Genomic DNA, 223,409 nt, shown 5'->3' on the forward strand with positions numbered 1-223,409 from the left:
GAGCAAAACCGCTGAGCAACATCAACAGCGCGATAAGAACTCGCATTTCTTTCATCCTTGGAGAGTGGAGACGACGATTGTCGCCGGGCGTCGATGACGCCATCAAATTGACATCAACCTTGAGAAAAGTTCCGCTCGAGAACCTGTGCTGCGGCTTTATGTTTCAGCCCATTCCCCGCAAAATAGCCGACCTTTCCAAGCGTCACTGCAGGACACCCGCATGAAACTCGACAAGACCACCGCCATCGCCCGCCGCAACGAGGCGCTGGGGACTCCCGTGCTGAACAGCGACAACACCCTGTTCGCCGTGCTCGACAGCAAGCGCAGCCTGTGGTGGTTCGATGTTCCGGTGGCCTGGCTGCGCAAGAACAGCGACTTCGTCAACCTGCTGCTGCACACCCCCGAGACCGACAAGCTGCAGCACCTGAAGGTGCCGGTGCGCGACCTGCGGACCCACCAGGAAAAGCTGGAAGTACGCAACGCCGGCAAGCGCCGCGCCACGATCAGCCTGGCGCTGTCGGCCGACCGTGACTCGCTGCTGCGCGACCTGCGCCCGGGTGGCGACAACCTGGACTTCTCCGGTTATCGCCAGCGCTGAGGCGTTCTTGCGAACCTGAAATCAGGCCAGTTCGATGCGGTTGTCGTGAATCACGATCTGACCGCTCTTGTACAAGGCGCCAATGGCCTTCTTGAAGTTGCCCTTGCTGACCCCGAACATGTCGCTGATCACCTGCGGGTCGCTCTTGTCGTTGAGCGGCAGCACGCCATTGGCGGCCTTCAGCTTGGCCAGGATCTGCTCGTGCAGGCTGCTGGCCGCACCCTCGCCGATCGGCTGCAGGCTCAGGGCGATCTTGCCGTCATCGCGGATTTCCTTGATGTAGCCCTTCTCCTGCTTGCCCGAACGCAGGAACTTGAACACTTCGTTCTTGTGGATCAGGCCCCAGTGCTGGTTGTTGATGATGGCCTTGAAGCCCATCGGGCTCTCTTCCACCACCAGCAGATCGACCTGCTGGCCGACCCGGTAGTTGGCCGGGGCCTTGTCCAGGTAGCGATCCAGCTTGGCGGTCGCGGTGATGCGGCGGGTGCGGCGGTCGAGGTAGACGTGCACTACGCAGTACTCGCCGGCGCGCATCTGGCGCTTTTCCTCGGAGTACGGCATCAGCAGGTCCTTGGGCAGGCCCCAGTCGAGGAAGATGCCGATGCTGTTGATCTCGACCACCTTGAGGCTGGCGAACTGGCCGACCTGGACCTTGACCTTCTCGGTGGTGGCGATCAGCTTGTCCTCGCTGTCGAGGTAGACGAAGACGTTCAGCCAGTCCTCGATCTCGCTCGGTGCATCCTTGGGGATGTAGCGCTTGGGCAGGAGGATCTCGCCCTCCGCGCCGCCATCCAGGTACAGACCGAAGTCCGTGTGCTTGACCACCTGCAAAGTGTTGTAACGCCCAACTGAAGCCATGTTCGAAATCCTCGCTGCGAGGCGCGCATTCTACACGCGATCGGTGACGATCACCCTGCGCTTCGGCAGTTTTGCCGCCGAATCCGGCGAATTGGCATCGGCTTGAACCCCATCGGCCGAACCTGCTCTATAAACACTGAGTACGCCACTGCAAGGACGCTGATCATGTCCGTTCGTCTATTCCGCTGCTTGCGCCCGGTCCTGCTGATGCTTGCCAGCCTCGTGCTGCTGTCCTGCACGCGCCTGGACCTGGCCTACCGCAACCTCGACGTACTGGTGCCCTGGTCGCTCAGCGACTACCTGGACATGAACCGCCAGCAGAAGAACTGGCTGAACCAGCGCGTCAAGGAAGAACTGTCCTGGCACTGCAAGACCCAGTTGCCCGGCTACCTCGGCTGGCTCGACAACATCCGCCAGATGGTTGCCAGCAACCAGGTCACCGACCAGCAACTGCAGGCGCGCACCGAGGAAGCCCGCGCGGCCGTCAGCCGGGTCGCCGAGCAGATCACCCCATCGGCGGCGCAATTGCTGCGGGGCATGGACGATGAGCAGGTGCGCGAGATGCGCGAAAACTTCGCCAAGGACATCGAGGAGCGCCAGGCCAAGTACGTGAAGACCCCGCTGGCGCAGCAGATCGCCGAGCGTGGCGAACGCATGGAGAAACGCCTGTCGCCCTGGTTCGGCGGCCTCAGCCCGCAACAAAAGGACCGGGTCGCCTCATGGTCGGCGCAACTGGGCGAACAGAACCGCGCCTGGATCGCCAACCGCGCTCATTGGCAGGCTCAGTTCAGCAACCTGATGGACCAGCGCCACAGCGACAACTTCGAACCGCGCCTGGGCGAGCTGCTCAAGGACCGCGACCGCTTCTGGACCCCGGAATACCGCATCGCCTTCGCCAATACTGAACAGCAGCTGCGCAGCCTGCTGGTAGACCTGATGACCCAGAGCAGCGAGCAGCAGCGCCAGCAGCTGGATCAGCGGCTGGGCAAGGTGCGCAGGGACTTCAGTGAGTTGAAGTGCCTGAAGAGCTAGAAAGCCGTCATCAGCCTGATTCAGGAGCCTTTGAGGACCTCTTGTCTTGTTGACAAATTGACAAATTGACCATTAAGTCATTTCTTTGTAGCCTTGAGTCATCCCTTCTGATGAGTCCTCTCGGAGGCTTCACATGGTCACTGCTACTGCCCAGGCGAGAGAGCCATCCAGAAAAACACTGGAGGCAGATCTGCTCCGCCGCTTCAAGCAACACCTTGCAAAATTGCCGGAAACGGTACTGGCAAAGGCGGCTGCGCTTTCCGACGACAAGGCTTTTGTCGAGGTCGCCAAGGTAAAGCGTGAAAAGACCCGTAGCGTGGCGACGCGCAATCAGGAAGCAATGGCACGCATGAAAGCCCGGGCATTTTCCCGAGTGGAAGAGCGCTGTGATCTGCTTGAGAGCAAAGAAGCCTATGAAATATTGGGCATATCCAAGCAGGCATTGAGCCAGAAGGCCCAGACCGGCCAACTTGCCGTCTACACCAACACCGGCAACCGTCGAAAATACTACCCGGCCTTTCAGTTCGAGAAAAACAACGTCAGACCTGTCATTGCCAAACTGATTGCAGAACTCAATATCGACCCGGCGGACGTCGAGGCCATGAATCTGTTTGTTCAGCATCTAGTTTCGAAGGTGGATTACTCCAACCCTGGCGAGCCAGACAATGTGCTGCCGCGCTTCGAGCTTTTGGGGGACGAGAACGCCCTTGAGATCATCAAGCGGGACTATCTGAATGCCTTTGAGCAAGGCCAATAAAAGCGGGCCTCCCTGACTCCTGCACAGATATCTATCCATTTTGCGTCGACGCGCAGATCTACGACCGACGCAGTTCCGGTAGCGGTAGGAGCGTGGCTTGCCCGCGAAGGGCCGCAAAGCGGCCCCAAAACCATCCTGCACAAGCTATGTACGGGCCGATGTTCTGCATTCAGCGCCTGTTTGACCTCAGTACCCCAAATGCTCGGCGTGGCAGGTTTGGGGACCGCTAACGCGGTCCTTCGCGGGCAAGCCACGCTCCTACCAGCCCTGCCTACCGGTGCAGGGAACCATTGTTCGGTCCAAGCATAGGCTTGCATCGAAGAACGCTTCGCAAAGTCATACGGGCGCTAAGCACCAACCTCATCCCGCTCCTTGCGCCGATACGGAAACACATCGATCACCTTCCCCGCGCGGATCTTGTCCTGCAGCCCCTTCCAGTAATCGGCGTCATACAGCTCGCCATGCAACTGGCTGAACAGCCGGCGCTGGCCGATATCGGCGAAGAGGAACGGCGGGAATTCTTCCGGGAACACATCGTGAGGCCCGATGGAATACCACGGCTCGCTGGACATTTCGTCCTCGGGGAAGCGCGGCGGCGGGATATGGCGGAAGTTGGCCTCGGTCAGGAAGGTGATCTCGTCATAGTCGTAGAACACCACCCGGCCATGACGGGTGACGCCGAAGTTCTTCAGCAGCATGTCGCCGGGGAAGATGTTCGCCGCCGCCAGTTGCTTGATCGCCAGGCCGTAGTCATCCAGCGCCTCGCGGACCTGGGCGTCGTTGGCGTTTTCCAGGTAGAGGTTGAGCGGGGTCATGCGCCGCTCGGTCCAGCAGTGGCGCACCAGCACGGTATCGCCCTCCAGGGCCACCGTGGACGGCGCGACCTCCAGCAGTTCCGCCAGGCATTCCGGCTCGAACTTGCTCACCGGGAAGCGGAAATCGGAGAACTCCTGGGTATCGGCCATGCGCCCGACCCGGTCGACACTCTTCACCAGCCGGTACTTCTCGATCACCGTGGCGCGGTCGACGTTCTTCGACGGCGAGAAGCGGTCCTTGATGATCTTGAACACGGTATTGAAGCCCGGCAGGGTGAACACGCTCATGACCATGCCGCGCACGCCCGGGGCCATGATGAAACGGTCGTCGGTGCTCGCCAGGTGGTTGATCAGCGCCCGGTAGAACTCGGACTTGCCGTGCTTGTAGAAGCCGATCGAGGTGTACAGCTCGGCAATGTGCTTGCCCGGCAGGATGCGCTTGAGAAAGCCGACGAACTCCGCCGGCACCGGCACATCCACCATGAAATAGGAACGGGTGAAGGAGAAGATGATCGATACATCGGCTTCGTCGGTGATCAGTGCGTCGATCTCGATGCCCTGGCCTTCACGGTGCAGCAGCGGGATCACCAGCGGCCATTGCTCGTCGCGGGTGAAGATGCGTCCGACCAGGTAGGCGCCCTTGTTGCGGTACAGCACCGGGGAAAACAGTTCGACCTGCAATTCCGGGTCCTTGCACACCCAGTCCGGCAGGTGCTCGCGCAGTTGCGCTTCCAGGCGCGCCAGGTCGCCAGGCAGGTCGGCGTAGGGCACGTCGAAGCGGTAGTCCTCGAAAATCTTCGCCAGCAGCGCGGATAGCTGCCCGTCGGGGCGGTAGATGCGGGTCTGCGCTGCCCGCTCATGAGCCCGCAACGACGGCCGGGTGGTGTGGATGAACATGCAGCCGTCGCTGATCAGGTCATGGCTGAACAGGCTGCAGAAGATCGAGTTGTACCAGGTCTCCGACAGCTCATCGTCCAGGCGCGGGTCGATCAGCTTGATATAGGCGCTTTTCACCAGTGGCCACAGCGATACGTCCAGCAGCACCTCGTCCTCGAAGGCCTTGCGCAGGCCCTCGGTGACCTCGGACACCTTCTCTTCATAGAGATTGATCCGCGCCGCCGCGGCGCTCTGGATCTGCTGCCAGAGGGCCTTTTCGAAGCGTTCGCGGGCGCCGTCGGTAATCTGCCGGAAGTGCTCGCGGTAGTTGTCGAAACCCTCGAGGATCATCCGGGCGATATCGGTGGCCGGCCATGGCTGGGGCATATCAGGACCTCTGGCAGAAGGACGAAAGCCTGAGAGTACCCGCAGCCAATTGCGCTGCACAGGGGTACACTCCCTTCCCCGTTCCTGCCCGGAGAATCCCGTGAGTCCCATCGCCCTGTCCCGTCTGCTGATCCTCGCCGCCGTCTGGGGCGCCAGCTTTCTGTTCATGCGCATCATCGCGCCGGTGCTGGGCACGGTACCGACCGCGTTCTTCCGGGTGACCATCGCCTGTGCCGGCCTGCTGGTGATCCTCGCCCTGATGCGGGTGCGCTGGGACTTCCAGGGCAAGTTCAAGGTGGCCCTGGTGCTGGGGATGATCAACTCGGGGATTCCCGCGACCCTGTACTCGGTGGCCGCCCAGGTGCTGCCGGCGGGCTATTCGGCGATCTTCAACGCCACCACGCCGCTGATGGGCGTGCTGATCGGCGCACTGTTCTTCCATGAGGCGATGACCCTGCCCAAGCTGGCGGGGATCTTCCTCGGCCTGCTCGGCGTGGGGATCCTCAGTGGGGCAGGCCCGGTGGCCTTTGACATGGAGCTGCTGCAAGGCGCCCTCGCCTGCCTCGGCGCGACCACCTGCTACGGTTTTTCCGGCTTTCTCGCCCGGCGCTGGCTGGACCAGCGCGGCGGCCTCGACAGCCGCCTGTCCGCGCTGGGCAGCATGATGGGCGCCAGCCTCCTGCTGACGCCGCTGTTCGCCTGGAGCGTCGCCACCCAGCCACCGGCCAGCTGGGGTGGCTGGTCGGTATGGCTGTCGCTGCTCGGCCTGGGCCTGCTGTGCACCGCCTTCGCCTACATCCTGTACTTCCGCCTGATCAGCGAGATCGGCCCGGTGAAATCCTCCACCGTGACCTTCCTCATCCCCGCCTTCGGCGTGCTCTGGGGTGCCTGGCTGCTGGACGAACCGCTGTCCACCGCACACCTCTACGGTGGACTGCTGATCGGCCTGGCCCTGTGGCTGGTGCTCAAGCCCGCGCGGGCTGGCGGAACACGAACAGCAACCCGATAACGATCAGGGCCATGCCCAACAGGCTCAGGGCCGCGAGGCGGTTGCCGAAGATCAGGTAGTCCATCACCGCGGTCACCGCCGGCACCAGGTAGAACAGGCTGGTGACATTGACCAGGTTGCCGCGGGCGATCAGGCGGTACAGCAGCAAGGTCGCCAGCACCGAGACCACCAGGCCCATCCACGCCACGGACAGCAGGAACTGCGGGTTCAGGTTCACCTCAAGGGGCTGGAACGGCGCGAACAGCGCACACAGCAGCAGCCCCGCCAGGTACTGCAGCGGCAGGGTACCGAGGGGCTCGCGGGTGATGCGCTTCTGCATGATCGAGCCGCCGGTCATGCTCGCCAGCGCCAGCAAGGCGAAGAGCATCCCGGACCAGGACATCCCGCCCAGGCCGATGCCCTGCCAGACCACCAGGATCAGCCCCGTCAGGCCCAGGCACAGGCCGAACAACCGACTCCAGGAGCGCCGGCGCTCCATCAGGACCACGGTCAGGATGGGTTGCACGCCCATGACCGTGGCCATGACTCCGGGGGTGACCCTCAGGTCCAGCGCCAGCAGATAGAAGATCTGGTAGGCACCGAGCAGGATCGCGCCGGTCAGCAGGGCCTGGCGGATGGCCGCAGGCTCACGGGGCCAGCGCAGCTTGAGCAATGGGCTCAGGAGCACGAGGGCGCCAAGGGCCAACAGGAAGCGGATCAGCAGGAAGGCGAAGGGTGTCGCCTGGGCCAATCCCAGTTTCGAAACGATCGCGCCGCTGCTCCAGAGCAGGACGAACAGGCTGGTGGTGGCCGCCGAGGCCACGGAAGTTTTGTGCAGGAAAGACATGGATTTGCCACCTGTATTCGGGCAAGAAAGCCGAACGGACGGGCTGCGGGGAGCAGCCGGCCGGATTCAGAAACGTTGGGGATGTGCAGCGGGCTTCAGCCCACTACCACCACGGCCACGACGGTTCCGACAGGTGGATACTGGCTGGTTGCCAACTGCTGGAACCCGCGCACGGCAACCACCGCGTCGGTCGCGGTAGTAAGTACTGGGGTTACAGGGGAAGCTGGCATGAGCGAGTCTTCGGGTGAGATGCAGAGGATCGGGACTATAGGCCTGGCATTTTGATAGTGCAAGCCTCGAGGGCCTCATCGCTGGCAAGCCAGCTCCCACAGGGTTTGTGGGAGCTGGCTTGCCAGCGATGAGGCCCTCGAAGTCGAATCAGAACAACCAGCGGTACAACAAGTAAGCCACCACCACGGCCAACACCGGCCGCAACACCCGGTAAGCCTTCGGATTGGCCCGCTTGAAGGTCTTCACCCGGGCACTGATGACATTGCTGAACTTCTTGCTCCAGGCATAGGCCTGGTTGATCCCGCCAACCCGCTCGTCATCGGTGTTCTGCGGCGCGGTGGCGCGGCCGAGGAAGGCACTGACCTTGCGGTTGACCTTGGTCATGAACGGGCTGCTCAGCGGACGCTCGACGTCGCAGAACAGGATCACCCGGGTCACGTCGGTCTCGTTCTTGACCCAATGCACGTAGGTCTCGTCGAACATCACGTCCTCACCGTCGCGCCAGGCGTAAGGCTGGCCATCGACGTAGATCCGGCAGTTGTCCGAGTTCGGCGTGGTCAGGCCCAGGTGATAGCGCAGCGAACCGGCGAACGGATCGCGGTGCGGGTTCAGGTGGCTGCCACCCGGCAGCAGGGCAAACATCGCGCCCTTGACGTTGGGAATGCTGTTGACCAGTTCGACGGTCTTCGGGCACAGCGCCTCGGCCGAGGGCAGGGCCTTGTCGTACCACTTCAGGTAGAAACGCTTCCAGCCCTTTTTGAAGAACGAACCGAAACCGGCGTCGTTGTCCTTCTCGGCGGCGCGGATGTAACCCTCGTCGAACAGGTGCATGGCCTCTTCGCGGATGGTTTCCCAGTTGTTCTTCAGCACGTCCAGCTCAGGGAAGCGCTCGCGGTCCAGGTACGGCTTGGACGGCACGCCGGAGAACAGGTACATCAGCGAGTTGTACGGGGCGAACAGCGCCGAATGGTTGACGAACTGGCGCAGCACCGGCAACCGGGCCTTGCCGCGCAGGTGCACGTACAGGACGCTGCCGAAGAACAGCAGCAGCACGCCTGCCTTGGCGACAAAGGAAAAAGTCATTCAATGCTCCTGGAAATCTCGTTCAGGCCCTAGGCCGGAAATCGTCCATGATAAACCGAACAGGCCCCGACAAGAACAACCGGGGCCTGATAGACAGTGTTGGGGATTTTGTAACAACCGTCGGGAGGGTGCATTGTCCCGGGTCAAGCTGTGAACTCACCGGCCTCATCGCTGGCAAGCCAGCTCCCACAGGGATCGCGTGCACCGCTGAACCTGTGGGAGCTGGCTTGCCAGCGATGAGGCCATCAGCCACAACACAAAGGCTTGTGCTTACTGCTGGTTCTCCTGCTCAGTGAACAGGTCACTGAACAGCATGCTCGACAGATACCGCTCACCCGAGTCCGGCAGGATCACCACGATCGTCTTGCCCTGCATCTCCGGCTTCTCCGCCAGGCGCACCGCAGCCGCCATGGCCGCACCGCAGGAAATCCCGCAGAGAATCCCCTCTTCCTGCATCAGGCGCAGGGCCATGGCCTTGGCCTCGTCGTCGCTGACCAGTTCCACCTGGTCGACGATGGACAGGTCGAGGTTCTTCGGCACGAAACCGGCACCGATACCCTGGATCTTGTGCGGGCCCGGCTTGATCTCTTCACCGGCCAGCGCCTGGGTGATCACCGGCGAGGTGATCGGCTCCACGGCCACGGACAGGATCGCCTTGCCCGCAGTGTTCTTGATGTAACGCGAAACACCGGTGATGGTGCCGCCGGTACCGACGCCAGCCACCAGCACATCCACCGCACCATCGGTGTCGTTCCAGATCTCCGGACCGGTGGTCTTCTCGTGGATCGCCGGGTTGGCCGGGTTGTCGAACTGCGCCGGCATGAAGTACTTCTCCGGATCGCTGGCGAGAATCTCCTTGGCCTTCTCGATCGCACCCTTCATGCCCTTGGCCGGCTCGGTCAGGACCAGTTCCGCGCCCAGCGCCTTGAGCACCTTGCGCCGCTCGATGCTCATCGACGACGGCATGGTCAGCACCAGCTTGTAGCCACGGGCGGCGGCGACGAAGGCCAGGCCGATACCGGTGTTGCCCGAGGTCGGCTCGACCAGGGTCATGCCCGGCTTGAGCTTGCCGCTGCTTTCGGCGTCCCAGACCATGTTCGCGCCAATCCGGCATTTGACCGAATACCCGGGGTTGCGCCCTTCGATCTTGGCCAGGATGGTTACCCCGCGCGGGGCGATGCGGTTGATCTGTACCAGCGGCGTATTGCCGATGGAATGGGCGTTGTCAGCGAAGATACGGCTCATGGCAGGGGGTCCTTTTGGCACCGAGCGAAAAGCTCAAGGGTAAGCCTGCCATGGGGGTGCGTCTACCCCGGTAGAACTCCGTGCAACTGACTGCGGTCAACCTTTCATCCGGGATCTGGAGCATCCGATGAAACGTCGCTATCGCTGGCCACTGGCAGGCCTGGCCGGCCTTCTCCTGCTGCTGCTCGCCCTGCACCTGTCACTGCCCTGGCTGGTGCGCGACTACCTCAACGGCAAGCTCGCCGACATGGGCGACTATCGCGGCCAGATCGCCGACGTTGACCTGGCCTGGTGGCGCGGCGCCTACAAGATCAACGGCCTGACCATCGTCAAGACCAGCGGCAAGGTGCCAGTGCCGCTGCTCGACGCGCCGGTGATCGACCTGTCGGTGAGCTGGCATTCGCTGTGGTACGACCATGCCGTGGTCGGCGAGGTGACTTTCCTGCGCCCCGAACTGAACTTCGTCGACGGCGGCAACCAGCAGGCCTCGCAGACCGGCCAGGGCACCAACTGGCGGCAACAGTTGGAGAAACTGCTGCCCATCACCCTCAACGAAGTGCTGATCCAGGACGGCACCCTGACCTTCCGCAACTTCAACTCCAAGCCGCCGGTGGACCTCAAGGCCAGGCAGCTCAACGCCAGCATCCACAACCTGACCAACGTGGTGGACAAGGAAGGCCGGCGCGACGCCAGCTTCGACGGCAAGGCCCTGCTCTTCGGCGATGCCCCGGTGGAAAGCAATGCCACCTTCGACCCGCTGAGCAACTTCGAGGACTTCCAGTTCCGCCTGCGCGCCACCGATATCCAGCTGCGCCGCCTCAACGACTTCGCCAGCGCCTATGGCAAGTTCGACTTCAAGGCCGGCCATGGCGACGTGGTGATCGAGGCCCAGGCCGAGAAAGGCCGGCTGACCGGCTATATCAAGCCGCTGCTGCGCGATGTCGAAGTGTTCGACTGGCAGCAGGACGTGGAGAACAAGGACAAGAACATCTTCCGCTCGGTCTGGGAGGCGCTGGTCGGCGCCACCGAGACAGTGCTGAAGAACCAGCCGAAAAACCAGTTCGCGACCAGGGTCGAGCTGTCCGGCAGCGTGCACCAGAGCGACGTCAGTACCTTCGAGGCCGTCCTGCAGATCCTGCGCAACGGCTTTATCCAGGCGTTCAACGCACGGTACGAGCGTTCGCCGCCCAAGTCTGACTGAGTCACCGAGTGACGGCCCATTCAGAGACTGAATGGGCCGTCTGCGTTCCCACTCCCGTAGGAGCGCGGGTATAGTCGCGTATGACATTTTTCTGCCGGATGGGTCATTGCCCGGCATCCGTATTCATGAGGATGGACAGATGAAGTTCGAAGGCACCAGCGCATACGTCGCCACAGACGACCTGAAACTGGCGGTCAACGCGGCGATCACCCTGGAGCGGCCACTGCTGGTCAAGGGCGAGCCAGGCACCGGCAAGACCATGCTCGCCGAGCAACTGGCGGCCTCCTTCGGCGCAAAACTGATCACCTGGCACATCAAGTCCACCACCAAGGCCCATCAGGGCCTCTACGAATACGATGCGGTCAGCCGCCTGCGCGACTCGCAGCTGGGCGTGGACAAGGTCCACGACGTGCGCAACTACCTGAAGAAGGGCAAGTTGTGGGAGGCCTTCGAGGCCGAGGAGCGGGTGATCCTGCTGATCGACGAAATCGACAAGGCCGATATCGAGTTCCCCAACGACCTGCTGCAGGAACTCGACAAGATGGAGTTCTACGTCTACGAGACCGACGAGACCATCAAGGCCAAACAGCGCCCGATCATCATCATTACCTCGAACAACGAGAAAGAGCTGCCGGACGCGTTCCTGCGCCGCTGCTTCTTCCACTACATCGCCTTCCCCGACCGCGACACCCTGCAGAAGATCGTCGACGTGCACTACCCGAACATCAAGAAGGACCTGGTCAGCGAAGCGCTGGACGTGTTCTTCGACGTGCGCAAGGTCCCGGGCCTGAAGAAGAAGCCGTCAACCTCCGAGCTGGTCGACTGGCTCAAGCTGCTGATGGCCGACAATATCGGCGAGGCGGTGCTGCGCGAGCGTGATCCGACCAAGGCCATCCCGCCGCTGGCCGGCGCGCTGGTGAAGAACGAACAGGACGTGCAACTGCTCGAGCGCCTGGCCTTCATGAGCCGCCGCGGCAACCGCTGAGGCCACGGGGGCGATCGCCATGCTGCTCAATCTGTTCAATGAAATGCGTGCGGCCAAGGTGCCGGTGTCGGTGCGCGAACTGCTCGACCTGATCAACGCCTTGCAAAAGCGCGTCACCTTCGCCGACATGGACGAATTCTACTACCTGTCGCGGGCGATCCTGGTCAAGGACGAACGGCATTTCGACAAGTTCGACCGGGCGTTCTCCGCCTACTTCAAGGGCCTGGAGAACCTCGACCAGCACCTGGAAGCGCTGATTCCCGAAGACTGGCTGCGCAAGGAATTCGAGCGCCAGCTGACCGACGAGGAGCGCGCGCAGATCCAGTCCCTGGGCGGGCTGGACAAGCTGATCGAAGAATTCAAGAAGCGCCTGGAAGAACAGAAGGGTCGCCATGCCGGCGGCAACAAATGGATCGGTACCGGCGGCACCAGCCCGTTCGGCTCGGGTGGCTTCAATCCTGAGGGCATTCGCGTCGGCGATGCCGGCAAGCGCCAAGGCAAGGCGGTCAAGGTCTGGGACCAGCGCGAATACAAGAACCTCGACGACCAGGTCGAACTGGGCACCCGCAATATCAAGCTGGCCCTGCGCCGGCTGCGCAAGTTCGCTCGCCAGGGCGCTGCGGACGAGCTGGATATCGACGGCACCATCGACCACACCGCCCGCGATGCCGGCCTGCTCAACATCCAGATGCGCCCGGAACGGCGCAACAGCGTGAAGCTGTTGCTGCTGTTCGATATCGGCGGCTCGATGGATGCCCACGTGAAGATCTGCGAGGAGCTGTTCTCGGCATGCAAGACCGAGTTCAAGCACCTGGAGTATTACTACTTCCACAACTTCGTGTACGAGTCGGTGTGGAAGAACAACCTGCGCCGCACCTCGGAGCGCACCTCGACGATGGACCTGCTGCACAAGTACGGCGCCGACTACAAGGTGGTGTTCGTCGGTGACGCGGCCATGGCGCCCTACGAGATCACCCAGCCGGGAGGCAGCGTCGAGCACTGGAACGAAGAGGCGGGGTATGTGTGGATGCAACGCTTCATGGAGAAATTCAAGAAGCTTATCTGGATCAACCCGTATCCGAAGGACACCTGGAACTACACGTCATCGACCAATATCGTCCGCGAGCTGATCGAGGACCGGATGTACCCGCTGACCTTGCGGGGGTTGGAGGAAGGTATGAGGTTCCTCTCCAAGTAGGAGGTGTTCTTGAGGGCCTCATCGCTGGCAAGCCAGCTCCCACAGGGATCGCTGAACCTGTGGGAGCTGGCTTGCCAGCGATGAGGCCCTATCAGCCAGCAAACCTCTTGAGCCATGCCTGCATTTCAGCCCAGGCCAATTCCTGCACCACCGCCCTGAACCTCACCCGCTCCCCGGGCAAGCACTGCGCCAGCCTCGCCAGCGCCAACGGCGTCAACGCCCCCAGCCGCGGATACCCGCCAATCGTCTGCCGGTCATTGAGCAGCACGATTGGCTGCCCATCCGGCGGCACCTGCACCGCCCCCAGCGGAATGCCCTCGGAGATCATCGGCCGGCCCTGATAACGCAACGCCGGCCCAAGCAACCGAATGCCCATTCGATCCCCACGACTGTCCAGCTCCCAGGGATTGTTGAACGCATCGAACAGACTCTGCCCGCTGAACTCGCCCAACTGAGCGCCCATCAACAGATCCAGGCACGGCTCGCCATCCAGTCGCGGACGCAGCACCTCAGGCACTTCCCCACGCCCCGCCGAAGCTCCGGCAAAGCGCAATTCATCACCCTTTACCAGCGCCCGCCCTGCCCCATCCGGCCCGCCCAGTTCCTCGCGAACCACGGTGGCAGCACTGCCCAGCACCCGGGGGGCCTCGAAACCACCCGGCGCCGCCAGATAGGCCCGTGCACCGAGTAATGGCTGGCTGAATTGCAGGCGCTGGCCCTTGCCCAGGACGAAGCTGCGCCACGGTTTCAACGGCTCGCCATCGACCCGCGCATCCAGATCTGCCCCCGCCAGCGCCAGGCAGCAATCCGCTTCAGCCACCACGGAAAACCCGCCCAGGGTGATTTCCACCACCGCGGCCTGCGCCGGGTTATCCAGCAGCCAGTTAGCCCAGCGCGCCGACACCCAGTCCAGCGCGCCGCCCTGGGTCACACCGAGATGGCGGACACCGAAGCGCCCCTGGTCCTGTAGCTGGCACAGCGGCGTACTGGCCTCGATCCGCAGACGGCTCATGGCTGCTCCTCCAGCGGCGAGTCGTCACCACCGAGCCTGATGAATTCATCCCGTTCGATAGCCACGAAACGCACTCGGTCGCCCGGTTGCAGCAGGCTGTAACCGTCGCGCTCGCGATCGAACAGCGGCGCCGGAGTGCGCCCGATCAGGTTCCAGCCGCCCGGCGACAGCACCGGATAGGCCGCCGTCTGCCGCTCGGCAATCCCCACGCTGCCCGCCGCCACGCGTTTGCGCGGTGTGGCCAGGCGGGGTGAGGCCAGGGATTCCTCGACCAAACCCATGAAGGCAAAACCCGGCGCGAAGCCGAGGGCGAAGACCTGGTATTCGCGCCCGGTATGACGCCGGACGATCTCGCTTTCCGTAACCCCGCAGCGCGCCGCCAGCACGCTGAGTTCCGGGCCGACGCTGGCGTCATACCACGCCGGAATCTCCATCAGGCGCCCCGCCCGGCCGCTGTCCGGCTGCAGATCGCGCAGCGCTTCGCCGATCAGGCTGCGGGCCTCGGCAGGCGAGCAGTCGAACTGGATCATCAGCGTGGTATAGGACGGCACCAGCTCCACCAGCCGCTCGCCGAACACCGCGCGTACCCGCTGGCTGGCAGCAAGCATCCACGGCATATGGGCTTCGTCGATGGCGTCGAACAGACGCAGCATCAGGCAGTCGATGGCGACCGCTTCGATCCTTGGCTTCATGGGGTTTTCAGGGCATCCAGGGCCTGACGGATCTGGCGCACGGCAGCCAGGGAGCTGGCGTTGTCGCCATGCACGCAGAGGGTCTGGGCCTGCAGGGTCACGGCGCTGCCGTCATTGGCGGTCAGCGCTTCGCCACGGGCCAGGCGCAGGGCCTGTTCGACGATCAACGCCGGGTCGTGATGCACCGCTCCCGGCAAGCGTCGGGAGACCAGATGGCCGGCAGGATCATAGGCACGGTCGGCAAACGCTTCGAACCACAGCGGCATACCGATTTCAGCGCCCAACGCCCGAGCCGCACTGTCGTCAGCGGTAGCCATCAACATCAGTGGCAATTGCGGATCGTAGGCAGCCACGGCCTCGAGCACAGCGCGCAGCTTGCCGTGGTCGGCCATCATGTCGTTGTACAGCGCACCATGGGGTTTGACGTAGGCGACGCGAGTGCCCTGGGTCCGGCAGATACCGTCCAGCGCACCGATCTGGTAATGCAGCAGGTCGCGGATTTCCTCGTGGCTGCAGGCCATGGCGCGGCGGCCGAAACCGGCCAGGTCCTGATAGGCAGGATGGGCGCCGATCTTCACCTGGTGCTTCACCGCCAGGGCCACGGTCTGGCGCATGATCCCGGGGTCGCCGGCATGGAACCCGCAGGCGATATTGGCGCAATCGACGAAAGGCATGACCTCGGCATCCAGACCCATGGTCCAGTTGCCGAAGCTTTCGCCCATATCGCAGTTCAGTAGCAGACGGCTCACGGCGGGCTCCCGTCAGATGTTGAAGTTAGCGCCAGCTCGGCTGCACGGCCTTGCGCCGGCCACCCATGATCACCCAGCCGATCAGCAGCAGGACGCTTTCCACCACCAGGGCGAAGAGCAGCGCACAGCTCAGCCCCCAGGTCGCGGCCTCGGGGGTGAGCAGAATCTGGTAGCTGTAGCCCTTGAACGTCTCTTCGCGGATCGCCGGGTCCGGCTGGGTCAGCACATGCAGAGTGCGACCGAACCAGCCGCCTTGTAGCGCCTGCCATTCGCTTTCGAGCATGCGGTTGCGGCTGACCAGGCTGTCGATGCTCTCGGCATCGCTCTGGAACACCGGGTCTTCACTGGCGCGGTAATGCCGCACCAGGGCCTGGAGGTCGCCATTGAAGAAGCGCTGGGCAGTCTGCTGGAAGCCCTTCAGGCCTTCGCGGGACTCCAGCAGATGGGCTTGCACCCGCTGGCTGTAGTCATTGATCAGGCCGGGCACCTGGACGCCCAGCAACAGACCACAGGTGAACAACATCAACCGCAGGTAGCTTCTGAGCATCGGCTCGTCCTTAGCTGGTCTGGCCCTTGGCGATGCATTCGCCTTTGCGCCACAGGCCCCACTGGCCAGGCTCGTAGCGGTTCCAGGTTTCGTTTTCGGTCAGCGCTTCGGTGGTGATGACCGTGACCACGTCGTTGGGCGTGGTTTCGGCATGGAAGTCGACGATCATGTCCACATCCTTGAGCCGCGCCGGGCCGAACGGTGCCCGCCGGGTGATCTGCACCAGCTTGGTCGAACAGAAGCAGAACAACCAGTCGCCGTCGCTGAGCAGGCAGTTGAACACACCCTTGCCGCGGTATTCGGCGCAGGCCTGTTCCAGCACCGGCAAGAGTTCTTCCACTTCCACAGGTTCCGGGAAGGCTTCGCGGATGCGGTTGAGCAAATCGCAGAAGGCCGCTTCGCTGTCGGTGTCGCCGATCGGCCGGTAGAAGCTGGTCAGGCCGTTGAAGTCGGCGAGCTGGCCGTTGTGCGCGAAGCACCAGTTGCGCCCCCACAGCTCGCGGACGAACGGGTGGGTGTTGGACAGGCAGACCTTGCCGACGTTGGCCTGGCGGATATGCCCGATCACCACTTCGCTCTTGATCGGGTAGCGCTGCACCAGGTTGGCGACTTCCGACTCGCAGCTCGCTGCCGGGTCCTGGAACACGCGCAGGCCACGGCCTTCGTAGAAACCGATGCCCCAGCCATCGCGGTGCGGGCCGGTCCGCCCGCCGCGCTGCATCAGGCCGGTGAAGCTGAAGACGATGTCGGTGGGGATATTGGCACTCATGCCGAGGAGTTCACACATGCTCGGTCGCTCCGGTTACAGACGCGGTTCGAGACGCTGGCGCGGGCCACCCTGCGGCGGCTCGGGCGGCTCGTTGCGATAGCGGTCACGGCTGTCCACAGGCTCGGCCAGGACTTCCTCGGCCTCGCGCTTCTTCGCCGCTTCGGCCCGCTCGCGACGCGCCCGGGCCCGGGACTCCAGGGGCAGGCGGATGGCGACGAAGATCAGGTACAGGGCGAAGGCGATCATGCCGTACATGGCCAGGTCCGCCGCAGCACGCCAGACGTTGTTGCCGACCTTGAAGGCCAGGTCCAGGGCGCTGATGGCGATGGCCGGGGCGAAGATGTCCTTGGCCGGGTCGACGATGGTCGGGGTGAACAGCAGCACGGCGACCAGCACCCGCAGCGGCTCCCGCAGCCAGCGCCACATCCAGCTGGTCATGCGCAAGCTCACCCACAGGCAACCCAGGGCGGCCAGGGCATACAGGCCCCAGGCGAGCAGATAGTCGTTTTCGGTCATGGCGTCCGTGGAAGGTAGGCAAACAGGCGCTTATGATAACGATTTTTCCGCGCGCAGGCGCCCCCCAGCCAAGGAACCGCATATGTCCTCTTCCGCCCCAGTCATTTCCGCCCCCCTCGCCCGCCGGGACGAAGGCGCGGATCCCTATGCCTGGCTGCAGGAACGCGACGCCCCCGAGGTGATGGCCTACCTCGAAGCCGAGAACGCTTTCCAGGAGGCGCAACTGGCCGAGCAGGCGCCATTGCGCGAAACGCTGTTCGAGGAAATCAAGAGCCGCATCCTCGAAACCGACCTGTCCCTGCCCTCGCCCTGGGGCCCGTATCTCTACTACACCCGCACCACCGCCGGCGACGAATACCCGCGGCATTACCGCTGCCCGCGTCCGGCCGACGACTCCAATACCGTCGACCAGGACCGCGAGGAACTGCTGCTCGACCCGAACGAACTGGCGGCAGGCGGCTTCCTCAGCCTCGGCGCCTTCAACATCAGCCCGGACCACCAGCGCCTGGCCTACAGCCTGGATACCAGCGGCGACGAGATCTACACCCTGTACGTCAAGGAACTGGCCAGCGGCGCGATCAGCGAGCTGCCGTTCGACGACTGCGACGGCAGCATGACCTGGGCCAACGACAGCCAGACCCTGTTCTTCACCGAACTGGACGATACCCACCGGCCATTCCGCCTGTTCCGCCACCGTCTCGGTACGGAGCAGGCCGAGCAGGTGTTCGAGGAAGCCGACGGGCGCTTCTTCCTGCACTGCTACCGTTCCAGCTCCGAGCGCCAACTGGTCCTGCTGCTCAACAGCAAGACCACCAGCGAAGCCTGGGCGCTTGATGCCGACACCCCGGAAGGCGCGTTCGCCTGCCTGGCGCCACGGGTCGAAGGCCATGAATACGACGCCGACCACGGCAAGCTCGACGGCGAATGGCGCTGGTTCGTGCGCAGCAACCAGGACGGCATCAACTTCGCCCTGTACCACGCCCCCGGCGACCGCGTGCCGACCCGCGACCTGTGGCAGGTGCTGGTGCCGCACAGCGACACGGTGATGATCGAAGGCCTGACCCTGAATGCCGCCGCCCTGACCCTGAGCCTGCGCGAAGGCGGCCTGCCGATCATCGAAGTGCGCCCGGCGGGCCTGCCGGCCTACCGCGTGCAACTGCCGGACGCCGCCTACAGCCTGTACGTGCAGGACAGCCTGGAATTCACCAGCGTACGCATCCGCCTGCGCTACGAGGCGCTGAACCGTCCGGCCCAGGTGCGCCAGCTGGACCTGGCCGATGGCGCCCAGGTGGTGCTCAAGCAGACCCCGGTGCTCGGCGAGTTCGATGCCGACGACTATGTCAGCCAGCGCCTCTGGGCCCGCGCCGGTGACGGCACCCTGGTGCCGATCAGCCTGGTCCAGCGCCGCGCCGATGTCGGCAAGCCGGTCCCGCTGTACCTCTACGGCTATGGCGCCTACGGCGAAAGCCTCGACCCGTGGTTCTCCCACGCACGCCTGAGCCTGCTCAATCGCGGCGTGGCCTTCGCCATCGCCCATGTACGCGGCGGCGGCGAGCTGGGCGAAGCCTGGTACCGCGCCGGCAAGCAGGAGCACAAGCACAACACCTTCAGCGACTTCATTGCCTGCGCCGAGCACCTGATCGCCTCCGGCATCACCCGCGCCGAGCAACTGGCGATCAGCGGCGGCAGCGCCGGCGGCCTGCTGATCGGCGCAGTGCTCAACCAGCGGCCCGAGCTGTTCAAGGTGGCGATTGCCGAAGTGCCGTTCGTCGATGTGCTCAACACCATGCTCGATCCGGAGCTGCCGCTGACAGTCACCGAGTACGACGAGTGGGGCAACCCGGAGGAGCCTGAGGTCTACGAGCGGATCAAGGCCTACGCGCCTTATGAAAACCTCAGCGCCCAGGCCTATCCGTCAATGCTGGTGATCGCCGGCTACAACGACAGCCGCGTGCAGTACTGGGAAGCGGCCAAGTGGGTGGCGAAGCTGCGGGTGACCAGGACCGACACTCATCCACTGCTGCTGAAGACCGAACTGGGCGCTGGCCATGGCGGCATGAGCGGGCGCTACCAGGGCCTGCGCGATGTGGCACTGGAATACGCCTTCGTCCTGAATGAGCTGGATGTGGTGTAAATCTCGTTTTTCGTTGTCTGAGCTTGCGCCGCGGCCCGAGTCGCGGTGCGATCTCCCTCGAACCGACAACAAAGACAAGATCCGATGCAAGAACCCAGCTTCCTCAACAATGAAATCCGCGACCTGCTGATGGACTGCGGCCTGTTCGACCAGCTCCAGCCCGGCGACTTCGCCGCCGCTGCCGGCTACTTCGCCCTGAGCAGCATGGCCGCTGGCGAAGTGATCTTCCGCGAAGGCGATGCCGGGACCTTCATGGGCATCATCGTTGCCGGCCAGGTGGCGGTGCGCAAGACCGATGCCGAGGGCCACGAAGTGGACATCGCCGTGCTGCGCAAGGGCCGTGCCTTCGGCGAGATGGCCGTGCTCGACGGCGAGCGCCGCTCGGCGTCCTGCGTCGCCGCCAGCGACTGCCAGTTGCTCAGCCTGGGCAAGGACGCGCTGGAGAAGATGCTCAACGACGCCCCGAAGATCGCCGCCAAGGTCATCCGGGCCCTGGCGGTGGCGCTGTCGAAACGCTTGCGCATGGCCGACGGGCAACTGCTGGCGCAGCAGGTTTAATTCTTCGGCTTGTCCTTGTCCGGCGGCGGGGTCAGCCCCGGCAGCGGCTGGTCCCTGGGCGGCGCAGGCAGCGGCATGGGCGGCAGCAGGGGTGCACCCGGCTTGCCGTCCGCCCGTTGCGGCGGCGGATTGATTTGCGGATAGGGTGTGGGCGTCGCGGTACCTGGCGCCCCGGGCACCGGCGCGATAACCCGTGGTTGCAGGTCATCGGCCTGGGCCGTGGCCAGGCTGGCAACGCAATACAGCAGGATGCTCGTCAGACGCATGTAAGGCTCCTGGTCGAGGTCATGTCCTACAGACTACTCCGCCATGTAGCGGATTGCCTGCCCAGGACGCAGGACTGGCGCTAAACTGACGGCGAAACCGTGCCAAGCCTGATTAGGTATAAAAAATGACTGACGCCTCCTCCGCCGCCGCCACTGCGCGGCTCGACCGCATCCTCGCCGACGCCAAGCGCGACGACGAACGTGGCTATCGCCAGAAAGCCCTGCGCATGTACCCGCACGTCTGCGGCCGCTGCGCCCGGGAGTTTTCCGGCAAGCGCCTGAGCGAACTGACCGTGCACCACCGCGACCACAACCACGACAACAACCCCCAGGACGGTTCCAACTGGGAGCTGCTGTGCCTGTACTGCCACGACAACGAGCACTCGCGCTACACCGACCAGCAGTACTTCAGCGAAGGCTCGCTGAGCACGCCGTCCATTGCCAAGGCCACCCACAACCCCTTCGCCGCCCTCGCCGGGATGCTGAAGAAGGATTGAGGTCGCCCGCCCGTGTCGCCGAGCCCGTATAATCGCGTCTTTTTTGCGAAGGGCCCGGCACGTGGCGAACAAAAGGTACAGCTGCATCGGCCTGTACAACCCCAAATCCCCTGAAAACGTCGGCTCGGTGATGCGCGCCGCCGGCTGCTATGGCGTCAACTCGGTGTTCTACACCGGCAAGCGCTACGAGCGCGCCCGCGACTTCGTCACCGACACCAAGCGGGTGCACTACGACATCCCGCTGATCGGCATCGACGATTTGCAGAAGATCATTCCCCTGGGCTGCACCCCTGTCGCCGTGGAACTGGTGGACGGCGCCCGCCCGCTGCCGGAGTACACCCACCCGGACCGTGCCATCTACATCTTCGGCCCCGAGGACGGCAGCCTCGACGACGACGTGCGCGCCTGGTGCGAAGAAACCATCTACATCCCGACCAATGGCTGCATGAACCTCGCGGCCACGGTCAACGTGGTGCTTTACGACCGCATGGCCAAGGGGCTGAACACCCGTTCCGGGCCGCGCTTCAAGTAAGCGATGGAACGCCGGCCGCGGGCTGGCGGTCTGTTGGCTATCACATCACTCAAGAGGAGAAGCGCTTATGCGCCAGAAGCCAGAGATTCCGGCAACGCCCTTTCAGAGCAATCCGGAACACAATGTCCAGGGCTGGGAACGCGCCGGTTCGGTGTTCACCGGGGTGGTGATGGTGGGCAAGGGCCTGCGTCGCGGCGGGTTGTTCGGGCTGGTCCAGATGGCCATCGGCGGCGCCGTGCTGGCCCGCGGGGTGACCGGGCATTGTTCGGCCAAGAGCCTGCTGGAGAAGGGGCGTCAGGATCTGGACGGGATCCGCGCACGGATCGAGCGTACCGGGAGTGAGCTGAAGTCGTTGAAGGATGCGGCGGAGGCGGCGACCAAGAGTGCCACGGTGACCGGGAATGATTCGTTGGTCAGTCCCAAGCCCTGAGAGTTGCTGTGTTCTTCAGGGCCTCATCGCTGGCAAGCCAGCTCCCACAGGTTTCAGCGGTGTACGCGATACCTGTGGGAGCTGGCTTGCCAGCGATAGGGCCCTGAAGATCGATCACTGAAGCAGCGGACTACGCAAAACTTCGGATTCCCGCCCGATCACACTGTCCGCCAACTGCACGAACTCCGCCGTACTGACACTGTTCATCCGCATCAACGCCCGCACCAGATCATCAAGCGACTGCTTGTTATGGGTATGAATGCGGATCTCCCGGTCCAGCGCCTGCAACAGCAATACCGCACGGGCGATGGTCGCGCTGCTGACCTGATCGCCGCGCAGGCTGGTCACCGCCTTGCCTTCCTTGTTCAAACGCGCCTGCAAGGCCTGGTAGCGATCATCACTGATGCCCCCGGCCCGGCGCAGCAGCTCGGTCGCGTAGTACTCCGCCAGCCCCTCGGTAATCCAGTCACTGCCCTCGCGATCGTTGACCTGGGCAAACACCCGCACCAGTTCGCGCAACAACGGACTGCTGCCGTTCTCGCTGACCAGCGGGCTGGCACTGTTGAGGTAGATCGAGTTGTTCGCCGCCCGCGCGCCACGCCACAGGTGCTCACGGGCGCCCACCAGCAGCAGCTTCGGCGGGTTGCGCGGGAACACCGCCTGGTACTGCGGCCAGACGAAGGTCAGCAGCGTGAGTACGTCCATGCGCCGTTGCCCCTGCCCTACCGGTCCGGCCACGCTGACCTCGGTCTCGCCTAGCCGGGCACGCCGGGCCCCGACTGTCCCGGCCAGCATCCAGCCCGTGGGCCGGTCGAACAGGCGCGAGACGTTATCGATACGGAAACGCTGCTTGCCGATCCGCGGCCAGGCGGTCTCGATACTGCCCCAGCCGCTGGGCAGGTCGACCATCAGACGGGCAACCAGTTCGGTGCCGTCCTGCTGGTCCAGGCGTGCCGGCGGCACCAGGTCATCACCACGGAACAGCGCCCAGTTCGCTGCAATACGGCTGTCGTAGCTGCCATTCTTCAGCTTGTGGTTGAGGCGCACCTTGTAGCTCAGGCTGGCCTTGCCCGGCGCCGGCTGCCAGACCCCACGCTGGCTGTCCGCCGCCTGCTGCCACGGGCCATCGGCCTTGAAGTCGCTGTACAGGCCTTCCTTGCCCAGATCGAAATCCAGGCTGCGCACCTGGGCACCATCGGCCAGGGTCACGCGCACTTCGGCCTGGCCGCTCTGCGGCAACAGGCGCACGTGGTAATCCAGATCGACTTTTTTCGCCCAGGCAGCATTGCTTGCCAACAGCAACACAGCCCATGCCAGAGGGTGACGCACCAGCATTGCCCGACTCCTTGCACGAACGCGGAACGCGCCAGATCAGCTGGCGCGGAATATCAGATAGTCTTCCCAATCATCTTCGGCGACGCTGTTCTCGCTGAGCATCCGCCCGGACTGCGAGATGCGCCGCTTGTGCACCTGCTCGCGGTCACCGCACACCAGATGGTGCCAGTCCGGCAGGTCCTTGCCTTCGCTGACCAGGCGGTAACCGCAGGTCGGCGGCAGCCATTTGAACTGGTCGGCCTTGCCCGGGGTGAGCTGGATGCAGTCCGGCACGTGCTCGAAACGGTTCGGGTAGTCGCTGCACTGGCAAGTCTTGAGGTCCAGCAATTTGCAGGCGATCCGCGTGTAGTAGACGCTGTTGTCGTCTTCGTCTTCGAGCTTTTGCAGGCAGCACAGACCGCAGCCATCGCACAGCGACTCCCATTCGACGGAATCGAGCTGATCGAGGGTCTTGCGGGTCCAGAACGGCGCGGAGCTTGCCAGCATGTTGCGGTGATCCTGTATCAAAATTCTTCGGCCCTGTCGGGCGGCGCCAGTCTAGGACGTGCGCTGCGGCTTTTCCAGACCGCTTGTCAGGGCCGGGGTGACAGTTGTAGTTTTGCAAATCATTTCAATTCTCGTCCCCTGTCCAGGAACCCGCCATGAGCGCCAATCCTCGTATCGCTGACTACGCCATCCATGAACAGTTCATCCAGCGCTGGTCGCCGCGTGCCTTTACCGGCGAGGCGATTTCCGAAGAAACCCTGCTGAGCTTCCTCGAAGCCGCACGCTGGGCGCCGTCGGCCTACAACTCGCAGCCTTGGCGTTTCCTCTACGCTCGCCGCGACACGCCGAGCTGGGAGCGTTACCTGGGCCTGCTCAACGAATTCAATCGCAGCTGGGCGCAGCATGCCTCGGCGCTGGTGATCGTGATCTCCAAGACCACCTTCACCGCCCCGGGCGCCAGTGAAGAAACCCCGGCCCTGTGGCACACCTTCGACACCGGCTCGGCCTGGGGCCACCTGGCGCTGCAGGCCAGCATCAGCGGCTGGCACACCCACGGCATGGCCGGTTTCGACCAGGAACTGACCCGCAAGGAGTTGAAGATTCCCGAAGGCTACGACCTGCACGCGGTAGTGGCGATCGGCAAGCTGGGTGACAAGGCGACCCTGGCTGAATACCTGCAGGCCCGTGAAGTGCCGAGCCCGCGCCGGCCGCTGAACGAGCTGGCGGCCGAGGGTGATTTCACCCTGTAAGCCTTCAGGGCCTCATCGCTGGCAAGCCAGCTCCCACAAGGACCGCGTGCACCGCAAACCCTGTGGGAGCTGGCTTGTCGGACCGCCGCACCGCAGCGATAGCGGTCTCAATAGCCCCGCGAAAAATCGACCTCTCCGCGCAATTCATCGCCCCGCTGATAAGCCCCCAGATTCCCCACGAACAACCGCACCATCGCCGTCGGCGAAGTCGGCGCCGAACTGTGCCCGGTCAACAGCAACCCCAGCGCCGTCCAGAAGGGATGATTCCTCGGCAACGGCTCCTGCCGGCACACATCGATCACCGCCCCGGCCAGATGCCCCTTGGTCAGCGCCGCCACCAGGTCGCCATCGACCACCGCTGCGCCACGCCCGGCGTTGATGAACAGCGCATCCGGATTGAAGCGCTCGAACAGCGCCAGGTCATAGATATCATGGGTCGCCGGGGTATCCGGCACCAGGTTGATCACGTAATCCACCTGCCCCACCAGCCGGCCAATCTCGTTCAGCCCGGCCACTTCGACAAAGGGCTCCAGCTCGCGGGGTGAACTGGCGACGCCGTACAGCGTGCAGCCGAACGGTACGAGGAAACGCGCAACCTCGCAGCCGATATCACCGGTGCCGACGATCAGCACCCGGCGCCCTTCAAGGCTGCGGCCAGGCCGGCCGTCCCACTTGCGCTCGACCTGGCTCATCAGGCGGGTCAGCACCTCGCGCTCGTGGCCGAGCATATAGGTCAGCACATACTCGGCCATCACCTGACCGAAGATACCCACGGCCCGGGTCAACCGGTATTCGCGGGGCAGCCCTTCGGCCAGCAGCGGAGTAATCCCGGCCCAGGTCGACTGCACCCAGTCCGGGCGGTGGCCCTGGCGCAGCAGGGTTGCCAGCAGGTCCGGCTGGCCCAGCCACACCGGGCATTGCGCAGCCAGCTCCGACAGTTCGGCGGAATCACCACTGGTCAGCACTTCGAGTTCGGGCAATGCCTCGCGCAGCAGGCGGGCATAGAGGGCGTGATCCTGTTCGGCGATCAGAACGCGCATATCGATTACAACCTTGCAGAACGGCGGGAGGGCCGGCCAGGACCGGCCCTGCGGAGACGGGATCAGACCGGATCGTTGCGGCGCAGCAATTCTTCCGGCAGGTGCTCGATGTATTCCTCTTCGGCCGGCGGCATCTGCAGGTGGAAGCCCTGGTTGTCGAGGTTTTCCAGGACCTTGCCGATGTCTTCGCTGGCCAGGGTGCGTTCCGGGGTCAGCACCACGTCGAAGGCGTGCTGCGGGGTGCCAAACAGCGGCAACAAGGCATCCGGCACCTTGTTCAAGCCATCGGCCTTGAGCAGGTAGAGGTACATGCCCTGCTTGCGCGGGCTGCGGTAGATCGAACAGATACGTTTCAAGAGGCTTCTCCAGCGTCGGCCAGGCAATCCAGCAGGGCCTGGCCCATTCGCTCGCGACGCCAGCCGCGCAGCGAGTCGGGCAATTGGTACGGTCCGTCGGGGTAGCCGCTCTTAAGCAGTGCCTCGAGGGTTTTCTTGCGCAGCATCAGCTCGGGGGCGATGTTCAGGCGCTCGCCTTCGGCCTGGCCGATGGCGCGCAGTTTTTTCAGCAGCGCCGCGGCCTCGATCGGCAGCGGCTCGGGCACCGCCGGCGGCCACTCGTCTGGCGGCAGGTTGCCGTGGCGCTTGATCAGGTCGAGGAGGAACTCGCCATCCTGGCGGATGGTGCGCGGATGCATGTCCTCGATGCGGGCCAGGGCCACCAGGTTGTCCGGCTGGGTCCGGGCAATCGGCCACATGGCATGTTCACGCAGCACGCGGTTGCGCGGCACGTCACGCTCGCGGGCCTCCAGCTCGCGCCAGGCGCACAGTTCGCGCAGCACGGCGAGCTGGGCGCGGGACAGCTTCCAGGCCAGCTTGGCCTCGCGATACAGCTCCCAGGGATCGATCTCCCGGCACAGCTGCACCACCAGTTCGGCACCGTCTTCCAGGACCCAGGCGTTCTTGTCGTCGCTCAGTTGCGGACGCAGGCGCTCGTACAGCTCGGCCAGGTGCACGGCGTCTTCCGCCGCGTAGCTGACCTGGGTCTCGGAGAGCGGGCGCTGCAGCCAGTCGGAACGGGTTTCGCCCTTGGGCAACTCGATGCCGAGGACTTCCTGGACCAGGCGCGAGTAGCCCATGGAGAAACCGAGATTGAGGTAACCGGCCGCCAGTTGCGTGTCGAACAGCGGCGCCGGCAGGCTGCCGGTGAGGCGCGCAAGGACTTCGAGGTCTTCGCTGCAGGCGTGCAGGACCTTGATCACCGCCGGGTCTTCGAGCAGGCCGGCCAGGGGCTGCCAGTCGTTGATCAGCAGCGGATCGACAAGGAAGGCGCGTTGACCATCGCCGACCTGGATCAAACCGGCTTTGGGGTAGAAGGTGTCGACCCGCATGAACTCGGTGTCGAGGGCCACGAAGGGCAGTTGACGCCAGTGCCGGCAATGTTCCGCCAGGGCGCTGTCGTCGGTAATCCAGTGAATATCGATGGCCACAAGGCTCTCCCACATACAATGGCGCGCAGTATATACGGCACAGGCCACCGCCGGGAAACCGCTCGACGGTAGCCTTTCCAGAGTAGGTGGCGCGAGCCCGTGCCGCGTTTTTTAAAGTGATGCCTGGGCGGGACGGCAACCGGCGAACAGGTCCAGTTGCGGGTTGTACAGCGAGGTCTTGACCTGCAGCAGGCCGAGCATGGAGTGGAACAGGTTGTCCTGGCTCAGCGGCCGCTCGCGACCCTGTTGCAGGCAGTCGGTATCGACGCCGAAGCTCTTGCGGTAGTTGTCCGAGAACCAGGCCAGCATCGGCACGTGCTTCTGCTGTTCCGGCGCCAGCATGTACGGGGTGCCGTGGAGGAACAGGTTGTACTCGCCCAGGGACTCGCCATGGTCGGAGAGGTAGATCATCGCGGTGTCGACCTGGTCCTGCTTGCTGCGCAACACATCGATCAGCGAGGCCAGTACGTGGTCGGTGTACAGCAGGGTATTGTCGTAGCCGTTGACGATGCTCTGCCGGTCGCACTGGTTCAGCGCGTTGCTGTGACACACCGGGGTGAAGCGTTCGAAGCTGGCCGGGTAGCGCTTGTAGTAGTCCGGCCCGTGGCTGCCCATCTGGTGCAGGACCAGCACGGTGTCTTCCTTCAGGTCATCGATGCGCGCGACGAGGTCCTTGAGGAGGATCTCGTCATGGCATTCGTTGTCGGCGCACAGCCCGGGCTCTTTCAGGTTGCTGACATCCTCGAAGTGCACCCGGTCGCAGGTGCCCTTGCAGCCTGACTGGTTGTCGCGCCAGTACACCGCCAGGCCGGCACGCTGGAGCATGTCCAGCAGACCCTCCTGGTTCTTCGCCCTGGCGGCGTCGTAGTCCTTGCGGGTCATGCCGGAGAACATGCAGGGCACCGACACTGCGGTTTCGGTCCCGCAGGAGGTGACATTGCTGAAGCTCACCAGGCCCTGTTCCTTGCTCAGTTCGGGGTTGGTATCGCGGTTGTAGCCGAGCAGGCCGAAGTTCTCCGCCCGGGCACTCTCACCCACCACCAGCACGGTCAGGGATTTACGCGGATGCGCCGACCAACTGGAAGCGAGCGTGGCGTCTTCGCCGATCTTGCGGAACGGCTGCGAGGCGACACCGACTTTCTCCTTGGCATAGTTCACCGAGGCGCCGATGTAGTTGCTCGGCACGATCATCAAGCGCAGCTCATGGTGGTTGCGGAACAGCGAGGACAGGCCCTGGTAATTGACCATCGCCACCACCGCCAGCAACGCCGCGCTGCCCAGCAACACCAAGACTTTCTGCAGCAGTTCCCGCGGCAGGCTGCGGAACTTCACTGGAATCCTGAACAAAACAAAGGTCGGAACTATCCCGAGCAGGAAGATATAAACGAACAACTTCGGCGAGAGCAGGTCGCGCACTTCGGTGACATTGGTCTCCAGGGTATTGCGCAACATGCCGATATCGATCAGCACGCCGTATTGGCTCATGAAGTAGGCAACACCGGCGCTGATAATGAATAGCGTTGCCAATACCGGCTTGAGCACTTTGCGAAACGCCAGCAAGGTCAGCACGATATTGAAGGCGCACAGCAGCAGCACACCGAAGGCAACGCGCAGCACCAGGGCCTTGGCATCGCCTTGAAGTACGGTGGTGAGGTGCCCCCACAGCACCGAGTTGAAGCCGATCAGCAGATAGGCGCTGGCAAGCAGCGTCACCCATTCGGGACGCAACGACTTTATTTTCAGCATGACGATTCGCTTTTAAAAAGATCCATCCACTGATGCCTTTGCGACATCAGGTTGTTCGCGGGGTGGACTTTAAGCAGGCGCTCATCAATTTTCCGTGAAAAAAATGGCAACAAACGATGGCGAAAATGAACCTTTGTTAATCCGTATCGTTTTATTCAGCCGCCGTTCAGCTTTCTCAGCTTCAAGCCGTAAGCTGCAAGCTACAAGTAAAGGCCAGAGCCGCGCTGGCTTGGCTGTTTCTTGCAGCTTGCAGCTTATGGCTTGGAGCTTGGTCACCCGGGGAAGCGTACTTTGGAATAGGAATCGCGATCGATATCCAGAATCTCCACGCACAACTGGGTATCGATCCCGGCCGGTATCGTCAGCACATCCTTCAGGGCTTCCAGCAGGCTGGCGGACAACTGACGCTTGATCTCCGGAGAACGCCCGCTGAGCAGCGCCAGCTTCACATGGACAAAAGCGCGCTCGACGGGCGCCACGCCGATACGGAAGGTTTCATGGGCGACAGCGCGGCTCTTGATATCCACCTCGTCGCTGAACTGGCCGCTGGCGACCAGGGCGCTGTTCAGGCGCAGCAGGGCCTTGTCGGTATCGAGGTCACGCAGGTTGGCGCTGTATTCCAGATGAAGCTGGGGCATTGGGGATTACCGGTCGCGGAAAAAAGAGCCGACAGACTAACCCCGCCTACCCAACCCGGCAAAGGCATCTACGCTGAAGGTTCATGCCCCGACCTGACTGAGGAGTTGAAGCTATGCCGGTCAAGCACAATCTGTACGCCGACCTGGGAGTGACCGCGGAAGCATTCGAGGCGCTGAAGAAAAGCAGCCCCCATCTGGGCGAGCTGGAAAACCGCTACCTGCAGAAGGACAAGGAAGTCGTCGAAGCCGAACAGAGCGCCAGCGCGGATGACATCGTCACCCGCCTGCGCAAGGAACGCCTGGACATCAAGGACAAGATCGCTGGCTTGCTGAAACCCGCCTGATCCCTCCAACGCGCTGACGCTTCGACGTCAGCGCACCTGATCCGCGTTGAACACGAAGCCATCAGCAGGCTTGATCCTACAACGTTCTGATCGAAGTGCTGATAGCCCGCGCACATTCCAGCGCAGCCGGCGCCAGGCGGCGCTCGGCCTCTTCACGAGTCCAGCGGCTGGTAGGCGCCACCACATGCACCGACGCCACCGGCCGCCCCTGGCTGTTGCGCACCACCGCCGCCACTGCCATATCGCCGAGGAACAGCTCCTCGCTGTTGATCGCATAGCCCTTGCGGCGGATCTCGGCGATTTCACCGAGTATCGCCTCCATCGAGGTCCGGGTGAACTGGGTATGGCTGGCGATATCGCTCTGCTCCAGCAAGGCCATGACCTCGTCATCCTCCAGCGCACTCAGGTAGGCACGCCCGGACGCCGTGCAGTACATGGGAATGCGACTGCCGATCGGCAGGTGGATGGGGATGAACTTGGGCCCGACGAAACGCGCAACATAGAGCATGTCACTGCGCACCGGCTCGGTCAGGTTGGTGGTCTCGCCGGTGGTCTGCGCCAGCTCGGCGAGGAACGGGTTGGCGACGTCCACCAGGGTATCGGCAGCCAGGTAGTTGTAGCCGATCTCCATCACGTGCGGGGTCAACTGGAAGCGCTTGGTCACCGGATGCTTGCTGACATAACCCAGGGCTTCGAGGGTGTGGATCATCCGTTGCGCGGAGCTTTTGTTGATGCCGGCCGCTGCCGCCACCTCGGCCAGGTTCATGGTGCGATTGCGTGCGTTGAAGGCCCGCAGCACCGCCAGGCCTTTCTCCAGGGACTGGTTGAACAGGCTGTTGTCGTTGTCGCTCATGTCGCGTCCTTGGTAAAAAACAGGCTTTGAATATCGATAGTCGATACTTATAAATCTCTTTACGATTTATGTAAATCACATTATGGTGAATTTACCGCCTCCTGCCGCTTCATGAGGCATCCATAACGCACAACTATAAAAAACCGCGTCAAATGGGAGTATTCGCCATGCATCCTCGCTTTCGTGTGTTGACCTGCGCCCTTGCCCTGATGGCCAGTTGCGCAACCTCGCTGGTCGCCAATGCCGATACCTACAAGGTCGGCGCCACCGCCACCGGCATTCCCTTCACCTTCCTCGACGTCAAGAGCAACAGCATCCAGGGCATGATGGTCGACTCGGCGCAGGCCGTGGCAAAGGCCGCCGGCTTCGAAGTGGAGATCGCCCAGACCACCTTCGCCGCCCTGATTCCCTCGCTGACCGCGCGCAAGATCGACCTGATCTCCGCCGCCATGCTGCGCACTCCGGAGCGCGAGAAGGTCGTGCAGTATTCCGACCCGGTGTTCGAGTACGGCGAGGGCCTGATCGTGCGCGACGACGATACCGGTGCCTACACCAGCATGGATGACTTCAAGGGCGAAGTGGTTGGCGCCCAGGTCGGCACCATCTTCATCGACGAGTTGAACAAGCGCGGCATCTTCAAGGAAGTGCGCGGCTACGACTCCCTCGCCGACCTGACCCGCGACCTGGCCCTGGGCCGGATCAAGGCCGGCTTCGGCGACCATCCGATCCTCGCCTACCAGATGTCCAAGGGCACGCTGAAGAAGGTCCGTCTCGTGGACAGCTACACCCCGCAGATCAAGGGCGAGGTGTGCATCATCCTGCGCCAGGGCGACAGCGACATGCTCAGCCGGGTCAACCAGGGCATCGCCAGCATCAAGGCCGACGGCACCCTGGCAGCGATCATCGACAAGTGGCACCTCGACTGACCGTCGATTCTCACGCGCCCCGTGCGGGCGCGCTTTCCTGATTCGCACTCACGGACATTTCCCATGTTTCTCCAGAACGCCCTGGACTTCCTGCCCATTCTCCTGAGTGGCGCGGTGGTCACCGTGCAGGTCACGATCGCCTCGTTCCTGCTCAGCTCGATCATCGGCCTGGCCTTCGCCCTGATGATGGTGTCGAAGGTCCGCGCCGTCGCCCTGTTCGGCATCACCGTGGTCAACATCATCCGCGGCCTGCCGATCATCGTGCAGCTGTTCTACATCTACTTCGTCCTGCCGGAGTTCGGCGTGCAGCTCAGCGCCCTGCAGGCCGGCATCATCGGCCTGGGCATCGCCTACTCGGCGTACCAGGCGGAGAACTTCCGCGCCGGTATCCAGGCCATCCAGCAGGGCCAGATCGAGGCCGCCGAGTCCATCGGCATGCGCGGACCGATGATCATGCGCCGGGTGATCCTGCCCCAGGCCTTCCGCATCGCCCTGCCGCCCTACGGCAACACCCTGGTGATGATGCTCAAGGACTCGTCGCTGGTATCGACCATCACCGTCGCGGAAATGACCCGCGCCGGCCAGCTGATCGCCTCCTCGACCTTCGAAAACATGACCGTCTACACCCTGGTGGCCCTGCTCTACCTGGCCCTGAGCCTGCCGCTGTCCTATGCCCTGCGCCGCCTCGAAGCGCGGATCGCCACGAGGAAGAACGCATGATCAGCATCAAGTCCCTGCATAAAAGCTACGGCAGCACCCGGGTTCTGGAAGGCATCGACCTGAACGTCGAAAGCGGCCAGGTGGTGTGCCTGATCGGCCCGTCCGGCTCGGGCAAATCCACCCTGTTGCGCTGCATCAACGGCCTGGAAACCTATGAGGGTGGCGACATCCTGGTGGGCAGCGAGCGGGTCGACCGGCATGCAAAGAGCATCCATGAGATCCGCACCCAGGTCGCCATGGTGTTCCAGCGCTTCAACCTGTTCCCCCACCGCACTGCCCTGCAGAACGTGATGGAAGGCCCGGTGTACGTGAAGAAGGAAGACCCGGCCGCGGCCCGCGAACACGCCCGCGCCCTGCTGGAGAAGGTCGGCCTGAGCCACCGCATGGACGCCTACCCGGACGAGTTGTCCGGCGGCCAGCAACAGCGTGTGGCCATCGCACGCGCCCTGGCCATGCGACCCAAGGCGATCCTGTTCGACGAACCGACTTCGGCCCTCGACCCGGAACTGGTCGGCGAGGTGCTGACAGTCATGCGCACCCTGGCCGCCGAGGGCATGACCATGGTGGTGGTGACCCATGAAATGGGCTTCGCCCGCGAGGTGGCCGACAAGGTCTGCTTCCTCTATGGCGGGCGGATCGTCGAGGAAGGCGCGGCGAAGGACGTACTCGGCGCACCGCAGCAGCCGCGCACCCAGGAATTCCTCCGGCGCCTGCTCAACACCGAAGGAGGCCAGGCATGAGCCTGCAACTGCCCCCTTCACTGTGGGCCGCCACGGCCATCGAGGCCCCGGCCACCCCGCCGCTGCGCGACAACCTGCGGGTCGATGTGGCGGTGGTCGGCGCCGGCTATACCGGGCTGGTCACCGCCCTGCACCTGGCCCGCGGTGGCGCCCGGGTCTGCGTGCTGGATGCCGGCGAGCCGGGCTGGGGCGCTTCGGGGCGCAATGGCGGCCAGGTGATCCCCGGGCTCAAGCACGACCCCGACGACCTGCGCCGGATGTTCGGCGGCGACCGCGCCGAGCGCCTGATCGATGTGGTCGGGCACGCCGCCGATAACGTCTTCGAACTGATCGAGCGCTACAACATCGACTGCGAGGCGACCCGCCACGGCTGGATCCAGCCGGCTGCCTCCCCCACCGCCATGCGCGCCATCGAACGCCGCGCACAGCAGTGGCGGCAACGCGGCGTGCCGGTGGAAATGCTCGACCAGGCCAGCGTCACCCGGCGCATCGGCAGCAGCGACTACCTCGGTGCCTGGGTCGACCCCCGGGCCGGCAGCGTGCAGCCGCTGAGCTACGCCCGCGGCCTGGCCCGAGCAGCGATTGCCGAGGGCGTGCAGATCCACGGGCATAACCGCGTCACCGACCTGTGTCAGGAAGACGGGCGCTGGCGGCTGACCACCGATCAGCAGCACAGCGTGCGTGCCGAGCATGTGGTGCTCGCCACCAATGGCTACACAGACAACCTCTGGCCGAACCTGCGCCAGACCCTGCTGCCCGCCAACAGCTTCATCGTCGCCACCCGCCCCCTGCCGGAAGACCTGCGGCGCAGCGTGCTGCCCGGTGGCGAGGTATGTTCCGATGCGCGACGGCTGCTTCTCTACTTCAAGCAGGACGCCAGCGGCCGCCTGTTGCTCGGTGGCCGCGGCCCGTTCGCCGAACCGCGTTCGGCAGAGGACTGGAATCACCTCAAGCGCTCGATGCTCGGGCTGTTCCCGCAACTGGCCGGGGTCGAGTTCGAGTACCAGTGGGCCGGACGCGTCGCTCTGACCCAGGACTTCATGCCACGCCTGCACGAGCCGGCGCCGAACCTGAGCATCCTGCTCGGCTACAACGGTCGCGGCATCGCCATGGCCAGCACCCTCGGACGGCACCTGGCGCAGCGCTTGCTGGGCAAGGAAAAGGAATTTCCGTTCCCGGTCACGCCGATCCGCCCCATTCCGTTCCATGGCCTGCAGCGCCTTTACCTGGGCGTCGGTATCGCCTGGTACCGGCTGCTCGATGCCGTTTTCTGATGCGAGGAGATCACCTGATGAAACCTGTCGTACTAGCCGCCGTTAGCGAAGAACAATTCAGCGAACCCGCTCCGGTGGGGGATTCCGGAGCCCTCAGCCGCAGTGCCGGGCAGCACAGTCTGCAAGGCGCGAACGCGGAAACCGGAATCTGGGAGTGCACACCCGGGAGTTTTCGCCGGGGCGTGAAGGAAGCGGAGTACAGCTACATCATCAGTGACGAAGGCAGCTTCACACCGGATGGAGGCGAGCCGCTGGAGTTCCGGGCAGGCGATACCCTGTGTTTTCCGCCGGATACCCAGGGGCTGTGGACCATTCGCGAGACGGTGCGCAAGAGCTACGTGATTTTCGGCTGATCGCGGACTTCGGGCGGTCGTAGAATGGCGGGATTATCCCGTCCATTCACGGATGAAGAGCAGACCAATGTTCAAGACCGCCCAGTTGGAATCGGTAAAGGCCTGGATCAGTGACCCGGCCCACGGCGTGCTTTCACTGCATGTGCGCATCCAGCGCGGGATTCGTCAATTGATCCTCGATGGCGCGCTGGCCGTAGGCAAGCCGCTGCCGGCCACGCGACCACTGGCAGTGTCCCTGGGTGTATCGCGGGACACGGTCGAGGCGGCTTACAGCCAGCTGCATGCCGAAGGGTTTATCGAGCGCCAGGTCGGCAGCGGCAGTTTCGTCTCGGAACGTGCCCGCCATCTGCCGCCGCGCAAGCGCCAGCCTGCGAAGGCGAATACCGGACCGGCTGAACTGAGTCGTCGCGGAGCCGCCGTGTTTCGCGACGGCGGTGTGCACAACTTCCAATACCCGCGCCCCTTCGCGCCCGGCGTTGCCGAAACGCGGAATTTTCCGCTGCCGGTCTGGGAAAGACTGGAACGCCAGGTCATCAAGGAGCATGGCACCCGTGCCCTGCTGCACAGCGCGCCACAGGGCATGGAGGTGCTGCGCAGTGCGATCGCCGATTACCTCAACCTCGAACGTGGTGCCCAGGCCAGCGCCGAGCGGGTGCTGATCCTGACCAGCTCGCAGCAGGCCCTGAGCCTGTGCTCGACGGTGCTGATGGATAGCGGCGAGCGGGTGCTGGTGGAGGATCCCATGTATCACGGCGCACGCAAGGCGATTGGCGCTGCGGGCCTGGAAGCTGTCCCGGTGCCCGTCGATGAACATGGCATGCAGGTCGAGGCCATGGCCGCCCTGGCACCGGATGCCCGGGCGGTGTTCCTGACCCCGTCCCATCAATTTCCCAGTGGCACCACCCTGTCCCTCGACCGGCGCCTGGCCGCCATCGAATGGGCGCGCCAGCAACGGGCCTGGATCATCGAGGACGACTACGACAGCGAGTTCCACTACGAAGGGCGCCCCACCGCCTGCGTGCAGGGGCTGGATGCCCATGAGCGGACGCTCTATATCGGCACCTTCACCAAATCCATGTTCCCCGGCCTACGCATCGGTTACATGGTCCTGCCGCCACAACTGGTCGGTCCGATGACGGCGGCGCGGACGTTGCAGGACGGACATAACCCTTCACTTTCGCAACTGACCCTGGCGCGCTTTATCGAGGGCGGGCATCTCGGTGCCCATGTCAGGACCATGCGTGCGCTGTACAAGGCTCGCAGGGATATCCTCGCCGAGCTGGTACACCGGCATCTGGCGGATTTCCTCGTGCCACAGGTTCCCGCTGGCGGCATGCAGATGCCCTGCTTCTTTACCCGGCCCATGGATGAACGGGCGCTGGTCGCTGCCGCAAGGGCAGTGGACGTGGACTTGCTGGGGATGGGCAGCCTGTATGCGCGACCGCGCAACGACGTGGGCTTCCTGATGGGCTTCGCGGCGCATACGCCGGCGGAACTGACGGCTGCAGTGAGCAAGCTGAAGAAGCTGCTGCGCAAAATGGTCTGACTGGCTATCGGTAATTGGCCGGCTATTTCAGCCCATTCCAGGACTATAAATCGCAACCGGGCACACGCCCGCTTCGACCAGTCCAGACAGGAGCCTTTCCATGGCAGCAGTAGAACAATCGATAGTGATACGTCCCTTGGCGCAAGGTGATATGGAGCAGTGGTGCGAATACTGGAGCAGCTACCAGACCTTCTACCAGGTGGACCTGGGCATGGAACTCACCGGCGTCACCTGGGAGCGCTTCTTCGACCCTGCGGAGCCGGTGCATTGCGCGGTGGCTGCGGACAACAAGCGCATCTACGGTTTCGTGAACTGGGTATTTCACCGTTCCACCTGGGGCAGGAACGACTTCTGCTACCTCGAGGACCTCTACGTCTGCCCGAGCGCACGCGGGCGGATGATCGGCAAGCAGTTGATCGAATACGTGCAGGGGCAAGCGCGGGAAAAGGCCTGCGACCGGCTCTACTGGCATACCCAGGAAAGCAATCGCACGGCGCAGCGGTTGTATGACTGGATCGCGGAAAAGCCGGGGGTGATCGAGTATCGGATGGGGTTGTAAGCGCTGCTTTCGCAATGATGGTGCCTGGTCGGGCCAATCGCTGGCAACGCCAGCTCCCACAGGGTTCGGTGGTGCTCGCGGTCCTTGTGGGAGCCGGCGTTGCCGGCGATGGGGCCATCAGCGACAGCAGGAATCTGTCGTCGATCCCCATTGGAGCCTCCCACAGGGCCCGCGCACGCGTTAGAAATCCCCGCGCAACGACACCATGTAACTCCGCGGCGTCCCGTACGTCGTCCCCCGGGTCCAGTACCCCGTCGAGTCGAAGTACTTGCGGTCCAGCAGGTTCTCGATGTCCACCCCCACCGTCCAGTGCTGGTCGACCTTGTACGCCGCCCGCGCATCGAACAGCGCCCGGCCGCTGTTGCTCACGCCGTTGTAGGCGTCGTAGTAGGCATTCTGCGCCGAGACACCACCACCGACACTGAAGCGGTTCCACTCACCCGGCAGGGTGTAGTTGGTGTTGGCCCGCAGCATGTGCTTCGGCGTTTGCGCAGAAATCGGCCCGCCATCCTGGGAGCTGGTGGTGTTGAAGGTGTACCCCGCTGCCACTTGCAGGCCCGGCAGCACCTCGCCACTGGCCTCGGCCTCGAAGCCCTTGCTGCGGTTGATGCCCTCGCTGTTGAGGTAGCAGCGGCCGGCGACATCCTGTGGGCAATTTCCGGTATTGGCGTAGTCCCGCGCCGCGACATCTTCCTGCTCGATGTAGAACACCGCGAAGGACACGTTCAGGCGCTTGTCGAGCAGTTCACCCTTGATCCCGGTTTCGTAGTTGGAGCCGATGGCCGGGTCGAGCATGCCACCCGCGGCGGTGCGATAACTGGCCTGAGGCATGAAGATATCGGCGTAGCTGGCGTACCAGGACCAGTCCTGGTCAAGGTCGTAGATCACCCCGACAAAGGGCGTGAACTCGTGCTTCTGCTCGTTGGTCGCCACCAGGTCGTCGCTCCAGGCCTCGGTCTTGTACCAGCTCAGGCGCGCACCGAGGACCAGGCTCAGGTCCTCGGTCATGTGCAGGCGGGCATTCAGGTAGGTGCCGTAGCGGGTGTCGAAGGTGTCGTCCTTGGCGGCCCAGGCCGGTCGCGCGGGCTCCGGGAACAGGTGGTGATCGGGTGCGTAGACGTTGAGCGGCAGGGGGCTGTCCAGGCGTGCCGTCGCATCCTTGTCGTTCATCTTGCGCTTCGACCAGTTGGCGCCCAGGGAGATCTGGTGGCTGAGGCCGAAGGCCTCGAAGTCGCCATCGAGATGACCATCGATGGCATTGGCGGTGACATCGAACTTGTGGAAGTTGGTCCCGGAAATCATCGGTCCGGTCGGGCTACCGTATTCCAGGGTGTCCTCGGCGCTCCATTCGATGGCGCTGCGATTGAACGCACTTTCGGAATGGGACAGGGCAAGCTTGCCGTTCCAGTTTTCATTGAAGCGATGGCTGAGGTCGGCAAAGACTTCATCGGTACGGGTTTGCAACTTGGCCCAGTCCTGACCGAGGAAGGTCGAGCGCTTGAGGTGCGGATTGCTGCCATCGGGGTTGTTTGGCAAGCCGAGGACACTGTAGCCATCGATGCGCGAAGTCTGCCGGCGCAGGCCTACACCGAGGGTGGTGGCGTCGCTCAGATCGCCTTCGACGATGCCGTACAGCAGCGGGCGCTTGCTCTCGGTCACGTCGATGAACGAGTGCTTGTCCTCGTAGGACGCGACCATGCGACCGCGCAGGGTGCCTTCGGCATTCAGCTTGCCGCTGGCATCGAGATCGAGACGGTAGTTGTCCCAGGAGCCGGCGCGGGTGGTGACGGAGAACCTCGGTTCGGTGGTCGGGCGCTTGCGCACCAGATTCACCGCCCCGCCAGGACCGCCCGCCCCCACCAGCAGGCCGGCGGCGCCACGCAGGACTTCGACGCGGTCGAACACCGCCATGTCCGGAATCATCCAGCCGGTGTAGGCGAAGGCCTGCCCGGCCACGCCATCGACCATGTAGCTGTCGTCGGTCAGGTCAAAACCGCGGGAGCTGAAATGGTTGTTGCCATAGCCGCGGTTGGCCCGGGTGATCCCGGGGGTCTGGGCCATCACCTGGTCGAGGGAGACCAGGTTCTTGTCGTCCATCAGCTTGCGGGTGACCACGGTGACCGACTGCGGGGTATTGCGCAGCGACTGCGGGGTCTTGCCGATGGTCACGGCTCCGGTGGTGTAGGAGCCGCTGCCCTCGGTGGTTTCGCCCAGGCCGACGCCGTTGATGCTGGTGGCACCCAGCTCCAGTGCCCCCTCGGTTTCGACCCGGGGTATGACGCTGAGCGTGCCGCTGCCGGTGACTATCACTTGCAGACGGTTGCCCGCCAGCGCTTGCTGCAAGGCCTGCAACGCACTCATCTCGCCACGGATCGCCGCAGCCTGCTTGCCCGCGACCAATGCGGGATCGAGGGAAATCACCTGCCCGCTCTGCCGGGCGATGGCATTCAGGGTTTGCGCCAGGCTGGCGGCGGGCAGATCGAAACGCAGCAGCTGTTGCTGCTGCGCACCTTCAGCCCGGGCGAAGGCCGCGGGCGCGGCGGCCAGGGCGATGGCAAGGGCGAGAGGCCAGGGTTTGAACACGTGGATGCTCCTGATGATATTGGTGTTGTCAGGAGAGAGGTGCAACGAGCGGAAAAAACCGGACACGAATGAGAAAGATTTTTTCTCGCAACCGCGTCACCTTGCCTCGATCAGGGTCAGCCACGGGCCGTAGTGCTTGATCCGGATCGGCAGGGTTTCCGCCAGCGCGGCCAGGGTACGTTCGCTATCATCCAGCGGGAACACGCCCTGCACACGCAGATCACGCACCTGCGGGCTGACCCGGATGAAGCCGGAGCGATAAGGACGCAGCGCGTCGATCAGGGTCGCCAGGGGTTCGTCGAGAATACTGAGCCGGCCATCGACCCAGTCGGCGCGGTACGCCTGCCCGGCTGGCAGCGGCTCGATGCGCTGTGGGTACAGCATCGCGGCCTGGCCTTGCGTCAGGTCCTTGATTTCGCCGGTCGGCAAGGAAGTCCGCACAGCGTGCTTCAGCACCACGACCCGGGTGCTGCCCTCCAGTTGTTCGACCAGGAAGCGCGTGCCCAGGGCACGGATGTCGCCCTGGTCGCTGCGCACGATAAAGGGCCGGTTCGGATCCGCCGCCACCTGGACCACCAGTGCACCGCGATACAGGCGCAAGCGTCGGCGCTCGGCGGAGAAATCGCAATCCACGGCACTATCGGCATTCAGCGTCAGGCGGCTGCCGTCGTTCAGGACCAGGCTGCGACGCTCGCCGGTACCGGTGCGCAGATCGGCCAGGAAGCTCCGGCCGCTCTCGCTGCGTCCGCCCAGCCACAGGCCAGCGCCGAGTACGCCGAGCCCGAGCATCCCGCGCAAGACGTCGCGGCGAGCGGTTTCCGGTTGCAGCAAGGTCTCGCGCAAGGCGCCGGGTGCGCGGCGCACGACGTCATAGTGCCGACCCAGCCCGCGCTGCAATTGCTCCCAGGCGGCGATGTTCGCCGGGCTTTGACCCAGCCACTGCTGGAAGCGGGCCTGCTCCCGGGCGCTGTCCTGTCCGGAGCGCAGGCGGACCATCCAACCGATCGCCTCTTCGGCGACCGGATCCAGTGCCTGGCGACTCATGGCTGTGCCCCGCTCAGATAGCACTCGCGCAGGGCCACGGTCATATAGCGGCCGACGGTACGCTGGCAGACATCGAGACGACGGCCGATCTCGGCGTAGCTCAAGCCGTCGAGCTGGCTCATCAGGAAGGCCTTTTTGACGATCAGGGGCAGGCCGGAAAGGGTCTGGTCGATGGCGTGCAAGGCTTCCAGCAACAGGTGGGTTTCTTCCGGCGACGGCGCCAGCGCTTCCGGCAGCAGCATCAATCGCTCCAGATAGGCTTGTTCCAGGCGGCGCCGGCGATGGCGGTCGAAGATCAGGCGGCGGGCGATAGTGGAAAGGTAGGCGCGGGGTTGCTCGATAGTCTCGGGGTCGACCCGGGAGCTGAGGATCTGGCAGAAGGTCTCCGCCGCAGTGTCTTCCGCGTCCGCACGATTGCGCAGGTGGCGCTGGACGTGCTGCAACAGCCAGCGATGGTGGTCGCTGAAAAGGAAACCCAGTTTGTTGGTGTTGGAGGCGGGCACGGAGAGGGAGACCTGAAGCGAATGAGAAAGAGTCGCAATCTTATAGAGGTGATGGCGATTCCCGCAATGCTCTCGTTTTTTCGAAACGGCCTTGTTCAGGAACTGGCTGGCAGTACGATGTAGCTGCATTCATGGAAGTTTTCGCAGTCTGACTGGAGATCGATGCCCGATTCGCCATAGGCGAGACTGAGCACGCTAGCGTCATCGTTGACGCTCTCCAGACCGACGCCTGAATGCACATGCTCATGCCAATAGCCGTCACTGCAGAGCAGAACCCGCGCATCCGGCGGCAGCTGCGTGGTCAGGCAGACTGGAGAGTTGAAGCGCCTAGCGTTCAGCGACCGAGTCAGCAGGTGCCGTGACTCCTGATCTACCGACATGTCTGCCAACCAGATAGCCTGGCTTTGCAAATTCTGAGGAAGATTCAGCCAGTCGATGGCGCCCGCAGGGCGCTGGATACCTATCAAGCAATCCCCAACATGCGCGGCATGGAGCAATTGCTGTTCCTGGTCGACGAGAACGCAGCAATAGCTCGCAATGGCGTGAAGGTAATGTCGGCGCAACTGCTGCTGCTCGGTACGCATGATGTCGACCAATACCTCGAGGTCGAGCTGTCGGGTCGTTCCGAGGGCGGCATTGATCACGGTACGAGGCCAATACCTGGCTAGACCCTGCCCATCGCCTTTCTCGGCTGCATCCACAAGCACGGCCAGGACCTGGTGGTTCTTGCGTCCGCAAGCGGCTGCATCGCTATTGCCGAGCCGTGCCCTACCTTGGCGACTGACCCAGCGAATCTGCATCAGTGGCCCAACCCCGCCAACGCTTCCAATCGCTCGAAAAGCAGATTTTCGCGATCGGCATCACCTTTGGCCTGGGCACTGACTGCATATTCGAAGTTCCCATCGCCGAGTAAAAGAGCAATTTCCCGGGAGATGTACTCGCGCACTTCAACAACGGCCGATGCTATCTCATCCTGCAGTTCTGCACGCCCGTCAATCAAGTTGAGGATATCCTCCAGATCGCGACTGGACAGAGCATCGCCCCTCCCACGCCCTTGCCAGGCCTCAAGCTTGGTGGCCACGAAGTACACCGGGCTGACCAGATTGATGGTGATTGCATCGTCCAGTTCATAGGAGCTGGAAGTGCTCATGGCGTCTCTGTACCAAAGGTTGGTGAATCCGAGAGAATCATCGTCCGGCATGAAGTCAACGCGAAGATCGCCAAGTTTCATTGCGCAGACGGGGAAGTCTTCGTCATCTTCTTGCGGGCTGACCCGAAATCCTCGAGTACCAAGAGTCTCCTGCAAACGTGCGAAGCCTATTGGCCCCATAACATGCACAATGAGATCAACATCGTCGGTGCTGCGAACTTGTTCACGGGTGAAGGCATCCGTCAGCAGCAAACCGGTGGTGCAACCGCCGACAAACGTCATTTGCCGACGCAGGTCGGGCCCCAGTGCGGTGGCAACCTCAAGCAACATGGCCTGGAGGGTACTGAAAATACTCATGGAAACTCCAGGCGCTCCCGCAACAGTTGCGCGGCAAGGTTGCGTTCGCGAGGCTGCCCCAGCCGTATGGCATCGATCAGTGCAAGCAGGGCGTACATTTCCGGATCTTTCCGGGCCGCATCGGCCGCAGTCCTGAACAGCGGCTCGACCTTCATGCCCATCGTATTGCCGCGGGCGTATGACCAGACCGGCACGAATTCACCAGCGCTGATCAAGCTCTTCTCCAGGACTGGCGCAGCGAAGCCCGTTGCAATGCCACGAGTCAATTCCCCTGCCCGGGCCGGAAACACGTACTTCAGGCCGTAAAGGATGAACTCAAGCAGAGCCTTGGTATTGGCACGAGGGATACCCAGCTTGCGATCCGCCTTGGCCAGGCCAATCTGCATGCAATGCGTCATGGAGACACTGATCTGCGTCTTGCTGATACCCGTCTGCTGCTCCAGCGCACGGGCAGTGTAAGCAAACGAATGCGCTCCACTCCCCTCGTCACTTGAGTGATCTTGATAGAGCGGCTCGGGATCATCACTCCCGTCTTCCCAGTCTGTCCAGTCGTGTGGCCAGGCAGCCACAGCCTTGCCGCGCGACTCATGTCGCTCGAGGCAAACCAGTTTGAGCAGCAAGCCTATGTCTTGACCTTTCATACGATGACCTACGCATCCGTCCCGAGTCCTGGGACACGGGACAAAATGAACATGAAGCCGACTGGACTGCAAGCGAAAATATAGGGGGCCTGCATACCCAGAAACGACAAAGCCCCTGAAACTTTGCAGTTCCAGGGGCTTTGACATGTATGGCGGAGAGATAGGGATTTGAACCCTAGGTACTGTTGCCAGTACAACGGATTTCGAATCCGTCCCGTTCGGCCACTCCGGCATCTCTCCAGTGGCGCGCATCATACCAGCACTTTCTCCAAAGGCGAAGCCTTTTTGAGAAAAAAATCGCGTGCTTTCAGATGCTTGCGCGAACGTGCCGGTTTACAGCGGCACGCCCAGGCGTTTGGCGACTTCTTCGTAGGCTTCGATGACATCACCGAGGCCCTGGCGGAAGCGGTCCTTGTCCATCTTCTTGCGGGTTTCCTTGTCCCACAGGCGGCAACCATCCGGGCTGAACTCGTCACCCAGGACGATTTCGCCGTGGAATACGCCGAACTCCAGCTTGAAGTCGACCAGCAGCAGGCCAGCGTCGTCGAACAGCTTGGTCAGCACTTCGTTGACCTTCAGCGACAGCGCTTTCATCTTGACCAGTTGCTCGGCGGTGCCCCAACCGAAGGCGACAACGTGGGATTCGTTGATGAAAGGATCGCCCTTTTCGTCGTTCTTCAGGAACAGTTCGAAGGTCGATGGCTCCAGCTTGATGCCTTCCTCGACGCCCAGGCGCTTGACCAGGCTGCCAGCCGCGTAGTTACGCACGACGCATTCGACCGGGATCATGTCGAGCTTCTTGACCAGGCATTCGTTGTCGCCCAGCAGCTTGTCGAACTGGGTCGGAACGCCGGCTTCTTCCAGCTTCTGCATGATGAAGGCGTTGAACTTGTTGTTCACCATGCCTTTACGGTCGAGCTGTTCGATACGCTTGCCGTCGAAGGCCGAGGTGTCGTTACGGAACAGCAGGATCAAACGGTCGGCGTCGTCGGTCTTGTAAACCGACTTGGCTTTGCCGCGGTAGAGTTCTTCACGTTTTTCCATGATGGGCTCCGCTTGCTAAATGAGGGGGCTAGACGATTTCGCGCCAGTCGAGCCCGCAATCCTGGTTGGCCACTTGCAGCCAGTCCGGGTCGCACCCGAGGGTATCGACGAAACATTGCCGGGCCAGCTGTGGCAGGTTGTTCTTGCTGCTGAGATGGGCCAGCACCAGGTGCTGCAACTGTTCCCATCCCAGCTCCGCCACCAGGTTCGCAGCCTGGTGGTTGTTCAAATGTCCGTAGTCGCCGCCTACCCGCTGCTTGAGAAACATCGGGTAGTGACCGCGTGCCAGCAGGTCGCGGCAGTGGTTGGCTTCGATCATCAGGGCGTCCAGCCCGCGGTAGTGCTCCAGCAGCACCGAGTCGTAGCAGCCCAGGTCGGTGAGTACGCCGAGGCGCCTGCGACCGTCGCTGAACACGTACTGCAAAGGCTCCAGTGCGTCATGGGTCACCCCCACCGCGCGGATGCTCAGGTCACCGACGTCGAACGTGTCGTTCGCCGCGAGCAGCCCTGTCGCCTCCAGCGGCTTGCGCAGACCGCGCAAGGTGCCTCGACTCAGGTACACCGGAACATTGTAGCGCCGTGCCAGCAACCCCACCCCATGCACGTGGTCGGCATGTTCGTGGGTCACCAGCACGGCGCTCAGGCTGTCTGGCGCTACGCCGAGCCGCGCCAGGCGCCGCTCGGTTTCACGCAGGGAAAAGCCGCAGTCGACCAGCACCCGCGTGTCGCCACTGCTGACCAACGTGCCATTTCCCTGGCTACCGCTTCCGAGAACCGCGAAGCGCACTTAACCCAGGTTGTCCTGGATGACGCTCAGCACGCGACGGGCCACGTCAGCCGGGGCCACGGTATTGATGTTCTTCTCGACGGTGACCTGGACGCTGTCACCCACCTTGCTCAGGCGAACCTGGTAGCGCTCGGCACGGGCTTCGATCTCTTCCTTGCTCGGCTCGCTGCCGAACATGCGGCTGAGGAATCCAGGCTCGCTCTTCGGCTCGGCTTTCTCGGCCAGGTTGATGTAGTACAGGCCCAGGCTGCGGTTGATGTCTTCGACCCGCCATTCGCCGTGCTCCAGGGCACGACCAACGCTGGACCAGGCACGATCGAGGTCGGCGCCGAGGTTCAGCACCGGGTTGCCGCTGCCGTCTTCGCTCAGGCTGACGCGGCTCGGGGCATCGAAGTCGCGGGCCGCGAGCAGGGACACCGAACCGCCCTTCTCGGCGCTGCGGGTCATGCTGGCGAGCATTTCGTCGACCAGCACGGCGTCGACGCCGGTGTTGCTGGAGCGGGCCGGGAAGTCCTGCTCGGCGGTGCTGCCGGCTGCACGCTCGACGGTCACCACGTAGACCTCACTGGTGTTGCGCTGCACGCCCGGCTCGATACGCACGCGAGCGCGGATCTCGCTGTCGCGGCTGCTGGCCGCGCCGCCCAGGCGATCGGCCATGGACGCGGACAGCTCGTCGAAACGCTGCCAGGTGGTGTTGAACTCACCGGTCTGCGGACGCTCTTCAGCGATGCGGAAACCGTTGTCCTCGAAGAACTGCCGGGCCACCGGCCAGGTTTCCGCCGGCGAACGCTGGGCCAGGACCCAACGGGCGGCGCCGCTCTTCTGCAGGCTGAAATCGCTGACATCGGCGGTAGCCGCCAGCGGCAGCGGACGGGGAACCTCGAACTCGCCCTTGACGGTGTCGTCCGCGACATTGCGCGGAATCGGCAGCAGCGGGTCGAGACGCTTCACATTGGTTGCATCGGGCGGCAACTGCATGGGGGCCTTTTGGGTCGCCTCCAGGTAGTCGCTGCCACGGTCACGGAAATACCCGTCTTCGCCCCACAACCAGGCGCAACCGCTGGTGCTGGAAATGACAAGTGCAAGGGCGGAAAGACCAGCCAATCGCTTCATGCGGGGTACGTCCTCAATTAAACCAGTACGCCGCACTGGCGCATGGCCTGGCGCAGCGTGTCATGACAGGAGGTGCTCAGCCAGGTCAGCGGCAGGCGAATGCCGTTGCCCATCAGACCCATTTCATTCAGGGCCCACTTCACCGGAATCGGGTTGGCCTCGATGAACAGGTTCTTGTGCAGCGGCATGAGTTTTTCATTGATGGCCCGTGCGGTTTCGGCATCGCCACGCAGGGCGGCCTCGCACAGGTCGGCCATTTCGCGCGGGGCGACGTTGGCCGTGACGGAGATGTTGCCCTTGCCGCCGAGCAGGATCAGCTCGACCGCGGTCGGATCGTCGCCGGACATGACGATGAAGTCGTCGCTGACGCCGTCGATGATCGCCTTGGCGCGGGCCAGGTCACCGGTGGCTTCCTTGATGCCGATGATGTTCGGCACGCTGGACAGGCGGATCACGGTCTCGGCGAGCATGTCGCAGGAGGTGCGGCCCGGCACGTTGTAGAGGATCTGCGGGATGTCCACGGCTTCGGCGATGTGCTTGAAGTGCTGGTACAGGCCTTCCTGGGTCGGCTTGTTGTAGTACGGCACGACCAGCAGGCAGGCGTCGGCGCCGGCGTTCTTGGCATTCTGGGTCAGGTGAACGGCTTCGCTGGTGGAGTTGGCGCCAGTGCCGGCGATGACCGGGATACGGCCCGCAACCTGCTTGACCACGAACTCGATGACCTGGATGTGCTCTTCGACATCGAGGGTTGCCGACTCGCCGGTGGTGCCGACGGCGACGATGGCATGGGTACCGTTCTGCAGGTGGAAGTCCACGAGTTTGCTGAGGCTGTCCCAGTCCAGACGCCCTTGTGCATCCATGGGTGTGACCAATGCCACCATACTGCCCGCAATCATGAAGCTGCTCCTGCCGGAAAAAGAGAGCGGTAATGGTACTGGCGACATCGGCCTTGCACAAGCGACGCGGGCGCCTGGAGCATTCCCCTTCGCGGCCATTTTCGCTACCCTTTGTCCTTTGATCGGTACACAGCGGCCCGTCGGGCTGCCAACCATGCGTTCCGGCAGTGTCCGCCCCTCGATCCAGAGTCCCTGGAACACGCGGATCCGCCTTTTTACCGCGTCAGGTACCGACCGCTCATCGCTTTAGGAATGCTATGTCCACCCCCACCGTCCGCGAACAATTCCTTGTCGTCAGCGCCCTCGGCCCGAGCCCGATGGAGCTGACCAACATCCTCTGCCGCGCCAGCAACGACAGCCGTTGCGCGGTGGTGACCTCCCGCCTGACCCGCCACGGCGAGTGCAGCGCGCTGATCCTGCAGATCAGCGGCAACTGGGATGCCCTCGCGCGCTTCGAAGGCGCCCTGCCGAGCCTGGCCAAGAAGCACGGTTTCATCGTCAACGTGGTGCGCAGCACCGAACTGGAAGTGCGCCCGCTGTCGCTGCCCTACGTTGCCTACGTCAGCGCCGCCTATCGCCCGGACATCATCAACGAGCTGTGCCAGTTCTTCATCGACCACCGCGTCGAGCTGGAGAACCTGACCTGCGACACCTACCAGGCGCCGCAGACCGGCGGCACCATGCTCAACGCCACCTTCACCGTCACGCTGCCCGCCGGCACCCAGATCAGCTGGTTGCGCGACCAGTTCCTGGACTTCGCCGACGCGCTCAACCTGGATGCCCTGATCGAACCGTGGCGTCCACAGAACCCGATGTAAGGAGCCGCCCCATGGCCGTCGAACTCGATAAACCCGTCGCCGACTTCCAGGTCCAGGCCACCAGCGGCCAACAGGTCAGCCTCGCTGACCTCAAGGGCCGCCAGGTCGTGCTGTATTTCTACCCGAAGGACAGCACCCCGGGTTGCACCACCGAAGGCCAGGACTTCCGTGACCAGTACGCCGCCTTCCAGGCCGCCAGCACCGAGGTGTTCGGCGTGTCCCGCGATGGCCTCAAGTCCCACGAGAACTTCAAGGCTAAGCAGGCCTTCCCCTTCGAGCTGATCAGCGACAAGGACGAAAGCCTCTGCCAACTGTTCGACGTGATCAAGCTGAAGAAGCTGTACGGCAAGGAATACCTGGGCGTCGACCGCAGCACCTTCCTGATCGACAAGAACGGCGTGCTGCGCAAGGAATGGCGCGGCGTGAAGGTGCCGGGCCATGTGGCCGCGGTACTGGCCGCAGCCGAAGAGCTGAACAAGGCCTGACCAGCTCCAAGCTTCAAGCGGCAAGAAAAAGTAGTCGGCAGCGCTGCGGATCGCTCTTTCTTGCCGCTTGAAGCTTACGGCTTGAAGCCCTAAAGCAGCGGCGCCACCGCCGGTTCCCGCCTTGGCCAGGCATCCAGCACGGCCTTGAACAGCGTCGCCAGCGGAATGGCGAAGAAGATCCCCCAGAAGCCCCACAGCCCGCCGAACAGCAGCACCGCGCAGATGATCGCCACCGGGTGCAGGCTGACCGCCTCCGAGAACAGCAGCGGCACCAGCACGTTGCCATCCAGCGCCTGGATGATCGCGTAGACCGCCATCAGATAGATGAACTGATCACCCCAGCCCCACTGGAACAGGGCAATCAGGGTCACCGGCACCGTCACCACCACCGCGCCCACATAGGGCACCACCACCGACAGCCCCACCAGCAGCGCCAGCAGTGCCGCGTAGTTCAGGCCGAGGGCGACGAAGGCGATGTAGGTGGCCACGCCGCAGATCAGGATCTCGATACCCTTGCCGCGAATGTAGTTGGCGATCTGCCGGTTCATTTCCTCGGCGACCCGGGTCATCAGCGCACGCTCCTGCGGGAGGTAGCTGACAACCCAGCGGGCGATGGTCTCGCGGTCCTTGAGGAAGAAGAACACCAGGATCGGCACCAGCACCAGGTAGATCATGATGTTGACCAGCAGCGGCAGGCTGGACAGCGAGAAGGTCAGCGCCCACTGGCCGAACTTGCCGATCTCGCCGCGCATGGCCTCGATCGCCTGCAGCACCTGGTCATCGGACACCAGATGCGGATAGCGCTCAGGCAGCAACAGCAACAGCGACTGCCATTTGCCGAGCATTCCCGGCAGTTCGTTGAACAGGGTGATCAACTGGTGCCAGAGCAACGGCACCAGCACCAGCAGGAATACCCCCAGCGCCCCCATGAACAGCGTGAAGACCAGGGCCACCGCGACCTTGCTCGGCACCTTGAAGCGCTCCAGGGCGTTGACCAGGCCCTGCATCAGGAACGCCAGGACCATCCCCGCCAGCACCGGCGCGAGCATGCCGCCGAGGGTCAGGACCGCGGTGAAACCGAGAAACAGCAGAACCGCCAGCACCACCGCTTCCTCGTCGGAGAAATAACGGTGCAGCCAGCTGCGAAGCACTTTGAACATCGGAGGGACTCAGGCCTTTTTCAGCCAGTAGGTGTAGGTGCCGCCTTCGGCGGTTTCGTGAAGCAGGGTATGACCGGCCAGCTTGGCGAAAGTGCGGAAGTCGCGCTGCGAGCCGCCATCAGTGGCGATGACCTTGAGCACCGCACCGGAAGCCAGGCGGTTGAGTTCCATCTTCGCCTTGAGCAACGGCAGCGGGCAGTTAAGGCCGCTGGCGTCCAGTTCGGCGTCGGGATTGGGGATGGTGGTCATTGCTGCACTCCAGAAAAGCGGGTGGCCGGGTCGGCACAGGTCAGGCGAGCCGGCAAGCCTCGCAGAATTGCGCCACTGGTCGCAACCGTGCGAGGCGGCTACAGTAAGGCTTTTTGTCGACCAGAGCTCCGTGCATGACATTTCTGCGCCCTACCCTGCTGACACTGGCCTGCCTGCTGGCGCTTCCAAGCCATGCCGACGACCTGCCGTCACTCGGCGACGCCAGCTCGGCCATTGTCTCGCCGCAACAGGAACACCAGCTCGGCCGTGCCTGGCTGAGCCTGCTGCGCGGCAATGTCAGCCAGCTGTCCGACCCCCAGCTCAAGGATTATGTCGAAACCAGCGTCTACAAGCTTGCCGAAACCAGCCAGCTGCAGGACCGTCGCCTGGAATTCATCCTGATCAACAGCCCGGAACTCAACGCCTTCGCCGCCCCCGGCGGGATCGTCGGGGTCAACGGCGGCCTGTTCCTCAATGCCCAGACCGAGGGTGAATACGCCTCGGTGCTCGCCCACGAACTCGCGCACTTGTCGCAACGCCACTTCGCCCGTGGCGTCGAAGCCCAGCAGCGCATGCAGTTGCCGATGATGGCGGCCTTGCTCGCTGGCATCGTGGTCGCCGCCTCTGGCGCGGGCGATGCCGGTATCGCCGCCATCGCGGGGACCCAGGCCGCCGCCATCCAGGAACAGCGCCGCTTCTCCCGGCAGAACGAGCAGGAAGCCGACCGTATCGGCATCCTCAACCTGGAAAAGGCCGGCTACGACCCGCGCAACATGCCGACCATGTTCGAACGCCTGATGCGCCAGTATCGCTTCGACGCCAAGCCGCCAGAGTTCCTCCTCACTCACCCGGTTACCGAAAACCGTATCGCCGACACCCGCAACCGGGCGGAACAGGCGCCGGCGGGCGGGATCGAGGACAGTGCGCGCTACCAGTTGATGCGTGCGCGTGTGCAGTTGTTCTATGAGGGCACGCCAGGTCTGGCGGCCAAACGTTTCCGGGCGCAACTGGACGAGAACCCGAAACTCGACGCGGCGCGCTATGGCCTGGCCCTGGCGCAGATCAAGGGCGGCCAGCTCAACGAAGCACGGGAGAACCTCAAGCCCCTGCTGGCCAAGGCGCCCAACGACATCACCTACAACCTGACCCAGATTGACCTGGAGATCACCAACAACCGCCTTGCCGATGCCCAGCAACGGGTGGATCGCATGCGCCAGCTGTATCCGGGCAACTATCCGTTGAAACAGGTGGCGGCGGACCTGCTGCTCAAGCAGGGCAAGCCGGCCGAGGCGGAGAAGGCGCTGGAAGCGCTGGTCAAGGAGCGCGGGGACGACCCGGATGTCTGGTATGACCTGGCCGAAGCTCGCGGATTGTCCGGCAATACCATCGGCCTGCACCAGGCCCGGGCCGAGTTCTTCGCGTTGACGGGGGATTTCGACCAGGCGATCCAGCAGCTGGACTACGCCAAGCGGCGGGCCGGCACCAACTTCCAGCTGGCCTCGCGGATCGATGCGCGGCAGCGGGACATGCTGGAGCAGCAGCGGATGGTCAAGGACATGATGCGCTGATCTTCAGGGCCTCATCGCTGGCAAGCCAGCTCCCACAGGTACTGCATGCACCGTACCTGTGGGAGCTGGCTTGCCAGCGATGGGAGCCCCTCGAATCTTAAGCGTTACCAGAGAGCTTCAACCGCGCCGCCGCAGTGAAATCCAGCATTCGCTGCAACGGCCGGATCGCCTGTGGAACCAGGGCCGGCTCGACGAAGATCTCGTTGGTGCCTTCACGCAGGCACTGCAGGGTGCGCTCCAGGGTGTTCATCGCCATCCACGGGCAATGGGCACAGCTGCGGCAGGTCGCACCGTTGCCCGCCGTCGGCGCTTCGATGAACTCCTTGTCCGGGCACAGCTGCTGCATCTTGTAGAAGATGCCGCGATCAGTGGCGACAACGAAACGCTTGTTCGGCATGCGCTGCGCCGCCGCAATCAACTGGCTGGTGGAACCCACCGCATCGGCCAGTTCGATCACCGCTTCCGGCGATTCCGGATGCACGAGGATCGCGGCATCCGGGTACAGCGCCTTGATATCGGCCAGTTGCCGCGACTTGAACTCTTCGTGAACGATGCAGGCACCGTCCCACATCAGCATGTCGGCGCCGGTCTGCTTCTGGATGTAACGCCCCAGGTGCTGGTCCGGGCCCCAGATGAAGGTCTCGCCGTTGTCCATCAGGCTTTCGACGATCTCCAGCGCGCAGCTCGAGGTCACCACCCAGTCGGCACGGGCCTTCACCGCCGCCGAGGTGTTGGCGTAGACCACCACGGTACGCTCCGGATGCTGGTCGCAGAAGGCCGAGAACTCGTCCACCGGGCAGCCCAGGTCGAGGGAGCAGGTCGCTTCCAGGGTCGGCATCAGGATGCGTTTTTCCGGGGTGAGGATCTTCGCCGTCTCGCCCATGAAGCGCACGCCGGCCACCAGCACGGTCTTGGCCGGGTGGTTCTTGCCGAAGCGGGCCATCTCCAGGGAGTCGGCCACGCAACCACCGGTTTCCTCGGCCAGGGCCTGGATCACCGGGTCGCAATAGTAATGGGCGACCAGCACCGCATCCTGCGCCTTGAGCTCGGCGGCGATGGCGGCACGGTAGTCGGCCTCCTGTTCAGGAGTGAGGGGCTTGGGCTGCTTGGCGTCCAGGTGGGCCTGGACCAGAAGGCGTTCGGAAATCTGCGTCATGTTCGCAAGACCTGCAGGCGCTGATGCGCGTAAGTCGAGAGTATCATCGGGCACGGACAAATCGGGTAACAGCTTGACTGTTGCACGGGCGGCAAAGTCCGCTGCGACCTCGGTTTTATGAGTGGCCGAAGGCTACAGACAATCGGATGAATTCTAAAGAGTTTTTTACCCCGCCAGGCGGGTGGGCGACGCTCGACACATCGCCCGCCAGCCCAGGTGGTTACTGTGCGGCGCCGGTGATTCCGGCAGTACGCTGCTGGACCAGGGCAGCGAACTGATCGGCGGTCATCTTCTGGCCGTTGAAGTCCACCTGGCCGTCGGCGTACTTCAACTGTACGAGGACGTCGTCGCCCTTGACCGTCGCCAGCTGGCTTTGCGCGGCGATCATCCCGACCATCTCGCCGGAAGCCGAGGCCTGGCGGACCTGCTCGGCGTCCAGCCCTTCGAGTTTGGCGCGCAGGGCCGCCAGGTCACCGACCATCGGCTTGGAGATCTTCAGGTTGGTCTGCAGCGCCTTCACCGACTGGGCGAAGGCCTGCTCCAGCGGGATACCTTCCAGCCCCTTGCCGGACAGGTCCAGATCGAGGTCGAAGCGGCTTTCGCCGTTGGCCGTCTTGAATGACAGCTCCTGCAAGGTCACCCGCGGACCGCCCTCCAGCAGCTTCAGCAACGGCGCCTGCAACTGCGGATCGTCCAGCATCATCGCGCCAGCATCCGGAGTCATGCCCAGGGCCATGCCTTGCAGTTGCGGCAGGTTCTGCTCATACCAGTTCACCAAACTGCCGACCGCTTCCGGGTTCAGCCGCTCCACGCTCCAGGCGAAGCGGGCGCTGCCGATGGGATTACCGGAAAAACTGATGTCCGCCAGGCTGGCCTGCTGCTTCAGCGACAGGCCCGCCTCCTCGATGCGATAGACATCGCGCTGCTCGAACTTGCCGAAGTGCAGCGACTGCTCGTTGCCGAACGACAGATTGCTTTCTGCGACATCCAGGTTCATCGAGCCGACGAAATAGCCGTAGTCACTCATGGTGAAGTCGGTGGACAGGGCAACACCCTTGAACGTCACATTCACCGGGGCTTCGCCAGCGGTCAGCAATGCTACCCGGCCCAGATCGCCCTGCAGGCGCAGGCCATCGCCTTTCAGCGACGACTCCAGGTTCAGGGTCAGGCCAGAGAACGACAGCGAGGTGCCATCCTCATCGCTGGACTCGAACGGCTCGACCCGCAGTTCATTGTGCAACGCACCGCCGTAGCCAACGCTCATGCTGCCTTGCAGCGGGGCCTTGTCGCCGGTCAGGCCGAACCACGAGGCGGTGTTATCGGTCTTGAGCAGCGCGTAGTTGCTTGCCGCCATGACCGGCGCCAGTTGCAGGCGCTTGACCCGCGACCAGGGGAACGGGCCGTGCTCCAGATGATCGCTGAACTCCAGCTGGATCGGCTCGACGTCGTTACCGGCGAGGGTCAGGCGGTAGCGCACTTCGCTGCTGAACACCCCGGATTCCAGGGACAGCAGCTCGACCTTGCCGCTGCCACTGCCGCTCAAGGCCGCCGCCAGTTGCCGGTTGGACTGCGCCAGCGAGGATTCGAGCACCTCGGGCAACTGCTTGCCGGTGTACCACGCGATCGAGGTGCAGGCCGCACCTACTACAACCAGCCCGCCAATAACTACCAGTGCTTTCTTCATGAAGTGTTCCAGTTGCGTTCCTTGAGTAGAGAAGGCCCGGACTTAAGTGGTCGGGCCTTCGGAGGGCGAGAGTAACATTAGTGAAAGATGATTCCCCCGAACTAGGTGAAACTAATGAACCGATTTACGCCCGAGTATCCTGAGGAGTTCATCCAGGGGTAGTGTTCTACCATTCAACTCCGCCTCATCAGGCGGCGTCACACGCAAGTTCATCTGGATCTCGTTGCTCGAGCGTCAGACGATAACGCGCATCGGCACCGAACGTCCGGGCATCGAGAGAAAGCAGCTCGATTCTGGCCTTGCCTTCAAATCCAAGCGCCACCTTCAACTGCTGGTTAACCTGAACGAGCACGGCGTCCAGCCGTTGCGGCAACATTTTCCCCGTGTACCAAGCGGCTAGAACGCCAAGCGAAACAAGCACGCCGAGCGCTATCAGTATTTTTTTCATTACGTGGGTCCAGCGGCAGGAAAGGTCACCCGGAAATCTCTCCAAAGCATTTCAAACGGGACGTTATCACCACGCCGGGGTTCGAATCGGTCAGGAAAGAGCGACTGAAGAGAAGGAAAGATCGTCGCCTGTCGTGGCCTTATTCCGAGAACCGCACTGCCTTCCAAACACTCGAACAAAAGACAATCCGGCAAACGCCAGTCGGCCCCTCACGAAACTGTCATCGGACACTGCCATGGTTCTGCGCATCGCTCCGCCCTGTGCGGCGGGAGGAACAGCATCGCGCTGAAAAGGGAGCCTCTTATGAAAGTTGCAGTGTTCGGTACCGGTTACGTGGGCCTGACCCTCGCTGCCTGCCTCGCCGAGGTTGGCCATGCGGTGTGCTGCGTGGACGTCGATGCCCATCGCGTGGCGAGCCTGTCCGAAGGCCATTGCCCGATCTTCGAGCCCGGCCTGCCGGAACTGCTGAAGAACGGCCTGACCAGCGCGCGCCTGAAGTTCACCCTCGACGCCGCCCGAGCCATCGATACCGCAACGGTGATTTTCATTGCCGTCGGCACCCCTTCGCTCCCCGACGGCAGCGCCGACCTGCGCCAGGTCTTTGCCGTGACCGACAGCATCGCCCGCCACGCCCGGGGCGAAAAGGTGGTGGTCAACAAGTCCACCTCGCCGGTGGGCACCGTGGATGCGATCAAGGCCCGCCTTGCCAGCCACGATGCCAGCACCGCGCAGCGCCTGGACGTGGTGAGCAACCCGGAATTCCTCAAGGAAGGCTCGGCGGTACTGGACTGCATGCGCCCCGACCGCATCCTGATCGGTGGCGCCAGCCCGACGACCCTGAACCTGCTGCGCGAGCTGTTCGCCCCCTTCAGCCGTAACCATGACAAGTTCATCAGCATGGACGCACGTAGCGCCGAGCTGGCCAAGTACGCGGCCAACTGCATGCTGGCGACCAAGATCTCGTTCATGAACGAAATGGCCAACCTGGCCGAACACACCGGTGCGGATATCGAGGCGGTGCGCCGCGGCATCGGCTCCGACCCGCGCATCGGCTACGACTTCATCTACGCCGGCTGCGGCTTTGGCGGTTCGTGCTTCCCCAAGGACCTCTCGGCCCTGCAACGCATCGCCGAGCAATACGATTACCAGCCGCGCCTGCTCCAGGCCGTGGATGCGGTAAACCAGCGGCAGAAGCATCGCCTGTTCGAGAAAATCCTCGATCACTACGACGGCGACCTGGCCGGCAAGACCTTCGCCCTCTGGGGCCTGGCATTCAAGCCCAACACCGATGATATGCGCGAGGCCTCGAGCCAGGTCCTGCTGCGTTCGCTGTGGCAGGCCGGGGCGAAAGTCCAGGCGTTCGATCCCCAGGCACGCGCCGAGGCACGCCGCCTGTTCGGCGAGCGCGACGATTTGCAACTGATGGACAGGAAGGAAGACACCCTGGCCGGCGCCCATGCCCTGGTGATCGTCACCGAATGGCAGGATTTCAGGGTGCTGGACAGCGGGATGGTCAGGCAGCGCCTGCTCGATGGCACGGTGTTCGATGGCCGCAACCTGTTCGAGCCGGCGCAGATGGCCGAGGCAGGACTGGCCTACTACAGCATCGGCCGGCCTGATGCCGGAACGCGCCCAGGCGCTCCGGCGGTGCAGGCATAAGGCAGCGCCTTACTCGTTGACGTCCATGAACTCACGGGCCCAGACGATGTAGTCGTTCGGCTGGGTGTAGGTGTGGGTCAGCTCGGTCGCGCTCAGGTCCGAGGCGGCGCTGGTGATCCGGCGCTGTTCGCGCAGGCAGTCGTAGGTGGCCTTGATCGCGGCGAAGTAGGCGCCATGGCCATCGACGGCGATACGCACACCGAGTTGCGCCAGGCGCGCATCGTCGTGCAGTTGCGGGTTACCGTAGGTGACCAGCATCAGCGGTACGGTGAGGTGGCGGGCGATCTCTTCAAGATGCTCGAAATCACGTACACCGACCATGCAGATGCCATCGGCGCCAGCATTCTGGTACGCCACGGCGCGAGCGATGACTTCCTCGGTCGGAATGGCGGCGGCGTTGGTCCGGGCGATGATCACCAGCTCCGGGTCGACACGGGCTTCAAGCGCCGCACGAACCTTGCCGACACCTTCGGCGATGCTGATCAGGTCAGTGGACTTGCGGCCGAACTGGGCCGGCAGCAGGGTGTCCTCGATGGTCAGGGCAGAAACCCCGGCGCGTTCCAGTTCGATCACCGTGCGCATCACGTTCAGGGCGTTACCGTAGCCATGGTCGGCATCGGCAATGAATGGCAACTGGGCGACACGTCCGATACGGGTCGCCTGCTCGGCGAACTCGCTCAGGGTGATCAGGGCAAAATCCGGTGCTGCAAGTACCTGTAGCGACGCCACCGAGCCCCCGAGGATACCCACCTCGAAACCGAGGTCGGCGGCAATACGCGCGGACATCGGGTCGAACACCGAGGCGGTGTGGTAACAGTTGGGGGACGCAAGGAGTTTACGAAACGCACGGCGCAGTTCTTGGTGGGACGCTTTAGGCATGATCAATCCACTTATCTCGACTTCATTCTGCCCGGCAACATACCACTGCTTGATGTCGCTCTGACAGCAGGAAAGGTCTTTGTCCGACAAATTGACGAAACGTTTCATCTCCCGGGATTGAGGGGCTGCGCTGGAACAGGGGATTCCCCGAGCGGGACGGAGAGAAGTAAGAAGCGGGAAAATCGGCGCTGCGCAACGAGGAAATTTTCCAGTCTTTCATCAAAAAATCGCGAAATGAGTATGAACTGTGCATGGGTTTCTCCATCAACACTGACTCAGGCCAATCCTGAGAAAGCCATCAGGGATTAGCGTATTGGATCCATTTGCACACTCAGTGATTCCCCTAGCCATTAAGCGTAGCTTTTGTGCGGCTATGGCATAATGAAATCATTCCGCACCTCCAGATAACGAGCCGTGACTTGTGTCAGTAACTACCCTAACCGTCTGTGACGACTCCACCGTTGCCCGCAAGCAGGTCCTGCGAGCCTTGCCCTCCGACTGGCCGGTTTCGGTCACGGAGGCCGCCAACGGACATCAATGCATGGACGCCGTGCGCAAGGGCCTGGGCCAGGTCGTGGTGCTCGACCTGAACATGCCGGAAATGGACGGCTACCAGGTACTGCATGCACTGCGCGACGAGGGCTTGCAGGCCAATGTCATCGTTATCTCGGGGGACGTGCAGCAGGAGGCCCTGCGCCGCGTGCAGGAACTGGGCGCCCTGGCCTTCCTGAAAAAGCCCTTCGAGCAAGAACAACTGCGCGAAACCCTGGACCGCCTGGGCCTGCTGCAACTGGCGGGCCGGGCGGCGCAGAGCCATCGTCCGCAGACCAGCGCCAGCGTCAGCTTCAACGAGGTGTTCCGCGAAACCGTCAACGTCGCCATGGGCCGCGCCGCCGCACTGATCGCCAAGGTGCTCGGGGTGTTCGTGCAACTGCCGGTGCCTAACGTGAACATCCTCGAAGTCGGTGAACTGCACATGGCCCTGGCGGACGCCGGGCGCTGCAAGCAACTGACCGCGGTCTGTCAGGGCTTTATCGGTGGCGGTATCGCCGGAGAGGCGCTGCTGATGTTCCACGACTCGGAAATCGCCGACATGGCGCGGCTGATGAAGCATGAGAGCAGCCACGCCTCCGACCTGGAGATGCTCCTGGACCTGTCCAGCATCCTGATCGGCGCCTGCCTGAGCGGCATCGCCGAGCAGGTCGACGTGGTGTTCTCGCAGTGTCACCCGCAGATCCTCGGCCAGCACGCCAATATCGAGGAACTGATCCGGGTCAACCAGCGGCGCTGGAAGAAGACCCTCGCGGTGGAGATCAGCTACGGCCTGGAAGGCCATGACATCAGCTTCGACCTGTTGCTGCTGTTCACCGAAGACTCCATCGAACGACTGACCCATAAACTCGCGTACCTGATGAACTGAGCCATGAACAAAGCCCTTGATCTGACCGAGTTCCACTGGCTGCTGGCGATCGTGCAGAGCATCGACGTCGGCGTGGTAGTGCTCGATCGCGACTACTGCGTGCAGGTCTGGAACACCTTCATGGAGAACCGTTCCGGGGTGCCGCCCAAGGACGCCATCAGCCAGTCGTTCTTCCGGTTGTTCCCCGAAGTCAACGAGGACTGGTTCCGGCGCAAGCTCGACAGCGTGGGCACCCTCGGCACGGCAGCGTTCACCGTGTGGGAACAACGCCCTTATCTGGTGCGGTTCAAGAACTACCAGCCGATCACCGGGCAGGAAGACTTCATGTACCAGAACACCACGCTGTTCCCGCTGCGCTCCACCGACAGCAGCATCAGCCATTTCTGCCTGGTGATCTACGACGTGACCGACGTCGCCACCAACCGGCACATGCTGCAGTCGGCCAACGCCCAGTTGCAGAAGCTTTCCAGCACCGACCGCCTGACCGGCCTGTACAACCGCGGCCACTGGGAAGACAGCCTCAAGGTCGCGTACGCCCGCCACCAGCGTCATGGCAACGCCACCAGCCTGGTGATGTTCGATATCGATCACTTCAAGCGCATCAACGACACCTACGGCCACCAGGCCGGCGATGAAGTGATCAGGCAGGTCGCCGCGCTGCTCCGCGAGTATGTGCGCGACACCGACGTGGCGGGGCGCTATGGCGGCGAGGAGTTCGGCGTGGTGCTGTCGGATACCGACAAGCATGGCGCGGTGGCCTTTGCCGAGCGCCTGCGCAAGGCGGTGGAGGAACTGGAAGTGAAGCATGAAGGCTTGACCATCCGCTTCACCATCAGCCTTGGGGTCGCCGATCTTGGCCAGCCGTCCGACAGCCACGCGGACCTCATCGCCTGGGCCGACCAGGCCCTGTATGCCTCGAAGAAAGGCGGACGCAACCAGGTTTCCGTGTACGGATGACAAGACGCCATCACCGCCTTGCATCTGCAAATCATTCTCGTTAAAGTCGGCGCCCTCGCCCTCCCGGGATAACGGCCGCCATGTCGAGCATGAGCACGGAAGAACTGGAACGGGCATTCAAGGCCCATTCCCGTGAGCTGCGAGTGTTCCTCTATCGACAGCTGCACAGCACCGAGACCGCTGCCGACCTCACTCAGGAAACCTGGTTGCGCATGCTCAGGCAGCGACCGCGCACGCCGGTGGAGAACCTGCGGGCGTTCATCTTCCGCATCGCCCGCAACCTGGCCATCGATCATGTGCGCAGCCGCGCCTCCCGCGAGCGTCACGACCAGGGCCTAGCGTATCTTTACGAAGTCACCGGCGAAACGCCCGAGCTGATCGACACCGTCGCCGCCAGCCAGGAACTGGAAACACTGGATGCCGCACTCAAGCGCATGGGGGAGCCGGAGCAAAGCATCTTCCTCAAGTGTCGCCTCCAGGGCATTGCACAAAAGGATGTAGCCCGGGAGCTGGGCATGTCCCTCAGTTCGGTGGAGAAGCACCTGGCCAGCGCGCTGGACTTTTTGCGTCGAAGCCTTCAGCGTTGAACACCATGCCTGACCTCAAAGCCGATCCTGCCGACCTTCACGCCACCGCCCAGTACTGGGTCGTACGCCTGACCTCGGGAGACGTGGCACCTGCCGATATTGCCGCCGCCCGCGCCTGGTGCGCCGAGGATCCCGCGCACCAGCGGGCATTCGTCGACGCACGCCGGCTATGGCAGCTCAGCGGGCACTTGCAGGCCCCTGCGATACAGCGCCGCTCACCGACGTGGGCCTGGGCGACAGCGGCAGTCCTGCTGATCGCCCTCGGGCTCGGACTGGTCCGACAGCAGGCCTGGGATGCGGATTACCACACCGGCCTCGGCGAACAGCAGCGCATCACCCTGGCGGACGGCTCCCATGTCCTGCTGGATTCCGACTCGGCGATAGACGTCAGCCTGTACGGTGACCGGCGGGAAATCACCTTGCGCAAGGGCGAGGCGCTGTTCGAAGTGGCACATGACCCGCAGCGCCCCTTCCAGGTCCGTACCGGGGACCTGGGCGCGACCGCCCTCGGCACCGTCTACGCGGTGCGCAAGCGCGGTGACGACGCACAGGTCACTGTGGCCCGCGGGCGTGTCGCGGTAAAGGACGCCGGCGCCAGCCTGGTCCTCGGTGCCGGGGAACAGGTCAGCCGCCTGAACGGCGCCCTTGGCGATAAACAGACCGTCGATACCGCCAAGGCCCTGGCCTGGCAACACGGCCGCCTGGTCTTCGAGATGGCACCGCTGCCGGATGTACTCGCCGAGTTGCAGCGCTACCGGCCTGGCTACCTGCTGATAGGCGACGACAGCCTGCGCACGCTCAAGGTCAGCGGCAGTTTCCGCCTCGACCGCCTGGAGGATGCCCTGGGCACGCTGGAGCAAGCGTTTCCCTTGAGGGTCCAGCGCTACACCGACTACCTGCTGGTACTACAGCCCCGCTGAGTGAAATTATTTTTACGGGTCTGCCGGGCTCACCCGTCTTCCCTCGCGAAAAAGATAATTACTTGCATTCGCCAGGGAGAATCAGATGTACCCACCGTCCACCGGTCACCGCCCGATCGTCCTCGCCCTTCGCCGCGCCACGCTGCTGATGGGGCTGCTGCCTGCTATCGCCTGGGCAGAACCGGTCTCCTTCGATATTCCGGCCCAGTCGCTGGCCAGCGCGCTCAATCAGCTCGCCGAGCAAAGTGGCTTGCAGGTCATCTACAACGGTGAACTGGTACAGGGCCTGAACAGCCCGGCCGTGCGTGGCAACCAGGAACCGGAGGCTGCCCTGCAACGCCTGTTGCAAGGCAGCGGGCTGATCTGGCACAGCACCGGCCAGGGCAGCGTCATGCTGGACAAGCCTGCCACAGGCGAGACCGTCCAACTGGGCGCCACCGCCATCAGTGCCGCCCTCTCCGGCGACGGCACCACCGAAGGCAGCACCCGCTACGCCCCCTCCGGTCCCAGCAGCACAGCCACGCGCCTAGGCATGAGCCTGCGTGAGACGCCGCAATCGGTGACCGTGGTTACCCGCCAGCGCATGGACGACCAGAACATGAAGGACCTGGACGACGTGCTGGAGAACACCACCGGCATCGTGGTGATGAAGAACGGCGGCGAGCGCTCCCTGTACCAGACGCGCGGGCAACTGGTGGAAAGCCTGCAGATCGATGGCGTGCCCACCAACATCAGCAATGCCTATTCGATGGACGCCATCTCCAAGCCGGCCACCGACATCTACGACCGCATCGAAGTGGTGCGCGGTGCTACCGGCCTGACCGAGGGTGCCGGCACGCCATCGGCGGCGATCAACATGGTGCGCAAGCGCCCGACGGCCGAACCTCAGGCGCTGGTCGAGACCTCGGTGGGCTCCTGGGACGACTACCGGACCATGCTCGACCTCTCTTCGGCACTGAACCCCGAAGGCACCCTGCGCGGTCGCACCGTGGTCAGCTATAACGATGCCAACAGCTACATGGACAACGTGAAGAAGGAAAACCAGCTGTTCTACGGCATCGTCGAGATGGACCTGACGCCGAACACCCTGGCCACCCTCGGCTTCTCGTGGCAGAAAGACCGTAACTCCGGCTATGACTGGTCGGCGTTGCCTACCCGTGCCGATGGCTCCTTCTATCCGCTGTCGCGCTCGACCAACCTCACCGGCCAGTGGAACAAACTGAACAAGCGCAACACCACGGTGTTCGCCGACATCCAGCACAGCTTCGACAACGACTGGAAGCTGGTGGTGGCCGCCAACCAGATCTGGGCGAAGTCGGAATTCCTCGGCAACTACACCTGGCGGGTCAGTGGCGACCGCTTCAGCCTCAATCCGCGTCACTTTTTCTACGACGATACCCAGACCAGCCTCGACGGCTATGCGACCGGCCCCTTCCAACTGTTCGGCCGACGCCATGAACTGGTGCTCGGCGCCAATATCCGCCAGGACGACTTCGACTACCACGGCGGCCGTGACGCGACCTACAACTACCAGTTCGACATGAACGACCTGTCCGGCTTCAATCCACCCAAGCCGACCGCGCTCAATTCGAACCAGTGGAAGTACAACATCACCCAGCAACAGTCGGGCCTCTACAGCGCCGCACGCTTCAGCCTGAGCGACAGCACGAAGTTCATCCTTGGCAGCCGCCTGAGCTGGTTCAAGACCGAAAACATGACCAACACCACTGGCACGCCGCGGCGCAGCGAATACGCGAAGAACCAGGAAGTCACACCCTATGCCGGGCTGGTGCAGGAACTGAGCGACAACCTGAGCGCCTATGCCAGCTACACCGAGATCTTCAAGCCGCAGAGCAACCGCGATATCAGCGGTTCGATCCTCGACCCCATGACCGGCAGCAACTACGAGCTCGGGCTCAAGGGCGAGTTCCTCGACAAGCGCCTGACCGCCAGCATGGCGCTGTTCCAGGCGGACCAGACCGGACGGGCAGAGTATGTGATTCCCTGTGATTGCTACGAAGCCTCCGACAAGGTGCGCAACCGGGGCATTGAACTGGAGATGAATGGCGCGCTGACGCCAGACTGGAACCTTTCGGCCGGGTATACCTACACCCAGTCGAAATACATTGGCGGCAGCCAAAAGGGCGAGGCATTTGCCTCGAATGCACCGCGCCATCTGCTCAAGGTCGCCACCGACTACCGCCTGCCCGGCGTCCTGAACAGGACGCGGGTGGGCGGCAGCGTCAACGTGCAGAGCGACATCAGCAATCGCGACGAAGGCTATACCATTCGCCAGGGGGGCTATGCCCTGGCCAACCTCCACGCAGTCTACGAACTGGATGAGCACCTGGAGTTGCAGTACAACCTGGACAACGTGTTCGATCGCAAGTACGTCCAGACCGTGGGCAACGACAACTACTGGAACTTCTACGGCGAGCCGCGCAACTTCAACGTGGCATTGCGGGCGAAGTTCTGACACGGGGGCGCTCAAAGCCGGGAGCGGTTTCACCGCTCCCACGCGTTAAAAACTCCATGAACGAAAAAGCCCGCCGACCTCGAAAGGTGGCGGGCTTCTTCGTACTGCGTATGGTGGGTCGTGTAGGATTCGAACCTACGACCAATTGGTTAAAAGCCAACTGCTCTACCAACTGAGCTAACGACCCGTTGGATGGCGCGTATAATACTGATTTCTAACAGGAAATCAACACCCCATCGCAAAATAATTCAAAAATATCTGGTCGGGTCCTGAACACCGGCCGCTGCGAAGCCTTCGGCGCGCAGGCGGCAGCTGTCGCATTTGCCACAGGCACGGCCTTCATCATCGGCCTGGTAGCAGGAAACCGTGAGGCTGTAGTCCACGCCACGGGCCAAGCCCGCCTGGACGATCTGCGCCTTGCTGAGGTTCTGCAGTGGCGCCTGGATACGGAAGCCCTGCCCTTCGACACCGGCCTTGGTCGCCAGGTTGGCCATGCGCTCGAAGGCTTCGACGAACTCGGGACGGCAGTCCGGGTAGCCGGAGTAGTCCACCGCATTCACTCCGATGAAGATATCACGCGCCTCCAGCACCTCGGCCCAGCCCAGGGCCAGGGACAGGAACACCGTGTTGCGGGCCGGCACGTAGGTCACCGGAATGCCGTCGCTGGGTGCTTCGGGCACGTCGATGCTGCTGTCGGTCAGGGCCGAGCCGCCGATACCGTTGAGATTCAGGCCGATCACCTTGTGCTCCACCACACCCAGGTCGCGGGCGACCCGGGCAGCGGCATCCAGCTCGGCGCGGTGGCGCTGGCCGTAGTCGAAGCTCATGGTGTAGCACTGGTAGCCCTCGGCCTTGGCCATGGCGACCACGGTGGCCGAATCCAGGCCGCCCGACAGCAGAATTACCGCACGTTTCTCAGTCATTGCAGAAGCTCCTCTCAGCGTCCCGGTTCGTCGTTCCAGAGCAGTTTGTGCAACTGCATCTGCAAGCGAACCGGCAGGTTGTCGGCGACGATCCAGTCGGCCAGATCGGTGACGTTCAGTTCATGGTGGCTGGGCGAGAACAGGACTTCGCCGGCACGCTTGTCGAGCCCGTACTGGATCAGCTTGGACACCGCCCAGTCGTAGTCCTCGCGAGAACAGAGGACGAACTTGACCTGGTCGTTGGCGGTCAGCAGTTCGATGTTCTCGTAGCGGTTGCGATGGACTTCGGCCGAACCCGGGGTCTTCAGGTCCACCACGCGGCTGACGCGCTGGTCGACCGCAGAGATGTCCATCGAGCCGCTGGTTTCCAGGGAAACCTCGTAGCCGGCGTCACAGAGCTGCTTGAGCAAAGGAATCGCATTGGGCTGGGCAAGCGGCTCGCCACCGGTCACGCACACGTAGCGCGGGCGATAGCTGGCGACCTGTTCGAGGATCGAGTCGAGAGTGCGGAGGGTGCCGCCACTGAAGGCGTAGGCGCTGTCGCAGTACTGGCAGCGCAGCGGGCAGCCGGTGAGACGCACGAATACCGTGGGCAGCCCAGCGGTGCGCGTTTCACCCTGCAAAGAGTAAAAGACTTCGGTGATGCGTAATGTGTCTTGCATAGTCGCCACGGGCTGGACAGCTGAACAGGCTGCCCGCCTCCGTCAGGCACCATCGCGAACTCGACATAGCGTTATTCGCGACAGCGTTTCAATAAAAGGGCGCAGATTCTAACGAAAAAACCCGCGACAGGCGCGGGTTTCTTTCAAGCGGTGCGATCAGAGCTTTTGCAGGTCGCGCTGGGCAAGCTGTGCAGCCGAGGTACCCGGGTACTGGGTGACCACTTGCTGGAGAATGCCCTTGACCCGGTCGGTGTGACCGAGACGACGCTCCACGTCGGCCAGCTTGTACAGCGAATCCGGCACCTTGTTGTGCTTCGGATACAGCTGGCTGACCTTGGCGAACGCCTGGCCGGCGCCTTGCAGGTCGCCTTTGGCCAGGTTCACTTCACCCAGCCAGTACTGGGCATTGCCGGCGTACTGACTGTTCGGGTACTTGCGCAGGAAGGCGTTGAACGCCTGGGCGGCCTTGTCGAAATCCTTGGCCTTGATCAGATCGAAGGCTGCGTCGTAATACAGCTTTTCCTTCGCCGGATCGCCCGGTTCGCTGCTCGCAGCCGGCGGGTTGGCCGGTGCTGCGGTGTTGCCGGCGGCAGGTGCAGAGGCACCACCGTCAGCGGAATTCTCGGGGGTTGCGGACGGAGCCGGGGCTGCGCCGCTGGAAATACGCCGATCCAGGTCCTGGTAACGCTCCAGGCCTTCCTGTTTCAGGCGGGATACTTCGTTCTGCAGGATCTCGATCGTGTTTTGCTGACGATCGATCTGCTCCTGCATCTGTTGCAACTGCATGAACAGCTGGCCCTGCGCAGAGGCAGGGGTCGAAACCCCTCCCCCGGCGTAGGCGCCGTTCGTACCGTAACCTGCAGGCGGATAACTGCTTGCGCCGTTATATCCACCAGCATTGTCATCGACAACAGGAACCTCAGCCGCTGCCATGAGAGGCAGGGTGAGAGCCAGGACGGTTACAGCACGACGGCACGCTCGCATATCGAATTACTTACGCAGTTCGACGCGACGGTTTTGAGCCCAGGACTGCTCGTCGTTGCCGGTGGCAACTGGACGCTCTTCGCCGTAGGAAACCAGTTCCAGCTGGGCTGGGGAAACGCCTTGCAGCACCAGGTAGCGCTGAACGGCTTTAGCACGACGCTCGCCCAGAGCCATGTTGTACTCGCGAGTACCACGCTCGTCGGTGTTGCCTTCCAGAACGACGCGAGCGCCGTTGCCTTTCAGGTCCTTGGCGTGAACGTCCAGAGCGCGCATGGCTTCTGGCTTCAGGTCCGAGCTGTCGTATTCGAAGTAGAAGGTGGTGATTGCGCGCAGAGCAGCTTCTTCGCTCAGGCTGCCGTCGACAGCACCGGTGTTGGCGCCGTAGCCAGCGTTTGGATCAACAGCGCCTTCGCCAGCGTTGTCACCGCCTTTCGAGGAGCAACCTACAGCTACGGCCATGGCCAGAGCCAGCGCAGCAAACTTACCAAACTTCAGCATTTCCATCGTGAAACTCCTAATGAACCCCAGTGTGTTAAGTAAAACGTGTATCGCCGCATCAGTTCAGGTAAGGGGACCAGGACGGTTCTCTGACTTCGCCTTGAGCGGTAGGAAGCGGGAGCCTCACGCGTCCGTTGAGAGAGACGAGCATCAAGACTCCCCGGCCCTGCTGGCGGGTGGCGTAGATTAGCATGGTGCCGTTGGGCGCAACAGTGGGAGACTCATCAAGGTTGGTGTCCGTGAGGATCTTTACACTACCGCGCTGCAGGTCTTGTGCTGCCACTTTGAAATTGGTGAAACCATCCTGGCGGTGAATCATTACCAGGGTCTTTTCATCCGCCGAGAGTTTCGGGTTGGCGTTGTAGTTGCCGACGAAGGTCACGCGCTCGGCGCCGCCGCTGCCGATGGTGGTCTTGTAGATCTGCGGCTTGCCGCCACGGTCGGAGGTGAAGTACAGGGTCGAACCGTCCTTGCCGAAGAACGGCTCGGTATCGATGGCCGGGTTGTTGGTCACGCGGGTCAGCTGACGCGAACCCATGTCCATCACATAGATCTCCGGGTTGCCATCGCGCGACAGCACGAACGCCAGGCGGTTGCCGTCAGGCGACCAGGCCGGAGCACCGTTCAGGCCTTCGAAGTTGGTGATCTGCTCGCGGCGGCCGGTATCGATGTGCTGCACGAAGATACGCGGGCGACGCTGCTCGAACGACACGTAGGCGATGCGCTTGCCATCCGGGGCGAAGCGCGGCGACAGGATCGGCTCGCGGGATTGCAGCAGGGTCACTGCACGGGCGCCGTCGTAGTCAGACCGTTGCAAGGTGTAACGCGTGCTGTTGGCAGAGAAGCGCTCGGCGGTCACGTAGAGCATGCGGGTGGAGAACGCACCCTTGATGCCGGTGAGCTTCTCGAACGACTGGTCGGCGATGTAGTGGGACATGTCGCGCAGTTGATCGACGCTACCCGAGACGCTGCCGGTCAGCACTTGCTGCTCGGTGGCGACGTTGAACAGCGCGTACTGCACCTGCAGGCGACCGCCCGACGGCACGATGCTGCCAACCATCACGTACTGGGCACCCAGGGCTTTCCAGTCGCGGAAGATGACTTCGCTGGCCTGGCTCGGCTGGCTGATCATGTTTTGCCGCGGAATCGGCGAGTAGTAACCCGAGTTGCGCAGGTCGTTGCCAATGATATCGGCCATGTCCTCGGGCAGGACGCTGCCGCCCTGCAGACCGAACGGCACCACGGCGATCGGGGTGGCCCGGTCGCTGCCGCTGGTCACCAGGATGTTCTTTTCTTCTGCGTTGGCCATCCCTGCTGCACAGCAGAGAACGACCAGCAGTCCTCTAAGAAGGTTAATCACAAGGCTAGGTCCTCAGGTGTGAATGTCATCTTGAATGAACGATACGGATTGAATTCGCTCGGTTTCAAACCCTGCATCTCGGTCAGGCGGCCGATGTTCTTGACTGCCGCCACGGCGGAGCTGTCGAACGGACCGTCACCACTGGAGCGTGCGACGCTGACGTTGGTGATGGTGCCATCGGGCAACATGTTGATCTGCAGGACCACTGTCATGTTCTTGCGCGCAGAAGGTGGACGTGCCCAGCCTTCGGCTGCCCGGGCGCGGATCAGGTCGTCGAAGTCGCCGGCGACCTGGTCGCCCTGCTCGTCCGCCAATGCCTGCTGGCGCTCGGTGGTGTCGGACAACAGCTCGGCCAGGGCCTGGGCTTTCTTGTCTTCCGCCGCCTTGCGGGCTGCCTCGGTGGCCTTTTTCTTGGCCGCGTCGGCTGCTGCCTTCTTCTTCGCTTCTTCAGCTGCCTTTTTCTTCGCCTCTTCGGCGGCGGCGGCTTTCTTCTTCGCGTCCTCGGCAGCCTTTTTCTTGGCGTCCTCGGCTGCTTGTTTCTTCGCCTCTTCGGCCGCCTGCTTCTTGGCCTCTTCCTCAGCCTTCTTCTTGGCTTCGTCTTCGGCCTTCTTCTTGGCGATGTCGGCGAGCTGCTTCTCTTCGGCCTTCTTGGCTTCGTCGGCTTTCTTCGCTGCCTCGGCTTTCTTGGCTTCGTCAGCGGCCTTGGCCTGTTCGGCCTTCTTCGCTTCAGCGGCCGCGCGGGCTTCCTCGGCCTTTTGAGCAGCTTCCTCTTTCTTTTGTTCCGCGGCCTTCACAGCCTCCTGCTTCTGCTGCTCGACCTTCTTCTGCTCCATCTGCTCTTCTTCAGTCTGGCGCGCAGCGGTTTTCTTCGCTTCCCCGGCAATCTTCTGATTGGTCTGGGTGGTCGCCTGACTCTTGGATTTCAGTTGGTACAGGGTAGCCTGGACAATAGGCTTGGCCGGCGGCAGTTCAGGGGTCATGGCGAAGCTGACGAACAGCATGCCGAACACCAGGACGTGCAGCGCGATGGCCCAGACACTGGGCCAGAAGTAGCTTTCCGAGGCGGATGGCTCTCGCTGTTGCATCAGGGCGCCTCGGTAATCAGGCCAACGTTACCGACACCGGCCTTCTGCAACCCGCCCATGGCGCCCATCACCGCACCGTAGTCGACGGACTTGTCGCCACGGATGAAGACCTGGGTCTGTTTGCCCTGGTCACGGCCGGCGGCGATGATCTTGGTCACCGCGTCGGTCATTTGCGGCAAGGTCATGGCCTTGTCCATCTGCTTGTCGGTGTCGACTTCGCTGCCAAGGTTCCAGTAGTAGGTCTTGTCAGCCTTGATCGAAATGGTCAGGACCTGGACGTTGTTGTCCTGCGGCAAGGCTTCGCTGGAAACCTTGGGCAGATCGACCTTAACGCCCTGGTTGAGCATCGGTGCGGTGACCATGAAGATGACCAGCAGTACCAACATCACGTCGATGTAGGGCACCACGTTCATCTCGGCGACCGGCTTGCGTTTCTGACGAACTCGGGCCATTGGTTTCTACCTGATCACTCTTCGCTGGTGTGCACTTTGCGGTGCAGGATGGCCTGGAACTCGTCGGCGAACGTGTAGTAACGACCGATCAGCACTTCACTGCGGGCAGCGAAACGGTTGTAGGCGATAACCGCCGGAATCGCGGCGAACAGGCCGATCGCGGTGGCGATCAGGGCTTCGGCGATACCCGGGGCAACGGTGGCCAGGGTGGCCTGCTGTGCCGAGGCCAGGCCACGGAAGGAGTTCATGATCCCCCAGACGGTACCGAACAGGCCGATGTACGGGCTGGTGGAACCGACGGTGGCGAGGAACGGCAGGCTCTGCTCGAGCTTCTCTTCCTCGCGGGAGATGGCCACGCGCATGGCGCGACCGACACCTTCCATTACCGCATCAGGATCGACGCCCGGCTGCTGGCGCAGGCGGGAGAATTCCTTGAAGCCGGCACGGAACACTTGCTCGACACCCGAATCCGGATCCGGGTTGCTGCCGGCCTGGCGATACAGCTTGGACAGGTCGATACCCGACCAGAAGCGCTCTTCGAAGCTGTCCAGAGCTCGGCGACCGGCGCGCAGCATGGTGCTGCGCTGGAAAATCATGATCCACGAAGTCACCGATGCAGCAACCAGTGCCAGCATGACCAGCTGCACCACGATGCTGGCATTGCTGACCAGGCTCCACATGGAGGTATGGTCGACGACGTTAGCTTCCACGCTTAATCTCCTGCGTTTGTATGAATGCCCGCACTGCCCGCCTCGCTGAAGGCCGCTCGCAGTTCGGGGGGAATAGCCCGGGGTTTGAAGGTATCGGCGCGCACACAGGCCACCAGGAACTGCCCTTCACAGAGCAGCGTTGCATCACTTTCGCGCCAGACCTGCTGCACGAAACGCAGGCTGGCACGATTCAATTCAAGCACTTGTGCGGTGACCCGCAATTCGTCGTCCAGCCGGGCCGGCGCGTGGTAGCGCGCTTCGCTGGAATGAACCACGAACAAGGTGTTCTGCTGCGCCAGTTGCGACTGGGCAAAGCCCAGGTCACGCAGCCTTTCGGTGCGGGCGCGCTCCATGAATTTCAGATAATTGACGTAATACACCACGCCGCCCGCATCGGTGTCCTCGTAATAGACGCGACAGCGATGTGCGAACGGCTCGACCCCATTTTGCGCGCGCATACTCTAGTGCTAACTCCTCAGCTTGCCAATCCGCCCAACCAACTGTTTTTGCGGATCATGTCGTATTGCTAGCGCCGTCAGTGCCAGTCGGCGATTAGGACCACAAAACCGCAAGATAAATCTGTCACTCATCATCTGAATCGGAAAAATCACTACCAGATGCTTCACCGAGCTGTTTCGGAATGTTCAGGCCGAAATGCAGGTAGGCATGCCGGGTCACCACACGACCACGCGGAGTACGCATGATATAGCCCTGCTGGATCAGGTACGGCTCCAGCACATCCTCGATGGTATGGCGCTCTTCGCTGATTGCAGCAGCAAGACTGTCCACGCCTACCGGGCCACCGTCGAACTTCTCGATCATGGTCAGCAAGAGACGTCGGTCCTGGTGGTCGAAGCCACGTTCATCGACATCCAGCAGGTTCAGCGCCATGTCCGCGACCGCCTTGGTGATCTCGCCCTTGCCACGCACCTCGGCGTAATCACGCACTCGACGCAGCAGGCGGTTGGCGATCCGCGGCGTGCCGCGGGCACGCCGGGCGATCTCGAAAGCGCCCTCGTCCTCGATCGGCAGGCCGAGAATCCCGCCGGAACGGCTGACGATCGTGGCCAGGTCGGCGTTGCTGTAGAACTCAAGACGCTGGACGATACCGAAGCGGTCACGCAGCGGGTTGGTCAGCATGCCGGCGCGGGTGGTGGCGCCGACCAGGGTAAAGGGCGGCAGGTCCAGCTTGATCGAGCGTGCGGCCGGGCCTTCGCCGATCATGATGTCGAGCTGGAAGTCCTCCATGGCCGGATACAGCACCTCCTCGACCACCGGCGACAGGCGATGGATCTCGTCGATGAACAGCACATCGTGAGGCTCGAGGTTGGTCAGCAGCGCCGCCAGGTCTCCCGGACGCTCCAGGATCGGCCCGGAGGTGCTCTTGATCGACACCCCCATTTCCTGGGCGATGATATTGGCCAGGGTGGTCTTGCCCAGCCCCGGCGGGCCGAAGATCAGGGTGTGGTCGAGGGATTCGCTGCGATTGCGCGCCGCCTGGATGAACAGGGCCATCTGCTCGCGCACCACCGGCTGGCCAATGTACTCGGCCAGGCGCAGCGGACGGATCGCCCGATCCTGGACTTCTTCCCGGTCGCGGCCGGTGGCGGTTATCAAACGGTCGGCTTCGATCACTTAAATCATCCCTTTCAGGCTGCGCCGGATCAGCTCTTCGCTGCTCAGGCCCTTGGCGTCCACGGCGGCCACCGCACGGCTGGCCTCCTGCGGCTTGTAGCCCAGGGAAATCAGGGCGCTGACCGCATCGGCTTCAGCGGTGGAGACGGTCGCCAGAGGCGCTGGACCATTCGGCACCAGTTGGAACATGCTCGGCACGGTTTCCCAGGCCTTGAAGCGGTCCTTCAGCTCGACCAGCAGGCGTTCGGCGGTCTTCTTGCCCACGCCCGGCACCTTGACCAGCGCCGAGGTGTCCTGGGCCTGGACGCAGCGCACCAGTTCATCGACATCCAGCCCCGACATCAGCGCCAGCGCCAGCTTGGGGCCGACACCATTGAGCCGGATCAGCTCGCGGAACAGCTCTCGCTCGCGCTTTTCAGAGAAGCCATACAGCAGGTGGGCATCCTCGCGCACGATCAGGTGGGTGTGCAAGGTCACGCTCTCCCCCACCTTCGGCAGGCGATAGAGCGTAGTCATCGGCACTTCCAGCTCGTAGCCGAGGCCATTGACATCGACAATCAGGTGCGGCGGCTGCTTTTCAGCCAGGGTGCCGCGCAAACGTCCAATCACGTTCAGGTCCTTTCTCGTGAGCGCCGCGATCAGCCAGCGGCGCTTCTATATAAAGCCGGGATGCTATCAGAGACGCAGGCGTCCGTTGCGACTGCGCGCGACACCCAGGCCATGCGGCACCAGGCTGGAGCGGGTGTGAGCGTGACACAGGGCGATGGCCAGGGCGTCGGAGGCATCGATCTGCGGTTTCTGGGTCAGCTTGAGCAGGTGCATGACCATCATCTGCACCGCTTCCTTGTTGGCCCCACCACTACCAGCCACGGCCTGCTTGACCTGGCTGGCCGTGTATTCGGCGATTTCCAGCCCGGCCTCGGCCGCCGCGACGATAGCCGCACCGCGGGCCTGGCCGAGCTTGAGCGCCGAGTCGGCGTTGCGCGCCATGAACACCCGTTCGATGCCCATCGTCACCGGGCCGTGCAGGCGGATGACTTCACTCACCCCGCGAAAAACGATCTGCAAACGCTCATGCAGCTCGCCGCTGCCGGTGCGGATACATCCCGACGCCACGTACTCGCAGCCGCGCCCGGTATGGCGCACCACACCGTAGCCGGTAATCCGCGAGCCGGGGTCGATACCTAGAATCAGAGTCATAAGCCTGCTTCATCTGCAAATACAAAAGCCGGCCCCACCTTGCAGGCGGGACCGGCCTCGGACAACCTAAAAAACACTTCAGCCGAGTTTTTCCATGACCTCGTCAGGAATTTCAGCATTGGAATAGACGTTTTGCACGTCGTCCAGGTCTTCCAGCATGTCGATCAGCTTCAGCACCTTCTGCGCGCCGTCCAGGTCCAGCTCGGCGCTGGTGGTCGGTTGCATGACGATTTCCGCATCGGCGGCCTTGAAACCCGCGGCTTCCAGGGCGCTGCGCACGGCATAGAAGCTGGCGAACGAGGTGAACACGTCGAAGGAACCGTCGCCATTGCTGACTACATCGTCGGCATCGGCTTCCATCGCCGCTTCCATCAGCGCGTCTTCGTCGACGCCTTCGGCGAAGCTGATCTGGCCCTTGCGCTCGAACAGGTAGGCCACGGAACCGTCGGTGCCGAGGTTGCCGCCACACTTGCTGAACGCATGACGCACGGCGGCAGCGGTACGGTTGCGGTTGTCGGTCATGGCTTCGACCATGATCGCCACGCCGCCCGGGCCGTAGCCCTCGTAGCTCAGCTCTTCGACGTTGTCCGCTTCGGCGGTGCCGGCGCCACGGGCGACGGCACGGTCGATGATATCGCGGCTCATGTTCGCCCCCAGCGCCTTGTCCAGGGCCAGGCGCAGACGCGGGTTGGACGACGGATCGCCCCCGCCCTGCTTGGCAGCGACGGTCAGCTCACGAATCCACTTGGTGAAGATCTTGCCTCTCTTGGCATCCTGGCGCTCTTTGCGGTGCTTGATGTTCGCCCACTTGGAATGACCCGCCATAACTGACTCCAAAAATCCTTGAAACAAAATCACGCGCCCTCCCGGCTCGATGCGGGAAGACACAATTAAATCGGGTGCCTTAAAGCAAAGGCGCATCCCGTGGGATGCGCCTTTCAGGACCGCTTACTCAGCCTTCTGCGTTTCGCGCAGACGGATGTGCAGCTCGCGCAGGGCCTTGGCGTCGACCAGGCCAGGGGCCTGGGTCATGACGCACGCGGCGCTCTGGGTTTTCGGGAAGGCGATCACTTCACGGATCGACTGGGCGCCGGTCATCAGCATGACCAGGCGGTCCAGACCGAAGGCCAGGCCGCCGTGTGGCGGAGCGCCGAACTTCAGGGCGTCGAGCAGGAAGCCGAACTTCTCTTCCTGTTCAGCCGCTTCGATACCCAGCAGACGGAATACCGCCTGTTGCATTTCCTTGCGGTGGATACGGATCGAACCGCCACCCAGCTCGGTGCCGTTCAGGACCATGTCGTAAGCGCGGGACAGTGCGGTGGCCGGGTTGGCCTCCAGCTCTTCCGGGGTGCACTTCGGCGCGGTGAACGGGTGGTGCAGCGCGGTGAAGCTGCCGTCTTCGTTTTCCTCGAACATCGGGAAGTCGACGACCCACATTGGCGCCCACTCGCAGGTGTACAGGTTGAAGTCGGCACCCAGCTTGATACGCAGCGCGCCCAGGGCCTCGCTGACGATCTTGGTCTTGTCGGCACCGAAGAAGACGATGTCGCCATCGACCGCGCCGACGCGATCGAGGATCACGTTCAGGTTGGCTTCCGGGATGTTCTTGACGATCGGCGACTGCAGGCCTTCGACGCCCTTGGCGCGCTCGTTGACCTTGATGTACGCCAGGCCCTTGGCACCGTAGATGCCGACGAACTTGGTGTACTCGTCGATCTTGCTGCGCGGCATGCTCGCGCCGCCTGGCAGGCGCAGGGCGGTGACGCGGCATTTCGGATCGTTGGCCGGGCCGGCGAAGACCTTGAAGTCGACGTCTTTCAGTTGGTCGGCAACGTCGACCAGTTCCAGCGGGATACGCAGGTCAGGCTTGTCGGAACCGTAGCGGCGCTGGGCTTCTTCGAAGGTCATGTGCGGGAATTCGCCGAATTCCAGGTCCAGGACTTCCTTGAACAGCTTGCGGATCATGCTCTCGGTCAGGCCCATGATCTCCGATTCATCAAGGAAGCTGGTCTCGATGTCGATCTGGGTGAATTCTGGCTGGCGGTCGGCACGCAGGTCTTCGTCACGGAAGCACTTGGCAATCTGGTAGTAGCGGTCGAAGCCGGCGACCATCAGCAGTTGCTTGAACAGCTGAGGCGATTGCGGCAGGGCGAAGAAGCTGCCGGCGTGGGTACGGCTCGGCACCAGGTAGTCGCGGGCGCCTTCCGGGGTAGCACGGGTCAGGATCGGGGTTTCGACGTCGAGGAAGCCGTTCTCGTCGAGGAAGCGACGGATGCTCGAAGTGATGCGCGAACGCAGACGCAGCTTGTCGGCCATTTCCGGGCGACGCAGGTCGATGAAGCGGTAGCGCAGGCGGGTTTCCTCGCCGACGTCGGAGTATTCGTTCAGCGGGAACGGCGGGGTTTCCGCTTCGTTCAGCACTTCCAGCTCGTAACCCAGGACTTCGATGGCACCGGAGGCCATGTTCGGGTTGACGGCGCCGGCAGGACGCGGACGCACCTTGCCGGTGATCTTCACCACGTATTCGCTGCGCACACGGTCGGCGGCAGCGAAGCTGTCTGCGCGATCCGGGTCGAACACGACCTGGGCCATGCCTTCGCGGTCACGGATGTCGAGGAAGATCACCCCGCCGTGGTCGCGACGACGATGGACCCAGCCGCAAAGGGTGATTTCCTGACCGTCCAGGCTCTCGTTCAGTTGGCCGCAATAGTGGCTGCGCATCATGATGGTGGTTTCGCTTCTCGTGATTCGTGAATTCGTTCAGGCCGCAGATTTCACTTGGCGGCCGCAAAGGGTCAATAGTGCAAGACCCGGGCAGTACAGTTCAACTCAGTCGCCGCTGCCAGCCAGATTCTTTTTCGTGCCGGTCTTGAAGTCGGTTTCGTACCAGCCCTTGCCGCTCAGGCGAAAGCCGGGGGCAGAGAGCACCTTCTTCAGTTCGGGCTGCTGGCAGGCGGGGCAGTCGGTCAGCGGCGCCGCGCTGATCTTCTGCAGCACTTCCATCTGGTGGCTGCAGGAACCGCATTGATAGTCGTACAGAGGCATGGGGCGTATCTCGGTGAGCCCTGCGCGGGCCGCGCCGCACAGTAAAAGGCGGGATTATATATGGTTAGCCGGGGCTGTGCAGCCTGCGCTCATTGCTGCCCGTCACTCTGCTCGTCGGCTTCATCGACCCCGTTCAGCAAGAACACCACGCAGATCACCCGTACCAGGCCGGAGAAGTTCTTCACCCCGCCGTGGCGCAGGTGCACCTCCCGATCGACATGGGACAGCACCGAATTGACCGTGCAGCCATTGGCCCGGGCGATCCGCTCCAGCACCGCCCAGTAGATGCTTTCCAGGCGCAGGCAGGTGGCGAAGCCGTTCAGGCGCACCGAACGGGACAGCGGCTGGGCGAGCTGCATGTTGAAATCCGATTCGAACGGGTCGATATCGATGTTCCGCGCGTCACCAGGCTTGCGCACGCTCTGATTCAGGGATCGGGACATTGCCATACCACGCACCAGGACAGGAAAGGGAGCGCAGGCAAGGGTGCCGCGCATGCCCCGTCATGAAGCGCCGATGGATCTTTTCGCACTAGCAGACGCCTGCACTCCTGACGTAGGAGCAATCGGCAAAGCGGGACCTATCGGATAACCTGTGAAAATGCTTCCAGGCCTTGGCAGACGTAGCCGCCAGGCACAAAAAAAGCCCGACTGCAGAACCGCAAGCCGGGCTTCGTGCTCACCCTGTACGCGTCAGGGAAGGATCACTTTTCCTCAAGCAGGACGCGCAGCATCCAGGCGGTTTTCTCGTGGACCTGCATGCGCTGGGTCAGCAGGTCGGCGGTCGGCTCGTCACTGACCTTGTCGGTCAGCGGGAACAGGCTGCGCGCGGTGCGCACCACGGCTTCCTGCCCTTCGACCAGGTACTTGATCATCTCGTCCGAGCTCGGCACGCCTTCGGTTTCCTTGATCGAAGCCAGACGCAGGTACTGGGCGTAGGTGCCCGGCGCCGGGAAGCCCAGGGCGCGGATACGCTCGGCGATCGAGTCGACGGCCAGCGCCAGTTCGTTGTACTGCTCTTCGAACATCAGGTGCAGGGTACGGAAGCTCGGACCGGTCACGTTCCAGTGGAAGTTGTGGGTCTTCAGGTAGAGCACATAGGTGTCGGCAAGCAGGCGGGACAGGCCGTCAGCGATGGACTTGCGATCTTCCTGGCTGATTCCGATATCGATTGCCATGTAAAAATTCCTTCCTCTGATTTTCGGGTCGACAAGCTCTGGTCTCACTGTATCAAGAGTTTTCCCCACGCGCAGCCTCGACCCCGCGACACAGCGCTGCAGGCCTTTTGCGCCGGGTGTCCCGCTGATTTGAGTAGCCCCGGGCTTTGCTGTTAAATAGACGCCGTGCCGCCATGGCTGATCGTCAGCGCCATGGTGCATAGGCTGGCACCCCCACGCTTTTGCGCTTTTTCATGTACCGCGCGCCGTGGCCCCAGCTGATCCTGTGATCCGCCTAATAAGATGCGAGCCAAACCACCATGTTCAAGATCGTCCACCTCCTGACGGGCGCAGCTGCCTTGCTGCTGTCCTTCATACCCAGCCTCAGGGCCGATACCACACCCTACCTGCAACAACCCGACGCCATCTACCTGGCACTCCTCGGCCTGGCCAACCTGATCCTCGCCCCCCTCGTTCCGCAGTGCTACAAAGGCGCACGCCAGTACCTGCAGATCGCCGCCAGCGTGCTGCTGGTGCTTGCAGTGATCCTGCAGGCCCTGACCCTGCTGGCACTCGACATGGGCGCCCTCGCCGCCCTGCTGGCCGCGCTGTTCGCGGCGGTGCTGCACCTCTGCGCCGGCTTCATGAGCCCGGCCAAGGCCCGCAGTACCAGCAGCGCCCACTACGACATGAGCAACCGCGATACCGGTACGGTGAAGTGGTTCAACACGTCCAAGGGCTTTGGCTTCATTTCCCGCGACTCCGGTGACGATATCTTCGTGCACTTCCGCGCCATCCGTGGCGAAGGCCACCGGGTGCTGGTCGAAGGCCAGCGCGTGGAGTTCTCGGTGATGAATCGTGACAAGGGTTTGCAGGCCGAAGACGTGATCGCCGCTCCCCGGCGCTGATCGCTGAACGGAAAAAGCCGCGAAGCTTGTGGGCTATCGCGGCTTTTTTATGTGCGAAATTTCAGTAATGCGGTGGCGGCGCTTCTTCTTCGCTGGCCTCGTATTGCCCCATCACCTCTTCGTAGCGCTTGAGCAAGGCCGCCATCTGCAACTGCAGGCGATCCACCACCCGCTGCTGCTCGACGATCACATCGTTCAGCGCCAGCAGGGTGTCATCCTGGAACGCCAGGCGACTCTCCAGCTCCATTACCCGCTCTTCAAGACTCATCGCTCAAGCCTCCGCGAAACGGAAGTCATCGCCCATTACCTGGGCAATACACCGACGCACTTCATTCAATTGATCGGCGGAGTATTCGCTTGCAGGTTTCTGCCCCCACACCGGCGCAGGCCATGCCGCATCATTGCGACGGCGCACGATCACATGCATATGTAGCTGGCTAACTACATTACCCAGTGCCGCGACATTCATCTTGTCGGCCGCAAAACAATCCTTGAGTGTTTTGCTCAGGAAATCGGTTTCTTTCCAAAGTTGCTGACGCTCACTGTCATCCAATTGAAATATTTCACTGATGCCGGCACGCCGCGGAACAAGAATGAACCATGGATAGTTAGCATCCTTACTAAGTAATAAACGGCAAAGAGGAAAGTCTCCCAATGCGAAAGTGTCTTGTTCAAGGCGCGGATCCAAAGCAAACACGGGGCAATCTCCTCATCATTCAGTGCAATCCGCCTGCGCGGCGCATGAACGCAGGATACTCCTGTTGCCCGGATCGGGCACGGAGAGAGCGGGAAGGCACCGAAAAGCGGCCTGAAACAGCGGCCAGGCGAAGCGTTTCACCCCGTGTTTCCGGGCATCGGTAACAAAATGCTACTTTCCGCACCAAAATGGCGCTCACCGACCCGCTGCGGAGCGTCGAGTATCCACAAATTACCCACTCAGAGCCTTGCAACGGTAACGTCCTGACTTTGGGGTCGGATTTTCCGTTATTCCGAAAAAATACCGACGAAAGAGCCGACCGTTCTTTCGGCCCCGGTTTTTCGGACTTTTTCCAGCGTTGCACTGGAAAATGTGAAAAATTCGTCAACACTAGGGTGCTTTGAGCACGCTTGTTGCATTGCTCCCTGGCATGGACGGCACGCCATCTGCATAGGCAGGTGAAGTGCGACAAATAACAACAGCTGGACGGGTAGACAGGGAGTCCGGGCAGCATGAACTGCGGTTCTGCCCTATCCCAAACAGCGCTGGAGTTGTGCAGTCCGAATGCGACATGGATATAACTATTTGCGACATGACCATAAAGTTACCGAAAGGTTCAATTCGCAAGTACCACTAATGACAATTGGCGTGATATACATTTCCGCCGATTCAAACAAGAAAGAGCAGCCCCAATAAAAAAACCAGGTGGGGCAGCAGTAATCTTCCTAAAAACCAAAGGAGCAAATCACGATGCGCGTGATGAAGTGGAGCATGATCGCCCTGGCCGTAGCCGCCGGGACCTCGCAACTGGCTGTAGCGTCCTCCCAGGAGGAGTCCAAGGGTTTCGTCGAAGACAGCACCCTGAACGTGAAAACCCGTGCAATGTACATGAACCGTGATTTCAAGCACGGTGCAGGCAACTCTACAAGCGGCACTGCTGGCTATCGCGAAGACAGCGGTGTTTCGCTGCTGGGCACCTTCGAATCCGGCTTCACCCAAGGCACCGTCGGCGTCGGCGTCGACGCAATCGCCATGGGATCCGCTCGCATTGACGGCGGCAGCGGCCGCCGCGGCAATGGCCTTTTCGCAAACGACAGCGATGGCAACCCGGAAAAATCCCAAGGCAAAGCCGGCGCAGCAGTCAAGTTCCGCATCTCCGATACCGTACTGAAGTACGGTGACCAGTTCGTCGCCAGCCCGGTCTTCTCTACTGACGACAGCCGCCTGATGCCCGAAATGACTCGCGGCACCTTGATCACCAGCAAGGAAATCAGCGGCCTGGAACTGAGCGCTGGTCGCTTCACCTCCATGAGCGCCCAGACCGGCATGGGTCATGACAGCATCGCTGGCAAAGGCGAACCCGGCCTGACCTCGGCCAACATCGCCGGCGCCACCTACGCCTTCACCGACAATTTCACTGGCACCCTGGCCACGTCGGACGTAGAGGACTACTTCAAGAAGCACTACCTGAACCTGAACCTGACCGCCCCTCTGGGCGAGAAGCAGTCGCTGAACTTCGACCTCAACGCCTACCGCACCAAGGATCAGGGCAAGGAATTCGCTGGCCCTCAGGACAACAAGATCTGGAGCCTTGCAGCAGCCTATGCCCTGGAAGGTCACAAGTTCACCCTGGCCTACCAGCGCTCCAGCGGCGACACCGGTTACTACTATGGTGTAGACGGCGGCGGCACCGTATTCCTGGCCAACTCCATTCAGATTTCCGACTTCAACGGCGCGGAAGAGAAATCCTGGCAGGCTCGCTACGACCTGAACATGGCTTCCTACGGTGTTCCTGGTCTGAGCTTCATGACTCGCTACGTCAAGGGTGACAACATCGACACCGGCGCTGGTGAAGGCAAAGAGCACGAGTGGAACCTGGAGAGCAAGTACGTTCTGCAGGAAGGCCCGGCCAAGGACCTGTCCCTGCGCGTTCGCTACGCCGTTTACCGTGCGACCGATAACTATTCGGTCGACAACAACGATCTGCGCCTGATCGTCGAGTACCCACTGAGCATCCTGTAACCCCTCCGGACTACAGACACTCAGCACGAAAAAGCCCGGCCTCGCCGGGCTTTTTCATTTGCGTCATCGACTTACGACAGATTAGGTTTCCTGCGTTCTATACGTCACCGATTCCCCCCCGTACAATGCGGGGTCATTTCAGTTAAGCAACCGACAACGGCCTATCATGCGCACCAGTCAATATTTGCTCGCCACACAAAAAGAAACCCCTTCCGACGCGGTCGTCATCAGCCACCAGCTCATGCTGCGTGCCGGCATGATCCGCAAGCTCGCCTCCGGCCTGTACACCTGGCTGCCGATGGGCCTGCGCGTGATGCGCAAGGTCGAAGCCGTGGTTCGCGAGGAAATGAACGCCGCCGGTGCCCTGGAAGTGCTGATGCCGGCGATCCAGCCCGCGGAACTGTGGCAGGAATCCGGTCGCTGGGAGCAGTACGGCCCCGAGCTGCTGCGCCTGAAAGACCGCCACAACCGTGAATTCTGCGTTGGCCCGACCCACGAAGAAGTGATCACCGACCTGGCCCGCAACGAGCTGAGCAGCTACAAGCAGCTGCCGCTGAACATGTACCAGATCCAGACCAAGTTCCGTGACGAGATCCGTCCGCGCTTCGGCCTGATGCGCGGCCGCGAATTCATCATGAAGGACGCCTATTCCTTCCATGCCGACCAGGCTTCCCTGCAGGAAACCTACGACCGCATGCACCAGGCGTACTGCAACGTGTTCACCCGCCTGGGCCTGAACTTCCGTCCGGTGCAGGCCGATACCGGCTCCATCGGCGGCAGCTACTCCCACGAATTCCACGTGCTGGCCGAGTCCGGTGAAGACGATGTGATCTTCAGCGACAGCTCCGACTACGCCGCCAACATCGAGAAAGCCGAGGCGATCCCACGGGAAACCGTGCGCCCTGCGCCGACCGAAGCCCTGCGCCTGGTCGACACCCCGAACACCAAGACCATCGCGGCCCTGGTGGAAGGCTTCGATCTGCCGATCGAGCGCACCATCAAGACCCTGATCGTTCACGGCGCCGAGAAAGGCAAACTGGTGGCCCTGATTGTCCGTGGCGACCACGAGCTGAACGAAATCAAGGCAACCAAGCTGCCCCAGGTCGCCGAACCGCTGGTCATGGCCAACGAAGAAGAACTGCGCGCGGCCATCGGTGCCGGCGCCGGCTCCCTCGGCCCGCTGAACCTGCCGCTGCCTTGCGTGATCGACCGTTCGGTGGCCCTGATGAGCGACTTCGCCATCGGCGCCAACATCGATGACAAGCACTACTTCGGCGTGAACTGGGAGCGCGACCTGCCGGTGCCGGAAGTCGCCGACCTGCGCAACGTGGTCGAAGGTGACCCGAGCCCGGACGGCCAGGGCACCCTGCAGATCAAGCGCGGCATCGAAGTCGGGCACATCTTCCAGCTCGGCACCAAGTACAGCGAAGCGCTGAAGTGCCAGGTCCTGGGCGAGAACGGCAAGCCGGTCACCCTGGCCATGGGTTGCTACGGTATTGGTGTGTCCCGCGTGGTCGCTGCCGCCATCGAGCAGAACTACGACGACAAGGGCATCATCTGGAGCGACGCCCTGGCGCCGTTCCAGATCGCCCTGGTACCGCTGCGTTATGAAACCGAAGAAGTCCGTGCGGCCACCGACAAGCTGTACGCCGAACTGACCGCCGCCGGTTTCGAAGTACTGCTGGACGACCGCGACAAGAAGACCAGCCCGGGCATCAAGTTTGCCGACATGGAGCTGATCGGCATCCCGCATCGCGTCGTGGTCAGCGACCGCGGCCTGGCCGAAGGCAAGCTGGAGTACAAGCACCGCACCGAAAGCGAGGCCCAATCGCTGCCGGTGGCAGACATCGTCGCCTTCCTGCAAGCCCGTATCCGTCGCTGATAGCCAATGCCAGAGTAGCCATGTTCAAGCGAAGTACCTTTACCTTCGGGGGCGCCGCCTTGTGCGGCGCCCTGCTCCTCAGCGGTTGCGCCAACCAGATGTCCCAGCGCAGCGAGCACGAGGAACGCATCGAGCGCAAGCTGCTCGAGCACAGCCTGCAGATCGATGTCGGGGAACCAGAGGTACTCGAACTGCCGCAACGCCGTGTGCGCATCCATGAACAGAAGAACTTCGAAGTCACCGAGTTCGAAGTGACCCGGCGCTATGATCGCTACACGCCTTATCAACCCTGGCGGGAAATCTACGAGATTCCGCTGGGCGCGGTGGCGGTGGTGGCCGGGGTCGGCGCCAATGTGGTGAACATCTTCGCCCTGGGCACCCTGCCCGACAGCGTGACCCACGACTGGCTCAGCTACGGCTTCGCCGGGCTCAACCCGTTCATGAACGTGCAGTCCAACGGCCGCGCCCAGCAGAACCTGGCCGGTATCGACGAAGTGCAGAAGGACAAGCGCCAGGAATACAGCAGTGTTCCCTGGAGCGAGCGCCCGGTGCTGGTCAAGGCCGGCAAGATGGACCATGAGCTGACCACCGATCGTAACGGCGTGCTGCGCCTGAACCTGCTGGATAGCCCGTTCAGCGAACAGAATCTGACTCACATCGGCACCCTGCACCTGTCCGTGGCCGATGAAGACAGCGCAGTACGTGCCGATGCCAGCCTGCTGGTCAGCGGCACCCTGCGCAGCAAGCTGGTGGAAGCCCACGACCTGATTTTCGACGACCTCGAGGACGACGATGTCAATCAGTGGGTACACCGGGTCAAGCGCCTGTCCGACCTGGGCCTGGAGGAAGAAGCCAGCGAGCTGGAGCAGAGCCTGATCGAGCTGACCCGCAACGATCCTGAGTTGCAACAGGAGTTCCTGCAATCGTTGAGGAAGAATGCCCACCGGCTGGTGGCGGATCCTGCCGCACAGTAAACGCAACCACTTTGCGGCCCTTCGCGAGCAAGCTCGCTCCCACAGTATCCGCGCATGCCCTGTGGGAGCGAGCTTGCTCGCGAAGGGCTGCGAAGCGGCCCCAATAGGTTTAAGCGGGAAACAGCTCCATCTGCTCATGGGCACCCCGCAGATCCAGCAAACGCACACCGATCCCCAGCAAGCGAACCGGCCGCCCGCCCCGGGCGAACGCCTGGCTGAGCAACTGCTGGTAGCTCTGCAGATCCCGCCCTGCCCCCGCCTGCTCCAGGGTGGTCTGGCTGAAGTCATGGAACTTGACCTTCACGAACGGCTTGCCGGGACGATAGCTGCTGTCGATTCGCTCCATCCGGCCATTAAGCGATTCGAGCAGTTCAGGCAGTTTTTCCAGGCAACTGGCCAGATCCGGCAGGTCCTGGTCGTAGGTATTTTCCACGCTGACAGACTGGCGCCGACTATCGTTCTGCACCGGGCGCTCATCGATCCCACGGGCCAGGTTGAACAAACGCTCGCCAAACCCACCAAATTCCCGCACCAGCGTCAGGCGCTCCCACTGCCGAAGATCGAGACAGGTCACGATACCCAGGCGATGCAGCTTGTCCGCCGTCACCTTGCCCACCCCATGCAGCTTGCTCACGGGTAGCTCGGCGACGAAGTCCTCGACTTCCACCGGGGTAATCACGAAGCAGCCGTTGGGCTTGCGCCAGTCGCTGGCGATCTTGGCCAGGAACTTGTTCGGCGCAACACCGGCGGAGACGGTGATATGCAGGCGCTGGGATATCTTGCGGCGAATGTCCTGGGCAATCAGGGTGCCGCTGCCGGAACAGCGCTGGCTGTCGGTTACGTCCAGATAGGCCTCGTCCAGCGACAATGGCTCGATCAGGTCGGTGTATTCACGGAACACATTGTGGATTTCCCGGGAGGCTTCCTTATAGGCATCCATCCGCGGCTTGACGATCAACAGGTCCGGACACAGGCCCAAGGCATGCCGCGACGACATCGCCGAACGCACCCCGAAAGCACGGGCTTCGTAGTTGCAGGTGGCGATCACCCCACGCCGCTCCGCCGAACCGCCCACCGCCAGCGGTCGCCCTGCCAGACGCGGGTCGTCACGCATCTCGATGGCCGCGTAGAAGCAATCGCAGTCGATATGAATGATCTTGCGTTGGCGCATGGATGACCGTTAATGCAGAAAAATCGTACGCGCAGTATCTCACTCGCCCTGCCCGGCCGCATCAAACCTCTGCATAACCCCCGATTAGCGCGGCTGCGCTCTGACACCCAGCGCCAGTGAAACGCTCAGGAATGCTAACCATCTGAAGAAAAAAGGATTTTTTTCAGCTTTTGCTTGACAGGGAAATGCATCCCTGTAGAATTCGATCCCACAGGCGCGGGATGGAGCAGCCTGGTAGCTCGTCGGGCTCATAACCCGAAGGTCGTCGGTTCAAATCCGGCTCCCGCAACCAGATTCAAGAAAAAGGCCAATCGAAAGATTGGCCTTTTTCGTTTGCCCCTAAATCAGTGGCGTGAAGGTTTTTCAAGAAAATCAACAATTAAGCATTGACAGCCAGAAGCGAGGCTGTAGAATGCGCACCCATCAGACGCGGGATGGAGCAGCCTGGTAGCTCGTCGGGCTCATAACCCGAAGGTCGTCGGTTCAAATCCGGCTCCCGCAACCAGATACAGAAAAAGGCCAATCGAAAGATTGGCCTTTTTCGTATGCGTCGGAAAAACCTCGCCTGCCTCTGATCCCCCGGGCAGCAATGTGAATATTCTTTAACTAACATGACCGGCACGGATCCGCCTGAACGCTAGTAATATTTAGACATTATTATTCCATAGGGATTGGTAAATTGACCGGATACTCCCATCCTGTCGCGCACAGTCCCCGAGGTGATTGATGCGCCCAACCGCTGAAACCGACATTCCCGTTACCGCCGCCCATCCCATCGCCCCCAGCCGTCTGCGCTGGCTCGATCTGCTGAGCAAGTATCGTCAACCCATCGGCCTGGCCGTGACCCTGGTGTTGTTCGGGATAGCCCTGATCGCCTGTCGTCACCTGCTCAGCGAGCTGGATATCTACGCCCTGCACGACCAGTTGCTGAGCGTGCCCCTGCCTGCGCTGGGCGGTGGCTTGCTGGCGACCGTCGTCGGTTTCGTGATCCTGCTCGGCTACGAGTGGTCGGCGAGCCGCTACGCCGATGTCAGGCTGCCAGCGGGCAGCCTGGTCATGGGCGGTTTCTGTGCCTTTGCCATCGGCAATGCCATCGGCCTGTCGCTGCTTTCCGGCGGTTCCGTGCGTTATCGCCTGTATGCCCGCCAGGGCATCGGTGCCGCCGAAGTGGCGCGCATGACCTTGTTCGCCAGCCTGTCGCTGGGTTGCGCCCTGCCGCCCCTGGCAGCATTGGCGACCCTGAGCAACCTGCCGGCGGCGGCCGAAGCACTGCGCCTGCCGGCCAGCGTGCTCGGCAGCATTGCCATCGCGGTCCTGCTGCTCAGCGCCGCCCTCGCCTACGGCCTCTATCGTCGTCGCCTGCCGGAACAGCCGTTCGCCCATGCCCTGCTGACCCGGGTCGGACGCCGCACCCTGCGCCTGCCGGGCGCCAGGCTGACCCTGCTGCAACTGGTCATCACCGCGCTGGACGTGGCCGCCGCTGCAACCGTGCTTTACCTGCTGCTGCCCGAAGCCCCGCCCTTCGGCGCCTTCCTGCTGGTCTACCTGCTGGCCCTGGCGGCTGGCGTACTCAGTCACGTCCCAGGCGGCGTCGGCGTCTTCGAAGCGATCCTGCTCGCCGCCTTTGCCAACCAGTTGGGCGCCGCACCGCTGGCTGCCGCCCTGCTGCTGTACCGCCTGATCTATGTGGTGCTGCCGATGCTGGTGGCCTGCGTGATCCTGCTGGCCAGCGAAGCGCGGCGCTTCCTCTTTGCCCAGCAGGCAATCAAGGTCGCTTCGGGCCTCGCCGCACCGGTGCTGGCAGTGCTGGTGTTTCTCTCCGGCGTGGTCCTGCTGTTTTCCGGCGCCACCCCGGAGATCGATACCCGCCTCAAGCACCTCGGCTTCCTGATCCCGCACCGCCTGATCGACGCGTCGCATTTCGGCGCCAGCCTGATCGGTGTGCTCTGCCTGTTACTGGCCCAGGGCCTGCGCCGCCGTCTGTCCGCGGCCTGGATGCTGACCACCATATTGCTGCTGGTCGGCGCCCTGCTCTCCCTGCTCAAGGGCTTCGACTGGGAAGAAGCCAGCATCATGATCTTCACGGCGAGCCTGCTGGCCCTGTTCCGCCGCTCGTTCTATCGCCCGAGCCGCCTGCTGGAACTGCCGTTCTCGCCGGTCTACCTGGTGGCCAGCGCCTGCGTGGTCGGGGCATCGATCTGGTTGCTGCTGTTCGCCTACCAGGACGTGCCCTACAGCCATCAACTCTGGTGGCAGTTCACCCTGGATGCCGACGCACCGCGCGGCTTGCGCTCGGCCCTGGGCAGCGCCGTGCTGTTGGTGGTACTGGCCCTGACCTGGCTGCTGCGCACCGCCCGCCCCACCATCCACCTGCCGACCGCCGAGGAGCTGCAGCGCGCCAACCGTATCCTGCTGGCTTCGGACCAGCCTGACGGCGGCCTGGCCCTGACCGGGGACAAGGCGCTGCTGTTTCATCCCAACGATGACGCGTTCCTGATGTACGCGCGCCGCGGCCGCAGCCTGGTGGCGCTGTACGACCCAATCGGCCCGACCCAGCGCCGCGCCGAGATGATCTGGCAGTTCCGCGACCTCTGCGATATCCACCACGCCCGCCCGGTGTTCTACCAGGTGCGCGCGGAGAACCTGCCCTTCTACATGGACATCGGCCTGACCGCGATCAAGCTGGGCGAAGAAGCACGGGTCAACCTGCTGCGCTTCGACCTGGAAGCCAAGGGCAAGGAGATGAAGGACCTGCGCTACACCTGGAACCGTGGTGGCCGCGATGGCCTGAGCCTGGAGATCCACGAACCCGGCCAGGCGCCGCTGGAAGAGCTGAAGGCCATTTCCGACGCCTGGCTCACCGGCAAGAATGTACGGGAAAAGGGCTTCTCCCTTGGCCGCTTCAGCGAAGAATACCTGCAACACTTCCGCATCGCCCTGATCCGCTTCCAGGGCCAACCGGTGGCGTTTGCCAACCTGCTGGAAACCCACAGTCGCGAGCTGGCCAGTCTCGACTTGATGCGCGCCCATCCGGAGGCGCCGAAGCTGACCATGGAATTCATGATGATCGGCCTGATCCAACATTATAAACAGCATGGATATGCCCGCTTCAGCCTTGGCATGGTGCCCCTCTCGGGCCTGCAGCCGCGGCGCGGCGCGCCACTGACCCAGCGTTTGGGCTCGATGGTGTTCCAGCGCGGCGAGCAGCTCTACAACTTCCAGGGCCTGCGCCGCTTCAAAGACAAATTCCAGCCTGACTGGGAACCCCGTTACATGGCCGTCCCTGCCGGACTCGATCCGCTGGTCGCACTGGCCGATACCGCCGCCCTGATCGCGGGCGGTCTTACAGGATTGGTGAAACGCTGATGATTCGACGTTACTGGTATTACCTGCTCGGCGCGCTGCTCGCGGCGCTGCTGGCAGCAGCGGCAGGCTTCTGGCTGTGGACCCGTCCCGCTCCGCAGGCCCATCTGGAGCACATCACCCTCGGCGACGGCAGCAATGCGGTACGCGTCATCCCCGGCACCGAGGCCAAGGCCCGGGTAGTGATCGCCTCGCCGCAGGATCAACTGCTGAGCGACAAGCAACTGCTGGACCTGAGCCAGAGCGGTGAAGCGCAATTGGTCCAGGTCAGCCTGCCGCTGGGCGACTGCAACCTGCAGCAAAAGGCCGTGCAACTCGCCACCGACCAGCTCAAGGGCGCCCCGACCCTGGTCGCCGGTATCGGCCCTGGCGCCAACCTGGCCTGGGACTGGTTGGCCGCGCAGAAAGACGACAAGGCCCAGGCGATTTCCGTGGACTTCAACCTGGAGCGTCCGGGCTGCACCCTTCCGGTCGCCAAGTCGGCGCCACACGGCCACTGGAACGTGGCCTGGAACGACAACCCGGACGACGCCAGCGCCGCCTTCGTGCGCGACCAGGCCAATGCCGAGACCAGCATCTCCGACTACGACGTGCACCTGCCGCAAGTGCTCAAGGCCCAATTGACCACGGCCCTGCTGGGCGAAGATGGCAATGCCATGAGCATCCCGGTGGTCGAGGTTCCCGCCGGCCAGACCACCGACACCGTGACCCTGTTCCTCTCGGGTGACGGTGGCTGGCGCGACCTCGACCGTGATGTCGCCGGCGAAATGGCCAAGCTGGGTTACCCGGTGGTGGGCATCGACACCCTGCGTTACTACTGGCAGCACAAGACCCCGGAGCAGAGCGCCGTCGACCTGTCCGAACTGATGCAGCACTACCGGCAGAAATGGGGCACCAAGCGCTTCGTCCTGACCGGCTATTCCTTCGGCGCCGACGTTCTGCCGGCGATCTACAACCGTCTGCCCGCCGAAGACCAGAAGCGCATCGACGCCGTGATCCTGCTGGCCTTTGCCCGCAGCGGCAGTTTCGAGATCGAAGTGGAAGGCTGGCTGGGCCAGGAAGGCAAGGAGGCCCCGACCGGTCCGGAAATGGCCAAGATGCCGGCGGCCAAGGTGCTCTGCGTGTATGGCGTGGAAGAAACCGACGAAAGCGGCTGCACCGAGAACACGGCGGTGGGCGAGAAGCTCAAGCTGCCGGGCGGTCACCACTTCGACGAGAACTACCCGGCGCTGGCGCGCAAGCTGATCGGGGAGATCGAAAGCCGTCAGGGAAAGACCAGCGTGGCTGAGCAAAATTGATGTAGGCCTTAGGCCCCCATCGCTGGCAAGCCAGCTCCCACAGGTATCGCGTGCACCGCTGGACCTGTGGGAGCTGGCTTGCCAGCGATAGGGCCCTCAAAAGCACCTCAGATCTCGACCTGAGTCCCCAACTCGATCACCCGGTTCAACGGCAGATTGAAGAACCGCAAGTTCCCGTTGGCATTCTTCAGCAGGAAGGCGAACAGATTCCCCCGCCACCGCGCCATGCCTTCCAGCCGCGACGCGATCACCGTCTCCCGACTGAGGAAATAGGTCGTGCGCATCGGACTGAAGTCCAGCTCGTCCAGGTGACACAGGCGCAACGCCGCCGGTACGTCGGGCTCGTCCATAAAGCCGAAGTGCAGCAGCACCCGGAAGAACCCGTCGCCATACGCCTCGACTTCGAAACGCTCCTGCTCCGGCACCCGCGGCCGGTCTTCGCTGACCACGGTCAACAGCACCACCTGGCTGTGCAGCACCTGGTTATGCAGCAGGTTGTGCAACAGCGCGTGCGGCACGGCATCTGCCCGCGCCGTGAGGAACACTGCGGTCCCTTCAACCCGATGCGGTGGCTGCACGCGAATACTGCCGATGAACACCGGCAGCGGCAGCGCACCTTCGTCGATCCGCTCCACCAGGATCTGCTTGCCGCGCTTCCAGGTACTCATCAACAACAGCAACACCGCGCCGGCCAATACCGGGAAGGCACCGCCCTGGACCACCTTGGGCAGGTTGGCGGCGAAGAACAGACCGTCCACCAGCAGGAAACCGATGAGAATCGGCACGGCCAGCAGCGGCGGCCATTTCCACAACAGCAGCATCACCGTCGAGACCAGCAACGTAGTCATCAGCATGGTACCGGTCACCGCCACGCCATAGGCCGCAGCCAGGGCGCCTGAGGACTCGAAGCCGATCACCAGAAGGACCACCGCCACCATCAGCGACCAGTTCACCGCACCGATGTAGATCTGCCCCTGCTCGTCACTGGAGGTGTGCTGGATCTGCATGCGCGGGATATAGCCGAGCTGGATGGCCTGGCGGGTCAGGGAGAAGGCTCCGGATATCACCGCCTGGGAGGCGATCACCGTGGCCAGGGTGGCCAGCGCGATCAGCGGCAGCAGGGCCCAGGATGGCGCCAGCAGATAGAACGGATTGCGCGCGGCGTCCGGGTTCTGCAGGAGCAAGGCGCCCTGGCCAAAGTAGTTCAGCACCAGGGCCGGCAACACCAGGGCGAACCAGGCGCGGGCAATGGGCTTGCGGCCGAAATGGCCCATGTCGGCGTACAGCGCTTCGGCGCCGGTCAGTGCCAGCACCACGGCGCCGAGGACGGCCACGCCAATGCCCGGATGGACGATGAAGAAGCGCACCGCCCACACCGGGTTGAACGCCTTGAGCACCTCGGGGCTCTGCGAGATGCCGTGCAGGCCGAGCAGCCCCAGCACCACGAACCAGGTGACCATCACCGGCCCGAAGAGGATGCCGATCTTCGCCGTGCCGTGTTTCTGCACCAGGAACAGTGCCACCAGCACGATCAGGGCGATGGGCACCACCCAGTGATCGATGCCGTCGAAGGCCAGCTCCATCCCCTCCACCGCGGACAGTACCGAGACCGCCGGGGTGATCATGCTGTCGCCATAGAACAGTGCGGCGCCGATCAGGCCGCAGGCCACCATCAATGCCTTCAACTTCGGCCGCGCCCCCGCCGCACGGGTCGCCAGGGCCGTCAGGGCCATGACCCCGCCCTCGCCCTGGTTGTCGGCGCGCAGGATGAAGGTCACGTACTTGAACGACACCACCCAGATCAGCGACCAGGCGATCAGGGAAAGAATGCCCAACACACCATCATGGTTGACCGGCACCCCATAACCGCCGGTAAAGACTTCCTTGAGGGTATACAAGGGGCTGGTCCCGATATCGCCATAGACCACCCCGACAGCTGCCACCAGCAGGCCCAACGACTTGGTCGCCCCATGCCCTGCAGCGGCTTCACTGCTTGCCTGACCCATCAACCACTCCCGCAAAAAAGAACCGGAAACCGGTGAATCTCGTGCCAGACGCGATGAATTTTCCCGTCGGCCGAACCGCGTTGCGCTTGTCATAAATTGACACAGGCGTAACGCGGCGAAGCATAGCGCAGCGTTCGTCGTTTTTCTGCTGGCTGGGTGACTCTGCCGTCAAGGAACGCTCTCACCCAGGCACTAAATAAACGCTCACATTTCCGTCCGCCGTATGCCACTGGACAGTGGCTACACTCCTCTCCCACCTCACAAGGAGGTGCCTGTTCAACAACACATCGATCCCACCAAGACTCCTGGAAATCTCACAAGGTGAAGTGAAATGACAGCTCGTACCCAGTTTCATGAAGACAGCGTTCTCGGCATGCTGCGGGATGACGAGGATTTTGCCCTTGAGTATCTCGCTGCCGCGCTCGAGGAAATCGACGAGCCTGGCGGAGAAGAGATCTTCCTCCTCGCGATTCGTCGGATCGCTGAAGCGAGAGGTGAGCCGGGAAAAGCAGCTATTCTCATCGCCCAATAGCCTTGGAGGTAACCAGCGCAGCATTCGTCGTTTTTCTGCTGGTCAAGCACGCGAACGCTCGCTAGAATTGCGCACTTTTTGATCAGAGGCGCCTGGAAGCGCCCAGCAGGGCTGCCTTTCGTTATCCACGCGGCAGCCCCTCTACACCGAGGTTAGCCATGTCCACCACCGCTACTCCCACCACGCCGAAGGTAGGGTTCGTCTCACTCGGGTGCCCGAAGGCCCTCGTCGATTCCGAGCGCATCCTCACCCAGCTGCGGATGGAAGGCTACGAAGTCGTGCCTACCTATCAGGACGCTGATGTGGTGGTGGTCAACACCTGCGGCTTCATCGACTCGGCCAAGGCCGAATCCCTGGAAGTGATCGGCGAAGCCATCAAGGAAAACGGCAAGGTCATCGTCACCGGCTGCATGGGCGTCGAGGAAGGCAATATCCGCGACGTGCACCCGAGCGTGCTGGCCGTGACCGGTCCGCAGCAGTACGAGCAGGTGGTCAGCGCCGTCCACGAAGTGGTGCCGCCACGCCAGGACCACAACCCGCTGATCGACCTGATGCCGCCACAGGGCGTCAAGCTGACCCCGCGCCACTACGCCTACCTGAAGATTTCCGAGGGCTGCAACCACAGCTGCAGCTTCTGCATCATCCCGTCGATGCGCGGCAAGCTGGTCAGCCGCCCGGTCGGCGAAGTGCTGAGCGAGGCCGAGCGCCTGGTCAAGGCCGGGGTCAAGGAGATCCTGGTGATTTCCCAGGACACCAGCGCCTACGGCGTCGACGTCAAGTACAAGACCGATTTCTGGAACGGCCGCCCGGTCAAGACCCGCATGCTGGAGCTGTGTGAAGCCCTCAGCAGCCTGGGTGCCTGGGTTCGCCTGCACTATGTCTACCCGTACCCGAACGTGGACGACGTGATCCCGCTGATGGCCGCCGGCAAGATCCTGCCGTACCTGGACATCCCGTTCCAGCACGCCAGCCCGAAAGTGCTGAAGTCGATGAAGCGCCCGGCCTTCGAAGACCGCACCCTGGCGCGGATCAAGAAATGGCGCGAACAGTGCCCGGACCTGATCATCCGCTCGACCTTCATCGTCGGCTTCCCCGGCGAAACCGAGGAAGACTTCCAGTACCTGCTGGACTGGCTGACCGAAGCCCAGCTCGACCGCGTCGGCTGCTTCCAGTACTCGCCTGTGGAAGGCGCGCCGGCCAATGACCTGGGCCTGGACGAAGTCCCGGACGAGATCAAGCAGGACCGCTGGGACCGCTTCATGGCCCACCAGCAGGCCATCAGCAGCGCCCGCCTGCAACTGCGCATCGGTCGCGAGATCGAAGTGCTGATCGACGAAGTCGAGGAGCAGGGCTCGGTAGGCCGTAGTTTCTTCGATGCCCCGGAAATCGACGGCAACGTGTTCATCGACGGCGATCACGGCTTCAAGCCGGGCGACAAGGTGCGCTGCCGGGTGGTGGACGCCGACGAGTACGACCTCTGGGCCGAGCCGATCTAAGCCCTCAGCGGATCAGACAAAGCCCCTTTCCGGGGCTTTGTTTTTTTCAGCCGGCCGCCACATCCCCGCAGCCGGTTACAATGCTTTCCATTCCTTCGCAACACGGCCCTCCTCAATGTCTGAAACCACCCGCCTTTCCAAACGCCTTATCGCCCAACTGGGCTGCTCCCGTCGCGAGGCCGAACTCTATATCGGTGGCGGCTGGGTCACCGTGGATGGCGAGGTCATCGACGAGCCGCAGTTCCAGGTCGATCAGCAGGTCGTAGCCCTGCTGCCGGGCGCCAAGGCCGATGCGCCAGAGCCGGTAACCCTGCTGCTGCATCAGGAGGCCGGGCAGAACGCCGAAAGCGGCCGCCAGGGCATGACACCCGAGACCCTCTCCGCCGCCCATGCCGAAGGCCGCCGTGCCCTGCGCGGGCATTTCGCCCGCCTCAAGTGCCTGGCCGAGCTGCAAGCCGGTGCCAGCGGCCTGCAGGTGTACACCCAGGACTGGCGCACCGAGCGCAAGATCACCTCGGACCTGCGCAAGCTGGAACAGGAATACGTGGTGGAAGTCAGCGGCGAGATCATCAAGCACGGCCTGGAGCGCCTGAACCGCGGCTTCGAGTGGAAGGGCCAGGAGCTGCCAGCGGTCAAGGCCAGCTGGCAAAACGAAACGCGCCTGCGCATGGTCCTCAAGAACCCGGCACCCGGCCTGATCGAACTGCTGTGCCGTAGCGTCGGCCTGCAGGTGGTCGGCATGCGCCGCATCCGCCTGGGCGGCGTGGCCATGGGCAAGCTGCCGGCCGGGCAATGGCGCTACCTGGAAACCAAGGAAAAATTCTGAGCCGCGCCACACTGGCGACGCTCCCGAACAGGACTCTGTAGATGATTCACAACGACGTACTGCGCAGCCTGCGCTACATGCTGGACATTTCCGACACCAAGATGGCCCAGATCGCCCGCAGCAACGGCTTCAAGCTGAATGACACGGACATGGCCAACTACCTGAAGAAGGACGACGACAAGGACTTCGTGCATTGCCCGGACGACGTCATGGCGCATTTTCTCGATGGTCTGGTGATCTTCCGCCGTGGTCGGGATGAAAGCCGCCCGCTGCCACCGATCGAACTGCCGGTCAGCAACAACACCATCCTCAAGAAGCTGCGGGTGGCCTTCGAGCTGAAGGACGACGATATCCTCGCCCTGCTCAAGGCGGTGAACTTCCCGGTGTCCAAGACCGAGCTGAGCGCGCTGTTCCGCAAGGTCGGGCACGACAACTTCCGCCCGTGCGGTGACCAGCTGCTGCGCAATTTCCTCAAGGGCCTGAGCCAGCGGATCCGTGGCTGAATCGCTGATGGACTACAAGGTCTCGCCAGTCGGCTTCGTGCGCTCCTGTTTCAAGGAGAAGTTCGCCATTCCGCGTCAGCCGCAACTGGCCCCGGCGGCCCGTGGCGTGCTGGAACTGGTACCACCGTTCGATACCGGCGAGGCCGTGGCCGGCCTGGAACAGTGCAGCCATGTGTGGCTGCTGTTCCTGTTTCACCAGGCGCTGGAAGAAAAGCCCCGGCTGAAGGTGCGCCCGCCGCGTCTGGGCGGCAATACCTCCATGGGCGTTTTCGCAACCCGGGCGACCCATCGGCCCAACGGTATCGGTCAGTCGGTGGTGAGGCTGGAGAAGGTCGAGCCGGGTCGGCTGTGGTTGTCAGGCATCGATCTGCTGGACGGTACGCCTGTTCTCGATATCAAGCCATATGTGCCCTACGCTGACAGTATCGTCGGGGCGAGCAACAGCATGGCCAGTGCGCCACCTGCGGCCATCGCCGTGGAATGGAGCGATGAGGCGCTGGTGCAGGCCCATGAGCATGCCCAGCGGCTGGTTGAGCCCCTGGTGGAACTGATCGAGCAGTGCCTGGCCCAGGATCCGCGGCCGGCCTACCAGGTGCCGCCGCCGGAGCGAGTGTATGGGGTCAAGTTCTGGGATGTGCAGGTCAGATGGCACTATCCGGAGATGGAAAGGATCAGGGTGCTGGAAGTGGTGGCTGATCCTGAGCGCTGCTGAACCCTCTGGGAGCTATAAGCCACAAGCTTCAAGCCGCAAGAGAAAGCAGTCCGCGCCGCCGCAGCTTTTACTTATCACTTGCGGCTTACAGCTTGCAGCTCCCCAAAAAAAAGCGCAGGCCAATGCCTGCGCTTTTTTCATATCAGCTTACTTCTCGACGAAAGCACGCTCGATCAGGTAATCACCCGGCTCGCGCATGCGCGGCGAGATCTTCAGGCCGAAGCTGTCCAGCACTTCGCTGGTTTCGTCCAGCATGCTCGGGCTACCGCAGATCATCGCGCGGTCGTCCTGCGGATTGATCGGCGGCAGGCCGATGTCGCTGAACAGCTTGCCGCTGCGCATCAGGTCGGTCAGGCGGCCCTGGTTCTCGAACGGCTCGCGGGTAACGGTCGGGTAGTAGATCAGCTTGTCACGCAGCGCTTCACCGAAGAATTCGTTCTGCGGCAGGTGCTCGGTGATGAACTCGCGGTAGGCGACTTCGTTCACGTAGCGAACACCGTGGACCAGGATGACCTTCTCGAAACGCTCGTAGGTTTCCGGGTCCTGGATGACGCTCATGAATGGCGCCAGGCCGGTGCCGGTGCTGAGCAGGTACAGGTGCTTGCCCGGGTTCAGGTCGTCGAGGACCAGGGTGCCGGTAGGCTTCTTGCTGATGATTACCTCATCGCCTTCCTTCAGGTGCTGCAGCTGGGAGGTCAGCGGACCGTCCGGCACCTTGATGCTGAAGAACTCCAGGTGCTCTTCCCAGTTCGGGCTGGCGATGGAGTAAGCACGCATGAGCGGGCGGCCGTTGGGCTGTTGCAGGCCGATCATCACGAACTGACCGTTCTCGAAGCGCAGGCCCGGGTCGCGGGTGCACTTGAAGCTGAACAGGGTGTCGTTCCAGTGGTGCACACTGAGGACACGTTCGTGGTTCATGTTGCTCATGTAAGGGGGCTCCTGAGAAAAACGCAGCGCTAAAACCGAGAGCGCGATTGCGCGATAGTTTAATGCGGAGGACAATATCTGTTAAATGAATTATCAAGATATGTCTTATCGGTTATATAGATATGCGATTTACTCTTCGTCAGCTTCAGGTCTTCGTCGCCGTCGCCCAGCATCAGAGCGTGTCGCGTGCCGCCAGTGTGCTTGCGCTGTCGCAGTCGGCGGCCAGTACGTCCATCACCGAGCTTGAGCGGCAATCCAGCTGCCAGTTGTTCGATCGCGCGGGCAAGCGCCTGAGCCTCAATGCGCTCGGCCATCAATTGCTGCCCCAGGCCGTGGCCCTGCTCGACCAGGCCAAGGAGATCGAGGACCTGCTCAACGGCAAGTCCGGTTTCGGCTCCCTGGCAGTAGGCGCCACGCTGACCATCGGCAACTACCTGGCGACCCTGCTGATCGGCAGCTTCATGCAGGTCCATCCGGAAAGCCAGGTCAAGCTGCATGTGCAGAACACTGCGCATATCGTGCAACAGGTCGCTCACTACGAAATTGATCTGGGTCTAATCGAGGGTGACTGCAACCATCCGGATCTGGAGGTGCAGCCGTGGGTCGCGGATGAGCTGATCGTCTTCTGCGCGCCCCAGCACCCGCTGGCCAAGCTCGGCACCGCCACTCTCGAGGAACTGACCCGCGAGGCCTGGATCCTCCGCGAGGAAGGCTCCGGCACGCGCCTGACCTTCGACCAGGCCATGCGTCATCACCGCTCGGCGCTGAACATCCGCCTGGAGCTGGAACATACCGAAGCGATCAAGCGCGCCGTGGAGTCCGGCCTGGGCATCGGCTGCATTTCCCGCCTGGCCCTGCGCGACGCCTTCCGCCGCGGCAGCCTGGTGCCGGTGGAGACACCGGAACTGGACCTGGCGCGGCAGTTCTACTTCATCTGGCACAAGCAGAAATACCAGACCTCGGCGATGCGCGAATTCCTCGAACTGTGCAGGAGTTTCACCGCCGGCGTGCAGCGCAGCGATGAAATCGTCCTGCCCAGCATCGCTTAAAGCAGGATCACGCCCCAGACCAGGCCAACCATGGTCAGCGCCACGAACTGCGCAGCGCTGCCCATGTCCTTGGCGTTCTTCGACAGCGGATGGCGATCAAGGGAAATACGGTCGATCGCCGCCTCGACGGCCGAGTTGAGCAGCTCGACGATCAGGCCCAGCAGGCACACCGCAATCAGGATGGCCCGTTCGGCGCGGCTGACATCCAGCCAGAACGCCAGCGGCACCAGGATCACATTGAGCAGCACCAGCTGGCGGAACGCCGCCTCACCGGAGAACGCTGCGCGCAGACCGTCGAGGGAATAACCCGCAGCATTGAAAACACGCTTGAAACCGGTCTGACCTTTGAAGGGCGACATAGGGAGAACCACTTCCGACTGTGGAGAGCGGTGCAGACTAGTGCACCGCGAGTCAAAAAACCGTGAAGGTCGATGATCAACTGGAGGACACGGATTCCAGCTGTTGCAACAGCAGCGCAGCCTGGGTCCGGGTACGCACGCCCAGCTTGCGGAAGATCGCGGTAACGTGGGCCTTGATGGTCGCCTCGGAGACGTTCAGCTCATAGGCGATCTGCTTGTTCAGCAAACCTTCGCAGACCATGGTCAGAACCCGGAACTGCTGCGGCGTCAGGCTGGCCAGGCCTTCGCTGGCGGCCTTGGCCTCGGCGGAGACATCCACCTTCTCGAACGCCTGCGGCGGCCACCAGACCTCGCCATCGAGCACCTTGCGCACCGCGTCCTGGATTTCCTCCAGCGGGCTGGACTTGGGGATGAAGCCACTGGCGCCGAACTCCCGGGACTTGACCACCACTGCGGCTTCTTCCTGGGCCGACACCATCACCACCGGGATCTGCGGATACTGCCCACGCAGCAGCACCAGGCCGGAGAAGCCGTAGGCTCCCGGCATGTTCAGGTCGAGCAGGACCAGGTCCCAGTCGGATTTCTCGGCGAGGCGGGTCTCCAGTTCGGCGATGCTGGCGGCTTCCACCAGGCGCACATCAGGCCCCAGCCCCAGGGTCACGGCCTGGCGCAGGGCGCTGCGGAAAAGCGGGTGGTCATCGGCAATCAGGATTTCGTAGGTGGCCATCGATCTAATGATCCTGTTCTGTGCTGGATCCGGAAGTTTCATCATTATGAAGCAAAGTGCAACACTTGCCCCTTGGACTATAGGAAGGGCTTGAGTCGCTGATGGACGGCGTCGTCGCTATCCAGCGGCAACTGGAACTTGGCGCCGAGGTAGTGGGCGCTGAAGACGTCGAGGTAGGCATCCAGCGCTTGCGCGGCGTTCTGGTCACCGGCCAGCTCCAGGCACATGGCCGCCACTTCCGCCGTACAGAAATGGTCATCGCGCTTGGAGCGGCGCAGGCGATAGCGGGAAATCTGCTCCGGCGCCAGGCTCAATACCGGGAAACGGTCCAGATACGGGCTCTTGCGGAACATCTTGCGCGCTTCGGTCCAGGTCGCGTCCAGCAGGATGAACAGCGGCCGCTTGCCCGACGCCGGGCGCACCTCGGTCACTACCCGCGACGCTTCGACGAACTCACCGGGGAAGACGATATAAGGCTGCCACTGCGGCTGGTCGAGCAGCGCCAGCAACTGTTCGTCCACCACTGTGCGCTGCCAGCCAAAGGCACTGGTGTCTTCGATAAGGTCGGCGATCAGCCAGCCGGTATTGGTCGGTTTTAGCGGCTCGGTATCGTGCATCAACAGGCACATGCCCGATTCGGCAGCTACCCGCGGGCGCCAGGTGCACAGGCAATAGTCGAAGATCACCCGGCAGTCCGGGCAACGCGGTGCACGGGAACCACGGGCGACGAAGGGTTTGATGCTGCGGGCCAGGCGTTCGGCGCGCAGGCGCGAGACGGCGTGGCTCATGAAGACATTTGGCGAGAAAGGCTGACGGAAGGCACTGCGGACGCTCAGACGGGCGGAATCGGCGGGAGTTTACGGCACAACGCTTTACCGTGCAGGGAAATCTCCTGCTCCACTATAATCGCTGGCTTATCGATGGTTGCGAATGACTGCGCTCGTGACGGAACACGGCGTACGGATGCGGGTCAAAGCGCCAGTTACCGAATCTGGAGAAGTGAATGCTGCGTTTCATCGCCCCTACCCTGAGCCTGCTGCTGGTTCTGCCGCTGGCTGCCAATGCCGCGTCCAAGCAGGAATACGAACTGACCCAGATGCTGGAGAAGGTCGCCAAGGACAGCAGCGCCGGTACTCCGCGCGCCATCAACGAGGACATCCTCGACCAGGGCTATACCGTCCAGGGGCCACAACTGATCAACCACCTGAGCGTGCGCGCCAGCCACGCCCAGCAGATGCGCGCCAACCCTGACAAGGTGCGTGACCAACTGGGTGCCAGCGTTTGCACCAACACCGGCTACCGCCAGTTGCTGGCCCGGGGCGCGGTGCTGACCTACCAGTTCACCGAGTACAAGACCAATCGCCCGGTGGCGGTGGAGAACTTCAACGCCCAGAGCTGCGGCATCAACGGCAAGAAAAAGTAACTACATCAGGCGACTGCTTTCGCGCCGCTGCTCTTCATCGGCGCGCAACTCAGCGACCAGCGCCTGCAGATAACGCGATCGCCGCTCGCCGCCTGCAAGCCGACGCAGGCATTCCTCCTCGACGCTCAGGTTGTTGGCCTGAGCCGCATTTTGCAAAAGCCGGAACAGCTGGCTATCGACCTCAAGACTGACCCGGTGCATATGCAGCCTCCCTGAGCCGCGCATCGCTACGTTTCAGTAAAACAGAGCAAAAGCGCACTTGGATCCGATCTGACGAGCGGCGCGCCACACAGCTCGAAAGCGAATAAAACGACGATCTGTCATGACGTTATGCGCACATGCTCAACGAAGCGCAAACGCACGGCAGGGTCTAGATTGATTACAAACACCTTTCAGATTCCGGACAGACAAAGGAGGCTGTCCGCGCCCCGTCCGTGCCGCGACAACATCCCTAGAACGAAAACACCAAGGGATCAGCTTTTGCTGCAGAAAGGAGACGTTTGCATGCCTTATCTATCCAACGAGCTGCTAGCCAGCCACTTCAAGAACCTGGGGATCGACCTCGACCACATTGACCAGCAACTGCACCTGGTCGCCGCCGACAGCCCCAACCTGCCGCTGTACCGGGACATGATGCTCACCGTGCTGCGCATGGCCCACGACGACAGCAACCGCTGGAACGCCAAGATCACCCTGCAGGCCCTGCGCGAACTCGACCACGCCTTCCGGGTGATGGAACAGTACAAGGGACGGCGCAAGGTCACGGTATTCGGTTCGGCGCGCACGCCGGTCGAACACCCCATGTACGCCCTGGCCCGGGAGCTGGGCGCCACCCTCGCCCGCTCGAACCTGATGGTCATCACCGGTGCCGGCGGCGGCATCATGGCCGCGGCCCACGAAGGTGCCGGGGTGGATAACAGCCTGGGCTTCAACATCACCCTGCCCTTCGAGCAGCACGCCAATGCCACGGTGGATGGCACGGACAAGCTGTTGCCCTTCCACTTCTTCTTCATCCGCAAGCTGTTCTTCGTCAAGGAAGCCGATGGCCTGGTGCTCTGCCCGGGCGGCTTCGGCACCCTGGACGAGGCGCTGGAAGTCCTGACCCTGATCCAGACCGGCAAAAGCCCGCTGGTGCCGGTGGTGCTGCTGGATGCCCCCGGTGGCAGCTTCTGGCAGGACGCCCTGGCGTTTATCAAGCGGCAACTGGAGGAGAACCGCTACATCCTGCCCAGCGACATGAAGCTGGTGCGCCTGGTGCACAGCGCCGAGGAAGCCGTGGCCGAGATCAACCAGTTCTACGCCAACTATCACTCCAGCCGCTGGCTGAAAAACCAGTTCGTCATGCGGATGCAGCATCCGTTGAGCGAAGCAGCGCTGCAGGACATGCAGGAGGCGTTCGCCGATCTGCGCCTGAGCGGCGATTTCAGCCAGCACGCCTACTCGGGCCCGGAACAGGATGAGGCCCGCTTCAGCCATCTGCATCGTCTGGTGTTTGCTTTCAATGGCCGCGATCAGGGCCGCTTGCGGGAACTGGTGGATTTCATCAACCTGCCGGAAAACCGCGAAACACCGCAGTCTCCCGCACCAACGGCACAACGCGCCCGGCAACCGGTCAAGGTCACCTGAGCGCGTTCAATCGTCCAGGCTTCGGCCGCTCAGCAGGCGGCCGACCCTCTCCATGGAAAAACCGCGATAGACCAGGAAGCGGGTCTGCTTGGCCCGCTCACGCGGGTCCCCCGGTAGTTGCCCGGCAAACTTGCGTCGCCAGACATCCGCCAGCTGCGCCTGCCAATCGATATCGGCTTCACGCAGCGCTTGTTCCACATCACCACGGGGCAGACCACGTTGGGTCAGTTCCTCGCGAATACGCGACGGGCCATAGCCCGAGCGTGCGCGGGAGCTGATGTAGCTTTCCAGATAACGGGCTTCGCTCAGCAGCCCCTCGTCCGCCAGGCGGTCGAGTTCGTGCTCGATCATTTCAGGAGAGGCGCCGCGCTGACGCAACTTGCGCGTCAGCTCGGCTCGACCATGCTCGCGGCGTGCGAGCAGGTCCATGGCTGTCCGCCTTACGGCGACGGGGGTGTCGAGTACAACGGACATGCGCGGGCTCAGAAGTCGGCGTCAGCGTCAGCCAGATCTTCCGCAGATTCGTTTTCTGCGGCGGCTTTGCCAGCAGCATCAACGGCACCCGGGTTCAGCAGTTTTTCGCGGATCTGCTTCTCGAGGGTTTCGGCGATTTCCGGGTTCTCGGCGAGGAACTTGGCCGAGTTGGCCTTGCCCTGACCGATTTTGCTGCCCTGGTAGCTGTACCAGGCGCCGGATTTCTCCAGCAGGCCGTGCAGCACGCCCAGGTCGATGATCTCGCCGTTGCGGTAGATACCCTTGCCGTAGAGGATCTGGAACTCGGCCTGACGGAACGGAGGCGCGACCTTGTTCTTGACGATCTTGACGCGGGTTTCGCTGCCGACCACTTCGTCGCCTTCCTTCACCGCGCCGGTGCGGCGGATGTCCAGACGAACCGAAGCGTAGAACTTCAGGGCGTTACCACCGGTGGTGGTTTCCGGGCTGCCGAACATCACGCCGATCTTCATGCGGATCTGGTTGATGAAGATGACCAGGCAGTTGGCGTTCTTGATGTTGCCGGTGATCTTGCGCAGGGCCTGGGACATCAGGCGGGCCTGCAGGCCGACGTGCATGTCGCCCATCTCGCCTTCGATCTCGGCTTTTGGCACCAGGGCTGCCACGGAGTCGACGATGATCACGTCGACGGCGTTGGAGCGCACCAGCATGTCGGTGATTTCCAGGGCCTGCTCACCGGTGTCCGGCTGCGAGACCAGCAGGTCGTCGACGTTGACGCCCAGCTTGCCGGCGTACTCGGGATCGAGCGCGTGCTCGGCGTCGACGAAGGCGCAGGTGGCGCCGGCTTTCTGGGCCTGGGCGATGACCGACAGGGTCATGGTGGTTTTACCGGACGACTCAGGGCCGTAGATCTCGACGATACGGCCTTTTGGCAGGCCGCCGATGCCGAGGGCGATGTCCAGGCCCAGGGAGCCGGTGGAGATGGCCGGGATTGCCTGGCGCTCGTGGTCGCCCATGCGCATGACCGCGCCTTTACCGAATTGACGTTCGATCTGACCCAGGGCCGCAGCCAAGGCACGCTTCTTGTTGTCGTCCATTGAAGTCCTCACGTAATCGATAGGGCCTGACGGCCAGAAACAACTGTATAAGTAGCCAGTATTATTCCACAGGCTTTTATTTCCGCCTACCCCCGATTCGTGAATTACTCCGCACCAAGGTGTAACAAGCCCTCTAGCGCGGCGATTACCGTTTGTCGGCGCACCGCTTCGCGGTCGCCGTCGAAGTGCCGGCGCTCGCTGGAAACATGCTCGCCGTCGGCCCAGGCCAGCCACACGGTGCCCACCGGCTTGGCCGGCGAACCGCCGTCGGGCCCGGCTACACCGCTGACCGCCACGGCGAAGCGTGCACCGCTGGCCGCCCGGGCGCCACGGACCATGGCCTCGACCACTTCCTGGCTGACCGCACCGACCTGGCCGAACAACGCCTCCGGCACCTGCAACTGCCGGGTCTTCTGCGCGTTGGAATAGGTCACGTAGCCGGCCTCGAACCAGGCCGAGCTGCCGGGGATGCGGGTGATGGCTTCGGCAATGCCGCCACCGGTGCAGGACTCGGCGGTGGTCACTTGGGCATTGAAACGGCGCAGATGTTCCCCCAGGCGGGTGGAAAGAACGGTGATCGGGTCCATGGCGAGCTCCTTGGCAAAAACCGCCCTACCCTACACCACTCAGAACACCAGTGCGCGCACGTAGGCCTGACAGGCGCGCAAGGCGATCAGTCCCTCGTCGCCGTCGCCGACGATGGCGACAATTCGTCGAGCATGCGCCGGGTCAAGTCGGGCTCGCGGGGGGTCATGAACCACGCTGCCGGCGCCGGCGGTGGCAGGCACAGCGGTGGAGTCGGTGTCGCTGGCGAGGAGGACTGACAACCGCAGATCGGCAGTAGCCAGGCGGTCGCGCAGGCGAGCCTGAGTCTGTTGGGCATCGATAAGCTCCCGGGAATGGGTCTGGTCGGCGGACTGGAGGCGTTGTTCGAGGACCAGGCGATGGCTCTGCTGATCCTGCAGCTGCGCGGCAAAGGTCTCGGCCTGTTGCTGGCGCTCGCGGGCGTATTCGCGCTCGCGCAAGGCCATGGCCCGTTCATGACGCCAGGCCTGGACCTGCCAGGTCAACGCGCAGGCCGCCAGCACCAGCAGAGCCAGGGCGATCAGGCGGGCGCGGCTCAACACAGCACCTCCCGGGCGCGGGCCCAGAGCTTGAGACGGTCCTCCAGCCCGTTGAGGCCGCCATTGATATGCCGGGTGATGCGGTTGAACTCGCCCAGGTCGGCCAGTTGGTTAAGCCCGCGCGAATGCCAGAACCAGGCCGCCGATTCAGTTGCCCACTGGGGTTCTTCGAGCATCTGCGGACGCGCCAGCAGGCGTTCGTCCTGGAACAGCGCCATGCTGCAGGCGCGGTAGTTGTTGCGGCCGGTGATCTGGATCAGGCCACGACCGCAGTACAGTTGGCCATCGCCATCGGCCTCGGGGGTGTTGCCCAGGCGCTGGGCCAGGGTGCCGGTGTCATAACGTGACAGGTACTGGGCCGAGCCCAACTCTTTCACGTAGCGCAATTGACCGGACTCGTGACCGATCTGGGCGAGAAAGGTGGCCATGCGGCGGGGCGTGTCGATGGACCAGTGGGCCATGGCGGCATTCAGCGGTGCAACGAAAACGCCCGCTGAAGCGCGGGCGTTGGGGTAGATGCGGAACAGTTCGGCTTCGGTCAGATTCATTTCCGGCCCTCGCTTTGCTCGGCCTTGAGCGGTTTGGCTTGCTTGGTTTTCTGCGTCTTCGCCGTGGACTTGCCCTGGTTGGTACCGTTGCACTGGACGGTGGTGTCCCAGCCGCTGGCAGTGAAGGTCTGGGTCACGGTATCGATCAGGTAGTCGCCGTCGAGCCCTTCCTTGATGCCTTGGACATTGAGCATGCGCTCGGCGAACAAGTCGGTGCGTCCGGCCATTTCCAGGTACACCGTGGCAGTGCTGCGCTTGAAAGCCTCCATACGAGCCTTCGCGGCCTGTTCGGCGGCTGATTGATTGGGGTAGACATGACGCATCGTGAACACCGCGCTCACATCCGGCGGGCCGTTCTGGTTTTCCGTCTGGACCTCCTTCTGCTGGCCGGTCGCGGGATCCTGATGACGGGCCTTGACCGCCTTGACCGTGCCACGGTCCTGCAGGTGAAACTTCCAGCGCCGGACATCCCGCAGGCCTATGCTGACCACTCCCAGAGCCTGGCCACTGGCACTCTTGCCGCCCTGGCGTGGCAGCACCAGCAGCGCACCGTCAGCAATCTTCGCGGTGCAGCCGTATTGAATGGCGATGCGGGTCAGGAAGTTGAAGTCAGACTCGTCACGCTGGTCGACACGCGGGATGACCGTCGTCACCGGGCACTGCGGCTGCCAACCATTGCGCGCGGCGATGTCGCGGACGATCTGCTGCAGCGGCACGTTCTCCCAGCTGTCACTGCGGATGGTCTTGCCGGTGCCGCGCATGTCGGCGGCCTTGCCGCGAATCTCCATGGTCGAGGCCGGGCCGGAGAGATCGATCTGATCCACCGTGTAGAGGCCCAGCCTGGTCAGCTCCTGACCCGCGTAGCCGAGGAACACTTCGAGCAGGGCACCACGTGCCGGCAAGGCCAGTGCGCCGTCACGGTCATCGAGCTTCAATTCGAAGTCGTCCGACTCCATGCCGGTCTTGTCGGTCGTGCGCAACAGCAGTACACGATCGTTGACCAACGCGGTGATGTCCTTGCCATCGGCGATGATGCGAAACACAGGTTGCATGTTCAGGCTCCAGAAAAGAAAGGCCCCGCACTGGGCGGGGCCTGAAAATGCAAGCAGTCGGTCAATCCCACAGGAGCACCGTGGCATCGGCGGTCGCGGATAACTCCGGTAGCCTGATCAGCACCCCGGCTCGAAACGGCTGGGCCTCGTCGGCCAGGCCCTGGTTGGCATCCAGCACGACTTCGACACTGCCCTTAAGATGGCCGTAGTAGTGCTGGCACAGGGTATCGAGCGAATCGCCTTCAGACGTTCGACATATCGTCGCCATAACTCACGAGCTCCAAGGTGAAGGTTTGTCTTCCGGGTATACCGCCTGCCATCAGCGCCTCCTGGGTTTCGGTGATGCTGGTCAGACACCAGTTGCCCAGCACCTCGCCGTAGCCCGTGGTCAAGGTCAGTGGCTTGAGTTGCTCGGCGATGCTGCGCAAGCGCTGCAACTGGCCGATGCCGGCCCTGAAGGTAGGAAAGACCACGCCATCGAGGGTGATCTTGTCGTCGCCCAGGCCGACCGCCTGTTGCGCCTTGCTGCGCGACAGACGCTCCTGTGCGGCCCAGGTATAGGCGTTGGTCCGCTTCAGTTGGTTAAAGGCCACCGTGTCAAGGTTGAAGTAAAACGCCTCCTGAGCGATCTGCAGTGGCTGCAGGATCATCAGGTGCGGGTAGGGTTTGACTGCTTCCTCGGCGGGCGTGGTCGGTGGGGCGAACGCTCCGGTCGGCAAGATCGAGCCCAGCGAAGGGCTGATCTTGCCGGCGATACGGTTGATAGCCGCCGCCGCCTTGCCCGCCTGCTCGGAAAAGGTTTCCATGCGGCTCTCGACTTCACCGATCACCGACACGGCCTGGTTGTACTTGGCGGCAACCATACCCACCGTCGACTGCGCCACCTCGATGGCGCGCATGGTGCGCTGCAGCTTCTTGCCGATGACTTCGCCCACAAAGGGCAGATTTTCCAGCTCGGTGGCCGCACCGGTGATATCGCTGACGGCGCCATTCAAGGGCCCCAGCATTTCATCGGCGCTGCGCCGCCCGGCTTCGCCCGCCGCTACCAGCGAGCGCAGGCTGGATTGCATTGATTCCATGTAGGACATGGATATTCCTCAGACGTAGCCATGGGTTTCGTCCATTCGGTCAAACAACTGACCACTGGTGTTCGCCTGGGCCGCGAGGCCCGTGAACATGCGCTGGATTTCCGGCTGCAGAACGCGAACCAGCTCCAGAGGGTCAGTGAGAATCCCTTGGACATTGATATCGATGTTGGGCGTAACTGCGAAATGCTGCGGCGCCGCACTCGCGATCGCCAACGCCGATGCCGAGCCCTTTTCGGGAAGTACAGTTTCCGCCGGGGTCTCACCGAGCAAGGAACGAACCACCTCGCCTCCGGGAGCATTTGCCACAGGGTGGGCCAGTAGCGAGGGCTCGCTGCGCAGAGCCCCAAGACCTTCCCGCGTCAGGCTGATTGCATCGCCAGGTCCCCCTATCTCAAGGACAGAGGCGCCTGCCTCGGGCATGGAGGCATTACCCCCTACCCCCAGCAAATGTTTCAGCAGCCAGAGTTCAAGCCCCAGTCCCGAGGGCTGACCGGGAGTTTTCGCACCGGCTCCGGACGGCGAACCCGACGCCTGTGGCGTGCCTTCAGTGACATCCTCGCTGTCGTCGCCCCAAAGGTCGCCGATCACGCCACCGATCAACTTGCCAAGCCCCCCGCCGACAAGGTGACCAAGAGCACCGAAAGTGATAGAGCCAGCCAAAGCGCCCGCCGGCCCCAACGCTAAGCCGGCTGCCGCTCCCCCTAACGTTCCGCCCACGCCACCGATCGCCATGCCGATGGCTTCGCCGTAGCCTTGGGCCTTCTCTTTGAAGGTCGTGGCGTTTTCCATCGTGTCGACAGCCTTGAATCCAGCTGGCAATAGAGCCCCGGCCACCCCCAGTGGCTTGAAATAGCGGGACTCCACAAGACGTCGCAGAAATCCGCCGGCTGCCGGGGGACGAGGTGGCCCCTCGACGTCGGGCACGGCGCCCATCAGCCTGCCGGCCGTGAGCTTGATTCGTGACCAGATCCCGCCTTTGCCGGCGGGTTCGGCGCCTGCCGGATTGGCCAGGGCCTTGGTGGCATCTACCACGAGCTTTGCCTTGCCGATGGCCCCCAGTCCCTTCACTAGACCAAACCCACCCAATGCAACTCCGCCCAGGACCGTCACTGCCCCACTGAACGTGTCCACGACGTCGCTGAGGGCGTCCGTGGCCAGCGTCATCCATTCTGTCCATCCCGACACGACAGGTGACAATGCATCACCCGTGACTATCGACAAGCGCTCTTCGGAAGACTCACGCGTTTCCAACTGTGATGCCAAGGTCTCCCTGCGCTTCGCCAGATCAATGCTGATATGGTCCGCAGGGCGCACACCCGGGGACGGCACAAGCTTCTCTCCGTACGCTTCCGAGCCAGGCTCTACGGTCGAACCATTACGCCTGTACTCCAGGAAACTTGCCTTCGCTCTGTTCAGCACCTCGTAGAAACTGCCGCCTTTGCTGGACTCGGTCTGGATGATTGCAGACAAGCGAATCACGTCGTCCTTACCGCCGCTGCCAACTTGAGGCAAAAGCTGGCTCAGCGCCTTGGCCGAAGACTCCAGGCCGAGTGATCCTTGCCCCGCTTGGCCAATTACCGTATTCAGCACAGCGGACAGGTCCGCCTGATCGACCTTACCCGTGTTCAAGGCCCAGAACAGGTCGGAAGCCACCGCGCTCCCCATTTGCTGTCCGGCGACAACCCGCGCGGCCTGAAGGCCTTGGTCCTTTATCGTGGGCAAGTCCATCCCTGATTCGAACATGCGTGTAAGCAGTCCGACGGCGTCGAGCAGGCTCATCCCTGTTTCTTCGTAGATGTCATTCGCCAGCACCTCAATGGCCTTGGTGTCGGCAGGCCGCAAGTTGGCGTCCTTTTGACCATTGGCAACAAGCTTTTCGACCTTCGCTTCGTATTGCGCGAAATTGGCGATGGTCCTGTCCACGACCTTGCTCGCTGACTTCGAAGCGCTGGAAATGATGCCACCTGGCGTCTGATCGGCGAGTCCTCCATTGGCGCTGTCGCTGTGGAGCGTCTCCATCGTTTTGCCCAATCCGACCGTAGCCTTGATCAGGTCGTCAAGCTTGGGCGGCACTTCGCTCAGGTACTTGCTGATATCGCCTATTGCCAATAGCCATATCGATCCCGGAACCGCGACGGTGTCATTGGCTCCGTTGTGCTCGGCGAGTGGTGACGCGGCCTGATTGATCTGCCGCAGAGCCTCGCCAATTCGCTGGGCAAAGCCCTCGAATTGCCTGACCTGCTGTTCAGTCTGACTGAACGCCTGTCCTACGGATGGATCGACAGCGCTGCCAATCCTTGTTTCGACTTTCAGTTCGCCCGCCATATATTCCTCCCTGCGCGCAAACCCGGCTCACTCGGTGAGCCACCAGACCATGTCGGCGTACGACATGGTCATGATCTCGGCGGCAGAGAAGTTCAGCTCTTTCGCGAGCCGCTTCGCTGCCGCCTTCTGCCTTGAGGGATCAAAGCTCGTCGTCTTGCACCAAGCGAAAATAGCCGGACTGCAGACGGCTGTAGTCCTTCAGGGCGAGACCCTCCAGATCCTTTACGCCGACTTCGGCGAGCGAAGCGAACAGGTTCAGCTCCCGGGTTTCGTCGTCGGCGCTCCCCGATTGCGCGGCACGCAGGTCACGTACGGTCGGCGCACGCAGCGACAGGCTGTCGACCTGCACGCCGTTGGCCTCGGTGGCACGGCTGAGCTTGACCATCACGCGGTCCGCGCTGACGGTCAGCCAGGCGGGTACTTTCGTTGCTTGCTTCATACGAGCTTTGTCCTTGTGTCAGAGGCCGAGGGCGGTACGTTGGGCGATGAGCTGGTCAACGCCGTTGATCACCCGCTTCATGCCCAGCGGGTCGATCTCGTACATCAGCCGACCGTCGATCTCGAGCTTGTAGTAGGTCAGGGAAACGGTGTGCTTGACCGCGCTTTCACTGGCGGTCTTCCACTCACCCATCTCCACCGCGGTCAAGGTGCCGCGCAGAGTGACCACTACCGGGGTGACCGCACCTTTCAGGCCCTTGAAGGCACCGCGGAAGGTACCGTTGAAGGCCGAGTTGTCAGCCAGGCCGAAGAACTTCAGCGACTCCGGGCGGACGCCGGCAGTGGCGAACTCGGCGGTCATTTTCTCCAGGCCCTGGTCGATATCGACCGGTGTGTCCATACCGCCGAAGCGCTGCTCGGCGAGTTTGACCGACAGCTTCGGCAGGGTCAGGCTGCTGACGTTGCCCTGGAAACTGACGCCATCGACGAACAGGTTCAGGTTGGCCAGGGTTTGCGGAATCATTGCCATGTGTATTTCTCCTTAAGCGGCTTGGTCGAGGACTTCGGTCAACCACTGGTTGGTGACCTCGACACGGAAGTTGGGGTTTTCGGCAGGCGGTACGTCGGTGAAGCGGATGTTCCAGTAGACCTTGCCCTGCTCCAGCTGGCTGGCGGTGTTCAGGTCCGGGTCGGCGTAGACCTCGAAATTGATGATTGCGCCCTGGGCCTTCAGGTCGCGCATGAAGTTCTCCAGGCCCTCGGTCACGTCCTTGACGTAGGTCGCGGTGATCGAGCGGTCCACCGCCCATTTGTGGCCGTAGAGGATCGCGTCCATAACGATGTCCAGGGTCCGCACGCGGGTGACGAAGGCCCATTTCGGATCGCTGGACAGGGTGCGGTTGCCCCACAGGCGGAAGCCGTCGTCGCGGATGATGGTGGTGATGTTGGCGTTGTTCAGCAGGTTGGCCCGGCAGGTCTCGTCGCCGTCGAGGAACTCCACGGCACGGGTGGTGCCGGTGATGCCGACGAATTCCTTGTTCGATGGCGAGGCCCAGAAGCCGTACTCGTTGTCGGTCCAGGCGAACAGACCGGCGACCCAGGCCGAGGCCGGTGCATCGACGGTGGCGTCGGCGCCGGTGTCCCAGTACTTCACGCCCGGATCGACCATGAACGCGCGCTTGGCGCCGAAGTTTTCCGCATAGGCCAGGGCGGCCTCATCGGTGGTGCCCGGGCCGTCGATGATGGCCAGGCCGCGCAGCTTGTCGGCCAGGGCCACCAGGGCGGTGCCGACGGCCTGGGTGGCGCTGTGTTTCGGGGTCACCAGCAGGCGTGGCTGGGCATTGAAACGGCTCTTGCCGTCGAGCAGCGCCTGCAGGCCGGTACGCTTGCCGTCAGCCTCGACGCCGCCGATGATCGCCGAGGTCTGCTCGGCGGCGTCGGTCAGCTTGGCCACACCACAGGCGACGATGACCGCCTTGGACCGGGCGAAGACGGCCTGGCAGGCCTTGGTGATGGCCGCATCGGCGCCGAACGCGGCGATGGCTTCACGCTCGCTGGTGATCAGCACCAGGTCGTTGGCCTTGGCCGTGGCGGTCGGGCCTTCGGTGAAGGTGTCGACCAGGCCGATGATGGAAGAAGACGGCAGCGCGATGCTGCGCGCACCGGTGTCGACGTTGGTAACGGTGACGCCGTGGAAGAATCCACTCATGTGTTTATCTCCAGAAATGAGAAGGCCCCGTCAATGCGGGGCCAGGGATACAACAAAAAAGAAAATGCCCGTCAGAGCGGGGCATCAGAGGGGTTGCTTTAGCATCCAGGGAAGCGAAACCGGCCTCTCCTCGATCTCAGGAAAACTTGCAGACTGAGGCCAGTCGCGTAGCGCTTGTAGATACACCAGGAGTTCGGTGAAACGCTCCGCAGTGAGGGTAGTGGTCAGCCCCAGTTCCAATTCGTCACGATGACGATCACGCAGCCATTGAGCATCAGCGATGGCACTGTCACGCCACACCCGCTCCTTCGCCTCGATTTCTTCTTGGGACAAAACAACAGGCTCGCGCTCCATGACAAGCAGCTTGCCGCCTTCGTATACGATTCGCTTGCCAGCGTTTCGCTCAGTAGAAAGTTGCTGAAATTCTTCCAGCGTAACTTCTATTGCATCATCCGGTATTTGCTCATGGATTTTCGGATCATAAAAGCACTCTGTAGAAACGCTAAACAGCATCATTCTTCCCATACTAGTCACCGACCTAACGCCAGAATCCAACCCTTGCCACCGCCGCCGAATGTTCCACCGGCCGACCACAGATACTTGGTAACATCCACCACTTGAACAATGGTTCCATAACTCCCTCCAAACCCGTTGACAGTCTGATAAGAAAGCTGCAACCAGGCACCAAACACAGAGTTAAATGGCACAGGAAAGTGCCGGTAGTCCGTATAGGATCCCGACTCTTCACTATAGGACCACTGTATCATGAATCCGCCCAACCACTGCGGCAGCTTGATATAACCGACGTCAGGAGTAAAGCTCGAACTAAAGCCACCAACCAAGTAAGCGGGGGGCACAGCAATATGACCCGAAGCACCGCTAACAACTTCAGCATACGTGGCGAATCGGCACATCCCAACTACTGCTTCTGTAGCTGCCTTCGCCTTGGACGCAACATAGTACGCCAGCCCCGCAACACTGACCCACTTTGCCGGTGTGGTGCCAGCATCAAGGTCGGGGACCGTCGCCTCCATGCTTCTGTCTACAACTTCCGACACGTTGTAATTCTGACCGCCCGTGGAACCTGCGGGCCAGGTTCGAACGTACACGTGCCCCCCCGTTACGCTAAGGGTGGCCGCCGGCACTGTCGCGTTATGCTTCTGCCAATTCTGGCCATCCCAGTAAATATTTTGACAGGCGCTCGATTCTAGTGGAGAACTGACAAAAGCATAGTTGGTCCCATGTAAGTCATAACTACCACCCGGCAACGGATTCAGGTTGGGAATGGCATCACTGATACCGTAACCTGCGAGTGTAGTAGCCTTATTCGACTTGGCATTCAGCGCACTATAAACTTCATTTTTCGCAAATGCGTCTGTTATTCCGTAGCCTGCAAGAGTATTGGCGCTATTTGCCTTCAAGGACAGGCTGGAATCGACTGCGGCCTTGGAATAAACGTCCAGAACGTTCGATTTCAAAGACAGAGCGGAATCGACTAAAGCCTTGGAATAAACGTCCAGAGCGTTAGATTTCAGAGTCAGCAAGTAATCAACGGACGCCTTTGTGTAAACGTCTTGAACACCGATGCCGGCAATAGTTGTCGGGTTCGATCCCTGCTGCACAACTCCACGCTCATCAACAATTACCTTCGTGTAAGCACCAGCCACCTTGTTCTTCGGCAGAACGCTCACGATCGCGGCGTCTACATATTCCCGCGTCGCCAGCACCACCGCCGGGTCAATCTTCAGTTGCACATTCGCAGTACTGGTCACCACCAGGTTCAACCGCACCACTTGGGTCTTGCCGGTCCCCTGCGCCAGCAGCGGCTTGTAGCTCGGCGCACAGTTGGCCACTGCGACCAGGTCACCGGCAGCGTCATAGAGGCCGATCTCGCGGATCCACCAGCCACCGACATCCGGCGGAATCACCTGCTCGGCGATAATGATGCTGGCATCCTTCGGGTCCACCGAAAGCTGGTTGAGTGGCGCCCGGCGGCGCTCGTTGATCAGTTTGGTCTGGGTGCGCGAAGGCACCGGATCGGTGTTGTTGGCATCGCCCACGCCCATCTGGGCGAAGGTCCAGGGCACGCCCAAGGCATTCGCGTTGGCCTGCTTGGCCTCCCCCACCGCAGTGAGGATCGCGAAGAACTGGCTGTTCTGGTCAGTCATGAGTAAACGTCCAGGGTTTCGATTTGATGGTCACGGCCGATGAAGCCGTGGTTGCCGCGAACCTCGATATCGCGCAAGGCAGGCGGATAAATGTCGATGGCATCGCCTTCGCTGAGTCCGATGGCGGTGCGCAGGTAGCCCTTGCTGTCGAGGGTGATGGCGAGGCCGATCAGATGGCGACTGACGGGCCGCGCATCGTCGATCAGGGCGGTCAGTTCGTCGTAGGTCTCTTCGCTGATGCCGGACTCGGAAACACCGATCTTCAGCGCGAAAGTACCCGGCACGCCCTGCGGTACGGTGTTGAACCATTCGGCAACTTCGATCAGGTAACCAAAGGGCTCGACCACGCGGCGCAAGGCGCCGAGGGTGCCCTTGCGAGCATGTACCCCGAAGGAGCCGCGAATCACCGCGCGCTTGACCGACTCCGACCAGTTCTCGTCCCAGCGGTCCACCGACCAGCTCAGTGCCAGTTGGTGCAGCAGGTGCGCGGGGCAGGTGTCGGGGTTGTACAGGGTGCGCAGGGGGATCTCGGTCACCTCTGCCGAAGCGTCTTCGAGCGCTCGCTCCAGCAAGGTGCTGTTAAGTGGTAGAAGGCTAGTCATTTCAGCCTCCCGCAATCACGTTGAACCCCGTACACCAGGCAGCCTGGCCCTTGCTCGGGCGAATGTCCTGCCAGCCGATCAGCTCGACCCGGGCGACACCGCTGATATGCAGTTGGGCATCGATGCCCGAGCGCGCAACCTCAACACCAAGGCGTCGCCGCGGATTGATCCAGGCCTGCAACCGGCGCCGGCACTCGACCAGGGTCGCCTCGGTTTCCGGCCCGTTACTGGCCATGTGCAGTACCGCGTCGATCGTATAAGGCAGGATCTCGGCGCTGCGCACCGTCAGGCGATCCGCCACCGGACGTACTTCGTCGTCATTGAGGTAGGCCGCGACCTGCGCCAGCAACTCCGGACTGGCAACACCGTCGTTATCGAAGCTCAGCACCGTCACATCCACCACCGCCGGCGACGGGCTTTCCGCCGTGGCATCGGCGACCTGGCCGGAGGCGTTACGGGCATGCAGGATGTAGCTGTTGCGCGGGCCTGCCGTGGTCAGTCCTTCATAGACCAGTTCGATACGCTCGCGCAGGGCGTCGTCTTCTTCCAGTACCTGCTCGGTCGGTGGCACGGTGCTCGGGTCAGCGGCACGCACTACCAGGCGTTGCAGTTGCACGTTGGCGGCCAACTGGTCCAGATCACTGCCTTTGGCATACGCCAGCAGCAGCGCCTTGGCCGCATCGTTGACCCGTGCCCGGTTGAGCAGAGTGCGATAGGCGCCGACTTCCAGCAGCTTGGTCACCGGGTCGCTTTCCAGTTGCGCGGTCCAGCTGTCGCCCATGTGCGACCTGAAGGCCTCCAGGTCAGCCTGGAAGATATCCTCGAAATCCAGGTCCTCCAGCACCTGCGGCGCGGGTAGCGCCGAAAGGTTCACGATACTCATGCCGTCACCTCCAGGATCTGGCTGTCACCCAGGTATTGCCCGGTGAGCTGCAGGCTGATCTGCCCGTCCACCACCGCCGTGACCCGGACCCGTTCCAGTTTCAGACGCGGTTCCCAGCGCACCAGGGAGCGTGCGACTTCGGCCTGCACCGCACTTTTCCAGCCTTCATTGACGGGAAGGTCGACGAAGCGGCGCAGCTTGCTGCCGTAGTCAGGACGCATGCGCCGGCTACCCAGCGGGGTGGTGAGGATGTCCTCGATGGACTGGCGCAGGTGGGCGAGACCGGAAAGTGGCTGACCGGAGCGGCGATCCATTCCGATCATGGCGCTACTCCTTCGCTTGATTGGGGTTGTGCACTGCGGCGCGGACACCGGGTGCGAAGTGCTTTTTCGTGGGCGCCATGGCGTTCCTCCCTGGCATGAAAAAACCCGCAACGGGCGGGCTTCAGTGTTTGTGGTTCGGCGTATTGCCTGCGGTATCGATGATCGTGCCGCCGCCATGAATGTTTCCCGTCACCTCCAATGCACCATTGATCTGCACCGGACCATTCAAGGTCAGGCTGCCAGCGGTCAGCGTGATGGAGTCGGGGGTGGCCGTCAGCGTGCTGCCGCCGACCTTGAGGGTGATGCTGCCGCGGGGCAGATCGATGCTGTAGGTACTGGCCTGCCAGTCGTAGACCAGCGAGCCGCCATCGTCGAAACGCCAGACTTCGACGTGCTCGCGGTTGTCCGGTGCACTGCCGGCGTTGCCATAAAGACCAGGGATAAAGGTGCCCTGGGCCGGCTCGCCGCTAGGACTGACCAGCATGCCCTGCTCGTCCAGGCTCGGTGCCCGCCAGTGCCGGGCCTTGCCGGCGGCCTGGCTGTGCCAGCGCACCCAGGCGCTGGTCCAGCCGGCGCCGTCGGACACCCGGACCCGGGCGGCAGCCAGGTCGACCGCCACTACCCGGCAGGGAATCAGCAGGCCGGCGATCATGCGGTCGTGCATCGAACTGACGTAGCTCATGCAAAATCCTCCGGGGCCTTGTAGTCGCTTTCATGCCCCGGCCCGGCATCCGGGTCGAAGGCCAATACCAGGGTTCCCGGTGGCTGGTTCGGCCAGGGCCATTGCGCCTCGCCCAGATGCAGTGCCTGTTGCCACTGCACCGTCCAGGTCGATGAGGAGGTGGTCGTCGGCACGGCCTGGATGCCAATGGCTTCCTCGACGAAATCGATGCCCCAGTACTGCTTGCGCAGCAGCACCATCAGTTGTGCTGCCAGGGTCACCGTTTCCAGTGGCGCTTGTGCCCGACTGCCATCGGTACTGATGCGCGCTTCGAACGTGGCCACGACCCGGGAATGACCATCACCGGGATCGATGCCCGGTTTCAGATCGACGATGCCGTGAAACAACGCGGGCAGCGGTGTTTCCTGTTGCACGACGGCATAGCTGCCGACGGTGGCCAGTTGCGGCATCGCCGCTTCGATGCTTGCGCTGATGGCCTGATGCAGTGCATTGAGGTCGCTCATGATCTCTCCTTGCTGTCAGTGCCCAGCCCGAGGCGCTTGATCGCCCAGCGCTCATAAAGCCCCATGGTGATGTCCGCACCGCCGACGGCGGTCAGGCAGCCCAGGGCACTGGCCGCCCACATCGAGAGGCCGCTGGCATACAGCAGCATCACGGTGGACACGCCGCAGACCATGCAGGCCCCCGAGCGCAGCGCCAATCGCCTGAGCAGGGCGCCGCCTCGGGCGCCTGCCTTGTCCGCTCGCCACATCTCGCCGGAGACCCCGCCCAGCAGCGCCAGGACAATCACCAGCCAGATCGGCATTTCCAGCAACGTCTGTTGCTCGCTTGTCACGGTCCTGCCTCCTTTCTACTTCCCGCACAGCGTCGGGCCGAACGGGGAATGGGACCGAGTGGTTACTCGGCATTCCAAAAAGCCCGGGAGCACGTCCTGGGCTTTTCAGTAATGCGTCGTTGAAATGCCCGCCACTGCTGGTGCGCTGGACATCTCCGCTTCAAGTTGTTGACTCCGACCGCGGCCACCTGCCCGCCGGATAACTGCTTCTGGTGCTTTACGCTGCACACCCGGGTCAGTTGCCAACCCTCTGAACAGTCGAGGCCTGTTCATCGCTGCCTTTCTCGCCGCCGGCGTCTGACCGGCTTGAGACGAACTTTATGCATGGATGCATATACAGTCAATGCATTTTTGGAAATACTTGCATTAGCGGATTTGCATTAATGCATCAAGGCCTTGCAGGCATTGGCGTGCAGCACTTTTCAGCAGACGAAAAAAAACCCGCCGAGGCGGGTTTTCGATTAAGACGGGAGGTGGTCAGCGGGCGAACATGCCCCACCAGAACACATGGCCGAGGATCGCGATCTGCTCTTCCTGCATCTGCTGGAAGCTGTAGTCCTCGTCGGGGTGCTCGTCGCGGTTGAAGCTGCGCAGACGGATGCCGGTGGGCAGTCGGTAGAGTTGCTTCACGCGCAGTTGGCCATTGTGGTTGATGGCGTAGAGGTCACCATCGATGATGTCGCCGATCGAGCACTTGCCCGTGTTGACCCCCACCGTGGCGCCGTCGCGCAGTACCGGGAACATGCTGTTGCCGCGTACCGTCACGCATTTGGCCTGGTCGAACTGCACACCATTGTGACGCAGGCTGCGCTTGCCGAAGCGCAGGCGGGCGCGCTCGCTTTCCTCGATGACGAATCTTCCTGATCCTGCTGCCAACTCGACCTCACGAAGAAAAGGAACGGACACCTCGTCGTCCTCGACGGGGGTTTCATCGTCCCACAGGCTGATATCACGCAACTCGTCATGATCGGGCTCGCGCTCGGCCATGCGGCTGTCACCCAGGTCGGCACGGCCACGCAACTGGTCGGTACTCACGCCGAAGTACTCGGCGATCTTCGACACGTGTTTGTCCGAAGGATCGACGATCTTCTCGCTGAGAATCCGCGACAGGGTGGATTGAGGCACGCCGGTGCGACGGTGCAGCTCCGTGGCGGAGATTCCGTGGCGTTCCAGCAGTGATTTGAGAACGAGGGCTACATTGCGCTTTTGCATGGGATGCATAATGCAAGTTTGCATACATAAATGCAATTGGTGCGTGTCCCATCCAAGCCAACGCCCGGCTATCGGAGAGGTTCACCGCCGTCGGATCCGGCCGAAGTGTGTCCTGTATAAAAATCGGTTTATTGATTATGATGCAGCAATTTTTCGACTCGGACAGGGAGCTGCATACGGTGAATGGTAACCAGGGACGCGCCTGCGTCACAGTGATCGGAACAGGTGTCATGGGCAAAGGGATAGTTCAGGTCCTGGCACAATCCGACCATGTGGACTGCATTCGCTGGATGGGTAGGGAAGCTCTCAACGTTGAGAATGCCGCGTCGTCCCTAGACAACCTATGGAGCCTGCAGGTCCGGAAAGGGCGTCTGGATTCAGCACTGGCAAGCAATTACGCGGAGAAAATCCGGGTTATTCAGCACTACGAACAGATTGCCGACTCTCATCTTGTGATCGAGGCAATTGCTGAAAACATGGCAGCCAAAAGGGCTATCTTTTCGGGCCTGGCCCAAGTGGCGACGGAGAACATGATTCTCGCATCGAACACCTCATCGTTGTCCATCACGGAACTCGCCTCGCTCTGCCCTTATCCAGAAAACTTGGTAGGCCTGCATTTCTTCAACCCTGCACCCGTCATGAGGCTGACCGAGATCATTGCTGGGCTTGCAACCTCTCGCAAAACCATTGATTGGGCATTCGACTTCGCCAAGTCACTCGGCAAAGAACCTGTCTTGGTAAATGAAGCGCCCGGCTTCATCGTAAATCGAATGCTGATACCAATGATCAATGAGGCTATTGGCATACTTGCAGAAGGTGTCGCCACGGCGGAAGAAATCGACAAGGCAATGAAGTTCGGTGCCAACCATCCCATCGGTCCTTTGGCATTGGCAGACCTGATCGGCAACGATGTCAATCTCTCCATCATGGAAACCCTCCATAATGAAACGGGAGACCCCAAGTATCGCGCTCATCCGCTGCTGAGAAAGATGGTTAGAGCGAATAGGCTTGGCCGCAAGACTGGCCACGGTTTCTACAAATACTGATCTCAACCTTCCCTGTAACCAATAAACCAATGAAGGCAGGCATGATTCATTCAACAGCCTTAATCGACGAAAACGCAAAGATCGGCAAGGGCGTCAGCATCGGCCCCTACACCATCGTCCATGGCAATGTGGTAATCGGCGACGGCACCCAGATCGGCTCACATTGCGAAATCGGTGTGCCATCTGCACTCGCCGACGGCAAGCCTCTTGTCATCGGCGAGGACGCGGTGATTCGTTCGCACAGCGTGTTTTATGAAGGATCGACGTTTGGCAAGCAGCTGTCCACCGGCCACCGAGTTACAGTCCGAGAAAAAACTGTCGCGGGCGAAGGGTTTCAAATTGGAACACTGTCGGATATCCAGGGGCATTGCGAAATTGGCGAGCACGTCAAGTTTCATAGCAATGTGCATATCGGCCAACACTCCACAATCGGCAACTATGTCTGGATTTTCCCTTACGTGGTACTGACGAATGACCCTCATCCACCAAGCAATGTAATGCTTGGTGCGACCATTGAGGACTATGCTGTCGTGGCAACCATGTCGGTTGTCCTGCCGGGCGTGACGGTGAAATCTGGCGCGCTGGTAGGCGCTCACAGCTCAGTTGGCAAAGATGTTGCCGCCAACACTGTGGTGGTCGGGAACCCGGCGAAGTTCATCTGTGATACCAGCAAAATCAAGCTCAAAGATAGTTCAGGCCAGAGTGCCTATCCTTGGAGAAGGCATTTCCATCGTAACTACCCGGAAGCGATGGTCGCCTCCTGGATTGCCGAGTTCGCCGAAACCGCGACCCCTGATTCGGAACCTCGCTGAGACCGTCTCATCCGCCAACCAATCTCGCAACGGCCTGGAGACACCGAGGCCGTTGCATTCTGCGACAGTTGCCGTTACGCCCATCACCCTCTGCTTAGCCCACACAGGCTGCTTGAAGCGGTCTGGCGCCATCTCTGCACCGTTAAAAAATTCCCTGTAGTATTACGCGATTAGTACCACTGATAGACACCGTTCCTAGGCCTTGAATGTCTGACCTCTCCGCACACACCCCAATGATGCAACAGTACTGGAAGCTGAAAAACCAGCACCCAGACCAGCTGATGTTCTACCGCATGGGCGACTTCTACGAGATCTTCTACGAAGATGCGAAAAAGGCCGCGAAACTGCTGGATATCACCCTGACCGCCCGTGGTCAGTCGGCGGGCCAGTCTATTCCCATGTGCGGTATCCCCTTCCATTCGCTCGAAGGCTATCTGGCCAAGCTGGTGAAGCTGGGGGAATCGGTGGTGATCTGCGAGCAGATCGGCGACCCGGCCACCAGCAAGGGGCCGGTGGAACGCCAGGTGGTGCGGATCATTACCCCGGGTACGGTGAGTGACGAGGCGCTGCTGGACGAGCGCCGCGACAACCTGATCGCCGCCGTGCTGGGTGACGAGCGCCTGTTCGGCCTGGCCGTGCTGGATATCACCAGCGGCAACTTCACCGTGCAGGAACTCAAGGGCTGGGATAACCTGCTGGCCGAGCTGGAACGCACCAACCCGGTCGAGCTGCTGATTCCGGACGATTGGCCGCAGGGCCTGCCCGCCGAGAAGCGTCGTGGCTCCCGTCGTCGCGCGCCGTGGGACTTTGATCGCGATTCCGCGCGCAAGAGCCTGTGCCAGCAGTTCGCGACCCAGGACCTGAAAGGCTTCGGCTGCGACAAGCTGACCCTGGCCATCGGCGCCGCCGGCTGCCTGCTGGGCTACGCCAAGGAAACCCAGCGCACCGCCCTGCCCCACCTGCGCAGCCTCAAGCATGAGCGCCTCGACGACACGGTCATCCTCGACGGTGCCAGCCGCCGTAACCTGGAGCTGGACGTCAACCTCGCCGGCGGCCGCGACAACACCCTGCAGTCGGTGATCGACCGCTGCCAGACCGCCATGGGCAGCCGCCTGCTGACCCGCTGGCTGAACCGCCCGCTGCGCGACCTGAAAGTACTCCAGGCACGCCAGGGCTCGATTCGCTGCCTGCTCGATAACTACCGGTTCGAGCGGCTGCAACCGCAACTCAAGGACATCGGCGATATCGAGCGGATCCTTGCCCGTATCGGCCTGCGCAATGCACGCCCGCGTGATCTGGCCCGACTGCGCGACGCCCTCGGCGCCCTGCCCGAGCTGCAGAACGCCATGGCCGAGCTGGAGGCGCCGCACCTCGCCCGCCTGGCCGCCATCGCCGGCACCTATCCGGAGCTGGCTGGCCTGCTGGAAAAGGCCATCATCGACAACCCGCCTGCGGTCATCCGCGACGGCGGCGTGCTGAAGACCGGCTACGACGCCGAGCTGGACGAACTGCTGTCGATCAGCGAGAACGCCGGCCAGTTCCTGATCGACCTGGAAACCCGGGAAAAGGCCCGCACCGGACTGGCCAACCTCAAGGTCGGCTACAACCGCGTGCACGGCTACTTCATCGAACTGCCGAGCAAGCAGGCGGAACAGGCCCCGGCCGACTACATCCGCCGCCAGACGCTCAAGGGCGCCGAACGCTTCATCACTCCCGAGCTGAAAGTCTTCGAGGACAAGGCGCTGTCGGCCAAGAGCCGCGCCCTGGCCCGGGAGAAGATGCTCTACGATGCGCTGCTGGAAACCCTGATCAGCCACCTCGCGCCGCTGCAGGACACTGCCGCCGCATTGTCCGAGCTGGACGTGCTGAGCAACATGGCCGAGCGCGCCCTGACCCTGGACCTGAACTGCCCGACCTTCGTCGACGAGCCGTGCATGCACATCGAGCAGGGCCGCCACCCGGTGGTCGAGCAGGTCCTGACCACGCCGTTCGTGGCCAACGACCTGGATCTGCATGACAGCACCCGAATGCTGATCATCACCGGTCCGAACATGGGCGGTAAGTCCACCTACATGCGCCAGACCGCACTGATCGTGCTGCTGGCCCATATCGGCAGCTACGTGCCAGCGGCCAGTTGCCAACTGTCGCTGGTGGATCGCATCTTCACCCGTATCGGTTCCAGCGATGACCTGGCCGGTGGCCGCTCCACCTTCATGGTGGAAATGAGCGAAACCGCCAACATCCTGCACAACGCCACCGACCGCAGCCTGGTGCTGATGGACGAAGTGGGCCGTGGGACCAGCACCTTCGACGGTCTGTCCCTCGCCTGGGCCGCCGCCGAGCGTCTGGCCCAGCTGCGCGCCTACACCCTGTTCGCCACGCACTACTTCGAACTGACCGTGCTGCCGGAGAGCGAACCGCTGGTGGCCAACGTGCACCTGAATGCCACCGAGCACAACGAGCGCATCGTCTTCCTCCACCACGTCCTGCCGGGGCCGGCCAGCCAGAGCTATGGCCTGGCCGTGGCACAACTGGCGGGCGTACCGACGCCGGTGATCCAGCGTGCCCGGGAGCATCTGGGCCGTCTGGAGACGTCCAGCCTGCCGCACGAGGCGCCCAAAACTGCGACGCGTGGTCGCAGTGAGCCAGCAGTACCTCATCAGAGCGACCTGTTCGCCAGCCTGCCGCATCCGGCCATCGACAAGATCGGCAAGCTCGATCTGGACAACATGACCCCGCGCCAAGCTATCGAAATGCTCTATGAACTGAAGACTCTGTTATAACGCGGCGCTTCACAAGCTGTTAGAATCCCGCGCGGTTTGGCGGAGCGTCGAGTTATTAGCCTGGCTCGCCGCGAACCTACCGAACCGAGCGGCCCTGACTGGAAGGGCACCGCTGCCGTCGCCTGAGGAGAGAATTAGAAATGACCTTCGTCGTCACCGACAACTGCATCAAGTGCAAGTACACCGACTGCGTAGAAGTCTGTCCGGTGGACTGCTTCTACGAAGGCCCGAACTTCCTGGTCATTCACCCGGATGAGTGCATCGACTGTGCGCTGTGCGAGCCTGAATGCCCTGCCCAAGCCATCTTCTCGGAAGATGAAGTCCCTGATGACATGCAGGAATTCATCGAGCTGAACGCCGAGCTGGCAGAGATCTGGCCGAACATCACCGAAAAGAAAGACGCGCTGGCCGATGCCGAAGAGTTCGACGGCGTCAAAGGCAAGATCAAGGATCTGGAGCGCTGAGTCCCGGACTCGCTCCCGACCAACGAAAAAGGCCCTCGCGGGCCTTTTTTCATTTTCTGCGGGCAAAAAAAAGGGGCGGTTTGACCCGCCCACATTTTTTCCGTAGTCCCTGTATTCCCTGTCATCATCCTGATGAATCGCATCCTGCGATGTCCTTGGTCGTCATCCTGACAACCTGTGTCAGTCCGTAGACACAGGACAAATATTAACCCGTACAACGCTGGTCGCAACTGGCAATGGCTCTCAAAAAAAGACATAGGGGTCATTGAAGCAAAAAATAAATTCTTTTAATTTCAATAAGTTATTGAATTTACCACACGCAAATCGACCTAAATTTACCTCCTTTTGCTGCAATCACTTACACGTCGCGTAAGCGATTACTTACATCAAAAGGCTCGGTCCTGACGGAACCGTCTTATGTCCTAGGACTGCCAACGCGATCAGGCAAGGGCTACGCTCCTACGCTCCCCAGGTGAAAGCAGGTTCATAGGGGACCCTGCCGACACAAATGAAAACGCCCCGAACCAGTCGGGGCGTTTTCGATGCAAGGCCGATCGTTATTCTTATTGGAACAGCGACTCACTCGAGAGGCCGTTCTTCTCCAGGATCTCGCGCAGGCGCTTGAGCCCCTCGACCTGGATCTGACGCACCCGCTCACGGGTCAGGCCAATTTCCAGCCCGACGTCTTCCAGCGTGCTGCTTTCATGACCCCGCAGGCCAAAGCGGCGAATCACCACCTCACGCTGCTTGTCGGTCAGCTCGCTCAGCCACTGGTCAATGCTCTGCGACAGGTCATCATCCTGCAGCAACTCGCAGGGATCGGTCGGCCGGTCGTCAGTCAGGGTATCGAGCAGGGTCTTGTCCGAGTCTGGCCCGAGGGAGACGTCTACCGACGATACCCGCTCGTTCAGCCCAAGCATGCGCTTGACCTCGGCGACCGGCTTCTCCAGCAGGTTGGCGATTTCTTCAGGGGAAGGTTCGTGATCGAGCTTCTGGGTCAGTTCGCGGGCAGCGCGCAAATAGACGTTGAGCTCCTTGACCACATGAATCGGCAGGCGAATCGTGCGGGTCTGGTTCATGATCGCCCGTTCGATGGTCTGCCGGATCCACCAGGTCGCATAGGTGGAGAAACGGAAACCACGTTCCGGGTCGAACTTCTCGACCGCACGGATCAAGCCCAGGTTGCCTTCCTCGATCAGGTCGAGCAGGGAAAGCCCCCGATTCACATAGCGGCGGGCGATTTTCACCACCAGGCGCAGGTTGCTCTCGATCATCCGCTTGCGGCCGGCAGGGTCGCCACGTTGCGACAGGCGCGCAAAATGGACTTCCTCTTCAGGCGTCAGCAGCGGGGAGAAACCGATTTCATTGAGATACAGCTGAGTCGCATCAAGTGCCCGGGTGTAATCGATGTACTTGTGCTGTTTTAGCGAAGAGCCCTGTTTGGCCCTGGTCCGAACCGAAGGTACAGCAGGTTCGTCTGACACCACATCCGTTTCCAAAACGATGCCGGTCTCCATGAGAAGAACCTCATCGTCGATGTCAAACTCCGGCGCTTCTTTGCTGAGAGCCATTGTTATAGTCCTTTGCTGAGTTCGAACTCAGACTCGAGCGCACCTTGTCCATGGCGTCGCCAGAGCCTGTCCCCATTACGCTAAGGAACAGGCCGGAACCAACAATCAACGGTTTGGCAGGAACTGCAATGGGTCTACCGGTTTACCCAGACGGCGTATTTCAAAGTGAAGCTTCACGCGATCGGTGCCCGTGGACCCCATTTCGGCAATTGTCTGCCCAACCTTGACTTGCTGTCCCTCCCGAACCAAAAGCCTGCGGTTATGACCGTAGGCACTCACGTAGGTTTCGTTGTGCTTGATGATTACGAGCTCACCGTAGCCCCTTAAACCACTACCGGCGTACACCACCGAACCATCAGCGGCAGCAAAAACAGGCTGTCCCAAATCCCCGGCGATATCAATGCCTTTATTCAAACTACCGTTTGAAGCGAATTTTCCAATCAGCACGCCGTTCGCCGGCCAGGCCCAGCCGCCGCTGGAGCGCTCTGCTGCGGGAACCTGGGTGGGCGCCGTGGACGGTGTGACCACCGGTGCGGAGCTTGCAGTGCCAGTATTTTTCGCCGGTGGCGGTGTTCCCGCCGGACGCCGGGTCACCGTGGTCTTGCTCGACGGGGAAGTCGAGGTCACAACGCGGGAAGACCCGGAAGAAGGCTCATCGAAGCGGATCGCCTGGCCCGGGCGAATGGTATAGGGCGGATCGATATTGTTGCGTGCAGCCAGGGACTTGTAATCCCAGCCATAGCGGAAGGCGATGGAAAACAGCGTATCCCCGGGGCGCACCACATATTGACCGGAAGTGACCGCAGGGCGCTTGGGTGCGGCATTGTTGCGATCGACCACCCGCGCACCGCTGGAAGAGGAAGAAGTGCTGGAGCAACCCGTCACCAACATGCCAAAGGCAAGTGCAACCACCAGAAGCCTGATGCTTGATAGACCCATACGCTGCCGAATGACTGTTTGACTCACCCGCCGCTCCCTTAAATGGTGACCGAGTTTGAAAACGCAATAATGTTGCAATTATAACCATGCGCCAGACACTTGCGCGCGCAGTACAAACGCAAAACGTGAACAGTTGCCGCCCAATACAGGGGCACCCGGCTGATAGACCCGATGCCACGCGGAGAATTCGCCCACTTCAAAAATAAACAGGCGTCAGGACAAGGTGCCGTTGAGCAGGGGTACAAAACGCACCGTGCCCAGCACACGCCGGGAGAAACCATGCTCCTCGCGGACGATCAATAGCAGTTGCTGGACCTCGCCGACATTGCCCACGGGAATCACCATGCGCCCGCCCGGCGCCAGTTGGTCGAGCAACGCCTGGGGCACTTCCTGGGCCACGGCGGTGACGATGATGCCGTTGTAAGGGGCCAGTGCCGGCCAGCCTTCGCTGCCGTCGCCCCAGCGGAACACCACGTTGCGCAGGTTCAGTTCGGTCAGGCGTTCCTTGGCCCGATCCTGCAGGACCTTGATCCGCTCGACGGAGAACACCCGCTCCACCAGTTGCGCCAGCACGGCGGTCTGGTAGCCGGAACCGGTACCGATCTCCATGACCTTGTCCAGCGGCCCCGCTTCCAGCAGCACCTCGCTCATGTGCGCAACCATGAACGGCTGCGAGATGGTCTGGTTGTGCCCGATCGGCAGCGCGGTATCTTCGTAGGCGCGGTGCGCCAGCGCTTCATCGACGAACAAATGCCGCGGCGTGCGACGCAGTACATCCAGTACTCGCGGGTTCGACACCCCCTCCTCGCACAGGCGCTGGATCAGCCGCTCGCGGGTGCGTTGGGACGTCATGCCGATACCGCGGCGCATCATATCGTCCTGATCGCGCATCAGAGCACACCCTCCAGCCAGCCCTGCAGGCGTTCGAAGGCATCGTTGAAGGTGCGGTCCAGCTGCAGCGGCGTGATCGACACATAGCCCTGCATGACCGCATGGAAATCGGTGCCCGGCCCGCCATCCTCGACATCGCCGGCCACCGCGATCCAGTAGCCTTCCTTGCCCCGCGGATTGACATCCTTGATCGGCGCGGCGGCGCGGGCGCGATGGCCCAGGCAGGTCAGCTGGATACCGCGAATATGATCCAGCGGCAGGTTGGGAATATTGACGTTGAGCACGGTGCGCGGTGGCAGTTCCAGCCGCGTATGCGCCTCGACCAGCTTGCGCGCCACATAGGCCGCCGTCGGCAAGTTGTCGGGCAGGCGCGACAGGAGCGAGAAAGCGAAGGAGGTGTTGCCGAGGAAACGCCCTTCCAGCGCCGCGGCCACGGTTCCCGAATAGAGCACGTCGTCGCCGAGGTTTGCGCCGAGGTTGATTCCCGACACCACCATGTCCGGGGTCCGCTCCAGCAGGCCGTTGAGACCGAGGTGAACACAGTCGGTCGGCGTGCCGTTGATGCTGATGTAGCCGTTGGGCAAGGTGTACGGATGCAGGGGACGGTCGAGGGTCAGCGAACTGCTGGCACCGCTCTTGTCCTGGTCCGGGGCGATCACCACGCAGTCGGCATAATCCGCCAGCGCACCATGGAGCGCAGCGATACCGGGCGCGAGAACGCCATCGTCATTGGAAATCAGAATACGCATGGGCTGTCCGTCTGCCCTGCCGGGACCAGATCAAGGAGTTCGCGCACCACCACGGTGGCGAAGCATCCGGCCGGAAGGACGAATTCCAGTTGCAGGATATCAGGCTCGGGATAATGCCACGTCAGCCGGCCAATGGGCAGTCGCAGAATGCGTCGTTCCTGCTTGAGTGCGGCATTCCCAAGCCACTGGCAAAGTGCCGCGTTCTCGTCGCCGATCCGCTGCTCGAGCACGCCGGCCGCGCCCTGCGTGGCGGGAAGCCCTTCGCCCCACAACGGACCGGTGGGATGCAGGTCGAGAATGCCCAGGCGAGGATCACAGCATTCCGACTCGCCTGCCGGAAAGAAGCTACGGCTGTCGGTGAAGGCCAGCAGGTCACCGACCCGGGCCTGCTGCCAGCTGCCGTCACCGACACGCTCGGCCAGAACACGGTTGAACAGGTAGCTGCGCGCGCTGGACAGCACCCGCGAACGCAGGTTGCGCTGCTCCGGCAGGGCCTTGCGTTCGGCCCAGTGCCGGGCCTCCTCGACATTGCCGCCCTGATGACCGAAGCGCTGGGAACCGAAGTAGTTCGGCACGCCTTGGGCGCGCAGTTGTTCGAGGCGCGCGTCGAGGGCGGCGCGATCGGCCTGGAGCTGGGTCAGGCGCAGGGTGAAGCCGTTGGCCGAGTGGGCACCGCGCTGCAGCTTGCGCGAATGCCGGGTGCGCTCGAGGATGCGCAGGCTTTCATTTTCGGCGGCCGTGAAATCCGGATCGGCCTTGCCCGGCAGGTGCAGGCTGAACCACTGGCGGGTCAGGGCCTGACGGTCCTTGAGCCCGGCATAGCTGATGCTCTTCAGCGGCACGCCGGCGGCGCGGGCCAGGCGGCGGGCCGCTTCCTCGGTGTTTAGGTCGCGTTTCTCGACCCACAGCCACAGGTGCTCGCCCTGCCCCGACAGCGGGATATCCAGGACTTCATCGACCTGGAAGTCTTCCGCCACCGCCTTCAATACCGCACGGCCCAGTGCCGGCCCGCTCGCGCGCGGACCGAGAAGTTCGAGTTCGGTCATGCTGGCAGCAACAAGGCGACGGCGTGAACCGCGATACCTTCCTCACGCCCGGTGAAGCCGAGCTTTTCAGTGGTGGTGGCCTTGACGTTGACCTGGTCCAGCTCGACCTGCAGGTCGGCGGCGATCAGCTCGCGCATGCGTTCGATATGCGGCGCCATCTTCGGCGCCTGGGCAACGATGGTGGCGTCGACATTGCCGACCTTCCAGCCCTTGGCCTGGACGATGCCGACCACATGACGCAGCAGCACGCGGCTGTCGGCACCCTTGAATTGCGGGTCGGTATCGGGGAAGTGGCGACCGATGTCACCCAGCGCGGCAGCGCCGAGCAAGGCATCGCTCAGGGCGTGCAGCAGCACGTCGCCGTCGGAATGGGCCAGCAGCCCGTATTTGTGCGCGATCTGCACGCCTCCCAAGGTGATGAAATCGCCTTCCGCGAAGCGGTGCACATCGTAGCCGTGGCCAATACGCATAAAAAAACGCCCTGATTGAGTCAGGGCGTGATTCTACCCGCTTTGCCGGGCCTTGGGCTTGAATTGTCGCCTCAAGCGCGGCCGGCACCCAGCGCTGCGGCATGATGCCGCAAGTGGTCATCGATGAAGCTGGCGATGAAGTAGTAGCTGTGGTCGTAACCCGGCTGCAGACGCAGTTGCAGCGGATAGCCCGCCGCTTGCGCAGCCTGCTGCAACACCTGCGGCTTGAGCTGGTTTTCCAGGAAATCGTCGCGATCGCCCTGGTCCACCAGCAACGGCAACTGCTCGCTGGCCTGGGCGATCAACACACTGGCATCCCACTCGCGCCAGCGCGAACGGTCTTCGCCCAAGTAACGGCCGAGGGCCTTCTGGCCCCACGGGCAATCCATCGGGTTGCTGATCGGCGCAAAGGCCGATACCGACGAGTAACGCCCGGGGTTGCGCAGGGCACAGACCAGCGCACCGTGACCGCCCATGGAGTGGCCACTGATGGAGCGCTTGTCCGAAGCCGGGAAATGCGCCTCGATCAGCGTCGGCAGCTCATCCACCACATAGTCGTACATGCGGTAGTTGGCGGCCCACGGCTGCTGGGTCGCATTGACGTAGAAGCCCGCACCCAGGCCGAAGTCCCAGGCGCCGTCCGGATCGCCCGGCACCTGGGCGCCGCGCGGACTGGTGTCCGGCGCGACGATGATCAGCCCCAGCTCGGCGGCGAGCTTGTGCGCGCCGGCCTTCTGCATGAAGTTCTCGTCGGTGCAGGTCAGCCCGCTCAGCCAGTACAGCACCGGCAGCTTGCCGCCCTGCTCCGCCTGCGGCGGCAAGTACACGGCGAAGACCATGTCGCACCCCAGCACCTCGGAACGGTGGCGGTAACGCTTGTGCCAGCCACCGAAGCTTTTCTGGCAGGAAATGTTTTCCAGGCTCATGCGCGACCTCAGAAGTGGATGACGCTGCGGATGCTCTTGCCTTCATGCATCAGGTCGAAGGCCTTGTTGATGTCTTCCAGCCCCATGGTGTGGGTGATGAAGGTATCCAGCGGGATCTCGCCCTTCTCGGACATCTCGACATAGCTCGGCAGCTCGCTGCGACCACGCACGCCACCGAAGGCGGAACCGCGCCAGACGCGACCGGTGACCAGCTGGAACGGGCGGGTGGCGATTTCCTGGCCGGCACCGGCAACACCGATGATCACCGACTCACCCCAACCCTTGTGGCAGCACTCCAGCGCCGCACGCATCAGATTGACGTTGCCCACGCACTCGAAGGAGAAGTCCACGCCGCCGTCGGTGAGGTCGACGATGACTTCCTGGATCGGACGGTCGTAGTCCTTCGGATTGACGCAGTCGGTAGCACCGAGCTGGCGGGCGATTTCGAATTTGCCCGGGTTGATGTCCACGGCGATGATGCGCGAGGCCTTGGCCTTGACCGCACCGATGATCGCCGACAGGCCGATGCCGCCCAGGCCGAAGATGGCCACGGTGTCACCCGGCTTGACCTTGGCGGTGTTCAGCACCGCGCCGATACCGGTGGTCACGCCGCAACCGAGCAGGCAGACCTTCTCCAGCGGCGCTTCCTTCTGGATCTTGGCCACGGAGATTTCCGGCAGCACGGTGTACTCGGAGAAGGTCGAGGTGCCCATGTAGTGGAAGATCTGCTGGCCCTTGTAGGAGAAACGGGTGGTGCCGTCCGGCATCAGGCCCTTGCCCTGGGTGGCGCGGATGGCCTGGCACAGGTTGGTCTTGCCCGACAGGCAGAATTTGCACTTGCCGCATTCCGGGGTGTACAGCGGGATCACGTGGTCGCCCACGGCCAGCGAAGTCACGCCCTCGCCCACGGCTTCGACGATCGCGCCGCCTTCATGGCCGAGGATCGACGGGAAGATGCCTTCCGGATCAGCCCCGGACAGGGTGTAGGCGTCGGTATGGCAGACACCGGAAGCGACCACGCGCAGCAGCACCTCGCCGGCCTTGGGCATGGCCACGTCGACTTCGACGATTTCCAGCGGTTTCTTGGCCTCGAAGGCTACGGCGGCACGGGACTTGATCATCAATCTTCTCCAATGAAAGGACATTTCAGGCACGCAGTGTAATTCAAGGTCTTTTGATGAATAATCAGGCCAAAGACAAAACATTATTGCTGTACAGGGATAATCAATGAGTAATCGCTGGGAAGGGATCGACGAATTCGTCGCGGTGGCCGAGTCAGGGCAATTCACCGCCGCCGCTGATCGTTTGGGCGTGTCGTCCTCCCATATCAGCCGCCAGGTAGCGCGCCTCGAAGAACGCCTGCAGACCCGTCTGCTCTATCGCAGCACCCGCCGGGTCACCCTCAGCGAAGCCGGCCAGACCTTTCTCCAGCATTGCCAGCGCCTGCAGGACGGCCGCGAGGAAGCCCTGCGCGCCATGGGCGACCTCACCAGCGAGCCCAAGGGCCTGTTGCGCATGACCTGCGCGGTGGCCTACGGCGAGCGCTTCATCGCACCACTGGTGGCCAGTTTCATGAGTCAGTACCCGCAATTGCGGGTGGATATCGAGTTGACCAACAACACCCTGGACCTGCTCCACGAAGGCATGGACCTGGCCATCCGTCTTGGCCGCTTGCAGGAGTCGCGACTGGTAGCTGCACGACTGGCGCCACGACGCATGTACCTGTGCGCCTCGCCGGACTACCTGAACCGTTATGGCCGCCCCCACAGCCTGTCGGAACTGGCGCGGCACAATTGCCTGATCGGCAGTTCGGATATCTGGGCGATGCAGCAGGATGGAAGGGAAATCGCCCAGCGGGTGCAGGGCAACTGGCGCTGCAACAGCGGCCAGGCGGTGCTGGACGCGGCGCTGCAAGGGATGGGCTTGTGCCAGTTGCCGGACTACTACGTGCTGGAGCATCTGGGCAGCGGCGCACTGGTTTCGCTGCTGGAAACGCACCAGCCACCCAACACCGCGGTGTGGGCGCTGTATCCGCAGCAGCGGCATCTGTCGCCGAAGGTGCGCAAGCTGGTGGATCATTTGCGCGAGGGGTTGGCGAAACGCCCGGAATACCAGGCGATCTGAGGTATCAGCGCTGGGACCAGCGCTGGCGCAACCACTCCAGGTCTTCCGGGCGGGTGACCTTGATATTGTCGTTGCGCCCCTCGATCAGCCGCGGCGCCTGGCCGGACCATTCGATGGCAGAGGCTTCATCGGTGATCGCCACGTCCGCCACCAGGCTGTCGGCCAGCGCCCGGTGCAAGGCGCCAAGACGGAACATCTGCGGGGTGTAGGCCTGCCAGATGGTGCTGCGGTCGACGGTGGCCTCGACCCGGCCATGAGCATCGGCGCGCTTGAGGGTGTCCCGGGCCGGAACAGCCAGCAGGCCGCCCACCGGGTCATCCGCCAGCTCCAGGAGCAGGTGGTCCAGGTCATCCCGGGACAGGTTGGGCCGTGCGGCATCGTGGACCAGCACCCAATCGCCATCCGCCGCCCCCTGGGCATGCAGCAGCAACAAGGCATTGAGCACCGAATCGGCCCGCTCGCGGCCACCGGTGGCACGCTGGATACGCGGGTCGCGGGCACAGGCCAGGTCGGGCCAGAAAGGATCGTCAGCGGCAACGCTGACCACCACCCCTTTCAGCGAGGGATGGTCGAGAAAACAGTTGAGGCTGTGTTCGAGAATCGTGCGTCCGCCCAGTTGCAGGTACTGCTTGGGCCGGTCGGCGGCCATGCGCGCACCCACGCCGGCGGCGGGGATCACTGCCCAGAAGGCAGGCAGCGGTGTGTTCATTGGGCCAGTTGGTAGAGGGTTTCGCCCTCCTTCACCATTCCCAGTTCATGGCGGGCCCGCTCTTCCACGGTTTCCATACCTTTTTTCAACTCCAGCACCTCGGCATCGAGCACGCGGTTGCGCTCCAGCAGACGCTCGTTCTCGGCGTGCTGGTCAGCGATCTGCTGCTTGAGTTCGGCCACCTGGGCCAGGCTGCCATTGCCCACCCACAGCCGGTACTGCAAGCCACCGAGCAGTGCGAGAAGGACGAGGAACAACCAATAGGGACTACGCATCAGGACATCCAGTGGCGAAAGACCGCGTGTGCGAAAGGCTGATGGCACGAAGCCTGACCGAAGCCAGGCTTTGTGAGTAAAGCATTCGCAGCGCACATGACGCGCGCTTGGACAGCGTCCGGCGCGTCAAGGTGCTGTCTTTTTACCATCTATCGCTTAGCCGCGAAACTCGTCGCGACCACGGTACACCGCCTTGGCGCCCAATTGCTCTTCGATGCGCAGCAGTTGGTTGTACTTGGAAACGCGGTCGGAGCGGCACAGCGAACCGGTCTTGATCTGGCCGGCAGCGGTACCCACGGCCAGGTCGGCGATGGTGGAGTCTTCGGTTTCGCCCGAACGGTGCGAGATCACCGCGGTGTAGCCGGCGGCCTTGGCCATCTGGATGGCTTCCAGGGTCTCGGTCAGCGAACCGATCTGGTTGAACTTGATCAGGATGGAGTTGGCGATCTTCTTGTCGATGCCTTCCTTCAGGATCTTGGTGTTGGTCACGAACAGGTCGTCACCGACCAGTTGGACCTTCTCGCCGATCTTGTCGGTCAGGACTTTCCAGCCAGCCCAGTCGGACTCGTCCAGACCGTCTTCGATGGAGATGATCGGGAAGCGCTCGGTCAGGCCTTTCAGGTAGTCGGCAAAACCTTCGGCGTCGAACGACTTGCCTTCGCCGGACAGGTTGTACTTGCCGTCTTCGAAGAATTCGCTGGCGGCGCAGTCCAGGGCGAGGGTCACGTCGGTGCCCAGCTTGTAGCCGGCGTTGGCCACGGCTTCAGCGATGGCGCCCAGGGCGTCTTCGTTGGAAGCCAGGTTTGGCGCGAAGCCACCTTCGTCACCGACAGCAGTGTTCAGGCCACGGGCCTTCAGCACGGCTTTGAGGTGATGGAAGATCTCGGTGCCCATGCGCAGTGCGTCGGAGAAGGTCTTGGCGCCAACCGGCTGGACCATGAACTCCTGGATGTCGACGTTGTTGTCGGCGTGCTCGCCGCCGTTGATGATGTTCATCATCGGAACCGGCATGGAGTACTGGCCAGGGGTGCCGTTCAGGTTGGCGATGTGCGCGTACAGCGGCAGGTCCTGGTCCTGGGCGGCAGCCTTGGCAGCGGCCAGGGACACGGCGAGGATGGCGTTGGCGCCCAGCTTGGCCTTGTTCTCGGTACCGTCCAGCTCGATCATGGCGCGGTCCAGGGCTTTCTGGTCGACCGGGTCCTTGCCCAGCAGCAGGTCGCGGATCGGGCCGTTGATGTTGGCAACGGCTTTCAGCACGCCCTTGCCCAGGTAACGGCTCTTGTCGCCATCACGCAGCTCCAGTGCCTCGCGGGAGCCGGTGGAAGCACCCGACGGCGCGCAGGCGCTGCCGATGATGCCGTTGTCGAGCAGCACGTCCGCTTCCACGGTTGGGTTGCCGCGGGAGTCGAGAACTTCACGACCTTTGATGTCGACGATTTTTGCCATTGTTGTAAGCACTCCAGAATTGACGAAAACAACGCAGCTTGAAGAATCCGCTCTTTCGCAGGCACGGGGCACGGGCAGGCCTGACGCGGAGAAACCCCTGACCGGAAGGTCAGGGGTGGAACGGGCGGTACTTTACCGGAGAAACGCGGCTTATGCGGTTTCTACCGTCGGAAAACTCTTCACCAGGTCATCCAGTTGCTTGAGCTGGGTCAGGAAAGGTTCCAGTTTGTCCAGGCGCAGGGCGCACGGACCGTCGCACTTGGCGTTGTCCGGGTCCGGGTGGGCCTCGAGGAACAGGCCGGCCAGGCCCTGGCTGAGACCGGCGCGGGCCAGCTCGGTGACCTGGGCGCGACGGCCGCCGGCGGAATCGGAGCGACCGCCCGGCATCTGCAGGGCGTGGGTCACGTCGAAGAACACCGGGTACTCGAACTGCTTCATGATGCCGAAGCCGAGCATGTCCACCACCAGGTTGTTGTACCCGAAGCTGGAACCGCGCTCGCAGAGGATCAACTGGTCGTTACCCGCTTCTTCGCACTTGGTCAGGATGTGTTTCATTTCCTGGGGCGCGAGGAACTGGGCCTTCTTGATGTTGATCACCGCGCCGGTCTTCGCCATCGCTACGACCAGGTCGGTCTGGCGCGACAGGAAGGCCGGCAGCTGGATGATGTCGCAGACCTTGGCCACGGCTTCGGCCTGGCAGGGCTCGTGCACGTCGGTGATGACCGGCACGCCGAAGGTCTTCTTCACTTCCTCGAAGATCCGCAGGCCTTCTTCAAGGCCGGGACCGCGGTAGGAGTTGACCGACGAGCGGTTGGCCTTGTCGAAGCTGGCCTTGAACACGTAGGGGATACCGAGCTTCTCGGTAACCCGCACGTACTCCTCGCAGACCTTCAGGGCCAGGTCACGGGATTCCAGGACGTTCATGCCGCCGAACAGGACGAACGGCTTGTCGTTGGCGATCTCGATGTTACCGACGCGAATGATCTTCTGGGTCATGGATCAGGCCTTGTTCTTCTGCGCCAGGGCCGCCTTGACGAAGCCGCTGAACAGCGGGTGACCGTCACGCGGAGTCGAGGTGAACTCAGGGTGGAACTGGCAGGCGACGAACCATGGGTGGTCCTTGGACTCGACCACTTCCACCAGCGCGCCGTCGCCGGAGCGACCGGATACTTTCAGACCGGCGTCGACCAGTTGCGGGAGCAGCTTGTTGTTCACTTCGTAGCGGTGACGGTGACGCTCGACGATCACGTCCTTGGCGTAGCAGTCGTGGACCTTGGAGCCGCTTTCCAGCTGGCACTCCTGGGCGCCCAGGCGCATGGTGCCGCCCAGGTCCGACGCTTCGGTACGGGTTTCAACGGCGCCGGTGGCGTCTTCCCACTCGGTGATCAGGCCGACGACCGGGTGACCGCTGTTGCGATCGAACTCGGTGGAGTTGGCGTCCTTCCAGCCCATGACGTTACGGGCGAACTCGATGACCGCCACCTGCATGCCGAGGCAGATGCCCAGGTACGGCACCTTGTTCTCGCGAGCGTACTGGACCGCGGTGATCTTGCCTTCCACGCCGCGCAGACCGAAGCCGCCCGGGACCAGGATGGCATCGACGCCTTCCAGCAGGCCGGTGCCCTGGTTCTCGATGTCTTCGGAGTCGATGTAGCGCAGATTGACCTTGGTGCGGTTCTGGATACCGGCGTGGCTCATCGCTTCGATCAGCGACTTGTACGCGTCCAGCAGTTCCATGTACTTGCCGACCATGGCGATGGTCACTTCGTGCTCTGGGTTGAGCTTGGCATCGACGACCTTTTCCCACTCGGACAGGTCGGCGCCATTGCATTGCAGGCCGAAGCGCTCGACGACGAAGTCGTCCAGGCCCTGGGCGTGCAGCACGGCAGGAATCTTGTAGATGGTGTCGACGTCTTCCAGCGAGATGACCGCACGTTCTTCAACGTTGGTGAACAGCGCGATCTTGCGACGGGACGACACGTCGACCGGGTGGTCGGAACGGCAGATCAGCACGTCAGGCTGCAGGCCGATGGAGCGCAGCTCCTTGACCGAGTGCTGGGTCGGCTTGGTCTTGGTCTCGCCTGCGGTGGCGATGTACGGGACCAGGGTCAGGTGCATCAGCATCGCGCGCTTGGAGCCGACTTCGACCCGCAGCTGGCGGATGGCTTCGAGGAACGGCTGCGACTCGATGTCGCCGACAGTGCCGCCGATCTCGACCAGGGCCACGTCGGCATCGCCGGCGCCCTTGATGATGCGACGCTTGATCTCGTCGGTGATGTGCGGGATGACCTGGATGGTGGCGCCCAGGTAATCACCACGACGCTCCTTGCGCAGCACGTGCTCGTAGATGCGGCCGGTGGTGAAGTTGTTGTTCTGGGTCATGGTCGTGCGGATGAACCGCTCGTAGTGGCCCAGGTCAAGGTCGGTCTCGGCGCCGTCGTGGGTGACGAACACTTCGCCGTGCTGGAACGGGCTCATGGTGCCCGGGTCGACGTTGATGTACGGGTCCAGCTTGAGCATGGTGACCTTGAGCCCCCGCGCCTCCAGGATGGCCGCCAATGAAGCCGAGGCAATGCCTTTCCCCAATGAAGAAACAACACCGCCCGTGACGAATATGTAGCGCGTCATGAAAAACCCTAGAAGTCTGCGTTAAAGCGGTCAGTGCCGCCGGGGAAAGCGAAGGAAGGCCGAAGCCCCCGATCACCTGCGTCAATCACAGTGCATCCGAAAATACTGCCGCGTCTGTACAGACCGGGGGTTGAAATCCCGGTACGGAGCTCGCTACACATTTTGAGAATCGCCCAGCAAAAAACTGCTTGGTAATCGGCAACTCCTGCGGCTCGAATCGGGCTCACAGAAGCTGTATCAAGAAGGGAGCGTAGTCTACCCGAAGATGCCCATCACCTCAAACCTTGCTCACTCGTCGGTACATGCCACACAAGTTGCAAATCGCCATCAACGAGGTCCGGGAAGTTGGCGACGGCGATCAGACGGTCACCTGCGAACAGCAGTGGCAAGCGACCGCGAACGAAGGCGGGAACCCCGCGTTCATTGAGCAAACGCTTGAGATCGCGATGGCCGCGAGCGGCGATGTTCATGTGTTCGCCGCCCTGGCGGTAGGCGATCCGCAGGGTCTCCCTGGGCTTTTTACCCCTGATTAAAAGGAAGCCGTTGCCAGGCAGTTCCAGCGCCGAGGGTGGATCTTTCCAGCATTGCGCCCCATCGGGAGCGCCGAGCCACTCGCCACTCAACCAGTAGATGCGCTCACCGGCCCGATGCAGCTCGCCATCGGCGAGTTTCCAGATCGGTGAAGCGTCGGGGCGGGCATCGCGTAGAGCGTCCCAGCCGGCCCAGTGATCGGCATCGGGCAGGCGGGTGAAACAGGCGAGCCAGAACCTAAGGACATTGCGCTGACGCGCTGGAGAAAGCCGGAGCAACCCTGGCAAATGCAAGGATGGAAGACCGAGCCAGGGAAAATCATCCTGCGTCTGGGCTTGCTCCAGATCGTCCGAGGCCAGTTCATCCAGCAACTCACCCGCCTCGGCGAGATGACCGGCAGTACGGGCCAGCGTGCGACTGACTTGTGGCCAGCGCGAGGCCAGGGCCGGAAGCACTTCTTGTCGCAGGTAATTGCGCGTGAAGCGGGTATCGCCGTTCGACGGGTCTTCGATCCAGTCCAGGCCACGATCACGGGCATAGCGAAGAAGCTCGTCACGAGAGCTGTCGAGCAAGGGCCGAAGCAGCCAGGCGTCACCCAGCGGCCGCAGTTCGCGCATGGCCATCAACCCGCGCAATCCGGCGCCACGCAGCAAGCGCAGCAGCAACGTTTCGGCCTGGTCCTCGCGGTGCTGGCCGGTCAGCAGTACCTCACCGTACCGCAGGACTTCGCTGAAGGCGGTGTAGCGGGCATTGCGCGCGGCCTGTTCGAGGCTGGCGCCCTCTTCCACCGTGACATGGCGAACCAGCAGTTCGACGCCCAGTGAGTTGCACAGGCGCTGACAGTGTTCTGGCCACGCATCCGCGACCGGTTGCAGGCCGTGATGGACGTGGATGGCGCGCAATGCCGGGCGATCCTTCATGGTTGCCAGCAGGTGCAGGAGTACCGTGGAATCCAGTCCGCCCGACAGCGCCACGCACCAGCCCGGCGCATTCTGCCAGTTGGCGAGCTTGTCCTCGAGGCGGGATGCGAGGTCGGTCATGTTCAGGATCCAATAAAGCAATTGGGGCCGCTTCGCGCCCCTTCGCGAGCAAGCTCGCTCCCACAAGAGGTGCATATTGCACATTCCTCTGTGGGAGCGAGCTTGCTCGCGAAGGGCTGCAAAGCAGCCCCAATAAGCTGACAGGATGGCTTCAGATCAGAGACCGTAGCTCATCAGACGGTCATAACGGCGCTTGAGCAGCGCGTCGTTGTCGAACTTCTTCAGCATGTCCAGTTGCTGGATCAGCTCGCCACGAACCGAGGCAGCCATCACGGCAGGATCACGGTGCGCGCCGCCCAGCGGCTCGGAGATGGCCTTGTCGACGATGCCCAGGCCTTTCAGGCGCTCGGCGGTGATACCCATGGCTTCGGCAGCATCGGCAGCCTTCTCGGCAGTCTTCCACAGGATCGAAGCGCAACCTTCCGGCGAGATCACCGAGTAGGTCGAGTATTGCAGCATGTTCAACTGGTCGCAGACACCGATGGCCAGTGCACCACCGGAACCACCCTCACCGATGACGGTAGCGATGATCGGGGTCTTCAGACGCGCCATCACACGCAGGTTCCAGGCGATGGCTTCGCTCTGGTTGCGCTCTTCGGCGTCGATGCCCGGGTAGGCGCCCGGGGTGTCGATGAAGGTCAGGATCGGCATCTTGAAGCGTTCGGCCATTTCCATCAGGCGGCAGGCCTTGCGGTAGCCTTCCGGACGCGGCATGCCGAAGTTGCGACGCACCTTCTCGCGCACTTCACGGCCTTTCTGATGACCGATGACCATCACAGGACGGTCTTCCAGGCGGGCGATACCGCCAACGATCGCGGCGTCGTCGGCGAAGTGACGGTCGCCGTGCAGTTCATCGAACTCGGTGAAGATGTGCTCGATGTAGTCCAGGGTGTACGGCCGGCGCGGGTGGCGCGCCAGGCGGGCGATCTGCCAGCTGGTCAGATTGCCGAAGATGCTCTTGGTCAGCTCGCTGCTTTTATCCTGCAGACGGCCGATTTCATCGCCGATGTTCAGCGAGTTGTCATTGCCGACCAGGCGCAGCTCTTCGATCTTGGCTTGCAGGTCAGCAATCGGCTGTTCGAAATCCAGAAAATTCGGGTTCATAGGCATCCGTCTTGGGTCGACGGCCAGGCGGCCGGCCGGTTGATCCGTTTGGCGCCCTACCTTAAGGGATCAGGCGCGTTCAGGTCGAGATTAAAAATTCATCGATAGTGCAAAAAGACGTTCTCACGGCCGAACTGGTCACGCAGGGCCTGAATCAAGCCGTCGGCCGGGTCGATCCGCCAGTCTTCGCCGAACTGCAGCTGGGCCTTGGCGTCGCTGCCGGTGTATTCCATGCTCACCGGACAGGCACCGCGATGGCGTTTGAGCAGCTCGCCCAGCCAGGCCAGACGGTCGCCCTTGAGCGCGTCGGCGTGGATCTTCAGGCGCAGGCTATCGGCCAGGTTGGTCCGCGCATCCTCCATGCTCATCACCCGCTTGACCCGCAGGCGCAGGCCGCCGGAGAAGTCGTCGTTGCTGACTTCGCCCTCGATCACCACCATCGCGTCGTTCTGCAGCAGCGACTGCGAAGCCATGAAGGCGTCGGCGAACAGCGAGGCCTCAATCCGCCCGGAACGGTCGTCGAGAGTGACGAAGCCCATCTTGTCGCCCTTCTTGTTCTTCATTACCCGCAGGGCAATGATCATTCCGGCGACGGTCTGGGTATCGCGCGCCGGCTTAAGGTCGATGATGCGTTGCCGGGCGAAGCGGCGGATCTCGCCTTCGTATTCGTCGATCGGGTGGCCGGTGAGGTACAGGCCCAGGGTTTCCTTCTCGCCGCGCAGCCGCTCCTTCAAGGTCAGCTCGCGGGCCTTGCGGTGGCTGGCGTAGACGTCGGCATCCGGCTCGTCGAAGAGGCCGCCGAACAGGTCGGAGTGGCCGCTGTCGTGGGTGCGGGCGGTCTGCTCGGCGGACTTGATCGCCTCTTCCATGGCCGACAGCAGCACCGCGCGGTTCTGGTCGACGCTGGCCTGGTAGGCCTTGATCTCGTCATGGAAGAACGGCCCGAGACGGTCCAGCGCGCCACTGCGCACCAGGGCATCGAGGGTACGCTTGTTGATGCGCTTGAGGTCGACGCGGTGACAGAAGTCGAACAGGTCCTGGAACGGTCCGCCTTCGGCCCGCGCCTCCATGATCGCTTCCACCGGGCCTTCCCCGACGCCCTTGATCGCACCGAGGCCATAGACGATGCGACCGTCGTTGTTCACGGTGAACTTGAAGTCGGAGAAGTTCACGTCCGGCGCGTCGAGGCGCAGCTTCATGCTGCGCACTTCCTCGATCAGGATCACCACCTTGTCGGTGTTGTGCATATCCGCCGAGAGCACCGCAGCCATGAAGGGAGCCGGATGGTGGGTCTTCAGCCAGGCGGTCTGGTAGGAGACCAGGCCATAGGCGGCGGAGTGGGATTTGTTGAAACCATAACCGGCGAATTTTTCCACCAGGTCGAAGATGTTGCCCGCGAGGTCGCCATCGATGCCGTTGTTGGCGCAACCTTCGATGAAACCGCCGCGCTGCTTGGCCATTTCCTCGGGCTTTTTCTTACCCATGGCCCGGCGCAGCATGTCCGCGCCACCCAGGGTGTAGCCGGCCATGACCTGGGCGATCTGCATCACCTGTTCCTGGTACAGGATGATCCCGTAGGTCGGCGCCAGGACTGGTTGCAGGCCTTCGTACTGGTAATCCGGGTGCGGATAGGCCAGCTCGGCGCGGCCGTGCTTGCGGTTGATGAAGTCGTCCACCATGCCCGATTGCAGCGGACCGGGTCGGAACAGCGCGACCAGTGCGATGAGGTCTTCCAGGCAGTCGGGCTTGAGCTTCTTGATCAGCTCCTTCATGCCGCGGGATTCAAGCTGGAACACCGCCGTGGTTTCGGCCTTTTGCAGCAGCTCGTAGGTCTTGCGGTCATCCAGCGGGATGAAGTCGATATTGAGATCCGGCAGGTTCTGCTTGGCCTGCTCGCGGTTGATGATCTCCATCGCCCATTTGATGATGGTCAGGGTGCGCAGGCCGAGGAAGTCGAACTTCACCAGGCCCGCCGCCTCGACGTCATCCTTGTCGAACTGGGTGATCAGGCCGCCGCCCTCTTCGTCACAGGCGATCGGCGAGAAGTCGGTGAGCTTGGTCGGTGCGATCACCACACCACCGGCGTGCTTGCCGGTACCCCGGGTGACACCCTCGAGCTTGAGGGCCATGTCCCAGATTTCCTTGGCGTCCTCGTCGGTCTTGAGGAAATCGCGGAGAATTTCTTCCTGCTCGTAGGCCTTTTCCAGGGTCATGCCCACTTCGAACGGAATCATCTTCGACAGACGATCCGCCAGGCCGTAGGACTTGCCCTGCACCCGCGCTACGTCGCGCACCACCGCCTTGGCCGCCATGGTGCCGAAAGTGATGATCTGGCTCACCGCATTGCGCCCGTAGGCCTCGGCCACGTATTCGATCACCCGGTCGCGGCCGTCCATGCAGAAGTCGACGTCGAAGTCGGGCATGGAAATACGTTCGGGGTTGAGGAAACGTTCGAACAGCAGGTCATAGGCCAGCGGGTCGAGGTCGGTGATCTTCAGTACGTAGGCCACCAGCGAGCCGGCACCCGACCCCCGGCCCGGACCGACCGGCACGTCGTTGTTCTTGGCCCACTTGATGAAGTCCATAACGATGAGGAAGTAACCGGGGAAACCCATCTGGATGATGATGTCCAGCTCGAACTTGAGCCGGTCCAGGTAGGTCTGGCGCTTCTCTTCGTAGTTGGGCGTGGTTTCCTTGGGCCAGAGCACCTTGAGGCGCTCCTCCAGGCCTTCGTGGGACACGTGGCGCAGATAGTCGTCGATGCCCATGCCGTTGGGCGTGGGGAAGTCAGGGAGGAAGTACTTGCCCAGTTGCACCGTGATATTGCAGCGCTTGGCGATCTCGACGGTGTTTTCCAGGGCCTCGGGCAAGTCGCTGAACAGCTCGGCCATTTCTTCCGGGCTTTTCAGGTATTGCTGGTCGCTGTAGTTGCGCGAACGGCGCGGGTCATCCAGTGCGCGGCCTTCGCCGATGCACACGCGGGTTTCGTGGGCGTCGTAGTCCGACTGCTTGATGAAGCGCACATCGTTGGTCGCCACCAGCGGCGCACCCAGGCGATCGGCCAGGGCCACGGCGGCGTGCAGGTATTCTTCGTCGCCGGCGCGGTTGGTGCGCTGGACCTCGACGTAGAAGCGATCAGGGAACATCTCCATCCAGTCCCGCAGCAGCGCTTCGGCCTGGGTCTCATGACCGTTCATCAGGGCCATGCCGATATCGCCTTCCTTCGCGGCGGACAGGGCGATCAGGCCCTGCGCCGCTTCGGCAATCCATTCGCGCTGGATGATCACCAGGCCGTTGCGCTGGCCGTCGGTCCAGCCACGGGAAATCAGCTCGGTCAGGTTGCGGTAGCCCTGGGCATCCATCGCCAGGAAGCAGATGCGTGCCAGCGGGTCTTCCGCGTCGTCACCAGCCAGCCACAGGTCGGCGCCGCAGATCGGCTTGATCCCGGCGCCCATGGCGGTCTTGTAGAACTTGACCAGCGAGCACATGTTGCTCTGGTCGGTCACGGCTACCGCCGGCATGTTCATCCCGACCAGGGCCTTGGCGAGCGGCTTGATCCGCACCAGTCCGTCGACCAGTGAGAATTCGGTATGCAGGCGAAGATGAACGAAGGAAGCCGACATGATGATCCTATAGCAGCGCAAAACGACAAGGCCCGGATTGTACCGGGCCTCGATCAAAACATCAGCCGGTGCAAAACGAACCGGACTGAAGGTGAATGCCTGGGGTCAGACCAGGCTGGGCTGACCACCGGCCAGCACCTGGGCCTCATAGGCCGCACGCACGGGGGCGAAGGAGCGCCGGTGGATCGGCGTCGGACCCAAGCGAGCCAGCGCCTCCAGGTGGACGGGGGTCGGATAGCCCTTGTGCCCGCCGATGCCGTAGCCCGGGTAGATCAATTCGAAAGCGGACATTTCACGGTCGCGGGTGACCTTGGCCAGGATCGACGCGGCAGCGATGGCCGGCACCTGACTATCGCCCTTGATCACGGGTGAGGCTGGCACCTGCAGTTTTGGGCAGCGGTTGCCGTCGATCAGCGCCAGTTTCGGGGTGATATGCAGGCCTTCGACCGCGCGCTGCATGGCCAGCATGGTGGCGTGCAGGATGTTCAGCTCGTCGATCTCGTCGACTTCGGCGCGGGCGATGCAGAAGCTCAGGGCCTTTTCGCAGATCTCGTCGAAAAGTTTCTCGCGACGTGCCTCGGTGAGTTTCTTCGAGTCGTTGAGGCCGAGGATCGGCCGCGCCGGATCGAGGATCACCGCAGCCGTCACGACCGCGCCGCACAGCGGGCCACGGCCGACCTCGTCGACACCGGCGACAAGGTCCTCGACCAGGCTGAAGTCCAGTCCCATTTGCATTTATCGATCTTCCAGCAGGGCCAGCACCGCCTCGGCTGCCTGGTTCGAGGCATCGCGGCGCAAGGTGCGGTGAATCTGGTCAAAGCCTTCGGTCTGTTGCGTACCGTCGCGCACCAGCGGTGCCAGGGTCTGCGCCAGGGCCTCCTGGGTGGCGGCCTCCTGCAGCAGCTCGGGCACCAGCAGGCGCTGGGCCAGCAGGTTGGGCAACGAGACGTAAGGGCTTTTCACCAGACGTTTGAGAATCCAGTAGCTCAAGGGCGCCAAGCGGTAAGCGACCACCATCGGACGCTTGAACAGCAGGGCTTCGAGGGTTGCGGTACCGGAGGCGATCAGCACCGCATCGCAGGCCGCCAGGGCCTGGTGGGACTGGCCATCGAGCAGGGTTAGCGGCAGGTCGCGTCCGGCGAGCATCTGCTCCAGCTGCGCACGGCGCGTGGCGTTGGCACAGGGCGAAACGAAACGCACCCCCGGCACCAGTTCGCGCAGGCGCTGCGCAGTATCGAGGAACAGGGCGCCCAGGCGGCCAACTTCGCCACCCCGGCTGCCCGGCATCAGTGCCACCAGCGGTCCGTCCGGTAGGCCCAGCGCCTGGCGCGCAGCCTGGCGATCCGCCTCAAGCGGGATGGTGTCAGCCAGTGGGTGCCCGACAAAACGCACCGGCACGCCCTGCTCTTCGTAGAACTTCGCCTCGAAGGGGAACAGGGTCAGCATCAGGTCGCAGCCTTCGCGGATCTTCAGCACGCGCTTCTGTCGCCAGGCCCAGACCGACGGGCTGACGTAGTGCACGGTCTTGATCCCGGCCTGACGCAGCTTCAGTTCGATATTGAGGGTGAAGTCGGGCGCGTCGATGCCGATGAAGACATCGGGCTTTTCCTCGATCAGGGTCTGGATCAGCAGCTTGCGGCGCTTGAGCAACTCCGGCAGACGGCCCAGCACTTCGACCAGGCCCATCACCGCCAGGCGTTCCATCGGGAAATAGGACGTTAGGCCCTCGGCTTCCATCAGGGGGCCGCCAACACCGATAAAACGAATCTCCGGATGACGGGCTTTGAGTGCCCGCATCAAACCCGAGCCGAGAATGTCGCCGCTGGCCTCACCGGCCACCAGCGCTACGCAGAGAGCCGGCATATCAGCGGGTGATGCCGCGGGCGGAGTTCTGGATCGACTGGCGGAACAGTTCGACTTCAGGGAACTGCTGCGACGAAGCCTCCAGCTCGACGATGGCCTGGTCGACGGTCAGGCCCTGGCGGTAGACCACCTTGTAGGCACGACGCAACGCATGGATGGCGTCTTCGCTGAAACCGCGACGGCGCATGCCCTCGAAGTTCATGCTGCGCGCCTCGGCCGGGTTGCCGAACACCGTGACGAAGGCCGGCACGTCCTTGCCGATCGCCGTCCCCATGCCCGAGAAACTGTGGGCACCGATATGGCAGAACTGGTGGACCAGGGTGAAACCGGAAAGGATCGCCCAGTCATCCACGTGCACATGACCGGCCAACGCGGTGTTGTTGACCAGGATGCAGTGGTTGCCGATCACGCTGTCGTGGCCGATGTGGGCATAGGCCATGATCAGGTTGTGATCGCCGAGGGTGGTTTCCGAACGGTCCTGCACGGTGCCACGGTGAATGGTCACCCCTTCGCGGATGACGTTGTTGTCACCGATCACCAAGCGCGTAGGCTCGCCTTTGTACTTGAGGTCCGGCGTGTCTTCGCCAACCGAGGAAAACTGATAGATGCGGTTATTGCGGCCGATACGGGTCGGCCCCTTGAGCACTACGTGCGGACCGACGACGGTCCCCTCCCCGATCTCGACATCCGGGCCGATGATCGACCAAGGACCGACCTCGACACCGTCGGCCAGCCTGGCCGAGGGGTCGATGATTGCCCGAGGGTCAATCAAACTCATAGTTTGCGTTCCGCGCAGATGATCTCGGCGGAGCAGACAGGCTTGCCGTCGACCGAGGCCTGGCAGTCGAACTTCCAGATCTGGCGCTTGCAGCTGATGAATTTCGCTTCGAGGATCAGTTGATCACCCGGCAGTACCGGCTGGCGGAAGCGCAGCTTGTCGGAACCGACGAAGTAGTAGAGGGTGCCGTCCGTCGGCTTGGCATCGAGCATCTTGAAGCCGAGGATGCCGGCAGCCTGAGCCATGGCCTCGATGATCAGCACACCCGGCATGATCGGGTGCGCCGGGAAGTGACCATTGAAGAACGGCTCGTTGATGCTGACATTCTTGTAGGCACGAATGCGCTGACCCTCGACGTCCAGTTCCACTACCCGGTCCACGAGCAGGAACGGATAACGGTGGGGCAGGTATTCGCGAATCTCGTTGATGTCCATCATTTCTGGGGGAAGCCTGTAGTGAAGATAGGGAACACGTGCAGGGCGCCGTGCACCTTTGGCCATTCGGGACCGCCCATGGGCAGCCCCGCAGCCTTGATCAGGAAAAAAGTATCAGCCATCAGATGATGGCTGGCCGCCGGAGGTCACGGCGTCAACGCGCTTTTCTACCTGTTGAAGTCGTTTGGCCATGTCGTCCAGCTGGCGAATCCGCGCGGCGCTCTTGCGCCAGTCGCCGAGCGTTTGCATCGCCGTACCGGAAGAATAGCCGCCTGGCTCGGTGATGGAGCGGGTGACCATGGTCATGCCGGAAACGAAGACGTTGTCGCAGACATCGATGTGACCGACCATGCCGACGCCGCCGGCGATGGTGCAATGCTTGCCGATCTTCGTGCTGCCGGAAATACCGACACAGGCCGCCATGGCCGTGTGGTCGCCGACCTGCACGTTGTGGGCGATCTGGATCTGGTTGTCGAGCTTGACCCCGTCACCGATGCGGGTGTCGGCCAGTGCACCGCGGTCGATCGCGGTATTCACGCCGATTTCCACATCATCACCGATGGTCACGCCACCGATCTGCGCAATCTTCTGCCAGACACCTTTCTCGTTGGCGAAGCCGAAGCCTTCACCGCCGAGCACCGCACCGGACTGGATGACCACGCGCTTGCCGATGCGCACGTCGTGGTACAGGGTCACGCGCGGGGCAAGCCAGCCGCCATCGCCGATCACGCTGCGGGCACCGATGAAGCAATGGGCACCGAGGGTGACATTGGCGCCGATCACCGCACCGCTCTCGATGACCACGAACGGACCAACACTGGCGCTGGCATCGACCTGCGCGTCCGCCGCCACCACGGCGCTGGGATGAATTCCCGCCACAGCCTTGGGTTTGGGGTCGAACAGGTGGGAGATGCGCGCGTAGGCCAGGTACGGATCGGGCACGATCAGGGCGTTGCCGGAGAAACCTTCGGCATCGGCGGCACGCAGCAACACCGCAGCCGCCTGGGTATCACCCAGGTATTTGCGGTATTGGGGATTGGCCAGGAAGCTCAATTGGCCGGGGCCGGCTTCCTGCAGGGTCGCAAGACCAGTGATGTCGAGTTCCGCGGGACCTTTCAGGGTCGCGCCGAGGAACTCGGCCAACTGGCCGAGTTTCATGGTCGCCGTCATATCAACGGGACTGGTTCATGCGCTCGATGACCTGGCGGGTGATGTCATACTGAGGCTTGACATCGATGACCGCGCCACGCTCGAGAACCAGGTCGAAACCGCCTTTCTTGATGACTTCCTCGACAGCGCCATCCAGTTTCGGCTTGAGCTGCTTGAGCATGTCACGGTCGGCAACCGCCTTGGCTTCGTTCAGTTCCTTGGACTGGAACTGGAAATCACGGGCCTTTTGCTTGAACTCAAGCTCCAGACGCTCGCGCTCGCCCTGAGCCATCTTGTCGCCGCCCTTGACCAGACGGTCCTGGATACCCTTGGCGCTGCTTTCCAGGTTCTTCAGCTTGGTCAGTTGCGGACCGAACTTCTTCTCTGCATCCACCGCGTAGGCCTTGGCCGCATCGGATTCCAGCAGGGCCATCTGATAGTTCAGAACGGCAACCTTCATTTCGGCAAAAGCCGGGGTCGCGACCAGGGCCGCAGCCAGTACAGCCAGTTGAGTCAACTTACGCACGATGCACTCCTACAGAATCCGTTGTCGTTTACGTGGACCAGACCCTTAGAAGGTCTGACCCAGAGAGAATTGGAACACCTGGGTATCGGCATCGTCCGGTTTCTTCACCGGCATCGCCAGGCTGAAGCTCAACGGACCTAGTGCGGTAATCCAGGTCACACCCAGGCCGACGGAGCTGGCCAGGCCGGAAAGGCCGAACTTCTCGCAATCTGGCTTGGAGCCGCAATTGGTGTCGTAGACGTTACCCATATCCCAGAATACCGAGGTACGCAGGGAACGCTGGTCCTTGACGAACGGCAGCGGGAACAGCAGTTCGACACCACCCTGCACGAGGACGTTACCACCGAACGGCAACGGATCCTGGTCCGGGTCGGTCGCGGTACCACGGGCGGCGTTGGCCTGGCTCGGGGTACTGCGTGGACCGAGGCTGCTGTCCTTGAAGCCACGCACCGAGTTGAAACCACCCGCGTAGTAGTTCTCGTAGAACGGCAGGCCCGAGGTGGAACCATAACCGTCGCCATAACCCAGCTCGGTATGCAGGCGCAGGGTGTAGTCGTTGCTGAGCGGCTTGAACAGCTGACCACGGTAGTCGAGCTTGAAGAACGACAGGTCGCTACCTGGAGTGGTGGCTTCCAGGGTCAGGCTCTGCGAGTGACCACGGGTTGCCAGCACGCCCTTGTTCAGGGTCGACTCGGACCAGCCGGCGGACGCCTTGAAGTTCAGGAAGCTGTCATCGCCTTCCTTCTCCAGGAAGTCGAAGATCTCGTCAACGGTATAGGTACCGGTCTTGATCTTGTCCTGCTGCACGCTCAGGCCGAAGGTCAGGCGCGACGTCTCGCTGATCGGGTAGCCGACGTTGACACCGGCACCCAGGCTGTCCACCGCATAGCTCGCCACGTCGACGTCGAGGTCGTCGTAGTTGGTGGTGCGGTAGAACGCGTTGTAGCCCAGGCTAACGCCATCGGCGGTCCAGTAGGGGTCCACGAAGCCGAAGTTGTATCGGCTCTGGTATTCGGAACGGGTCAGGCCGATGGAGACCTTGTTACCGGTACCGAGGAAGTTGTTCTGGCTGATCGAACCGCCGAGGATCAGACCGGCGCTCTGGGCGAAACCGACGCTGGCGGTGATCGAACCGGAGGCTTGCTCTTCCACGGTGTAGTTGACGTCGACCTGGTCGTCGGTGCCGGGAACGGCCGGGGTCTCGACGTTGGCTTCCTTGAAGAAGCCCAGGCGCTCCAGACGGGTCTTGGACTGGTCGATCAGGTAGGTCGAAGCCCAGCCGCCTTCCATCTGGCGCATTTCGCGACGCAGCACTTCGTCCTCGGACTTGGTGTTGCCACGGAAGTTGATGCGGTTGACGTAGGCACGCTTGCCCGGATCGACGACGAAGGTGATGTCGACGGTATGGTCTTCGTCGTGCGGCTGAGGCACGCCGTTGACGTTGGCGAAGGTGTAGCCTTCGTTACCCAGGCGACGGGTGATCAGCTCGGAGGTGGTGGTCATCACCTTGCGCGAGAATACCTGTCCAGGCTGGGCCAGCAGCAGCGCCTTGACCTGGTCTTCCGGAACCTTGAGGTCGCCGGACAGCTTCACGTCACGAACGGTGTACTTCTCGCCTTCGTTGATGTTGACGGTGATGTAGACGTGCTTCTTGTCCGGGGTAATGGATACCTGGGTGGAAGCGATGTCCATGTTGATGTAGCCGCGGTCCAGGTAGTAGGAGCGCAGGCGCTCGAGGTCACCGGAGAGCTTTTCGCGGGCGTACTTGTCGTCGTTCTTGAAGAACGACAGCCAGTTGGTGGTCTTGAGTTCGAACAGGCCCTGCAGGTCATCGTCGGAGAACACGGTGTTGCCCACGACGTTGATGTGCTGGATGGCCGCGACCGTGCCTTCGTTGATCTTGATCTTCAGGCCGACGCGGTTGCGCGGCTGCGGCACGACCTCGGCGTCGACCTCGGCCGAGTAGCGGCCCTGGGCGACGTATTGGCGTTGCAGTTCGTTACGCACGCCTTCGAGGGTGGCACGCTGGAAGATCTCGCCTTCGGCCAGGCCGGACTGTTTCAGGCCCTTCATCAGGTCTTCGGTGCTGATCGCCTTGTTGCCCTCGATCTCGATGCTGGAGACCGACGGACGCTCGACGACGTTGATGATCAGGACGTTGCCATCACGGCTCAGATTGATGTCCTGGAAAAACCCGGTCTTGAACAGGGAACGGGTCGACTCCACCAGGCGACCATCATCCGCCTGGTCACCGACGTTCAAGGGCAGGGCACCGAAAACGCTGCCGGCGGAAACCCGCTGCAGACCGTTGACGCGAATATCGGAGATGGTGAAGGACTCGGCGTGAACTTCAGCGATCATCAGTGCGGCGAGAGCCGCAGTTAGCAGCAGACGTTTCATGAAGTCCTTTTTTATTCCAACTGGCAATAGACGACCCACCGCAAGGACGCGGCAGGCTCGCAATTGAGCGAAGCGTTACAGTCGACCCAAATCGTTGATCAGGGCGAGCAACATCACCCCGACTACCAAACTGATACCGATCTGGACCCCCCAACCTTGCACCCGGTCCGACAGCGGACGCCCACGCACCCACTCGACCAGGTAAAACAGCAAATGCCCCCCATCCAGTACCGGAATGGGCAGCAAGTTAAGAACTCCGAGGCTAATGCTCAGATAGGCAAGGAAATTCAGGAAATCTCCGAGGCCCGACTGGGCTGAAGCGCCCGCCACTTTAGCAATGGTTATCGGTCCGCTCAAGTTTTTTACCGAGAGCTCACCGAAGAGCATTTTCTTCAGTGATTCGAGGGTCAGGACACTCATGGTCCAGGTCCGGGAAAGCCCCTCGCCCACCGCTTCCAGCGGGCCATAGCTGACTTCGCGGAGCATTTGCGCCGGCCACTCGGCCTGGGCCACGCCGGCCCCGAGGTAGCCGGTAGCGGCCTTGCCTTCGCCACGACTGGCCAGGGTCACCGGCAGTTCCAGGCGCGCGCCATGGCGCTCAACGCCCAGCACCACGCGGCTGCCAGCACGACTGCGCACATTGTCGACCACCTGCTGCCAGTCGCTCAGCGCCTGGCCGTCGAGGGTCAGCAGGCGATCGCCGGTCTTCAGGCCGGCCGCCTGGGCCGGGCCTTGCGGATCGAGCTCGGAAAGCACCGGGGCCAGGGCTGGACGCCACGGGCGAATACCCAGCGAACTGATCGGGTCCGGCTCATCGGCGCCCTTGAGCCACTGGTCGAGGGTTACGGTATAGGTGTTATCGGTGGTCGCGCCCTCGCTGCGCACATCCACCCGCAGCGGACCGCTTTCACCCAGGCGCCGGACCAGTTGCAAATTGACCGCAGCCCAGCCAGTGGTCGGCTTGCCATCGATGGCTACGATTTCCTGACCCGTGCTCAGCCCCGCCACCGCAGCCAGGCTACCCGGCTCGACATTGCCGATGACCGGACGCACCTGCTGGCTGCCCAGCATGGCCAGGATCCAGAAAAACAGGATGGCAAGCAGGAAGTTGGCGATCGGTCCGGCAGCGGTGATGGCAATGCGCTGGCCGACGGTCTTGCGATTGAAGGATTGCTCGAGCAGAGCGGATGGTACGTCGCTCTCGCGCTCGTCGAGCATCTTGACGTAGCCGCCCAGGGGAATGGCGGCGATCACGAACTCCGTGCCCTGGCGATCATGCCAGCGCACCAGCGGCGTGCCGAAGCCCACGGAGAAACGCAGGACCTTCACACCACAGCGACGAGCCACCCAGAAGTGCCCGAACTCGTGAAAGGTAACCAGTACACCCAGTGCGACCAGGGTGCCGATGATCATGTAGAGCGCGCTCATGTCTTTCTCCGAATAACGTTCAACCGGGCGGGCTCGACACACTCAACGCCCGTGACGCGTCAACCACTCGCCCGCCAGCTCGCGTGCGCGCTGGTCGGCAGCGAATACCGCATCGAGCGAGCCGACGGCAACCACCGGCTCACGCTCAAGCACCTGCCCGATCATACTCGCGATCTCCGGGAAGCGGATGCGCCCCCGAAGAAAGGCTTCCACCGCGACCTCGTTGGCGGCATTGAGCACCGCCGGGGCGCTGTTGCCGGCTTCGGCCGCTTCCCGGGCCAGGCGCAGGCAGGGGAAGCGCTGTTCGTCCGGCGCCTCGAATTCGAGACGGGCGATGGCGAACAGGTCCAGTGCCGGCACCCCGGAGTCGATCCGCTCGGGCCAGGCCAGGGCGTTGGCGATCGGGGTGCGCATGTCCGGGTTGCCCAACTGGGCCAGGACAGAGCCGTCGACATAATCGACGAGGGAGTGAATCACACTTTGCGGATGCACCACCACCTCGACCCGGGACGGCGGCGCATCGAACAGCCAGCAGGCTTCGATCAACTCGAGCCCCTTGTTCATCATGCTCGCCGAGTCCACCGAGATCTTCCGGCCCATGGACCAGTTGGGGTGGGCGCACGCCTGCTCGGGGGTGACCCGCTCCAGCTCGGCCGGCGAAGTCTGACGGAACGGGCCGCCGGACGCCGTCAGCAGGATCCGACGCACCCCGACCTGATCCAGGCCGCGGGCATAGTCGCCCGGCAGGCACTGGAAGATGGCGTTGTGTTCGCTGTCGATGGGCAGCAGCACCGCGTTATTGCGCCGTACCGCGTTCATGAACAAGGCACCGGACATCACCAGCGCCTCCTTGTTGGCCAGCAGGACCTTCTTGCCCGCCTCCACCGCCGCCAGGGTCGGACGCAGGCCCGCGGCACCGACGATGGCCGCCATGACCGCATCGACCTGCGGGTCGGCCGCCACGGCACACAGGCCACGCTCACCCACCAGCACCTCGGTGCGCGAACCGGCCGCGTCGAGACCGGCACGCAGGGTAGCGGCCGACGCCTCGTCCGGCACCACGGCAAACACCGGCGCATGCTTCAGGCACAGCGCCAGCAGTTCATCCAGACGGGAATAGCCGCTCAGGGCGAAGGTCTCGTAGCGATCCGGATGGCGGGCGATGACATCCAGCGTGCTCAGACCGATGGAGCCGGTGGCCCCGAGCACGGTAATACGTTGCACGCGACTCACATCAGGCCCCAATGCAGGACGGCGAACAGGGGAATGGCGGCGGTCAGGCTGTCGATGCGATCGAGAATGCCACCGTGCCCCGGCAACAGGTTGCTGCTGTCCTTGATCCCTGAACGACGCTTGAACATGCTCTCGGTCAGGTCGCCAACCACCGAGCCCATGACGATCAGGGCCGCACCGAGCAGCGCAAGGATCAGTTGCCCCACGCCCCAGTCACGGGACAGACCCACGCACAGGGTGATGACCAGGCTCAACGCCAGGCCACCGTAGACACCTTCCCAGCTCTTGCCTGGGCTGACTTCGGGGGCCAGCTTGCGCTTGCCGAAGGCCCGACCGGAGAAATAGGCGCCGATATCGGCAGACCAGACCAGCACCATGACCGCGAGAATGAGCCAGTTACCCATCTCCGCCCGCTTGAGCACCATCAGCCCCTGCCAGGCCGGCAGCAGGATCAGCGCGCCGATCAGCAGGCGGCAGGCGACGCTGGCCCACAGCTCGCTGCTGCGCGGGTAGGTCATCACCAGCCAGGTCGCCACGCCCCACCACAACACCGAAGCCCCGAGGATCCAGGGTTCCAGGTCAGGCATCAGGTACAGCAGCATCAACAGGCCAGCGATCACCGCAGCGTAGGCCACCCGCACCACCTGAGAGACCAGACCGGCAAGCCGGGCCCACTCCCAGGCGCCGAGGGAAACCACCAGGCCGATGAACAGGGCGAAGTCCGAGCCATCGAGCAGGAAGAACCCGCCCAGGGCGATCGGCAACAGGATCAGTGCGGTAATGATGCGTTGCTTGAGCATTAGGCACGGGCTCCAGCTTCGACCTGCTCGCTGGTTTTACCGAAACGGCGCTGGCGCGAAGCGAAATCGGCCAGCGCAGTGCGCATGGCCTCGTGTTTGAAGTCCGGCCAGAAGAGGTCGGAGAAGTACAACTCGGCGTAAGCCAGTTGCCACAGCAGGAAGTTGCTGATGCGATGCTCGCCACCGGTGCGGATGCACAGGTCCGGCAGCGGCAGGTCGCCCGTAGCCAGGCAGGTCTGCAACAGCTCGGGAGTGATGTCTTCCGGACGCAGATGACCGGCCTGGACCTCGCGCGCCAGGCGCTGGGCAGCCTGGGCGATATCCCACTGGCCACCGTAGTTGGCGGCGATCTGCAGGATGAAGCGATTGTTGCCGGCGGTCAGCGCTTCGGCTTCACGCATGGCGGCCTGCAGCTCGGGATGGAACCGCGAACGGTCGCCAATGATGCGCAGGCTGATGTTGTTCTCGTTGAGGCGCTTGGCTTCCCGGCGCAAGGCCGAGAAGAACAGCTCCATCAACGCCCCGACCTCATCGGCCGGGCGTTGCCAGTTTTCGCTGGAGAAGGCGAACAGGGTCAGCACTTCGACCTTGGCCTCGGCGCAGACCTCGATAACGGCCCGCACCGCGTCCACACCTGCCTTGTGCCCGGCGACGCCGGGCAACAGGCGCTTCTTCGCCCAGCGATTATTTCCGTCCATGATGATCGCGACGTGGCGCGGCACCGAGGACGGCACACCCTGCTTGCTCTTTTCCATTAAAAAAGCCCCGACCTTAAACGGCCATCAGGTCCTTTTCTTTTGCTTCCAGAGCTTTGTCGACTTCGCCAACGTACTTGTCGGTGAGCTTCTGCAGCTCGTCGGACGCACGACGCTCTTCGTCTTCGCTGATTTCCTTGTCCTTGGCCAGCTTCTTCAGGTCGGCCAGGGCATCGCGACGCACGTTGCGCACGGCAACCTTGGCGTCTTCGGCAACACCGCGCGCCTGCTTGGTGTAGCCCTTGCGGGTTTCCTCGGTCAGGGCCGGCATCGGTACACGGATGGTGGTACCGGCGCTGCTCGGGTTCAGGCCCAGGTCGGAGGTCAGGATGGCCTTCTCGATCGCAGCGCTCAGGTTCTTGTCGTGAGCGACGATCTTCAGGGTACGGGCGTCTTCGACGGAGACCGCAGCCACCTGGTTCAGCGGCATCTCGCTACCCCAGGCCGGGACCTTGACGCTGTCCAGGATGCTCGGGTGGGCGCGACCGGTACGGATCGCCGCCAGGTTGCGACCCAGGGCCTCGATGGACTTGCCCATGCGGTCCTGTGCGTCTTTCTTGATATCGTTGATCATTCTTCGCCTTCCTCGATCAGAGTTCCTTCAGCGCCGCCCACTACGATGTTCAGCAAGGCGCCAGGCTTGTTCATGTTGAAAACCCGCAACGGCATCTTGTGGTCACGGCACAGGCAGATTGCGGTCAGGTCCATCACACCCAGCTTGCGGTCGAGCACTTCATCGTACGTCAGACGATCGAATTTCTCGGCATGCGGATCCTTGAACGGATCGGCAGTGTACACGCCGTCGACCTTGGTTGCCTTCAGCACGACGTCAGCATCGATTTCGATGGCGCGCAGGCACGCGGCCGAGTCGGTGGTAAAGAACGGGTTGCCGGTACCGGCGGAGAAGATCACCACGTCGCCGGAGTTCAGATGGCGGATACCCTTGCGGCGGTCATAGTGGTCGGTGACGCCGACCATGGAAATGGCCGACATGACGATGGCGGGGATGTTCGAGCGCTCCAGGGCGTCGCGCATGGCCAGGGCGTTCATCACGGTCGCCAGCATGCCCATGTGGTCACCGGTCACGCGGTCCATGCCGGCCGCACTCAGGGCCGCACCACGGAACAGGTTGCCGCCACCGATGACCAGGCCAACCTGGACGCCGATACCGACCAGTTGGCCGACTTCGAGGGCCATGCGATCCAGCACCTTCGGGTCGATCCCGAAGTCTTCCGAGCCCATCAGGGCCTCGCCGCTAAGTTTGAGCAAAATGCGTTTATAGCGAGGTTGACGACCAGTAACCTGCTGAGCCATTGCGAATCTCTCCTGCGGCGTTTGTATAAATTCCGGGCGGGCTGTTTTCAGCCTGCGCCAACTGTAGCTTGGCACCCACGGGGCGCCAGCGCGCTGGCGAATCTCGGCTTGTGGCACGAAAAGCGCCTGCGCTTTGACAAAGAGGCTGCGCGCGTGAGCGGGCAGCCTCTTTGGGGCGACAGATGTGAATCCGTCTTATTGCTTCTGGGCAGCAGCCACTTGAGCGGCAACTTCGTCAGCGAAGTTGTCGACTGGCTTCTCGATGCCTTCACCTACCGCGAAGCGGGTGAACGAAACGATTTCAGCGCCGCCTTTCTTGGCCAGAGCACCCACGGTGATTTCCGGATCCTTGACGAAGGCTTGCTCGACCAGGCTGGCTTCAGCCAGGAACTTGGTGATACGGCCGCTGATCATCTTCTCGACGATTTCAGCAGGCTTGCCTTTCATCTTGTCTTCGTTGAGGCTCAGGAACACGCCTTTCTCGCGCTCGATCGCTTCAGCGGAAACTTCCGATGGCAGCAGGAACTCAGGGTTGCTGGCAGCCACGTGCATGGCGATGTCCTTGGCCAGCTCGACGCTGCCGCCCTTCAGGGAGACCACGACGCCAATCTTGTTGCCGTGCAGGTACGAACCCAGAACGTCGCCTTCAACACGCGCCAGACGGCGGATGTTGACGTTTTCGCCAGTCTTGGCAACCAGAGCGAGGCGAGCCTCTTCCTGGGCTTCGATCAGCGGAGCGACGTCGGTCAGCTTGTCGTTGAAGGCTTTTTCGACGCTGGCAGCAACGAATGCCTTGAAGTCGTCTTGCAGGGCCAGGAAGTCGGTCTGCGAGTTGACTTCGATCAGAACGGCGGTCTTGCCGTCGTCCTTGATGGCGATGGCGCCTTCGGCGGCAATGTTGCCAGCCTTCTTGGCAGCCTTGATGGCGCCCGAAGCGCGCATATCGTCGATGGCTTTTTCGATGTCGCCGCCGGCTTTGGTGAGGGCTTTCTTGCAGTCCATCATGCCTTCGCCAGTGCGCTCACGCAGTTCCTTGACCAACGCTGCAGTAATTTCTGCCATTTCAAAATCCTCTTGGATAGGTTTTCAACCATTCCACCCGCGATTAACGGGGGCTCAATTCTGGAAATCAACAGCCTGTCTCATAGGCGGCGCGTCGATGATGCGGACACTTGGCGACAGGAGGATTTCAAGGTGGCAAAAAGGGGGCCTAGCCCCCTTTTTGCGTGCCAAGTCGACGCGAGCGTCGCTTACTCGGCAGCTGGCACTTCTTCAGCGTAAACTTCGGTGCCGCCGGCAACGTTGTTGCGACCACGGATGACGGCGTCAGCCATCGAACCCATGTACAGCTGGATAGCGCGGATGGCGTCGTCGTTACCTGGGATAACGTAGTCAACGCCTTCCGGGCTGCTGTTGGTATCGACAACGCCGATGACCGGGATGCCCAGCTTGTTGGCTTCGGTGATAGCGATGCGCTCGTGCTCGACGTCGATCACGAACAGTGCGTCCGGCAGGCCGCCCATGTCCTTGATACCACCCAGGCTGCGATCCAGTTTTTCCAGATCACGGGAGCGCATCAGGGCTTCTTTCTTGGTCAGCTTGGCGAAGGTACCGTCTTCAGCCTGGGTTTCCAGCTCGCGCAGACGCTTGATCGAAGCGCGGATGGTCTTGTAGTTGGTCAGCATGCCACCCAACCAGCGGTGGTCGACGTACGGCGAACCGCAACGTGCTGCTTCTTCAGCTACGATCTTGCCAGCGGAACGCTTGGTGCCGACGAACAGGATCTTGTTCTTGCCCTGGGCCAGACGCTCTACGAAGGTCAGAGCCTCGTTGAACATTGGCAGGGTTTTTTCCAGGTTGATGATGTGAATCTTGTTGCGCGCGCCGAAAATGAACTTGCCCATTTTCGGGTTCCAGTAACGGGTCTGGTGGCCGAAGTGCACACCGGCCTTCAGCATATCGCGCATGTTGACTTGGGACATGATAGTTCCTTGATAAGTCGGGTTGGGCCTCCACGCATCCCAATGACCAACCCGCAGATCCAGTGGATCGGGGCACCCAGGTCACCGTGTCGATACGTGTGTGGGTTTGAGCTTTGGGGGCCATCCCCACAAAGCGGCGCACTTTATACCACACTCGGATGACCAACGAAACCTGATTTGCCAATCATGTTCAGGCCGTGGCATCACGCCGGGGATCACGCCAGAATGCCATCATCTATATAGGCAACCATGCGCCGCGCGAGCCCCAGAACCCCCGCAGGCTCTGTTAGAATCGCCCCTTTCCTGTTCGCCCGCGCCGCGAAGGCGCCGTAGAGAGCCTGCAATGACCGTCACCATCAAAACCGCCGAAGACATCGAAAAGATGCGCATCGCCGGCCGCCTTGCCGCCGAAGTCCTGGAAATGATCGAAGAGCACGTCAAGCCCGGCGTGACCACCGAGGAACTGGACCGCATCTGCCACGACTACATCGTCAACGTCCAGCAGGCGATCCCCGCGCCCCTCAACTACAAGGGCTTCCCCAAGTCGATCTGCACCTCGATCAACCACGTGGTGTGCCACGGCATTCCCAACGAGAAGCCGCTCAAGGCCGGTGACACCCTGAACATCGACGTCACCGTGATCAAGGACGGCTACCACGGCGACACCAGCCGCATGTTCCACGTCGGCAGCGTGCCGGTCTGGGCCGAGCGCCTGTCCCAGATCACCCAGGAATGCCTGTACAAGGCCATCGAGATCATCAAGCCGGGTACTCGCCTGGGCGATATCGGCGAAGTGATCCAGAAACACGCGGAAAAGAACGGTTTCTCGGTCGTTCGCGAGTTCTGCGGCCACGGCATCGGCAAGGTGTTCCACGAAGAACCGCAGATCCTCCACTACGGCCGCGCCGGCACCGGCATGGAGCTGCAGGAAGGCATGACCTTCACCATCGAGCCGATGATCAACCAGGGCAAGGCCGACACCAAGGTCCTGGGCGACGGCTGGACCGCCATCACCAAGGACCGCAAGCTCTCGGCCCAGTGGGAACACACCCTGGTGGTCACCGCCACCGGCTATGAAATCTTCACCCTGCGCAAAGACGACACCATTCCCCGTACTTCAGCCTGACCAGACAGGACGATTCGATGCCCCAGGTGGATCCCGAGCTGTTCGATCGCGGCCAGTTCCAGGCGGAACTGGCCCTCAAGTCAAGCCCCATCGCGGCGTTCAAGAAGGCCATCCGCCGTGCCGGCGAGGTGCTTGACCAGCGTTTCCGCGAAGGCCGCGACATCCGTCGCCTGATCGAGGACCGCGCCTGGTTCGTCGATAACATCCTGCAACAGGCCTGGAACCACTTCGACTGGAGCGACGAAGCCGATATCGCCCTGGTCGCGGTGGGCGGCTACGGGCGTGGCGAACTGCACCCCCACTCGGACATCGACCTGCTGATCCTGCTGGAGCATGCCGACCACGAGATCTTCCGCGACTCGATCGAGCGTTTTCTCACGCTGCTGTGGGATATCGGCCTGGAAGTGGGCCAGAGCGTACGCTCGGTGGACGAGTGCGCCGAACAGGCCCGCGCCGACCTGACGGTGATCACCAACCTGATGGAAAGCCGCACCATCGCCGGCCCCGAGCGCCTGCGCCAGCGCATGCTCGAGGTCACCAGCACCGGGCACATGTGGCCGAGCAAGGAGTTCTTCCTGGCCAAGCGCGCCGAGCAGAAGGCTCGCCACCACAAGTACAACGACACCGAGTACAACCTCGAACCCAACGTCAAGGGCTCTCCCGGCGGGCTGCGCGATATCCAGACGGTGCTCTGGGTCGCCCGGCGCCAGTTCGGCACCCTCAACCTGCACGCCCTGGCTGGCGAAGGCTTCCTGCTGGAAGACGAGAACAAGCTGCTGGCCGCGTCCCAGGAATTCCTCTGGAAAGTCCGCTACGCCCTGCACATGCTTGCCGGGCGTGCCGAAGATCGCCTGCTGTTCGATCATCAGCGCAGCATTGCCACCCTGCTCGGCTTCGTCGATGACAACCCCAAGCGCGCCATCGAACAGTTCATGCAGCAGTACTACCGGGTGGTGATGAGCATCGCCGAGCTCAGCGACCTGATCATCCAGCACTTCGAGGAAGTCATCCTCGCCGACGACAGCAGCACCAGCACCCAGCCGCTGAATGCGCGCTTCCAGCTGCACGACGGCTATATCGAGGCGGTGCGCCCGAACGTGTTCAAGCGCACCCCGTTCGCCATGCTGGAAATCTTCGTGCTGATGGCCCAGCACCCCGAGATCAAGGGCGTGCGCGCGGACACCATCCGCCTGCTGCGGGAAAACCGCCACCTGATCGACGACAAGTTCCGCAACGATATCCGTAACACCAGCCTGTTCATCGAGCTGTTCAAGTGCGAGATCGGCATCCACCGCAACCTGCGGCGGATGAATCGCTACGGCATCCTCGGTCGCTACCTGCCGGAGTTCGGCCTGATCGTCGGGCAGATGCAGCACGACCTGTTCCACATCTATACGGTGGACGCGCACACCCTCAACCTGATCAAGCACCTGCGCAAGCTGCAGTACACCCCGGTCTCGGAGAAATTCCCGCTGGCCAGCAAGCTCATGGGCCGCCTGCCCAAGCCGGAGCTGATCTACATGGCCGGCCTCTACCACGACATCGGCAAGGGTCGCCAGGGCGATCACTCCGAGCTGGGCGCGGTGGATGCGCAAGCCTTCTGCGAACGTCACCAGTTGCCAGCGTGGGACAGCCGCCTGATCGTCTGGCTGGTGCAGAACCACCTGGTGATGTCGACCACCGCCCAGCGCAAGGACCTCTCCGACCCGCAGGTGATCCACGACTTCGCCCAGCACGTGGGCAACCAGGTCAACCTCGACTATCTCTACGTGCTGACCGTGGCCGATATCAACGCCACCAACCCCAGCCTGTGGAACTCCTGGCGCGCCAGCCTGCTGCGCCAGCTCTACACCGAGACCAAGCGCGCCCTGCGCCGCGGCCTGGAAAACCCGCTGGACCGCGAGGAGCAGATCCGCCAGACGCAAAGCGCGGCACTGGACATCCTGGTCCGCGAAGGCAACGACCAGGACGACGTCGAGCAACTCTGGTCGCAACTGGGCGATGACTATTTCCTGCGCCACACCTCCGCCGACGTGGCCTGGCACTCCGATGCAATCCTCCAGCAACCTGCCGACAGCGGCCCGCTGGTGCTGATCAAGGAGACCACCCAGCGTGAATTCGAGGGCGGCACGCAGATCTTCATCTATGCCCCGGACCAGCACGATTTCTTCGCCGTGACCGTGGCCGCCATGGACCAGCTCAACCTGAACATCCATGACGCGCGGATCATCACCTCGAGCAGCCAGTTCACCCTCGACACCTATATCGTCCTGGACAACGACGGCGGCTCGATCGGCAACAACCCGCAGCGGGTCAAGCAGATCCGCGACGGCCTCAGCGACGCCCTGCGCAACCCGGACGACTACCCGAGCATCATCCATCGCCGGGTGCCTCGCCAGCTGAAGCACTTCGCCTTCCCGCCGCAGGTGACCATCCTCAACGATGCCCAGCGCCCGGTGACCATCCTCGAACTGATCGCCCCCGACCGCCCCGGCCTGCTGGCGCGGATCGGCAAGATCTTCCTGGACTTCGACCTGTCGCTGCAGAACGCCAAGATCGCCACCCTCGGCGAGCGGGTGGAAGACGTGTTCTTCATCACCGACGCCGACAACCAGCCGCTTTCCGACCCACAACTGTGCAGCCGCCTGCAGGACGCCATCGTCGAGCAGTTGCGGGTCGAGCAGGCCAGCGGGACCGAATCCTTTCGCCTGACCATTTGATGCCTTGACGAGACCTTTGCGCCGATGAACAACGCTTTGAACCAGCTTCAGCCCTACCCGTTCGAGAAACTCCGCGCCCTGCTGGGCGGCGTTACCCCCGCGGCGGACAAGCGCGCCATCGCCCTGTCGATCGGCGAACCGAAGCACACCTCGCCGGCTTTCGTGGCCAAGGCCCTGGCCGACAACCTCGACCAGATGGCCGTGTACCCGACCACCCTCGGCCTGCCGGCCTTGCGCGAATCCATCGCCCACTGGTGCGAGCGCCGTTTCGGCGTGCCGGCCGGCTGGCTGGACGCGGCGCGCCACGTGTTGCCGGTCAACGGCACCCGCGAAGCGCTGTTCTCCTTCACCCAGGCGGTGGTCCAGCGCAGCGATGACGGCCTGATCATCAGCCCGAACCCGTTCTATCAGATCTACGAAGGCGCAGCCCTGCTCGCCGGCGCCAAGCCGCACTACCTGCCCTGCCTGGACCAGAACGGCTTCAACCCGGACTTCGACGCGGTGCCGGCGGACGTCTGGCAGCGCTGCCAGATCCTCTTCCTGTGCTCCCCGGGCAACCCGACTGGTGCCCTGGTGCCGCTGGAAACCCTGAAGAAACTGATCGCCCTGGCCGACCAGTACGACTTCGTCATCGCCGCCGACGAATGCTACAGCGAGCTGTACTTCGACGAGCAAAGCCCGCCGCCGGGCCTGCTGAGCGCCTGCGCCGAGCTGGGGCGCAGCGACTTCAAGCGCTGCGTGGTGTTCCACAGCCTGTCCAAGCGCTCCAACCTGCCGGGCCTGCGCTCCGGTTTTGTCGCCGGCGACGCGGAGATCCTCAAGGGCTTCCTGCTGTACCGCACCTACCACGGCTGTGCCATGCCGGTGCAGACCCAACTGGCGAGCATCGCCGCGTGGAACGACGAAGCCCACGTGCGTGACAACCGTGACCTGTACCGCGAGAAGTTCGACGCGGTGCTGGAGATCCTCGCCCCGGTGCTGGACGTGCAGAAGCCGGACGGTGGCTTCTACCTGTGGGCCAAGGTCCCGGGCAATGATGACGCGGCGTTCTGCCGAGGGCTGTTCGAGCAGCAGCATGTGACCGTGGTGCCGGGTTCGTATCTGTCCCGTGAGGTGGATGGCGTCAATCCGGGTGCCGGCCGGGTGCGCATGGCGCTGGTTGCGCCGCTGGCCGAGTGTGTCGAAGCGGCGAAACGGATTCGCGCGTTCATCGAAGGCTGATGAGAGGTGCGGCGCTGAACGACCTCAGCGCCGCACATTTTCTGCGGCAAACCGCAGAAAGTAGCCGAAGAACACGAGCAGACCTCCCGCTACTGCCAGGGCGACATAATCGCCAGTCGCCAGTGCAACACCTGACAGCACCAGACACACCAGCGCCAGTAGCGCTGCGACGCCCCTGCTGACCCTCCCTGTACCCCGCATACCCCGGCATGCCTGATAGAGAAATGGCGCCAGCAACAGCCATAACGCCAGGTCGAGCAGCACTATCACCAGCCAGGCCGGCCCCAGACTGTCGCCCCAGGCCGGATACAGGCTGCGTACCTGATCCCGGATGGTCATGTCGATGGCCAGCAACGGAAAAAGGACGAGGGTGCCGAAGCCATGGATCAGAAGCCGCCTGCACCCTGACTGCCCGCCCCTGGGTATCTGCATCATGAACACCGACAACAGCAGGAAGCTCATGCCATAGCCTTCCAGCTTCAACTTGGGCGTCAGCTCTTCCTTCACTGCCTGGTTGAACCGCTCGGTCTTGAGCCGGTAATCGACATTGTCCTCATGCCTGTTGATCGCCTCGATACGCGCGGCATCGCGGAACACCGGCATATCGGAGCTGATGCCGAGCAACAGGATGGCGGGCAGCAGGCAGGCCAGTGCCAGCCAATGGCGGAAATCGAAAGACATCGATGAAAGCCTCGAACCAGGAGAGATGGGCAGAGGCTATGTCCTTGGGTTTCTGCGAAATAGAGGATTGCGGAACTCTCCAGAGAATCTCCATGAACTCGTCATGGAACTTCACTTGCCCAGGCGTTTGACGTCGTTGCTGATGGCCTCATCGCTGGCAAGCCAGCTCCCACAGGTTTAACGGTGCACGCGATCTCTGTGGGAGCTGGCTTGCCAGCGATGAGGCCATCAGCAGCAACGAAGATTCACTTCACCTGCCCGAGATTCGCCTCACTCATATCCAGCTCCCCCAGCACCTTGCGCACCACGTCGTCGCCGACCTCGTGATGCCGGTGCATGCGATACAGCTCCAGGCGCTGCGCCCGCAGTGCCCGCAAGCGCAGGCGCCGCTCCAGCTGATCCATCTGCTCGGCCAGCGCCCGGGCTTCAGCGCTGTCGTTGTAAGCGTCCAACTGCTGGCGATACTCGGCCATCAGGCGCGCCTTCAACTCGGCTGCCAACGCAGCCTGGGAAGCATCCTGGGCCGCCCCCGGCTCGGCGGTTTCCTCGGCTTCAAGGGCATGAATCGCCGCCTCGGCAGTCCGCCGCCAGGTTTCATCGGCCTCCTGCTGCAAGGCATCGTCCGGGCTCTTCTCCACCCCGCGCAGCAACAGTGGCAAGGCGATACAGGCCGACACCAGCGACAACAGGATCACCCCGGCCGCAATGAAGATCAGCAGATCCCGCTCCGGAAAGCCGGTGCCAGCACTGATCAGCAACGGCACCGACATCACGCCCGCCAGGGTCACCGCCCCGCGCACGCCACCAATGGTCAGCAACCAGCAGGAACGCGCGTCCGGCAGCAATACCAGCTCCGACTTGCCACGCCAGCGCCGGACCACGCCGATCAGGCGCCAGATGCTCTGCACCCAGACGAAGCGCAGCAGCACCAGTACCGCGAAGATCGCCAGTACATCCAGGCAGCGCCAGGCCAGGGTCGGCCACAGCGAGGCTTCGTGACTGGTCACGGCCTTGATGATGTCCGGCAACTGCAACCCCAGCAGCAGGAAGATCAGCCCGTTGAAGGCGAACTCCAGCAGCGACCAGACGCTGCGGTTGAGTAGACGCGTGCTGGTCTGCCGTGGCAGCAGGTCGAGCCAGCTTTGCATCATGCCCGCCGCCACCGCCGAGAGGATCCCGGAAGCGCCAAGGCGTTCGGCCAGCACATAGGCGGCGAACGGCAACAGCAGCATGAACACCACATGTGTCGCCGGATCATCCCAACTGCGGGCGATCATCCAGGCCCGCAGGCGACCTACAAGCCAGCTCAGGGCCACACCGATGGCCAGGCCGCCAATCGCCACGAGCACGAAGGTCAGGCTGGCCTCGGTGAGGGAGAACACTCCGGTGATGGCCGCCGCCAGGGCGAACTTGAAGGTCACCAGGCCCGAGGCGTCATTCATCAGGGCCTCGCCCTGGAGCATGTGCATCAGCGGGGTCGGCAGGCGATCCTGGGTGATCGCGGAGACCGCTACGGCGTCGGTGGGCGACAGCACGGCCGCCAGGGCGAAGGCCACCGGCAGCGGGATGCTCGGGATGATCCAGTGAATGAAGTAGCCGGCACCCACCACGGTAAACAGCACCAACCCCACGGCCAGGGTCAGGATCGGGCCGCGCAGGCGCCACAGTTCGCGCTTGGGCATGCGCCAGCCATCGGAGAACAGCAATGGCGGCAGGAACAGGAAAAGGAACAGCTCCGGGTCGAGGGCCACATGCAGCCCCAAGGTCGGCCAGGCCAGCAGCGCCCCGGCGCCGATCTGCACCAGCGGCAGGGGCAACGGGATCATCCGCCCCACCAGCTTGGAGACACTGACCAGCATCAGCAGGATGAGGACGGTATAGGCTGACTGCATGTGGCGTGTTTCCCTGTTCGATTCAAAAGCTTGCCTGGCGTCACTGGACAGCTGGCCGGCATTGGACACATATAGTAACGAGCTGTGCCACCAAGAGACCGCTGCACCTAAGTCGCAGGTTAGCGGACAATATGTAACATCATGCTACGCAACAATATTCTTCAATAAGCGCTGCTATAACTCCGCCACCGTGAACGCAAGGAAGGCCTGATGAGCAACGACGCCGTAAAGAACGATAGCCCCGATCGCGCCCTGCTCGTGATCGATATCCAGAACGACTTTACCCCCGGCGGCGCCCTGGCCGTGCCCCAGGGTGATGCGATCGTGCCGCTGGTCAACCGGATCGCCGAGGGTTTCCGCAACGTGGTCATGTCCCAGGACTGGCACCCGGCCGGGCATATTTCCTTCGCCTCCAGCCACCCGGGCGAAAAGCCCTTCGACGTCATCGAATTGCCCTACGGCCCCCAGGTCATGTGGCCGGACCACTGCATCCAGGGCAGCCACGGTGCCGAATTCCATCCGCAGGTGGACATTCCCCATACCCAGTTGATCGTGCGCAAGGGCGGCAATCCGCTGGTGGACAGCTACTCCGCCTTCTTCGAAGCCGACCGCAAGACCACCACCGGGCTGGCCGGCGCCCTGCGCGAAAAGGGCATCACCAGCGTCTACGTGGTGGGCCTGGCCCTGGACTTCTGCGTGACCTGGACCGCCCTGGATGCCCGGCGCGAGGGCTTCACCACCTACGTGGTGCTGGACGCCTGCCGGGCCATCGACAGCAACGGCTCGCTGGAACTGGCCATGGCCGAACTGGAGCAGGCCGGGGTGATCTTCATCGAGTCCCGGCAATTGCTCGGCAACGCCTGAAAACTCGCCGGTCAGAAGCCGGCGCCACAGCCGTGGCGCCGTGCCGATTGATCCCGCATAATCCCGCCCACCCCACATTTCGAGGAGTTGCGGGGTCGCCCCGGGCAAGACCGGCGACCCTTGAAGTTCAATGGCTTACATTCTCTACGGCATCAAAGCTTGTGACACGATGAAAAAAGCGCGTACCTGGCTCGAAGATAAAGCCATCGGCTACGACTTCCACGATTACAAAACCCAGGGCATCGACCGCGACAGCCTGAACCGCTGGTGCGCCGAGCACGGTTGGGAAAAGATCCTCAACCGCGCCGGCACCACGTTCCGCAAGCTCGATGACGCGCAGAAGGCCGACCTTGACCAGGCCAAGGCCGTCGAGCTGATGCTCGCCCAACCGTCGATGATCAAGCGCCCGGTCCTCGACCTCGGCGACAAGACCCTGGTGGGTTTCAAACCGGACCTGTACGCGGCCGCCCTGCAGTGAGCCGCCCGCTTTCCATCAATTTCAGTACGAGGTAACCGCATGTCCAATTCCCTGTTCAGCCTGGCCTTCGGGGTCGGCACCCAGAACCGCCAGGGCGCCTGGCTGGAAGTCTTCTACGCCCAGCCCCTGCTCAACCCGTCCGCCGAACTGGTCGCCGCGGTCAGCTCGCTGCTGGGCTATGAAGCCGGCAACCAGGCCATCGCCTTCAGCCCGGCCCAGGCTGGCCAACTGGCCGAAGCGGTCAAGTCGATCGACCCGGTGCAGGCTGCCCTGCTGACCCGCCTGGCCGAAAGCAGCAAGCCGCTGGTCGCCACCCTGCTGGCCGAAGACGCGGCCCTGAGCTCGACGCCGGAAGCCTACCTGAAGCTGCACCTGCTCTCGCACCGCCTGGTCAAGCCCCACGGCCTGAGCCTGGCCGGGATCTTCCCGCTGCTGCCGAACGTGGCCTGGACCAGCCAGGGCGCCATCGACCTGGCCGAACTGGCCGAAGCGCAACTGGAGGCCCGCCTGAAAGGCGAGCTGCTGGAAGTCTTCTCCGTCGACAAGTTCCCGAAGATGACCGACTACGTCGTGCCGAGCGGCGTGCGTATCGCCGACAGCGCCCGCGTGCGCCTGGGTGCCTACATCGGCGAAGGCACCACGATCATGCACGAAGGCTTCGTCAACTTTAACGCCGGCACCGAAGGCCCGGGCATGATCGAAGGCCGCGTGTCCGCGGGCGTCTTCGTCGGCAAGGGTTCGGACCTGGGCGGCGGCTGCTCGACCATGGGCACCCTGTCCGGCGGCGGCAACATCGTCATCAAGGTCGGCGAAGGCTGCCTGATCGGCGCCAACGCCGGTATCGGCATCCCGCTGGGCGACCGCAACACCGTCGAAGCCGGCCTGTACATCACCGCCGGCACCAAGGTGCAACTGCTCGACGAGCAGAACCAGCTGGTGAAAGTGGTCAAGGCCCGCGACCTGGCCGGCCAGACCGACCTGCTGTTCCGCCGCAACTCGGTGAGCGGCGCGGTGGAGTGCAAGACCCACAAGTCGGCGATCGAGCTGAACGAAGCGCTGCACGCCCACAACTAAGTGGTACGATCGGGTCTGGCCATTCGCCAGACCCGATATCCAGGCCCAAAGATCATGTTCCAGCCCTCTTCCTGGCGCGCGGACTTTCCCGCCATCGCCACCCTGCAACGCCAGCACCAGACCTATCTGGACAGCGCGGCCACCACGCAGAAACCCCAAGCCCTGCTCGATGCCCTGAACCATTACTACGTTCATGGCGCCGCCAACGTGCATCGTGCCCAGCATCTGCCCGGCGCCCTGGCGACCCAGGCCTTCGAGGCCAGCCGCGACAAGCTCGCCGCCTGGCTGAATGCCGGGGCGGACAGCCAGATCGTCTTCAGCCACGGCGCCACCTCGGCCCTGAACCTGCTCGCCTACGGGCTGGAGCACCGCTTCGAAGCGGGCGAAGAGATCGCCGTCAGCGCCCTCGAGCACCATGCCAACCTGCTGCCCTGGCAACAACTGGCCAAGCGCCGAGGCCTCAAGTTGGTGATCCTGCCGCTGGCGGACAACGGCCAGATCGACCTCGAGGCCGCCTTGCAGTTGATCGGCCCCAGGACCCGCGTCCTGGCGGTCAGCCAGCTGTCCAACGTGCTGGGCACCTGGCAGCCACTGCAACCGCTGCTCAACCACGCCCGCGCCCAAGGGGCGATTACCGTGGTCGACGGCGCCCAGGGCATCGTCCATGGTCGCCATGACGTGAGCCAGCTGGGCTGCGACTTCTATGTGTTTTCCAGCCACAAGCTCTACGGCCCCGACGGCCTCGGCGTGCTCTACGGGCGCAACGAGGCGCTGGCGAAACTGCGCCACTGGCAGTTCGGCGGCGAAATGGTGCAACTGGCCGGTTACCAGGACTCCAGCTTCCGCCACGCACCGCTCGGCTTCGAAGCCGGCACTCCACCGATCGCCAGCGTGATCGGCCTCGGCGCGACCCTCGACTATCTCGCCAGCCTCGACAGCAATGCCGTGGCCGAGCACGAAGCCGCCCTGCACCGTCATCTGCTGCGCGGCCTCAACGACCGCGAAGGCGTGCGCATTCTCGGCGCCCCGCAAGCGGCCCTGGCCAGCTTCGTGGTCGAGGGCGTGCACAACGCCGACCTGTCCCACCTGCTCACCGAACAGGGCATCGCCGTGCGCGCCGGTCATCACTGCGCCATGCCGCTGGTCAACAGCCTCGGCCTGGACGGCGCGATCCGCGTGTCGCTGGCGCTGTACAACGATTCGGACGACCTGCAGCACTTCTTCAGCGCCCTGGATCAGGCCCTGGAGCTGCTGCGATGAGCCTGCCGATTGAAGCTCGGGAAGCCCTCGATACCTTCACTGCCGCCTCCGGCTGGGAACAGCGCGCCCGCCTGCTGATGCAGTGGGGCGAACGCCTGGTGCCGCTGACGGATGAGGAAAAGTCGGACGGCAACCGCGTCCACGGTTGCGAAAGCCAGGTCTGGCTGGTGGCCCGCCAGGACGACGGGCGCTGGCGCTTCGCCGCGGCCAGCGACGCCCGCCTGATCCGCGGCCTGCTGGCCTTGCTGCTGGTACGGGTTGACGGCCTGTCCAGCGCCGAACTGCAGCAACTGGACCTGCCCGGCTGGTTCCGTCAACTGGGTCTCGACCGCCAGCTCTCCCCTTCCCGCAGCAACGGCCTGAACGCGGTGCTGCAACGCATGGCTCAGCTCGCTTCGGGAGCCTGAGCCGCCTTGCGCTCGGACGGCCGGCGGGCGCCGGCTACCAGCTTGTCCACTGCCTTGCTCGCGGCGACCATGCCGAAGGTCGCCGTCACCATCATCACCGCGCCAAAACCACCGGCGCAGTCCAGGCGGGTGCCTTCGCCAACGAAGCTCTTGTCCAGGCACACGCTGCCATCCGGCTGCGGGTAGCGCAGTTGCTCGGTGGAAAACACCACCGGCACGCCATAGCTGCGGCTCTGGTTGCGCGAAAAGTTGTAGTCGCGGCGCAGGGTCGAACGGACTCGCGAGGCCAGCGGGTCGTTGTAGGTGCGGTTGAGGTCGGCGACCTGGATCTGCGTCGGATCGATCTGCCCGCCGGCGCCGCCGGTGCTGATGATGGCGATCTTGCGGCGCTTGCACCAGGCGATCAGCGCGGCCTTGGACATCACGCTGTCGATGCAGTCGATCACGCAATCGATCTCCTCGGTGATGTACTCGGCCATGGTCTCGCGGGTGACGAAATCGCTCAGCGCATGCACCCGGCAGGCCGGGTTGATGGCGCGCAGGCGCTCGGCGGTCACGTCCACCTTGGGCTTGCCGACATTGCCTTCCAGGGCATGAGCCTGGCGGTTGGTGTTGCTGACGCAAACGTCATCCAGGTCGAACAGGGAAATCTCGCCCACGCCACTGCGCGCCAGGGCTTCCGCCGTCCACGAGCCGACGCCGCCGATGCCGACTACCGCCACATGGGCATCGCGCAGACGTTGCAGGCCATCGAGGCCGTACAGCCGGGCAATGCCGGCAAACCGTGGATCTTCATTGCTCATGACGCACACCCCGCAAAAAACCGGCGCGCATTATAGGCCCCCGCGAGAGCAATGACAGCGCCTTCGGACAGCCCGTGCATTGGCAAGAGTGATAGCAATGCTGCTTTAATGTCCGACGAATGTCCTTCGCTGCAAAAAGTCTTGGACGACACCAACGGGTTTCAGAACTTAGCCTTCTGAAGAAAATCCAATGGCTGCCCGGTCGAAATTCCCACAAGAACTGACCCGACGCCGTCCCTGGATCCGCGCTTGCCGCGCCGGCCCGTTCCACTCTCCGGAACCCGAACTACTTATGTCATCGCGTAAATTTGGTCTCAACCTGGTGATCGTCATGGCGATCGCCGCGCTATTCACCGGGTTCTGGGCGCTGATCAACCGCCCGGTGTCCGCCCCGAACTGGCCGGAGCAGATCTCCGGTTTCTCCTATTCCCCTTTCCGCCTCGGCGAAAGCCCGCAAAAGGGCCAGTACCCGACCGAAGCGGAACTGCGTGAAGACCTCGAACAGCTGAGCAAGCTGACTGACAGCATCCGCATCTATACCGTCGAAGGCACCCAGGCCGAGATTCCGCGCCTGGCCGAGGAGTTCGGCCTGCGGGTGACCCTGGGCGTGTGGATCAGCCCCGACCAGGAGCGCAACGAGCGGGAAATCCAGAAAGCCGTCGAACTGGCCAATACCACCCGTAGTGTGGTCCGGGTGATGGTCGGCAACGAGGCCCTGTTCCGCGAGGAGATCACCCCGGAAGAGCTGATCAAGTACCTGGACCGGGTCCGCGCTGCGGTGAAGGTGCCGGTGACCACCTCCGAGCAATGGCACATCTGGAAGGAGCACCCGGAACTGGCCAAGCACGTCGACCTGATTGCCGCGCACATCCTGCCGTACTGGGAATTCATTCCGATGAAGGATGCCGGGCAGTTCGTGCTGGACCGTGCCCGCGACATGAAGCACCTGTTCCCGCGCAAACCGCTGCTGCTGTCCGAAGTAGGCTGGCCAAGCAACGGGCGCATGCGCGGCGGTGCCGATGCCACCCAGGCCGACCAGGCCATCTACCTGCGCACCCTGGTCAACAAGCTCAACCGCCAGGGCTACAACTACTTTGTCATCGAAGCCTACGACCAGCCGTGGAAGGCCAGCGACGAAGGCTCGGTGGGCGCCTACTGGGGCGTGTTCAACGCTGCCCGCCAGCAGAAATTCAACTTCGAAGGCCCGGTGGTGGCGATCCCGCAATGGCGGGTGCTGGCGGTGGGCTCGGTGGTCCTCGCCCTGCTCTCCCTGACCCTGCTGCTGATCGACGGCTCGGCCCTGCGCCAGCGTGGCCGCACCTTCCTGACCTTCATCGCGTTCCTCTGTGGCTCGGTACTGGTGTGGATCGGCTACGACTACAGCCAGCAATACAGCACCTGGTTCAGCCTGACCGTGGGCTTCCTCCTCGCGCTCGGGGCGCTCGGGGTGTTCATCGTCCTGCTGACCGAGGCCCACGAACTGGCCGAGGCGGTCTGGACCCACAAGCGCCGGCGGGAATTCCTGCCGGTGCAAGCGGATGATGCCTACCGGCCGAAAGTCTCGGTGCATGTGCCGTGCTACAACGAGCCACCAGAGATGGTCAAGCAGACCCTCAATGCCCTGGCTGCACTCGACTACCCGGACTACGAAGTCCTGATCATCGACAACAACACCAAGGACCCGGCCGTCTGGGAGCCGATCAAGGCCCACTGCGAGTTGCTCGGCGAGCGCTTCAAGTTCTTCCACGTCTCGCCGCTGGCCGGCTTCAAGGGCGGTGCGCTGAACTACCTGATCCCGCATACCGCGCCGGATGCCGAAGTGATCGCGGTGATCGACTCGGACTACTGCGTCGACCGCAACTGGCTCAAGCACATGGTCCCGCACTTCGCCGATCCGAAGATCGCCGTGGTGCAGTCGCCGCAGGACTACCGCGACCAGAACGAAAGCACCTTCAAGAAGCTCTGCTACTCGGAATACAAGGGCTTCTTCCATATCGGCATGGTCACCCGCAACGACCGTGACGCGATCATCCAGCACGGCACCATGACCATGACCCGGCGTTCGGTCCTGGAAGAACTGGGCTGGGCCGACTGGTGCATCTGCGAGGATGCCGAGCTGGGCCTGCGCGTGTTCGAAAAAGGCCTGTCCGCCGCCTATGCCCACAACAGCTACGGCAAGGGCTTGATGCCGGACACCTTCATCGACTTCAAGAAACAGCGTTTCCGCTGGGCCTACGGCGCCATCCAGATCATCAAGCGCCACACCGCCAGCCTGCTGCGCGGCAAGGACACCGAGCTGACCCGTGGCCAGCGTTATCACTTCCTGGCCGGCTGGCTGCCGTGGATCGCCGACGGCATGAACATCTTCTTCACCATCGGCGCACTGCTCTGGTCGGCGGCGATGATCATCGTGCCGCAGCGCGTCGACCCGCCGCTGCTGATCTTCGCGATCCCGCCGCTGGCGCTGTTCGTGTTCAAGGTGGGCAAGATCGTGTTCCTGTATCGCCGTGCGGTGGGGGTCAACCTGAAGGACGCCTTCGCTGCGGCGCTGGCCGGGCTGGCGTTGTCCCACACCATTGCCAAGGCGGTGCTGTACGGGTTCTTCACCAGCAGCATTCCGTTCTTCCGCACGCCGAAGAATGCCGACAGCCATGGGCTGCTGGTGGCCTTGTCGGAAGCCCGGGAAGAGCTGTTCATCATGCTGCTGTTGTGGGGCGCGGCGGCGGGGATCTATCTGGTCCAGGGTTTGCCGAGCAATGACATGCGCTTCTGGGTGGCAATGCTGCTGGTGCAGTCGCTGCCATATGTGGCGGCGCTGGTGATGGCGTTGCTGTCGTCGCTGCCGAAGCCGGCCGAGGCCGTGGAGCAGGCTCCCGCCGCCTGACTCAAGCACTGCACCGCACCTGTGGGAGCTGGCTTGCCAGCGATAGGGCCAGATCTGACAACATCATCGTCAGTGCCGGCCTCATCGCTGGCAAGCCAGCTCCCACAGGGGCCGTGCAATCCCTGCCATTACCTTCCCTTCCCGGACAAACAGCAGCGATCCGGCGTCCTGCCACCGCGCTTTTGCTATAAGATAACGCCCCAAAATCGTACCCCCTGCCTTGCTCCCGGAGTCCCTCATGACGGCCCCCGCCGAACTCTCGCCCACCCTCGAACTGGCCTGCGACCTGATCCGCCGCCCTTCGGTGACCCCGCTCGACTTCGATTGCCAGAAACAGATGATGCAGCGCCTGGGCGACGCGGGTTTCATGCTCGAGCCGATGCGCATCGAGGACGTCGATAACTTCTGGGCCACCCACGGCACCCAGGACGGTCCGGTGCTGTGCTTCGCCGGCCATACCGACGTGGTCCCCACCGGCCCGGTGCAGGCCTGGCAGAACGATCCGTTCGAGGCGCTGATCGACGCCGACGGCATGCTCTGCGGGCGCGGCGCCGCCGACATGAAGGGCAGCCTGGCATCGATGATCGTCGCCACCGAGCGCTTCGTCGCCGACTACCCGAACCACCGCGGCAAGATCGCCTACCTGATCACCAGCGATGAAGAAGGCCCGGCCCACCACGGCACCAAGGCCGTGGTCGAGCGCCTGCGCGCGCGGGGCGAGCGCCTGGACTGGTGCATCGTCGGCGAACCGTCGAGCACCACCCTGGTCGGCGACGTGGTCAAGAACGGCCGTCGCGGCTCCCTCGGCGCCAAGCTCACCGTACGCGGCAAGCAAGGCCACGTGGCCTACCCGCACCTGGCCCGCAACCCGATCCACCTGGCCGCCCCGGCCCTGGCGGAACTTGCCGCCGAGCACTGGGATGAAGGCAACGCGTTCTTCCCGCCGACCAGCTTCCAGATCTCCAACCTGAACTCCGGCACCGGCGCCACCAACGTGGTCCCGGGCGAGCTGACCGCGCTGTTCAACTTCCGCTTCTCCACCGAATCCACCGTCGAAGGCCTGCAGCAGCGCGTCTCGGCGATCCTCGACAAGCACCAACTGGACTGGGACGTGGAATGGGCGCTGTCCGGCCTGCCGTTCCTCACCGAACCGGGCGACCTGCTGGACGCGGTATCGGCCAGCATCAAGGCGGTCACCGGTCGCGAGACCAAGGCCTCCACCAGCGGCGGCACCTCCGACGGTCGCTTTATCGCCACCCTGGGCACCCAAGTGGTCGAACTGGGCCCGGTCAACGCCACCATCCACCAGGTCGACGAGCGCGTCCTCGCCAGCGACCTCGATGTGCTGACCGAGATCTACTACCAGACCCTGACCCGGTTGCTCGCCTGATGCTCGCCTGCCCCATCTGCCGCGAGCCCCTGCGCGACCTCGACAACGGTGTCGGCTGCCCCGCCGGCCACCGTTTCGACCGGGCCCGCCAGGGCTACCTGAACCTGCTGCCGGTGCAGCACAAGAACAGCCGCGACCCCGGCGACAACCAGGCCATGGTCGAAGCCCGTCGCGACTTTCTCAACGCGGGTCATTACGCACCGGTGGCGAAACGCCTGGCCGAACTGGCCGCCGAGCGCACGCCCGCGCGCTGGGTAGATATCGGCTGCGGCGAGGGTTACTACACGGCGCAACTGGCCGAAGCCCTGCCAAAGGCCGATGGCTATGCCCTGGACATCTCCCGCGAGGCGGTCAAGCGCGCCTGCAAGCGCAGCCCGCAACTGACCTGGCTGGTGGCGAGCATGGCCCGGGTGCCGCTGGCCGATGCCAGTTGCCAGTTCATTGCCAGCGTCTTCAGCCCGCTGGACTGGCAGGAGGCACGCCGCCTGCTGAGCCCCGGCGGCGGCCTGATGCGGGTCGGCCCGACCAGCGGCCACCTGATGGAGTTGCGCGAGAAGCTCTACGACGAAGTGCGCGACTACGCCGACGACAAGCACCTGGCCCTGGTCCCGGCGGACATGGCCCACGCCCACAGCGAAATCCTCGAATTCCGCCTGAGCCTGGCCAACCCCGCCGACCGCGCCAACCTGCTGGCGATGACGCCCCACGGCTGGCGCGCCAGCGCCGAACGGCGGGCGGCGGTGATCGACCAGGCGGCGCCGTTCGACGTGACGGTATCGATGCGTTACGACTATTTTGTCCTGCAGGACTGAGCCTTTCCGGAGAATCCCATGCGCCAACCCGATATCGAGATTTACCTGAAGGACGCCGACGTCGACCACAAGCAGATCACCGCCTGGCTCAACGACGCCGTCGGTCCGTGCAGCGAGTGGAAGCAGAAAGGCCAGACCTTCAAATGCACCGCCGGTGACATTCCTGTTACCTGGCTGCCCAAGGCCGTAGGAAAATGGAACAGTCTCTACCTGGAAAGTGACAGCACGCCGTGGGAAGACGACATCGCCTGCGCTCGGGCTGCCCATGCCGCACTGAACGTCGAAGTGCGCTGCGCACCGGGTAGCTGGGTCGAGGAAGAAGGCGAGGAAGACGCTGATCGCTGGATCCGCATCAGTGCCGATGGTGAAGAAGAGATTACCTGGCGCACCCACTGAAGCTGCAAGCTTCAAGCGGCAAGCTGCAAGTCTGGCGCGGTCAACTTGCAGCTTGTAGCTTGCGACTTAAAGCTTAAAGACCGATCACATCCTCGGCCTGCAAGCCTTTCTGGCCTTGGGTCAGGCTGTATTCGACCTGCTGCCCTTCCAGCAGAGTGCGATGCCCTTCACCGCGAATCGCACGGTAGTGAACGAAAACGTCCGCCCCGCCTTCCCGTTGAATGAAGCCATAGCCCTTGGCGTCATTGAACCACTTCACACTTCCAGTCTCACGAGACGACATCAGTAACACTCCGGATTTTTATTTTGGACTCGCCTTGTCAGCGGGGGAATGGGAACCCCTGCGTACGCCGCTTGCCGAATATTCCTGCAAACGGCGGACCGAGTATAAGACAGACATAAATTATTTTTCATGACCAGACCGGTTTTTGCTCAACTTACGCGGATACGGCACACTTGCCCGCCTGTCTGCACGACCGTTCCATTTTCCAGAGCACACTCCACATGACCCATTCCCCCTTGCGCCGCCTGATCTTTGGCGCCCTGCGCCGACTGTTGTACCTGTGGGTTCGCTCCGAGACCATCAACCAGTCCTCCTTCACCCTCAACCTGGACCGCAGCCGTCCGGTGTTCTACGCCATCCAGTCGCCGTCGCTGACCGACCTCGCGGTACTGGACAAGGAATGCACCAAAGCCGGGCTTCCACGCCCGGTATTGCCCGTGGCCGTGGGCGAGCTGATGGAGCCCGCCGCGTTCTTCTACCTGACCCCGGAGCCCGACTGGCTCGGCCGCCAGTACAAGCGCGGCGCACCGCCGACCCTGGGGCGGCTGGTCAGCGCGGTCAGCCAGCAGCCCGAGCAGGATGCGCAGATCATTCCGGTCAGCGTGTTCTGGGGCCAGTCGCCGGCCAGCGAGTCAAGCCCGTGGAAACTGCTGTTCGCCGACAGTTGGGCGGTCACCGGACGCCTGCGCCGGCTGCTGACCATCCTGATCCTCGGGCGCAAGACCCGGGTGCAGTTCTCCGCGCCGATCCACCTGCGCGAGCTGGTCGATCACAACAAGGGCCACGAACGCACCGTGCGCATGGCCCAGCGCCTGCTGCGGGTGCACTTCCGCAACCTGAAGACCGCGGTGATCGGTCCGGACATCTCCCACCGGCGCAACCTGGTCAAGGGCCTGGTCCATGACCCGCTGGTGCGCCAGGCCATCGCCGACGAGGCCGAGCGCGAGAAGATCCCGCTGGCCAAGGCCGAAGCCACGGCGCTCAAATACGGCAACGAGATCGCCTCGGACTACACCTACACCGCGATCCGCTTCCTCGAAGTGGTGCTGAGCTGGTTCTGGAACAAGATCTACGACGGCATCAAGGTCAACCATATCGAGCAGGTCCAGGGCATCGCCCCCGGCCACGAGGTGATCTACGTTCCCTGCCACCGCAGCCATATCGACTACCTGCTGCTCTCCTACCTGCTGTTCCGCAATGGCCTGACCCCACCGCACATCGCCGCCGGGATCAACCTCAACATGCCGGTGATCGGCGGCCTGCTGCGCCGTGGCGGGGCCTTCTTCATGCGCCGCACCTTCAAGGGCAACCCGCTCTACACCGCGGTGTTCAACGAGTACCTGCACACCCTGTTCACCAAGGGCTTCCCGGTGGAGTACTTCGTCGAGGGCGGCCGCTCGCGCACCGGGCGCATGTTGCAACCCAAGACCGGCATGCTGGCCATCACCCTGCGCAGCTTCCTGCGTTCGTCGCGCACACCGATCGTCTTCGTCCCGGTGTACATCGGCTACGAGCGGGTGCTGGAAGGCCGCACCTACCTGGGCGAACTGCGAGGGGCGAGCAAGAAGAAGGAATCGATCTTCGACATCTTCAAGGTCCTCGGCGCGCTCAAGCAGCGTTTCGGCCAGGTCTCGGTGAACTTCGGCGAGCCGATCCGCCTCAACCAGTTCCTCGACCAGCAGCAACCGGGCTGGCGCGAACAGCCACTGGCGCCGCAGTTCCGCCCGGCCTGGCTGAACGAAACGACCTCGCGCCTGGGTGAGAAAGTCGCCCGCCACCTCAACGAAGCGGCGGCGATCAACCCGGTCAACCTGGTGGCCCTGGCCCTGCTCTCCACCAGCCGCCTGGCCCTGGACGAGCGTGCCCTGACCCGGGTCCTCGACCTGTACTTGGCCTTGCTGCGCCAGGTGCCCTACTCGCCGCATACCACCTTGCCGGAAGGCGACGGTGCGGCCCTGATCGACCACGTGCGCGGCATGGACCTGCTGGCCGAGCAACGTGACGCCTTGGGACGCATCCTATACTTGGACGAGCAGAACGCCGTCCTGATGACCTACTACCGCAACAACGTCCTGCACATCTTCGCCCTGCCGGCGCTGCTGGCGAGCTTCTTCCAGAGCAGCTCGCGGATGAGCCGCGAGCTGATCCTGCAATACGTGCACGCGCTGTATCCGTACCTGCAATCGGAGCTGTTCATCCGCTGGGAGCAGGACGAGCTCGATGGCGTGGTCGACCAGTGGCTGCAAGCCTTCGTCGAACAGGGCCTGCTGCGCAAGGAAAACGACGTCTACCTGCGCCCGGCCCCGAGTTCGCGGCAGTTCGTCCTGCTGACCCTGCTGGCCCGGGCCATCACCCAGACCCTGCAGCGCTTCTACATGGCCACCGCGCTGCTGCTCAACAGCGGCCAGCACAGCCTGAGCGCCGAGGAGCTGGAGGACCTGTGCGTGGTCATGGCCCAGCGCCTGTCGATCCTGCACGGCCTGAATGCCCCGGAGTTCTTCGACAAGAGCCTGTTCCGCCACTTTATCCAGACCCTGGTCGAGCAAGGCGTGCTGCGCCCGGACGCAGCCGGCAAGCTGGGCTTCCACGACAAGCTCGGGGAATTGGCCGAGGGCGCGGCCAAGCGTGTACTGTCGGCAGAGGTGCGCCTGTCGATCCGCCAGGTCGCCCTGCACCGTGACGAAGCGGTAAGCGGCGAATAATCCCACAGCAGTGCGGGAAGTCGGCTACCGAAAAATCCGCTAAAGTCCTCGATATCGGCCACAAGCCGGTATCAAGGACCGGAGACCCCATGAAAAAACTCTTTATGCTGTGCTGCGCCTCACTGATCGCGGCCTGCTCCAGCCACACCCCTGCCGACAAGGCCGCGCTGGATGGCGAAGTGTTCTACCTGCAACGCATTGCCCTGCCGCCGACGGCGACCCTGAATGTCGCCCTGCAGGACATTTCCCTGGCCGACGCCCCCGCCGTGACCCTCGCCAGCCAGAATGGCCCGGTCAAGGGCCAGGTGCCGCTGCCGTTCCACCTGTCCTACGACAAGGCCCAGCTCAAGCCCGGCCACCGCTACGCGGTGAGCGCGCGCATCGAACTGGATGGCAAGCTGCTGTTCATTAATACCGAGCAGCACAGCGTCATGCTCGACGGCAGCGATGCACAGCCGCTGCGGATCAAGGTCGATGCGGTCCGCTGATCCCTCGTTTTCCCTGCTTTTTCCATAAGGATGTCGTCATGATTCGCCGTACCCTCACCCTGACCGGCCTGTGTGCCGGCCTGCTGCTGTCTGCCAGCGCGTTTGCCCTGTCCCTCAGCGACCTGTCGCAGAAAGATGCTTCCGGCGGCCTGAAGGATGCCCTGAGCCAGGGCGCGCAGATTGCCGTCAAGCAGCTCGGCACCCCGGGCGGCTTCAGCAACAACCCGGATGTGCGCATCGAATTGCCGGGCAAGCTCGGCAAGGCGGCGAAGAAGATGAAGCAGTTCGGCATGGGCGCCCAGGTCGACGAACTGGAGACCAGCATGAACAAGGCGGCTGAAGCCGCCGTGCCGCAGGCCCAGGCGATTTTGCTGGAAGCCGTGAAAAAGATGACCGTGGATGACGCCAAGGGCATTCTCAGCGGCGGCAAGGATTCCGCGACCCAGTACCTGAGCAAGACCAGCCGCGAGCAGATCCGTGAGAAATTCCTGCCGATCGTGAAAAACGCGACCGACAAGGTTGGCGTGGCGCAGAAGTACAACCAGTTCGCCAGCCAGGCCGCGACCTTTGGCCTGGTCGATGCCAACAGCTCGAATCTCGAGGGTTACGTGACCGAGCAGGCGCTCAACGGCCTGTTCGAGATGATCGGCAAGCAGGAAGCCAGCATCCGCGAAAACCCGGCGGCAGCGGCGACCAGCCTGGCCAAGAAGGTCTTCGGGGCCCTGTAACCTGCCCTCGAATAAAGGCTGAACACAAAACCCTGTGGGAGCTGGCTTGCCAGCGATGAGGCCGGCACTCACAAAAATGTTGCCAGATAGGGCCCTATCGCTGGCAAGCCAGCTCCCACAAGGTCCGCGTCGTTTTCACTCCTCTCTCTTGACCCTGAACCACGCCGCATACAACGCCGGCAGGAACAGCAAGGTCAACGCCGTCGCCACGATCAGCCCGCCCATGATCGCCACCGCCATCGGCCCGAAGAACACACTGCGCGACAACGGGATCATCGCCAGCACCGCCGCCAGCGCGGTCAGCACGATCGGCCGGAAACGCCGCACCGTCGCCTCGATGATCGCCTGCCAACGCCCCAGCCCTGCCGCGATGTCCTGCTCGATCTGGTCCACCAGGATCACCGAGTTGCGCATGATCATCCCCGACAGGGCAATGGTCCCGAGCATGGCCACGAAGCCGAACGGCTGGCGGAACACCATCAGGAACAGCACCACGCCGATCAGCCCCAGCGGCGCGGTGAGGAACACCATCGCCATGCGCGAGAAGCTGCGCAGTTGCAGCATCAGCAGGGTCAGCACCACCACGATGAACAGCGGCACCCCGGCATTCACCGAGTTCTGCCCGCGGGTCGAGTCTTCCACGGTGCCGCCGACGTCCAGCAGATAACCGTCCGGCAGTTCCGCACGCACCGGATCGAGGGTCGGCAGGATCTGCTTGACCAGGGTCGCCGGCTGGTCCTTGCCGTAGATATCAGCACGCACGGTCACGGTCGGCAGGCGGTTGCGGTGCCAGATGATGCCTTCCTCGAAGCCATACTCCAGGGTCGCCACCTGCGACAGGGCCACGCTGCGGCCGTTGTCGGTGGGCACCGACAGGCTCGACAGATGAGCCAGTTCGGTACGCTCCTCCTGGGTGCCGCGCAGCAGGATCTCGATCAGTTCGTTGTCCTCGCGGTACTGGCTGACGCTGCTACCGGTCAGCGAACTCTGCAGGAAGCGCGACAGGGCGGCAGTGCTGACGCCAAGGGCCCGGGCACGGTCCTGGTCGATGTTCAGGTAGACCACCTTGCTCGGTTCTTCCCAGTCCAGATGGACGTTGGCCACATGCGGATTCTCGCGCACCTTGGCCGCCACCTTGCGCGCCAGGGCGCGAACTTCCTCGATGTGCTCGCCGGTCACGCGGAACTGCACCGGGTAACCCACGGGCGGACCGTTTTCCAGGCGGGTCACGCGGGAGCGCAGGTCGGGGAACTGCTCGTTGAGGGTCTCGATCAGCCAGGTTCGCAGCACTTCGCGGTCTTCAATGGTCTTCGCCAGCACCACGAACTGCGCGAAGCTGGCGGCCGGCAACTGCTGGTCCAGCGGCAGGTAGAAACGCGGCGAACCGGTGCCGACATAGGCCACGTAGTTGTCGATGCCTTCACGCTGCTTGAGCATTTCCTCCAGGCGCTTGACCTGCTCGGCGGTGTTGCTCAGGGACGCGCCTTCGGCCAGCTTGAGGTCGACCATCAGTTCCAGGCGCCCGGACGCCGGGAAGAACTGCTGCTCGACGAAGCGGAAGCTCATCACGCTGCCGACGAACAACGCGACCGTCAGCACGATCACCGTCTTGCGCCGGGTCACGCACCAGCTCACCCCCCGGCGCACGCGCTGGTAGAACGGCGTGCCGTAGGGGTCGGTCTCGCCATTGGTGGTACCGTGCTTTTTCGCATGCAGCTTGGCCAGGTCCGGCAGCAGGCGCTCGCCGAGATACGGCACGAACACCACCGCCGCTACCCACGAGGCCAGCAGGGCAATGGTCACCACCTGGAAGATCGAGCGGGTGTATTCGCCGGTGCCGGACTGGGCAGTGGCGATGGGCAGGAAGCCCGCTGCGGTGATCAGGGTGCCGGTAAGCATCGGGAAGGCCGTGCTGGTCCAGGCGTAGCTGGCCGCCTTGAGCCGGTCGAAGCCCTGCTCCATCTTGATCGCCATCATCTCCACGGCAATGATCGCGTCGTCCACCAGCAGGCCGAGCGCCAGCACCAGGGCGCCGAGGGAGATCTTGTGCAGGCCGATGCCGAGGTAGTACATGGTGGCGAAGGTCATCGCCAGCACCAGCGGAATCGCCAGGGCGACCACCAGGCCGGTGCGCATGCCGAGGGAGAAGAAACTCACCAGCAACACGATGGCCAGGGCTTCGACCAGTACCCGGACGAACTCGCCGACGCCGGTCTTCACCGCTGCCGGCTGGTCGGACACCTTGCGCAGTTCCATGCCCGCCGGCAGGTTGCTGGAGATCCGCGCGAACTCGGCCTCCAGGGCCTTGCCCAGCACCAGAATATCGCCGCCGGCCTTCATCGAGACCGCGAGACCAATGGCGTCCTCGCCCATGAAGCGCATGCGCGGCGCGGGCGGGTCGTTGAAGCCGCGATGGACCTGGGCCACATCGCCGATGCGGAAGGTGCGTTCACCGACGCGGATCGGAAACTGCTCGATCTGCTCGACGCTGTCGAAACGCCCGCTGACCCGCAGTTGCAGGCGCTCGGCCGGGGTCTCGAAGAAGCCGGCGGTGCTTACCGCGTTCTGCTCTTCCAGCGCCTGCTGCACGGCCGCCAGCGGCAGGCCCAGGGTGGACAGCTTGGTGTTGGACAGCTCGATCCAGATCTTCTCGTCCTGCAGCCCGAGCAGTTCGACCTTGCCCACGTCCTTGACCCGTTGCAACTGGATCTGCACGCGGTCGGCGTAGTCCTTGAGCACGGCGTAGTCGAAGCCCTTGCCGGTCAGCGCATAGATATTGCCGAACGTGGTGCCGAATTCATCGTTGAAGAACGGCCCCTGGATCCCCGGCGGCAGGGTGTGGCGGATATCCGCGACCTTCTTGCGGATCTGGTACCACAGCTCGGGGATATCCGCCGAATGCATGGAATCCCGGGCCATGAAGGTGACCTGGGATTCACCGGGACGCGAGAACGAGACGATCTTTTCGTACTCGCCGGTCTCCATCAGCTTCTTTTCGATGCGTTCGGTGACCTGGCGCGAGACTTCCTCGGCGCTGGCGCCGGGCCACAGGGTCCGGATGACCATGGCCTTGAAGGTAAAGGGCGGATCTTCGCTCTGGCCGAGCTTGGTGTAGGACAGTGCCCCGACCAGTGCCAGCAGGATCATCAGGAACAGCACGATCTGCCGGTTGCGCAGGGCCCAGGCGGAAAGGTTGAAACCCATGGGGACTTACTCCTTGGCCGCCAGGTCTACCGTGCGATTGGACCGGTCCACCGGCCGTATCTGTTGTCCCTCGTGCAGCACATGGCCACCGGCGGCGACCACCCAGTCGCTGGCGCTGAGGCCTTCGAGCACCGGCACGCTGTCCTGGCCGTAGGCTCCGACCCGCACCGGCACGCGCTGCAGGGTGCTGTTGGCATCGACGCGCCAGACGTAGGCCTGGCCGTTCTCCGCGCTGACGGCCGAGAGCGGCACGGCCAGGGGAATCTGTTCGGCATGCTGGATGAAGACCCGGGCGCTCTGGCCCAGCTCGGCGGGCAGCTTGCCGGTGTTGAAGGCGATGCGTGCGGCGAAGGTGCGCGAACGCGGGTCGGCGGCCGGCGACAGCTCGCGGATGCGGCCATCGAAACGCTGGCCGGGCTGCGACCACAGCTCCACGGTGACCGGCAGGCCCACGCTGAAGCGGCCGAAGTTCTGCTCGGGCAGGCTGATCAGCACCTCGCGCTCGCCGTCGGCGGCCAGAGTGAACACGGTCTGGCCGGCGGCGACCACCTGGCCGACTTCCACCTGGCGCTTGGACACCACGCCGTCCTGGGAGGCGCGCAGTACCGAATAGCCGGCCTGGTTGCCGGCCACGTCGAACTCGGCGCGCACCTGCTTGAGCCGGGCAAGTCCGGCGCGATAGAGGTTTTCCGCGTTGTCGTACTGGGAATGGCTGACCATCTGCCGGTCAAGGAGCTTCTTGTAGCGATCGCGCTCGGCCTGCACCAGGCTCAGGTTGGCCTCGGCGGCGGCGACCTGGGCGCGGGTGGCTTCCAGTTGCAGGCGCACGTCCTGCGGGTCCAGTTCGGCCAGCGGCTGGTCGGCCTTGACCCGCTGCCCCTCCTCCACCAGCCGCTTGCTCACCTTGCCGCCGATGCGAAACGCCAGCTCCGGCTCGAAGCGCGCGCGCACCTCGCCGGGGTAGCTGTCCACCGCAGCCGAAGCCGGCTGCGGCTGCACCACCATGGCGGGACGAATAACGGTTGGCGCCGCGGCTTCCTGCCCGCAAGCGGACAACAGCGCGACCAGAACGGTGGGCAGAGCGAGGGGCAAGGCATGACGCAACATGGGTAATGACCTTTCGCGAAGGGGGTGCTTCGAATATTTATACTGGTGGGTATATTAAATGAGTGGGTTGCGGTGGGGAAGGTAGATTTTTCGTCCTGAACAGATCAAAAAATGCGCATTGTTTTACGTATTACATTGCATATAATCCACCTCATACGTCGCGCATTCAGTGCGGCCACCCTCTGTAAACATATTGAGGCAAATGCCATGAGTGCACTTCTTGACCGGGCTGAGCAGGCGGTGTCTGCTACCGCGATGGTTCGAAGCTTCAGCGCGAAATTGAAGGAAGTTACCAGCGGGAAGCACTCTCATCTGGTCATCTTCAAGGACAACGAGCCCGCCGCCGTATTGATCGGAGTGAAGTCCTATCAAGCGCTGCAGGATGAACTCGAAGACCTTCGCGCCGAACGGCTCGCCATCGATCGCCTGTCCACCTTGGACGAAGAGAAAACGGTGAGCCTTGAAGACATGGCCGCTCGGTTCAAGTAGGCAGTGGCGCAGGTAATGGCAATTGTGCGTGCGGGCACTTTATGTGCGCCGGGATGCCTATGACCCGGTCTGTCAACCCACGCACAATTGCCTCCTTGGCTAATGAAGTTGTCGCAGTCAGAAGCGTAGCTTGTCGGTTTGCCGAACCGTCGCAAAACCTGCGCCCTCGGACTTCCTGACACGTTGAAGTGGTTGGTTTCAGGGCCGCTCCGCGCCCCTTCGCGAGCAAGCTCGCTCCCACACGAATTCTGTTGCATATAGCTACGAAACTTCACCGATTTCCGACTTTCTTGTAGGCAATTTCCCAAGCATACTCGCCGGCCCTATCAGTCGTTGCGTTCCCCAGAGATCACACCTAGTCTCCGTCGGTCGTTGAAAAATCAACGACAGGGCTTTGACAGGCTCTTGGGGTCATTACGCTCGGTTGCTATGGCGGCTGTGCGTGTGGGCACCTTCGGGTGCGCCAGGCTTTCTATGGCCCCTGGTCTGTCAACCCGCGCACAGTTGCCACCCTCCGTTTGACAGCGGACAAGGCAAATCCCGATCAACGGCCATAGAGATACACCATGAAAAAACTCGTCCCCGATCCACCTCCCGTCCTGTGCGTCCGCGCCGGGATCTCCCACGAAAAATCCATCCATCTGGCGCAGCAGCACCTCGACAGCGCCATGAACATCGCCCATGAAATCGCCGAGCATGCCAGCACTGAACAACAGGAGCGGGTCAACGACGCCATCCTGCAGATGCAGATCACCCGTGCCTTGCTGAAGGTTTCGGCGGCAACACTGGACGTGGTGGTGTAACCGCCAATCGCGACGGTTCGACAGCCTTCGGGCCGTCGCGATTACGGCAATTCGACAACCTGACCTGACCCCGCCTCGCCCGCGTTGTACTATCTCCCGCTTCAAACCCTGCAAAAGTGACCCATGTCCCAAGATCCCACCGTATCCAACGGCCCAGGACGGCCCAAGGATCTGGCCAAGCGCCAGGCCATCCTCGAAGCCGCCAAGGAACTGTTTCTCACCAATGGTTATGCCAGCACCAGCATGGATGCGGTCGCGACAGCGGCAGGTGTGTCGAAACTGACGGTCTACAGCCACTTCAACGACAAGGAAAACCTGTTTACCGAGGCGATCATCGCCACCTGCCAGGCGCAGTTGCCGGGGCTGATCTTCGAGTTGCCCGAAGGCGTGCCGCTGGAACAGGTGCTGATGAAGATCGGCCGGGGGTTCCAGGTGCTGATCAACAGCGATCATTCGGTGAAGCTGCATCGCCTGATCATTACCCAGGGTCCGCAGGACCCGAAGCTCGGGCAGATGTTCTTCGAAGCAGGGCCGGCGCGGGTGCTGCGGGAAACCGAGGTATTGCTGAAGCTGGCTGATGAGCGCGGCATGCTGCGGATTGCGAATCCGTCTACCGCGGCGGAGCATTTTTTCTGCCTGCTCAAGGGCGGGGCGAACTTCAGGTTGCTGCTGGGGTGTGCCGGGCCGTTGGAGGCTGAGGAAGCCGAGACCCATGTGCGGGAGGTGGTGGAGCTGTTTCTGCGGGCTTATCGCGTCTAGTCCGGACACCACAACCCCCTGTGGGAGCTGGCTTGCCAGCGATTGGGCCCGATCTGACAACATCTTTGTCAGTGCCGGCCTCATCGCTGGCAAGCCAGCTCCCACAGTTTTTTTGGTGTCTGTCAGATCGAATCAAGTCAGGGCTTGAGCGCTTTCTTCGGGTAGATGTCATACCGGCTGGATTTCCCCTCCAGGCTATGACTCGGCTTCGCCCCCTCGATGATCGGCGCCTTGCGCGGGCGCTTGACTACCACCCGGTGGGTCGCCAGCGCCAAAGCCGCTTCGAGCAACGCCGGCGCATCCAGGTCATCCCCGACCAGCGGCCGGAACACGCGCATTTCCTTCTTCACCAACGCGCTCTTGTCGCGATGCGGGAACATCGGGTCGAGATAGATCACCTGCGGCGGCTCGCCCTCCCAGTTACGCATGCGCTCGATGGAGTTGCCCTGCAGCAATTCCATGCGCGCCACGATCGCGCCCACCTCGTCGTCCTTGGCCGCCCGCGCCAGACCATCCTCCAGCAACGCCGCCACCAGCGGCTGGCGCTCGATCAGTTGCATCCGGCAACCCAGGGTCGCCAGCACGAACGCGTCCTTGCCCAACCCGGCCGTGGCATCCAGCACATGAGGCCGCACGCCCTGGGCAATGCCCACCGCCTTGGCGATCATCTGCCCGGCACCGCCGCCATACAGCCGCCGATGGGCCGCACCGCCTTCAAGAAAGTCCACCCGCACCGGCCCCGGCGCCTGTGGCCCGAGCTGCTGGATCTGCAAGCCATCCCCCCCAACCTGCACGGCAAACGCAGCCTCGGCATCGACCAGCGGCAAGCCCAGGCGCGCTGCCCATTGCTCGGCCTGCGCCTGATACCCGGCGTCCAGTGCCTCGACCCGGATCCCGCCTTCGACCTGCTGCTCCACGCTCACCTTCCTGCTCAAAAAAAGTTAAAGATCGGCACCAGCGGCCGATACACACAGTATCGCGCCATTTTGCCAGAGCTCTTCGACAACCATGTCAGAGATTCTTCAACTTCCCTCAGGCTACCTGTCACCCGTCGGTGACTACAGCCGCCACAACACCCAGGCCCTGGGCGGCGTCAGCCACCTGTGGGGGGACTTCTTCGCCCGCGCCCTGGCCGCGCAGCAGGAAGAAGGCGTGGTGCGCGAGCCGCTGCCGGTTGAAGAAACGGATGTCGAGACCGGCGAGCCGATCACCGGCAGCCAGACCCTGGCACAGATCCAGAGCCAGCGCCTGTGCAACGTCACCGATACCGAGATCGCCCCGCCTGAGCCGCTGTTCCTGCCGATCGCCGAGTTCGAGCTGGACCTGCTGGACAAACCCGCCCCACCCTTCAGCGCCGCCGAACTGATCGAGCAACAGCGCCAACTGGATATCAGCAACAACTGGGTGCGCCCGGTGGTCATGAGCCAGGGCCATCCGCACCCCGAGCCCGGCCCGGCGCCGTCGCCTTACCCGCTGCACCTGCCGATCGCCGAACTGGAGCGCAAGCTGCTCGACCCGGCAGCCGAGCCGTTCGACGACGCCACCCTGGCCAAGCAGCAGCACGACCTGGACTTCGATATCCAGTGGGCCCGCCCGGTCGTCCTGAACAACGTGCGCATCGCCGCCTAACGACAGACCCGCCAGCGCCCCATATCCAGGTGAAAGTGATTGTGATGGGCGGCGTTGTAGTCCGGCCCCAGCACCGTATTGAAACTCTCGCAGGCAGCATCCCGCGTTTCGCGCAAGAACCGCGCCTTCGGGCCATCCCCGCTCCAGTCCTTTTGCAGTTCGATACGCTGGCCGTCCTTCAGGCGAAAGCCAGCGATATCCAGGGCATTGGCCGTGGCGTGCTGGCTGAGACGACCCTCGGCGCGGTTGTAGACATTGCGACAGGCATAACTGCCGAGATGATCGACCTGCGCCACCGGCTGCCCGAACACCCGCTGCGCCGCCGGTTGCAGGCCATGGCGCTCGAACAGGGCAAAAGCCACCGCAACCGGGCAGGTGGCGAGAAAGCTGCTGCTCAGCCTCACTTCTGCGCCCTGGACGCGGACCACATTGGTCAGCGGGCAGTTGCCGCTGGTGGTATCCGCCTGCCGGCTGTAACGCAGGCCAGACGTCGCCAGGACCTCGGCACACAACTGCGGGTCGTCACGCAGACGACCGAGTTTCCACGACGTGAGGAAATTGGGTGGCTGACGCACATCCAGCGGCGCCCAGGGATTCCACTGATCCGGCAGACGCCAGCCCTGTCGCCAGCCGAACAGCGCCACGCCGGCCAGCACCGCTATCAGCACCAGTCCACCGTAGCGCATCGTCACCTCAGCGGCGGAACAGGTCGTTGAGCTGGGCGAAGGTCATGGCCTTGTCGCCATGGTCGAAGCGCCCTTCCCCGCGCATCCGTGTCGCCGCCTCGAAGAAGGCGCCATAGGCGACCCGGGCCAGGGACGAGCCGACACTGATGCGCTTCACGCCCAGCGCCTTGAGGTCTTCGAAACTCAAATCCACACCTGCCAGCCCCATCAGCACATTGACCGGCTTCGGCGCCACCGCCTTCACCACCCGCTGAATGTCTTCGGCAGTCCGCAAGCCGGGCGCGTAGAGCACATCGGCTCCCGCCTCGGCGAAGGCTTGCAGGCGGGCGATGGTGTCGTCCAGGTCATTGCGCCCGTGCAGCAGGTTTTCCGCACGGGCACAGAGCATGAAAGGGAAATCCAGGCTGCGGGCAGCCGCGACGGCAGCCTCGACCCGCTCCACCGCGCGGTGGAAGTTGTAGATCGGCTCGTCCTCGCGCCCGGTCGCATCCTCGATGGAGCCGCCCACCAGACCGATCTTCGCCGCCTGCAGGATGGTTTCGGCGCAACCGCTGGGCTCCTCGCTGTAGCCGTTCTCCAGGTCCGCCGCCACCGGCAGGGCGGTGGCATCGACGATGGACTGGGCATTGGCCAGGGTCTCGTCGCGACTCACCGCACCTTCCGCATCCGGCCGGCCGAGGGCAAAGGCCAGCCCGGCGCTGCTGGTGGCCAGGGCCTCGAAGCCAAGGCTGGCCAGCAGCTTGGCCGAGCCGGCATCCCAGGGATTGGGAATGACGAAGGTTCCGGGGCGTTCGTGCAGCGCCTTGAAGGCTTCGGCACGCAGGGTTTGCACATCCATGGTGGAACTCCCAGGCAGACGAGGGGAAATCAAAGCAGTCCGAGTTGTTCGACCTGCGGCCCCCGGTCGGGTTCATGCAAAGGCGCCAGCCCGGGCAGGCGTTCCATCAAGCCATGATGGAAACGCTGGGCCAAAGCCGCCGCCAGGCGGTTGTCAGCGGTATGCAGGAAAACATAAGGGCTGCGTCCTTCCTCGATCCAGGCCGCGACCTTGTCCAGCCACTGCACCAGGAACGGCTCGTTGGCCTCCAGCTCAGGGTGGCCGATAAAGCGCACCTGCGGTTGCTGGCTGAACGCCGTAGGCCGTGGTGGCACCCGTGGCTTCTTCGACTGGGCATGCAGCACGCTCGGATCGCGGGACGTGCAACTGAACAGCGCCCGCGGATCGAGGCAGATGCGCTCGATGCCGCGCTCGTTCAGCAGGCGGTTGAGCTGACGCTCCTCCTCGCCCTTGGCGAAGAAGGCGTCATTGCGCACCTCGACCGCCACCGGCACGCCAAGCTCGTCGATAAAGTGCATCAGCTCGCCCAGCCGCGCCGGGCCGAACATCGCCGGCAGTTGCAGCCAGTACGGCGAAACCCGCTTACCCAGCGGCTTGAGCAACTGCACGAAGGTCCGCGCCGCTTCGAGCTGGGCGTACAGATCGCCGCTATGGCTGATATCGCCGGGAAACTTGGCGGTAAAGCGGAAATGCGCGGGCATGACCTGGGCCCAGCGCTCGATGGTGGCTGGCGCCGGACGGGCATAGAAGGTGGTATTGCCCTCGACGGCATTGAACACCTGGCAGTACAGGCCGAGGAAATCGGTGCTTTTCGCGTCGGAGGGATACAGGTAGTCGCGCCAGGCGTTTTCGCTCCAGGAGGGACAACCGAGGAAATAAGGTAGGGATGCTGAGCTCATTGGCTCAAATGTACAGATCCAGCCCCAGCACTTCCATCTCCCAATCCACGAAACCTGCGGTGGTCAGGTAGCTGGCCAGGGCGCCAGCGGTGCGCCGGTCACGGGCGCGGGGGAAGATCATGTCCTGCGGACGGGCCGGCAGGTTGGGCGTGGCGCGCTGGGCATTGCTGCTGGCAGGCTGCGCCTCGACCTCGCCAACGATATCGTCTTCCGATTCTTCAACGCGCACCGGCCCTTTGCGCTGGGGGCGCTTGAGCGGGTAACTCGATGAGGAAAAGCCGTCGATACGCATGGCAACAAAGACTCAGGGGTGATGATGGCAATTTAGCGGCACCTGAGATCCCTTGCAAATGCCCTACTGATAACTGGACCACATATACACATTTTGGTTTACGGCGAATGGCGATAACCGACCGAAGGTCATCATGCCTTCTTCGGCGTCGCCACCTTGTCGCGCAGGTAGACCGGCTGGGCCTGCTCGGCCGGCACGCTTTCGCCGCGGTCCCAGGCGAATTTCGCCAGGGTCAGCAGGTCCAGCGCGTGAGGCAGCATGTTCTCGTCCTGACCTTCGACCTTTACCGCCAGGCGCTCGCTATAACCCCAGCCTGTACCGGCACCGAACCATGAGCCAGCCGCGCCGTCGGGAAGCGCAACCTGCTCGGGCGGCAGTACCGCCTCGGCGCCCTGCAATTGCATCTCCCCTGCTACTTCTTGATAGCAGCCCCAATAGACTTCGTCCATGCGCGCATCGATGGCCGATGCCACCTGGGTAGCACCGTGCTCACGCAGCGCGCGCTGGGCCAGCACCGCCAGGTTGGAGATCGGCAACACCGGGCGCTCCAGGGCAAAGGCCAGGCCCTGGACCACGCCGATGGCGATGCGCACACCGGTGAACGCGCCCGGACCGCGACCGAAGGCAATCGCCTCCACCGCCGACAGCGCCACGCCGGCCTCGGCCAGCAGGGTCTGGATCATCGGCAGCAGCTTTTGCGCGTGCAGGCGTGGAATCACCTCGTAGTGGCTCGTGATCTTGCCATCGTGCAGCAAGGCGACGGAGCAGGCTTCAGTGGCGGTATCCAGGGCCAGCAAGGTGGTCATCGGGGTGTTCCAGGCAAGAAAAAAAGAGCGGCAGTATAAACGACAACGGCCCGCAAGAGCGGGCCGTTGGCGACACAACGAAAGGGATCAGCTCAGGGCTGCCAGCACCTTGGCGGTGATGGATTCGACCGAACCGACGCCTGGAATGTGGCTGACCTTCGGCTTGCCGTTAGCCGCTTCCAGCTTCTGGTAGAAGTCCACCAGCGGCTTGGTCTGCTCGTGGTAGACCTTCAGGCGGCCGCGCACGGTTTCCTCGTTGTCGTCAGGGCGCTGGATCAGGTCCTCGCCGGTGACATCATCCTTGCCTTCAACCTTCGGCGGGTTGTAGACGATGTGGTAAACGCGGCCGGAGTCCAGGTGAACACGGCGACCGGCGATACGCTGGACGATTTCCTCGTCTTCGACAGCGATCTCGAGCACGGCATCCAGGGCAACGCCAGCGGCGACCATGGCTTCAGCTTGAGGGATGGTGCGCGGGAAACCGTCGAAAAGGAAGCCGTTCGCGCAGTCAGGCTGGGCGATACGGTCCTTGACCAGGTTGATGATCAGGTCGTCGGAGACCAGCTTGCCAGCGTCCATCACGGCCTTGGCTTCCAGGCCCAGCGGAGTGCCGGCCTTCACCGCGGCACGCAACATGTCGCCGGTGGAGATCTGCGGAATACCGAATTTCTCGGTGATGAACTTTGCCTGAGTACCTTTACCGGCCCCGGGAGCTCCCAGCAGAATTACGCGCATCTTGTGCTCCTCATTTTTTATAAGCAAATCAATGGATTCGCGAGATTGGCGAATCGCAGGAAATCGGGCGATGACCATAAATCGGTCAAAAGGCTGCCCAAGATACACAGCGCATGGGGACCATACAAGCGGTCGAAAGTCGGAAAAACCTGCGACAGGACGCCACGGTGTATACAGGTTGCGCCCATCGCAACCCGCTCTTTATAGGGTCATTTCTTACAAGCTGCGGGATGCATTCCGACATCCCGCAGACACTCATCCGAACGTCAGCCGGTGTTGCGCAACCCCGCCGCGATACCCGCCACGGTCACCAGCAGGGCTTGCTCCAACGGGCTGTCCAGAGCGGCTTCGCGCTCCCGGGAGCGGGCCAGCAGCTCGGCCTGGAGCAGGTGCAGCGGGTCCAGGTAGGTGTTGCGCAGGCGGATGAACTCCAGGGTCGCCGGGCTGTGCGCCAGTAGCACCGGTTGCCCGGTCAGGCCGAGCACCACCTGGCACGCCTGCGACAATAGGTCGCGCAATTGTTCACCCAAAGGTCGCAGTTCTGGTTGCACCAGACGTTCGTCGTAGGACGCGGCGATTTCCGCATCGGCCTTGGCCAGGACCATCTCCAGCATATCGATGCGGGTGCGGAAGAACGGCCACTCCTCGCGCATCTGCGCCAGCAGCGGACCTTGCCCGCGGGCCAGGGCGTTGTTCAGGGCGGCTTCCCAGCCGAGCCAGGCCGGCAGCATCAGGCGGGTCTGGGTCCAGCCGAAGATCCACGGGATGGCGCGCAGGCTTTCGATGCCGCCGGCACGGCGCTTGGCCGGGCGGCTGCCCAGGGGCAGGCGGCCCAGTTCCTGCTCTGGCGTGGACTGGCGGAAGTACTCGACGAAATCCGGGTTTTCCCGCACCACGCCGCGATAGGTCTGCACGCCGTCGGCGGCCAGTTGGTCCATCACCTCGCGCCAGGCCGGTTGCGGCGGTGGCGGCGGCAGCAAGGTGGCTTCCAGCACGGCGGCCAGATACAGGTTGAGGTTCTGCTCGGCGATATCCGGCAGGCCGAACTTGAAGCGGATCATCTCGCCCTGTTCGGTGGCGCGGAAACGCCCGGCCACCGAGCCCGGCGGCTGCGACAGGATCGCCGCGTGGGCCGGCGCGCCGCCACGACCGACGGTGCCACCGCGACCGTGGAACAGCAGCAGCTCGACTTCCTGCTCGCGGCAGATCTGCACCAGGGTTTCCTGGGCCCGATACTGCGCCCAGGCGGCGGCGGTGGTGCCAGCGTCCTTGGCCGAGTCGGAATAGCCGATCATCACTTCCTGCGGGCCGTGCAAGCCACTGCGATAACCCGGCAGCGACAGCAGGCGCTGCATCACCGGCCCGGCGTTATCCAGGTCGGCCAGGGTCTCGAACAGCGGCACCACGCGCATCGGCCGTTGCAGGCCGGCTTCCTTGAGCAGCAGTTGCACCGCCAGCACATCGGAGGCGGCGCCGGCCATGGAGATGACATAGGAACCCAGGGATGCCGCCGGGGCCGCGGCGATCTCGCGACAGGTGGCAAGCACTTCGGCGGTGTCGTCCTGGGGCTTGTAGTGCGGCGGCAGCAGCGGGCGGCGGCTGGCCAGTTCGCGCTGGAGGAAGTCGATGCGCGCTTCTTCGTTCCATTCGGCGTAGCTGCCAAGACCGAGGTATTCGGTGATTTCACTGAGGGCAGCGGCATGCCGACCCGAGTCCTGGCGCACGTCCAGGCGCACCAGGAACAGGCCGAAGGTCACGGCGCGGCGCAGGGAGTCGAGTAGCGGCCCGTCGGCGATCACGCCCATGCCGCATTCATGCAAGGACTCGAAGCACAGGTGTAGCGGTTCGAAGAGTTCGCGGTTGTCCTGCAGCACCAGCGGACCCGGGGCTTGCGCCGTGGTCAGCGCCGACTGGGCCCAGGCCCGGGTTTCCCGCAGGCGCTCGCGCAGTGGCTTGAGTACGGCGCGGTAAGGTTCGGCGCAGTCGCCGACCTTGGCGCGCAGGGCCGGACTGGCCTCCTGCATCGACAGTTCGGCGGCGAGGGAGTGCACATCACGCAGGAACAGGTCGGCCGCCATCCAGCGTGCCAGCAACAGCACTTCGCGGGTGACGGCGGCGGTGACATTGGGGTTGCCGTCACGGTCACCGCCCATCCACGAGGCGAAACGTATCGGCGCCGCCTCCAGCGGCAGATGCAGGCCCGTGGCCGCGTGCAGGGCCTTGTCGGCCTTGCGCATATGGCTGGGGATGGCGTGCCAGAGGGAATGCTCGATCACCGCGAAGCCCCACTTGGCCTCGTCCACCGGAGTTGGCCGGGTGCGACGGATTTCCTCGGTGTGCCAGGCCTCGGCGATCAGCCGTTGCAGGCGCTCACGGACCTGCTCGCGCTCGGCGGGGGTCAGGTCGCGGTGGTCCTGGGCAGCCAGTTGCGCGGCGATCGCGTCGTATTTCTGGATCAGGGTGCGCCGCGCCACCTCGGTGGGGTGGGCGGTCAGCACCAGTTCGATATTCAGCTTGCCGAGCTGGCGGGCCAGGGCGTCGTCGCTGTGGCCGGCAGCCTTGAGGCGGGCCAGCAGTTCGGGGAGCACCTGGGCCTCGAAGGGCTCGGGCTGATCGGCGTCGCGACGGCGGATCAGCTGGTACTGCTCGGCGATATTGGCCAGGTTGAGGAACTGGTTGAAGGCCCGGGCTACCGGCAGCAGTTCGTCGTCGGCGAGGTCGGCGAGGGTCGAGCTGAGCTGTTCCTCACCGCCGCTGCGATCAGCCTTGGCGCTATGGCGGATCGCCTCGATCTTCTGCAGGAATGCCTCGCCGTGCTGTTCGCGCACGGTATTGCCCAACAGCTCGCCCAACAGATGAACATCTTCCCGCAAGCGTGCATCGATATCGGTCATCAACCTTCTCCACCCTGGAAAAACTGCCTTTCTTGCAGAGTGCCCCACTACCGGTCGTGCTTTCAAGGCGCAGGCTCAAGCGAACTGGCTACGCTTTAACCAGTCCCAATGGTTTTACGGAGGGCATCATGAAGATTCGCGAACTTGCGCAGAGCTGGGAACAGAACGCCACAGGCCGCCTGAGCCCGACCGGTCATGTCCTGCACCTGGACGTGGAAGCCTCGGCGCGCCTGGCGGCGCTGGCCGAGATGTATCCGAAACGCACCCCGGAGGAACTGCTCGGCGAGCTGCTGGGCGCGGCGCTGGAAGAGCTGGAGGCGAGCTTCCCGTATATCCAGGGGCGGCAGGTGATCGCTACCGATGAGGAGGGCGATCCGCTGTATGAGGATGTCGGGCCAACGCCGCGGTTTCTGGCGCTGTCGCGACGGCATCTGCATGCGTTGAGCAGTGGCAAGGATGGTTCGACCCACTGATATCACTGACACACTGGCCACCCTGTGGGAGCTGGCTTGCCAGCGATTTGGCCGGCATGAGCAATGAGGTTGCCCGATCTGGCCTCATCGCTGGCAAGCCAGCTCCCACAGGGGTCTCCAGCGGCCGCAAGACCGATGAATACCGCTCCATCCCCGCAAAAGTTCCCGTCCTATCCCACTGACCAATCAGTCAGAAAAAGTCGCCCATCAAGCGGCACTTTTTGTGAACTTTTCAAAAATCGTTCGACTCCCACCCATTAGCCACTACGGCAAAAATACCTCCCGGCCCGCCCGGAGAGGCGTGTCGATGGACTGTTACGGATGTTCATCAGGAGTGTTCCAATGGAGTTGACCACCATGAAGACCCGCATCGAAAAATCCCCGTTCCAACTGCGCGGGATCAAGCTGGCCGCCCTGGCCCTGGGCAGCAGCCTGGTTCTGGCCGGTTGTGCTGGCAAGCCACCTACCGAGCAGTACGCCGTGACCCAGTCGGCGGTGAACTCGGCGGTCAGTGCCGGTGGCACCGAATACGCCGCCGTCGAGATGAAGGCCGCGCAGGACAAGTTCAAGCAAGCCGAAATCGCCATGCACGACAAGAAGTATGACGAAGCCAAGATCCTCGCCGAACAGGCCGAGTGGGATGCCCGCGTCGCCGAGCGCAAGGCGCAGGCCATGAAAGCCCAGAAAGCCGTGCAGGATGCCCGCCAGGGCGTCCAGGACGTACGTGAGGAAGGCATGCGTGCCGCTGACCCGATGCAGCCGCAGCAGTAAGCGCCGCCGCGCTCCGTGCATTCGAAATCGATCAAAGGACGAACACTATGCGTAACCACGTGATGATTCCCGCCCTCCTGGCCGTCAGCATGGGCCTGGTTGCCTGCGCTCACCAGCCGAACCCAAACCTGGAATCGGCCCGGACCAACTTCTCCGCCCTGCAAAGCGACCCGCAATCGAGCAAGGTCGCCGCCCTTGAAACCAAGGACGCCCAGGACTGGCTGAACAAGGCCGACAAGGCCTACATGGACAAGGAAGACGACAAGAAGGTCGACCAACTGGCCTACCTGACCAACCAGCGCGTCGAGGTGGCCAAGCAGACCATCGCCCTGCGCACTGCCGAAGCCGACCTGAAGAACGCCGCCGCACAACGCGCCCAGGCCCGCCTGGATGCCCGTGACGCGCAGATCAAGAAGCTCCAGGAAAGCCTCAACGCCAAGCAGACCGACCGCGGCACCCTGGTGACCTTCGGTGACGTGCTGTTCGACTTCAACAAGGCCGAGCTGAAAAGCAGCGCCTTCCCGAACATCACCAAGCTGGCGCAGTTCCTCCAGGAAAACCCTGACCGCAAGGTGATCGTCGAGGGCTACACCGACAGCGTCGGCAGCGCCAACTACAACCAGACCCTGTCCGAGCGCCGCGCCAACTCGGTGCGCATGGCGCTGGTACGTGCCGGTGTCGACCCGACCCGCATCGTCGCCCAGGGTTATGGCAAGGAGTATCCAGTCGCGGACAACACCAGCAACTCCGGTCGTGCGCAGAACCGTCGGGTGGAAGTGACCATTTCCAACGACAACCAGCCAGTGGCACCGCGTAGCAGCATGAGCAGCGCGCAGTAACCTGCAGGCTGTGACGAAAAATCCCGCCGGTTGGCGGGATTTTTTTTGCGTATCGCTGGGAAAAGATCCTAGTGATATTTACTGCTTGAGAGCCAAGAATCCCGAACTGTTAGCGTGAATTCAGACGGACTTGGTGCCATGCCCAAAACATTCGCAGTACTTGCCGATCTCAAGAAAGACCCTATGGGTGTTCTGCGTGCAGCCAATGGCTACACGGTGGTCATCCTCGATAGAAATGCACCCGCCTTCTATGCAGTTCCACCCGAGCGTTACGAAGCGATGCTGGAAATGATCGATGATGCCCGACTGGCGGAGCTGGTACGCCAGCGGCAGGGCGAGCCTGCAGTCCGGGTGGACATCGATGAGCTGATCGCGGGCAACTGACGAAACACCCTCCTCCAGAGCGACACGGTCGGTGTAGGAGCTGGTTTACCTGCGATGGACCGCAAAGCGGTCCCAAAACCATCCAGCACGAGTCAAGAGTCTCCATTGGATTCAGATTCAGCGCCTGGTTGATCGCATTTATCCAAATACCCTGGCGTGGCAGGTTTTGGGACCGCTACGCGCTCCATCGCAGGTAAACCAGCTCCTACAGGGATCGTGGCAAGACTTCGATCATTGGGCCGCCTGCGGCGTCTCCTGCCCCATGCAGCGCACCGCCTGCTTCTTGCTGTCCACCAGCACGCCGGTCAGGCCCTTCTGCTGCATGTCGAACAGCACCAGCACGCCGTCGATGCACTGGGCCATCTGCGGTGCCGGGTTGATCGAGAGCTTGTAGTCCTCGCCCGGCACCGTCTTGAGCATGGTGAATTCCGACAGCAGCAGCGCATCCTCCGGTTTGGCGAAATGCAGGTAGCCGTAGTACCACAGGGCGCAGACCGTGCCGACGATGCTGCAGACTCCGGTGATGATCAGGGGGATGGCGTTGCGTTCTTCACTCATTGCGACTTCTCGTCAGGGTAATTGGGGACTTCGGCCAGACGCCGCAGGCCGTTGAAATGTTCGGGGTCATCGAGGAAGCGCAGCATGACCTGGCGCCAGGTCTTGTCGCCAAAGGTCTGCACATGCCCGCCCCGCACCAGTTGCAGCACCCGCGGCGGCGGCGCGGCCTGGTACACGCGGATGCCGTTGTCCATGGGCACCAGGGCATCGTCGATGCTGTGGAAGAACAGCTTGGGCGGGCTCTTCAGTTGGGCAACGGAGCGGATCGCGCTGTCGCCATCCGGCACCAGCCACGACAGCGGCACCTGCAACGGCCAGGTCAGCCACGAGGTGCTCAGGGCATAGCGCCCGACGTCACGATAACTGGCCGGCACCCCGTCGAACACCAGCGCCTTGAAGCGCGAAGCCTGCTCAGGGTGCTGCGCCAGGTAGTGGATCGCCATGGCCCCGCCAAGGCTCTGCCCCAGCAATACCTGCGGCTTGCCCTGCACCTCGGGCGCCTTGTCCAGCCAGTCGAACGCTGCGCCGATGTCCTGGTAGACCTCCGGCAACGTCGGCTTGCCCGCTGACAGCCCGTACCCGCGGTAATCGATCATCAGCACCTGGTAGCCCTGCTCCGGCAGCCAGTAACTGGCGCCCAGGTGCCAGGCCAGGTTGCCGCCGTTGCCGTGCAGGTGCAGCACCGTGCCCTTGACCTCCACGCCTTCCTTGGCCGGCAGCCACCAGCCATGCAGGCGCGTGCCGTCAGCGGCGGTCAGGGTCACGTCGCGCCAGGCGATCTTCGCCTTCTCAGGGGTGAACGGCTGCCCGGGCTCGGGATAGAACAGCAACGAACTGCACCCGGACAACCCCAGCAGCAACAGGCACGGGAGTAGTATCCCGCGCCAGCGCTCAGAGAATGTTCGAGTAGTCGGCTTCAATCCGGTCCAGGCTCAGGTGATTGAGGAAGTTGGAGAAGCACATCCACGCCGACAGGGCATTGAGGTCGCGGAACTGCTCCGGCAGGTACTTGGGCGGCTCCACCAGCCCTTCGTCGACCAGCTGGCGCAGGGTGCGCATGTCTTCCAGGGTGGTCTTGCCGCAGAACAGCAAGGGTATCTGCTCCAGCTTGCCCTTTCTCACGGCCAACTGAATGTAGTTGTAAACCATGATGAAGCCCTTGAGGTAGGACAAGTCTTTGGTGAATGGCAGCCCGTTCGGCACCGAGCCACGGAATACCCGGCTGGCATTGCCGTAGCTTTCCGCCATCTCGAAGCCCTGGTCGCGGAAGAACTGGTAGATCTGCAGGAAGTCGGCGCCCTCCTCGACCATATGGATGGCGCGGGTGCGGTTGGTCAGCTTGCGCAGGCGGCTCGGGTAGGAAGCGAAGGCGATCACCTCCATGAGGATCGCCAGGCCTTCCTGGGTCACCGTCGACGAGGGCGGACCCTTGGCCAGGAAGGTGCAGATCGGCTGGTTGAGACCGTTGAGGGTGGTGCCGACGTGTACCAGCCCTTCATGGACCTCCAGGGCCCGCACATCGCGGCTGTTGAACATGGCATCGGCGCGGATCTTGATGTAGTCGGCGCCCGCCGCGGCATCGGCGACGATACCGTCGGACTCGAACACCCGGATGGTGCCCTCGGCCTCGCCGAACACCTTGTTCAGGCGCCCTTGGAGAATCTCCACGGCCTCCTTGGCGGTCAGGCTCTTGGGCTCGTCCTTGAGGTCGCCACGGCCGTCGATATTGTTCAGGTAGTCCGAGAGCATCAGACCGAGGTCCGAGAGCGTCGGATCACCGGCATGGAAGGCGTCGGAAGCCGCGCCGTAGAGCTCCTGCGAGATCAGCCCGAAATCATCGGTGCCACGCGCTTCGAGCATGCGCACCACCATGCGGTATTCCTTGCACATGCGCCGCATGATCTGCCCGACCGGGTTGAACTGCCCCAGTTGGCGGGTGATATCGCGCTCGATGTTCTGGAATTCCAGTTTCAGCGCGCCGGAATCGAAGGACAGCGGCCGGTTCAGGTAATACTCGCGGCTGATCGCCGGCGGCTCCTTGCCCTTGGCCTTGAGAAAGCCCTGGCGGATGCTGTCGTCCCACTTCACGGCGTCCAGTACGCGGATCGGCGTCTGCGCCTGGACGATGCGGTCGGAAAGGGTGCGAATCGTCTGCTGGTACTCGTCCACGCTCATGCCTCGCTCTTCCTCTTGTGCTTACTTGCCGGCCCGCTGGAACCGCGCCACTTCGACGAACAGGTCGGAGTTGGCCGGATCGTCCAGGTAGGCCAGGACACGCTCGGCCGGGCTGTCGATCAACACCCCTTCGCCATTTTCCTCGGGCACCTCGACGGTGCGGCCGCTGAGTTCCTTCTTGTCCAGGGCCTGGGTGATCTGCTCGACGTCGAGGTTGTAGACCACCAGTTCCTTGCTATCGATCACTTCGAAGCCGCCGATCAGGAAATTGCCGCCCAGCTTCTTCGGCACTCCCGCCGACAGGTACCAGCGGTTGCCGTGCCGCGACACGGTGAACGCATATTCCTGGCGCGGCTTGCCCTTGGCGGTAGCCACGGCCTTGTAGGCGTTGCCGCCGGAACGGCTGATCTGCAGGGTCAGCGGCTCGCCCCAGGCGTCCTTGCTCGACCAGTTGCCGAGCAGGGCCTTGGGCGCCGCCTGGTTGGCCGGAATCGGCTCGTTGAAGGTCACCAGGCAGCCGTTCAACAGCAGGAAAGACAGGGCCAGCAGCACACGCCAGGCTTTCATCGAAATCTCCTTGAGAGGCGCTTGCGACTCACTCCGCCGCCAGCACCAGGTGCAGGTAACGGACAAGAATAGCGAGCATCTGCCCTTCAGCCTGCGGTTTTGCGGCGTCGAGCAGGCCCTGATACTCCATCTGCTCGATGATTGCCGTCAATACAATGGCGTCCTGCTGCGGTTGGCGCGAGCCCACCACCTGCAACAACTGGCAGGCGCCGCGCAGGAGAATCTGCTCGTGGGACTTCACCAGCTCGGCCAGACGCGGGGACAACAGGGCCTCCTGGCGGAAGGCCTGTTCGGCCATGAGGAAGTCGCGGCGGTTGTGCAACTGGCGCTGGACGTACTCGCAGGTCATCTTCGCCACCTCGTCGGCCAGCCGTGCGCGGGACGCCGGGCTGCCGTCGCCCTGGGCCAGCAACTGGCGCAGGACCACCTCGGTGCTCTCCCACAGCTTGGCCATGTAGGCGGCGCTGCGCTCGACGTACTGGGCGAAGGTGTCGCTGAGCAGATCCTGGATATCGTCGAAGTAGTAAGTGGTGGCCGACAGCGGCACGCCGGCCTCGGCGGCCACGGCGCGGTGGCGCACGCCGCGCACGCCGTCACGCACGACGATGCGCATGGCCGCGTCGAGGATCTGCTGACGGCGCTGTTCGCTGCCCTGGCGGCTGGCCTTGCGGCCCTGGTACTGGACGCTTTCGGCGACGGCGGAGGCAACGCCGGCGGCGCCTTGCTGGGGCTGGGGGGGAGTCACGGGCGGTTACCTCGAAATCGGGATTTTCGGGCATGAAAAAGCCGCCAGGGGCGGCTGATTCATTGTGTCCTTCAGGGCCTCATCGCTGGCAAGCCAGCTCCCACAGGTACGGTGTGCACCGGTCCTTGTGGGAGCTGGCTTGCCAGCGATGGGGGCCTCAAGCCTGGTGAAGATCAGGCCTGTGGACGCATGTGCGGGAACAGGATCACATCACGGATCGACGGCGAGTTGGTCAGCAGCATGACCAGGCGGTCGATACCGATGCCTTCACCGGCCGTCGGCGGCATGCCGTATTCCAGGGCGCGGACGAAGTCGGCGTCGAAGTGCATGGCCTCGTCGTCACCGGCGTCCTTCTCGGCCACCTGGGCGAGGAAGCGCTCGGCCTGGTCTTCGGCGTCGTTGAGCTCGGAGTAGGCGTTGGCGATCTCGCGGCCACCGATGAACAGCTCGAAGCGGTCGGTGACATTCGGGTTGGCATCGTTGCGACGGGCCAGCGGCGAGACTTCGAACGGGTACTCGGTGATGAAGTGCGGCTGCTCCAGCTTGCTCTCCACCAGCTCCTCGAAAATCATCACCTGCAGCTTGCCCAGGCCTTCGTGACCAAGAACCTTGGCACCGGCCTTTTTGGCGATGTCACGGGCCTTGTCGACGTCCAGCAGGTCAGCCTCGGTCAGCTCAGGGTTGTACTTGAGGATCGAGTCGAACACCGACAGGCGCACGAACGGCTCGCCGAAGTGGAACACCTTGTCGCCGTACGGCACGTCGGTGCTGCCGAGGACCAACTGGGCCAGTTCGCGGAACAGTTCCTCGGTGAGGTCCATGTTGTCGGTGTAGTCGGCGTAGGCCTGGTAGAACTCCAGCATGGTGAATTCAGGGTTGTGGCGGGTCGAGACGCCTTCGTTGCGGAAGTTGCGGTTGATCTCGAAGACCTTCTCGAAGCCACCGACCACCAGGCGCTTGAGGTACAGCTCCGGCGCGATACGCAGGAACATCGGCATGTCCAGGGCGTTGTGGTGGGTTTCGAACGGCTTGGCCGCGGCGCCGCCAGGAATGGTCTGCAGCATCGGGGTTTCGACTTCGAGGAAGTCGCGCTTGGCCAGGAAGCTGCGGATGTGCGAGATCACCAGGGAACGCACGCGGAAGGTCTCGCGGGTGTCTTCGTTGACGATCAGGTCGACGTAGCGCTGGCGGTAGCGCTGCTCGGTATCGGTCAGGCCGTGGTGCTTGTCCGGCAGCGGGCGCAGCGACTTGGTCAGCAGGCGCACGTTGGTCATCTCGACGTACAGGTCGCCCTTGCCGGAACGGGCCAGGGTGCCTTCGGCGGCGATGATGTCACCGAGGTCCCAGGTTTTCACCGCGGCCAGGGTTTCTTCCGGCAGGGTTTTGCGGTTGACGTAGACCTGGATGCGCCCGGTCATGTCCTGGATCACCATGAACGAGCCACGGTTGAGCATGATGCGACCGGCAACCTTGACCGGGATCGCGGCTGCTTCCAGCTCTTCCTTGGTCTTGTCGACATACTGCTTCTGCAGGTCGTTGCAGTAGCTGTCACGGCGGAAGTCGTTGGGGAAGGCCTGGCCCTTGGCGCGTTCTGCGGCAAGTTTTTCCTTGCGCAGGGCGATCAGGGCGTTTTCTTCCTGTTGCAGGTCTTGCGCTTCGGTCTTGAGGTCGCTCATGTCGTCATTCTTTCCATCAGGTATTCGTTGCCCGTTCCGGGCAGGGCACGCGAGCCCGGCGCCGGGCCGGGTCTCGCGGCAGTGGTGTGCGGCTTACAGCCCCTGCTTGAGGCTCGCTTCCAGGTACTGGTCGAGGTCGCCGTCCAGGACTTTCTGGCAGTCGCTGCGCTCGACGCCGGTGCGCAGGTCCTTGATCCGCGAGTCGTCCAGCACGTAGGAACGGATCTGGTGACCCCAGCCGATGTCCGACTTGCTGTCTTCCAGGGCCTGGGAGGCGGCATTGCGCTTCTGCATTTCCAGCTCGTACAACTTGGCCCGCAGCATTTTCATGGCGGTGTCCTTGTTGGCGTGCTGGGAACGTTCGTTCTGGCAGGCCACCACGGTGTTGGTCGGCACGTGGGTGATTCGCACCGCCGAGTCGGTGGTGTTGACGTGCTGGCCACCGGCACCGGAGGAGCGGTAGGTGTCGATGCGCAGGTCGGACGGGTTGATCTCGATCTCGACCTTGTCGTCGATCTCCGGCGATACGAACACCGCGGAGAACGAAGTGTGGCGGCGGGCGCCGGAGTCGAACGGGCTCTTGCGCACCAGGCGGTGCACGCCGATCTCGGTGCGCAGCCAGCCGAAGGCGTACTCGCCCTTGATGTGCACGGTGGCGCCCTTGATGCCGGCGACTTCGCCTTCGGACAGTTCGATGATGGTCGCGTCGAAGCCGCGCTTGTCGGCCCAGCGCAGGTACATGCGCAGCAGGATGTTGGCCCAGTCCTGCGCTTCGGTACCGCCGGAACCGGCCTGGATGTCCAGGTAGGCGTTGTTCGGGTCCATCTCGCCGCTGAACATGCGGCGGAATTCGAGCTTGGCCAGGTGTTCCTCGAGGTTCTGCAACTCGGCGACGACATCATCGACGGCGCCCTCGTCGTCTTCCTCGACAGCCATGTCGAGCAGGTCCTTGCAGTCGGCCAGACCGCCGGACAGCTTGTCCAGGGTCTCGACGACCTGCGCCAGCATGGCGCGCTCGCGGCCCAGGGCCTGGGCGTACTCGGGTTTGTTCCAGACGTTCGGGTCTTCGAGTTCGCGGTTTACTTCGGTCAGACGATCATGCTTGTGATCGTAGTCAAAGATACCCCCGAATGGACTCGGAACGCTCGGTGAGGTCCTTGATGGTATTCAGGATCGGGTTGATTTCCATGGGCGGGCTGCTCTCGTGCGTAATTCGGTGAAAAGCCGGAGAGTATAGCGCAGGGGGGGTGGCGGGGGACAAGCTGGAAGCTACGGGCGGCAGGCTGATTTACAGGGGAAGATCTGAAAATGGCTGTGTTTCTGCCGGCCCTATCGCTGGCAAGCCAGCTCCCACACGTTAGGCGGTGCACGCGATCCCTGTGGGAGCTGGCTTGCCAACGATGAGGCCCTCAGGCCATGGCGACGCGGTTGCGGCCGGCATTCTTGGCTTGATAGAGGGCATTGTCCGCCGCCGAGATCAGTTGCCGGCAATGGGTACCGATCGCCGGGGTCTGGGTGGCCAGGCCGATACTGACGCTGAGCACCGAGTCCGGGCCCGGCATGGTATGGGCAATGCGCGCCGCTGCCACGGTCTGGCGCAGCTTCTCGGCCAGCAACCGCGCCCCGCCCGGCGAGGTGTTGGGCAGCACCAGGGCGAATTCCTCGCCGCCATAACGCGCCGGCAGGTCGCTCGGCCGCGCGCAGCACGAGCGGATCGCCTCGGCCACCTGGCGCAGCGCCTCATCCCCGGCCAGGTGGCCGAAGGTGTCGTTGAACGACTTGAAGTAGTCCACGTCCACCATCAGCAGCGACAACTGCGACTGCTCGCGCATCGCCCGGCGCCACTCCAGCTCCAGGTATTCGTCGAAGTGCCGACGGTTGGACAGCCCGGTCAGGCCGTCGGAGTTCATCAGGCGTTGCAGCACCAGGTTGGTGTCGAGCAACTGCTGCTGGCTGACCCGCAGCGCTCGATAAGCCTCGTCACGCTGCAACAGGGTCAGGTAGGAGCGCGAGTGATAGCGGATGCGCGCCACCAGCTCGATGTTGTCAGGCAGCTTGACCAGATAGTCGTTGGCCCCGGCGGCAAAGGCCGCGCTCTTGACCAGCGGGTCTTCCTTGGTCGACAGGACGATGATCGGGATGTCCTGGGTCGCCGGGTTGGCGCGGTATTCGCGAACCAGGGTCAGGCCGTCGAGGCCCGGCATGATCAGGTCCTGGAGGATCACCGTCGGCTTGATGCGCATGGCCTGGGCCACCGCCTCGTGCGGGTCGGCACAGAAGTGGAAGTCGATGTTGTCTTCGTGGGCCAGGCCCCGGCGCACGGCTTCGCCGATCATCGCCTGGTCGTCGACCAGCAGGACCATCGCCGAGTTCTCGTCAGAGGTTGAAAAGCCGTCGATCGGTAGATCATTCATGCGCTGTCACCTGGGCACTGCCGGCGCCGCCGGCGTGACTGAATACATATCGTCATTTCGGAAAAATTTCCATTAGTCGTGGGGCTATCCGCTCCAGCGCACGCACTTCCACGGCCGCGTCTATGGCGACGGCCGCCTTGGGCATGCCGTACACCGCACTGCTCTGCTGGTCCTGGGCGATGGTCAGGAAACCCTGCTCGCGCATGAGCTTGAGCCCCTGCGCGCCATCGCGGCCCATACCGGTGAGCAGCACGCCCACCGCATCGCCACGCCAGAACCGCGCCACACTTTCGAAAAACACGTCGATCGAGGGGCGGTAGATTTCGTTCACCGGCTCCGCCGTATACGCCAGGGTGCAATCCTTGAGCAGGCGGATGTGGTGATTGGTCCCGGCCAGCAGTACCTGGCCGGGTTGTGGCGGCTCACCCTCGCGGGCCAGGCGCACGTTCTGTCCTGAAGTACTGCTGAGCCATTCGGCCATGCCGGCGGCGAATACCTGGTCGACGTGCTGGACCAGCACGATCGATGCCGGAAACGCCTTGGGCAGCCCCTTGAGCAGCACTTCCAGCGCCGCCGGCCCGCCTGCGGACGAACCAATGGCGACCAGGCCCTGGCGCTGTGCCGCCTGGCGCAACGGCGTCGACAGCGTGCGCACGCTGCTGGGGCGCTGCTGGCCGATCAGCCAGGAAATATTGAGGATCTTGCGCAACAACGGCGCGGCGGCTTCCTTCGGATCGCCACCACCCAGCACCGGGGTATCGACCACATCGAGGGCGCCATGGCCCATGGCCTCGAACACCCGGTGCACGTTCTGCCGGCGATCGACGGTGACGATGACGATGGCGCACGGCGACTCGGCCATGATCCGCCGGGTCGCTTCCACGCCGTCCATCTGCGGCATGATCAGGTCCATCAGCAGCAGGTCCGGGATGTGCTCGGCGCAGCGCTGCACCGCCTCCAGGCCATTGCTGGCGACCCAGATGACCTCGTGGGCCGGCTCGAAGGCCAGCGCCCGGCGCAAGGCTTCCACGGCTAGCGGCATATCGTTGACGATGGCGATCTTCATCCCTGGGCTCCCCCGATCAGCTCGACTACGGCATCCAGCAAGGCGTCGTCATGGAAACTCGCCTTGGCCAGATAATAGTCAGCGCCGGCGTCGAGCCCTCGCCGTCGGTCTTCTTCCCGGTCCTTGTACGACACCACCATCACCGGCAGGGATTGCAGGCGGCTGTCGCGGCGCACCAGGGTCACCAGTTCGATACCGTCCATGCGCGGCATGTCGATATCGGTGATCAGCAGGTCGAAATCCTCGCTGCGCAAGGCGTTCCAGCCGTCCATACCGTCCACTGCCACGGCCACTTCGTAGCCGCGGTTGCTCAGCAGCTTGCGCTGCAGCTCGCGCACGGTCAGCGAGTCGTCCACCACCAGCACGCGCTTGCGCGCCACTTCGCGGGCCGCGCCGCGGCGTTCGATACGCTCCAGGCGGCCGGTGCTGAGGAGTTTTTCCACGGAGCGCAGCAGGTCCTCGACATCGACGAACAGCACCACCGAGCCGTCGTCCAGCAGGGCCCCGGCGGAAATGTCCTGGATCTTGCCCAGGCGCGGGTCCAGCGGCATCACCACCAGCACCCGCTCGCCGATCAGGCGGTCGATGGCCACGCCGTAGAGCGTTTCGCGCTCGCGGATCACCACCACCTTGATGCTCTGCTCGCCGTTCTGGCTGACCGGCCGGTTGAGCAACTGGCTGGCCGAGACCAGGCCGATATGCCGGCCCTCATGCCAGAACTGCTGGCGCCCCTCGATCTGCACGATGGCCTCGGCCGGCAGCTCCAGGGTGCGTTCGATATGGGCCAGGGGGAATGCATAGGCTTCGCCGCTGACTTCCACCACCAGGCTGCGCACCACCGAGAGGGTCAGCGGCACTTCCAGATGGAAACGGCTGCCGCTGCCATCGCTCTGGGTCATCTCGACCTGGCCACGCAACTGGCGAACCATATGCTGCACTGCATCCAGGCCAACACCACGCCCGGACACCTCGGTGACCTTGTCGCGCAAGCTGAAGCCCGGCAGGAACAGGAAGGTCAGCAGTTCCGCCTCACTCATCTGCGCCACGGTCTCGGCCGGCGACAGATGACGTTCGACGATGCTCCGGCGCAGGCGCTCCAGGTCCACACCGCCGCCGTCATCACTCAATTCCAGGATCAGCAAGCCGGCCTGGTGGGACGCCCGCAGGCGAATGGTGCCCTCCATCGGCTTGCCCGCCGCCAGGCGCTGTTCGGGCATCTCGATGCCGTGGTCGACGGCATTGCGCAACAAATGGGTCAGCGGCGCTTCGAGTTTTTCCAGCACATCGCGGTCAACCTGGGTCTTCTCGCCCTCGATCTCCAGGCGCACCTGCTTGCCGAGGGAACGGCCCAGGTCACGGACCATGCGGCTCTGCCCGGTCAGCACATCGGCGAACGGACGCATGCGACAGGCCAGGGCCATGTCATAGAGGTTCTGCGCGCGCTGCCCGGCCTGCCAGCCCAGTTCGTCGAGATCGACCACCTGCTGCTGGAGCATCTGCTGCGCTTCACCGAGCAGTTGCTGGGTCAGGGCCAGGGCCTCGCGGACGTCATCGCCCTGCTCGCCGGCGTCGAGCTGCGCCTTGAGCCCGTCGAGGGCACGCAGGCCCTGGCCCTGCACGCGCTTGAGGCGTTGCAGGGTGGCGAGGAACGGCTTGAAGCGCTGGGTTTCCACCAGGGCCTTGCTGGACAGGTCGAGGAGGCTGTTGAGGCGCTCGGCGGTGACCCGCAGGACGCGCTCGCCGCCCTCGGTCGTCTTGTTCTTGCGGGCGGGGCGCGGTTCCGGCTCGGGTTCGGCTTCCGTCTCCTCAAGGACAAGCGGCGCGGCTGCGACGGGCGCGGGCTCGACCACAGGCGGCACGACGGGCGCGGGAGCCGGCGCAGCACCCGGCTGCAACAGATTGGCCACCTGCACCAGGTACGCCTGCACCGCCGCGTCCACCGAAGCGTCCCCCGGCGTGGCGATGCGCATCAACAGGTCGGTGCCCTGCAGCAGCGCATCGATATGTTCCGGACGCAAACGCAGGCGTCCTTCCTGGGCTTCCACCAGGCAGTCTTCCATGACATGGGCAACGCTGACCCCGGCATCGATGCCGACGATCCGTGCCGCGCCCTTGAGCGAGTGCGCGGCGCGCATGCAGGCCTCGAGCTGGTCGGCCTGGGTCGGATTGCGCTCCAGCGCCAGCAACCCGGCGCTGAGCACCTGGGTCTGGGCTTCGGCTTCGAGGCTGAACAGCTCCAGCAACGAGGCGTCGCGCATTTGCTCTGGGGTCATGAAAGGCTCCGTTCGACAGCGGACAACACCTGGTCTTCGTCCAGAATTCGCACGCTTCGCCCGCGCCATTGCAGGACCTGGCGGGTGAAGCGGTTTTCATTGCCAGCCTCGCCCTGCAGGCGCAGGTCGAGGGCGTGGATGCCGTCCACCTCGTCCACCGGCAGCACCACCGCACCGCCCTTGGCGGCGAGGATCAGCATGCGTGGCATGACCCGGGCCGAACTGGCTGGCGCCTCGGTCAACTCAAGGCCGAGCAGGTCGCTCAAGGACAGGCACGGCACCAGCGCGCCACGCACATTAGCCACGCCCTGCAGCATCCGGGAGCGCTGGTGCGGCAGCGAATGCCCCGGCTGCACCGGCGCCACTTCGGCCAGGCAGCGGGTGGCCAGGGCCAGCCATTCCTCGCCAAGGCGGAACAGCAGCAACGACGGCCCCTGCACCACCTGCTCCTCGACGGCCTCGCGGACATGGGCGTCCTGGGCCAGGGCATAGCGATCCAGCAGGCGCGTGGCCGCTGCGGCATAGACCGCGCAGTTGCGGCAATGCACGTGCTCTTCGAGCAACGGGCAGCTCTTGTCACCGTGCACGCCGATGCGGTTCCAGCAATCGTCGATACGCTCGACATCGCCGGTCAGCACATTGATTTCATCGATCATCGGTCAGCCTCCCGCTCGCGTCGCGCAGCCCGCTCCTGCAGGCGCCGGGCGCCGGCCGTGTCGCCCTGGGAGGCCAGCAGCACCGCCAGGTGAACCAGGGCCTCGGGATGTTGCGGTTCCAGATAGAGCGCCTTGCGGTACTGGCTGATGGCGTCGGCGCTGTCACCGGCGGTATCGCTGAGCAAGCCCAGCCAGTAGAACACCTGGGCCGACGGCTCGAATTGCTGGAGGTAACGCTGGCAGGCGGCGCGGGCTTGCTCGCTGTGACCGCCGTTGGCCAGCACGGCGATCTGCGCCAGCAACTCGCCGGCCTGCTCGTTGTGGCCGTGCTGCGGGATACGCGGCAGCGGCGGCGCGATGCTGCGCCGCGTCGGCGCCGCAGGAGCCGGCGGGCGCACGACCGGGGCCAGCGGCGCAGCCACGACCACAGCCTTGGGCAGCGCCGGTTTCGCTTCCGGCGCCTGGCGCACATAGGCGAACGACTGCGGGATGCCCAATGGCCGCATGCCCATGCGCGCCAGCAGGCTGCCCTCGGCCGGGCCGATGAACAGCACGCCATCGGCATGGGTCAGGTTCTTCAGGACCTCGAACACCCGTTGCTGGGTCGCCAGGTCGAAATAGATCAGCAGGTTGCGGCAGAACACGAAGTCGTAGCTGCCCTGGCGGCTCGACAGGGCCGGATCGAGCACATTGCCCACCTCGAACTGCACCTGGCGCTGCACCCGCCCGTCGAGCAACTGGCCCTCCTCGCTTTCGCTGAAATGCCGCTCGCGAAACGCCTGCTCCGGACCACGGAACGAATTGCGCCCGTACAGCGCGCGCTGGGCGCGGCCGATGGAATTGGGGCTGATATCCATGGCATCGACCTTGAACGCCTGGGGCAACAGCCCGGCATCGAGCAAGGCCATGGCGATGGAATAGGGCTCCTCGCCGGTGGAACAGGGCAGGCTGAGGATCCGCAGCGGCCGCGTGCCGCCCAGTTCGGCCTGGCGCTTGCGGGCCAGGTCCACCAGGGCGGTGAAGGATTCCGGATAACGGAAGAACCAGGTCTCGGGAACGATCACCGCTTCGATCAGCGCCTGCTGTTCGGCATGGGACTGCTGCAAGCGCACCCAGTAGTCGTCGAGGTCATTGGCCGACAGCGCCGCACTGCGCTGGGCCAGGGCGCGCTCGACCATTTGCTCGCCGACCGAGGCGACGTCCAGGCCGATACGCTCCTGCAGGAAGCGGAAGAACCGCCGTTCAATGGTCATGCCAGCACCCCGTCAAGCGGGAACAGCAAGGCACGCACCTCGTCGTTGAGCAGGTCCTGCACGCCGATCCACTGCAACAGGCCCTCGGCATCCTCGCGCACCGGGCCGAGGTACGGCGCGGCGCCGTTATCCACGCCATAGGGTCGGAACTCCGCCGGATCACAGCGCAGCGTATTGCTCGCCTGCTCAAGGATCAGGCCGAGCAGCAGGTCAGGACGCAACGGATCGAAACGGTAATGCACCAGCACCAGGCGCGTGCTGGTGCGCTGCGGCGCCGGGGTGCCGAAGCTCAGGGCGCTGACATCGATCACCGGTACCAGCGCGCCGCGATGGGCCAGCACGCCGGCAACGTAGTCGGGGGTCCGGGCCAGCGGCTTGAGCGGCAGGCGCGGCAGCACCTCGGCGATCTCCCGGGTATCCAGGGCAAAGCGCTCGCCACCGACACGGAACACCAGGAACAGGCGTCCCTGGCAGCCCGCGTCCTGGCTGCGGCGAGGCGTGGAGTCGGTCATCGCCACGTCAGACTTTGAACCGCGACACACCGCCGCGCAGACCGACCGCCACCTGGCTCAGTTCGTCGATGGCGAAACTGGCCTGGCGCAGCGATTCCACAGTCTGGCTGCTGGCATCGCTGAGCTGGGCCAGGGCGTGGTTGATCTGCTCGGCACCGGTGGCCTGGGCCTGCATGCCGTCGTTGACCATCAGCACCCGCGGCGCCAGGGCCTGGACCTGATGGATGATCTGGCTCAGTTGCTCGCCGACCTGCTGCACCTCGAACATGCCGCGGCGCACTTCCTCGGAGAACTTGTCCATGCCCATCACCCCGGCGGACACCGCCGACTGGATCTCGCGGACCATCTGCTCGATATCGTAGGTGGCCACGGCGGTCTGGTCGGCGAGGCGGCGCACTTCGGTGGCCACCACGGCGAAACCGCGGCCGTACTCGCCGGCCTTTTCGGCCTCGATGGCGGCGTTGAGGGACAACAGGTTGGTCTGGTCGGCGACCTTGACGATGGTCACCACCACCTGGTTGATGTTGCCGGCCTTCTCGTTGAGGATCGCCAGCTTGTTGTTGACCAGGTCGGCCGCACCCATCACCTGGTGCATGGTTTCTTCCATGCGCGCCAGGCCTTGCTGGCCGGAGCCGGCGAGCACCGAGGCCTGGTCGGCGGCGGTGGTCACTTCGGTCATGGTGCGCACCAGGTCGCGGGAGGTCGCGGCGATTTCCCGCGAGGTGGCGCCAATCTCGGTGGTGGTGGCGGCGGTCTCGGTAGCGGTGGCCTGCTGCTGCTTGGAGGTGGCGGCGATCTCGGTCACCGAGGTGGTCACCTGCACCGAGGAACGCTGGGCCTGGGAGACCAGCCCGGTGAGCTCACTGACCATCTCGTTGAAACCGGTTTCCACAGCGCCGAACTCGTCGTTGCGCTCCAGGTTCATGCGCACGCTGAGGTCGCCGCCGCGCAGGGTTTCCAGGGCGCGGACGATGCGTTGCATGGGCTCGGTGATGACCCGCATCAGCAGCAGGCCGCAGACACCGGCGGCAATCACCGCCAGCAACAGGGAAATCGCCATGCTCAGCTTGGCGGTGTTCACCGCGCTGACGATGTTGTCGGTGGCCTCGTCAGCGTAGCGACGGTTCCAGTCGATCAGGCTGTTGATGGACTTGCGCCCTTCGGCCCAGCTCGGCGCGAGGTTTTCCAGGACCAGGCGCTGGGCTTCGGCATAGTCCTTCTTGCCGTAGGCGTTGAGCACGGCGGCCAGGTACTGATGGTATTCGGTGACCATGCCCTCGAACTGGGCGAAGTTGGTGGCGTCCTGCGAGTCGTTCATGGTCTTGCGGTAGTTGGCCATCTGCTGCTGCAGACGATCGTCATAGCTCTTGTACAGGGCCATGTCGGCATCGGTCAGGTCGCGGTGGTTGCTCATGCCGACCAGTTGCTGGGTAAGGATGAAACTGTCGACCCAGGCGCTGCGGATCATAGAGCTGTAGTAGACCCCGGGCATGCTGTCGGCACGCACCGCCTGCTCGCTGTCCTCGATGGCGATCAACCGCGAATAGGCGGCGACCACCATCAACGACATGATGGCGATGATCACGGCGAAACTTGCCAGGATCCGTTGGCGCAGTGTCCAGTTCTTCACAATCAGCCCTCGAGCGTTGTACGCGGCAGGAAAAATGGGCTGATTATAGCCTAGGGCCTACGTACCTATGGGGCTGATCCTACAGGGTTGATTGGGCAAATAGACGACAACCAATGGCCATTTGCCCATTTTATTGACTCAGGTCGCACGAACCTGACGTTCCAGCTCCACCTTGAGCGCCGGATCGAGGCGCAACTGCTTTGCCAGTTCATCGAGATAGGCGCGCTCCATGAAGTGTTCCTCGTCCACCAGCATCACGCTGGCCAGGTACATTTCCGCGGCCATTTCCGGGGTGGAGGCGGCACGGGCGACCTCGGCAGGGTCCAGCGGCTTGTTGAGTTCGGCGTGCAGCCAGTGCTGCAGGTCGCGGTCGTTGCCGGAGAGGCGGACGAACTCGCCCTCGATCAGCTCGCGCTCGCGCTCATCGACATGGCCATCGGCGCGGGCGGCAGCGACCAGGGCCTTGAGGATCGCCTGGCTGTGCTGCTCGACCTGGGCCGGCGGCAGGCGGTCGAGGGTCTGCGGCTCGCCCTGGGGTGCCGAGGCCTGTTTCGCCTGCCAGTTGCCGTAGGCCTTGTAGGCCAGCACGCCAAGCGCTGCCAGGCCGCCGTAGGTCAGCGCCTTGCCGCCATACTTGCGGGCTTTCTTGCTGCCCATCAGCAAGCCCAACGCGCCGGCGGCAGCGGCGCCACCGCCAGCACCGGACAGCAGGCTGCCGAGCCCGCCGCCGCTTTTCTGCGTACCTGACGCGCTGCCGGCCTGCTTCTGCAGCAGTTCCTGACCGGACTTGAACAGTTGATCGAGCAAACCACGGGTATTCATTGCAGCGCTCCTTGGAGGATCGATGTAGGAAAAATCCACTACTGGATAAGAGACGCATGCTACTCGCGGGTTTCAGCAGGGCTCGGTGAAAATCTATTTCCGATGATGACAAGGATCAACTTTTCACGTTCGAAAGTTTGATATTCGCGCTCGTTCAATTGCACACACGCAAAAACCAAAACAATGAACCTGCTCACACTTTAAAACTTGCCCACTGCATAAAAACGACTACCGCAGCTTGGTTACAGCATTTCGATTTAAATGGGCAACGCACTTATAGCGAATCCTGACAAGCACACTTTTGTATTAATCAGGATGCTCAACTATGGTCTCAGCTGTCTCGAAACAGTGTTCTTTGAAAGGAGTCGAAGATGAAGACAACCCTCGGGAGTTGTGTCGCCGGACTGGCCTACCTGGTGCTGGCCGGTTGCACCAGCATCGACGCCCGCACCACCGAATATGTCGGCGCCCCCCACGCCGCACCGACTTCCGCCGCCCAGGTCCAGGTCCTGCGCACGGAGCCGAACCGCCCTCACGTGCGCCTTGGCGAGGTCATCGTCGACGCCAGTATCGAACCGCCACCGCCCATTGCCGACGTCGAGCAGAAGTTGCGCGAGCAGACCGCCAGTATTGGCGGGGATGCTGCCGTGGTGGTCTATGACCGGATTCAACCGGTCGCCACTTATGTCGAAGGACCGTTGTGGAACCGCGATATTCGCAATGTCGACGGACGCAAACTCAAGGCAGTGGTCATCAAGTACCAATAAGAAGTACCAATAGGCCCGTTCAGGTTAATGACAGCGCGCGAAGTGCATTCGCCGATGATTTGCAACTGCAAGGAACATCGTATGGGGATTCGTCGATCTTTCCTGGCCCTGCCCATGGCACTGGGCGTCGCCTGCCCGGCCCTGGCCGATAACGCCCGCGACTGGCAGAACACGCCGATCGACCTGAACATGGTCTTCGGCTACTACAACCGGGTCGACACCAACACCCCGATCGATACCACCCTGCCCATCGACGGCCTGTCGCTGAATGCCGATGTGTACCTGTTCCGCTATGCCCGCAGCTTCGCCATCGACGGGCGCAACAGTGCGATCCAGCTGATCCAGCCGTATGCCGACGTTTCCGCATCCTTCGATGACGCACGCTTCTTCGACGGCACCAAGCACAACGGCGGCATGGGCGACACCCAGGTGGTCTTCGCCCACAACTTCTTCGGCGGCCCGGCCCTGACCGCCGAGGAATTCGCCACATGGACCCCGGAAACCTTCATGAGCGGCGCCCTGTGGGTGACCCTGCCCAACGGCGACTACGACAAGGACCGGGTGATCAATATCGGCGCCAACCGTTGGGTGGTGAAACCGGAGATCGCCTTCGGCCACCCCATCGGCCCGACCTGGCTGGAGATCAACGGCTACGTCTCGCTATACGGCGACAACGACGATTACCTCGGCGACAGCAAGCTGGAACAGAAGCCGCTGTACGCCCTCGAAGGGCACTACAGCTACAGCGTCAACCGGGCGCTGTGGGTGTCCTTCGATGCCACCTACAGCACCGGTGGCGAAACCCGGGTAGACGGTGTGGACCAGGACAACAAGCAATCCAACACCCTGCTCGGCGCCAGCCTCGGCTTCATGCTTTCGCCGCAGTTCGGCGGGCTGGTGGCCTACACCGACACCGTCTCGGAGCGCACCGGCTCGCCGGATGTGAACACCTGGACCCTGCGCCTGCAATACGTCTGGTAAGGAGGTACGCCGATGAAGCTGCGTCATGCTGCCTTGAGCCTGCTGATCCTGTCCGGCCTTGCCCAGGCGGCGGACGAGCGCGACCCGGCGGCCCTCGCGGCCCTGTCCGCCATGGGCAGCTATTTGCAAGGCTTGCCCAGCTTCAGCCTGAGCACCCGCAGCGAAACCGACCAGCAACTGGAGAGCGGCCAGACCGTCGCCTTCCAGCACCACACCCAAGTCCTGGCGGTGCGCCCGGACAAGCTCTACGTCAACGTCGACCGGGGCGGCAGCAGCCGGCGCTTCTTCTATGACGGCAAGGACTTCGTGCTCTACGACCAGCACCTGAACTACTACACCCGGGAAGCGGCGCCGGACAGCATCGGCAAGCTGCTCGACCTGCTCGGCGAGCGTTACGGTATCGAACTGCCGCTGGCCGACCTGTTCCGCTGGAGTGCCACGACGGCCGACGAAGTCGGCATCAGCGCGGCCTACAGCATCGGCAAGGAACATCTCGATGGGCAGAGCTGCGTGCATTACGCCTATCGCCAGCCACAGATCGACTGGCAACTCTGGGTGCGCGAAGGCGCCCAGCCGCTGCCCTGCCGCCTGATGATCACCCGGCGTGACGATGCCGAGCGGCCACGGCACAGCGTCAGCTTCGCCTGGGACCTGACTTCGCCGATCAAGGCCGACGCCTTCACCTTCGTGCCACCGGCCAAGGCCCTGCCGGTGCCGCTGGTGCAACTGGATGCGGGGGAACGGCCATGAAGCGGACGCGCTCGATCTTCAGCCTCGGCCTGCTGGCCTGCCTCGTAGTGCCCGCGGTTGCGGAAGCCTGGCAGTTGCGTGGCGGAGGCGGCGGACGCAGCTTCGTAGTGCCGCATCACATGGGCGGGGGTGGCTTCCAGAGGCCGGCGTATCAGCCGAGCTATCACCCGCAGCCGCAGCCCATGCCACGCCCGCAGCCGGCGCCGCATCCGCAGCCGGGGCCCGGGCCACATCCCCAGCCGGGGCCTGGACCGCACCCGATGCCGGGTCCGCATCCGGGTCCCGGGCCGGGCCCGATGCCGCCTCCCCCACCACCGCCACCACCACCGCCGCCGCATCATGACGACTGGTACAACCCCTGGGCGACCGCCGCGGTGATCGGGGCAACCACGGCGACGGCCATTGCCATCGGCACCCAAGTCAGTTCGGTCCCGCCGGACTGCGTCTCGGTGGTGGCCAATGGCGTGGCCTACCAGCACTGCGGCGCCACCTGGTACCGGCCGCAATACGTGGGCAACAGCATCAGCTTCGTGGTGGTGGCTTCGCCATGGTGAACCTCAAGAACACCCGAGACCCTGTAGGAGCTGGCTTGCCTGCGATGGACCGCGCAGCGGTCCCAAAACCATCCAGCACGAATACCTGCCCTGAGCAGGCTTGGATTCTCAGCGCCGGCAAGACTGCATTTATCCAGAGACACGGCGTGGCAGGTTTTGGGACCGCTGCGCGGTCCATCGCAGGCAAGCCAGCTCCTACAAGGATCGCCGCAAACCGGAGGACGATTTAATGACCGCCCTCACCGACCTCAAGGCCCTGCACGCCGCCATCGCCCGCTCCGTCCTCGGCCAGGACGCGGTCATCCATCAGGTCCTGGTCGGCCTGCTGGCCAACGGTCATGTCCTCCTCGAAAGCCTTCCCGGCCTGGCCAAGACCCGCACGGTCAAGGCCCTGGCCCGTCACCTGGATGCGCGCATGAGCCGCATCCAGTTCACCCCCGACCTGCTGCCCTCGGACATCACCGGCGCCGAAGTCCTGCAACAGGCCGACGGCCGCAACCAGATCCGCTTCCAGCCCGGCCCGCTGTTCGGCAACCTGATCCTCGCCGACGAGATCAACCGCGCCCCGGCCAAGGTCCAGGCCGCCCTGCTCGAAGCCATGGAGGAACGCCAGATCACCGTGGCCGGCAGCAGTCACGCCCTGCCCGAGCTGTTCATGGTGATCGCCACCCAGAACCCCATCGAACAGGAAGGCACCTACCCGCTGCCGGAAGCGCAGATGGACCGCTTCCTGCTCAAGGTCCTGCTCGACTACCCGACCCCGGACAGCGAAAGCCAGGTCCTGCAGATGCTGCGCACGGAAGAAACCGCCACGCCCGGCAACAGCGCCGGCGACCGCTTTACCCTGCCCCAGGACACGATCTTCCAGGCCCGTCGGGAAATCGCCGAAATCCAAGTCGCCCCGGCCATCGACCGCTACCTGGTGGACCTGCTCGACGCCACCCGCCACCCCGAACGCTACGACAGCGACCTGGCCCGCTGGCTGCAACTGGGCAGCAGCCCACGCGGTGGCATCGCCCTGGATCGTTGCGCCCGCGCCGAGGCCTGGTGGCAGGGCCAGGACTTCGTCACCCCGGACCATGTGCGCGCCATGCTGCACCCGGTCCTGCGCCATCGCCTGCAATTGAGCTACGACGCCATCGCCGACGGGATCAACGCCGAAGCGGTGCTCGAACGCCTGCTGGCCAAGGTTGCCATTCCGGCATGAGGAGCGAGCGATGGGGCCCCCACAGCAGTCCGCCGACGGACATGTCTATGTCTCACTAGCCCAACTGATGGCCCTGGAGTTCGCTGCCCGCGGCCTCAGCTTCAACCCTCGCCAGCCCCGCGCCAGCCTGCTCTCCGGCAACCATGCCTCACGCCTGCGCGGGCGCGGCCTGGACTTCGATGAACTGCGCCGCTACCAGCCCGGCGACGACCTGCGCCATCTCGATTGCAAGGCCAGCCTGCGCAGCGGCACGCCCATCGTGCGCACTTGGACCGAGGAACGCGACCGCCCTTTGCTGCTGGTGCTGGACCAGCGCATGTCGATGTTCTTCGGCTCCCGGGTCAGCTTCAAGTCCGCCATTGCCGCCGAGCTGGCCGCACTCTGCGCGTGGATAGCGCTCAAGGGGGGCGACCGGGTCGGCGCGGTGATCTTCGACGACCAGGACTGCCAGTGCACCGCCCCCCTGCGCAGCCGCGCCCGGGTCCAGGCAATCTGTGCGAGCGCGGTGAAGTTCAACCAGCGCCTGGCCGCCGACGTCCCGGCCGGCGACTCCACGCACACGCTGGACGACGCCCTGCGCCGCTGCCTGCAAGTGGCCCGCCACGATCATCTGGTGTGCCTGATCAGTGACTTCGCCGGCGCCGGCGACAATACGCTCAAGCAGTTACGCCAACTGCGCGCGCACAACGATGTACTGGCCTTGCAGGTCTACGACCCGTTGGCCCTCGACCTGCCGGAACGCGGACGCTTGGTGATCAGCCAGGGCCAGTTGCAGGTCGCGCTGGCCATGGAACGCCAGCGTATCCGCCAACCGCTGAGCGACTTTCTCGGCGGGCGCCTCAAGGAGGTCGCGCAGTTGCTGCGGCGCAGCCAGGTGCCACTGATGATGTTCAGCACAGCGCTATCCGCCAGCGCGCAGTTGCGCCTGGAACTGGGCCGCCTGCAGGAGCTGCAGCCATGACCCGCCAGGTGCCGGATATTGAACAACTGCGTGAGATCGCCCTGCCCGCCCCGGTCAGCTACTGGCCACAGACCTGGGGCTGGGCGGCACTGCTGATCCTGCTGCTGGCCGCCTTGCTGGTGTGGGCCTTGCGCGCCTGGCGGCACTGGCAGAAAAACCGTTATCGCCGCGAAGCCCTGCGCCAGCTCGACGCCCTGGAACGACGCCTGGACGACCCGCAAGCCCTGCGCGACCTGCCCGAACTGCTCAAGCGCGTGGCCCTGTCCATGCCCGGCGGCCTTGCCGCGGCGCCGCTGCAGGACAGCCAATGGCAAGCCTTCCTGGTCGCCCATGCCGACGCGCCCCTGCCGGAGGATTTCGCCCGGCGCCTGGCGCAACTCGCCTACGCCCCGCAAGCACAACTGCAGGCCATGGACGCCCGCGAATTGCTGCGCCATAGCCGCACCTGGGTGGAGCAGCATCATGTGGCAGCTTGACTACCCCTGGCTGCTGCTCCTGCTGCCCCTGCCGCTGCTCGGCTACCGCCGCCTGCCGCCCTGGCAGGAAGCCCGCAGTGCCGTGCGCATGCCGTTCTTCGACGAGATCAGCCAGGCCACCGGCCAGCGCCCCGACCTGCCCGGCACCCGCCATGACCACTGGCAGCTCGCCCTGCATATCGTCGTCTGGTGCCTGCTGTGCCTCGCCGTGGCACGGCCGGTCAAGGTCGAGCCGCCGATCGAGCACCAGCAACCGGTACGCGACCTGATGCTGGCCATCGATATCTCCCAGTCCATGGACACGGTCGATATGCCCGGCACGGACGGCAAGCCGGTCTCGCGTATCAGCGCGGTCAAGGCGGTGGTCGCCGACTTTATCCGCCAACGTGCACAGGACCGCCTCGGCCTGGTGGTGTTCGGCAGCGGCGCCTTCGCCCAGGCGCCGCTGACCCTGGACCACGCCAGCCTGTCGCTCCTGCTGGCGCAGACCGAGGTCGGCATGGCCGGCCCCAATACCGCCATCGGCGATGCCATCGGTTTGAGCCTGAAGATCCTGGAGCAGGCCAACGAGCCGGAGAAAGTGCTGATCCTGCTCACCGACGGCAACGACACCAGCAGCGCCATCACCCCGGCCCATGCGGCGGAAATCGCCGCCGAACGTGGCGTGATGATCCACACCATCGGCATCGGCGATCCCCAGGCCCAGGCCGAAGCGCGGGTGGACCTGAGCACCCTGCAACAACTGGCCGCCAGTACCGGCGGCCGCTTCTTCCGCGCCAGCGACCGTGCCGCACTGGGCGAGGTGTACCACACCCTCGACGCGATCACCCCGCATGCCGTGAAGACCCTCAGCCACCAACCCAGGACCGAACTGTTCTGGCTGCCGCTGGGCGCTGCACTGCTGCTGTTCCTGCTCTTCCATCTACTGGCGCTGGCGGCCGCGCGCTGGAACGAACGGGAGGTGCCGGCCCATGGACATTGAGCTGGATGCCCTGCACTTCCTGCGCCCCGCCTGGTTGTGGCTGCTACTGCCGGCCTCGCTGTTGGCGCTGTTCTGGCGCCGTCAGCAGCACCAGCGCCTGCATAGCGTGCGCATCGCGCCACACCTGCTGCGCTACCTGCGCCTCGATGGCCAGCAGGCCAGGGGCGTGAAGCCGGTACACCTGGCCTGCGCCCTGCTGGTCCTCGGCGCCCTGGCCATGGCCGGTCCCACCTGGCAGCAGGACCGCCCGAACTTCCTCGACGACCGCGCCTCCATGCTCCTCGCCCTCGATCTGTCGGCGTCCATGGACAGCGCCGATATCCCGCCGTCGCGCCTGGAAGCCGCCCGGCACAAACTGCACAGCCTGATCGAACGCCGTCGCGGGGCCGCCACCGGGCTGATCGCCTATGCCGGCAGCGCGCACCTGGTCATGCCGGCGACCCGTGACCCGGCCCTGCTCGACAGCTATCTGCAAGCCCTGTCCAGCTCACTGATCCAGCGACCGGGCAAGGATGTCGCCGGGGTGCTGGAAGTCAGCCGGCAACTGCTGGCGGCAGACAACGCCCCGGCCACTTTGGTGCTGGTCACCGATGGCGCCGACAGCAGCCAGTTCACCACCCTGAAGGTGCCGCCGTCCTTGCAGGTGCTGATCCTCGCGGTGGGCAGTGCCGACGGCCAGCCCGGCGGGCTCGACACCCGCGCCCTCGAAGGGCTGGGCAAGGCGCTGGACGCGCCGCTGGGCAGCCTGACTGCCAACGACGACGACCTCGACTGGGTCGAAGCCCACGCCCGCCAGCATTTCCAGGCCGCCCCGGCAGACGGCGCGGCGCTGCACTGGAAGGACGCCGGTTATTGGCTGTGCTGGCCGCTGCTGCTGATCGCCTTCTTCTGCGTGCGCCGGGGCTGGAGCCTGAACTGGAGCGCGGCGTTGTTGCTTGGGCTGCTGCTGAATGCCCCGGACAGCCGCGCCAGCGCCCTGGTGGATGCCTTCCTGACGCCCGACCAGCAAGGTCGCCGGGCCTTCGAACAGCATCACTACCCCGCCGCTGCCAGGGATTTCCAGGACCTGTACTGGAAAGGCATCGCCGCCTACAACGCCGCCGACTACGACCTGGCCCTGAGCAGCTTCGCCCGTCTGCGCACCGCGCCCGCGTACTTCTATATCGGCAATATCCAGGCCCGGCGCTTCAAGTTCGACCCGGCCATCGCCGCCTATCGCCAGGCCCTGGCCCTGCAAGCCGATTTCCCCGAGGCACGGGACAACCTGGCGCTGGTCCTGGCCCTGCAGAAGGACGCCGAATCGGCGGCGGCCAACGCCCCTGAGGTCAAAGCCGACCAGATCGCCTTCGACAAACCCGCCGGCAAGGGCGCGAGCAAGGACGTACAGACGCCACAAGCCACTTCGGATGCCCTCTGGCTGGACAACCTCAGCACCTCGCCTGCGCAGTTCCTGCAACGCAAGTTCGCCCTGCAGGATGCTACGGCCAAGGAGGGGCAATGAGACGGTTCGCGCTGCTCCTGCTTCTGTTCCTCGGCCCGGCTGGCGCCGCACCGCAGCTACGGGTACAGGTCCAACTGCCGGACGGCAACCAGGCCGTGGTCGGCCAGACCGTGCCGTTGCAGGTGGATGTGCTGACCGACAGCTGGTTCACCAGCGCGCCGCAACTGCCCGGGCTGGCCCTGCCGGGGGTCGTGGTCACGCCACCAGACGAGCGCGCCCAGCACCTGACCCTGAACCTCGACGGCACGCCCTTCTTCGGCATGCGCTACACCTGGCGCCTGACCCTGCGCCAGCCCGGCGAAGTGCAGATTCCCGCCCTCGTCATCAGCGCGCAGCCGGGCAATGCCGTCGCCCTGCTGAGCGCCCGCAGCCAGCCGCTGCAACTCAGGGTGGACTGGCCCCAGGCCGCAGGACGCAACCTGCTGGTCGCCAGCGATGTGCAATTGAGCCAGACACTAGGCTCGCTCGAGGGCCTCAAGGTCGGCGACAGCCTGGTGCGCAGCGTCACCCTGCGCGCCACCGACAGCCTGGCCCTGCTGCTGCCGGTCACGCCCCTGGCCGAGGTCCGGGGCCTCAGTCGCTTCGTGAAAACACCGCAACTGAGCTCGCCCGACGACCTCAGCGGCCAGCGCATCGACAGCGCCAGCTACCGCATCGAGCATCCGGGCACATTCCACCTGCCGGCCATCGAGGTGCAGTGGTGGAGCAGCCGCGATCACCGCCTGCACAGCGCACAGGTGCCCGCCGTGGACTTTTCCGCCGTTGCGGCGCCAGCGGCGGCCCCGGCGTTTTCGGTCAGCGAAGACCTCCAGCGCCTGGGCCGCGAAAGCCGCTTGCACCTGTCTCGACATTGGCTTGCGGCGCTGACGCTGGCGCTCATGGTCGGCACCCTCGGCTACCTGGTCCACCGCCATGGCGCCTGGCTGCGCGAGCAGTGGCGGCAGTGGCGACAACGCCCCCCCGCACGCGTGCGCTACGGACTGCGCCCACTCAATCCCACGCCACACAGGACGTCATCATGAACCGCACTCTCCGTTGCCGCTGGTTACTGCTGGCCTTGTTGCTGCTGTACTGGCCCGTTCAGGCCGACGCCCTGCCCTCCTGGAACGACAGCGCACCCAAGGCAGCGCTGCAATCCTTCGTCGATGAAGTCACGCGCAACGACTCGCCGCAGTTCGTCCCGGTGGCCCAGCGCATCGCCGTGTTCGACAACGACGGCACGTTGTGGAGCGAGCAGCCGGCGTATTTCCAGGTGCTGTTCGCCTTCGATGAGGTGCGCCGCATGGCTGCGCAGCA

At 63.3% G+C, this 223,409-nt stretch carries 229 protein-coding genes and 4 tRNA genes (2 of these 233 only partly in view); 85 read left to right on the forward strand and 148 right to left on the reverse strand.

Annotated elements, in window-relative coordinates; all coding sequences use genetic code 11:
- On the reverse strand, positions 1 to 46 hold the 5' portion of the coding sequence (locus PSEMO_RS27705; protein WP_075806072.1) for a hypothetical protein. Its footprint begins 374 nt before the window's first position; only the first 46 of its 420 coding nucleotides appear in the window; its start codon is at positions 44 to 46; its stop codon lies off the left edge, out of view.
- 174 nt (positions 47 to 220) lie between these two features.
- Here PSEMO_RS27705 and PSEMO_RS27710 point away from each other — a divergent pair, with 174 nt between their 5' ends.
- Complete coding sequence (locus PSEMO_RS27710) at positions 221 to 598, forward strand: hypothetical protein (protein ID WP_075806073.1); 378 nt, start codon at positions 221 to 223, stop codon at positions 596 to 598.
- Positions 599 to 619: 21 nt separating this feature from the next.
- Here PSEMO_RS27710 and PSEMO_RS27715 read toward each other — a convergent pair whose 3' ends face one another.
- A complete protein-coding gene (locus PSEMO_RS27715; RefSeq protein WP_075806074.1) occupies positions 620 to 1,456 on the reverse strand; it encodes a CvfB family protein in 837 nt (278 codons plus the stop codon).
- 165 nt (positions 1,457 to 1,621) lie between these two features.
- Here PSEMO_RS27715 and PSEMO_RS27720 point away from each other — a divergent pair, with 165 nt between their 5' ends.
- Together PSEMO_RS27720 and PSEMO_RS27725 are read left to right on the forward strand one after the other, a co-directional pair.
- A complete protein-coding gene (locus PSEMO_RS27720) occupies positions 1,622 to 2,488 on the forward strand; it encodes a DUF6279 family lipoprotein (protein ID WP_075806075.1) in 867 nt (288 codons plus the stop codon).
- Positions 2,489 to 2,621: 133 nt separating this feature from the next.
- A complete protein-coding gene (locus PSEMO_RS27725; protein WP_075806076.1) occupies positions 2,622 to 3,245 on the forward strand; it encodes a hypothetical protein in 624 nt (207 codons plus the stop codon).
- Positions 3,246 to 3,592: 347 nt separating this feature from the next.
- On the opposite strand, the gene aceK is transcribed toward PSEMO_RS27725, so the two are convergent.
- Positions 3,593 to 5,323 (reverse strand): bifunctional isocitrate dehydrogenase kinase/phosphatase, encoded by a 1,731-nt coding sequence (gene aceK, locus PSEMO_RS27730; protein WP_075806077.1) that lies wholly within the window; start codon positions 5,321 to 5,323, stop codon positions 3,593 to 3,595.
- Between the two features lie 100 nt (positions 5,324 to 5,423).
- Here aceK and PSEMO_RS27735 point away from each other — a divergent pair, with 100 nt between their 5' ends.
- Positions 5,424 to 6,332 carry a DMT family transporter gene (locus tag PSEMO_RS27735; RefSeq protein WP_075806078.1) on the forward strand — a complete coding sequence of 303 codons (909 nt, stop codon included), beginning with the start codon at positions 5,424 to 5,426 and terminating at the stop codon, positions 6,330 to 6,332.
- On the opposite strand, the gene PSEMO_RS27740 is transcribed toward PSEMO_RS27735, so the two are convergent.
- The 4 genes from PSEMO_RS27740 to cysK all read right to left on the reverse strand — a co-directional run bounded on the left by PSEMO_RS27740 (position 6,289) and on the right by cysK (position 9,717).
- On the reverse strand, positions 6,289 to 7,158 hold the full coding sequence (locus tag PSEMO_RS27740) for a DMT family transporter (RefSeq protein WP_075806079.1): 870 nt from the start codon (positions 7,156 to 7,158) through the stop codon (positions 6,289 to 6,291). The two genes, PSEMO_RS27735 and PSEMO_RS27740, sit on opposite strands and share 44 nt — an antisense overlap.
- A 95-nt stretch (positions 7,159 to 7,253) precedes the next feature.
- Positions 7,254 to 7,388, reverse strand: coding sequence for a hypothetical protein (locus PSEMO_RS33945; protein ID WP_256721237.1), 135 nt, complete (start codon positions 7,386 to 7,388; stop codon positions 7,254 to 7,256).
- A gap of 148 nt (positions 7,389 to 7,536) precedes the next feature.
- Positions 7,537 to 8,472 (reverse strand): aspartyl/asparaginyl beta-hydroxylase domain-containing protein, encoded by a 936-nt coding sequence (locus PSEMO_RS27745; RefSeq protein WP_075806080.1) that lies wholly within the window; start codon positions 8,470 to 8,472, stop codon positions 7,537 to 7,539.
- Positions 8,473 to 8,742: 270 nt separating this feature from the next.
- On the reverse strand, positions 8,743 to 9,717 hold the full coding sequence (gene cysK / locus PSEMO_RS27750) for a cysteine synthase A (RefSeq protein WP_075806081.1): 975 nt from the start codon (positions 9,715 to 9,717) through the stop codon (positions 8,743 to 8,745).
- Between the two features lie 127 nt (positions 9,718 to 9,844).
- On the opposite strand from cysK, the gene PSEMO_RS27755 reads away from it, so the two are divergent.
- The 3 genes from PSEMO_RS27755 (at position 9,845) to PSEMO_RS27765 (ending at position 13,101) form a co-directional block, all read left to right on the forward strand.
- Positions 9,845 to 10,918, forward strand: coding sequence for a DUF748 domain-containing protein (locus PSEMO_RS27755; RefSeq protein WP_075806082.1), 1,074 nt, complete (start codon positions 9,845 to 9,847; stop codon positions 10,916 to 10,918).
- A 139-nt stretch (positions 10,919 to 11,057) separates the two neighbouring features.
- Entirely contained in the window at positions 11,058 to 11,903 is an 846-nt protein-coding gene (locus PSEMO_RS27760) for an AAA family ATPase (RefSeq protein ID WP_075806083.1), read from the forward strand.
- Between the two features lie 19 nt (positions 11,904 to 11,922).
- Entirely contained in the window at positions 11,923 to 13,101 is a 1,179-nt protein-coding gene (locus PSEMO_RS27765) for a vWA domain-containing protein (RefSeq protein WP_075806084.1), read from the forward strand.
- A 91-nt stretch (positions 13,102 to 13,192) separates the two neighbouring features.
- Here PSEMO_RS27765 and PSEMO_RS27770 read toward each other — a convergent pair whose 3' ends face one another.
- From PSEMO_RS27770 to PSEMO_RS27795, 6 genes are read right to left on the reverse strand one after another with little or no spacing between them, the layout of a single operon-like run.
- Positions 13,193 to 14,113, reverse strand: a complete 921-nt coding sequence (locus PSEMO_RS27770) for a 5-oxoprolinase subunit C family protein (protein WP_075806085.1) — start codon at positions 14,111 to 14,113, stop codon at positions 13,193 to 13,195.
- Positions 14,110 to 14,805, reverse strand: a complete 696-nt coding sequence (pxpB, locus tag PSEMO_RS27775; protein ID WP_075806086.1) for a 5-oxoprolinase subunit PxpB — start codon at positions 14,803 to 14,805, stop codon at positions 14,110 to 14,112. The genes PSEMO_RS27770 and pxpB overlap by 4 nt, the downstream gene beginning before the upstream one ends.
- Positions 14,802 to 15,554 carry a 5-oxoprolinase subunit PxpA gene (locus tag PSEMO_RS27780; protein ID WP_075806087.1) on the reverse strand — a complete coding sequence of 251 codons (753 nt, stop codon included), beginning with the start codon at positions 15,552 to 15,554 and terminating at the stop codon, positions 14,802 to 14,804. The genes pxpB and PSEMO_RS27780 overlap by 4 nt, the downstream gene beginning before the upstream one ends.
- A gap of 25 nt (positions 15,555 to 15,579) precedes the next feature.
- Entirely contained in the window at positions 15,580 to 16,101 is a 522-nt protein-coding gene (locus PSEMO_RS27785; RefSeq protein ID WP_075806088.1) for a DUF2937 family protein, read from the reverse strand.
- Between the two features lie 10 nt (positions 16,102 to 16,111).
- Complete coding sequence (locus PSEMO_RS27790) at positions 16,112 to 16,888, reverse strand: class II glutamine amidotransferase (RefSeq protein WP_075806089.1); 777 nt, start codon at positions 16,886 to 16,888, stop codon at positions 16,112 to 16,114.
- A gap of 15 nt (positions 16,889 to 16,903) precedes the next feature.
- A complete protein-coding gene (locus PSEMO_RS27795) occupies positions 16,904 to 17,386 on the reverse strand; it encodes an MFS transporter (protein WP_075806090.1) in 483 nt (160 codons plus the stop codon).
- Positions 17,387 to 17,468: 82 nt separating this feature from the next.
- Between PSEMO_RS27795 and PSEMO_RS27800 the strand changes: the two genes are divergently transcribed.
- Both PSEMO_RS27800 and PSEMO_RS27805 read left to right on the forward strand, forming a co-directional pair.
- Positions 17,469 to 19,520: a S9 family peptidase gene (locus tag PSEMO_RS27800; protein ID WP_075806091.1), complete on the forward strand. Its 2,052-nt coding sequence runs from the start codon at positions 17,469 to 17,471 to the stop codon at positions 19,518 to 19,520.
- A gap of 84 nt (positions 19,521 to 19,604) precedes the next feature.
- Positions 19,605 to 20,078, forward strand: a complete 474-nt coding sequence (locus PSEMO_RS27805) for a Crp/Fnr family transcriptional regulator (RefSeq protein ID WP_075806092.1) — start codon at positions 19,605 to 19,607, stop codon at positions 20,076 to 20,078.
- Here the strand turns inward: PSEMO_RS27805 and PSEMO_RS27810 are convergent.
- Positions 20,075 to 20,344, reverse strand: a complete 270-nt coding sequence (locus tag PSEMO_RS27810) for a hypothetical protein (RefSeq protein WP_075806093.1) — start codon at positions 20,342 to 20,344, stop codon at positions 20,075 to 20,077. The two genes, PSEMO_RS27805 and PSEMO_RS27810, sit on opposite strands and share 4 nt — an antisense overlap.
- Positions 20,345 to 20,469: 125 nt before the next feature.
- On the opposite strand from PSEMO_RS27810, the gene PSEMO_RS27815 reads away from it, so the two are divergent.
- The 3 genes from PSEMO_RS27815 (at position 20,470) to PSEMO_RS27825 (ending at position 21,803) form a co-directional block, all read left to right on the forward strand.
- Complete coding sequence (locus PSEMO_RS27815) at positions 20,470 to 20,841, forward strand: YajD family HNH nuclease (RefSeq protein ID WP_075806094.1); 372 nt, start codon at positions 20,470 to 20,472, stop codon at positions 20,839 to 20,841.
- 61 nt (positions 20,842 to 20,902) lie between these two features.
- Positions 20,903 to 21,373 (forward strand): RNA methyltransferase, encoded by a 471-nt coding sequence (locus PSEMO_RS27820; protein ID WP_075806095.1) that lies wholly within the window; start codon positions 20,903 to 20,905, stop codon positions 21,371 to 21,373.
- A 67-nt stretch (positions 21,374 to 21,440) separates the two neighbouring features.
- Positions 21,441 to 21,803, forward strand: coding sequence for a YgaP family membrane protein (locus tag PSEMO_RS27825; RefSeq protein ID WP_075806096.1), 363 nt, complete (start codon positions 21,441 to 21,443; stop codon positions 21,801 to 21,803).
- Positions 21,804 to 21,917: 114 nt separating this feature from the next.
- Here the strand turns inward: PSEMO_RS27825 and PSEMO_RS27830 are convergent, their stop codons facing one another.
- Both PSEMO_RS27830 and PSEMO_RS27835 read right to left on the reverse strand, forming a co-directional pair.
- Positions 21,918 to 23,138 carry a hypothetical protein gene (locus tag PSEMO_RS27830; RefSeq protein ID WP_075806097.1) on the reverse strand — a complete coding sequence of 407 codons (1,221 nt, stop codon included), beginning with the start codon at positions 23,136 to 23,138 and terminating at the stop codon, positions 21,918 to 21,920.
- 36 nt (positions 23,139 to 23,174) lie between these two features.
- Positions 23,175 to 23,624 (reverse strand): YcgN family cysteine cluster protein, encoded by a 450-nt coding sequence (locus PSEMO_RS27835; RefSeq protein ID WP_075806098.1) that lies wholly within the window; start codon positions 23,622 to 23,624, stop codon positions 23,175 to 23,177.
- Positions 23,625 to 23,779: 155 nt separating this feature from the next.
- Here PSEMO_RS27835 and PSEMO_RS27840 point away from each other — a divergent pair, with 155 nt between their 5' ends.
- Positions 23,780 to 24,373, forward strand: a complete 594-nt coding sequence (locus PSEMO_RS27840; RefSeq protein ID WP_075806099.1) for a nitroreductase family protein — start codon at positions 23,780 to 23,782, stop codon at positions 24,371 to 24,373.
- Between the two features lie 107 nt (positions 24,374 to 24,480).
- Here PSEMO_RS27840 and PSEMO_RS27845 read toward each other — a convergent pair whose 3' ends face one another.
- From PSEMO_RS27845 to PSEMO_RS27865, 5 genes are all read right to left on the reverse strand, one after another.
- Positions 24,481 to 25,413: a D-2-hydroxyacid dehydrogenase gene (locus PSEMO_RS27845; protein WP_075806100.1), complete on the reverse strand. Its 933-nt coding sequence runs from the start codon at positions 25,411 to 25,413 to the stop codon at positions 24,481 to 24,483.
- Positions 25,414 to 25,475: 62 nt separating this feature from the next.
- Positions 25,476 to 25,769 (reverse strand): YcgL domain-containing protein, encoded by a 294-nt coding sequence (locus PSEMO_RS27850; RefSeq protein WP_075806101.1) that lies wholly within the window; start codon positions 25,767 to 25,769, stop codon positions 25,476 to 25,478.
- Positions 25,766 to 26,899, reverse strand: a complete 1,134-nt coding sequence (rnd, locus tag PSEMO_RS27855; protein WP_075806293.1) for a ribonuclease D — start codon at positions 26,897 to 26,899, stop codon at positions 25,766 to 25,768. Before rnd ends, PSEMO_RS27850 begins: the two co-directional genes overlap by 4 nt.
- Positions 26,900 to 27,010: 111 nt before the next feature.
- A complete protein-coding gene (locus PSEMO_RS27860; RefSeq protein WP_075806102.1) occupies positions 27,011 to 28,645 on the reverse strand; it encodes a phosphoethanolamine transferase in 1,635 nt (544 codons plus the stop codon).
- Positions 28,646 to 28,917: 272 nt separating this feature from the next.
- Positions 28,918 to 29,283, reverse strand: coding sequence for a 5-carboxymethyl-2-hydroxymuconate Delta-isomerase (locus PSEMO_RS27865; protein ID WP_075806103.1), 366 nt, complete (start codon positions 29,281 to 29,283; stop codon positions 28,918 to 28,920).
- Positions 29,284 to 29,396: 113 nt separating this feature from the next.
- Here PSEMO_RS27865 and PSEMO_RS27870 point away from each other — a divergent pair, with 113 nt between their 5' ends.
- Entirely contained in the window at positions 29,397 to 29,627 is a 231-nt protein-coding gene (locus tag PSEMO_RS27870) for a YdcH family protein (protein ID WP_075806104.1), read from the forward strand.
- A gap of 76 nt (positions 29,628 to 29,703) precedes the next feature.
- Here the strand turns inward: PSEMO_RS27870 and PSEMO_RS27875 are convergent, their stop codons facing one another.
- Positions 29,704 to 30,480 carry an IclR family transcriptional regulator gene (locus tag PSEMO_RS27875; protein ID WP_075806105.1) on the reverse strand — a complete coding sequence of 259 codons (777 nt, stop codon included), beginning with the start codon at positions 30,478 to 30,480 and terminating at the stop codon, positions 29,704 to 29,706.
- 167 nt (positions 30,481 to 30,647) lie between these two features.
- On the opposite strand from PSEMO_RS27875, the gene PSEMO_RS27880 reads away from it, so the two are divergent.
- From PSEMO_RS27880 to PSEMO_RS27910, 7 genes are all read left to right on the forward strand, one after another.
- Positions 30,648 to 31,406, forward strand: coding sequence for an ABC transporter substrate-binding protein (locus PSEMO_RS27880; protein ID WP_075806106.1), 759 nt, complete (start codon positions 30,648 to 30,650; stop codon positions 31,404 to 31,406).
- 63 nt (positions 31,407 to 31,469) lie between these two features.
- On the forward strand, positions 31,470 to 32,126 hold the full coding sequence (locus PSEMO_RS27885; RefSeq protein ID WP_075806107.1) for an amino acid ABC transporter permease: 657 nt from the start codon (positions 31,470 to 31,472) through the stop codon (positions 32,124 to 32,126).
- Complete coding sequence (locus PSEMO_RS27890) at positions 32,123 to 32,866, forward strand: amino acid ABC transporter ATP-binding protein (protein ID WP_075806108.1); 744 nt, start codon at positions 32,123 to 32,125, stop codon at positions 32,864 to 32,866. The genes PSEMO_RS27885 and PSEMO_RS27890 overlap by 4 nt, the downstream gene beginning before the upstream one ends.
- Positions 32,863 to 34,140: an NAD(P)/FAD-dependent oxidoreductase gene (locus PSEMO_RS27895; RefSeq protein WP_075806109.1), complete on the forward strand. Its 1,278-nt coding sequence runs from the start codon at positions 32,863 to 32,865 to the stop codon at positions 34,138 to 34,140. Before PSEMO_RS27890 ends, PSEMO_RS27895 begins: the two co-directional genes overlap by 4 nt.
- Positions 34,141 to 34,157: 17 nt before the next feature.
- On the forward strand, positions 34,158 to 34,493 hold the full coding sequence (locus PSEMO_RS27900; RefSeq protein WP_075806110.1) for a cupin domain-containing protein: 336 nt from the start codon (positions 34,158 to 34,160) through the stop codon (positions 34,491 to 34,493).
- A gap of 67 nt (positions 34,494 to 34,560) precedes the next feature.
- The gene (pdxR, locus tag PSEMO_RS27905) at positions 34,561 to 36,039 is read left to right on the forward strand and encodes a MocR-like pyridoxine biosynthesis transcription factor PdxR (RefSeq protein WP_075806111.1); all 1,479 of its coding nucleotides are present in this window, start codon (positions 34,561 to 34,563) and stop codon (positions 36,037 to 36,039) included.
- A gap of 100 nt (positions 36,040 to 36,139) precedes the next feature.
- Positions 36,140 to 36,598 (forward strand): GNAT family N-acetyltransferase, encoded by a 459-nt coding sequence (locus tag PSEMO_RS27910; protein WP_075806112.1) that lies wholly within the window; start codon positions 36,140 to 36,142, stop codon positions 36,596 to 36,598.
- A gap of 180 nt (positions 36,599 to 36,778) precedes the next feature.
- Here PSEMO_RS27910 and PSEMO_RS27915 read toward each other — a convergent pair whose 3' ends face one another.
- The 11 genes from PSEMO_RS27915 to dapA all read right to left on the reverse strand — a co-directional run bounded on the left by PSEMO_RS27915 (position 36,779) and on the right by dapA (position 46,716).
- Positions 36,779 to 39,181: a TonB-dependent siderophore receptor gene (locus tag PSEMO_RS27915; protein WP_081430348.1), complete on the reverse strand. Its 2,403-nt coding sequence runs from the start codon at positions 39,179 to 39,181 to the stop codon at positions 36,779 to 36,781.
- Between the two features lie 96 nt (positions 39,182 to 39,277).
- The gene (locus PSEMO_RS27920) at positions 39,278 to 40,225 is read right to left on the reverse strand and encodes a FecR domain-containing protein (protein WP_075806113.1); all 948 of its coding nucleotides are present in this window, start codon (positions 40,223 to 40,225) and stop codon (positions 39,278 to 39,280) included.
- Positions 40,222 to 40,728 carry a sigma-70 family RNA polymerase sigma factor gene (locus PSEMO_RS27925; RefSeq protein WP_075806114.1) on the reverse strand — a complete coding sequence of 169 codons (507 nt, stop codon included), beginning with the start codon at positions 40,726 to 40,728 and terminating at the stop codon, positions 40,222 to 40,224. The genes PSEMO_RS27920 and PSEMO_RS27925 overlap by 4 nt, the downstream gene beginning before the upstream one ends.
- 95 nt (positions 40,729 to 40,823) lie before the next feature.
- A complete protein-coding gene (locus PSEMO_RS27930) occupies positions 40,824 to 41,528 on the reverse strand; it encodes a hypothetical protein (RefSeq protein WP_075806115.1) in 705 nt (234 codons plus the stop codon).
- Positions 41,528 to 42,235 carry a nucleotidyl transferase AbiEii/AbiGii toxin family protein gene (locus tag PSEMO_RS27935; protein WP_075806116.1) on the reverse strand — a complete coding sequence of 236 codons (708 nt, stop codon included), beginning with the start codon at positions 42,233 to 42,235 and terminating at the stop codon, positions 41,528 to 41,530. The genes PSEMO_RS27930 and PSEMO_RS27935 overlap by 1 nt, the downstream gene beginning before the upstream one ends.
- Positions 42,232 to 42,855, reverse strand: coding sequence for a hypothetical protein (locus PSEMO_RS27940; protein WP_178392068.1), 624 nt, complete (start codon positions 42,853 to 42,855; stop codon positions 42,232 to 42,234). Before PSEMO_RS27940 ends, PSEMO_RS27935 begins: the two co-directional genes overlap by 4 nt.
- Positions 42,856 to 43,026: 171 nt before the next feature.
- Positions 43,027 to 43,116: transfer RNA gene (locus PSEMO_RS27945), tRNA-Ser, on the reverse strand.
- A gap of 93 nt (positions 43,117 to 43,209) precedes the next feature.
- On the reverse strand, positions 43,210 to 43,920 hold the full coding sequence (gene purC, locus PSEMO_RS27950) for a phosphoribosylaminoimidazolesuccinocarboxamide synthase (RefSeq protein ID WP_075806118.1): 711 nt from the start codon (positions 43,918 to 43,920) through the stop codon (positions 43,210 to 43,212).
- A gap of 28 nt (positions 43,921 to 43,948) precedes the next feature.
- A complete protein-coding gene (locus PSEMO_RS27955) occupies positions 43,949 to 44,707 on the reverse strand; it encodes an MBL fold metallo-hydrolase (RefSeq protein ID WP_075806119.1) in 759 nt (252 codons plus the stop codon).
- Positions 44,708 to 45,820: an outer membrane protein assembly factor BamC gene (gene bamC / locus PSEMO_RS27960; protein ID WP_075806120.1), complete on the reverse strand. Its 1,113-nt coding sequence runs from the start codon at positions 45,818 to 45,820 to the stop codon at positions 44,708 to 44,710. It abuts the gene before it with no gap.
- A 17-nt stretch (positions 45,821 to 45,837) separates the two neighbouring features.
- Positions 45,838 to 46,716 (reverse strand): 4-hydroxy-tetrahydrodipicolinate synthase, encoded by an 879-nt coding sequence (gene dapA / locus PSEMO_RS27965; RefSeq protein WP_075806121.1) that lies wholly within the window; start codon positions 46,714 to 46,716, stop codon positions 45,838 to 45,840.
- Between the two features lie 257 nt (positions 46,717 to 46,973).
- Here dapA and PSEMO_RS27970 point away from each other — a divergent pair, with 257 nt between their 5' ends.
- Together PSEMO_RS27970 and PSEMO_RS27975 are read left to right on the forward strand one after the other, a co-directional pair.
- Positions 46,974 to 47,534, forward strand: coding sequence for a glycine cleavage system protein R (locus tag PSEMO_RS27970; RefSeq protein WP_009399603.1), 561 nt, complete (start codon positions 46,974 to 46,976; stop codon positions 47,532 to 47,534).
- Positions 47,535 to 47,545: 11 nt separating this feature from the next.
- The gene (locus tag PSEMO_RS27975; protein ID WP_075806122.1) at positions 47,546 to 48,019 is read left to right on the forward strand and encodes a peroxiredoxin; all 474 of its coding nucleotides are present in this window, start codon (positions 47,546 to 47,548) and stop codon (positions 48,017 to 48,019) included.
- Between the two features lie 89 nt (positions 48,020 to 48,108).
- On the opposite strand, the gene PSEMO_RS27980 is transcribed toward PSEMO_RS27975, so the two are convergent.
- Both PSEMO_RS27980 and PSEMO_RS27985 read right to left on the reverse strand, forming a co-directional pair.
- Positions 48,109 to 49,179, reverse strand: a complete 1,071-nt coding sequence (locus PSEMO_RS27980; protein ID WP_075806123.1) for an AI-2E family transporter — start codon at positions 49,177 to 49,179, stop codon at positions 48,109 to 48,111.
- 9 nt (positions 49,180 to 49,188) lie between these two features.
- A complete protein-coding gene (locus PSEMO_RS27985) occupies positions 49,189 to 49,428 on the reverse strand; it encodes a sulfurtransferase TusA family protein (protein WP_075806124.1) in 240 nt (79 codons plus the stop codon).
- A 134-nt stretch (positions 49,429 to 49,562) separates the two neighbouring features.
- Here PSEMO_RS27985 and PSEMO_RS27990 point away from each other — a divergent pair, with 134 nt between their 5' ends.
- A complete protein-coding gene (locus PSEMO_RS27990; protein ID WP_075806125.1) occupies positions 49,563 to 50,996 on the forward strand; it encodes a M48 family metalloprotease in 1,434 nt (477 codons plus the stop codon).
- Between the two features lie 97 nt (positions 50,997 to 51,093).
- On the opposite strand, the gene nadA is transcribed toward PSEMO_RS27990, so the two are convergent.
- From nadA to PSEMO_RS28005, 3 genes are all read right to left on the reverse strand, one after another.
- Positions 51,094 to 52,152: a quinolinate synthase NadA gene (gene nadA, locus PSEMO_RS27995; RefSeq protein WP_075806126.1), complete on the reverse strand. Its 1,059-nt coding sequence runs from the start codon at positions 52,150 to 52,152 to the stop codon at positions 51,094 to 51,096.
- A gap of 220 nt (positions 52,153 to 52,372) precedes the next feature.
- The gene (locus PSEMO_RS28000; protein ID WP_075806127.1) at positions 52,373 to 53,836 is read right to left on the reverse strand and encodes a YdgA family protein; all 1,464 of its coding nucleotides are present in this window, start codon (positions 53,834 to 53,836) and stop codon (positions 52,373 to 52,375) included.
- A 187-nt stretch (positions 53,837 to 54,023) separates the two neighbouring features.
- Positions 54,024 to 54,284 carry a DUF945 family protein gene (locus PSEMO_RS28005; protein WP_075806128.1) on the reverse strand — a complete coding sequence of 87 codons (261 nt, stop codon included), beginning with the start codon at positions 54,282 to 54,284 and terminating at the stop codon, positions 54,024 to 54,026.
- Between the two features lie 303 nt (positions 54,285 to 54,587).
- On the opposite strand from PSEMO_RS28005, the gene PSEMO_RS28010 reads away from it, so the two are divergent.
- A complete protein-coding gene (locus PSEMO_RS28010) occupies positions 54,588 to 55,943 on the forward strand; it encodes a UDP-glucose dehydrogenase family protein (protein WP_075806129.1) in 1,356 nt (451 codons plus the stop codon).
- A 9-nt stretch (positions 55,944 to 55,952) separates the two neighbouring features.
- Here PSEMO_RS28010 and PSEMO_RS28015 read toward each other — a convergent pair whose 3' ends face one another.
- Positions 55,953 to 56,822, reverse strand: coding sequence for an isocitrate lyase/PEP mutase family protein (locus tag PSEMO_RS28015; protein ID WP_075806130.1), 870 nt, complete (start codon positions 56,820 to 56,822; stop codon positions 55,953 to 55,955).
- Between the two features lie 22 nt (positions 56,823 to 56,844).
- Entirely contained in the window at positions 56,845 to 57,075 is a 231-nt protein-coding gene (locus PSEMO_RS33290) for a hypothetical protein (RefSeq protein ID WP_144443639.1), read from the reverse strand.
- A gap of 168 nt (positions 57,076 to 57,243) precedes the next feature.
- Between PSEMO_RS33290 and PSEMO_RS28020 the strand changes: the two genes are divergently transcribed.
- The 5 genes from PSEMO_RS28020 (at position 57,244) to PSEMO_RS28040 (ending at position 63,182) form a co-directional block, all read left to right on the forward strand.
- Positions 57,244 to 58,242 (forward strand): response regulator, encoded by a 999-nt coding sequence (locus PSEMO_RS28020; RefSeq protein ID WP_075806131.1) that lies wholly within the window; start codon positions 57,244 to 57,246, stop codon positions 58,240 to 58,242.
- Positions 58,243 to 58,245: 3 nt separating this feature from the next.
- A complete protein-coding gene (locus PSEMO_RS28025) occupies positions 58,246 to 59,199 on the forward strand; it encodes a GGDEF domain-containing protein (protein WP_075806132.1) in 954 nt (317 codons plus the stop codon).
- Positions 59,200 to 59,279: 80 nt separating this feature from the next.
- Complete coding sequence (locus PSEMO_RS28030; protein ID WP_075806133.1) at positions 59,280 to 59,786, forward strand: RNA polymerase sigma factor; 507 nt, start codon at positions 59,280 to 59,282, stop codon at positions 59,784 to 59,786.
- Positions 59,787 to 59,791: 5 nt separating this feature from the next.
- Positions 59,792 to 60,706 carry a FecR family protein gene (locus PSEMO_RS28035; protein WP_075806294.1) on the forward strand — a complete coding sequence of 305 codons (915 nt, stop codon included), beginning with the start codon at positions 59,792 to 59,794 and terminating at the stop codon, positions 60,704 to 60,706.
- Between the two features lie 85 nt (positions 60,707 to 60,791).
- Positions 60,792 to 63,182 carry a TonB-dependent siderophore receptor gene (locus PSEMO_RS28040; protein WP_075806134.1) on the forward strand — a complete coding sequence of 797 codons (2,391 nt, stop codon included), beginning with the start codon at positions 60,792 to 60,794 and terminating at the stop codon, positions 63,180 to 63,182.
- Positions 63,183 to 63,293: 111 nt separating this feature from the next.
- On the opposite strand, the gene PSEMO_RS28045 is transcribed toward PSEMO_RS28040, so the two are convergent.
- The 18 genes from PSEMO_RS28045 to PSEMO_RS28130 all read right to left on the reverse strand — a co-directional run bounded on the left by PSEMO_RS28045 (position 63,294) and on the right by PSEMO_RS28130 (position 76,913).
- A tRNA-Lys gene (locus tag PSEMO_RS28045) sits at positions 63,294 to 63,369 on the reverse strand.
- 61 nt (positions 63,370 to 63,430) lie between these two features.
- The gene (gene queC / locus PSEMO_RS28050) at positions 63,431 to 64,105 is read right to left on the reverse strand and encodes a 7-cyano-7-deazaguanine synthase QueC (protein WP_075806135.1); all 675 of its coding nucleotides are present in this window, start codon (positions 64,103 to 64,105) and stop codon (positions 63,431 to 63,433) included.
- Between the two features lie 14 nt (positions 64,106 to 64,119).
- On the reverse strand, positions 64,120 to 64,767 hold the full coding sequence (gene queE / locus PSEMO_RS28055) for a 7-carboxy-7-deazaguanine synthase QueE (protein WP_075806136.1): 648 nt from the start codon (positions 64,765 to 64,767) through the stop codon (positions 64,120 to 64,122).
- A gap of 156 nt (positions 64,768 to 64,923) precedes the next feature.
- The gene (ybgF, locus tag PSEMO_RS28060; RefSeq protein WP_075806137.1) at positions 64,924 to 65,751 is read right to left on the reverse strand and encodes a tol-pal system protein YbgF; all 828 of its coding nucleotides are present in this window, start codon (positions 65,749 to 65,751) and stop codon (positions 64,924 to 64,926) included.
- A 6-nt stretch (positions 65,752 to 65,757) separates the two neighbouring features.
- Positions 65,758 to 66,255: a peptidoglycan-associated lipoprotein Pal gene (gene pal, locus PSEMO_RS28065; protein WP_042121796.1), complete on the reverse strand. Its 498-nt coding sequence runs from the start codon at positions 66,253 to 66,255 to the stop codon at positions 65,758 to 65,760.
- A gap of 52 nt (positions 66,256 to 66,307) precedes the next feature.
- The gene (gene tolB / locus PSEMO_RS28070) at positions 66,308 to 67,558 is read right to left on the reverse strand and encodes a Tol-Pal system beta propeller repeat protein TolB (protein ID WP_256721242.1); all 1,251 of its coding nucleotides are present in this window, start codon (positions 67,556 to 67,558) and stop codon (positions 66,308 to 66,310) included.
- 47 nt (positions 67,559 to 67,605) lie between these two features.
- Positions 67,606 to 68,694, reverse strand: coding sequence for a cell envelope integrity protein TolA (gene tolA, locus PSEMO_RS28075; protein WP_081430350.1), 1,089 nt, complete (start codon positions 68,692 to 68,694; stop codon positions 67,606 to 67,608).
- Positions 68,694 to 69,146 (reverse strand): protein TolR, encoded by a 453-nt coding sequence (tolR, locus tag PSEMO_RS28080; RefSeq protein ID WP_042121801.1) that lies wholly within the window; start codon positions 69,144 to 69,146, stop codon positions 68,694 to 68,696. Before tolR ends, tolA begins: the two co-directional genes overlap by 1 nt.
- Before the next feature lie 14 nt (positions 69,147 to 69,160).
- A complete protein-coding gene (tolQ, locus tag PSEMO_RS28085; RefSeq protein WP_075806140.1) occupies positions 69,161 to 69,856 on the reverse strand; it encodes a protein TolQ in 696 nt (231 codons plus the stop codon).
- Between the two features lie 2 nt (positions 69,857 to 69,858).
- Positions 69,859 to 70,314 carry a tol-pal system-associated acyl-CoA thioesterase gene (gene ybgC / locus PSEMO_RS28090; RefSeq protein WP_075806141.1) on the reverse strand — a complete coding sequence of 152 codons (456 nt, stop codon included), beginning with the start codon at positions 70,312 to 70,314 and terminating at the stop codon, positions 69,859 to 69,861.
- A gap of 124 nt (positions 70,315 to 70,438) precedes the next feature.
- Positions 70,439 to 71,491 (reverse strand): Holliday junction branch migration DNA helicase RuvB, encoded by a 1,053-nt coding sequence (gene ruvB, locus PSEMO_RS28095; RefSeq protein ID WP_075806142.1) that lies wholly within the window; start codon positions 71,489 to 71,491, stop codon positions 70,439 to 70,441.
- Complete coding sequence (gene ruvA, locus PSEMO_RS28100; protein ID WP_075806143.1) at positions 71,492 to 72,100, reverse strand: Holliday junction branch migration protein RuvA; 609 nt, start codon at positions 72,098 to 72,100, stop codon at positions 71,492 to 71,494. It lies immediately after the preceding gene.
- 66 nt (positions 72,101 to 72,166) lie between these two features.
- Positions 72,167 to 72,691, reverse strand: coding sequence for a crossover junction endodeoxyribonuclease RuvC (gene ruvC, locus PSEMO_RS28105; protein ID WP_075806144.1), 525 nt, complete (start codon positions 72,689 to 72,691; stop codon positions 72,167 to 72,169).
- A 78-nt stretch (positions 72,692 to 72,769) separates the two neighbouring features.
- Positions 72,770 to 73,516, reverse strand: a complete 747-nt coding sequence (locus PSEMO_RS28110) for a YebC/PmpR family DNA-binding transcriptional regulator (RefSeq protein WP_075806145.1) — start codon at positions 73,514 to 73,516, stop codon at positions 72,770 to 72,772.
- 123 nt (positions 73,517 to 73,639) lie between these two features.
- Entirely contained in the window at positions 73,640 to 75,415 is a 1,776-nt protein-coding gene (gene aspS, locus PSEMO_RS28115) for an aspartate--tRNA ligase (RefSeq protein WP_075806146.1), read from the reverse strand.
- Between the two features lie 105 nt (positions 75,416 to 75,520).
- Positions 75,521 to 75,736: an FmdB family zinc ribbon protein gene (locus PSEMO_RS28120; RefSeq protein WP_075806147.1), complete on the reverse strand. Its 216-nt coding sequence runs from the start codon at positions 75,734 to 75,736 to the stop codon at positions 75,521 to 75,523.
- A gap of 89 nt (positions 75,737 to 75,825) precedes the next feature.
- On the reverse strand, positions 75,826 to 76,179 hold the full coding sequence (locus PSEMO_RS28125; protein WP_075806295.1) for a ribbon-helix-helix domain-containing protein: 354 nt from the start codon (positions 76,177 to 76,179) through the stop codon (positions 75,826 to 75,828).
- 260 nt (positions 76,180 to 76,439) lie between these two features.
- Positions 76,440 to 76,913, reverse strand: a complete 474-nt coding sequence (locus PSEMO_RS28130) for a Dps family protein (RefSeq protein ID WP_009402123.1) — start codon at positions 76,911 to 76,913, stop codon at positions 76,440 to 76,442.
- 299 nt (positions 76,914 to 77,212) lie between these two features.
- Between PSEMO_RS28130 and PSEMO_RS34080 the strand changes: the two genes are divergently transcribed.
- The gene (locus tag PSEMO_RS34080) at positions 77,213 to 77,800 is read left to right on the forward strand and encodes a cold-shock protein (RefSeq protein ID WP_075806148.1); all 588 of its coding nucleotides are present in this window, start codon (positions 77,213 to 77,215) and stop codon (positions 77,798 to 77,800) included.
- A 61-nt stretch (positions 77,801 to 77,861) separates the two neighbouring features.
- Here the strand turns inward: PSEMO_RS34080 and PSEMO_RS28140 are convergent, their stop codons facing one another.
- Both PSEMO_RS28140 and PSEMO_RS28145 read right to left on the reverse strand, forming a co-directional pair.
- Entirely contained in the window at positions 77,862 to 78,068 is a 207-nt protein-coding gene (locus PSEMO_RS28140; protein ID WP_075806149.1) for a SlyX family protein, read from the reverse strand.
- 3 nt (positions 78,069 to 78,071) lie between these two features.
- Entirely contained in the window at positions 78,072 to 78,497 is a 426-nt protein-coding gene (locus PSEMO_RS28145) for an HIT family protein (protein WP_075806150.1), read from the reverse strand.
- Between the two features lie 750 nt (positions 78,498 to 79,247).
- On the opposite strand from PSEMO_RS28145, the gene PSEMO_RS28150 reads away from it, so the two are divergent.
- From PSEMO_RS28150 to PSEMO_RS28160, 3 genes are all read left to right on the forward strand, one after another.
- Positions 79,248 to 80,519 (forward strand): OprD family porin, encoded by a 1,272-nt coding sequence (locus PSEMO_RS28150; RefSeq protein WP_075806151.1) that lies wholly within the window; start codon positions 79,248 to 79,250, stop codon positions 80,517 to 80,519.
- A 166-nt stretch (positions 80,520 to 80,685) separates the two neighbouring features.
- Positions 80,686 to 82,401, forward strand: coding sequence for a proline--tRNA ligase (locus PSEMO_RS28155; RefSeq protein ID WP_075806152.1), 1,716 nt, complete (start codon positions 80,686 to 80,688; stop codon positions 82,399 to 82,401).
- 20 nt (positions 82,402 to 82,421) lie between these two features.
- A complete protein-coding gene (locus tag PSEMO_RS28160; RefSeq protein ID WP_075806153.1) occupies positions 82,422 to 83,375 on the forward strand; it encodes a hypothetical protein in 954 nt (317 codons plus the stop codon).
- A gap of 109 nt (positions 83,376 to 83,484) precedes the next feature.
- On the opposite strand, the gene dinB is transcribed toward PSEMO_RS28160, so the two are convergent.
- Entirely contained in the window at positions 83,485 to 84,546 is a 1,062-nt protein-coding gene (dinB, locus tag PSEMO_RS28165; protein ID WP_075806154.1) for a DNA polymerase IV, read from the reverse strand.
- Between the two features lie 215 nt (positions 84,547 to 84,761).
- On the opposite strand from dinB, the gene PSEMO_RS28170 reads away from it, so the two are divergent.
- The 4 genes from PSEMO_RS28170 (at position 84,762) to PSEMO_RS28185 (ending at position 89,207) form a co-directional block, all read left to right on the forward strand.
- Positions 84,762 to 84,838: transfer RNA gene (locus PSEMO_RS28170), tRNA-Met, on the forward strand.
- Positions 84,839 to 84,974: 136 nt separating this feature from the next.
- Positions 84,975 to 85,051: transfer RNA gene (locus PSEMO_RS28175), tRNA-Met, on the forward strand.
- Positions 85,052 to 85,272: 221 nt separating this feature from the next.
- Positions 85,273 to 87,912 (forward strand): bifunctional lysylphosphatidylglycerol flippase/synthetase MprF, encoded by a 2,640-nt coding sequence (mprF, locus tag PSEMO_RS28180; protein ID WP_075806155.1) that lies wholly within the window; start codon positions 85,273 to 85,275, stop codon positions 87,910 to 87,912.
- Positions 87,912 to 89,207 carry a virulence factor family protein gene (locus PSEMO_RS28185; protein WP_075806156.1) on the forward strand — a complete coding sequence of 432 codons (1,296 nt, stop codon included), beginning with the start codon at positions 87,912 to 87,914 and terminating at the stop codon, positions 89,205 to 89,207. Before mprF ends, PSEMO_RS28185 begins: the two co-directional genes overlap by 1 nt.
- A gap of 107 nt (positions 89,208 to 89,314) precedes the next feature.
- Here PSEMO_RS28185 and PSEMO_RS28190 read toward each other — a convergent pair whose 3' ends face one another.
- Entirely contained in the window at positions 89,315 to 91,213 is a 1,899-nt protein-coding gene (locus PSEMO_RS28190; RefSeq protein ID WP_075806157.1) for a potassium transporter Kup, read from the reverse strand.
- Positions 91,214 to 91,544: 331 nt separating this feature from the next.
- On the opposite strand from PSEMO_RS28190, the gene PSEMO_RS28195 reads away from it, so the two are divergent.
- From PSEMO_RS28195 to tsaA, 5 genes are all read left to right on the forward strand, one after another.
- Positions 91,545 to 91,745, forward strand: coding sequence for a hypothetical protein (locus tag PSEMO_RS28195; RefSeq protein WP_372239146.1), 201 nt, complete (start codon positions 91,545 to 91,547; stop codon positions 91,743 to 91,745).
- Positions 91,746 to 91,903: 158 nt separating this feature from the next.
- Positions 91,904 to 93,241 carry a 30S ribosomal protein S12 methylthiotransferase RimO gene (rimO, locus tag PSEMO_RS28200; protein WP_075806158.1) on the forward strand — a complete coding sequence of 446 codons (1,338 nt, stop codon included), beginning with the start codon at positions 91,904 to 91,906 and terminating at the stop codon, positions 93,239 to 93,241.
- A 115-nt stretch (positions 93,242 to 93,356) separates the two neighbouring features.
- Entirely contained in the window at positions 93,357 to 94,067 is a 711-nt protein-coding gene (locus PSEMO_RS28205) for an rRNA pseudouridine synthase (RefSeq protein ID WP_075806159.1), read from the forward strand.
- A 41-nt stretch (positions 94,068 to 94,108) separates the two neighbouring features.
- The gene (locus PSEMO_RS28210; RefSeq protein WP_075806160.1) at positions 94,109 to 94,570 is read left to right on the forward strand and encodes a YehS family protein; all 462 of its coding nucleotides are present in this window, start codon (positions 94,109 to 94,111) and stop codon (positions 94,568 to 94,570) included.
- A 7-nt stretch (positions 94,571 to 94,577) separates the two neighbouring features.
- Positions 94,578 to 95,282, forward strand: a complete 705-nt coding sequence (tsaA, locus tag PSEMO_RS28215; RefSeq protein ID WP_075806296.1) for a tRNA (N6-threonylcarbamoyladenosine(37)-N6)-methyltransferase TrmO — start codon at positions 94,578 to 94,580, stop codon at positions 95,280 to 95,282.
- A gap of 147 nt (positions 95,283 to 95,429) precedes the next feature.
- On the opposite strand, the gene fpr is transcribed toward tsaA, so the two are convergent.
- Positions 95,430 to 96,209, reverse strand: coding sequence for a ferredoxin-NADP reductase (gene fpr, locus PSEMO_RS28220; RefSeq protein WP_075806161.1), 780 nt, complete (start codon positions 96,207 to 96,209; stop codon positions 95,430 to 95,432).
- Positions 96,210 to 96,331: 122 nt separating this feature from the next.
- On the opposite strand from fpr, the gene PSEMO_RS28225 reads away from it, so the two are divergent.
- Positions 96,332 to 97,258 (forward strand): LysR family transcriptional regulator, encoded by a 927-nt coding sequence (locus PSEMO_RS28225; protein WP_075806162.1) that lies wholly within the window; start codon positions 96,332 to 96,334, stop codon positions 97,256 to 97,258.
- On the opposite strand, the gene PSEMO_RS28230 is transcribed toward PSEMO_RS28225, so the two are convergent.
- The 3 genes from PSEMO_RS28230 to PSEMO_RS28240 form a co-directional block, all read right to left on the reverse strand.
- Complete coding sequence (locus PSEMO_RS28230) at positions 97,255 to 97,617, reverse strand: diacylglycerol kinase (protein WP_009395173.1); 363 nt, start codon at positions 97,615 to 97,617, stop codon at positions 97,255 to 97,257. The two genes, PSEMO_RS28225 and PSEMO_RS28230, sit on opposite strands and share 4 nt — an antisense overlap.
- Positions 97,618 to 97,693: 76 nt before the next feature.
- Positions 97,694 to 98,344 (reverse strand): response regulator transcription factor ErdR, encoded by a 651-nt coding sequence (erdR, locus tag PSEMO_RS28235; RefSeq protein WP_075806163.1) that lies wholly within the window; start codon positions 98,342 to 98,344, stop codon positions 97,694 to 97,696.
- Positions 98,345 to 98,421: 77 nt separating this feature from the next.
- Positions 98,422 to 99,132 carry a tRNA-uridine aminocarboxypropyltransferase gene (locus PSEMO_RS28240; RefSeq protein ID WP_075806164.1) on the reverse strand — a complete coding sequence of 237 codons (711 nt, stop codon included), beginning with the start codon at positions 99,130 to 99,132 and terminating at the stop codon, positions 98,422 to 98,424.
- Between the two features lie 215 nt (positions 99,133 to 99,347).
- Between PSEMO_RS28240 and PSEMO_RS28245 the strand changes: the two genes are divergently transcribed.
- A complete protein-coding gene (locus tag PSEMO_RS28245; protein WP_075806165.1) occupies positions 99,348 to 99,767 on the forward strand; it encodes a quorum-sensing-regulated virulence factor family protein in 420 nt (139 codons plus the stop codon).
- Here the strand turns inward: PSEMO_RS28245 and PSEMO_RS28250 are convergent, their stop codons facing one another.
- A complete protein-coding gene (locus PSEMO_RS28250; RefSeq protein WP_075806166.1) occupies positions 99,768 to 99,968 on the reverse strand; it encodes a hypothetical protein in 201 nt (66 codons plus the stop codon). It lies immediately after the preceding gene.
- Positions 99,969 to 100,271: 303 nt separating this feature from the next.
- Here PSEMO_RS28250 and PSEMO_RS28255 point away from each other — a divergent pair, with 303 nt between their 5' ends.
- Entirely contained in the window at positions 100,272 to 101,393 is a 1,122-nt protein-coding gene (locus tag PSEMO_RS28255; RefSeq protein WP_075806167.1) for an LOG family protein, read from the forward strand.
- A gap of 6 nt (positions 101,394 to 101,399) precedes the next feature.
- On the opposite strand, the gene recX is transcribed toward PSEMO_RS28255, so the two are convergent.
- From recX to PSEMO_RS28360, 21 genes are all read right to left on the reverse strand, one after another.
- Positions 101,400 to 101,867 (reverse strand): recombination regulator RecX, encoded by a 468-nt coding sequence (recX, locus tag PSEMO_RS28260; protein ID WP_075806168.1) that lies wholly within the window; start codon positions 101,865 to 101,867, stop codon positions 101,400 to 101,402.
- Between the two features lie 8 nt (positions 101,868 to 101,875).
- Complete coding sequence (gene recA, locus PSEMO_RS28265) at positions 101,876 to 102,943, reverse strand: recombinase RecA (protein WP_075806169.1); 1,068 nt, start codon at positions 102,941 to 102,943, stop codon at positions 101,876 to 101,878.
- 104 nt (positions 102,944 to 103,047) lie between these two features.
- Complete coding sequence (locus PSEMO_RS28270) at positions 103,048 to 103,530, reverse strand: CinA family protein (RefSeq protein ID WP_075806170.1); 483 nt, start codon at positions 103,528 to 103,530, stop codon at positions 103,048 to 103,050.
- Positions 103,531 to 103,569: 39 nt separating this feature from the next.
- Positions 103,570 to 104,067 carry a lysis system i-spanin subunit Rz gene (locus tag PSEMO_RS28275; protein WP_075806171.1) on the reverse strand — a complete coding sequence of 166 codons (498 nt, stop codon included), beginning with the start codon at positions 104,065 to 104,067 and terminating at the stop codon, positions 103,570 to 103,572.
- A complete protein-coding gene (locus tag PSEMO_RS28280; RefSeq protein ID WP_075806172.1) occupies positions 104,064 to 104,615 on the reverse strand; it encodes a glycoside hydrolase family 19 protein in 552 nt (183 codons plus the stop codon). Before PSEMO_RS28280 ends, PSEMO_RS28275 begins: the two co-directional genes overlap by 4 nt.
- Positions 104,612 to 105,667 carry a phage late control D family protein gene (locus PSEMO_RS28285; protein ID WP_075806173.1) on the reverse strand — a complete coding sequence of 352 codons (1,056 nt, stop codon included), beginning with the start codon at positions 105,665 to 105,667 and terminating at the stop codon, positions 104,612 to 104,614. Before PSEMO_RS28285 ends, PSEMO_RS28280 begins: the two co-directional genes overlap by 4 nt.
- Positions 105,668 to 105,728: 61 nt before the next feature.
- Positions 105,729 to 105,935, reverse strand: coding sequence for a tail protein X (locus tag PSEMO_RS28290; RefSeq protein WP_075806174.1), 207 nt, complete (start codon positions 105,933 to 105,935; stop codon positions 105,729 to 105,731).
- Entirely contained in the window at positions 105,910 to 106,755 is an 846-nt protein-coding gene (locus tag PSEMO_RS28295) for a phage tail protein (RefSeq protein ID WP_075806175.1), read from the reverse strand. Before PSEMO_RS28295 ends, PSEMO_RS28290 begins: the two co-directional genes overlap by 26 nt.
- Before the next feature lie 9 nt (positions 106,756 to 106,764).
- A complete protein-coding gene (locus PSEMO_RS28300; protein WP_075806176.1) occupies positions 106,765 to 109,080 on the reverse strand; it encodes a hypothetical protein in 2,316 nt (771 codons plus the stop codon).
- A gap of 139 nt (positions 109,081 to 109,219) precedes the next feature.
- On the reverse strand, positions 109,220 to 109,519 hold the full coding sequence (locus PSEMO_RS28305; RefSeq protein WP_075806177.1) for a phage tail assembly protein: 300 nt from the start codon (positions 109,517 to 109,519) through the stop codon (positions 109,220 to 109,222).
- A gap of 18 nt (positions 109,520 to 109,537) precedes the next feature.
- Entirely contained in the window at positions 109,538 to 110,047 is a 510-nt protein-coding gene (locus PSEMO_RS28310; RefSeq protein WP_075806178.1) for a phage major tail tube protein, read from the reverse strand.
- Between the two features lie 12 nt (positions 110,048 to 110,059).
- Positions 110,060 to 111,226: a phage tail sheath subtilisin-like domain-containing protein gene (locus PSEMO_RS28315; protein WP_075806179.1), complete on the reverse strand. Its 1,167-nt coding sequence runs from the start codon at positions 111,224 to 111,226 to the stop codon at positions 110,060 to 110,062.
- A gap of 84 nt (positions 111,227 to 111,310) precedes the next feature.
- Complete coding sequence (locus tag PSEMO_RS28320) at positions 111,311 to 111,739, reverse strand: phage tail assembly chaperone (RefSeq protein WP_178392069.1); 429 nt, start codon at positions 111,737 to 111,739, stop codon at positions 111,311 to 111,313.
- Between the two features lie 17 nt (positions 111,740 to 111,756).
- On the reverse strand, positions 111,757 to 113,394 hold the full coding sequence (locus PSEMO_RS33955) for a phage tail protein (protein WP_081430352.1): 1,638 nt from the start codon (positions 113,392 to 113,394) through the stop codon (positions 111,757 to 111,759).
- A complete protein-coding gene (locus tag PSEMO_RS28330; protein WP_075806181.1) occupies positions 113,391 to 113,996 on the reverse strand; it encodes a phage tail protein I in 606 nt (201 codons plus the stop codon). Before PSEMO_RS28330 ends, PSEMO_RS33955 begins: the two co-directional genes overlap by 4 nt.
- A 1-nt stretch (position 113,997) precedes the next feature.
- Positions 113,998 to 114,879 carry a baseplate assembly protein gene (locus tag PSEMO_RS28335; protein WP_075806182.1) on the reverse strand — a complete coding sequence of 294 codons (882 nt, stop codon included), beginning with the start codon at positions 114,877 to 114,879 and terminating at the stop codon, positions 113,998 to 114,000.
- Complete coding sequence (locus PSEMO_RS28340; protein ID WP_075806183.1) at positions 114,876 to 115,202, reverse strand: GPW/gp25 family protein; 327 nt, start codon at positions 115,200 to 115,202, stop codon at positions 114,876 to 114,878. The genes PSEMO_RS28335 and PSEMO_RS28340 overlap by 4 nt, the downstream gene beginning before the upstream one ends.
- Positions 115,203 to 115,323: 121 nt before the next feature.
- Positions 115,324 to 115,884, reverse strand: coding sequence for a phage baseplate assembly protein V (locus PSEMO_RS28345; protein ID WP_075806184.1), 561 nt, complete (start codon positions 115,882 to 115,884; stop codon positions 115,324 to 115,326).
- Complete coding sequence (locus tag PSEMO_RS28350) at positions 115,881 to 116,387, reverse strand: hypothetical protein (RefSeq protein WP_075806185.1); 507 nt, start codon at positions 116,385 to 116,387, stop codon at positions 115,881 to 115,883. Before PSEMO_RS28350 ends, PSEMO_RS28345 begins: the two co-directional genes overlap by 4 nt.
- Complete coding sequence (locus PSEMO_RS28355; RefSeq protein WP_075806186.1) at positions 116,384 to 116,719, reverse strand: phage holin family protein; 336 nt, start codon at positions 116,717 to 116,719, stop codon at positions 116,384 to 116,386. The genes PSEMO_RS28350 and PSEMO_RS28355 overlap by 4 nt, the downstream gene beginning before the upstream one ends.
- A gap of 477 nt (positions 116,720 to 117,196) precedes the next feature.
- Entirely contained in the window at positions 117,197 to 117,931 is a 735-nt protein-coding gene (locus PSEMO_RS28360; protein ID WP_075806297.1) for a LexA family transcriptional regulator, read from the reverse strand.
- 137 nt (positions 117,932 to 118,068) lie between these two features.
- On the opposite strand from PSEMO_RS28360, the gene PSEMO_RS28365 reads away from it, so the two are divergent.
- The 4 genes from PSEMO_RS28365 (at position 118,069) to fdxA (ending at position 123,036) form a co-directional block, all read left to right on the forward strand.
- Entirely contained in the window at positions 118,069 to 118,977 is a 909-nt protein-coding gene (locus PSEMO_RS28365; protein WP_256721247.1) for a 3-hydroxyacyl-CoA dehydrogenase family protein, read from the forward strand.
- A 41-nt stretch (positions 118,978 to 119,018) separates the two neighbouring features.
- Positions 119,019 to 119,789, forward strand: a complete 771-nt coding sequence (locus tag PSEMO_RS28370; RefSeq protein ID WP_178392070.1) for an acyltransferase — start codon at positions 119,019 to 119,021, stop codon at positions 119,787 to 119,789.
- 206 nt (positions 119,790 to 119,995) lie between these two features.
- A complete protein-coding gene (gene mutS / locus PSEMO_RS28375; RefSeq protein ID WP_075806188.1) occupies positions 119,996 to 122,572 on the forward strand; it encodes a DNA mismatch repair protein MutS in 2,577 nt (858 codons plus the stop codon).
- Between the two features lie 140 nt (positions 122,573 to 122,712).
- Positions 122,713 to 123,036: a ferredoxin FdxA gene (gene fdxA / locus PSEMO_RS28380; protein WP_075806189.1), complete on the forward strand. Its 324-nt coding sequence runs from the start codon at positions 122,713 to 122,715 to the stop codon at positions 123,034 to 123,036.
- 563 nt (positions 123,037 to 123,599) lie between these two features.
- Here fdxA and rpoS read toward each other — a convergent pair.
- The 8 genes from rpoS to PSEMO_RS28420 all read right to left on the reverse strand — a co-directional run bounded on the left by rpoS (position 123,600) and on the right by PSEMO_RS28420 (position 130,749).
- Positions 123,600 to 124,607: an RNA polymerase sigma factor RpoS gene (gene rpoS / locus PSEMO_RS28385; protein ID WP_075806190.1), complete on the reverse strand. Its 1,008-nt coding sequence runs from the start codon at positions 124,605 to 124,607 to the stop codon at positions 123,600 to 123,602.
- A gap of 105 nt (positions 124,608 to 124,712) precedes the next feature.
- Complete coding sequence (locus tag PSEMO_RS28390; protein WP_086937283.1) at positions 124,713 to 125,573, reverse strand: peptidoglycan DD-metalloendopeptidase family protein; 861 nt, start codon at positions 125,571 to 125,573, stop codon at positions 124,713 to 124,715.
- A 186-nt stretch (positions 125,574 to 125,759) separates the two neighbouring features.
- Positions 125,760 to 126,398, reverse strand: a complete 639-nt coding sequence (locus tag PSEMO_RS28395; RefSeq protein ID WP_178392073.1) for a protein-L-isoaspartate(D-aspartate) O-methyltransferase — start codon at positions 126,396 to 126,398, stop codon at positions 125,760 to 125,762.
- Positions 126,399 to 126,436: 38 nt separating this feature from the next.
- On the reverse strand, positions 126,437 to 127,186 hold the full coding sequence (gene surE / locus PSEMO_RS28400; protein ID WP_075806193.1) for a 5'/3'-nucleotidase SurE: 750 nt from the start codon (positions 127,184 to 127,186) through the stop codon (positions 126,437 to 126,439).
- Complete coding sequence (gene truD / locus PSEMO_RS28405; RefSeq protein ID WP_075806194.1) at positions 127,174 to 128,232, reverse strand: tRNA pseudouridine(13) synthase TruD; 1,059 nt, start codon at positions 128,230 to 128,232, stop codon at positions 127,174 to 127,176. The genes surE and truD overlap by 13 nt, the downstream gene beginning before the upstream one ends.
- A complete protein-coding gene (gene ispF, locus PSEMO_RS28410) occupies positions 128,229 to 128,702 on the reverse strand; it encodes a 2-C-methyl-D-erythritol 2,4-cyclodiphosphate synthase (protein ID WP_075806195.1) in 474 nt (157 codons plus the stop codon). The genes truD and ispF overlap by 4 nt, the downstream gene beginning before the upstream one ends.
- A 71-nt stretch (positions 128,703 to 128,773) precedes the next feature.
- The gene (fghA, locus tag PSEMO_RS28415) at positions 128,774 to 129,628 is read right to left on the reverse strand and encodes an S-formylglutathione hydrolase (RefSeq protein WP_075806196.1); all 855 of its coding nucleotides are present in this window, start codon (positions 129,626 to 129,628) and stop codon (positions 128,774 to 128,776) included.
- Positions 129,629 to 129,636: 8 nt separating this feature from the next.
- A complete protein-coding gene (locus tag PSEMO_RS28420; RefSeq protein WP_075806197.1) occupies positions 129,637 to 130,749 on the reverse strand; it encodes an S-(hydroxymethyl)glutathione dehydrogenase/class III alcohol dehydrogenase in 1,113 nt (370 codons plus the stop codon).
- A gap of 106 nt (positions 130,750 to 130,855) precedes the next feature.
- Between PSEMO_RS28420 and PSEMO_RS28425 the strand changes: the two genes are divergently transcribed.
- Positions 130,856 to 131,752: a LysR substrate-binding domain-containing protein gene (locus PSEMO_RS28425; protein ID WP_075806198.1), complete on the forward strand. Its 897-nt coding sequence runs from the start codon at positions 130,856 to 130,858 to the stop codon at positions 131,750 to 131,752.
- A 4-nt stretch (positions 131,753 to 131,756) separates the two neighbouring features.
- On the opposite strand, the gene ispD is transcribed toward PSEMO_RS28425, so the two are convergent.
- From ispD to rpsB, 23 genes are all read right to left on the reverse strand, one after another.
- Entirely contained in the window at positions 131,757 to 132,461 is a 705-nt protein-coding gene (gene ispD / locus PSEMO_RS28430; protein WP_075806199.1) for a 2-C-methyl-D-erythritol 4-phosphate cytidylyltransferase, read from the reverse strand.
- On the reverse strand, positions 132,458 to 132,736 hold the full coding sequence (gene ftsB / locus PSEMO_RS28435) for a cell division protein FtsB (RefSeq protein ID WP_009395237.1): 279 nt from the start codon (positions 132,734 to 132,736) through the stop codon (positions 132,458 to 132,460). Before ftsB ends, ispD begins: the two co-directional genes overlap by 4 nt.
- 156 nt (positions 132,737 to 132,892) lie before the next feature.
- Positions 132,893 to 134,182 (reverse strand): phosphopyruvate hydratase, encoded by a 1,290-nt coding sequence (gene eno, locus PSEMO_RS28440; protein WP_075806200.1) that lies wholly within the window; start codon positions 134,180 to 134,182, stop codon positions 132,893 to 132,895.
- Between the two features lie 150 nt (positions 134,183 to 134,332).
- Positions 134,333 to 135,178 carry a 3-deoxy-8-phosphooctulonate synthase gene (gene kdsA, locus PSEMO_RS28445; RefSeq protein ID WP_075806201.1) on the reverse strand — a complete coding sequence of 282 codons (846 nt, stop codon included), beginning with the start codon at positions 135,176 to 135,178 and terminating at the stop codon, positions 134,333 to 134,335.
- Between the two features lie 3 nt (positions 135,179 to 135,181).
- The gene (locus PSEMO_RS28450) at positions 135,182 to 136,810 is read right to left on the reverse strand and encodes a CTP synthase (RefSeq protein WP_075806202.1); all 1,629 of its coding nucleotides are present in this window, start codon (positions 136,808 to 136,810) and stop codon (positions 135,182 to 135,184) included.
- A 272-nt stretch (positions 136,811 to 137,082) separates the two neighbouring features.
- Complete coding sequence (gene tilS, locus PSEMO_RS28455) at positions 137,083 to 138,381, reverse strand: tRNA lysidine(34) synthetase TilS (RefSeq protein ID WP_075806203.1); 1,299 nt, start codon at positions 138,379 to 138,381, stop codon at positions 137,083 to 137,085.
- A 156-nt stretch (positions 138,382 to 138,537) separates the two neighbouring features.
- The gene (accA, locus tag PSEMO_RS28460; protein WP_075806204.1) at positions 138,538 to 139,485 is read right to left on the reverse strand and encodes an acetyl-CoA carboxylase carboxyl transferase subunit alpha; all 948 of its coding nucleotides are present in this window, start codon (positions 139,483 to 139,485) and stop codon (positions 138,538 to 138,540) included.
- Between the two features lie 98 nt (positions 139,486 to 139,583).
- Positions 139,584 to 143,108, reverse strand: coding sequence for a DNA polymerase III subunit alpha (dnaE, locus tag PSEMO_RS28465; protein ID WP_075806205.1), 3,525 nt, complete (start codon positions 143,106 to 143,108; stop codon positions 139,584 to 139,586).
- Positions 143,109 to 143,213: 105 nt separating this feature from the next.
- Positions 143,214 to 143,843, reverse strand: coding sequence for a ribonuclease HII (gene rnhB / locus PSEMO_RS28470; RefSeq protein ID WP_075806206.1), 630 nt, complete (start codon positions 143,841 to 143,843; stop codon positions 143,214 to 143,216).
- Positions 143,844 to 144,971 (reverse strand): lipid-A-disaccharide synthase, encoded by a 1,128-nt coding sequence (lpxB, locus tag PSEMO_RS28475; RefSeq protein ID WP_075806207.1) that lies wholly within the window; start codon positions 144,969 to 144,971, stop codon positions 143,844 to 143,846.
- A gap of 1 nt (position 144,972) precedes the next feature.
- Entirely contained in the window at positions 144,973 to 145,749 is a 777-nt protein-coding gene (gene lpxA / locus PSEMO_RS28480; protein ID WP_075806208.1) for an acyl-ACP--UDP-N-acetylglucosamine O-acyltransferase, read from the reverse strand.
- Positions 145,746 to 146,186, reverse strand: coding sequence for a 3-hydroxyacyl-ACP dehydratase FabZ (gene fabZ / locus PSEMO_RS28485; RefSeq protein ID WP_009395253.1), 441 nt, complete (start codon positions 146,184 to 146,186; stop codon positions 145,746 to 145,748). Before fabZ ends, lpxA begins: the two co-directional genes overlap by 4 nt.
- Before the next feature lie 111 nt (positions 146,187 to 146,297).
- Positions 146,298 to 147,353 carry a UDP-3-O-(3-hydroxymyristoyl)glucosamine N-acyltransferase gene (gene lpxD / locus PSEMO_RS28490; RefSeq protein ID WP_075806209.1) on the reverse strand — a complete coding sequence of 352 codons (1,056 nt, stop codon included), beginning with the start codon at positions 147,351 to 147,353 and terminating at the stop codon, positions 146,298 to 146,300.
- 1 nt (position 147,354) lies between these two features.
- Positions 147,355 to 147,858, reverse strand: a complete 504-nt coding sequence (locus PSEMO_RS28495; RefSeq protein ID WP_075806210.1) for an OmpH family outer membrane protein — start codon at positions 147,856 to 147,858, stop codon at positions 147,355 to 147,357.
- A 45-nt stretch (positions 147,859 to 147,903) separates the two neighbouring features.
- Entirely contained in the window at positions 147,904 to 150,258 is a 2,355-nt protein-coding gene (gene bamA / locus PSEMO_RS28500) for an outer membrane protein assembly factor BamA (RefSeq protein WP_075806211.1), read from the reverse strand.
- Positions 150,259 to 150,333: 75 nt separating this feature from the next.
- The gene (rseP, locus tag PSEMO_RS28505) at positions 150,334 to 151,686 is read right to left on the reverse strand and encodes a sigma E protease regulator RseP (RefSeq protein WP_075806212.1); all 1,353 of its coding nucleotides are present in this window, start codon (positions 151,684 to 151,686) and stop codon (positions 150,334 to 150,336) included.
- A 42-nt stretch (positions 151,687 to 151,728) separates the two neighbouring features.
- Positions 151,729 to 152,919: a 1-deoxy-D-xylulose-5-phosphate reductoisomerase gene (ispC, locus tag PSEMO_RS28510; RefSeq protein ID WP_075806213.1), complete on the reverse strand. Its 1,191-nt coding sequence runs from the start codon at positions 152,917 to 152,919 to the stop codon at positions 151,729 to 151,731.
- On the reverse strand, positions 152,916 to 153,719 hold the full coding sequence (locus PSEMO_RS28515; RefSeq protein ID WP_075806214.1) for a phosphatidate cytidylyltransferase: 804 nt from the start codon (positions 153,717 to 153,719) through the stop codon (positions 152,916 to 152,918). The genes ispC and PSEMO_RS28515 overlap by 4 nt, the downstream gene beginning before the upstream one ends.
- Complete coding sequence (uppS, locus tag PSEMO_RS28520; RefSeq protein WP_075806215.1) at positions 153,719 to 154,474, reverse strand: polyprenyl diphosphate synthase; 756 nt, start codon at positions 154,472 to 154,474, stop codon at positions 153,719 to 153,721. The genes PSEMO_RS28515 and uppS overlap by 1 nt, the downstream gene beginning before the upstream one ends.
- Before the next feature lie 16 nt (positions 154,475 to 154,490).
- Entirely contained in the window at positions 154,491 to 155,048 is a 558-nt protein-coding gene (gene frr, locus PSEMO_RS28525) for a ribosome recycling factor (RefSeq protein ID WP_075806216.1), read from the reverse strand.
- The gene (pyrH, locus tag PSEMO_RS28530; RefSeq protein WP_075806217.1) at positions 155,045 to 155,788 is read right to left on the reverse strand and encodes a UMP kinase; all 744 of its coding nucleotides are present in this window, start codon (positions 155,786 to 155,788) and stop codon (positions 155,045 to 155,047) included. Before pyrH ends, frr begins: the two co-directional genes overlap by 4 nt.
- A gap of 195 nt (positions 155,789 to 155,983) precedes the next feature.
- A complete protein-coding gene (gene tsf, locus PSEMO_RS28535) occupies positions 155,984 to 156,850 on the reverse strand; it encodes a translation elongation factor Ts (protein ID WP_075806218.1) in 867 nt (288 codons plus the stop codon).
- 188 nt (positions 156,851 to 157,038) lie between these two features.
- A complete protein-coding gene (gene rpsB, locus PSEMO_RS28540; protein WP_075806219.1) occupies positions 157,039 to 157,770 on the reverse strand; it encodes a 30S ribosomal protein S2 in 732 nt (243 codons plus the stop codon).
- 343 nt (positions 157,771 to 158,113) lie between these two features.
- Between rpsB and map the strand changes: the two genes are divergently transcribed.
- From map to dapC, 3 genes are read left to right on the forward strand one after another with little or no spacing between them, the layout of a single operon-like run.
- On the forward strand, positions 158,114 to 158,896 hold the full coding sequence (map, locus tag PSEMO_RS28545; RefSeq protein WP_075806220.1) for a type I methionyl aminopeptidase: 783 nt from the start codon (positions 158,114 to 158,116) through the stop codon (positions 158,894 to 158,896).
- A gap of 17 nt (positions 158,897 to 158,913) precedes the next feature.
- Positions 158,914 to 161,616 (forward strand): [protein-PII] uridylyltransferase, encoded by a 2,703-nt coding sequence (locus tag PSEMO_RS28550; RefSeq protein ID WP_075806221.1) that lies wholly within the window; start codon positions 158,914 to 158,916, stop codon positions 161,614 to 161,616.
- Positions 161,617 to 161,640: 24 nt separating this feature from the next.
- The gene (dapC, locus tag PSEMO_RS28555) at positions 161,641 to 162,837 is read left to right on the forward strand and encodes a succinyldiaminopimelate transaminase (protein ID WP_075806222.1); all 1,197 of its coding nucleotides are present in this window, start codon (positions 161,641 to 161,643) and stop codon (positions 162,835 to 162,837) included.
- A gap of 24 nt (positions 162,838 to 162,861) precedes the next feature.
- On the opposite strand, the gene PSEMO_RS28560 is transcribed toward dapC, so the two are convergent.
- Both PSEMO_RS28560 and PSEMO_RS28565 read right to left on the reverse strand, forming a co-directional pair.
- Positions 162,862 to 163,518, reverse strand: coding sequence for a hypothetical protein (locus PSEMO_RS28560; RefSeq protein WP_075806223.1), 657 nt, complete (start codon positions 163,516 to 163,518; stop codon positions 162,862 to 162,864).
- A 245-nt stretch (positions 163,519 to 163,763) separates the two neighbouring features.
- Complete coding sequence (locus PSEMO_RS28565; RefSeq protein ID WP_075806224.1) at positions 163,764 to 165,410, reverse strand: Na+/H+ antiporter; 1,647 nt, start codon at positions 165,408 to 165,410, stop codon at positions 163,764 to 163,766.
- A gap of 210 nt (positions 165,411 to 165,620) precedes the next feature.
- Here PSEMO_RS28565 and pncA point away from each other — a divergent pair, with 210 nt between their 5' ends.
- The 5 genes from pncA (at position 165,621) to PSEMO_RS28590 (ending at position 169,493) form a co-directional block, all read left to right on the forward strand.
- A complete protein-coding gene (gene pncA, locus PSEMO_RS28570) occupies positions 165,621 to 166,274 on the forward strand; it encodes a bifunctional nicotinamidase/pyrazinamidase (RefSeq protein WP_075806225.1) in 654 nt (217 codons plus the stop codon).
- A 130-nt stretch (positions 166,275 to 166,404) separates the two neighbouring features.
- Positions 166,405 to 166,752: an ArsC family reductase gene (locus PSEMO_RS28575; RefSeq protein WP_075806226.1), complete on the forward strand. Its 348-nt coding sequence runs from the start codon at positions 166,405 to 166,407 to the stop codon at positions 166,750 to 166,752.
- A 39-nt stretch (positions 166,753 to 166,791) separates the two neighbouring features.
- Positions 166,792 to 167,826, forward strand: a complete 1,035-nt coding sequence (gene dapD / locus PSEMO_RS28580) for a 2,3,4,5-tetrahydropyridine-2,6-dicarboxylate N-succinyltransferase (protein WP_075806227.1) — start codon at positions 166,792 to 166,794, stop codon at positions 167,824 to 167,826.
- 54 nt (positions 167,827 to 167,880) lie between these two features.
- Positions 167,881 to 169,086: an aminotransferase class V-fold PLP-dependent enzyme gene (locus tag PSEMO_RS28585; protein WP_075806228.1), complete on the forward strand. Its 1,206-nt coding sequence runs from the start codon at positions 167,881 to 167,883 to the stop codon at positions 169,084 to 169,086.
- On the forward strand, positions 169,083 to 169,493 hold the full coding sequence (locus PSEMO_RS28590) for a SufE family protein (RefSeq protein WP_075806229.1): 411 nt from the start codon (positions 169,083 to 169,085) through the stop codon (positions 169,491 to 169,493). The genes PSEMO_RS28585 and PSEMO_RS28590 overlap by 4 nt, the downstream gene beginning before the upstream one ends.
- Here PSEMO_RS28590 and tcdA read toward each other — a convergent pair.
- Complete coding sequence (gene tcdA, locus PSEMO_RS28595) at positions 169,472 to 170,296, reverse strand: tRNA cyclic N6-threonylcarbamoyladenosine(37) synthase TcdA (protein WP_075806230.1); 825 nt, start codon at positions 170,294 to 170,296, stop codon at positions 169,472 to 169,474. The genes PSEMO_RS28590 and tcdA overlap by 22 nt on opposite strands.
- Before the next feature lie 292 nt (positions 170,297 to 170,588).
- On the opposite strand from tcdA, the gene PSEMO_RS28600 reads away from it, so the two are divergent.
- The 4 genes from PSEMO_RS28600 to PSEMO_RS28615 all read left to right on the forward strand — a co-directional run bounded on the left by PSEMO_RS28600 (position 170,589) and on the right by PSEMO_RS28615 (position 175,778).
- Positions 170,589 to 173,180, forward strand: coding sequence for a glycosyltransferase (locus PSEMO_RS28600; RefSeq protein WP_075806231.1), 2,592 nt, complete (start codon positions 170,589 to 170,591; stop codon positions 173,178 to 173,180).
- A 238-nt stretch (positions 173,181 to 173,418) separates the two neighbouring features.
- Entirely contained in the window at positions 173,419 to 174,570 is a 1,152-nt protein-coding gene (gene dapE, locus PSEMO_RS28605; protein WP_075806232.1) for a succinyl-diaminopimelate desuccinylase, read from the forward strand.
- The gene (locus PSEMO_RS28610) at positions 174,570 to 175,382 is read left to right on the forward strand and encodes a putative RNA methyltransferase (protein WP_075806233.1); all 813 of its coding nucleotides are present in this window, start codon (positions 174,570 to 174,572) and stop codon (positions 175,380 to 175,382) included. The genes dapE and PSEMO_RS28610 overlap by 1 nt, the downstream gene beginning before the upstream one ends.
- Before the next feature lie 18 nt (positions 175,383 to 175,400).
- On the forward strand, positions 175,401 to 175,778 hold the full coding sequence (locus PSEMO_RS28615) for a hypothetical protein (protein ID WP_075806234.1): 378 nt from the start codon (positions 175,401 to 175,403) through the stop codon (positions 175,776 to 175,778).
- Between the two features lie 73 nt (positions 175,779 to 175,851).
- Here the strand turns inward: PSEMO_RS28615 and PSEMO_RS28620 are convergent, their stop codons facing one another.
- Positions 175,852 to 176,061 (reverse strand): cold-shock protein, encoded by a 210-nt coding sequence (locus PSEMO_RS28620; protein ID WP_045189627.1) that lies wholly within the window; start codon positions 176,059 to 176,061, stop codon positions 175,852 to 175,854.
- A gap of 221 nt (positions 176,062 to 176,282) precedes the next feature.
- Between PSEMO_RS28620 and plsB the strand changes: the two genes are divergently transcribed.
- The 3 genes from plsB to PSEMO_RS28635 all read left to right on the forward strand — a co-directional run bounded on the left by plsB (position 176,283) and on the right by PSEMO_RS28635 (position 179,979).
- Positions 176,283 to 178,763 (forward strand): glycerol-3-phosphate 1-O-acyltransferase PlsB, encoded by a 2,481-nt coding sequence (gene plsB / locus PSEMO_RS28625; RefSeq protein ID WP_075806235.1) that lies wholly within the window; start codon positions 176,283 to 176,285, stop codon positions 178,761 to 178,763.
- Positions 178,764 to 178,852: 89 nt separating this feature from the next.
- Complete coding sequence (locus PSEMO_RS28630; RefSeq protein WP_075806236.1) at positions 178,853 to 179,251, forward strand: YbaY family lipoprotein; 399 nt, start codon at positions 178,853 to 178,855, stop codon at positions 179,249 to 179,251.
- A gap of 38 nt (positions 179,252 to 179,289) precedes the next feature.
- Complete coding sequence (locus PSEMO_RS28635) at positions 179,290 to 179,979, forward strand: DUF4197 domain-containing protein (protein ID WP_075806237.1); 690 nt, start codon at positions 179,290 to 179,292, stop codon at positions 179,977 to 179,979.
- Positions 179,980 to 180,114: 135 nt separating this feature from the next.
- On the opposite strand, the gene PSEMO_RS28640 is transcribed toward PSEMO_RS28635, so the two are convergent.
- Positions 180,115 to 183,183, reverse strand: coding sequence for an efflux RND transporter permease subunit (locus PSEMO_RS28640; RefSeq protein WP_075806238.1), 3,069 nt, complete (start codon positions 183,181 to 183,183; stop codon positions 180,115 to 180,117).
- A 6-nt stretch (positions 183,184 to 183,189) separates the two neighbouring features.
- A complete protein-coding gene (locus tag PSEMO_RS28645; RefSeq protein WP_075806239.1) occupies positions 183,190 to 184,290 on the reverse strand; it encodes an efflux RND transporter periplasmic adaptor subunit in 1,101 nt (366 codons plus the stop codon).
- A gap of 255 nt (positions 184,291 to 184,545) precedes the next feature.
- Between PSEMO_RS28645 and PSEMO_RS28650 the strand changes: the two genes are divergently transcribed.
- The 3 genes from PSEMO_RS28650 (at position 184,546) to PSEMO_RS28660 (ending at position 186,341) form a co-directional block, all read left to right on the forward strand.
- Positions 184,546 to 184,779: a Phd-YefM gene (locus PSEMO_RS28650; RefSeq protein ID WP_081430358.1), complete on the forward strand. Its 234-nt coding sequence runs from the start codon at positions 184,546 to 184,548 to the stop codon at positions 184,777 to 184,779.
- Between the two features lie 566 nt (positions 184,780 to 185,345).
- The gene (locus PSEMO_RS28655) at positions 185,346 to 185,582 is read left to right on the forward strand and encodes a hypothetical protein (protein ID WP_075806241.1); all 237 of its coding nucleotides are present in this window, start codon (positions 185,346 to 185,348) and stop codon (positions 185,580 to 185,582) included.
- A gap of 123 nt (positions 185,583 to 185,705) precedes the next feature.
- Positions 185,706 to 186,341, forward strand: a complete 636-nt coding sequence (locus PSEMO_RS28660) for a TetR/AcrR family transcriptional regulator (protein WP_075806242.1) — start codon at positions 185,706 to 185,708, stop codon at positions 186,339 to 186,341.
- Between the two features lie 137 nt (positions 186,342 to 186,478).
- Here the strand turns inward: PSEMO_RS28660 and PSEMO_RS28665 are convergent, their stop codons facing one another.
- Positions 186,479 to 187,258, reverse strand: coding sequence for a class I SAM-dependent methyltransferase (locus tag PSEMO_RS28665; RefSeq protein WP_075806243.1), 780 nt, complete (start codon positions 187,256 to 187,258; stop codon positions 186,479 to 186,481).
- A gap of 91 nt (positions 187,259 to 187,349) precedes the next feature.
- Here PSEMO_RS28665 and PSEMO_RS28670 point away from each other — a divergent pair, with 91 nt between their 5' ends.
- Positions 187,350 to 187,970 carry an energy transducer TonB gene (locus PSEMO_RS28670; protein WP_075806244.1) on the forward strand — a complete coding sequence of 207 codons (621 nt, stop codon included), beginning with the start codon at positions 187,350 to 187,352 and terminating at the stop codon, positions 187,968 to 187,970.
- Here PSEMO_RS28670 and PSEMO_RS28675 read toward each other — a convergent pair.
- The 7 genes from PSEMO_RS28675 to ppc form a co-directional block, all read right to left on the reverse strand.
- Complete coding sequence (locus PSEMO_RS28675; RefSeq protein WP_075806245.1) at positions 187,967 to 188,656, reverse strand: extensin-like domain-containing protein; 690 nt, start codon at positions 188,654 to 188,656, stop codon at positions 187,967 to 187,969. The two genes, PSEMO_RS28670 and PSEMO_RS28675, sit on opposite strands and share 4 nt — an antisense overlap.
- 7 nt (positions 188,657 to 188,663) lie before the next feature.
- On the reverse strand, positions 188,664 to 189,494 hold the full coding sequence (locus PSEMO_RS28680; protein ID WP_075806246.1) for an isocitrate lyase/PEP mutase family protein: 831 nt from the start codon (positions 189,492 to 189,494) through the stop codon (positions 188,664 to 188,666).
- 29 nt (positions 189,495 to 189,523) lie between these two features.
- Positions 189,524 to 190,393, reverse strand: a complete 870-nt coding sequence (locus tag PSEMO_RS28685) for a DUF72 domain-containing protein (protein ID WP_075806247.1) — start codon at positions 190,391 to 190,393, stop codon at positions 189,524 to 189,526.
- Between the two features lie 4 nt (positions 190,394 to 190,397).
- Positions 190,398 to 190,685, reverse strand: coding sequence for a hypothetical protein (locus PSEMO_RS28690; RefSeq protein WP_075806248.1), 288 nt, complete (start codon positions 190,683 to 190,685; stop codon positions 190,398 to 190,400).
- A gap of 131 nt (positions 190,686 to 190,816) precedes the next feature.
- Positions 190,817 to 191,491: a tRNA (adenosine(37)-N6)-threonylcarbamoyltransferase complex dimerization subunit type 1 TsaB gene (gene tsaB, locus PSEMO_RS28695; protein ID WP_075806249.1), complete on the reverse strand. Its 675-nt coding sequence runs from the start codon at positions 191,489 to 191,491 to the stop codon at positions 190,817 to 190,819.
- A gap of 87 nt (positions 191,492 to 191,578) precedes the next feature.
- Positions 191,579 to 192,226: an adenylate kinase gene (gene adk, locus PSEMO_RS28700; protein WP_075806250.1), complete on the reverse strand. Its 648-nt coding sequence runs from the start codon at positions 192,224 to 192,226 to the stop codon at positions 191,579 to 191,581.
- 266 nt (positions 192,227 to 192,492) lie between these two features.
- Entirely contained in the window at positions 192,493 to 195,120 is a 2,628-nt protein-coding gene (gene ppc, locus PSEMO_RS28705) for a phosphoenolpyruvate carboxylase (RefSeq protein ID WP_075806251.1), read from the reverse strand.
- A gap of 128 nt (positions 195,121 to 195,248) precedes the next feature.
- Here ppc and PSEMO_RS28710 point away from each other — a divergent pair, with 128 nt between their 5' ends.
- From PSEMO_RS28710 to PSEMO_RS28725, 4 genes are all read left to right on the forward strand, one after another.
- A complete protein-coding gene (locus tag PSEMO_RS28710; RefSeq protein ID WP_075806252.1) occupies positions 195,249 to 195,593 on the forward strand; it encodes a pilin assembly protein in 345 nt (114 codons plus the stop codon).
- Positions 195,594 to 195,935: 342 nt separating this feature from the next.
- Positions 195,936 to 196,364: a DUF4398 domain-containing protein gene (locus tag PSEMO_RS28715; RefSeq protein WP_075806253.1), complete on the forward strand. Its 429-nt coding sequence runs from the start codon at positions 195,936 to 195,938 to the stop codon at positions 196,362 to 196,364.
- 47 nt (positions 196,365 to 196,411) lie between these two features.
- A complete protein-coding gene (locus PSEMO_RS28720) occupies positions 196,412 to 197,203 on the forward strand; it encodes an OmpA family protein (RefSeq protein ID WP_075806254.1) in 792 nt (263 codons plus the stop codon).
- Positions 197,204 to 197,341: 138 nt separating this feature from the next.
- Entirely contained in the window at positions 197,342 to 197,587 is a 246-nt protein-coding gene (locus PSEMO_RS28725) for a type II toxin-antitoxin system Phd/YefM family antitoxin (protein ID WP_075806255.1), read from the forward strand.
- 231 nt (positions 197,588 to 197,818) lie between these two features.
- On the opposite strand, the gene PSEMO_RS28730 is transcribed toward PSEMO_RS28725, so the two are convergent.
- The 15 genes from PSEMO_RS28730 to PSEMO_RS28795 form a co-directional block, all read right to left on the reverse strand.
- Entirely contained in the window at positions 197,819 to 198,145 is a 327-nt protein-coding gene (locus PSEMO_RS28730) for a hypothetical protein (protein WP_075806256.1), read from the reverse strand.
- On the reverse strand, positions 198,142 to 199,065 hold the full coding sequence (locus PSEMO_RS28735) for an alpha/beta hydrolase (RefSeq protein WP_075806257.1): 924 nt from the start codon (positions 199,063 to 199,065) through the stop codon (positions 198,142 to 198,144). Before PSEMO_RS28735 ends, PSEMO_RS28730 begins: the two co-directional genes overlap by 4 nt.
- Positions 199,037 to 200,320 (reverse strand): flavohemoglobin expression-modulating QEGLA motif protein, encoded by a 1,284-nt coding sequence (locus tag PSEMO_RS28740; protein WP_178392071.1) that lies wholly within the window; start codon positions 200,318 to 200,320, stop codon positions 199,037 to 199,039. Before PSEMO_RS28740 ends, PSEMO_RS28735 begins: the two co-directional genes overlap by 29 nt.
- A gap of 21 nt (positions 200,321 to 200,341) precedes the next feature.
- On the reverse strand, positions 200,342 to 200,887 hold the full coding sequence (locus tag PSEMO_RS28745) for a hypothetical protein (protein WP_075806258.1): 546 nt from the start codon (positions 200,885 to 200,887) through the stop codon (positions 200,342 to 200,344).
- A 28-nt stretch (positions 200,888 to 200,915) separates the two neighbouring features.
- Complete coding sequence (locus PSEMO_RS28750; protein ID WP_075806259.1) at positions 200,916 to 201,632, reverse strand: TetR/AcrR family transcriptional regulator; 717 nt, start codon at positions 201,630 to 201,632, stop codon at positions 200,916 to 200,918.
- A 173-nt stretch (positions 201,633 to 201,805) separates the two neighbouring features.
- On the reverse strand, positions 201,806 to 203,308 hold the full coding sequence (lysS, locus tag PSEMO_RS28755; RefSeq protein WP_075806260.1) for a lysine--tRNA ligase: 1,503 nt from the start codon (positions 203,306 to 203,308) through the stop codon (positions 201,806 to 201,808).
- A gap of 93 nt (positions 203,309 to 203,401) precedes the next feature.
- Positions 203,402 to 204,497, reverse strand: a protein-coding gene (gene prfB, locus PSEMO_RS32595; protein WP_144443641.1) for a peptide chain release factor 2 whose coding sequence is annotated in 2 segments (ribosomal slippage) — positions 203,402 to 204,424 and positions 204,426 to 204,497 — 1,095 coding nt in all. Because the reading frame shifts where the segments join, the coding sequence is not laid out codon by codon here.
- Positions 204,498 to 204,717: 220 nt separating this feature from the next.
- A complete protein-coding gene (locus PSEMO_RS28760) occupies positions 204,718 to 205,722 on the reverse strand; it encodes a response regulator (RefSeq protein WP_075806261.1) in 1,005 nt (334 codons plus the stop codon).
- Between the two features lie 52 nt (positions 205,723 to 205,774).
- On the reverse strand, positions 205,775 to 206,788 hold the full coding sequence (locus tag PSEMO_RS28765; RefSeq protein WP_075806262.1) for a chemotaxis response regulator protein-glutamate methylesterase: 1,014 nt from the start codon (positions 206,786 to 206,788) through the stop codon (positions 205,775 to 205,777).
- Positions 206,785 to 209,061, reverse strand: a complete 2,277-nt coding sequence (locus PSEMO_RS28770; RefSeq protein WP_075806263.1) for a hybrid sensor histidine kinase/response regulator — start codon at positions 209,059 to 209,061, stop codon at positions 206,785 to 206,787. The genes PSEMO_RS28765 and PSEMO_RS28770 overlap by 4 nt, the downstream gene beginning before the upstream one ends.
- Entirely contained in the window at positions 209,058 to 209,717 is a 660-nt protein-coding gene (locus tag PSEMO_RS28775; RefSeq protein ID WP_075806264.1) for a chemotaxis protein CheW, read from the reverse strand. Before PSEMO_RS28775 ends, PSEMO_RS28770 begins: the two co-directional genes overlap by 4 nt.
- The gene (locus PSEMO_RS28780; RefSeq protein WP_075806265.1) at positions 209,714 to 210,970 is read right to left on the reverse strand and encodes a CheR family methyltransferase; all 1,257 of its coding nucleotides are present in this window, start codon (positions 210,968 to 210,970) and stop codon (positions 209,714 to 209,716) included. Before PSEMO_RS28780 ends, PSEMO_RS28775 begins: the two co-directional genes overlap by 4 nt.
- Entirely contained in the window at positions 210,967 to 211,482 is a 516-nt protein-coding gene (locus tag PSEMO_RS28785; protein ID WP_075806266.1) for a chemotaxis protein CheW, read from the reverse strand. The genes PSEMO_RS28780 and PSEMO_RS28785 overlap by 4 nt, the downstream gene beginning before the upstream one ends.
- A gap of 7 nt (positions 211,483 to 211,489) precedes the next feature.
- Positions 211,490 to 213,112: a methyl-accepting chemotaxis protein gene (locus PSEMO_RS28790; protein ID WP_075806267.1), complete on the reverse strand. Its 1,623-nt coding sequence runs from the start codon at positions 213,110 to 213,112 to the stop codon at positions 211,490 to 211,492.
- A 138-nt stretch (positions 213,113 to 213,250) separates the two neighbouring features.
- Entirely contained in the window at positions 213,251 to 213,934 is a 684-nt protein-coding gene (locus tag PSEMO_RS28795) for a tellurite resistance TerB family protein (protein WP_075806268.1), read from the reverse strand.
- Positions 213,935 to 214,305: 371 nt separating this feature from the next.
- Here PSEMO_RS28795 and PSEMO_RS28800 point away from each other — a divergent pair, with 371 nt between their 5' ends.
- From PSEMO_RS28800 to PSEMO_RS28850, 11 genes are all read left to right on the forward strand, one after another.
- Positions 214,306 to 214,701 (forward strand): hypothetical protein, encoded by a 396-nt coding sequence (locus PSEMO_RS28800; RefSeq protein WP_075806269.1) that lies wholly within the window; start codon positions 214,306 to 214,308, stop codon positions 214,699 to 214,701.
- Positions 214,702 to 214,815: 114 nt separating this feature from the next.
- Positions 214,816 to 215,682 carry a transporter gene (locus tag PSEMO_RS28805; protein WP_372239147.1) on the forward strand — a complete coding sequence of 289 codons (867 nt, stop codon included), beginning with the start codon at positions 214,816 to 214,818 and terminating at the stop codon, positions 215,680 to 215,682.
- A 12-nt stretch (positions 215,683 to 215,694) separates the two neighbouring features.
- Positions 215,695 to 216,432, forward strand: coding sequence for a DUF2092 domain-containing protein (locus tag PSEMO_RS28810; RefSeq protein WP_075806271.1), 738 nt, complete (start codon positions 215,695 to 215,697; stop codon positions 216,430 to 216,432).
- A gap of 296 nt (positions 216,433 to 216,728) precedes the next feature.
- A complete protein-coding gene (locus PSEMO_RS33960; RefSeq protein ID WP_256721251.1) occupies positions 216,729 to 216,986 on the forward strand; it encodes a hypothetical protein in 258 nt (85 codons plus the stop codon).
- A gap of 229 nt (positions 216,987 to 217,215) precedes the next feature.
- Entirely contained in the window at positions 217,216 to 218,193 is a 978-nt protein-coding gene (locus PSEMO_RS28820) for an AAA family ATPase (RefSeq protein ID WP_075806273.1), read from the forward strand.
- Positions 218,194 to 218,203: 10 nt separating this feature from the next.
- Positions 218,204 to 219,154, forward strand: a complete 951-nt coding sequence (locus PSEMO_RS28825; protein WP_075806274.1) for a DUF58 domain-containing protein — start codon at positions 218,204 to 218,206, stop codon at positions 219,152 to 219,154.
- Positions 219,151 to 219,630 (forward strand): DUF4381 domain-containing protein, encoded by a 480-nt coding sequence (locus PSEMO_RS28830; protein WP_075806275.1) that lies wholly within the window; start codon positions 219,151 to 219,153, stop codon positions 219,628 to 219,630. The genes PSEMO_RS28825 and PSEMO_RS28830 overlap by 4 nt, the downstream gene beginning before the upstream one ends.
- A complete protein-coding gene (locus tag PSEMO_RS28835) occupies positions 219,617 to 220,612 on the forward strand; it encodes a vWA domain-containing protein (protein ID WP_075806276.1) in 996 nt (331 codons plus the stop codon). The genes PSEMO_RS28830 and PSEMO_RS28835 overlap by 14 nt, the downstream gene beginning before the upstream one ends.
- Entirely contained in the window at positions 220,602 to 222,113 is a 1,512-nt protein-coding gene (locus tag PSEMO_RS28840; RefSeq protein WP_075806277.1) for a VWA domain-containing protein, read from the forward strand. Before PSEMO_RS28835 ends, PSEMO_RS28840 begins: the two co-directional genes overlap by 11 nt.
- Positions 222,110 to 223,135: a BatD family protein gene (locus PSEMO_RS28845; RefSeq protein WP_075806278.1), complete on the forward strand. Its 1,026-nt coding sequence runs from the start codon at positions 222,110 to 222,112 to the stop codon at positions 223,133 to 223,135. Before PSEMO_RS28840 ends, PSEMO_RS28845 begins: the two co-directional genes overlap by 4 nt.
- A protein-coding gene (locus PSEMO_RS28850; RefSeq protein WP_075806279.1) for an HAD family hydrolase crosses the window boundary here: on the forward strand, positions 223,132 to 223,409 show its 5' end (the start). The gene runs 730 nt beyond the window's last position; only the first 278 of its 1,008 coding nucleotides appear in the window; its start codon is at positions 223,132 to 223,134; the stop codon falls past the right edge of the window. Before PSEMO_RS28845 ends, PSEMO_RS28850 begins: the two co-directional genes overlap by 4 nt.

Source organism: Pseudomonas putida, from assembly GCF_001941965.1.
In the GTDB taxonomy this organism is placed as follows: domain Bacteria; phylum Pseudomonadota; class Gammaproteobacteria; order Pseudomonadales; family Pseudomonadaceae; genus Aquipseudomonas; species Aquipseudomonas putida_L.

Coding starts and splice junctions, on each gene's coding strand:
- ruvC (WP_075806144.1), bottom strand. CDS start 72,691: ATGACTCTGATTCTAGGTATCGACCCCGGCTCGCGGATTACCGGCTAC.
- PSEMO_RS28340 (WP_075806183.1), bottom strand. CDS start 115,202: ATGATCGGAATGGATCGCCGCTCCGGTCAGCCACTTTCCGGTCTCGCC.
- erdR (WP_075806163.1), bottom strand. CDS start 98,344: ATGGCCACCTACGAAATCCTGATTGCCGATGACCACCCGCTTTTCCGC.
- PSEMO_RS34080 (WP_075806148.1), top strand. CDS start 77,213: ATGTTCAAGATCGTCCACCTCCTGACGGGCGCAGCTGCCTTGCTGCTG.
- PSEMO_RS28775 (WP_075806264.1), bottom strand. CDS start 209,717: ATGATCGATGAAATCAATGTGCTGACCGGCGATGTCGAGCGTATCGAC.
- pncA (WP_075806225.1), top strand. CDS start 165,621: ATGAGCAACGACGCCGTAAAGAACGATAGCCCCGATCGCGCCCTGCTC.
- frr (WP_075806216.1), bottom strand. CDS start 155,048: ATGATCAACGATATCAAGAAAGACGCACAGGACCGCATGGGCAAGTCC.
- ppc (WP_075806251.1), bottom strand. CDS start 195,120: ATGACCGATATCGATGCACGCTTGCGGGAAGATGTTCATCTGTTGGGC.
- PSEMO_RS27870 (WP_075806104.1), top strand. CDS start 29,397: ATGCCGGTCAAGCACAATCTGTACGCCGACCTGGGAGTGACCGCGGAA.
- PSEMO_RS28250 (WP_075806166.1), bottom strand. CDS start 99,968: ATGCACCGGGTCAGTCTTGAGGTCGATAGCCAGCTGTTCCGGCTTTTG.
- fpr (WP_075806161.1), bottom strand. CDS start 96,209: ATGAGCAACATGAACCACGAACGTGTCCTCAGTGTGCACCACTGGAAC.
- tsaA (WP_075806296.1), top strand. CDS start 94,578: ATGGACTACAAGGTCTCGCCAGTCGGCTTCGTGCGCTCCTGTTTCAAG.
- nadA (WP_075806126.1), bottom strand. CDS start 52,152: ATGACGCAGATTTCCGAACGCCTTCTGGTCCAGGCCCACCTGGACGCC.
- PSEMO_RS33955 (WP_081430352.1), bottom strand. CDS start 113,394: ATGACTGACCAGAACAGCCAGTTCTTCGCGATCCTCACTGCGGTGGGG.
- PSEMO_RS28835 (WP_075806276.1), top strand. CDS start 219,617: ATGTGGCAGCTTGACTACCCCTGGCTGCTGCTCCTGCTGCCCCTGCCG.
- PSEMO_RS27885 (WP_075806107.1), top strand. CDS start 31,470: ATGTTTCTCCAGAACGCCCTGGACTTCCTGCCCATTCTCCTGAGTGGC.
- PSEMO_RS28610 (WP_075806233.1), top strand. CDS start 174,570: ATGCTCGCCTGCCCCATCTGCCGCGAGCCCCTGCGCGACCTCGACAAC.
- tolB (WP_256721242.1), bottom strand. CDS start 67,558: ATGGCCAACGCAGAAGAAAAGAACATCCTGGTGACCAGCGGCAGCGAC.
- PSEMO_RS28330 (WP_075806181.1), bottom strand. CDS start 113,996: ATGACTAGCCTTCTACCACTTAACAGCACCTTGCTGGAGCGAGCGCTC.
- rseP (WP_075806212.1), bottom strand. CDS start 151,686: ATGAGCGCGCTCTACATGATCATCGGCACCCTGGTCGCACTGGGTGTA.
- PSEMO_RS28745 (WP_075806258.1), bottom strand. CDS start 200,887: ATGAAAGCCTGGCGTGTGCTGCTGGCCCTGTCTTTCCTGCTGTTGAAC.
- queC (WP_075806135.1), bottom strand. CDS start 64,105: ATGACTGAGAAACGTGCGGTAATTCTGCTGTCGGGCGGCCTGGATTCG.
- PSEMO_RS28575 (WP_075806226.1), top strand. CDS start 166,405: ATGGCTTACATTCTCTACGGCATCAAAGCTTGTGACACGATGAAAAAA.
- PSEMO_RS28285 (WP_075806173.1), bottom strand. CDS start 105,667: ATGCAACCTGTGTTTCGCATCATCGCCGATGGCAAGGACATCACCGCG.
- PSEMO_RS27825 (WP_075806096.1), top strand. CDS start 21,441: ATGCGCCAGAAGCCAGAGATTCCGGCAACGCCCTTTCAGAGCAATCCG.
- PSEMO_RS28685 (WP_075806247.1), bottom strand. CDS start 190,393: ATGAGCTCAGCATCCCTACCTTATTTCCTCGGTTGTCCCTCCTGGAGC.
- PSEMO_RS28645 (WP_075806239.1), bottom strand. CDS start 184,290: ATGTTGCGTCATGCCTTGCCCCTCGCTCTGCCCACCGTTCTGGTCGCG.
- PSEMO_RS28805 (WP_372239147.1), top strand. CDS start 214,816: ATGGCACTGGGCGTCGCCTGCCCGGCCCTGGCCGATAACGCCCGCGAC.
- ispF (WP_075806195.1), bottom strand. CDS start 128,702: ATGCGTATTGGCCACGGCTACGATGTGCACCGCTTCGCGGAAGGCGAT.
- map (WP_075806220.1), top strand. CDS start 158,114: ATGACCGTCACCATCAAAACCGCCGAAGACATCGAAAAGATGCGCATC.
- PSEMO_RS28650 (WP_081430358.1), top strand. CDS start 184,546: ATGGTTCGAAGCTTCAGCGCGAAATTGAAGGAAGTTACCAGCGGGAAG.
- truD (WP_075806194.1), bottom strand. CDS start 128,232: ATGACCGAACTCGAACTTCTCGGTCCGCGCGCGAGCGGGCCGGCACTG.
- PSEMO_RS27860 (WP_075806102.1), bottom strand. CDS start 28,645: ATGCTGAAAATAAAGTCGTTGCGTCCCGAATGGGTGACGCTGCTTGCC.
- PSEMO_RS28040 (WP_075806134.1), top strand. CDS start 60,792: ATGTACCCACCGTCCACCGGTCACCGCCCGATCGTCCTCGCCCTTCGC.
- pdxR (WP_075806111.1), top strand. CDS start 34,561: ATGTTCAAGACCGCCCAGTTGGAATCGGTAAAGGCCTGGATCAGTGAC.
- PSEMO_RS28130 (WP_009402123.1), bottom strand. CDS start 76,913: ATGGCAATCGATATCGGAATCAGCCAGGAAGATCGCAAGTCCATCGCT.
- PSEMO_RS28295 (WP_075806175.1), bottom strand. CDS start 106,755: ATGTCCTACATGGAATCAATGCAATCCAGCCTGCGCTCGCTGGTAGCG.
- fdxA (WP_075806189.1), top strand. CDS start 122,713: ATGACCTTCGTCGTCACCGACAACTGCATCAAGTGCAAGTACACCGAC.
- tsf (WP_075806218.1), bottom strand. CDS start 156,850: ATGGCAGAAATTACTGCAGCGTTGGTCAAGGAACTGCGTGAGCGCACT.
- bamC (WP_075806120.1), bottom strand. CDS start 45,820: ATGAAGCGATTGGCTGGTCTTTCCGCCCTTGCACTTGTCATTTCCAGC.
- PSEMO_RS28000 (WP_075806127.1), bottom strand. CDS start 53,836: ATGAAGAAAGCACTGGTAGTTATTGGCGGGCTGGTTGTAGTAGGTGCG.
- PSEMO_RS28820 (WP_075806273.1), top strand. CDS start 217,216: ATGACCGCCCTCACCGACCTCAAGGCCCTGCACGCCGCCATCGCCCGC.
- PSEMO_RS28310 (WP_075806178.1), bottom strand. CDS start 110,047: ATGGCAATGATTCCGCAAACCCTGGCCAACCTGAACCTGTTCGTCGAT.
- tilS (WP_075806203.1), bottom strand. CDS start 138,381: ATGACCGACCTCGCATCCCGCCTCGAGGACAAGCTCGCCAACTGGCAG.
- PSEMO_RS28120 (WP_075806147.1), bottom strand. CDS start 75,736: ATGCCTCTGTACGACTATCAATGCGGTTCCTGCAGCCACCAGATGGAA.
- PSEMO_RS27900 (WP_075806110.1), top strand. CDS start 34,158: ATGAAACCTGTCGTACTAGCCGCCGTTAGCGAAGAACAATTCAGCGAA.
- PSEMO_RS27785 (WP_075806088.1), bottom strand. CDS start 16,101: ATGCTCAGAAGCTACCTGCGGTTGATGTTGTTCACCTGTGGTCTGTTG.
- PSEMO_RS28005 (WP_075806128.1), bottom strand. CDS start 54,284: ATGAAAAAAATACTGATAGCGCTCGGCGTGCTTGTTTCGCTTGGCGTT.
- PSEMO_RS28010 (WP_075806129.1), top strand. CDS start 54,588: ATGAAAGTTGCAGTGTTCGGTACCGGTTACGTGGGCCTGACCCTCGCT.
- lysS (WP_075806260.1), bottom strand. CDS start 203,308: ATGAGCGACCTCAAGACCGAAGCGCAAGACCTGCAACAGGAAGAAAAC.
- ispD (WP_075806199.1), bottom strand. CDS start 132,461: ATGAACACACCGCTGCCTGCCTTCTGGGCAGTGATCCCCGCCGCCGGC.
- PSEMO_RS27975 (WP_075806122.1), top strand. CDS start 47,546: ATGGCCGTCGAACTCGATAAACCCGTCGCCGACTTCCAGGTCCAGGCC.
- PSEMO_RS28245 (WP_075806165.1), top strand. CDS start 99,348: ATGCTGCGTTTCATCGCCCCTACCCTGAGCCTGCTGCTGGTTCTGCCG.
- PSEMO_RS28190 (WP_075806157.1), bottom strand. CDS start 91,213: ATGGGTCAGGCAAGCAGTGAAGCCGCTGCAGGGCATGGGGCGACCAAG.
- PSEMO_RS28360 (WP_075806297.1), bottom strand. CDS start 117,931: ATGCAAAAGCGCAATGTAGCCCTCGTTCTCAAATCACTGCTGGAACGC.
- dnaE (WP_075806205.1), bottom strand. CDS start 143,108: ATGTCGGCTTCCTTCGTTCATCTTCGCCTGCATACCGAATTCTCACTG.
- PSEMO_RS28840 (WP_075806277.1), top strand. CDS start 220,602: ATGGACATTGAGCTGGATGCCCTGCACTTCCTGCGCCCCGCCTGGTTG.
- PSEMO_RS28155 (WP_075806152.1), top strand. CDS start 80,686: ATGCGCACCAGTCAATATTTGCTCGCCACACAAAAAGAAACCCCTTCC.
- surE (WP_075806193.1), bottom strand. CDS start 127,186: ATGCGTATTCTGATTTCCAATGACGATGGCGTTCTCGCGCCCGGTATC.
- PSEMO_RS33290 (WP_144443639.1), bottom strand. CDS start 57,075: ATGCACAGTTCATACTCATTTCGCGATTTTTTGATGAAAGACTGGAAA.
- PSEMO_RS27895 (WP_075806109.1), top strand. CDS start 32,863: ATGAGCCTGCAACTGCCCCCTTCACTGTGGGCCGCCACGGCCATCGAG.
- PSEMO_RS28110 (WP_075806145.1), bottom strand. CDS start 73,516: ATGGCGGGTCATTCCAAGTGGGCGAACATCAAGCACCGCAAAGAGCGC.
- PSEMO_RS27990 (WP_075806125.1), top strand. CDS start 49,563: ATGACATTTCTGCGCCCTACCCTGCTGACACTGGCCTGCCTGCTGGCG.
- PSEMO_RS28600 (WP_075806231.1), top strand. CDS start 170,589: ATGTCATCGCGTAAATTTGGTCTCAACCTGGTGATCGTCATGGCGATC.
- PSEMO_RS27875 (WP_075806105.1), bottom strand. CDS start 30,480: ATGAGCGACAACGACAACAGCCTGTTCAACCAGTCCCTGGAGAAAGGC.
- PSEMO_RS27980 (WP_075806123.1), bottom strand. CDS start 49,179: ATGTTCAAAGTGCTTCGCAGCTGGCTGCACCGTTATTTCTCCGACGAG.
- PSEMO_RS28280 (WP_075806172.1), bottom strand. CDS start 104,615: ATGAATCTGACCGAAGCCGAACTGTTCCGCATCTACCCCAACGCCCGC.
- PSEMO_RS28160 (WP_075806153.1), top strand. CDS start 82,422: ATGTTCAAGCGAAGTACCTTTACCTTCGGGGGCGCCGCCTTGTGCGGC.
- PSEMO_RS27935 (WP_075806116.1), bottom strand. CDS start 42,235: ATGAGTATTTTCAGTACCCTCCAGGCCATGTTGCTTGAGGTTGCCACC.
- tolA (WP_081430350.1), bottom strand. CDS start 68,694: ATGCAACAGCGAGAGCCATCCGCCTCGGAAAGCTACTTCTGGCCCAGT.
- PSEMO_RS28030 (WP_075806133.1), top strand. CDS start 59,280: ATGTCGAGCATGAGCACGGAAGAACTGGAACGGGCATTCAAGGCCCAT.
- PSEMO_RS28615 (WP_075806234.1), top strand. CDS start 175,401: ATGCGCCAACCCGATATCGAGATTTACCTGAAGGACGCCGACGTCGAC.
- PSEMO_RS28785 (WP_075806266.1), bottom strand. CDS start 211,482: ATGACCGACTCCACGCCTCGCCGCAGCCAGGACGCGGGCTGCCAGGGA.
- PSEMO_RS28350 (WP_075806185.1), bottom strand. CDS start 116,387: ATGAGCGACCTCAATGCACTGCATCAGGCCATCAGCGCAAGCATCGAA.
- PSEMO_RS28255 (WP_075806167.1), top strand. CDS start 100,272: ATGCCTTATCTATCCAACGAGCTGCTAGCCAGCCACTTCAAGAACCTG.
- lpxB (WP_075806207.1), bottom strand. CDS start 144,971: ATGCCGGCTCTCTGCGTAGCGCTGGTGGCCGGTGAGGCCAGCGGCGAC.
- cysK (WP_075806081.1), bottom strand. CDS start 9,717: ATGAGCCGTATCTTCGCTGACAACGCCCATTCCATCGGCAATACGCCG.
- PSEMO_RS27740 (WP_075806079.1), bottom strand. CDS start 7,158: ATGTCTTTCCTGCACAAAACTTCCGTGGCCTCGGCGGCCACCACCAGC.
- PSEMO_RS28320 (WP_178392069.1), bottom strand. CDS start 111,739: ATGCTGTTTAGCGTTTCTACAGAGTGCTTTTATGATCCGAAAATCCAT.
- tsaB (WP_075806249.1), bottom strand. CDS start 191,491: ATGACCACCTTGCTGGCCCTGGATACCGCCACTGAAGCCTGCTCCGTC.
- PSEMO_RS28125 (WP_075806295.1), bottom strand. CDS start 76,179: ATGTCCCGATCCCTGAATCAGAGCGTGCGCAAGCCTGGTGACGCGCGG.
- PSEMO_RS28830 (WP_075806275.1), top strand. CDS start 219,151: ATGACCCGCCAGGTGCCGGATATTGAACAACTGCGTGAGATCGCCCTG.
- PSEMO_RS28205 (WP_075806159.1), top strand. CDS start 93,357: ATGTCTGAAACCACCCGCCTTTCCAAACGCCTTATCGCCCAACTGGGC.
- PSEMO_RS27755 (WP_075806082.1), top strand. CDS start 9,845: ATGAAACGTCGCTATCGCTGGCCACTGGCAGGCCTGGCCGGCCTTCTC.
- PSEMO_RS27970 (WP_009399603.1), top strand. CDS start 46,974: ATGTCCACCCCCACCGTCCGCGAACAATTCCTTGTCGTCAGCGCCCTC.
- PSEMO_RS28680 (WP_075806246.1), bottom strand. CDS start 189,494: ATGGATGTGCAAACCCTGCGTGCCGAAGCCTTCAAGGCGCTGCACGAA.
- PSEMO_RS28315 (WP_075806179.1), bottom strand. CDS start 111,226: ATGAGTGGATTCTTCCACGGCGTCACCGTTACCAACGTCGACACCGGT.
- PSEMO_RS28270 (WP_075806170.1), bottom strand. CDS start 103,530: ATGGACCCGATCACCGTTCTTTCCACCCGCCTGGGGGAACATCTGCGC.
- purC (WP_075806118.1), bottom strand. CDS start 43,920: ATGGAAAAACGTGAAGAACTCTACCGCGGCAAAGCCAAGTCGGTTTAC.
- PSEMO_RS28715 (WP_075806253.1), top strand. CDS start 195,936: ATGGAGTTGACCACCATGAAGACCCGCATCGAAAAATCCCCGTTCCAA.
- PSEMO_RS28370 (WP_178392070.1), top strand. CDS start 119,019: ATGATTCATTCAACAGCCTTAATCGACGAAAACGCAAAGATCGGCAAG.
- PSEMO_RS28150 (WP_075806151.1), top strand. CDS start 79,248: ATGCGCGTGATGAAGTGGAGCATGATCGCCCTGGCCGTAGCCGCCGGG.
- dinB (WP_075806154.1), bottom strand. CDS start 84,546: ATGCGCCAACGCAAGATCATTCATATCGACTGCGATTGCTTCTACGCG.
- PSEMO_RS28195 (WP_372239146.1), top strand. CDS start 91,545: ATGACAGCTCGTACCCAGTTTCATGAAGACAGCGTTCTCGGCATGCTG.
- PSEMO_RS27890 (WP_075806108.1), top strand. CDS start 32,123: ATGATCAGCATCAAGTCCCTGCATAAAAGCTACGGCAGCACCCGGGTT.
- recX (WP_075806168.1), bottom strand. CDS start 101,867: ATGTCCGTTGTACTCGACACCCCCGTCGCCGTAAGGCGGACAGCCATG.
- mutS (WP_075806188.1), top strand. CDS start 119,996: ATGTCTGACCTCTCCGCACACACCCCAATGATGCAACAGTACTGGAAG.
- PSEMO_RS27710 (WP_075806073.1), top strand. CDS start 221: ATGAAACTCGACAAGACCACCGCCATCGCCCGCCGCAACGAGGCGCTG.
- PSEMO_RS28675 (WP_075806245.1), bottom strand. CDS start 188,656: ATGCGCTACGGTGGACTGGTGCTGATAGCGGTGCTGGCCGGCGTGGCG.
- kdsA (WP_075806201.1), bottom strand. CDS start 135,178: ATGACCCAGAAGATCATTCGCGTCGGTAACATCGAGATCGCCAACGAC.
- PSEMO_RS27805 (WP_075806092.1), top strand. CDS start 19,605: ATGCAAGAACCCAGCTTCCTCAACAATGAAATCCGCGACCTGCTGATG.
- PSEMO_RS28425 (WP_075806198.1), top strand. CDS start 130,856: ATGAGTAATCGCTGGGAAGGGATCGACGAATTCGTCGCGGTGGCCGAG.
- PSEMO_RS27835 (WP_075806098.1), bottom strand. CDS start 23,624: ATGCTGGCAAGCTCCGCGCCGTTCTGGACCCGCAAGACCCTCGATCAG.
- PSEMO_RS28345 (WP_075806184.1), bottom strand. CDS start 115,884: ATGAGCTACGTCAGTTCGATGCACGACCGCATGATCGCCGGCCTGCTG.
- lpxA (WP_075806208.1), bottom strand. CDS start 145,749: ATGAGTTTGATTGACCCTCGGGCAATCATCGACCCCTCGGCCAGGCTG.
- PSEMO_RS28720 (WP_075806254.1), top strand. CDS start 196,412: ATGCGTAACCACGTGATGATTCCCGCCCTCCTGGCCGTCAGCATGGGC.
- PSEMO_RS28210 (WP_075806160.1), top strand. CDS start 94,109: ATGATTCACAACGACGTACTGCGCAGCCTGCGCTACATGCTGGACATT.
- pxpB (WP_075806086.1), bottom strand. CDS start 14,805: ATGAAGCCAAGGATCGAAGCGGTCGCCATCGACTGCCTGATGCTGCGT.
- PSEMO_RS28395 (WP_178392073.1), bottom strand. CDS start 126,398: ATGACGTCCCAACGCACCCGCGAGCGGCTGATCCAGCGCCTGTGCGAG.
- PSEMO_RS28845 (WP_075806278.1), top strand. CDS start 222,110: ATGAGACGGTTCGCGCTGCTCCTGCTTCTGTTCCTCGGCCCGGCTGGC.
- PSEMO_RS27985 (WP_075806124.1), bottom strand. CDS start 49,428: ATGACCACCATCCCCAATCCCGACGCCGAACTGGACGCCAGCGGCCTT.
- PSEMO_RS28640 (WP_075806238.1), bottom strand. CDS start 183,183: ATGGGTTTCAACCTTTCCGCCTGGGCCCTGCGCAACCGGCAGATCGTG.
- PSEMO_RS27840 (WP_075806099.1), top strand. CDS start 23,780: ATGAGCGCCAATCCTCGTATCGCTGACTACGCCATCCATGAACAGTTC.
- PSEMO_RS27790 (WP_075806089.1), bottom strand. CDS start 16,888: ATGTGTGAACTCCTCGGCATGAGTGCCAATATCCCCACCGACATCGTC.
- PSEMO_RS28140 (WP_075806149.1), bottom strand. CDS start 78,068: ATGAGTCTTGAAGAGCGGGTAATGGAGCTGGAGAGTCGCCTGGCGTTC.
- PSEMO_RS28800 (WP_075806269.1), top strand. CDS start 214,306: ATGAAGACAACCCTCGGGAGTTGTGTCGCCGGACTGGCCTACCTGGTG.
- rnhB (WP_075806206.1), bottom strand. CDS start 143,843: ATGCAAATGGGACTGGACTTCAGCCTGGTCGAGGACCTTGTCGCCGGT.
- PSEMO_RS28730 (WP_075806256.1), bottom strand. CDS start 198,145: ATGAGTGAAGAACGCAACGCCATCCCCCTGATCATCACCGGAGTCTGC.
- PSEMO_RS28810 (WP_075806271.1), top strand. CDS start 215,695: ATGAAGCTGCGTCATGCTGCCTTGAGCCTGCTGATCCTGTCCGGCCTT.
- PSEMO_RS27725 (WP_075806076.1), top strand. CDS start 2,622: ATGGTCACTGCTACTGCCCAGGCGAGAGAGCCATCCAGAAAAACACTG.
- PSEMO_RS28550 (WP_075806221.1), top strand. CDS start 158,914: ATGCCCCAGGTGGATCCCGAGCTGTTCGATCGCGGCCAGTTCCAGGCG.
- PSEMO_RS28630 (WP_075806236.1), top strand. CDS start 178,853: ATGAAAAAACTCTTTATGCTGTGCTGCGCCTCACTGATCGCGGCCTGC.
- PSEMO_RS28300 (WP_075806176.1), bottom strand. CDS start 109,080: ATGGCGGGCGAACTGAAAGTCGAAACAAGGATTGGCAGCGCTGTCGAT.
- adk (WP_075806250.1), bottom strand. CDS start 192,226: ATGCGCGTAATTCTGCTGGGAGCTCCCGGGGCCGGTAAAGGTACTCAG.
- PSEMO_RS27810 (WP_075806093.1), bottom strand. CDS start 20,344: ATGCGTCTGACGAGCATCCTGCTGTATTGCGTTGCCAGCCTGGCCACG.
- PSEMO_RS27880 (WP_075806106.1), top strand. CDS start 30,648: ATGCATCCTCGCTTTCGTGTGTTGACCTGCGCCCTTGCCCTGATGGCC.
- mprF (WP_075806155.1), top strand. CDS start 85,273: ATGCGCCCAACCGCTGAAACCGACATTCCCGTTACCGCCGCCCATCCC.
- PSEMO_RS28635 (WP_075806237.1), top strand. CDS start 179,290: ATGATTCGCCGTACCCTCACCCTGACCGGCCTGTGTGCCGGCCTGCTG.
- PSEMO_RS28765 (WP_075806262.1), bottom strand. CDS start 206,788: ATGAAGATCGCCATCGTCAACGATATGCCGCTAGCCGTGGAAGCCTTG.
- PSEMO_RS28590 (WP_075806229.1), top strand. CDS start 169,083: ATGAGCCTGCCGATTGAAGCTCGGGAAGCCCTCGATACCTTCACTGCC.
- PSEMO_RS27715 (WP_075806074.1), bottom strand. CDS start 1,456: ATGGCTTCAGTTGGGCGTTACAACACTTTGCAGGTGGTCAAGCACACG.
- PSEMO_RS28670 (WP_075806244.1), top strand. CDS start 187,350: ATGTCAGAGATTCTTCAACTTCCCTCAGGCTACCTGTCACCCGTCGGT.
- PSEMO_RS28240 (WP_075806164.1), bottom strand. CDS start 99,132: ATGAGCCACGCCGTCTCGCGCCTGCGCGCCGAACGCCTGGCCCGCAGC.
- dapE (WP_075806232.1), top strand. CDS start 173,419: ATGACGGCCCCCGCCGAACTCTCGCCCACCCTCGAACTGGCCTGCGAC.
- PSEMO_RS28335 (WP_075806182.1), bottom strand. CDS start 114,879: ATGAGTATCGTGAACCTTTCGGCGCTACCCGCGCCGCAGGTGCTGGAG.
- PSEMO_RS28290 (WP_075806174.1), bottom strand. CDS start 105,935: ATGGCGACGATATGTCGAACGTCTGAAGGCGATTCGCTCGATACCCTG.
- PSEMO_RS28725 (WP_075806255.1), top strand. CDS start 197,342: ATGCCCAAAACATTCGCAGTACTTGCCGATCTCAAGAAAGACCCTATG.
- ybgC (WP_075806141.1), bottom strand. CDS start 70,314: ATGCGCGCGCAAAATGGGGTCGAGCCGTTCGCACATCGCTGTCGCGTC.
- rpoS (WP_075806190.1), bottom strand. CDS start 124,607: ATGGCTCTCAGCAAAGAAGCGCCGGAGTTTGACATCGACGATGAGGTT.
- PSEMO_RS33945 (WP_256721237.1), bottom strand. CDS start 7,388: ATGCCAGCTTCCCCTGTAACCCCAGTACTTACTACCGCGACCGACGCG.
- PSEMO_RS28560 (WP_075806223.1), bottom strand. CDS start 163,518: ATGTCTTTCGATTTCCGCCATTGGCTGGCACTGGCCTGCCTGCTGCCC.
- PSEMO_RS28365 (WP_256721247.1), top strand. CDS start 118,069: ATGATGCAGCAATTTTTCGACTCGGACAGGGAGCTGCATACGGTGAAT.
- PSEMO_RS28025 (WP_075806132.1), top strand. CDS start 58,246: ATGAACAAAGCCCTTGATCTGACCGAGTTCCACTGGCTGCTGGCGATC.
- ybgF (WP_075806137.1), bottom strand. CDS start 65,751: ATGCGAGCGTGCCGTCGTGCTGTAACCGTCCTGGCTCTCACCCTGCCT.
- PSEMO_RS27845 (WP_075806100.1), bottom strand. CDS start 25,413: ATGCGCGTTCTGATCGCCGAACAGGATCACGCCCTCTATGCCCGCCTG.
- PSEMO_RS27720 (WP_075806075.1), top strand. CDS start 1,622: ATGTCCGTTCGTCTATTCCGCTGCTTGCGCCCGGTCCTGCTGATGCTT.
- PSEMO_RS28225 (WP_075806162.1), top strand. CDS start 96,332: ATGCGATTTACTCTTCGTCAGCTTCAGGTCTTCGTCGCCGTCGCCCAG.
- pyrH (WP_075806217.1), bottom strand. CDS start 155,788: ATGGCTCAGCAGGTTACTGGTCGTCAACCTCGCTATAAACGCATTTTG.
- PSEMO_RS28795 (WP_075806268.1), bottom strand. CDS start 213,934: ATGAATACCCGTGGTTTGCTCGATCAACTGTTCAAGTCCGGTCAGGAA.
- rimO (WP_075806158.1), top strand. CDS start 91,904: ATGTCCACCACCGCTACTCCCACCACGCCGAAGGTAGGGTTCGTCTCA.
- PSEMO_RS28825 (WP_075806274.1), top strand. CDS start 218,204: ATGGGGCCCCCACAGCAGTCCGCCGACGGACATGTCTATGTCTCACTA.
- dapA (WP_075806121.1), bottom strand. CDS start 46,716: ATGATTGCGGGCAGTATGGTGGCATTGGTCACACCCATGGATGCACAA.
- plsB (WP_075806235.1), top strand. CDS start 176,283: ATGACCCATTCCCCCTTGCGCCGCCTGATCTTTGGCGCCCTGCGCCGA.
- PSEMO_RS28015 (WP_075806130.1), bottom strand. CDS start 56,822: ATGCCTAAAGCGTCCCACCAAGAACTGCGCCGTGCGTTTCGTAAACTC.
- tolR (WP_042121801.1), bottom strand. CDS start 69,146: ATGGCCCGAGTTCGTCAGAAACGCAAGCCGGTCGCCGAGATGAACGTG.
- PSEMO_RS27800 (WP_075806091.1), top strand. CDS start 17,469: ATGTCCTCTTCCGCCCCAGTCATTTCCGCCCCCCTCGCCCGCCGGGAC.
- dapC (WP_075806222.1), top strand. CDS start 161,641: ATGAACAACGCTTTGAACCAGCTTCAGCCCTACCCGTTCGAGAAACTC.
- PSEMO_RS27920 (WP_075806113.1), bottom strand. CDS start 40,225: ATGAGTCGCCAGGCACTGGATCCGGTCGCCGAAGAGGCGATCGGTTGG.
- pal (WP_042121796.1), bottom strand. CDS start 66,255: ATGGAAATGCTGAAGTTTGGTAAGTTTGCTGCGCTGGCTCTGGCCATG.
- PSEMO_RS27795 (WP_075806090.1), bottom strand. CDS start 17,386: ATGACCGAAAACGACTATCTGCTCGCCTGGGGCCTGTATGCCCTGGCC.
- PSEMO_RS28660 (WP_075806242.1), top strand. CDS start 185,706: ATGTCCCAAGATCCCACCGTATCCAACGGCCCAGGACGGCCCAAGGAT.
- PSEMO_RS27760 (WP_075806083.1), top strand. CDS start 11,058: ATGAAGTTCGAAGGCACCAGCGCATACGTCGCCACAGACGACCTGAAA.
- aspS (WP_075806146.1), bottom strand. CDS start 75,415: ATGATGCGCAGCCACTATTGCGGCCAACTGAACGAGAGCCTGGACGGT.
- PSEMO_RS27830 (WP_075806097.1), bottom strand. CDS start 23,138: ATGCTGGTGCGTCACCCTCTGGCATGGGCTGTGTTGCTGTTGGCAAGC.
- fabZ (WP_009395253.1), bottom strand. CDS start 146,186: ATGATGGACATCAACGAGATTCGCGAATACCTGCCCCACCGTTATCCG.
- PSEMO_RS28035 (WP_075806294.1), top strand. CDS start 59,792: ATGCCTGACCTCAAAGCCGATCCTGCCGACCTTCACGCCACCGCCCAG.
- PSEMO_RS27745 (WP_075806080.1), bottom strand. CDS start 8,472: ATGACTTTTTCCTTTGTCGCCAAGGCAGGCGTGCTGCTGCTGTTCTTC.
- PSEMO_RS28770 (WP_075806263.1), bottom strand. CDS start 209,061: ATGACCCCAGAGCAAATGCGCGACGCCTCGTTGCTGGAGCTGTTCAGC.
- PSEMO_RS28740 (WP_178392071.1), bottom strand. CDS start 200,320: ATGAGCGTGGACGAGTACCAGCAGACGATTCGCACCCTTTCCGACCGC.
- PSEMO_RS28305 (WP_075806177.1), bottom strand. CDS start 109,519: ATGAAGCAAGCAACGAAAGTACCCGCCTGGCTGACCGTCAGCGCGGAC.
- ftsB (WP_009395237.1), bottom strand. CDS start 132,736: ATGCGTAGTCCCTATTGGTTGTTCCTCGTCCTTCTCGCACTGCTCGGT.
- PSEMO_RS28230 (WP_009395173.1), bottom strand. CDS start 97,617: ATGTCGCCCTTCAAAGGTCAGACCGGTTTCAAGCGTGTTTTCAATGCT.
- PSEMO_RS27770 (WP_075806085.1), bottom strand. CDS start 14,113: ATGAGCCGTCTGCGGATCGAGGCCAGTACGCCGCTGTGCCAGCTACAG.
- PSEMO_RS28565 (WP_075806224.1), bottom strand. CDS start 165,410: ATGCAGTCAGCCTATACCGTCCTCATCCTGCTGATGCTGGTCAGTGTC.
- PSEMO_RS28185 (WP_075806156.1), top strand. CDS start 87,912: ATGATTCGACGTTACTGGTATTACCTGCTCGGCGCGCTGCTCGCGGCG.
- PSEMO_RS28420 (WP_075806197.1), bottom strand. CDS start 130,749: ATGATCAAGTCCCGTGCCGCCGTAGCCTTCGAGGCCAAGAAACCGCTG.
- eno (WP_075806200.1), bottom strand. CDS start 134,182: ATGGCAAAAATCGTCGACATCAAAGGTCGTGAAGTTCTCGACTCCCGC.
- uppS (WP_075806215.1), bottom strand. CDS start 154,474: ATGGAAAAGAGCAAGCAGGGTGTGCCGTCCTCGGTGCCGCGCCACGTC.
- PSEMO_RS28585 (WP_075806228.1), top strand. CDS start 167,881: ATGTTCCAGCCCTCTTCCTGGCGCGCGGACTTTCCCGCCATCGCCACC.
- PSEMO_RS27930 (WP_075806115.1), bottom strand. CDS start 41,528: ATGCAGATTCGCTGGGTCAGTCGCCAAGGTAGGGCACGGCTCGGCAAT.
- tcdA (WP_075806230.1), bottom strand. CDS start 170,296: ATGAGCAATGAAGATCCACGGTTTGCCGGCATTGCCCGGCTGTACGGC.
- PSEMO_RS28690 (WP_075806248.1), bottom strand. CDS start 190,685: ATGCGTATCGACGGCTTTTCCTCATCGAGTTACCCGCTCAAGCGCCCC.
- PSEMO_RS27815 (WP_075806094.1), top strand. CDS start 20,470: ATGACTGACGCCTCCTCCGCCGCCGCCACTGCGCGGCTCGACCGCATC.
- lpxD (WP_075806209.1), bottom strand. CDS start 147,353: ATGACGGCGACCATGAAACTCGGCCAGTTGGCCGAGTTCCTCGGCGCG.
- accA (WP_075806204.1), bottom strand. CDS start 139,485: ATGAACCCGAATTTTCTGGATTTCGAACAGCCGATTGCTGACCTGCAA.
- PSEMO_RS28515 (WP_075806214.1), bottom strand. CDS start 153,719: ATGCTCAAGCAACGCATCATTACCGCACTGATCCTGTTGCCGATCGCC.
- aceK (WP_075806077.1), bottom strand. CDS start 5,323: ATGCCCCAGCCATGGCCGGCCACCGATATCGCCCGGATGATCCTCGAG.
- PSEMO_RS27910 (WP_075806112.1), top strand. CDS start 36,140: ATGGCAGCAGTAGAACAATCGATAGTGATACGTCCCTTGGCGCAAGGT.
- PSEMO_RS27765 (WP_075806084.1), top strand. CDS start 11,923: ATGCTGCTCAATCTGTTCAATGAAATGCGTGCGGCCAAGGTGCCGGTG.
- PSEMO_RS28620 (WP_045189627.1), bottom strand. CDS start 176,061: ATGTCGTCTCGTGAGACTGGAAGTGTGAAGTGGTTCAATGACGCCAAG.
- fghA (WP_075806196.1), bottom strand. CDS start 129,628: ATGAGCCTGGAAAACATTTCCTGCCAGAAAAGCTTCGGTGGCTGGCAC.
- bamA (WP_075806211.1), bottom strand. CDS start 150,258: ATGAAACGTCTGCTGCTAACTGCGGCTCTCGCCGCACTGATGATCGCT.
- queE (WP_075806136.1), bottom strand. CDS start 64,767: ATGCAAGACACATTACGCATCACCGAAGTCTTTTACTCTTTGCAGGGT.
- PSEMO_RS33960 (WP_256721251.1), top strand. CDS start 216,729: ATGCCGCCTCCCCCACCACCGCCACCACCACCGCCGCCGCATCATGAC.
- PSEMO_RS28655 (WP_075806241.1), top strand. CDS start 185,346: ATGAAAAAACTCGTCCCCGATCCACCTCCCGTCCTGTGCGTCCGCGCC.
- recA (WP_075806169.1), bottom strand. CDS start 102,943: ATGGACGACAACAAGAAGCGTGCCTTGGCTGCGGCCCTGGGTCAGATC.
- dapD (WP_075806227.1), top strand. CDS start 166,792: ATGTCCAATTCCCTGTTCAGCCTGGCCTTCGGGGTCGGCACCCAGAAC.
- PSEMO_RS28780 (WP_075806265.1), bottom strand. CDS start 210,970: ATGACCATTGAACGGCGGTTCTTCCGCTTCCTGCAGGAGCGTATCGGC.
- PSEMO_RS28450 (WP_075806202.1), bottom strand. CDS start 136,810: ATGACGCGCTACATATTCGTCACGGGCGGTGTTGTTTCTTCATTGGGG.
- rpsB (WP_075806219.1), bottom strand. CDS start 157,770: ATGTCCCAAGTCAACATGCGCGATATGCTGAAGGCCGGTGTGCACTTC.
- PSEMO_RS28760 (WP_075806261.1), bottom strand. CDS start 205,722: ATGAATGATCTACCGATCGACGGCTTTTCAACCTCTGACGAGAACTCG.
- PSEMO_RS27865 (WP_075806103.1), bottom strand. CDS start 29,283: ATGCCCCAGCTTCATCTGGAATACAGCGCCAACCTGCGTGACCTCGAT.
- PSEMO_RS28710 (WP_075806252.1), top strand. CDS start 195,249: ATGAAGATTCGCGAACTTGCGCAGAGCTGGGAACAGAACGCCACAGGC.